At 57.6% G+C, this 224,000-nt stretch carries 223 protein-coding genes, 1 tRNA gene, 1 other RNA gene and 2 pseudogenes (2 of these 227 cut by a window edge); 71 read left to right on the forward strand and 156 right to left on the reverse strand.

Annotated elements, in window-relative coordinates:
• Window positions 1–945 carry the 3' end of a methyl-accepting chemotaxis protein gene (locus H1Y61_RS05020; protein ID WP_180573904.1) on the forward strand. Its footprint begins 990 nt before the window's first position, so the window shows 945 of its 1,935 coding nt (coding positions 991–1,935); its start codon lies beyond the left edge, outside the window; the stop codon is at window positions 943–945.
• 179 nt (window positions 946–1,124) lie between these two features.
• On the opposite strand, the gene H1Y61_RS05025 is transcribed toward H1Y61_RS05020, so the two are convergent.
• Both H1Y61_RS05025 and H1Y61_RS05030 read right to left on the reverse strand, forming a co-directional pair.
• Window positions 1,125–2,348 (reverse strand): SGNH/GDSL hydrolase family protein, encoded by a 1,224-nt coding sequence (locus H1Y61_RS05025; protein WP_180573905.1) that lies wholly within the window; start codon window positions 2,346–2,348, stop codon window positions 1,125–1,127.
• A gap of 45 nt (window positions 2,349–2,393) precedes the next feature.
• Window positions 2,394–3,611 carry a lytic murein transglycosylase gene (locus H1Y61_RS05030; protein WP_174111675.1) on the reverse strand — a complete coding sequence of 406 codons (1,218 nt, stop codon included), beginning with the start codon at window positions 3,609–3,611 and terminating at the stop codon, window positions 2,394–2,396.
• Window positions 3,612–3,868: 257 nt separating this feature from the next.
• On the opposite strand from H1Y61_RS05030, the gene galU reads away from it, so the two are divergent.
• A complete protein-coding gene (gene galU, locus H1Y61_RS05035) occupies window positions 3,869–4,756 on the forward strand; it encodes a UTP--glucose-1-phosphate uridylyltransferase GalU (RefSeq protein ID WP_015917091.1) in 888 nt (295 codons plus the stop codon).
• Between the two features lie 62 nt (window positions 4,757–4,818).
• Here the strand turns inward: galU and H1Y61_RS05040 are convergent, their stop codons facing one another.
• On the reverse strand, window positions 4,819–6,330 hold the full coding sequence (locus H1Y61_RS05040) for an outer membrane beta-barrel protein (protein ID WP_180573906.1): 1,512 nt from the start codon (window positions 6,328–6,330) through the stop codon (window positions 4,819–4,821).
• Between the two features lie 207 nt (window positions 6,331–6,537).
• On the opposite strand from H1Y61_RS05040, the gene H1Y61_RS05045 reads away from it, so the two are divergent.
• Window positions 6,538–7,533 (forward strand): KpsF/GutQ family sugar-phosphate isomerase, encoded by a 996-nt coding sequence (locus H1Y61_RS05045; protein ID WP_174111673.1) that lies wholly within the window; start codon window positions 6,538–6,540, stop codon window positions 7,531–7,533.
• Window positions 7,534–7,683: 150 nt separating this feature from the next.
• On the opposite strand, the gene H1Y61_RS05050 is transcribed toward H1Y61_RS05045, so the two are convergent.
• Both H1Y61_RS05050 and H1Y61_RS05055 read right to left on the reverse strand, forming a co-directional pair.
• The gene (locus H1Y61_RS05050; protein WP_180573907.1) at window positions 7,684–8,142 is read right to left on the reverse strand and encodes an NfeD family protein; all 459 of its coding nucleotides are present in this window, start codon (window positions 8,140–8,142) and stop codon (window positions 7,684–7,686) included.
• 5 nt (window positions 8,143–8,147) lie between these two features.
• Window positions 8,148–9,182, reverse strand: a complete 1,035-nt coding sequence (locus H1Y61_RS05055; RefSeq protein WP_180573908.1) for an SPFH domain-containing protein — start codon at window positions 9,180–9,182, stop codon at window positions 8,148–8,150.
• A gap of 197 nt (window positions 9,183–9,379) precedes the next feature.
• On the opposite strand from H1Y61_RS05055, the gene queC reads away from it, so the two are divergent.
• Genes queC through queE form a run of 3 tightly spaced genes read left to right on the forward strand, consistent with a single transcriptional unit; the run spans window position 9,380 to window position 11,194 of the window.
• Window positions 9,380–10,087, forward strand: coding sequence for a 7-cyano-7-deazaguanine synthase QueC (gene queC / locus H1Y61_RS05060; protein WP_180573909.1), 708 nt, complete (start codon window positions 9,380–9,382; stop codon window positions 10,085–10,087).
• Between the two features lie 4 nt (window positions 10,088–10,091).
• On the forward strand, window positions 10,092–10,448 hold the full coding sequence (queD, locus tag H1Y61_RS05065) for a 6-carboxytetrahydropterin synthase QueD (RefSeq protein WP_180573910.1): 357 nt from the start codon (window positions 10,092–10,094) through the stop codon (window positions 10,446–10,448).
• Window positions 10,427–11,194 carry a 7-carboxy-7-deazaguanine synthase QueE gene (queE, locus tag H1Y61_RS05070; protein WP_180574412.1) on the forward strand — a complete coding sequence of 256 codons (768 nt, stop codon included), beginning with the start codon at window positions 10,427–10,429 and terminating at the stop codon, window positions 11,192–11,194. Before queD ends, queE begins: the two co-directional genes overlap by 22 nt.
• 77 nt (window positions 11,195–11,271) lie before the next feature.
• Here queE and H1Y61_RS05075 read toward each other — a convergent pair whose 3' ends face one another.
• Window positions 11,272–13,299: a methyl-accepting chemotaxis protein gene (locus H1Y61_RS05075; protein ID WP_180573911.1), complete on the reverse strand. Its 2,028-nt coding sequence runs from the start codon at window positions 13,297–13,299 to the stop codon at window positions 11,272–11,274.
• 339 nt (window positions 13,300–13,638) lie between these two features.
• Between H1Y61_RS05075 and H1Y61_RS05080 the strand changes: the two genes are divergently transcribed.
• Entirely contained in the window at window positions 13,639–14,730 is a 1,092-nt protein-coding gene (locus H1Y61_RS05080; protein ID WP_180573912.1) for an acyltransferase family protein, read from the forward strand.
• A 153-nt stretch (window positions 14,731–14,883) separates the two neighbouring features.
• Here the strand turns inward: H1Y61_RS05080 and hemH are convergent, their stop codons facing one another.
• The 8 genes from hemH to H1Y61_RS05120 form a co-directional block, all read right to left on the reverse strand.
• Window positions 14,884–15,918, reverse strand: coding sequence for a ferrochelatase (gene hemH, locus H1Y61_RS05085; protein WP_180573913.1), 1,035 nt, complete (start codon window positions 15,916–15,918; stop codon window positions 14,884–14,886).
• Window positions 15,919–16,066: 148 nt separating this feature from the next.
• Window positions 16,067–17,998: a 5'-nucleotidase C-terminal domain-containing protein gene (locus tag H1Y61_RS05090; protein WP_180573914.1), complete on the reverse strand. Its 1,932-nt coding sequence runs from the start codon at window positions 17,996–17,998 to the stop codon at window positions 16,067–16,069.
• 183 nt (window positions 17,999–18,181) lie between these two features.
• Window positions 18,182–18,550 carry an outer membrane lipoprotein Omp10 gene (gene omp10, locus H1Y61_RS05095; protein ID WP_041697066.1) on the reverse strand — a complete coding sequence of 123 codons (369 nt, stop codon included), beginning with the start codon at window positions 18,548–18,550 and terminating at the stop codon, window positions 18,182–18,184.
• A 361-nt stretch (window positions 18,551–18,911) separates the two neighbouring features.
• Window positions 18,912–20,354, reverse strand: coding sequence for a homospermidine synthase (locus H1Y61_RS05100; protein WP_156533789.1), 1,443 nt, complete (start codon window positions 20,352–20,354; stop codon window positions 18,912–18,914).
• A gap of 165 nt (window positions 20,355–20,519) precedes the next feature.
• Window positions 20,520–21,596: a hypothetical protein gene (locus H1Y61_RS05105; RefSeq protein WP_180573915.1), complete on the reverse strand. Its 1,077-nt coding sequence runs from the start codon at window positions 21,594–21,596 to the stop codon at window positions 20,520–20,522.
• 392 nt (window positions 21,597–21,988) lie between these two features.
• A complete protein-coding gene (locus tag H1Y61_RS05110) occupies window positions 21,989–22,633 on the reverse strand; it encodes an aminotransferase class IV family protein (RefSeq protein ID WP_174111654.1) in 645 nt (214 codons plus the stop codon).
• A complete protein-coding gene (locus tag H1Y61_RS05115; RefSeq protein WP_180573916.1) occupies window positions 22,618–23,853 on the reverse strand; it encodes an aminodeoxychorismate synthase component I in 1,236 nt (411 codons plus the stop codon). Before H1Y61_RS05115 ends, H1Y61_RS05110 begins: the two co-directional genes overlap by 16 nt.
• A 19-nt stretch (window positions 23,854–23,872) precedes the next feature.
• A complete protein-coding gene (locus H1Y61_RS05120; protein WP_180573917.1) occupies window positions 23,873–25,732 on the reverse strand; it encodes a M3 family oligoendopeptidase in 1,860 nt (619 codons plus the stop codon).
• Between the two features lie 575 nt (window positions 25,733–26,307).
• Here H1Y61_RS05120 and H1Y61_RS05125 point away from each other — a divergent pair.
• Together H1Y61_RS05125 and H1Y61_RS05130 are read left to right on the forward strand one after the other, a co-directional pair.
• Window positions 26,308–27,855, forward strand: a complete 1,548-nt coding sequence (locus H1Y61_RS05125; protein WP_180573918.1) for a sigma-54-dependent transcriptional regulator — start codon at window positions 26,308–26,310, stop codon at window positions 27,853–27,855.
• A 400-nt stretch (window positions 27,856–28,255) separates the two neighbouring features.
• Window positions 28,256–30,190: a DUF882 domain-containing protein gene (locus H1Y61_RS05130; protein WP_180573919.1), complete on the forward strand. Its 1,935-nt coding sequence runs from the start codon at window positions 28,256–28,258 to the stop codon at window positions 30,188–30,190.
• Between the two features lie 198 nt (window positions 30,191–30,388).
• Here H1Y61_RS05130 and H1Y61_RS05135 read toward each other — a convergent pair whose 3' ends face one another.
• On the reverse strand, window positions 30,389–31,342 hold the full coding sequence (locus H1Y61_RS05135) for an AEC family transporter (RefSeq protein ID WP_180573920.1): 954 nt from the start codon (window positions 31,340–31,342) through the stop codon (window positions 30,389–30,391).
• A gap of 207 nt (window positions 31,343–31,549) precedes the next feature.
• On the opposite strand from H1Y61_RS05135, the gene H1Y61_RS05140 reads away from it, so the two are divergent.
• The gene (locus tag H1Y61_RS05140) at window positions 31,550–32,512 is read left to right on the forward strand and encodes a LysR substrate-binding domain-containing protein (protein WP_180573921.1); all 963 of its coding nucleotides are present in this window, start codon (window positions 31,550–31,552) and stop codon (window positions 32,510–32,512) included.
• Between the two features lie 106 nt (window positions 32,513–32,618).
• Here the strand turns inward: H1Y61_RS05140 and H1Y61_RS05145 are convergent, their stop codons facing one another.
• The 3 genes from H1Y61_RS05145 to H1Y61_RS05155 form a co-directional block, all read right to left on the reverse strand.
• Window positions 32,619–32,882: a DUF2312 domain-containing protein gene (locus H1Y61_RS05145; RefSeq protein WP_015917069.1), complete on the reverse strand. Its 264-nt coding sequence runs from the start codon at window positions 32,880–32,882 to the stop codon at window positions 32,619–32,621.
• A 228-nt stretch (window positions 32,883–33,110) separates the two neighbouring features.
• The gene (locus tag H1Y61_RS05150; RefSeq protein ID WP_180573922.1) at window positions 33,111–33,422 is read right to left on the reverse strand and encodes a DUF1244 domain-containing protein; all 312 of its coding nucleotides are present in this window, start codon (window positions 33,420–33,422) and stop codon (window positions 33,111–33,113) included.
• Window positions 33,419–34,237: an N-formylglutamate amidohydrolase gene (locus tag H1Y61_RS05155; RefSeq protein ID WP_180573923.1), complete on the reverse strand. Its 819-nt coding sequence runs from the start codon at window positions 34,235–34,237 to the stop codon at window positions 33,419–33,421. The genes H1Y61_RS05150 and H1Y61_RS05155 overlap by 4 nt, the downstream gene beginning before the upstream one ends.
• A gap of 491 nt (window positions 34,238–34,728) precedes the next feature.
• Between H1Y61_RS05155 and H1Y61_RS05160 the strand changes: the two genes are divergently transcribed.
• Window positions 34,729–35,208: a DUF1036 domain-containing protein gene (locus H1Y61_RS05160; protein WP_041697052.1), complete on the forward strand. Its 480-nt coding sequence runs from the start codon at window positions 34,729–34,731 to the stop codon at window positions 35,206–35,208.
• Window positions 35,205–36,644 carry a pyruvate kinase gene (pyk, locus tag H1Y61_RS05165; protein WP_015917065.1) on the forward strand — a complete coding sequence of 480 codons (1,440 nt, stop codon included), beginning with the start codon at window positions 35,205–35,207 and terminating at the stop codon, window positions 36,642–36,644. The genes H1Y61_RS05160 and pyk overlap by 4 nt, the downstream gene beginning before the upstream one ends.
• Window positions 36,645–37,286: 642 nt before the next feature.
• On the opposite strand, the gene H1Y61_RS05170 is transcribed toward pyk, so the two are convergent.
• The 6 genes from H1Y61_RS05170 to H1Y61_RS05195 all read right to left on the reverse strand — a co-directional run bounded on the left by H1Y61_RS05170 (window position 37,287) and on the right by H1Y61_RS05195 (window position 41,561).
• Complete coding sequence (locus H1Y61_RS05170) at window positions 37,287–38,294, reverse strand: alpha/beta fold hydrolase (protein ID WP_180573924.1); 1,008 nt, start codon at window positions 38,292–38,294, stop codon at window positions 37,287–37,289.
• Between the two features lie 263 nt (window positions 38,295–38,557).
• A complete protein-coding gene (locus H1Y61_RS05175) occupies window positions 38,558–39,361 on the reverse strand; it encodes a tetratricopeptide repeat protein (protein ID WP_235680834.1) in 804 nt (267 codons plus the stop codon).
• A 108-nt stretch (window positions 39,362–39,469) separates the two neighbouring features.
• Window positions 39,470–39,595, reverse strand: a complete 126-nt coding sequence (gene ykgO / locus H1Y61_RS05180) for a type B 50S ribosomal protein L36 (protein WP_003497670.1) — start codon at window positions 39,593–39,595, stop codon at window positions 39,470–39,472.
• Window positions 39,596–39,757: 162 nt separating this feature from the next.
• Window positions 39,758–40,771: a 5-(carboxyamino)imidazole ribonucleotide synthase gene (locus H1Y61_RS05185; protein WP_235680877.1), complete on the reverse strand. Its 1,014-nt coding sequence runs from the start codon at window positions 40,769–40,771 to the stop codon at window positions 39,758–39,760.
• Window positions 40,772–40,840: 69 nt separating this feature from the next.
• The gene (gene purE / locus H1Y61_RS05190; RefSeq protein WP_180573926.1) at window positions 40,841–41,341 is read right to left on the reverse strand and encodes a 5-(carboxyamino)imidazole ribonucleotide mutase; all 501 of its coding nucleotides are present in this window, start codon (window positions 41,339–41,341) and stop codon (window positions 40,841–40,843) included.
• A 16-nt stretch (window positions 41,342–41,357) separates the two neighbouring features.
• On the reverse strand, window positions 41,358–41,561 hold the full coding sequence (locus H1Y61_RS05195; protein WP_041697050.1) for a YdcH family protein: 204 nt from the start codon (window positions 41,559–41,561) through the stop codon (window positions 41,358–41,360).
• A gap of 340 nt (window positions 41,562–41,901) precedes the next feature.
• Here H1Y61_RS05195 and H1Y61_RS05200 point away from each other — a divergent pair, with 340 nt between their 5' ends.
• A complete protein-coding gene (locus H1Y61_RS05200) occupies window positions 41,902–42,075 on the forward strand; it encodes a YdcH family protein (RefSeq protein WP_015917059.1) in 174 nt (57 codons plus the stop codon).
• Window positions 42,076–42,414: 339 nt separating this feature from the next.
• Here H1Y61_RS05200 and H1Y61_RS05205 read toward each other — a convergent pair whose 3' ends face one another.
• Window positions 42,415–42,675: an ArsR/SmtB family transcription factor gene (locus H1Y61_RS05205; protein WP_060718245.1), complete on the reverse strand. Its 261-nt coding sequence runs from the start codon at window positions 42,673–42,675 to the stop codon at window positions 42,415–42,417.
• A 122-nt stretch (window positions 42,676–42,797) separates the two neighbouring features.
• A complete protein-coding gene (locus tag H1Y61_RS05210) occupies window positions 42,798–43,565 on the reverse strand; it encodes a sulfite exporter TauE/SafE family protein (RefSeq protein WP_180573927.1) in 768 nt (255 codons plus the stop codon).
• A gap of 351 nt (window positions 43,566–43,916) precedes the next feature.
• Between H1Y61_RS05210 and H1Y61_RS05215 the strand changes: the two genes are divergently transcribed.
• The 6 genes and pseudogenes from H1Y61_RS05215 (at window position 43,917) to H1Y61_RS05240 (ending at window position 51,376) form a co-directional block, all read left to right on the forward strand.
• Window positions 43,917–44,579 carry a thiamine phosphate synthase gene (locus H1Y61_RS05215; protein ID WP_180573928.1) on the forward strand — a complete coding sequence of 221 codons (663 nt, stop codon included), beginning with the start codon at window positions 43,917–43,919 and terminating at the stop codon, window positions 44,577–44,579.
• A gap of 299 nt (window positions 44,580–44,878) precedes the next feature.
• Window positions 44,879–45,928 (forward strand): annotated as a pseudogene (locus H1Y61_RS05220) (tetratricopeptide repeat protein); the annotation flags it as partial.
• A 413-nt stretch (window positions 45,929–46,341) separates the two neighbouring features.
• Window positions 46,342–47,142, forward strand: coding sequence for an inositol monophosphatase family protein (locus tag H1Y61_RS05225; RefSeq protein ID WP_015917054.1), 801 nt, complete (start codon window positions 46,342–46,344; stop codon window positions 47,140–47,142).
• A 184-nt stretch (window positions 47,143–47,326) separates the two neighbouring features.
• The gene (locus H1Y61_RS05230) at window positions 47,327–48,340 is read left to right on the forward strand and encodes a flagellar motor protein MotA (RefSeq protein WP_174111635.1); all 1,014 of its coding nucleotides are present in this window, start codon (window positions 47,327–47,329) and stop codon (window positions 48,338–48,340) included.
• A 3-nt stretch (window positions 48,341–48,343) separates the two neighbouring features.
• Window positions 48,344–49,375 carry a peptidoglycan -binding protein gene (locus H1Y61_RS05235; protein WP_015917052.1) on the forward strand — a complete coding sequence of 344 codons (1,032 nt, stop codon included), beginning with the start codon at window positions 48,344–48,346 and terminating at the stop codon, window positions 49,373–49,375.
• 342 nt (window positions 49,376–49,717) lie between these two features.
• The gene (locus H1Y61_RS05240) at window positions 49,718–51,376 is read left to right on the forward strand and encodes an FAD-binding dehydrogenase (protein WP_180573929.1); all 1,659 of its coding nucleotides are present in this window, start codon (window positions 49,718–49,720) and stop codon (window positions 51,374–51,376) included.
• Window positions 51,377–51,380: 4 nt separating this feature from the next.
• On the opposite strand, the gene H1Y61_RS05245 is transcribed toward H1Y61_RS05240, so the two are convergent.
• Window positions 51,381–53,207, reverse strand: a complete 1,827-nt coding sequence (locus H1Y61_RS05245; protein WP_180573930.1) for an ABC transporter transmembrane domain-containing protein — start codon at window positions 53,205–53,207, stop codon at window positions 51,381–51,383.
• Window positions 53,208–53,372: 165 nt separating this feature from the next.
• Between H1Y61_RS05245 and rpmE the strand changes: the two genes are divergently transcribed.
• The 6 genes from rpmE to H1Y61_RS05275 all read left to right on the forward strand — a co-directional run bounded on the left by rpmE (window position 53,373) and on the right by H1Y61_RS05275 (window position 56,799).
• Window positions 53,373–53,594, forward strand: coding sequence for a 50S ribosomal protein L31 (gene rpmE, locus H1Y61_RS05250; protein WP_015917049.1), 222 nt, complete (start codon window positions 53,373–53,375; stop codon window positions 53,592–53,594).
• A 114-nt stretch (window positions 53,595–53,708) separates the two neighbouring features.
• A complete protein-coding gene (locus H1Y61_RS05255; RefSeq protein WP_409363957.1) occupies window positions 53,709–54,305 on the forward strand; it encodes a YceI family protein in 597 nt (198 codons plus the stop codon).
• A gap of 127 nt (window positions 54,306–54,432) precedes the next feature.
• The gene (locus tag H1Y61_RS05260; protein ID WP_180573932.1) at window positions 54,433–54,825 is read left to right on the forward strand and encodes a COG4315 family predicted lipoprotein; all 393 of its coding nucleotides are present in this window, start codon (window positions 54,433–54,435) and stop codon (window positions 54,823–54,825) included.
• A 5-nt stretch (window positions 54,826–54,830) separates the two neighbouring features.
• Window positions 54,831–55,337, forward strand: coding sequence for a sigma-70 family RNA polymerase sigma factor (locus H1Y61_RS05265; RefSeq protein ID WP_180573933.1), 507 nt, complete (start codon window positions 54,831–54,833; stop codon window positions 55,335–55,337).
• Between the two features lie 17 nt (window positions 55,338–55,354).
• The gene (locus H1Y61_RS05270; protein ID WP_235680835.1) at window positions 55,355–56,185 is read left to right on the forward strand and encodes an anti-sigma factor family protein; all 831 of its coding nucleotides are present in this window, start codon (window positions 55,355–55,357) and stop codon (window positions 56,183–56,185) included.
• Window positions 56,186–56,187: 2 nt separating this feature from the next.
• Window positions 56,188–56,799 (forward strand): cytochrome b, encoded by a 612-nt coding sequence (locus tag H1Y61_RS05275; RefSeq protein ID WP_180573935.1) that lies wholly within the window; start codon window positions 56,188–56,190, stop codon window positions 56,797–56,799.
• Window positions 56,800–56,939: 140 nt separating this feature from the next.
• On the opposite strand, the gene rcdA is transcribed toward H1Y61_RS05275, so the two are convergent.
• The 3 genes from rcdA to H1Y61_RS05290 form a co-directional block, all read right to left on the reverse strand.
• Window positions 56,940–57,455 carry a protease adaptor protein RcdA gene (gene rcdA / locus H1Y61_RS05280; protein ID WP_015917048.1) on the reverse strand — a complete coding sequence of 172 codons (516 nt, stop codon included), beginning with the start codon at window positions 57,453–57,455 and terminating at the stop codon, window positions 56,940–56,942.
• A 408-nt stretch (window positions 57,456–57,863) separates the two neighbouring features.
• Entirely contained in the window at window positions 57,864–58,058 is a 195-nt protein-coding gene (locus tag H1Y61_RS05285) for a DUF1192 domain-containing protein (RefSeq protein WP_174111631.1), read from the reverse strand.
• A gap of 3 nt (window positions 58,059–58,061) precedes the next feature.
• Window positions 58,062–59,345 carry an MFS transporter gene (locus H1Y61_RS05290; RefSeq protein ID WP_174111630.1) on the reverse strand — a complete coding sequence of 428 codons (1,284 nt, stop codon included), beginning with the start codon at window positions 59,343–59,345 and terminating at the stop codon, window positions 58,062–58,064.
• Between the two features lie 287 nt (window positions 59,346–59,632).
• Here H1Y61_RS05290 and H1Y61_RS05295 point away from each other — a divergent pair, with 287 nt between their 5' ends.
• The gene (locus H1Y61_RS05295; protein ID WP_015917045.1) at window positions 59,633–59,788 is read left to right on the forward strand and encodes a hypothetical protein; all 156 of its coding nucleotides are present in this window, start codon (window positions 59,633–59,635) and stop codon (window positions 59,786–59,788) included.
• Between the two features lie 165 nt (window positions 59,789–59,953).
• On the opposite strand, the gene H1Y61_RS05300 is transcribed toward H1Y61_RS05295, so the two are convergent.
• From H1Y61_RS05300 to H1Y61_RS05325, 6 genes are all read right to left on the reverse strand, one after another.
• Entirely contained in the window at window positions 59,954–61,111 is a 1,158-nt protein-coding gene (locus tag H1Y61_RS05300; protein ID WP_174111889.1) for an HPP family protein, read from the reverse strand.
• A 42-nt stretch (window positions 61,112–61,153) separates the two neighbouring features.
• Window positions 61,154–62,071 (reverse strand): PhzF family phenazine biosynthesis protein, encoded by a 918-nt coding sequence (locus H1Y61_RS05305; RefSeq protein ID WP_174111629.1) that lies wholly within the window; start codon window positions 62,069–62,071, stop codon window positions 61,154–61,156.
• A 160-nt stretch (window positions 62,072–62,231) separates the two neighbouring features.
• Window positions 62,232–63,257: a class I fructose-bisphosphate aldolase gene (locus H1Y61_RS05310; protein ID WP_180573936.1), complete on the reverse strand. Its 1,026-nt coding sequence runs from the start codon at window positions 63,255–63,257 to the stop codon at window positions 62,232–62,234.
• 185 nt (window positions 63,258–63,442) lie between these two features.
• The gene (locus H1Y61_RS05315) at window positions 63,443–64,645 is read right to left on the reverse strand and encodes a phosphoglycerate kinase (RefSeq protein WP_180573937.1); all 1,203 of its coding nucleotides are present in this window, start codon (window positions 64,643–64,645) and stop codon (window positions 63,443–63,445) included.
• Window positions 64,646–64,764: 119 nt separating this feature from the next.
• The gene (locus H1Y61_RS05320; protein WP_015917040.1) at window positions 64,765–65,589 is read right to left on the reverse strand and encodes a TIGR00282 family metallophosphoesterase; all 825 of its coding nucleotides are present in this window, start codon (window positions 65,587–65,589) and stop codon (window positions 64,765–64,767) included.
• Window positions 65,590–65,602: 13 nt separating this feature from the next.
• Window positions 65,603–66,181 (reverse strand): 5-formyltetrahydrofolate cyclo-ligase, encoded by a 579-nt coding sequence (locus H1Y61_RS05325; RefSeq protein WP_180573938.1) that lies wholly within the window; start codon window positions 66,179–66,181, stop codon window positions 65,603–65,605.
• A gap of 311 nt (window positions 66,182–66,492) precedes the next feature.
• Here H1Y61_RS05325 and H1Y61_RS05330 point away from each other — a divergent pair, with 311 nt between their 5' ends.
• On the forward strand, window positions 66,493–68,535 hold the full coding sequence (locus H1Y61_RS05330; RefSeq protein WP_180573939.1) for a methyl-accepting chemotaxis protein: 2,043 nt from the start codon (window positions 66,493–66,495) through the stop codon (window positions 68,533–68,535).
• Between the two features lie 148 nt (window positions 68,536–68,683).
• Here H1Y61_RS05330 and H1Y61_RS05335 read toward each other — a convergent pair whose 3' ends face one another.
• The 4 genes from H1Y61_RS05335 to H1Y61_RS05350 form a co-directional block, all read right to left on the reverse strand.
• Window positions 68,684–69,322, reverse strand: coding sequence for an FMN-binding negative transcriptional regulator (locus H1Y61_RS05335; RefSeq protein WP_174111624.1), 639 nt, complete (start codon window positions 69,320–69,322; stop codon window positions 68,684–68,686).
• A 123-nt stretch (window positions 69,323–69,445) separates the two neighbouring features.
• Window positions 69,446–69,603, reverse strand: a non-coding RNA gene (ssrS, locus tag H1Y61_RS05340) — 6S RNA.
• Window positions 69,604–69,667: 64 nt separating this feature from the next.
• Window positions 69,668–70,033: a cell division protein ZapA gene (locus H1Y61_RS05345; RefSeq protein ID WP_087729100.1), complete on the reverse strand. Its 366-nt coding sequence runs from the start codon at window positions 70,031–70,033 to the stop codon at window positions 69,668–69,670.
• A 36-nt stretch (window positions 70,034–70,069) separates the two neighbouring features.
• Window positions 70,070–70,339, reverse strand: a complete 270-nt coding sequence (locus tag H1Y61_RS05350; protein WP_015917035.1) for a DUF4164 domain-containing protein — start codon at window positions 70,337–70,339, stop codon at window positions 70,070–70,072.
• 451 nt (window positions 70,340–70,790) lie between these two features.
• On the opposite strand from H1Y61_RS05350, the gene tkt reads away from it, so the two are divergent.
• From tkt to H1Y61_RS05365, 3 genes are all read left to right on the forward strand, one after another.
• Window positions 70,791–72,767, forward strand: coding sequence for a transketolase (gene tkt, locus H1Y61_RS05355; protein WP_180573940.1), 1,977 nt, complete (start codon window positions 70,791–70,793; stop codon window positions 72,765–72,767).
• A gap of 198 nt (window positions 72,768–72,965) precedes the next feature.
• Window positions 72,966–73,973: a type I glyceraldehyde-3-phosphate dehydrogenase gene (gene gap, locus H1Y61_RS05360; RefSeq protein ID WP_156637381.1), complete on the forward strand. Its 1,008-nt coding sequence runs from the start codon at window positions 72,966–72,968 to the stop codon at window positions 73,971–73,973.
• Between the two features lie 745 nt (window positions 73,974–74,718).
• Window positions 74,719–75,150: a protein kinase gene (locus H1Y61_RS05365; protein WP_180573941.1), complete on the forward strand. Its 432-nt coding sequence runs from the start codon at window positions 74,719–74,721 to the stop codon at window positions 75,148–75,150.
• A 468-nt stretch (window positions 75,151–75,618) separates the two neighbouring features.
• On the opposite strand, the gene H1Y61_RS05370 is transcribed toward H1Y61_RS05365, so the two are convergent.
• A complete protein-coding gene (locus H1Y61_RS05370) occupies window positions 75,619–76,407 on the reverse strand; it encodes an HIRAN domain-containing protein (RefSeq protein WP_180573942.1) in 789 nt (262 codons plus the stop codon).
• Complete coding sequence (locus tag H1Y61_RS05375; protein WP_180573943.1) at window positions 76,407–77,279, reverse strand: HipA domain-containing protein; 873 nt, start codon at window positions 77,277–77,279, stop codon at window positions 76,407–76,409. Before H1Y61_RS05375 ends, H1Y61_RS05370 begins: the two co-directional genes overlap by 1 nt.
• A gap of 907 nt (window positions 77,280–78,186) precedes the next feature.
• Here H1Y61_RS05375 and H1Y61_RS05380 point away from each other — a divergent pair.
• Together H1Y61_RS05380 and H1Y61_RS05385 are read left to right on the forward strand one after the other, a co-directional pair.
• Window positions 78,187–79,998, forward strand: coding sequence for a potassium/proton antiporter (locus tag H1Y61_RS05380; RefSeq protein ID WP_180574415.1), 1,812 nt, complete (start codon window positions 78,187–78,189; stop codon window positions 79,996–79,998).
• Between the two features lie 105 nt (window positions 79,999–80,103).
• Window positions 80,104–80,976 carry an MBL fold metallo-hydrolase gene (locus H1Y61_RS05385; protein ID WP_180573944.1) on the forward strand — a complete coding sequence of 291 codons (873 nt, stop codon included), beginning with the start codon at window positions 80,104–80,106 and terminating at the stop codon, window positions 80,974–80,976.
• Window positions 80,977–80,993: 17 nt separating this feature from the next.
• Here the strand turns inward: H1Y61_RS05385 and H1Y61_RS05390 are convergent, their stop codons facing one another.
• The gene (locus H1Y61_RS05390; RefSeq protein WP_071204979.1) at window positions 80,994–81,497 is read right to left on the reverse strand and encodes a pyridoxamine 5'-phosphate oxidase family protein; all 504 of its coding nucleotides are present in this window, start codon (window positions 81,495–81,497) and stop codon (window positions 80,994–80,996) included.
• A gap of 264 nt (window positions 81,498–81,761) precedes the next feature.
• Between H1Y61_RS05390 and H1Y61_RS05395 the strand changes: the two genes are divergently transcribed.
• Window positions 81,762–82,508 (forward strand): YebC/PmpR family DNA-binding transcriptional regulator, encoded by a 747-nt coding sequence (locus H1Y61_RS05395; RefSeq protein WP_180573945.1) that lies wholly within the window; start codon window positions 81,762–81,764, stop codon window positions 82,506–82,508.
• Window positions 82,509–82,607: 99 nt separating this feature from the next.
• Here the strand turns inward: H1Y61_RS05395 and glmM are convergent, their stop codons facing one another.
• From glmM to ruvC, 19 genes are all read right to left on the reverse strand, one after another.
• Window positions 82,608–83,960, reverse strand: coding sequence for a phosphoglucosamine mutase (glmM, locus tag H1Y61_RS05400; RefSeq protein ID WP_180573946.1), 1,353 nt, complete (start codon window positions 83,958–83,960; stop codon window positions 82,608–82,610).
• Window positions 83,961–84,229: 269 nt separating this feature from the next.
• On the reverse strand, window positions 84,230–86,158 hold the full coding sequence (gene ftsH, locus H1Y61_RS05405; RefSeq protein ID WP_041698195.1) for an ATP-dependent zinc metalloprotease FtsH: 1,929 nt from the start codon (window positions 86,156–86,158) through the stop codon (window positions 84,230–84,232).
• 123 nt (window positions 86,159–86,281) lie between these two features.
• Window positions 86,282–87,586, reverse strand: a complete 1,305-nt coding sequence (tilS, locus tag H1Y61_RS05410; protein ID WP_180573947.1) for a tRNA lysidine(34) synthetase TilS — start codon at window positions 87,584–87,586, stop codon at window positions 86,282–86,284.
• 59 nt (window positions 87,587–87,645) lie between these two features.
• Window positions 87,646–88,647, reverse strand: coding sequence for a tol-pal system protein YbgF (gene ybgF / locus H1Y61_RS05415; RefSeq protein WP_180573948.1), 1,002 nt, complete (start codon window positions 88,645–88,647; stop codon window positions 87,646–87,648).
• A 216-nt stretch (window positions 88,648–88,863) separates the two neighbouring features.
• Entirely contained in the window at window positions 88,864–89,397 is a 534-nt protein-coding gene (gene pal / locus H1Y61_RS05420) for a peptidoglycan-associated lipoprotein Pal (protein ID WP_060718216.1), read from the reverse strand.
• A gap of 230 nt (window positions 89,398–89,627) precedes the next feature.
• Complete coding sequence (gene tolB / locus H1Y61_RS05425) at window positions 89,628–90,935, reverse strand: Tol-Pal system beta propeller repeat protein TolB (protein WP_015917021.1); 1,308 nt, start codon at window positions 90,933–90,935, stop codon at window positions 89,628–89,630.
• Window positions 90,936–90,987: 52 nt separating this feature from the next.
• Window positions 90,988–92,157: a hypothetical protein gene (locus H1Y61_RS05430; protein WP_174111611.1), complete on the reverse strand. Its 1,170-nt coding sequence runs from the start codon at window positions 92,155–92,157 to the stop codon at window positions 90,988–90,990.
• Window positions 92,158–92,166: 9 nt separating this feature from the next.
• Window positions 92,167–92,625 carry a protein TolR gene (tolR, locus tag H1Y61_RS05435; RefSeq protein ID WP_015917019.1) on the reverse strand — a complete coding sequence of 153 codons (459 nt, stop codon included), beginning with the start codon at window positions 92,623–92,625 and terminating at the stop codon, window positions 92,167–92,169.
• 49 nt (window positions 92,626–92,674) lie between these two features.
• Entirely contained in the window at window positions 92,675–93,394 is a 720-nt protein-coding gene (tolQ, locus tag H1Y61_RS05440; protein WP_015917018.1) for a protein TolQ, read from the reverse strand.
• A 451-nt stretch (window positions 93,395–93,845) separates the two neighbouring features.
• Entirely contained in the window at window positions 93,846–94,295 is a 450-nt protein-coding gene (gene ybgC, locus H1Y61_RS05445; RefSeq protein ID WP_180573949.1) for a tol-pal system-associated acyl-CoA thioesterase, read from the reverse strand.
• An 11-nt stretch (window positions 94,296–94,306) separates the two neighbouring features.
• Window positions 94,307–94,867 carry a DinB family protein gene (locus H1Y61_RS05450; protein ID WP_409363958.1) on the reverse strand — a complete coding sequence of 187 codons (561 nt, stop codon included), beginning with the start codon at window positions 94,865–94,867 and terminating at the stop codon, window positions 94,307–94,309.
• Entirely contained in the window at window positions 94,864–95,373 is a 510-nt protein-coding gene (locus tag H1Y61_RS05455) for an NUDIX hydrolase (RefSeq protein WP_180573950.1), read from the reverse strand. The genes H1Y61_RS05450 and H1Y61_RS05455 overlap by 4 nt, the downstream gene beginning before the upstream one ends.
• Window positions 95,370–95,828, reverse strand: a complete 459-nt coding sequence (locus H1Y61_RS05460; RefSeq protein ID WP_235680878.1) for an NUDIX hydrolase — start codon at window positions 95,826–95,828, stop codon at window positions 95,370–95,372. The genes H1Y61_RS05455 and H1Y61_RS05460 overlap by 4 nt, the downstream gene beginning before the upstream one ends.
• 61 nt (window positions 95,829–95,889) lie before the next feature.
• Complete coding sequence (locus tag H1Y61_RS05465) at window positions 95,890–96,780, reverse strand: metallophosphoesterase (protein WP_180573952.1); 891 nt, start codon at window positions 96,778–96,780, stop codon at window positions 95,890–95,892.
• Window positions 96,777–97,820 (reverse strand): Holliday junction branch migration DNA helicase RuvB, encoded by a 1,044-nt coding sequence (ruvB, locus tag H1Y61_RS05470; protein WP_015917012.1) that lies wholly within the window; start codon window positions 97,818–97,820, stop codon window positions 96,777–96,779. The genes H1Y61_RS05465 and ruvB overlap by 4 nt, the downstream gene beginning before the upstream one ends.
• A complete protein-coding gene (locus H1Y61_RS05475; RefSeq protein ID WP_070166690.1) occupies window positions 97,817–98,215 on the reverse strand; it encodes a PIN domain-containing protein in 399 nt (132 codons plus the stop codon). The genes ruvB and H1Y61_RS05475 overlap by 4 nt, the downstream gene beginning before the upstream one ends.
• Window positions 98,212–98,472 carry an AbrB/MazE/SpoVT family DNA-binding domain-containing protein gene (locus tag H1Y61_RS05480; RefSeq protein ID WP_180573953.1) on the reverse strand — a complete coding sequence of 87 codons (261 nt, stop codon included), beginning with the start codon at window positions 98,470–98,472 and terminating at the stop codon, window positions 98,212–98,214. The genes H1Y61_RS05475 and H1Y61_RS05480 overlap by 4 nt, the downstream gene beginning before the upstream one ends.
• A gap of 78 nt (window positions 98,473–98,550) precedes the next feature.
• Window positions 98,551–99,168, reverse strand: a complete 618-nt coding sequence (ruvA, locus tag H1Y61_RS05485; protein ID WP_180573954.1) for a Holliday junction branch migration protein RuvA — start codon at window positions 99,166–99,168, stop codon at window positions 98,551–98,553.
• Window positions 99,169–99,193: 25 nt separating this feature from the next.
• Entirely contained in the window at window positions 99,194–99,703 is a 510-nt protein-coding gene (gene ruvC, locus H1Y61_RS05490) for a crossover junction endodeoxyribonuclease RuvC (RefSeq protein WP_180573955.1), read from the reverse strand.
• A gap of 205 nt (window positions 99,704–99,908) precedes the next feature.
• Between ruvC and H1Y61_RS05495 the strand changes: the two genes are divergently transcribed.
• The 3 genes from H1Y61_RS05495 to H1Y61_RS05505 all read left to right on the forward strand — a co-directional run bounded on the left by H1Y61_RS05495 (window position 99,909) and on the right by H1Y61_RS05505 (window position 103,116).
• The gene (locus H1Y61_RS05495; protein WP_180573956.1) at window positions 99,909–100,925 is read left to right on the forward strand and encodes an LLM class flavin-dependent oxidoreductase; all 1,017 of its coding nucleotides are present in this window, start codon (window positions 99,909–99,911) and stop codon (window positions 100,923–100,925) included.
• Between the two features lie 138 nt (window positions 100,926–101,063).
• The gene (locus H1Y61_RS05500) at window positions 101,064–101,882 is read left to right on the forward strand and encodes an outer membrane protein (RefSeq protein WP_180573957.1); all 819 of its coding nucleotides are present in this window, start codon (window positions 101,064–101,066) and stop codon (window positions 101,880–101,882) included.
• A 247-nt stretch (window positions 101,883–102,129) separates the two neighbouring features.
• The gene (locus H1Y61_RS05505; RefSeq protein ID WP_174111602.1) at window positions 102,130–103,116 is read left to right on the forward strand and encodes an ornithine lipid hydroxylase OlsE; all 987 of its coding nucleotides are present in this window, start codon (window positions 102,130–102,132) and stop codon (window positions 103,114–103,116) included.
• On the opposite strand, the gene H1Y61_RS05510 is transcribed toward H1Y61_RS05505, so the two are convergent.
• The gene (locus tag H1Y61_RS05510) at window positions 103,053–103,643 is read right to left on the reverse strand and encodes a DoxX family protein (RefSeq protein ID WP_174111601.1); all 591 of its coding nucleotides are present in this window, start codon (window positions 103,641–103,643) and stop codon (window positions 103,053–103,055) included. The genes H1Y61_RS05505 and H1Y61_RS05510 overlap by 64 nt on opposite strands.
• 269 nt (window positions 103,644–103,912) lie before the next feature.
• Here H1Y61_RS05510 and H1Y61_RS05515 point away from each other — a divergent pair, with 269 nt between their 5' ends.
• On the forward strand, window positions 103,913–105,091 hold the full coding sequence (locus H1Y61_RS05515) for a phosphoserine transaminase (protein ID WP_180573958.1): 1,179 nt from the start codon (window positions 103,913–103,915) through the stop codon (window positions 105,089–105,091).
• An 83-nt stretch (window positions 105,092–105,174) separates the two neighbouring features.
• Window positions 105,175–106,770, forward strand: a complete 1,596-nt coding sequence (gene serA, locus H1Y61_RS05520; protein ID WP_071205096.1) for a phosphoglycerate dehydrogenase — start codon at window positions 105,175–105,177, stop codon at window positions 106,768–106,770.
• Between the two features lie 88 nt (window positions 106,771–106,858).
• Here serA and H1Y61_RS05525 read toward each other — a convergent pair whose 3' ends face one another.
• Entirely contained in the window at window positions 106,859–109,213 is a 2,355-nt protein-coding gene (locus H1Y61_RS05525; protein WP_235680879.1) for a methyl-accepting chemotaxis protein, read from the reverse strand.
• Window positions 109,214–109,557: 344 nt separating this feature from the next.
• Here H1Y61_RS05525 and H1Y61_RS05530 point away from each other — a divergent pair, with 344 nt between their 5' ends.
• The 4 genes from H1Y61_RS05530 (at window position 109,558) to H1Y61_RS05545 (ending at window position 113,212) form a co-directional block, all read left to right on the forward strand.
• Window positions 109,558–110,976 (forward strand): cytochrome ubiquinol oxidase subunit I, encoded by a 1,419-nt coding sequence (locus H1Y61_RS05530; protein ID WP_180573959.1) that lies wholly within the window; start codon window positions 109,558–109,560, stop codon window positions 110,974–110,976.
• Entirely contained in the window at window positions 110,966–111,970 is a 1,005-nt protein-coding gene (gene cydB, locus H1Y61_RS05535) for a cytochrome d ubiquinol oxidase subunit II (RefSeq protein ID WP_180573960.1), read from the forward strand. The genes H1Y61_RS05530 and cydB overlap by 11 nt, the downstream gene beginning before the upstream one ends.
• Complete coding sequence (locus H1Y61_RS05540; protein WP_180573961.1) at window positions 111,970–112,104, forward strand: DUF2474 domain-containing protein; 135 nt, start codon at window positions 111,970–111,972, stop codon at window positions 112,102–112,104. The genes cydB and H1Y61_RS05540 overlap by 1 nt, the downstream gene beginning before the upstream one ends.
• A 118-nt stretch (window positions 112,105–112,222) precedes the next feature.
• Window positions 112,223–113,212: a Tim44 domain-containing protein gene (locus H1Y61_RS05545; RefSeq protein WP_180573962.1), complete on the forward strand. Its 990-nt coding sequence runs from the start codon at window positions 112,223–112,225 to the stop codon at window positions 113,210–113,212.
• Between the two features lie 532 nt (window positions 113,213–113,744).
• On the opposite strand, the gene H1Y61_RS05550 is transcribed toward H1Y61_RS05545, so the two are convergent.
• On the reverse strand, window positions 113,745–114,320 hold the full coding sequence (locus H1Y61_RS05550) for a transglycosylase SLT domain-containing protein (RefSeq protein ID WP_041697036.1): 576 nt from the start codon (window positions 114,318–114,320) through the stop codon (window positions 113,745–113,747).
• Between the two features lie 312 nt (window positions 114,321–114,632).
• On the opposite strand from H1Y61_RS05550, the gene bcsN reads away from it, so the two are divergent.
• On the forward strand, window positions 114,633–115,358 hold the full coding sequence (gene bcsN, locus H1Y61_RS05555) for a cellulose biosynthesis protein BcsN (protein WP_174111595.1): 726 nt from the start codon (window positions 114,633–114,635) through the stop codon (window positions 115,356–115,358).
• A 107-nt stretch (window positions 115,359–115,465) separates the two neighbouring features.
• On the opposite strand, the gene H1Y61_RS05560 is transcribed toward bcsN, so the two are convergent.
• The 3 genes from H1Y61_RS05560 to H1Y61_RS05570 all read right to left on the reverse strand — a co-directional run bounded on the left by H1Y61_RS05560 (window position 115,466) and on the right by H1Y61_RS05570 (window position 119,338).
• Window positions 115,466–115,786, reverse strand: a complete 321-nt coding sequence (locus H1Y61_RS05560) for a hypothetical protein (RefSeq protein WP_174111594.1) — start codon at window positions 115,784–115,786, stop codon at window positions 115,466–115,468.
• A gap of 217 nt (window positions 115,787–116,003) precedes the next feature.
• Complete coding sequence (locus H1Y61_RS05565) at window positions 116,004–118,229, reverse strand: TonB-dependent siderophore receptor (protein ID WP_409363959.1); 2,226 nt, start codon at window positions 118,227–118,229, stop codon at window positions 116,004–116,006.
• 209 nt (window positions 118,230–118,438) lie between these two features.
• On the reverse strand, window positions 118,439–119,338 hold the full coding sequence (locus tag H1Y61_RS05570) for a helix-turn-helix transcriptional regulator (protein WP_174111593.1): 900 nt from the start codon (window positions 119,336–119,338) through the stop codon (window positions 118,439–118,441).
• 191 nt (window positions 119,339–119,529) lie between these two features.
• On the opposite strand from H1Y61_RS05570, the gene H1Y61_RS05575 reads away from it, so the two are divergent.
• The 4 genes from H1Y61_RS05575 (at window position 119,530) to H1Y61_RS05590 (ending at window position 123,664) form a co-directional block, all read left to right on the forward strand.
• Window positions 119,530–120,345, forward strand: coding sequence for an ATP-binding cassette domain-containing protein (locus tag H1Y61_RS05575; RefSeq protein WP_180573963.1), 816 nt, complete (start codon window positions 119,530–119,532; stop codon window positions 120,343–120,345).
• Entirely contained in the window at window positions 120,335–121,234 is a 900-nt protein-coding gene (locus tag H1Y61_RS05580) for an ABC transporter substrate-binding protein (RefSeq protein WP_235680836.1), read from the forward strand. Before H1Y61_RS05575 ends, H1Y61_RS05580 begins: the two co-directional genes overlap by 11 nt.
• Window positions 121,231–123,210 carry a Fe(3+)-hydroxamate ABC transporter permease FhuB gene (fhuB, locus tag H1Y61_RS05585; protein WP_180573964.1) on the forward strand — a complete coding sequence of 660 codons (1,980 nt, stop codon included), beginning with the start codon at window positions 121,231–121,233 and terminating at the stop codon, window positions 123,208–123,210. Before H1Y61_RS05580 ends, fhuB begins: the two co-directional genes overlap by 4 nt.
• A gap of 73 nt (window positions 123,211–123,283) precedes the next feature.
• Window positions 123,284–123,664: a GFA family protein gene (locus H1Y61_RS05590; RefSeq protein ID WP_180573965.1), complete on the forward strand. Its 381-nt coding sequence runs from the start codon at window positions 123,284–123,286 to the stop codon at window positions 123,662–123,664.
• 185 nt (window positions 123,665–123,849) lie between these two features.
• Here H1Y61_RS05590 and H1Y61_RS05595 read toward each other — a convergent pair whose 3' ends face one another.
• From H1Y61_RS05595 to H1Y61_RS05690, 21 genes are all read right to left on the reverse strand, one after another.
• Window positions 123,850–125,997 (reverse strand): TonB-dependent siderophore receptor, encoded by a 2,148-nt coding sequence (locus H1Y61_RS05595; protein ID WP_409363970.1) that lies wholly within the window; start codon window positions 125,995–125,997, stop codon window positions 123,850–123,852.
• 326 nt (window positions 125,998–126,323) lie between these two features.
• Window positions 126,324–126,887 carry a formyltransferase family protein gene (locus H1Y61_RS05600; RefSeq protein ID WP_180573967.1) on the reverse strand — a complete coding sequence of 188 codons (564 nt, stop codon included), beginning with the start codon at window positions 126,885–126,887 and terminating at the stop codon, window positions 126,324–126,326.
• Window positions 126,884–127,987 carry a GNAT family N-acetyltransferase gene (locus H1Y61_RS05605; RefSeq protein ID WP_180573968.1) on the reverse strand — a complete coding sequence of 368 codons (1,104 nt, stop codon included), beginning with the start codon at window positions 127,985–127,987 and terminating at the stop codon, window positions 126,884–126,886. Before H1Y61_RS05605 ends, H1Y61_RS05600 begins: the two co-directional genes overlap by 4 nt.
• Entirely contained in the window at window positions 127,984–128,160 is a 177-nt protein-coding gene (locus H1Y61_RS05610; protein WP_180573969.1) for a hypothetical protein, read from the reverse strand. The genes H1Y61_RS05605 and H1Y61_RS05610 overlap by 4 nt, the downstream gene beginning before the upstream one ends.
• Entirely contained in the window at window positions 128,150–128,329 is a 180-nt protein-coding gene (locus H1Y61_RS27070; protein ID WP_156634138.1) for a Com family DNA-binding transcriptional regulator, read from the reverse strand. The genes H1Y61_RS05610 and H1Y61_RS27070 overlap by 11 nt, the downstream gene beginning before the upstream one ends.
• 151 nt (window positions 128,330–128,480) lie before the next feature.
• Window positions 128,481–128,921: a hypothetical protein gene (locus H1Y61_RS05620; protein WP_180573970.1), complete on the reverse strand. Its 441-nt coding sequence runs from the start codon at window positions 128,919–128,921 to the stop codon at window positions 128,481–128,483.
• 13 nt (window positions 128,922–128,934) lie between these two features.
• On the reverse strand, window positions 128,935–129,678 hold the full coding sequence (locus H1Y61_RS05625; RefSeq protein WP_180573971.1) for a hypothetical protein: 744 nt from the start codon (window positions 129,676–129,678) through the stop codon (window positions 128,935–128,937).
• Window positions 129,679–129,696: 18 nt separating this feature from the next.
• Window positions 129,697–130,245, reverse strand: coding sequence for a phage tail-collar fiber domain-containing protein (locus tag H1Y61_RS05630; RefSeq protein WP_180573972.1), 549 nt, complete (start codon window positions 130,243–130,245; stop codon window positions 129,697–129,699).
• Window positions 130,242–130,985 carry a phage tail protein I gene (locus H1Y61_RS05635; RefSeq protein WP_180573973.1) on the reverse strand — a complete coding sequence of 248 codons (744 nt, stop codon included), beginning with the start codon at window positions 130,983–130,985 and terminating at the stop codon, window positions 130,242–130,244. The genes H1Y61_RS05630 and H1Y61_RS05635 overlap by 4 nt, the downstream gene beginning before the upstream one ends.
• Window positions 130,978–132,111, reverse strand: a complete 1,134-nt coding sequence (locus H1Y61_RS05640) for a baseplate J/gp47 family protein (protein WP_180573974.1) — start codon at window positions 132,109–132,111, stop codon at window positions 130,978–130,980. Before H1Y61_RS05640 ends, H1Y61_RS05635 begins: the two co-directional genes overlap by 8 nt.
• Window positions 132,104–132,508, reverse strand: a complete 405-nt coding sequence (locus tag H1Y61_RS05645) for a GPW/gp25 family protein (protein WP_180573975.1) — start codon at window positions 132,506–132,508, stop codon at window positions 132,104–132,106. Before H1Y61_RS05645 ends, H1Y61_RS05640 begins: the two co-directional genes overlap by 8 nt.
• Window positions 132,509–132,636: 128 nt before the next feature.
• The gene (locus tag H1Y61_RS05650) at window positions 132,637–133,278 is read right to left on the reverse strand and encodes a hypothetical protein (protein ID WP_180573976.1); all 642 of its coding nucleotides are present in this window, start codon (window positions 133,276–133,278) and stop codon (window positions 132,637–132,639) included.
• Between the two features lie 256 nt (window positions 133,279–133,534).
• Entirely contained in the window at window positions 133,535–134,053 is a 519-nt protein-coding gene (locus tag H1Y61_RS05655) for a phage baseplate assembly protein V (RefSeq protein ID WP_180573977.1), read from the reverse strand.
• Complete coding sequence (locus tag H1Y61_RS05660; protein WP_180573978.1) at window positions 134,040–135,038, reverse strand: phage late control D family protein; 999 nt, start codon at window positions 135,036–135,038, stop codon at window positions 134,040–134,042. The genes H1Y61_RS05655 and H1Y61_RS05660 overlap by 14 nt, the downstream gene beginning before the upstream one ends.
• A complete protein-coding gene (locus H1Y61_RS05665; RefSeq protein ID WP_070166637.1) occupies window positions 135,038–135,307 on the reverse strand; it encodes a tail protein X in 270 nt (89 codons plus the stop codon). Before H1Y61_RS05665 ends, H1Y61_RS05660 begins: the two co-directional genes overlap by 1 nt.
• Entirely contained in the window at window positions 135,304–135,780 is a 477-nt protein-coding gene (locus tag H1Y61_RS05670) for a phage tail protein (protein WP_180573979.1), read from the reverse strand. Before H1Y61_RS05670 ends, H1Y61_RS05665 begins: the two co-directional genes overlap by 4 nt.
• The gene (locus H1Y61_RS05675; RefSeq protein WP_180573980.1) at window positions 135,777–138,569 is read right to left on the reverse strand and encodes a tape measure protein; all 2,793 of its coding nucleotides are present in this window, start codon (window positions 138,567–138,569) and stop codon (window positions 135,777–135,779) included. The genes H1Y61_RS05670 and H1Y61_RS05675 overlap by 4 nt, the downstream gene beginning before the upstream one ends.
• A 74-nt stretch (window positions 138,570–138,643) precedes the next feature.
• Window positions 138,644–138,775 carry a hypothetical protein gene (locus H1Y61_RS26940; protein ID WP_268883983.1) on the reverse strand — a complete coding sequence of 44 codons (132 nt, stop codon included), beginning with the start codon at window positions 138,773–138,775 and terminating at the stop codon, window positions 138,644–138,646.
• Window positions 138,776–138,804: 29 nt separating this feature from the next.
• The gene (locus H1Y61_RS05680; RefSeq protein WP_156634165.1) at window positions 138,805–139,149 is read right to left on the reverse strand and encodes a hypothetical protein; all 345 of its coding nucleotides are present in this window, start codon (window positions 139,147–139,149) and stop codon (window positions 138,805–138,807) included.
• A 58-nt stretch (window positions 139,150–139,207) separates the two neighbouring features.
• The gene (locus H1Y61_RS05685) at window positions 139,208–139,720 is read right to left on the reverse strand and encodes a phage major tail tube protein (RefSeq protein ID WP_156537607.1); all 513 of its coding nucleotides are present in this window, start codon (window positions 139,718–139,720) and stop codon (window positions 139,208–139,210) included.
• Between the two features lie 14 nt (window positions 139,721–139,734).
• Complete coding sequence (locus H1Y61_RS05690; RefSeq protein ID WP_235680837.1) at window positions 139,735–140,652, reverse strand: phage tail sheath family protein; 918 nt, start codon at window positions 140,650–140,652, stop codon at window positions 139,735–139,737.
• A 36-nt stretch (window positions 140,653–140,688) separates the two neighbouring features.
• Between H1Y61_RS05690 and H1Y61_RS26660 the strand changes: the two genes are divergently transcribed.
• Entirely contained in the window at window positions 140,689–140,910 is a 222-nt protein-coding gene (locus H1Y61_RS26660; protein WP_235680838.1) for a hypothetical protein, read from the forward strand.
• A gap of 88 nt (window positions 140,911–140,998) precedes the next feature.
• Here the strand turns inward: H1Y61_RS26660 and H1Y61_RS05695 are convergent, their stop codons facing one another.
• From H1Y61_RS05695 to H1Y61_RS05845, 31 genes are all read right to left on the reverse strand, one after another.
• Window positions 140,999–141,223 (reverse strand): hypothetical protein, encoded by a 225-nt coding sequence (locus tag H1Y61_RS05695; protein WP_070166643.1) that lies wholly within the window; start codon window positions 141,221–141,223, stop codon window positions 140,999–141,001.
• A 14-nt stretch (window positions 141,224–141,237) separates the two neighbouring features.
• Window positions 141,238–141,729, reverse strand: a complete 492-nt coding sequence (locus H1Y61_RS05700) for a Gp37 family protein (protein ID WP_235680839.1) — start codon at window positions 141,727–141,729, stop codon at window positions 141,238–141,240.
• Entirely contained in the window at window positions 141,726–142,196 is a 471-nt protein-coding gene (locus H1Y61_RS05705; RefSeq protein WP_180573982.1) for a phage protein Gp36 family protein, read from the reverse strand. Before H1Y61_RS05705 ends, H1Y61_RS05700 begins: the two co-directional genes overlap by 4 nt.
• 93 nt (window positions 142,197–142,289) lie before the next feature.
• On the reverse strand, window positions 142,290–142,751 hold the full coding sequence (locus H1Y61_RS05710; protein ID WP_180573983.1) for a hypothetical protein: 462 nt from the start codon (window positions 142,749–142,751) through the stop codon (window positions 142,290–142,292).
• Window positions 142,748–143,701, reverse strand: a complete 954-nt coding sequence (locus tag H1Y61_RS05715; RefSeq protein WP_180573984.1) for a major capsid protein — start codon at window positions 143,699–143,701, stop codon at window positions 142,748–142,750. Before H1Y61_RS05715 ends, H1Y61_RS05710 begins: the two co-directional genes overlap by 4 nt.
• Before the next feature lie 12 nt (window positions 143,702–143,713).
• Window positions 143,714–144,052: a capsid cement protein gene (locus H1Y61_RS05720; protein ID WP_180573985.1), complete on the reverse strand. Its 339-nt coding sequence runs from the start codon at window positions 144,050–144,052 to the stop codon at window positions 143,714–143,716.
• 14 nt (window positions 144,053–144,066) lie between these two features.
• Window positions 144,067–145,218: a hypothetical protein gene (locus H1Y61_RS05725; RefSeq protein ID WP_235680840.1), complete on the reverse strand. Its 1,152-nt coding sequence runs from the start codon at window positions 145,216–145,218 to the stop codon at window positions 144,067–144,069.
• Between the two features lie 248 nt (window positions 145,219–145,466).
• A complete protein-coding gene (locus H1Y61_RS05730) occupies window positions 145,467–146,981 on the reverse strand; it encodes a coiled-coil domain-containing protein (protein WP_180573986.1) in 1,515 nt (504 codons plus the stop codon).
• A gap of 33 nt (window positions 146,982–147,014) precedes the next feature.
• Window positions 147,015–147,778 (reverse strand): IS5-like element IS869 family transposase gene (locus tag H1Y61_RS05735; protein ID WP_139192301.1). Its coding sequence is split into 2 segments (ribosomal slippage): window positions 147,015–147,463 and window positions 147,463–147,778, totalling 765 coding nucleotides; the frame shifts between segments, so codons are not numbered across the junction.
• Between the two features lie 36 nt (window positions 147,779–147,814).
• A complete protein-coding gene (locus H1Y61_RS05740; protein WP_180573987.1) occupies window positions 147,815–148,636 on the reverse strand; it encodes an AAA family ATPase in 822 nt (273 codons plus the stop codon).
• Complete coding sequence (locus H1Y61_RS05745; RefSeq protein ID WP_180573988.1) at window positions 148,633–148,818, reverse strand: hypothetical protein; 186 nt, start codon at window positions 148,816–148,818, stop codon at window positions 148,633–148,635. The genes H1Y61_RS05740 and H1Y61_RS05745 overlap by 4 nt, the downstream gene beginning before the upstream one ends.
• A 195-nt stretch (window positions 148,819–149,013) precedes the next feature.
• On the reverse strand, window positions 149,014–149,478 hold the full coding sequence (locus tag H1Y61_RS05750) for a phage virion morphogenesis protein (RefSeq protein ID WP_180573989.1): 465 nt from the start codon (window positions 149,476–149,478) through the stop codon (window positions 149,014–149,016).
• Window positions 149,479–149,582: 104 nt separating this feature from the next.
• Window positions 149,583–152,525, reverse strand: a complete 2,943-nt coding sequence (locus H1Y61_RS05755; protein ID WP_180573990.1) for a phage portal protein family protein — start codon at window positions 152,523–152,525, stop codon at window positions 149,583–149,585.
• A complete protein-coding gene (gene terL, locus H1Y61_RS05760) occupies window positions 152,522–154,177 on the reverse strand; it encodes a phage terminase large subunit (protein ID WP_180573991.1) in 1,656 nt (551 codons plus the stop codon). Before terL ends, H1Y61_RS05755 begins: the two co-directional genes overlap by 4 nt.
• Complete coding sequence (locus tag H1Y61_RS05765; RefSeq protein WP_070166658.1) at window positions 154,174–154,674, reverse strand: DUF1804 family protein; 501 nt, start codon at window positions 154,672–154,674, stop codon at window positions 154,174–154,176. The genes terL and H1Y61_RS05765 overlap by 4 nt, the downstream gene beginning before the upstream one ends.
• The gene (locus H1Y61_RS05770; RefSeq protein ID WP_070166659.1) at window positions 154,664–155,008 is read right to left on the reverse strand and encodes a hypothetical protein; all 345 of its coding nucleotides are present in this window, start codon (window positions 155,006–155,008) and stop codon (window positions 154,664–154,666) included. The genes H1Y61_RS05765 and H1Y61_RS05770 overlap by 11 nt, the downstream gene beginning before the upstream one ends.
• A 68-nt stretch (window positions 155,009–155,076) precedes the next feature.
• Window positions 155,077–155,592, reverse strand: coding sequence for a hypothetical protein (locus tag H1Y61_RS05775; protein WP_180573992.1), 516 nt, complete (start codon window positions 155,590–155,592; stop codon window positions 155,077–155,079).
• A gap of 48 nt (window positions 155,593–155,640) precedes the next feature.
• Complete coding sequence (locus tag H1Y61_RS05780; protein WP_180573993.1) at window positions 155,641–156,492, reverse strand: peptidoglycan-binding protein; 852 nt, start codon at window positions 156,490–156,492, stop codon at window positions 155,641–155,643.
• A 78-nt stretch (window positions 156,493–156,570) separates the two neighbouring features.
• Entirely contained in the window at window positions 156,571–156,954 is a 384-nt protein-coding gene (locus H1Y61_RS05785; protein WP_156543707.1) for a helix-turn-helix domain-containing protein, read from the reverse strand.
• The gene (locus H1Y61_RS05790) at window positions 156,951–157,382 is read right to left on the reverse strand and encodes a regulatory protein GemA (RefSeq protein WP_180573994.1); all 432 of its coding nucleotides are present in this window, start codon (window positions 157,380–157,382) and stop codon (window positions 156,951–156,953) included. The genes H1Y61_RS05785 and H1Y61_RS05790 overlap by 4 nt, the downstream gene beginning before the upstream one ends.
• On the reverse strand, window positions 157,379–157,597 hold the full coding sequence (locus tag H1Y61_RS05795; protein ID WP_180573995.1) for a hypothetical protein: 219 nt from the start codon (window positions 157,595–157,597) through the stop codon (window positions 157,379–157,381). The genes H1Y61_RS05790 and H1Y61_RS05795 overlap by 4 nt, the downstream gene beginning before the upstream one ends.
• Window positions 157,594–157,833: a hypothetical protein gene (locus tag H1Y61_RS05800; RefSeq protein ID WP_235680841.1), complete on the reverse strand. Its 240-nt coding sequence runs from the start codon at window positions 157,831–157,833 to the stop codon at window positions 157,594–157,596. Before H1Y61_RS05800 ends, H1Y61_RS05795 begins: the two co-directional genes overlap by 4 nt.
• 20 nt (window positions 157,834–157,853) lie before the next feature.
• The gene (locus tag H1Y61_RS05805) at window positions 157,854–158,384 is read right to left on the reverse strand and encodes a host-nuclease inhibitor Gam family protein (RefSeq protein WP_070166666.1); all 531 of its coding nucleotides are present in this window, start codon (window positions 158,382–158,384) and stop codon (window positions 157,854–157,856) included.
• A gap of 17 nt (window positions 158,385–158,401) precedes the next feature.
• Complete coding sequence (locus H1Y61_RS05810) at window positions 158,402–158,809, reverse strand: helix-turn-helix domain-containing protein (RefSeq protein WP_235678525.1); 408 nt, start codon at window positions 158,807–158,809, stop codon at window positions 158,402–158,404.
• The gene (locus tag H1Y61_RS05815; RefSeq protein WP_180573996.1) at window positions 158,797–159,393 is read right to left on the reverse strand and encodes a hypothetical protein; all 597 of its coding nucleotides are present in this window, start codon (window positions 159,391–159,393) and stop codon (window positions 158,797–158,799) included. The genes H1Y61_RS05810 and H1Y61_RS05815 overlap by 13 nt, the downstream gene beginning before the upstream one ends.
• On the reverse strand, window positions 159,393–160,160 hold the full coding sequence (locus tag H1Y61_RS05820) for an AAA family ATPase (RefSeq protein WP_180573997.1): 768 nt from the start codon (window positions 160,158–160,160) through the stop codon (window positions 159,393–159,395). Before H1Y61_RS05820 ends, H1Y61_RS05815 begins: the two co-directional genes overlap by 1 nt.
• Window positions 160,161–160,187: 27 nt before the next feature.
• The gene (locus H1Y61_RS05825) at window positions 160,188–160,604 is read right to left on the reverse strand and encodes a hypothetical protein (protein WP_180573998.1); all 417 of its coding nucleotides are present in this window, start codon (window positions 160,602–160,604) and stop codon (window positions 160,188–160,190) included.
• Window positions 160,552–162,069: a DNA-binding protein gene (locus H1Y61_RS05830; protein ID WP_180573999.1), complete on the reverse strand. Its 1,518-nt coding sequence runs from the start codon at window positions 162,067–162,069 to the stop codon at window positions 160,552–160,554. Before H1Y61_RS05830 ends, H1Y61_RS05825 begins: the two co-directional genes overlap by 53 nt.
• On the reverse strand, window positions 162,066–162,527 hold the full coding sequence (locus tag H1Y61_RS05835) for a hypothetical protein (RefSeq protein ID WP_180574000.1): 462 nt from the start codon (window positions 162,525–162,527) through the stop codon (window positions 162,066–162,068). The genes H1Y61_RS05830 and H1Y61_RS05835 overlap by 4 nt, the downstream gene beginning before the upstream one ends.
• Window positions 162,528–162,529: 2 nt before the next feature.
• Window positions 162,530–162,892, reverse strand: coding sequence for a hypothetical protein (locus H1Y61_RS05840; RefSeq protein ID WP_070166670.1), 363 nt, complete (start codon window positions 162,890–162,892; stop codon window positions 162,530–162,532).
• A complete protein-coding gene (locus H1Y61_RS05845) occupies window positions 162,889–163,185 on the reverse strand; it encodes a helix-turn-helix domain-containing protein (RefSeq protein ID WP_180574001.1) in 297 nt (98 codons plus the stop codon). The genes H1Y61_RS05840 and H1Y61_RS05845 overlap by 4 nt, the downstream gene beginning before the upstream one ends.
• A gap of 154 nt (window positions 163,186–163,339) precedes the next feature.
• Here H1Y61_RS05845 and H1Y61_RS05850 point away from each other — a divergent pair, with 154 nt between their 5' ends.
• A complete protein-coding gene (locus tag H1Y61_RS05850; RefSeq protein ID WP_070166672.1) occupies window positions 163,340–163,708 on the forward strand; it encodes a helix-turn-helix domain-containing protein in 369 nt (122 codons plus the stop codon).
• A gap of 560 nt (window positions 163,709–164,268) precedes the next feature.
• On the opposite strand, the gene H1Y61_RS05855 is transcribed toward H1Y61_RS05850, so the two are convergent.
• The 11 genes from H1Y61_RS05855 to H1Y61_RS05905 all read right to left on the reverse strand — a co-directional run bounded on the left by H1Y61_RS05855 (window position 164,269) and on the right by H1Y61_RS05905 (window position 176,234).
• A complete protein-coding gene (locus tag H1Y61_RS05855) occupies window positions 164,269–164,592 on the reverse strand; it encodes a helix-turn-helix transcriptional regulator (protein WP_180574002.1) in 324 nt (107 codons plus the stop codon).
• A gap of 617 nt (window positions 164,593–165,209) precedes the next feature.
• A tRNA-Met gene (locus H1Y61_RS05860) sits at window positions 165,210–165,286 on the reverse strand.
• A gap of 158 nt (window positions 165,287–165,444) precedes the next feature.
• On the reverse strand, window positions 165,445–166,641 hold the full coding sequence (gene mnmA, locus H1Y61_RS05865; RefSeq protein WP_174111885.1) for a tRNA 2-thiouridine(34) synthase MnmA: 1,197 nt from the start codon (window positions 166,639–166,641) through the stop codon (window positions 165,445–165,447).
• Between the two features lie 224 nt (window positions 166,642–166,865).
• Complete coding sequence (locus H1Y61_RS05870; RefSeq protein WP_180574003.1) at window positions 166,866–168,437, reverse strand: FGGY-family carbohydrate kinase; 1,572 nt, start codon at window positions 168,435–168,437, stop codon at window positions 166,866–166,868.
• A 223-nt stretch (window positions 168,438–168,660) separates the two neighbouring features.
• Window positions 168,661–169,335 carry an HAD family hydrolase gene (locus tag H1Y61_RS05875; RefSeq protein ID WP_174111884.1) on the reverse strand — a complete coding sequence of 225 codons (675 nt, stop codon included), beginning with the start codon at window positions 169,333–169,335 and terminating at the stop codon, window positions 168,661–168,663.
• 11 nt (window positions 169,336–169,346) lie between these two features.
• Window positions 169,347–170,834 (reverse strand): mannitol dehydrogenase family protein, encoded by a 1,488-nt coding sequence (locus H1Y61_RS05880; RefSeq protein WP_174111588.1) that lies wholly within the window; start codon window positions 170,832–170,834, stop codon window positions 169,347–169,349.
• Between the two features lie 308 nt (window positions 170,835–171,142).
• A complete protein-coding gene (locus H1Y61_RS05885; RefSeq protein ID WP_174111587.1) occupies window positions 171,143–171,919 on the reverse strand; it encodes an L-iditol 2-dehydrogenase in 777 nt (258 codons plus the stop codon).
• Window positions 171,916–172,914, reverse strand: a complete 999-nt coding sequence (locus H1Y61_RS05890) for an ABC transporter ATP-binding protein (RefSeq protein ID WP_156554543.1) — start codon at window positions 172,912–172,914, stop codon at window positions 171,916–171,918. The genes H1Y61_RS05885 and H1Y61_RS05890 overlap by 4 nt, the downstream gene beginning before the upstream one ends.
• A 12-nt stretch (window positions 172,915–172,926) precedes the next feature.
• Window positions 172,927–173,757, reverse strand: coding sequence for a carbohydrate ABC transporter permease (locus H1Y61_RS05895; protein WP_174111586.1), 831 nt, complete (start codon window positions 173,755–173,757; stop codon window positions 172,927–172,929).
• Window positions 173,758–173,760: 3 nt separating this feature from the next.
• Window positions 173,761–174,633, reverse strand: a complete 873-nt coding sequence (locus H1Y61_RS05900; RefSeq protein ID WP_174111585.1) for a carbohydrate ABC transporter permease — start codon at window positions 174,631–174,633, stop codon at window positions 173,761–173,763.
• A 281-nt stretch (window positions 174,634–174,914) separates the two neighbouring features.
• The gene (locus H1Y61_RS05905; RefSeq protein WP_174111584.1) at window positions 174,915–176,234 is read right to left on the reverse strand and encodes an ABC transporter substrate-binding protein; all 1,320 of its coding nucleotides are present in this window, start codon (window positions 176,232–176,234) and stop codon (window positions 174,915–174,917) included.
• Between the two features lie 714 nt (window positions 176,235–176,948).
• On the opposite strand from H1Y61_RS05905, the gene H1Y61_RS05910 reads away from it, so the two are divergent.
• The 3 genes from H1Y61_RS05910 to H1Y61_RS05920 all read left to right on the forward strand — a co-directional run bounded on the left by H1Y61_RS05910 (window position 176,949) and on the right by H1Y61_RS05920 (window position 182,206).
• Window positions 176,949–178,961: a DUF1800 domain-containing protein gene (locus H1Y61_RS05910; RefSeq protein WP_235680842.1), complete on the forward strand. Its 2,013-nt coding sequence runs from the start codon at window positions 176,949–176,951 to the stop codon at window positions 178,959–178,961.
• A 30-nt stretch (window positions 178,962–178,991) separates the two neighbouring features.
• Complete coding sequence (locus H1Y61_RS05915) at window positions 178,992–180,212, forward strand: DUF1501 domain-containing protein (RefSeq protein ID WP_180574004.1); 1,221 nt, start codon at window positions 178,992–178,994, stop codon at window positions 180,210–180,212.
• 68 nt (window positions 180,213–180,280) lie between these two features.
• Window positions 180,281–182,206 carry a glycosyltransferase family 2 protein gene (locus H1Y61_RS05920; RefSeq protein ID WP_180574005.1) on the forward strand — a complete coding sequence of 642 codons (1,926 nt, stop codon included), beginning with the start codon at window positions 180,281–180,283 and terminating at the stop codon, window positions 182,204–182,206.
• Here the strand turns inward: H1Y61_RS05920 and H1Y61_RS05925 are convergent.
• On the reverse strand, window positions 182,166–183,119 hold the full coding sequence (locus tag H1Y61_RS05925) for a sugar-binding transcriptional regulator (protein WP_087728968.1): 954 nt from the start codon (window positions 183,117–183,119) through the stop codon (window positions 182,166–182,168). The genes H1Y61_RS05920 and H1Y61_RS05925 overlap by 41 nt on opposite strands.
• A 145-nt stretch (window positions 183,120–183,264) precedes the next feature.
• Here H1Y61_RS05925 and H1Y61_RS05930 point away from each other — a divergent pair, with 145 nt between their 5' ends.
• The 8 genes from H1Y61_RS05930 (at window position 183,265) to H1Y61_RS05965 (ending at window position 189,300) form a co-directional block, all read left to right on the forward strand.
• Window positions 183,265–184,062 carry an HpcH/HpaI aldolase family protein gene (locus H1Y61_RS05930; RefSeq protein WP_180574006.1) on the forward strand — a complete coding sequence of 266 codons (798 nt, stop codon included), beginning with the start codon at window positions 183,265–183,267 and terminating at the stop codon, window positions 184,060–184,062.
• Window positions 184,063–184,087: 25 nt separating this feature from the next.
• A complete protein-coding gene (gene ung / locus H1Y61_RS05935) occupies window positions 184,088–184,789 on the forward strand; it encodes a uracil-DNA glycosylase (protein ID WP_180574007.1) in 702 nt (233 codons plus the stop codon).
• 67 nt (window positions 184,790–184,856) lie between these two features.
• A complete protein-coding gene (locus H1Y61_RS05940) occupies window positions 184,857–186,284 on the forward strand; it encodes an aldehyde dehydrogenase family protein (RefSeq protein WP_180574008.1) in 1,428 nt (475 codons plus the stop codon).
• On the forward strand, window positions 186,281–186,670 hold the full coding sequence (locus tag H1Y61_RS05945) for a RidA family protein (protein WP_174111578.1): 390 nt from the start codon (window positions 186,281–186,283) through the stop codon (window positions 186,668–186,670). Before H1Y61_RS05940 ends, H1Y61_RS05945 begins: the two co-directional genes overlap by 4 nt.
• A 249-nt stretch (window positions 186,671–186,919) precedes the next feature.
• Window positions 186,920–187,321, forward strand: a complete 402-nt coding sequence (locus H1Y61_RS05950) for a DUF1236 domain-containing protein (protein ID WP_174111577.1) — start codon at window positions 186,920–186,922, stop codon at window positions 187,319–187,321.
• Between the two features lie 348 nt (window positions 187,322–187,669).
• Entirely contained in the window at window positions 187,670–188,161 is a 492-nt protein-coding gene (locus H1Y61_RS05955) for a histidine kinase (RefSeq protein WP_180574009.1), read from the forward strand.
• Window positions 188,162–188,362: 201 nt separating this feature from the next.
• On the forward strand, window positions 188,363–188,665 hold the full coding sequence (locus H1Y61_RS05960) for a hypothetical protein (RefSeq protein ID WP_180574010.1): 303 nt from the start codon (window positions 188,363–188,365) through the stop codon (window positions 188,663–188,665).
• Window positions 188,662–189,300 carry a Shedu anti-phage system protein SduA domain-containing protein gene (locus H1Y61_RS05965; protein WP_180574011.1) on the forward strand — a complete coding sequence of 213 codons (639 nt, stop codon included), beginning with the start codon at window positions 188,662–188,664 and terminating at the stop codon, window positions 189,298–189,300. Before H1Y61_RS05960 ends, H1Y61_RS05965 begins: the two co-directional genes overlap by 4 nt.
• A gap of 2 nt (window positions 189,301–189,302) precedes the next feature.
• Here H1Y61_RS05965 and H1Y61_RS05970 read toward each other — a convergent pair whose 3' ends face one another.
• From H1Y61_RS05970 to H1Y61_RS05995, 6 genes are all read right to left on the reverse strand, one after another.
• On the reverse strand, window positions 189,303–189,884 hold the full coding sequence (locus H1Y61_RS05970) for an NAD(P)H-dependent oxidoreductase (RefSeq protein WP_174111575.1): 582 nt from the start codon (window positions 189,882–189,884) through the stop codon (window positions 189,303–189,305).
• Between the two features lie 224 nt (window positions 189,885–190,108).
• Window positions 190,109–191,515, reverse strand: coding sequence for an FAD-binding oxidoreductase (locus H1Y61_RS05975; protein WP_180574012.1), 1,407 nt, complete (start codon window positions 191,513–191,515; stop codon window positions 190,109–190,111).
• A 3-nt stretch (window positions 191,516–191,518) separates the two neighbouring features.
• A complete protein-coding gene (locus tag H1Y61_RS05980) occupies window positions 191,519–192,850 on the reverse strand; it encodes a cytosine deaminase (RefSeq protein ID WP_180574013.1) in 1,332 nt (443 codons plus the stop codon).
• Window positions 192,850–193,668 (reverse strand): ABC transporter permease, encoded by an 819-nt coding sequence (locus H1Y61_RS05985; protein WP_235680881.1) that lies wholly within the window; start codon window positions 193,666–193,668, stop codon window positions 192,850–192,852. Before H1Y61_RS05985 ends, H1Y61_RS05980 begins: the two co-directional genes overlap by 1 nt.
• A gap of 35 nt (window positions 193,669–193,703) precedes the next feature.
• Window positions 193,704–194,561 carry an ABC transporter ATP-binding protein gene (locus tag H1Y61_RS05990; RefSeq protein WP_180574015.1) on the reverse strand — a complete coding sequence of 286 codons (858 nt, stop codon included), beginning with the start codon at window positions 194,559–194,561 and terminating at the stop codon, window positions 193,704–193,706.
• A 333-nt stretch (window positions 194,562–194,894) separates the two neighbouring features.
• Window positions 194,895–195,914 (reverse strand): ABC transporter substrate-binding protein, encoded by a 1,020-nt coding sequence (locus tag H1Y61_RS05995; RefSeq protein ID WP_180574016.1) that lies wholly within the window; start codon window positions 195,912–195,914, stop codon window positions 194,895–194,897.
• A 239-nt stretch (window positions 195,915–196,153) separates the two neighbouring features.
• Between H1Y61_RS05995 and H1Y61_RS06000 the strand changes: the two genes are divergently transcribed.
• The gene (locus H1Y61_RS06000; protein ID WP_015916965.1) at window positions 196,154–197,110 is read left to right on the forward strand and encodes a LysR family transcriptional regulator; all 957 of its coding nucleotides are present in this window, start codon (window positions 196,154–196,156) and stop codon (window positions 197,108–197,110) included.
• Here the strand turns inward: H1Y61_RS06000 and H1Y61_RS06005 are convergent.
• Window positions 197,095–197,895 (reverse strand): creatininase family protein, encoded by an 801-nt coding sequence (locus H1Y61_RS06005; protein WP_180574017.1) that lies wholly within the window; start codon window positions 197,893–197,895, stop codon window positions 197,095–197,097. The genes H1Y61_RS06000 and H1Y61_RS06005 overlap by 16 nt on opposite strands.
• A 303-nt stretch (window positions 197,896–198,198) precedes the next feature.
• Here H1Y61_RS06005 and H1Y61_RS06010 point away from each other — a divergent pair, with 303 nt between their 5' ends.
• Window positions 198,199–198,978 carry a metallophosphoesterase family protein gene (locus tag H1Y61_RS06010; RefSeq protein ID WP_180574018.1) on the forward strand — a complete coding sequence of 260 codons (780 nt, stop codon included), beginning with the start codon at window positions 198,199–198,201 and terminating at the stop codon, window positions 198,976–198,978.
• 9 nt (window positions 198,979–198,987) lie between these two features.
• On the opposite strand, the gene H1Y61_RS06015 is transcribed toward H1Y61_RS06010, so the two are convergent.
• Window positions 198,988–199,881 carry a DMT family transporter gene (locus H1Y61_RS06015; protein ID WP_180574019.1) on the reverse strand — a complete coding sequence of 298 codons (894 nt, stop codon included), beginning with the start codon at window positions 199,879–199,881 and terminating at the stop codon, window positions 198,988–198,990.
• Between the two features lie 377 nt (window positions 199,882–200,258).
• Here H1Y61_RS06015 and H1Y61_RS06020 point away from each other — a divergent pair, with 377 nt between their 5' ends.
• Together H1Y61_RS06020 and H1Y61_RS06025 are read left to right on the forward strand one after the other, a co-directional pair.
• Window positions 200,259–201,557 (forward strand): adenylosuccinate synthase, encoded by a 1,299-nt coding sequence (locus H1Y61_RS06020; protein WP_156554528.1) that lies wholly within the window; start codon window positions 200,259–200,261, stop codon window positions 201,555–201,557.
• A 59-nt stretch (window positions 201,558–201,616) separates the two neighbouring features.
• Window positions 201,617–203,758 carry a hypothetical protein gene (locus H1Y61_RS06025; RefSeq protein WP_180574020.1) on the forward strand — a complete coding sequence of 714 codons (2,142 nt, stop codon included), beginning with the start codon at window positions 201,617–201,619 and terminating at the stop codon, window positions 203,756–203,758.
• A 139-nt stretch (window positions 203,759–203,897) separates the two neighbouring features.
• Here the strand turns inward: H1Y61_RS06025 and H1Y61_RS06030 are convergent, their stop codons facing one another.
• Window positions 203,898–205,151 (reverse strand): MFS transporter, encoded by a 1,254-nt coding sequence (locus tag H1Y61_RS06030; protein ID WP_235680843.1) that lies wholly within the window; start codon window positions 205,149–205,151, stop codon window positions 203,898–203,900.
• Between the two features lie 216 nt (window positions 205,152–205,367).
• Here H1Y61_RS06030 and H1Y61_RS06035 point away from each other — a divergent pair, with 216 nt between their 5' ends.
• Window positions 205,368–206,645 (forward strand): arsenic transporter, encoded by a 1,278-nt coding sequence (locus H1Y61_RS06035; RefSeq protein ID WP_180574021.1) that lies wholly within the window; start codon window positions 205,368–205,370, stop codon window positions 206,643–206,645.
• A gap of 3 nt (window positions 206,646–206,648) precedes the next feature.
• Here the strand turns inward: H1Y61_RS06035 and H1Y61_RS06040 are convergent, their stop codons facing one another.
• The 5 genes from H1Y61_RS06040 to H1Y61_RS06060 form a co-directional block, all read right to left on the reverse strand.
• Window positions 206,649–207,053, reverse strand: a complete 405-nt coding sequence (locus H1Y61_RS06040) for a nuclear transport factor 2 family protein (protein WP_235680844.1) — start codon at window positions 207,051–207,053, stop codon at window positions 206,649–206,651.
• An 84-nt stretch (window positions 207,054–207,137) separates the two neighbouring features.
• The gene (locus tag H1Y61_RS06045; protein ID WP_180574022.1) at window positions 207,138–207,719 is read right to left on the reverse strand and encodes an Imm42 family immunity protein; all 582 of its coding nucleotides are present in this window, start codon (window positions 207,717–207,719) and stop codon (window positions 207,138–207,140) included.
• A 258-nt stretch (window positions 207,720–207,977) separates the two neighbouring features.
• Window positions 207,978–208,880, reverse strand: coding sequence for an RNA polymerase sigma factor RpoH (rpoH, locus tag H1Y61_RS06050; RefSeq protein WP_174111562.1), 903 nt, complete (start codon window positions 208,878–208,880; stop codon window positions 207,978–207,980).
• A 142-nt stretch (window positions 208,881–209,022) separates the two neighbouring features.
• Entirely contained in the window at window positions 209,023–210,255 is a 1,233-nt protein-coding gene (locus H1Y61_RS06055) for an NAD(P)/FAD-dependent oxidoreductase (protein ID WP_180574023.1), read from the reverse strand.
• A 90-nt stretch (window positions 210,256–210,345) separates the two neighbouring features.
• On the reverse strand, window positions 210,346–211,374 hold the full coding sequence (locus H1Y61_RS06060) for an RluA family pseudouridine synthase (protein ID WP_180574024.1): 1,029 nt from the start codon (window positions 211,372–211,374) through the stop codon (window positions 210,346–210,348).
• A gap of 80 nt (window positions 211,375–211,454) precedes the next feature.
• Here H1Y61_RS06060 and H1Y61_RS06065 point away from each other — a divergent pair, with 80 nt between their 5' ends.
• Together H1Y61_RS06065 and H1Y61_RS06070 are read left to right on the forward strand one after the other, a co-directional pair.
• Complete coding sequence (locus tag H1Y61_RS06065; RefSeq protein WP_174111559.1) at window positions 211,455–211,835, forward strand: hypothetical protein; 381 nt, start codon at window positions 211,455–211,457, stop codon at window positions 211,833–211,835.
• A gap of 12 nt (window positions 211,836–211,847) precedes the next feature.
• Window positions 211,848–212,687: a TrmH family RNA methyltransferase gene (locus tag H1Y61_RS06070; protein ID WP_174111558.1), complete on the forward strand. Its 840-nt coding sequence runs from the start codon at window positions 211,848–211,850 to the stop codon at window positions 212,685–212,687.
• Window positions 212,688–212,744: 57 nt separating this feature from the next.
• On the opposite strand, the gene H1Y61_RS06075 is transcribed toward H1Y61_RS06070, so the two are convergent.
• From H1Y61_RS06075 to H1Y61_RS06085, 3 genes are all read right to left on the reverse strand, one after another.
• Complete coding sequence (locus tag H1Y61_RS06075) at window positions 212,745–213,053, reverse strand: hypothetical protein (protein ID WP_174111557.1); 309 nt, start codon at window positions 213,051–213,053, stop codon at window positions 212,745–212,747.
• The gene (locus H1Y61_RS06080; protein WP_180574025.1) at window positions 213,050–213,772 is read right to left on the reverse strand and encodes a hypothetical protein; all 723 of its coding nucleotides are present in this window, start codon (window positions 213,770–213,772) and stop codon (window positions 213,050–213,052) included. The genes H1Y61_RS06075 and H1Y61_RS06080 overlap by 4 nt, the downstream gene beginning before the upstream one ends.
• Window positions 213,773–213,935: 163 nt before the next feature.
• Window positions 213,936–214,523: a DUF1134 domain-containing protein gene (locus H1Y61_RS06085; protein WP_015916949.1), complete on the reverse strand. Its 588-nt coding sequence runs from the start codon at window positions 214,521–214,523 to the stop codon at window positions 213,936–213,938.
• Window positions 214,524–214,702: 179 nt separating this feature from the next.
• Here H1Y61_RS06085 and chpT point away from each other — a divergent pair, with 179 nt between their 5' ends.
• Both chpT and H1Y61_RS06095 read left to right on the forward strand, forming a co-directional pair.
• Window positions 214,703–215,353, forward strand: a complete 651-nt coding sequence (gene chpT, locus H1Y61_RS06090; RefSeq protein WP_015916948.1) for a histidine phosphotransferase ChpT — start codon at window positions 214,703–214,705, stop codon at window positions 215,351–215,353.
• A 286-nt stretch (window positions 215,354–215,639) separates the two neighbouring features.
• The gene (locus H1Y61_RS06095; protein ID WP_015916947.1) at window positions 215,640–215,999 is read left to right on the forward strand and encodes a response regulator; all 360 of its coding nucleotides are present in this window, start codon (window positions 215,640–215,642) and stop codon (window positions 215,997–215,999) included.
• Between the two features lie 244 nt (window positions 216,000–216,243).
• Here H1Y61_RS06095 and ctrA read toward each other — a convergent pair whose 3' ends face one another.
• Window positions 216,244–216,945, reverse strand: coding sequence for a response regulator transcription factor CtrA (gene ctrA, locus H1Y61_RS06100; protein ID WP_015916946.1), 702 nt, complete (start codon window positions 216,943–216,945; stop codon window positions 216,244–216,246).
• Window positions 216,946–217,390: 445 nt separating this feature from the next.
• Between ctrA and H1Y61_RS06105 the strand changes: the two genes are divergently transcribed.
• Entirely contained in the window at window positions 217,391–217,741 is a 351-nt protein-coding gene (locus tag H1Y61_RS06105; protein ID WP_180574026.1) for a flagellar export protein FliJ, read from the forward strand.
• Window positions 217,742–218,493: 752 nt separating this feature from the next.
• Here the strand turns inward: H1Y61_RS06105 and sciP are convergent.
• From sciP to H1Y61_RS06120, 3 genes are all read right to left on the reverse strand, one after another.
• The gene (sciP, locus tag H1Y61_RS06110) at window positions 218,494–218,769 is read right to left on the reverse strand and encodes a CtrA inhibitor SciP (RefSeq protein ID WP_015916944.1); all 276 of its coding nucleotides are present in this window, start codon (window positions 218,767–218,769) and stop codon (window positions 218,494–218,496) included.
• Window positions 218,770–219,320: 551 nt separating this feature from the next.
• Window positions 219,321–220,001, reverse strand: coding sequence for a sugar transferase (locus H1Y61_RS06115; RefSeq protein ID WP_235680845.1), 681 nt, complete (start codon window positions 219,999–220,001; stop codon window positions 219,321–219,323).
• 288 nt (window positions 220,002–220,289) lie between these two features.
• Complete coding sequence (locus H1Y61_RS06120; RefSeq protein ID WP_174111555.1) at window positions 220,290–221,327, reverse strand: DUF2793 domain-containing protein; 1,038 nt, start codon at window positions 221,325–221,327, stop codon at window positions 220,290–220,292.
• Window positions 221,328–221,361: 34 nt separating this feature from the next.
• On the opposite strand from H1Y61_RS06120, the gene H1Y61_RS06125 reads away from it, so the two are divergent.
• The gene (locus H1Y61_RS06125; protein WP_180574027.1) at window positions 221,362–221,550 is read left to right on the forward strand and encodes a hypothetical protein; all 189 of its coding nucleotides are present in this window, start codon (window positions 221,362–221,364) and stop codon (window positions 221,548–221,550) included.
• A 4-nt stretch (window positions 221,551–221,554) separates the two neighbouring features.
• Here H1Y61_RS06125 and cysQ read toward each other — a convergent pair whose 3' ends face one another.
• The 3 genes and pseudogenes from cysQ to H1Y61_RS06140 all read right to left on the reverse strand — a co-directional run.
• Window positions 221,555–222,337: a 3'(2'),5'-bisphosphate nucleotidase CysQ gene (gene cysQ / locus H1Y61_RS06130; RefSeq protein WP_180574028.1), complete on the reverse strand. Its 783-nt coding sequence runs from the start codon at window positions 222,335–222,337 to the stop codon at window positions 221,555–221,557.
• A gap of 73 nt (window positions 222,338–222,410) precedes the next feature.
• Window positions 222,411–222,998, reverse strand: a pseudogene (gene cysC / locus H1Y61_RS06135) (adenylyl-sulfate kinase); the annotation flags it as partial.
• A gap of 514 nt (window positions 222,999–223,512) precedes the next feature.
• Window positions 223,513–224,000, reverse strand: partial view of a multidrug effflux MFS transporter gene (locus tag H1Y61_RS06140; RefSeq protein WP_174111552.1) — the end only. It continues 718 nt past the right edge of the window; 488 of the gene's 1,206 nt are visible here — the last part of the coding sequence; the start codon falls outside the window, past its right edge; it ends in the stop codon at window positions 223,513–223,515.

The following is a 224,000-nucleotide window of genomic DNA, read 5'->3' on the forward strand; positions in this document are numbered from 1 at the left end:
TCGAATTTCAACAGCTCTGTCCAGAAGTTGCAGCAGGCGCTGGTGACCGTCAGGCAGAATGCGCGTGGCATCGATGCAGGCGCCAATGAAATCCGTTCTGCCGCCGACGATCTTTCGCATCGGACGGAACAGCAGGCGGCTTCCGTGGAAGAAACGGCAGCAGCGCTTGAGCAGATTACCACGACGGTCAAGGACTCGACCCGACGCGCCGAAGAAGCTGGCATTCTGGTCTCCAAAACACGCGATGGTGCGGAACGCTCCGGCGATGTTGTGCGCAAGGCGGTTGCCGCCATGCAGGAGATCGAAAGATCTTCTGGCGAAATCAGCAATATCATTGGTGTTATCGATGAGATCGCTTTTCAGACCAATCTTCTGGCGCTGAATGCCGGTGTCGAAGCCGCCCGCGCGGGGGAAGCCGGCAAGGGTTTTGCCGTGGTGGCGCAAGAGGTGCGCGAACTGGCGCAACGCTCCGCCAATGCGGCAAAGGACATCAAGGGCCTGATCGTCTCTTCAGGCCAGCAGGTGCAGGCCGGGGTACAGCTGGTGGCTGAAACCGGCTCTTCGCTCGAAACCATTGTCGGTGAGGTCCAGGAAATCAACCGGCATGTCACCGCGATTGTCGAGGCCGCACGCGAGCAATCGGTCGGACTTCAGGAGATCAATACGGCAGTCAATACCATGGACCAGGGTACGCAACAGAATGCTGCCATGGTGGAGCAGACAACGGCGGCAAGCCACAGCCTGGCCAAAGAGGCTGCAACGTTGAGCGATCTGCTATCGCGCTTCAAGCTGGAAGATCATGGCAAGGTAGTTGCGTTCGAGCAGACGAATGACGTTTCCGCGTCTCGTCCCGCACCGTCGCCTGCCCGGAAATTGACGGAAAAGCTCCGGGGCGCCTTTCATGGATCGGCTGCCGTAAAAGAGAAGGATTGGCAGGATTTTTGACGAGAACCTTTCCCGGAAGACGGACGTCCCTTCTTCCTGGAAAGAACCGCTGGGCGCGTGATCATATCTTTGATCGGCACTCTTCCTTATAGCCCTGTTAAAAACTGCTTCTGGTGGTCGGTGGGGCTAAAGTTTGCCTAGCGTTGTCAGATTCACTCTAAACTTGACAGACGCTCGCATTATTGTCTCGGCACGACCAAATTTATATTTGACGGAGACGCCAGCCGGTAATCGTCAACCCGACCTTTCGGCGCTTCCGGCATGATACCGGTCGAGACCAGCAGGTCGCGGGGCGAGGGGGGCGTTTGGGGCGCTGGCTTTTCAGCGCCGCCCAACAGGTGGTCTGCGCCATCCAGCGCCGGGTCGGAAATTTTCATCGGGGGAATACGGTCAGGACCGTCAAGCTGTTCTGGTCCGGTCAGGTCTGGCATGCTGGTCGAATCGAGCCGCACCAGGCCGGGGCTTGCCATATCACCAAGGAATTTGCGGGCCGATTTTTCCAGGTAGAAGGCCATCTTGCGCTTGCCGGCATCGGTCATGCTGATGCCGTCGGGGCCGCGCAACCGGGCCTGCTGGCCGTTGATGTCGGAGCCGGTCAGCACGAAGCCGCCATCCGCATCGACGAAGCCGTCCCAGATGTCGATGAATTCACCGCCTGCCGCTTCCGCCGCCTTGCGGTAGAGCGCGTTGAACTTGATCAGGTCTGCCGACATGCCTGGTGATTTAACCGGTGGCAGGCCGACCCAGATCAGCGGGATCTTCTTTGCTGTCACCAGCTTGGCAATGGCGTCGATCCGCTTTTGATATTCGGCAAACCAGGCCTCGGAAGGAAAGCGCTGATCGCCGCTACCCGGTGTCATCTGCTGGCGGTCATTGGCGCCAAGCTCAACAATCACCAAAGCCGGTTTCGTCTCCTCCAGCATTTTCGGCAATTGCCGCCGCCAGTCGAAATAATCGTCCCGCACCAGGCCGGAAGAGCCGTTGCTGCGGGTCTCGATGACAGTGCCGGGCGCATCGGCAAAGGCCTGCTGCAAGCCATCGCCGATGGCGCTGGCAAAGAAATCGCCGACAACAAGGATTTTCTGAGCATTGTTGATCTTGGCGGGAGCCGCCTCTTGTGGCGGGGCTGAAACTGGGACGGGACGTGGCCGTGCCGGTGTGGTGGGGGCGGTGGCGGCAGGTTTCTTGCGGCTGCGCGGCCCTGCCGGGCGCGGCGCGGCGGGATATTGCCGTTCATAGCGGTTGTCGTCCGAGCGGCTGCCGAACAGCATGTCGAGCAGCGTGCGGCGGCGGGGATAATCCTGTGCCAGGGCCGGGCCAACGACGCTTGTCGCAGCCACGACGATTGCAAGCGCAAAGGTCACATGCCGCCGCACGATCCGGTCTCTGTCTTTACCAGGCATAAGCAGTCATCCCGTCGCTGCCCGTCAATGGCCGATCGCTCCCTATCAATGCCGCCTGAGCATTTCCAGCAGCGGCTTTGAAGGTTCGCCATCGCCCTGCATGCCCAACCGTTGCTGGATGGCGGAAATCGCCGCTTTCGAACCAGAGCCGAAATTGCCGTCCACTTCGCCATTATAATAGCCAAGGGCCTTCATTCGGGTCTGCAACTCGAACTTTTCCTTGATGTCCAGCGTGCCGTCTGGACGTGGCCATTTCTGTTGCATTCCACCATAACCGGCGATTTCGTCGGCAAGAAGACCGACGGCCAGCGCATAGGTATCGGCGGCATTGTATTTCTTGATGGTGAAGAAGTTGGATGTCATCAGAAAGCCCGGACCATTGGCACCGGCCAGCAGCTTCAACTGCGCCCGTTCGCCCGGATTGCGGAACGCCTTGCCGCCTGGGCGGGTGAAGCCCAACTTCTGCCACTGGGCCAGCGTCAGCGTCTTGCCGGCATATTTACCAGCCCCTGCGGGCACGACGGCTTCATAGCCCCAGGTCCGTCCGCTGTCCCAGCCGTTCTTGGCCAGAAGATTGGCCGAGGTCGCCAGCGCATCGGGAATGGAATTCCAGATATCCTTATGGCCATTGCCATCCGCATCGACCGCATACAGCAGGTAGCTGGTCGGGATGAACTGGGTGTGGCCCATGGCGCCCGCCCAGGAACCGGTCATTTCCTTCGGGCTGACATCGCCGTTTTGCAGGATTTTCAAGGCGGCGATCAGCTGCTTGCGGGCAAAGCCGCCGCGCTTGGGATCGGCATAGCCAAGGGTGGCCAGTGCCTGCGGCACGTAATGTAGCCGGTCGTCCTTGGCGAGCACCGCACCGTAATTGCTTTCCATCGACCAGATCGCCAGCAGGATATGGCGATCGACACCGAAATATTTTTCCAGAGAGGCCAGCGTGCGACCATGCTTGGCCAGCATTTCCCGACCGATCTTTACGGTATAAGGATTGACGCGGCTATCGAGGTAATCCCAGATATCCGATTTGAATTCCGGCTGATAGGCCGCCTTGCGCAGCACATCGGCATCCGGGTCCTTGATACCGGCAAAGGCGCGGTTATAGGTTTGCGCACTGATGCCCGCGGCGGCAGCCGTGGGATAGAAATCCCGGATCCATTTCTGGAAGCCCGCATCGGCATGGGCATGAAGCGGCGCAAGGCTCGCCATGAGGGAAAAGGCAAGCGCGCGAAGATGGCGCGAGGCGCGTTCTCTGGTCATTGGCATTCTCGTCCGTTCAGCTGGCTGTTGTCTCATCTGTCTATGCTGGTTGACACCGCCTGGTTGTGGCGGTGGGGCAATGCCGGGCTGGAATTGCGTAGGCATGGCCAGTCTGGTTCAGTCTATGACCATAGTCTCAACAAATTCTTTACCAATTTACCAAAATCGCAAACGGATTTGCAATTCCGTTGCAATTCTTTAGTAATCGGCGTTTGTGCGATTGCGTGCATATGTGGAAAATCCTCTAGGAGGGATGTGTGGGACAACTGAAAAAAATTCGTAAAGCCGTGTTTCCGGTTGCCGGTCTTGGAACTCGTTTCCTGCCCGCCACCAAGGCCGTGCCGAAGGAAATGCTGACTGTTGTCGATAAGCCAGTCATCCAATATGTGGTGGATGAGGCCGTGGAAGCCGGGATTGAGCATTTCGTGTTCGTCACCGGGCGCGGCAAAGGGGTGATCGAAGATTATTTCGATATCCAGTATGAGCTTGAGCAGACGCTGAAATCGCGCAACAAAAATGCAGAATTGACGCTGCTGTCCGAAATCCTGCCCAAGGCAGGCGCCACCAGCTTCACCCGCCAGCAGGAGCCTCTGGGCCTTGGCCACGCGGTGTGGAGCGCCCGCGAAATCGTTGGCGACGAGCCGTTTGCGGTGCTTTTGCCCGATATGATCATGCGCGGCGAGACGGCCTGTATGAAGGGCATGGTCGATCTCTATAACAAGGCTGGCGGCAATATCCTCGCCGTTGAAGAATGTGCGCCCGATCAGGCGCATAAATACGGAATCGTCGGTGTCGGTGAAACGCTGGATGGCGGCTTCAAAATCACTGAAATGGTGGAAAAGCCAGCCAAGGGTACCGCGCCTTCGAACTTCTTCATCAATGGCCGCTACATCCTGCAACCGGAAATCTTCTCGATCCTGGAAACCCAGGAGCGCGGTGCCGGCAACGAGATCCAGTTGACCGATGGCATGTTGAAACTGGCCAAGATCCAGCAATTTGCCGGCTATCATTTTAAGGGCGAAACCTTCGATACGGGCGCCAAGGACGGGTTCATTCTCGCCAATGTCGCTTTCGCCTTGTCGCGTCCCGACCTTCGCGGTCTGGTGGAAGAGCCGATGAAGGCGCTGCTGGCTGCTTTGAAGTAAGCGATTTTTCAAGCGGACTGAAATTTAAAACGCCGTGCGTCCATCGCGCGGCGTTTTCTCGTTTACCGCCTCAGTTTCAAGCCGACGCCTGCCGTCAGGGTCTTGTCGTCGGAACTGCTGTCGCTGGTGGATTTTTCCCAGGTGAGATCGGCGGTGAGATCCAGCCAGCGGTTGACCTTGTAAACCAGCCCGCCGCCCGCCGTGTAATACATGCCCGTACTCTGGCTACCACCGCGATAATTGCGCCAGGTGGTGCCGCCCGAAAGCTTGGCGATCAGGTTGTCGCGCAATTCATGGGTGACGGCCGCCGTCAGTGCATAGGCGACATCGCCGCTGACGCCTGCGGTGGTTGACGGTTCGATGGAGGTGGCAAGACCCAAATCGACATTGGTGCCGCGCAACGGTGACCACGCGACATTGCCGTCAACAGTCATCGCACCCAGATCGTCCAGCCGCGCATCATCGAAACTGGCCTGCTTATAGCCAAGCGCGATTTCGCCGCGCAGCTTTTCGCCCATATCCGAGCTGATCCCGGCCTTGGCGCCGTAGATATTGCCGGAGCGACGATAGCCGGCGCTGTCCTCAGTCTGGTCATAGCGGGTCTTGCCAGCGGAGACTTCGACAAAAGGCGTCAGTGCCGGGGAGATTTCATAACCCAGCCGCGAAGACAGTGTGACAGCATTGCGGTTACGGTCGGAATTGGACAACATGCTACCATCGGAAAGCTTGGCATCGGTATAGGTCCAGCGTTCGAAATCCAACCCGAGAGAGCCTTTCAACGGACCAACCTGCCGTTCCAGCACAGCACCGGCGCTGAACTGGTTGACGCCGGATTGAACCGAGGCATTGCGCACAGCATTGGGGTCGGTGGTGCTTTCGCGGCTGAAGCCATAGCCTGCCGCCAGCCGGGCGGCCATGTCATCGGCAAAATCCAGCCGCAATGCGGCATCGACGCGCCCGGAAGGATCGCTGTCGCGGTCACCGGCAATGCGCTGACGCCATTGGCCGTCGCCGGTAATCACCAATTGATGGCGTGACCAGTCGGAGGTCAGCGTGCCTTTCAGTCCGTTGTCCCAATAGGTGGTGTTCTGCTTGTCGCTGCCGGTCGATTTGCGCTCGGTGCTGATACCCTGCGACAGTTCAGGACGCAGGATCATCGTACCGACATGAATGCCGGTGCCGTCATCCTCGGTCTTGCGTAGTTGACGCCGTTCATCGACCGGCGATTCTCTAAGGTTGATGCGGTTGGCGTCCAGCGCATCATTGGTGATCCGGCGGAAACTGTCGGTATCCAGCGTGTCCTCGTCGGTATCCGACTTGGCTTTGGTGGTGGCGGTTGACGTGGTAGCGCCTGTCGCTGTCGTATCGGTCGTTGCCTCATCGCTGCTTGTTGTGGAGCCACGCAGGGTGGCAAGGCCCGCGCTTTGCTCAGTCGAGTCCGACGTCAGCTGCTGGGAGAGGGCGGGACCCGCCCCAGCCGCCACCAGACATGCTGCCAGCAATCCAGCGGAAACCATCGGGTAAAAACCCGCGCTTTGCTGCCGATCAGTGGGATAGGTCTGGCTGTCCGTCATTGCGGCCTGTCGGGATCTGTCTTCTGGAATAAGTGTTGCGGCGATGCTGCCGTTACCGAAAGGTAAATTCTTACGGTTAATTATTCGTTGCGATTAACCATGAATGGGCGGCCCCAGCGTGCAAATAGCCCCGCCAGTCGTCATTTCTTACAGTCTGTAGGCAAGGGTGAATGGACAGTTAAGTTCATTAGCGCTATGGACATTGCCATGAACAAGCTGGCTGTAAAACTCGTGGAAGCAAGCGCCATCAAGGCTGCATTGCGTGTCGTCGCTACCGAACAAAGCGGGCTGGCGGCCCTGGAAGAGGCTTTGGCAGGATATCTTGCCGGGCCGTTTTGCAACGCAATCGACGTTATCGGCAAAAGCTCGGGACGGGTGATTGTCTCTGGCGTCGGCAAAAGCGGCCATATCGGCGGCAAGATCGCGGCAACGTTCGCCTCGACAGGCACACCGGCTTTCTTTATCCATCCAGCGGAAGCCAATCATGGCGACCTTGGCATGATTGCGCGTGACGACGTGGTCATCGCGCTGTCCTGGGGTGGTGAAAGCACCGAGTTGAACGGCATCCTGTCCTTCACCCGCCGGTTTTCCATTCCGCTGATCGCCATTACCGCCGGTGAGCAATCCACTTTGGCGCGTGAAGCCGATATCGTGCTTTTGATGCCCAAGGTGCAGGAAGCCTGCCCGCATGGCTTGGCGCCGACCACCTCCACCATGATGCAGATGGCGCTGGGCGATGCTCTGGCGCTGGCGCTGCTGGAGGCCCGTGGCTTCGGGCCGAACGATTTCAAGACCTTCCATCCGGGCGGCAAGCTGGGCGCGATGCTGACTCATGTCGGGGACATGATGCATATCGGCGAGGACGTGCCGCTGGTGCCGGAAGGCACATCGGTGCCGGAAGCGATTATCATGCTGTCGCAGAAGCGTTTTGGCTGTGTCGGTGTGACCGACAGCGCCAATCGCCTGGTCGGCATCATCACCGATGGCGATATTGCCCGTAACCTCAACCGCAATCTCGGTGAGCGGATGGTAGAAGAGGTGATGACCCGTCATCCAAAGACGGTTCACATCGAAACACTTGCGACCACCGCCATGGCGATCCTCAACCAGCACAATATTTCGGCGCTGTTTGTGACCGATGAAGGCGGTGTGCCCAATGGCATTATCCACTTCCACGATCTGCTACGGATTGGTGTGGCTTAAAGAGTGAGTGATAGCGTCGGAAGGTTCATATTGAACCTATGGGCGTAAGAGTTTGAGTATCTCGGCTGCGCCGCCCCCTCATCCGGCTGCCGCCACCTTCTCCCCGCTGGGGAGAAGAGGGATAGAGCCAACAGTGTCTTCACAATCCCTTCAAACCGCTTCCACTGTCAAATCGCGCCCATGGGCGGCGATGATCTTGACCTGGGTTCCAGTCTCAAGATCCGGCCCCGAAACCGTCCAGAACGTATCATCCAACCTGATCCGGCCACGGCCCTCGCGGATCGGTTCCTGGAGTGTGGCGGTTCGTCCGACAAGACTTGCGGTGCGCTGGTTGAGCAGCGGCTCATCGCTGCTTCTGGCGTCGGAGCGCAGATATTGACGTCCGATCAGAATGGCGGCAATCGAAAAAACGCAGAACACCAGCGCTTGAACCTGCCAAGGCCAAAAAGCATCGCCCCAGAAGGCCAATGAGAGCAGGCCGGTGGCAATGGCGCCCAGCCCGATCCAGATCATGAACATGCCGGGCATGACCAGTTCGACGGCCAGCAATGCCAGCCCCAGTACCAGCCAGCTCCACGGACCCCATTGATCGACCAGCGTGGCGAACATGGCGGCTATTCCTCCGACTTGGCGAAGGGATTGATCGCAGGCGTGGTGCTGACTGTGGTGGTTTTCGGAACGCTTCTGGCTGAGGTGCCTGAGGCACGAGCCGGGTTGGAACTCGCCTGTGGCGCATCGCCGCCGAACACTTCGCGGGCGATGGCGCCAATGCCGCTGAGTGAGCCGATCAGTGACGAAGCTTCCATCGGCATCAGCACGATTTTCGAGTTGGAGGCGGTGCCGATAGCGGTCATGGCCTCGGTATATTTCTGCGCGACGAAATAGTTGATGGCCTGGACGTCACCGGCGGCAATTGCTGCGGAGACCAGGGCCGTCGCCTTGGCTTCCGCTTCAGCCAGACGCTCACGGGCTTCGGCCTCGCGATAGGCGGCTTCGCGCTGGCCTTCGGCCTGGAGGATGGCGGATTGCTTGGCGCCTTCGGCCCGCAGAATCTGGGCATTGCGGAAGCCTTCAGCTTCCAGCACCAGGGCACGCTTTTCACGCTCGGCTTTCATCTGGCGGCCCATGGCATCAACCAGATCCTTGGGCGGCTGGATGTCCTTGATCTCGACTCGGGTGACCTTGATGCCCCAGGGGCGCACGGCTTCATCCACCACGCGCAGCAGCCGGTCGTTGATGACCTCGCGGTTGGAGAGCAGTTCGTCGAGATCCATCGAGCCCATGACCGAGCGGATATTGGTCATGGTCAGGTTGAGAATGGCGTTTTCCAGATTGGCAACCTGATAGGCGGCTTCGGCGGCGTTCAACACCTGATAAAAGGCCACGGCATCGGCGGAGACGCTGGCATTATCCTTGGTGATGACTTCCTGGGTCGGAACATCCAGCACCTGTTCCATCACGTTCATCCTGGCGCCGATGGTCTCAATAAAGGGTGTGATGATATTGAGCCCAGGCTCCAGCGTGCGGGTATAGCGCCCGAAGCGTTCCACCGTATAGCGAAATCCCTGTGGCACGGTCTTGATCCCGGCAATCAGCACCAGGATGACGAAGCCCACCAGGGCAATAACCAGAATATCGAAGCCGGACATGTCTTCTCCCCACCGCCGTTTTGTTGAGCCCTATGTAAGCTTGGCCCCACCCCGTTACCAGTGGCATGGAAAATCTAGGGTCGTTCTCGGGGCAATTACCCGTTCGGGCGGGTTTGCAAAACCTCACTTCTGCGCTATCAGGGCCACGGTTTTCACCACCGGTCGCAGCCTACCCGGAAAAAACAAGGACTAGAACCATGAAAATACTCGTCGTCTGCTCCGGCGGACTCGATTCCGTTTCGCTTGCCGATAAAATGGCGGCGGAGCACGAGCTGATCGGCCTGATCTCCTTCGATTACGGTCAGCGTCATAAAAAAGAACTGGATTTTGCAGCGCTTGCGGCCAAACGGCTGGGCGTGCCGCACCAGATCATCGACATGACCAATATTGGTGCCAGCCTGACCGGCTCGGCGCTGACCGACGATCTCGACGTTCCCGACGGCCATTATGCCGAGGAGACGATGAAGATCACTGTCGTGCCGAACCGCAATGCCATCATGCTGGCGATTGCCTTCGGAGTGGCTGCGGCCCGTAAGGCTGATGCTGTCGCCTTGGCTGTGCATGGCGGCGACCACTTCATCTACCCCGATTGCCGACCCGGATTCATCGACGCATTCCAGACCATGCAGGCCCATGCCCTGGAGGGCTATGCCAACGTCAAATTGCTGGCCCCGTTCGTGACGGTCTCCAAGGCCGATATCGTCACCGAGGGCACGAAATACGGTACGCCGTTTGAGCAGACATGGTCCTGCTACAAGGGCGGCGCGCGCCATTGTGGCCGGTGCGGCACCTGCGTAGAACGGCGCGAGGCTTTTCATCTGGCCGGTGTCACAGATCCCACCGACTACGAAGACCCGGATTTCTGGGTGAGCGCTACCTCCGGTTTCCAGGCCAGGGAGGTCTGATTCCATGTACCGGATTACCAAGGAATTTCATTTTTCCGCCTCGCACCAGCTGAAAGGCCTGCCCGCCGATCATCAATGCGCCCGGCTGCATGGGCATAATTACATTGTTGAGGTCGAGCTTTCGGGGGAGGACTTGAATGAACACGGCTTCCTGCGCGATTATCATGAGTTGAAAGTGCTGAAGACCTATATCGATGAGGCCTTCGACCATCGCCATCTCAACGATGTCCTGGGTCACGACAAGACCACGGCAGAATGCCTGGCCAAGCATTTCTATGACTGGTGCAAGCAGCATTTTGCCGAGACCTCGGCGGTTCGGGTCAGCGAAACCCAGAAAACCTGGGCGGAGTATCGTCCTTGACCGCGTCGGAAACCGTGATCCGGGTCAGCGAAATCTTCGGGCCGACCATTCAGGGCGAAGGCGTGCTGATTGGCCAACCAACCGTGTTCGTGCGCATGGGCGGTTGCGATTATCGCTGTTCCTGGTGCGATAGTCTGCATGCCGTCGAAAGCCGGTTTCGGGAGGAATGGTTGCCGATGAGCGTCCAGGCCATCTGGTCCGAGGTGGAAAGCCTGTCCGGGGGCGTGCCTTTGATGGTATCGCTGTCGGGCGGCAATCCGGCGATCCAGCCGCTGGGCGCGCTCATTGCTCATGGTCATGAGCGGGGCTACCGCTTCGCCCTGGAGACCCAGGGGTCGATTGCCCGCGACTGGTTTGCCGATCTGGATGTGCTGGTGGTGTCGCCCAAGCCTCCATCCAGCGGCATGGAAACGGATTGGGATGCGCTGTCGCTCTGTCTTGCGAAAGCCGCAGCGCGGGGTGAGCAGCAAAGCCCGCTCACCGTGCTGAAGTTCATCGTCTTCGATGAGGCCGACTATGCCTATGCCCGCGATGCCAGCGCCCGGCATCCGCATCTGCCGGTCTATCTCCAGCCCGGCAACCATACACCCCCGCCGCCGGAAGACGATGACGCGGTCATCGACATGGACGGGATTATGACCCGCATGCATTGGCTGGTGGACCGGGTGGTCGAAGACCGTTGGTTTGCCGCCCGCGTGCTGCCGCAATTGCATGTGCTGCTTTGGGGCAATAAGCGTGGGGTGTGATTTCAGCGGTCGTTGAATAATGACCGCTGAAATTGCTCGACCTGATAAGACACCCTCATCCGAGGAGGATTATTTTATCAAAATTCTTCCCACTGATCCCGGGATTGAGCGGCCGCTGCACCGCCGCCAAAGGCCTTGGCGACGGCCTTGACCCGTTCGCGGGCCGGAGACGGAGCTGGACTGCGGGCGGTTAGGTTTGCGGAGACCGGCTGCGGTGCGCTGCGTCGAGGCGCAACCTGGCCTTGCTGCCCGGAAATCTTGAAGTGGCTGAGCAGGCCGACCAGGCTCTGCGCCTCGTCGGAGAGCGAATGGGTGGAGGCCGAGGTTTCCTCGACCATGGCGGCATTCTGCTGGGTTACCTGATCCATCTGGTTGATGGCGGCGTTGATCTCATGCAGGCCGGTTGCCTGTTCCTTGGCCGCATTGGCGATGGAATGGATATGATCGTTGATGGTCAGCACGCGGCTTTCGATCTTTGCCAGCGCCTCGCCGGTTTTTTGCACCAGCTTGACCCCGCCTTCGACCTCCTGGCCGGATTTGGTGATTAGCGCCTTGATGTCCTTGGCGGCATTGGCGGAGCGTTGCGCCAGTTCGCGCACTTCCTGGGCAACCACGGCAAAACCCTTGCCGGCCTCACCCGCGCGGGCGGCTTCCACCCCGGCATTCAGGGCCAGAAGATTGGTCTGGAAGGAAATCTCGTCGATCACGTTGATGATGGTGGAAATTTCCTTGGAGGCATTTTCGATCCTGCCCATGGCGTCCACGGCTTCGCGCACCACGACGGCTGATTGCGCGGCATTTTCCGTGGCTTCCGTCACGATCCGGCTGGCTTCCTGGGCACGTTCCGAAGAGCCGCGCACCACGACTGTGATCTCGTCGAGCGCCGCCGAAGTTTCCTCCAGAGCGGCGGCCTGCTTTTCGGTGCGCATCGACAATTCGTTGGTGGCATTGCTCAATTGGCCAGTGCTGCCGCTGATGGCGTCCGTCTTGTGGCGGATGCTGGAAATCGTGTCGCGCAGGCGCTCAAAGGTAGTGTTGACATTGGCCTGCAATTCGCCGAACGCGCCTCTGAACTGGCCTTGCATTTCCTGGCTCAGATCGCCGCTTGCGAGATTGGCGATCACTCGTCGGGTTTCCGTCACTCCGCGCTCGACGCTTGCGATCAGCTCATTGATATTGTTAGCAAAACGATCAAGATTTGCATCGTCATAATGGGTGCCGATCCGCTTGCTGAAATCGCCATCGGCAGCGGCTGCGACGACAACGGACATGCTGGATTGCAGGTCATCGCTTTTTGCGCGCAGGGCCGCTTCCTGGGCATTCATGCGGGCGACGTCCTGGCCATTGCGCTTGAAGGTTTCCACCGCCAAGGCCATGTCGCCGATTTCATCCTTGCGGGTGGCGCCCGGCACGTCGGTTTCGAAATCGCCATTGGCGACACGCTTGATAGCCGCGGTGAGCTGAACGATCGGGCGGCTCAATTGTTTGACGCCGATATAGATACCGAGGCCGACGCCGATCAGGATCGAGATGACCGTCACCGAGACAATCAGGATCATCATGGCTGTCTGGAAGCTGGCGACCGATGCCGTGACCGCCTGGAGTTCTTTCTTGTCGGCGCTGACGACGGCATCCACCTCGGTCTGGAAGGCTTTGCGGTTGGCGCGGTTGGCGTCGTTATTGCCCTGCTCATTGGCGGCCTGCGGACCGACTTCGGTGCCCAAACGGACTGTTTCGGTGCGGAATATCCTGAATTCCCCTGCCTTGGCAACCATGGATTGGAAAGCTTGCACCTGGGTTTCCGGTATCATTTTCCGCCAGGTTTGAAGCGTGGCATCCATATCATCGAGGCTTTTTGTCAGCCCCTTGCCGAACTTGTCGGCATCTTCCTTCGATTTCGCCGCATAGATACCCCGTGATTCCATCACCACCGAAGTGATCAGGCGGTTGAGTCGCTCACCCTGAAAGGCGCGCTCGGATAGGTTGAGAACCTCTGCGGTCTTGTTGTCATATCGCAATGTCACGAAAATCCCGATCGCCCCGATCAGGGATGCGGCAAAGCCGAGAATGAAGACAAGTAGATATATTTTACCACTAATACGCATAGATTTCTCCTCCGCTGGGGCGCGGCAATCTCCCTCGATAGGTTCAATGTAGGATGGAACAATTAATTATTGCTTTGATTTGCAGCCGTGGGCTACACAATCCGCAGATTGTGGATGCTTGCTTTCACCATCAAGATCGGCGTGGATGAACAGTGTGCAAGCAAGGGCGGGGAAGTTTATTTCAATATGGACTCATTAAGAACGGCGTTTTAAACGCAATCTGTATATTTGAAGTATGCAAGAGAAAATTTTTAAGCGGGTCAGTATCCCACGTTTGGTAAAACCCAGGATGCTGAAGGGGGAATGGGAACTGGTTTTCCCGAAACATGTTGTGAGAATATGAAAAAGCAGCCGAGTGAAAGCCATAAGATAACGTCACTTGAAGGTCTGCGCGGTATCATGGCATGGTGGGTGGTGCTGGGACATGTTTCCTTGTCATTCGGCTGGCATCTGCCAATTGTTGACCGCAATGTCCTGGCGGTGGATGTGTTTATCATCCTGTCCGGTTTCGTGATCGCCTGTCTGATCGACCGCAAGGCTGAGCCGCTGGGACTTTATATTGCCCGCCGTGGCTTCCGGCTGTTTCCGTTATATCTCGTGGTGCTTGCGCTTTCCACAGTGCTGCTGCAGGTGCAGGTTTCCGCCTGGCAGGACATTCCCTTCGCGACCCCGACCAATGCCAACCGGCTTTATCTGGCTCAACAGGGCCTGGGATCGCTCAGTCATCAGCTTATCGTCCATGTTCCGTTGTTGCAGGGCCTGGTGCCGGATCAGGTGCTCGATAGCGCCCCCTATACGATCGTCGGCCAGGCCTGGAGCATTTCGATGGAGTGGCAGTTTTATCTACTGGCGCCGTTTTTCCTGTGGGTGTTGGCCAGAAAGCAGCGCTGGCTGCTGGGAGCTGCTGTCTTCCTTGCCTTGATCCTGATGACGGATCTGCTTCCCGGCGGGTTCATCGGCTATAAGGTTTCCCGCTTTGCCATCGGCATCTGCAGCTATATGGCCTTCGACCGCAGGCGGGAATGGCGGGGATGGCTGTTGGCAATTCTGGGCTTTGCCGGTATTGCGATTGCCCGCGAAGGGCTTTCACAATTGCTGCCGCTTTTGCTCTGGGCGGTCGTTCTGCTCTCGGCAGCGGCACCCGTCCATCACTTGATGCACCTGCCAGCGCGGCTTCTGGGGTCGGCACTGCCGGTCCATCTCGGGCAGATTTCCTACTCGGTCTATCTTGTCCACATGATCCCGCTTTACGTGTCGATCGCCGTTCTGACGGGACTGGGCGTTTCAAACTCGGTCCTGCAGGCCGGTGTTGTAACCTTCACGCTTGTCGCCACTTATTTTCTGTCCCTGGTCAGTTACCGCTTCATTGAAAAGCCGGGAATCGAGCTTGGCGCCCGATTGACCCGGCCAGCGGAACTGCAAACCGCGTGATTTTGGTTTAACGACTTATACGAAGATTCATTGAAAATGACTCTTCGTATTCCTTTTGAAAATATCTCAAGCCTCTGACGCATTTGAGATATTTTCAATGTCTTCAAGGCGAGGATGCGTGAGCATCTTCGAGGCTTGGTATTATCCGTCGTCTCAGACCCAGCCCTGCAATTCCCGGCGCACGACATTTTCCAGCACGCGCATGCCGTCCGGGCTGTCGTTCAGGCAGGGGATATGGCTGAATTTCTCACCGCCTGCGTGGTGGAAGATTTCGCCCGCTTCACCGGCAATTTCCTCCAGCGTTTCCAGACAATCGGAGACGAAGCCTGGATTGATCACGGCAATGCGCTTGACACCATCCTTGGCCAGTTTTTCCACGGTCTTGTCAGTATAGGGCTGTAGCCACTCCTCAGGCCCGAATCGCGACTGGAAGGTGACCATCAGCTTTTCCTTCGGCCAGCCCAACCGCTCACGCAGCAGGCGTCCGGTCTTGTAGCATTGGCAATGGTAGGGATCGCCCTTCATGAAATAGGACTTCGGAATGCCGTGGAACGAAGTCAGCACCAGTTCCGGCTCCCAGTCAAGGCTGGCGAGATGGGCTTCGATGGAATTGGCCAATGCATCGATATAGACAGGATCGTCGCTATATTGCGGCACGGTACGCAGGGCCGGTTGCCAGCGCATCTTGAGCAGTGCCTTGAAGGCTTCGTCATTGACCGTGGCCGTGGTGGCTGCGGCATATTGCGGATAGAGCGGAAACAACAGAATCTTTTCGCAGCCGGCCTTTTGCAGCGCGTCCATGCGCGACTTGATGGACGGCTGGCCGTAGCGCATCGCCCAATCCACCACGACATTTGGCATGTCGGCAAGTGATACGGCCATTTTCTCCGCTTGGTTGCGAGTATAGGTCCGCAAATAGCTTTCGTTCAGGTCGTTGTTCCAGATCTCGGCATAGGCCTTGCCGACCTTGCCGGGGCGGGTGTTGAGCACGATGCCATAGAGAATCGGATACCAGAACAGCCGTGACCATTCGATGACCCGCTTGTCGCTGAGGAATTCCTTCAGATATCGGCGCATCGAGGTGTAATCGGTGCCATCAGGTGTGCCGAGATTGACGAGCAGCACGCCGACCTTGCCGAAATTGACCTTTGGATGTTCGGACGGAAGATGGTTGACGATCGCGCTCATATTTGGACTACCCTGGTCAAGAATTCGATGCTGCTGTTACGCTTTTGGACTGAGAAGAGATCACTGTCCAGAATGAAAAACGGCCCGGATTGCTCCGGGCCGGACCTTTTGTCGCATGCGGGAGGTTTGAGCTTCCCGCAACTGAAAGTTACTTTGCCGGAACGGTCAGAACCTCACCGATCTCGATATGGTCGGGATGGCGCAGCTTGTTGGCACCGGCAATCTTCTTCCAGTCCTCGCCATCGCCATAGGTGGCCTCAGCGATCTTCCACAGGCTATCACCCTTGACCACGGTATATTGCGTCGGCTGAGCGGCGGCGGGTGGTGCGGAGACGGCTGGGGTTACGGGCGCCGGAGCAGTGGGGGCAGGACTTGCCGGAGCAGAAGCAGCAGGCGCTGTTGCGGCAGGAGCCGGTGCCGTGGCTTGGGCAGCAGTCGCCGTCTTCGGCTGGGCCGCTGGCGCGACATAGCCGGCTGGCGTGACTTCGCTGACGCGGCCATCGGTAAACGGCTTGTAGGGCGAATTCTTGGCCAGGAAGTCGGCTGTCACATCGGCGAGATCCGGACCGTAATCATAGGCGTTCTGCCCTGCTGTCGCGAAGATCTTGTAGCCATCGCCGCCGGAGCGCATGTAATTATTGGTGACGACACCGTAGAGCTTGCTGGTATCGAGCGGCACGAAGCCGTCGCCGTCCTTGACCTGCACGTCAACGATCCGGCTGCCGACAGGCTTGGAACGGTCGAAGCTGTATTTCAGACCGGCGACCTGTGCGAACCGGCCCGCGCCGTCATCCACCTGGCTCACGCCGTTTTCAAGCGCCGCAATCACGTCGGAGCCCTTGAGCTGGAAGGTGGCCAGCGTGTTCTGGAAGGGCAGGACGGTGATGACCGAGCCCATGGTGACCTTGCCACCGCCGATCGAGGCGCGCAAGCCGCCGCCATTCTGGATGGCAATGCTGATGCCCTGGCTGCGGGCATGATCCAGCATGGCCTCGGCCACCAGATTGCCCATGGGGCATTCCTTGACGCGGCAGGTGGTGGAGGCGCCGTCGATCGGGCCAGCACTTTCGCCGATTTCCTTCTGGCGCAATTCCTGGATAGGACCGGCCAGTTCCTTGACCTTGGCGGTCATGGCTTCATCAGGCTTGAATTTCGAATCGATCAGGATCGGATCGCCCTTGGCGCTTTTCACCACGCCGTTATCGTCGAAAACAACAGTCAGATCACCGAGATATTTGCTGTAGGAAGCAGCGGTGACGACAGGCACCTTGTAGCCGCCGGGATTGTCCACCAGCGTTGGGTAAGGGCCTTCGGCTTTCGGATCGGTGTTTGACAGCAATGTGTGGGAATGGCCGCCGACCACCACATCGACGTCAGGGATCTTGGCGATTTCCATGTCGCGGTGATAGCCGACATGGGTGAGGGCGATGATCTTGTTGACGCCTTCGGCCTTCAGTTTCTGCACTTCCGCAGTGATGGCAGCGACATCGTCAGTGAATTTCACATTCGGACCCGGCGAGGCGAGCTCTACTGTTTCCGGGGTAATGGCGCCGACGATGCCGATCTTCTGGCCGCCGATTTCCAGGATTGTGGAGGGCTTGAACTTGTCCTTCAGCTTCGATTCGGCATTGGCCTCCAGATTGGCGACGACGACCGGAAACTGCACCTTGTCGAGGAAGGGACCGATGGCTGTCTCACCATCGTCGAATTCGTGATTGCCAAGTGTCATGGCATCGAACTTCAGGATGTTCATCACATCCAGTTCAGCGGTGCCCTTGTATGTGGTGTAAAACAGCGAGCCCTGGAAATTGTCACCGGCATTCAGCGACAGGACATTCTTGCCAGCCAGTGCCGCTCGAGTCTGGTCGAATGCCGTCTTCAGGCGAGCGGCGCCGCCAAAGCACTGGTTCTTGCTTTCCTCATCTGCGGAGCACGTCGAATCATATTTGTTGATCGACTCGATCCGGGAGTGGAAATCGTTGATATGCAGGATGTTCAGTTCGAAATCGGCAAAGGCCGCACCCGACGACAGGATGAGCACCGAAGCGCTCAACAGGCCAAATTTAAATCTTTTTAACATCCGTAACTCCTGATTTCATGGAACACCCGCTTTGGTTACCCCTCTTTTATGACGTTCTTATCGGGCCTGTGCGGAAGGGTACATGTTTCCATCGCCCTTGGTTTATCGCAAGCGAAAATACGCCAGAACAGGAAAAAGCCGGCCCCATGGACCGGCTTTGCCAAGCGTGGATGAGTTGACGCGTCAGATCTTGCGGCGCAACGAGAAATTCGAGCCGGCATCCGTGGTGCAGTTCAACTGTTCTGGCGAAACCAGCGCGCAATTGACCCGCGACTGGGTCTTGCGCACCAGCGAGGTCATGTTGATCTCCACCAGCGTCGGTGAGGTATTGGTATAGGTGCCGGAGGCCAGAAGCGCATTCGTGTCGCTGGAGCGGGTGGCAAACGTGCCGCCCTGGAAGGTGGAAACGATGCCGTTCGGATCGACCCAGGCGCCATCGACCCCTTGTGGCTGCGGTGCATTATACGCGACCTGGCGCGGCGGCGGCGTGCCCACGCAGGATGACACGGCAAAGGCCGCGACGAGCAGAATTGCGATGCTTTTGACCTTCATGACAGTCTCCATCCGGCAGGACATTATGGCCGCCTATGTCTCTGGCCTCTGCCCGGTCGCCTCGGCCGGAGAGGTCTCTTGCTCTTCATATTCCCGGTTGGTGACAACCGATTTCCTGAAATACCGCGAGGGCCGATCAGGTTCCATGCTGGCGACCATGCCGCGAAGATCGGCTGAAAGCAAGGCTTCCAACCTCTTCCCGGCCACTTGAACACAATCACGGCAGTGTTGTTCCACAGGGACATGAAAAGCGTGCCATGTTGTTCTCAGCGCCGCGCTGCTTTTCGATGCGCGGCGCCGTTATTTCAGGCCATTGTTTCAGATCGGCAGACGGATATTGCCATCCGCCGTTCTGCAGCGTTTAGCGCACCAGGATATTCTTGAACTGCCAAGCGTCCTTGGTGTCGAGGTCTTCCGGGAACAGGCCGGGACGACCGTCGAGCGGGGTCCAGTCGGTGTAATGGCCTTCGACCGGGCCGAGATAGGGCGACTGCACTTCCAGGCAGCGCTTGTAATCGACCTCGTCGGCCTCGACGATCCCAGCCTTCGGGTTCTCGATGGCCCAGACCATGCCGGCCAGCACTGCGGACGTCACCTGGAGACCGGTGGCGTTCTGGTAGGGGGCGATGCGGCGGGTTTCTTCCAGCGACAGGCGCGAACCATACCAGTAGGCGTTCTTTTCGTGGCCGTAGAGCAGCACGCCCAACTCGTCGATGCCATCGACCAGCTCGTTTTCATCGAGAACATGCAGGACCGGCTGGGCGGTACCGCCATTGCCGAACATTTCATGCAGCGACAGAACCGCGTCATTGGCCGGATGATAGGCGTAATGGCAGGTTGGGCGATAGGCGACCTCGCCATCCTTCTCGACCGTGAAATAATCGGCAATCGAGATCGACTCGTTGTGGGTGACGAGGAAGCCGTATTGCGGGCCAGGTGTCGGGCACCAGGTGCGCACCCGGGTATTGGCACCCGGCTGCTCCAGATAGATCGCTGCCTTGCAGCCCTTCTTGTGCTTCTTGGCATTCTTCGGCATCCAGTTTTCGTGGGTACCCCAGCCGAGTTCGGCTGGCTGCAAGCCTTCCGAAATAAAGCCTTCGACCGACCAGGTGTTCCAGAACACGTTGAGCGGCTTCGGTGTCTTGGCGAGCTGTGTGTCGCGCTCGGCAATGTGAATGCCCTTGACGCCGACCTTCTTCATCAGCTTGGCCCAGCCTTCACGGTCACCGACCGAGGGCTCTTCGAATTTCAGGCCGATTTCATTGGCGATATTCACCAGCGCCTGCTTAACGAACCAGGAGACCATGCCCGGATTGGCGCCACAGGTGGAAACGGCGGTGGTGCCGCCGGGGTTCTTGTTCTTTTCCTGGCGAACGGTTTCGCGCAGTGCATAATTGGTGCGCTCAGAGTTCTTCATATTCTTGTCGAAATAGAAGCCCAGCCAAGGCTCAACCACGGTATCGATGTAAAGCACGTCCAGCTTGCGGCACAGCTTCATCAGGTCGAGCGAGCCGGTATCGACCGACAGGTTGACGCAGAAGCCCTGGCCTTCGCCTTCTGTCAGCAGCGGCTTCAGCAGGTCCTTGTAGTTTTCTTTGGTGACATGCGCCTGGATGTGCTTGATGCCATGCTTGGCCATCAATTCGGCCTCGTCATTGCGCGGGTCGATGACCACCATCCGGCTCTTGTCGAACTTGAAATGGCGTTCGATCAGCGGCAGGGTGCCCCGGCCGATCGAACCGAAGCCGATCATCACGATCGGACCGGTGATCTCGCCGTAAACCGGATAGGTCTGGGTGGTCATTCATTTTCTCCTTGGAAGGCCGTTTGCCATAGGCGCATGATTTGCGAACACGGCTTTGCTATGACCGGGTTCCTTCTCTTCCCTAGAGCATAATTCAACGACAGAATAAAGACGGCGTTTCAAGAGATTGCCTCCGGGCAATGGGACTTGCCCGAAGCTATTCGATCAGATGGCTGACGCCGCGCGCTTGCGTTCTCGCCGGCCCAGCACGACGGCGAAGATAAAGGTGAGGGTGAGGATGAGTGCCGCTGCCAGCCAGAGGAGCAGCAAGCTTGCCAGATCGTAATCACTGTAAAGGCCTCGCGTGGTGCCATCGCCATAGGCGAAATTCCAGCCGCCGATATAAGCGATGCCGGTGGCGAACAGCGCGGCGATATAGATGAGAGGCAGAAGCAATGCTCGTTTCAGGGCAGGTTTATGGTTGAGATTGACCACGGCGCCGACCTGGCCATTGCCTTTCCAGATGGTGATGGCCAGAACCGCGATGATTGGAAAATGTCCAACCAGATCCACCCGACCAAATTCCAGCACGGCAGAGCCAAAGATCATCAGCAGTGCAAAGGCCGATAGCCGGCTGGCAACGGGTCCCCCCAGCAACAGCATGGCGGCGGCGCCAAATTCAAACCAGCCGGAGAGGCTGAGAAAGACTTCTGGCGTCAGTCCCATCGTTAAATAGGGCCGCGCGCAGAGCAGCGTCAGCGACCAGTCTGCGAAAGCCCATTTTTCCATGGACGCCCACATCAGCGTCCAGGACATCGTTGCGCCGAGAAGGCCGATCCGGTGGGCGGTGACGCTGGCGAGAACCCGGACCCGGAGCCTGTCGAGGCTGATGGCGATCAGGCAGATGGCAAATCCCAGGAAGAGAGGGTAATCCAGCAGATGATAGGTTCCGTATTGGCGGGCCGCGCCGACCCATAAACCAATCAGGCCAAGTCCGGTCAGGCCGGCCCCCCGACGGGAGAGGCAAAGCGCGGCCAATCCGAGTTGCACCCACTGAATGCTCGCATCCGGGGCTTTGAGTTCCGGTGTCAACCAGATCGGCTCCGGGAGCATCCAGAGCCAGGATAACCAAAATGCAATGGTGAGACGGACCAGGTCGTCGGCCTTGAAGCCAAAGGGTCGCCGCATCAAGGAAAGGACCCGGCCAAGCCGGGCATTTTTTCCTGCCGCGTCAATCGCTACACAGGCCCAGAGCGCAGGCAGGCTCAGGGCGAGGCCAAGCAACCAGGTTGGTGTCGCCATGAACTGACCCGGTAGTACAGGTTGCTCTTGGATATTAAAAGATTGAAACCACTTTATATGCGCAAACGAACTGGTCTCACTATTCCCAAAAATAAATATTGAAGCTAATATAGTAAATATTAATTTTCCTATTTTTCTGAAACAAATATTGTTTTCCATATTGATTTACCTATTTAAAATAATCAATACGCAATTTTATCTACCAATTCTCTTAATATGACAATTTGAGAATTTATATTCATGATATTTGCAATAAATAAAAATTTATTTTCAATGTAGAGTTTTCATTTTAATTTTATATTATAAAACTAAAATCGTAAAAACAATCAGGACCATCCGTTCGATCAAACGGTCGATCTTGTTGTTGCTATTGTTTTTTCAGTTTATGAAAATTAAGCGACAGCTCTGTGCTGTTCTTCCACCAGTTCGGCGCGGATCAGGCCGCGCAGGCTGTTTCCGACGAAGATCGCCCGCCCATTCAGGCTTTCCGGTTTCAGCAGATCGGCGCGGGCCTTGCGGTCCCGGATCAACTCGGCGCGCAGGATGCCAGGAATGAGACCGCTGGTCAGCGGCGGGGTGATCAACATGCCATCCAGTCCCTGCACGAAGACATTGGTGAATGTCCCCTCGCAGATTTCACCACGCTCGTTCAGTAGCAGGACTTCGTCGGCCTCATCAGAAGAGAATTCGGCGCGGGCGGCGTCATAGGGATCGCGCCGCGACGTCTTGTGGCGATAGAGCGTGTCCTCTGAATTCAGCCGGGTCTTTTGCGCGATGCGAAGACGCCAGATGGTGTTTTCGCCAACAGGATCGAAGGGAACTGCCGCAGCTTCCAGCTTGCCACGAAAATTCATGGCAAGGCGCACCCGAAGCGGGGTATCGCCATGCACCACTTCTTTTAATGCCGTTTCGGGCTTGATCGGCTGGCGAAAACCCAGCGCATCGGCGGAGCGCGACAGGCGCCGCAAATGCTGGTCGAGCCTGATGAAGCCCTGGCCTGGCTCCCAGCGGAGCGTTTCAATCAGCGTGAAATCCATTGATCACCTACCGCAAAGCGCGCCTTGAGCAGACATTCCTGATATTCCTGTTCGGGCTTCGAATCAAAAACAATCCCGCCACCGACATTGAAAACCGCCCGGCGGCTTTTGAAAAGCCCCTGTTGTTCAGGGAAATGGTCTGAAATGGCCGGTTCATCAAATAAAGTCAGGGTGCGGATGGCAACGGAGAACCGCATGGGGCCTGCTGGATCGCAAAAGCCGATGGCACCGCAATAGATATCGCGCGGCCCCGCCTCCAACCGGTGCAGGATCTGCATGGCGGCCAACTTCGGCGCGCCGGTAATCGAGCCACAGGGAAACAGCGCCTCGAGAATATCGCCAAGCCCAATTCCAGGCAAAAGCCTGCCGCGCACATGGCTGACCAACTGATGCAGGGTCGGATAGGTCTCGATGTCGAACAGTTTTGGCACGGTCAGGCTATCAGGTTCGATAATCCGGGAGATGTCGTTGCGCAAGAGATCAACGATCATCCGGTTTTCGGCCTGGGTTTTTTCGTCCGTCAGCATTGCCGCCTTGATCGCCTCGTCCTCGGCATCGTCAGAGCCGCGTGCCGCCGTGCCCTTCATCGGATGGGTCTCGATAAAGCCATCGCCATCCACCTTGAAGAACAGTTCCGGCGAGCGTGAGACGATGGCCGGACCGCCGAGCTCCACCAGCGCACCGTAGGAGACCGGCTGACGCGCGATCAGCGACCAGAAGACGTCGCGAGGGCTGCCCCGATAGGCCGCCTCGATGGGCATGGTCAGGTTGGCCTGGTAACAATCGCCCTGCCTGAGATGCCGATGCAGGGTGTCAAACTGCTGCCGATAGGTTTCGAAATCCCAGGCTGCAACCGGGTTTTCCAGCAGTTGGGTGTTGCTTTCGGGGTGAGGCGGGTGTCCCAATGGATGCGAGTGTCCCAGGGGATGAGCAGGGTCGGCTGGGGCGTTGAAAATGCCAAACTGGAGGAGCGGCATGTCCCGCCCATCAGGGATCAGCGGCCTCAGCTTGTCTTCAAACACGAAGCCCGCTTCATAAGCCAGTGCCCCCGCCAGCCAGTAGCCCTCCTGGCGGGCGCGTTCCAGCTGGGCAAGCGCCGGCAGCACGTCGCCGCCCCGCCGGGCGACGACGATGTCCACCGGATCGGTAAACACCAGCGTTTCACCGCTTTTGTCATTCCGAAACAGGATCGACGGTTGAAACGGTTCGGATTGCGCCATCGTGGCTCGATCTGCCCGTTCAGGCTTTGGCGTCAAGCGCTTCCAGCTCGTCGATCAACCCTTCGATCATCGACAGTCCCTTGGCCCAGAAGGATGGATCGGTGGCATCCAGACCGAATGGCGCGAGAAGCTCGGAATGGTGCTTGCTGCCGCCAGCCTTCAAGAGGTCGAAATATTTCTGCTGGAAGCCCTGTTCGGCATTCTGGTAGACGGCATAGAGCGAATTGACCAGGCAATCGCCGAACGCATAGGCATAGACATAGAAGGGCGAGTGGATGAAATGGGGGATATAGGCCCACCAGGTCTCATAGCCCTCGGACACTTTGATGGCCGGTCCAAGGCTCTCTTCCTGCACCGATAGCCACAGTTCGCCGATCTTTTCCGCCGTCAGCTCACCCTCCTTGCGGGCGGTGTGCAGCTTGCGCTCGAATTCGTAGAAGGCAATCTGGCGTACGACCGTGTTGATCATGTCCTCGACCTTCTGGGCCAGCATCGCCTTGCGCTCACGCGCATCCGTGGCCTTTTCCAGCAGCGCCCGGAAGGTCAGCATTTCGCCGAATACCGAGGCTGTTTCGGCCAGGGTCAGCGGCGTCTGGCACATCAGCGCGCCCTGTTCGCCTGCGAGAACCTGATGCACGCCATGGCCCAATTCGTGAGCGAGCGTCATCACGTCGCGCGGCTTGCCGAGGTAATTGACCAGAACATAGGGATGGGCAGACGGCACGGTCGGATGGGCAAAGGCACCGGGCGCCTTGCCGGGCCGGGCGGGGGCATCGATCCAGCCGCCATCAAAGAAGCGACCGGCAATCTCTGCCATATCGGGCGCAAAGCCGCCATAGGCCGACAGCACCGTCTGGCGTGCCTCATCCCAGGGAATGATCCGGTCGATGCTGTCGGGCAGAGGGGCGTTGCGGTCCCAGAAATTCATCTGCTCCATGCCCAGCCACTTGGCTTTCATCTTGTAATAGCGGTGCGACAGGCGCGGATAGGCATCGCGCACCGCAGCCGCCAGCGCATCGACCACCGGACGTTCGACCCGGTTGGACAGATGCCGGCTATCGGCAATATCGGCAAAGCCGCGCCAGCGATCGGAAATTTCCTTGTCCTTGGCCAAGGTATTGGTGACCAGCACGAAAATCCGGATATTGTCCTTGAAGGTCTTCGACAGCGCCATGGCTGCCTTTTCGCGCAAGGCCGGATCGGCCTCCTGCAACATGGTCAAGACCGGCTCCAGCGTCAGCTGCTCGCCGTCAATCTCAAAACGCAGGCTTGCCAGGGTCTCGTCGAACAACCGGTTAAAGGCCGCCGAACCGGTCTGGGATTTTTCCAGAAACAATTGTTCGAGCTTGTCATCCAGCTGGTAGGGCTTGTCTTGCCTGAGATCAATCAGCCAGGGCTTATAATGGGCGGTGGCCGGATCGCGGGCAATGGCAGCATCGATCACCGCATCGTCCAGCCGGTTCAGCTCCAGCGTGAAAAACAACAGATGGGCGGCAAGCTCCGTCAACCTGGCCTGCACATCGCCGAAGAATTTGCCGTTTTCCGGCTTGGTCATCTCACTATAATAGTAGAGACCGGCATAGGAGCCGATCTTGCCGAGCAGGTCTTCGAGTTCTTCGAATTCCTTCAGCGCGGCACCCAAGCCCTGATCCGCGTCCTTGGTGGCGGCATCTTCCAGCCGCCCCTTCCATTTGGTCTCGAAGGCCAGGCTCATCTCGCTGGCCTTGGCGAGGTCGGCCTTGAAGAGATCCGAGGAGGGGGCCGGATAAAGATCGGTGAGCTGCCATTCGGGCAGCGTGCCGAGGCCTTGGCCGTGCGCTGGTACGCTGCCGGATTCGGCTGCCGGAAGGCGGGTCTGGTTAACGGGGCTGAAAGGCATAATGGCACCCTTGAGGTCTTTCGGGCCGCACCGTCACCAAAATGGAACAGACGCCGGCCCGATGTGTTTGGCATGAGATATCCCCAGTCATAGCATGGCAAAGGCACCCGACAACAGCATATGGCAGATGTCTGTGCATTTCAGCGCTTGCCATTCTACCCGTCGATCTGGCATTTTAGGAAAAAGACGTCTGTGCCGATATTTGACAAAATCGTGGCACGGAGGAATTGGACTGTGTCGAAAGTCGGGATTCTCAGGCTTTTTGCAGTCTTTTTTTAAAGGCATTGTATCGAAGCGGACAGTTTGGCGGGCTATAGATAAAATCCTAGCAAATGTTGGAACCTGTTTTTCAAAACTCCATGGCATTTTGCGGGACAAGGACGACGGTTACGGCCTTTGCTTGCGGAGGGAACCTGGAATGCGCAGCATTTTCAGGGTTTGTGGCCGGGTTCGGAAAAGGCCGAGTTCGGAAAGGCCGAATTTGGAACAGGATCGCATTTTTGATCCTGCCGCTTACGGACATGGTCCAATGTTTCAACCGGCGCCAGACGCCATAAGGACTCGGGGAGCTAAAATTGACCGCTCATATTCTCGTTGTCGATGACGATCCGGTTCAACGCCGGTTGTTGAAGGCCGCTGTGGAAAGCCAGGGGCATGTTGCCCATCTGGCCGAGGACGGAGAGGCAGGCCTTGCCTATTTCCGTCAGCATAAGGCGGAGATTTCCGTCATCCTGCTCGATTTGATGATGCCGGGTGTTTCCGGCCTCGATTTCCTGGTCGCCATCGGCGGTCAGGAGGCGGAAGTGCCTGTCATCGTGCAGACCGGTCAGGGCGGCATCGATACCGTGGTGCAGGCCATGCGGGCTGGCGCCTTCGATTTTGTTGTCAAGCCGGTCTCGCCGGAGCGGATCGCATCGGCCATCGCCAATGCGCTGCGGGTCGAGCAGCGCGATGCCAAGGCGCGTCCAGCACGGCGGTCTCGCACCGGTGCTGTGCATTTTTCCGATATCATTTCGGCAAGCCCGGCCATGACCCGCGTCATCGACCTGTCGCGCCGCGCCGCCCAGTCGAATATCCCGGTCGTGCTGGAAGGCGAATCGGGCGTTGGCAAGGAAATGGTCGCCCGGGCTATCCAATCGGGCAGCGATCGTGCATCGCGGCCTTTTGTCACGGTCAATTGCGCTGCCATTCCCGCCAATATGGTGGAAAGCATTCTGTTCGGTCATGAAAAGGGATCTTTCCCCGGTGCCACGGAACGCCATATCGGCAAATTCGCCGAGGCTGACGGCGGCACGCTCTTCCTCGACGAGATCGGCGAATTGCCGCTCGATACCCAGGTGAAGCTGCTGAGGGCCGTGCAAGAAGGCGAAATCGAGGTTATCGGCGCCCGCCAAACCCAGAAGGTCAATGTGCGGCTGATCTCGGCGACCAACAAGGATCTGATCGAAGAGGTCAAGGCTGGCCGGTTCCGCGAGGACCTTTATTACCGCCTCAACGTCTTCCCCATCACCATTCCGGCTCTGCGCCGCCGCAAGGAGGACATTCCCTTCCTGGCGCGCGCCTTTACCGAACGGTTCTCGGCAGAGCAGCGTCTGACCCGGACCCTGTCTTTGGGAGCTGGCGCACTTGCATTGCTGACGGCCTTCGATTGGCCCGGCAATATTCGCCAGTTGGAAAATGCCATCTACCGGGCGGTGATTCTTGCCGAAGGTACGGATCTGACGGAAAGCGATTTCCCGCAAATCCTGGCACAGATCCCTGGTGGTCTGGCGCAGGACAAGTTCTGGTCGGGTCTGCCTGGCACGGCCGAAAGCCAGCCGGAACAGGTGGCGCCGCGCGGTGCAGACCGGCCGGAACTGGCTTTTATCGACCGGCTACCTGCCCCCCGCGCCGAGGACCCGCGTCCGGTGGCGTTGGATAATGTCATCGTCAGCATCGATGAGAGCGGCAATGTTCGGCAATTGGCTGAGATCGAGGAAGAATTGATTCGTTTCGCGCTGAAATTCTACCGAGGCCAGATGAGCCAGGTGGCACGCAAGCTGGGAATCGGTCGCTCAACACTCTATCGCAAACTGAAGGATTACGGGATCGACCCGGATAATCCGCAGAAGCACGCCGCCTGAAAAAGGTGATATCCGGGTTTTTTCAGCGCCCGGCTGAAGATTTGAACACGCCGCGCACCTGACAGGGTGGGCGGCGTTGTCATTTTGGGCTATAAGGGCGCCGGTTTTGCTTAAAGTCTGGCCGGCTGAGTATTTCAGCCGTTACGCACAAAAGCTACACGGATCGATAGTTGTTAACCCCCGGGTAAGGATGATTGATTACTGGTTGTCAATGGGTTGTTATGAATTGGTTCACCATATAAGAATCAATTTGAACGATGTGGCAAAATTGCCATGTGGATACCGTATTTCACAGTCATGTGATAAGCGAGCGATGTGACTTTTCTGACGGGGACGGATTTTGCGGATATCTGGTGCATTTGTATCGCCCTCAGGGCCAGGGCGGCTTGACCGCACGGCCATGATTTGGGCGAACATATCCAAGCTGGTTCTGACAGCTCTGGTCCTGATGACGATCGCCTTTTCCGCACTCTATGCCACGACCGGTTCGGCCGCCGCTGAAACGCGTTCACTGAAAATTCTCTTTGTACATACCGGCGAGAAGCAGGAAATCACCTTCAAGCGCAATGGCCGCTACGATCCCAAAGGCTTGCAGCAGCTCAACAATATTGTGCGCGACTGGCGTCGCAACGAAGCGACCAAAATGGACCCGCGCCTGTTTGACCTCGTCTGGTCGGTCTATCAAAAGGCGGGCGCCAGCGGTTATATCTATGTCGTTTCCGGTTATCGTTCGCCAGCCACCAATGCCATGCTGCGTTCGCGCTCTTCCGGCGTGGCCAAGGAAAGCCAGCATATGAATGGCACCGCCATGGATTTCTTCATCCCTGGCGTGCCGCTGAAAAACCTGCGCGATATCGGCATGAAATTCCAGGCGGGCGGTGTGGGCTATTATCCCAATTCCGGTTCGCCTTTCGTGCATATGGATGTGGCGGGCGTCCGTTCCTGGCCGCGCGTTCCGCGTAGCGAACTGGTGCGCATGTTCCCCGATGGCAAGACCCTGCATATTCCCGCCGACGGCAAGCCACTTCCAGGCTATCAGGTGGCGATGGAGGAATATAAGAAACGCTTGGGGTCTGAACAAATATTGATGGCGGATAATAAATCCTCGCCACGCGGCAGACCGCGAAACCTGATGGCCATGCTGTTTGGCAGCGGTGATGAGGACGAGGGCGACGAAGATGCAGCCCCAGCCGCACCGGTGCGGGCATCGGCTCCAGCCGCCACGCCAAGGCCTGCCGAGTTGACCAATCCAACGCCAACCAGTCCGATGCCTGTGGCCGTGGCCTCTGCGGCGCCTGATATCGCGGCTCCCGTTCCGCAATCGCGTCCTTCCCTGCGCCAGGGTGACGATAGTCTGGCTGTGGCGCTTTACTCTCCCGGCGGGCGCAATGCTGCCGAGGATGCCCTGCAAAAAGTTGCGGGCAATCCTGCCGGTGATGCTGGCGCGCCATCGAGCGGCTATGAAGATCTGGCCGCCTACAAGGTTCCCGTGCCAACCCTGCTTGGGCCACGTGGTATGAAGGGCGACGCCGAGCCTGTGATGACCGCGTCGCTTGGATCGGTTGATGATAGTAACCCTATTGCCCAGCATATTCCGGTGCCCGCTGGCCGTCCGGCGCTTGCCGATGCTATGGCGGCCACCCTGCCGCAACAGCGTCCACAGGTGAGCGACGAGCCGTCCACGGTCGAAGAAGCCATGCTGTCTCCGGCTGCCGCCGAGGCACTGCAACAGAGCCAGGATGGCGCGCCGTTGAAGACTGTGGTTATCCCGCGTGACCGGCCAGCGCCTTCCGTTACTCCAGCGGCTGCCGAAGTTCGGCCTGTGGCTCCCGCTGAAAGACCTCAGCCTGTAGCCGCCCCGGTGGTGCAGCCGAAAGCCGTCGCCGTTCTCACCCAGGGACCACTTCCGGCTCAGGGCGTGACCCAGCCGCCAGCTCAAGCTAAGGCACAGCAGCAACAGCTGGCTTCGCTTGCGCAGCCCTCTCGTACCAAGCCGAGTGCGGGCCAGTTTGGCGATGTTTTTGACCAGCCCAAATCGGCAAGCCGTTCGAGTGAAGCTTCTCTTCCCGTCAAGGGCGGACGCCCGGGACCCAGTGAAGCGGATGCTGCCAGCCGTGGCCTGACCGGCGGGACCGAGTTGACACGGACGATGATTTCGCAATGGGCGATGAACAAGAACCGGATCGAGCCTTCGGCAAATCCCGTTCCCAATAAAGCCGGTCGTGGTGGCCGTGTCGTAATCCAGGCCATCACCGCACCGGTTGAGGCATCGCAGACCGGCTTTACCCCCGGCGCCCAGGCCATCGATCCAGGCCGCTTTGGCGCGGTAAGGTAAATATATCGAGCCTTTCTCTTCAGACAGGCTACTTAAAAAACCCGCGTAACCGCGGGTTTTTTCGTATCTGTACGTAAAGGCTTTGCTGGTTTCCCGCATGTCCCGTCGCAGTTTTCCCAAGAGGAAGACGCTGTTCAGGCCCCCGTAGAGGGTAAAGAGGGGCTCTATACCATTGGACCTAAACGTGGGCATCGGTTTTTAGGCTGGCATGGATGTGACAAAGGTCTGCAAAACGAGCGTCAGGGTCAAGACCGTTATCAGCAGCGACACGATAATCGCCAGGGATGTTTCTTCACTGAAATAGCCGTATTTACTGCCAAAAACATAGGCTCCAGCGCCAATGGGCTGTGCTGCCATCACAACAGCCGTGGCATACCAGATATCGATATCCGCCTTGAAGGCAACAGCGATTATAAAGAGCGTGACCAGCGGCTGTATCAGGATCTTTATCAGGACGACCGGTGCAATCCAACCGGCCATGGCGGAGAGCCGTGCTGCTGAAAACGGAATTCGAGCAAGGCCGAGACCAAGGGCAAAAAGCGCTGTCGGTCCGGCCGCCGCTGCCAGAAACCCGGCGAAGGAGGTGAGGATGGCCGGCAACGGAATCCGCAGCAGGCAAAAAAACGCTCCGGCCAAAACCGCCATCGTCAGCGGATTTTTCAAGGTCGTCACCAAGGCGCGTCCCGCGCTTGCCAAGGGGCTGGACTGTTTTTGACCGGTGAGATCATGGGTGATGATCACGGTCATAATCGCTGGAATGTTATGCAATATTGTCGCAATGGCGGCAGGAACAGCAGCCTTGGGGCCGAAGGCGGCAATCAGGATGGGAATGCCCATATACCCCGTTGTCCCATAACATGTGGCCATGCCAACAATTGAGGATTGCGGGGCCGATGTCCCTTTCACTCTGGCGAGAAGCAGACCGGCAAGGTAGGCCGCAGCAATTCCAGCCAAAGTTGCTGCCATGAATGGCCACTGCGCGAGATCCGCCGGGTTGGCCCGCGCCACCGCCAGAAACAGCAAGGCCGGCAGGGCGATATACAGAACATATTCATTGATCAGCTTTTCGGCTTCGGCGGCAAACTGATGCTTCCGTCCAAAACCATAACCAACAAGAATGACAAGAAAAACGGGAACAACGACCTGTAACATGAAATTTGCTCGATCTGAAAAAGACAATGGGAAAACTAGAAGCGGGCATAGTTATCTGGCTATCTACCTGTTTTTCGCCTTTGACGTGAAGTCAGAATATTGTATTATTTCAAATTGTTAGATGAATTTTTTCCGCTCAGAATTTCTATTATTTGTTGCGGATAATTCAAAATGAATTATTCTGGTAGAAAATGCGTGCGAGGCATTATGAAGCAAAGTCTGCGGTTATTGACGCTTGATCAGATCAGGGCATTTGTCTCGGTTTGCGAGCACGGCAGTTTCACCAATGCGGCGAAAGACCAGTCACGGACGCAGACCGCCGTTACCCGTCAGATTCGCGCTGCGGAAGATATTCTGGGCGAAAAGCTGTTTCATCGATGCCGCGGGCATTTCGAAGGACCGACGGAAGCGGGCGAAAAGCTGCTGCCTTTTGCCATTAAAATTCTGGCAACGCTTGAGGATGCCTGGATGTGTCTGGAGCGTCCGGGTCTGAAAGGAACGATCAGAGTCGGTGTCATGGATGACATTGACATGAATTGGCTACTCGAATTGATTAGCCGCTTCAAGGCGCTGCATCCTGACTGCGACGTGACGGTGATTTCCGATTTTTCCACAAGGCTTGAGAAACGGCTCGAGCAACGCGAACTTGATGTTGCCATTGTCAAGACATTGATCAGGAGGCTGGGGCAGGCGGACGTGCACAACGCTCACAAGACGTTACGGTGCGAGCCGTTGCTGTGGGCGGCGGGAGCGGGCTTTCGCTTGCGCCCGCGTGAGCCCTTGCCTCTCGTACTGTTTCACGAGGGCTGCGTCTATCGTGACCACATCATTCAACGGCTGGAATCAGCAGGCGTCCCTTTCAGAATTGCCTATGAAGGGCAAAGCTACGGACATTTGCGGGCTGCCGTCGCTGCGGGTCTTGGCGTGACAGCCCTTGCTGAAAGCCAGGTAGCCATGGGGGGCCTGCAAAGTCTGATCGAGGTTGCTGGTACGCGTCTCGATCCGCTTTCTGATGTCGAAATTGCCATGAAGGCACTTCATACCCGCAAAAACCAGGCGCTATCGGGCTTCATGCGAGAAGTGATGCAATCAACCAAGCAGGATCGGCTGGCCTTTTGCACGTCCGACAATCGAGACATGATCAAATTACAAGAGTTGGAATTGGCTTAAGGGGATAGAGCATCGTGCGGAAAAGAGGAATCAGCACGATGCTATCAGTGTTTGTTTGCGGATCGGATTTATCCGAAAACCGCTTCTTAACGTTCGGTCCGATGCTTTAGCCTTCCGGCGGGTTTTCAATCATGCCCAGAGCATGAAGATAGGTATCGAGGATCAGGTCTTCCTCCATCCGTTCCTGCTCATCCTTCTTGCGCAGCGCGATGACCTTTTTCAGGATCTTGGTGTCGAAACCCATGCCTTTGGCTTCGCCATAGACGTCCTTGATATCGTCGGCGATGGTCTTCTTTTCTTCTTCCAGGCGTTCGATGCGCTCGACAAAGGCGCGAAGTTGGTCACGGGCGACGCCATGAGCATCAGACATGGGGATCTCCTTGCTGGGGATGGTCATTTGAGTGGGGGTGACGTGCCGTGAACTCTGCGCCACGTCAAGTTCTTTTGCACGACGCAAAGCCCAGGGCTTGGCAGGATGGGTCAGCGGGATATCGGGTAAGCTCTTGTCAGAAATGGATAATAGCTTGAAACCCGAAAGAGGCCCTGGGGTGGGATTAGGCAAAATTATCCATATCCGATGCCATGTCCATAGCCACGTTTAAGGCTCGTCCTGCGGGCGAGAGGCTTCGAAATCGGCCTTCTGGGCCTCGCTCGCCTGTTTTTGATGCCGCAATTTCCATTGCTCATAGGGCATTGCATAGACATGATGGCGCGCCTCGTCACGGGTCATCTCGACCCCCTTGGCGTCGGCGGCGTCCTGATACCAATTGGCCAGGCAATTGCGGCAGAACCCGGCCAGATTCATCAAGTCGATATTCTGTACATCGCTGCGATCCCGCAAATGCGCCAGAAGACGTCGAAAGGCCGCTGCTTCCAGTTCGGTTTGCTGTTCCTTGGTCAGTTCGCTCATCTTTTGTCCGATCCATTCTCCAAGGCGGGATAAGGTCCTGTGCGGGACGGAAATTGCTGCCATTGGTGCAGGGCAGGGTCGCTGTTCAATGCGGCAAAAATCGGTTCCAGCCGGTCTGCCCAGGCCGCGATGCCCGCTTCATCGCCGATCAGGTCCTGGCGCACTTCCAGCAGCGCATGAGGCATGCCCGAAACCATGCAATGACGGTAGAGTGTATCGCCCTTCAAGGCGCCGTCATAGGGCTCATTGTCGCCGACGAGAATGTCGCCCGGCAGGCTGAGGGCGTCGATCAGTGGCCGCACGGCGCGCTCATCGCTATCCCAGAGCACGGCGGCATGCCAGGGGCGGGGCGCGCCCTTCCAGGCGGGCGTATAGGAATGCAGCGACAGCACCAGCGGTGCCTGGCCGCTCGCCGAGGCAACATCGGCCAGCAACCGTTCAACAGCGCAGTGGTAAGGCCGGTGGAAATTTTCCACCCTATGCTGCCATTCTTCCACGCTGATCGGATGATTGCCGGGAATGATCGCCCCATCGGAAATTTTCATGACCAGCGTCGGGTCGTCCTCGCCCCGGTTCGGATCGATCAGCAGCCGGGAAAAACAGGACATGGCTGCTGGCACGCCGAGCCGCGCCGCCAATTGCCGGGTCAGGCCTTCCACGCCAATGTCATAGGCGATATGGCGCAGATAAGCGCTATCTGGCAGGCCAAGCGTGCCGTAGCCGTGAGGCAGCCGGTTCATGGCGTGATCGGCTAGCAGAACGAGGCCTTGGCTATTGTCGCCGGCTATCGTCTCATAGGGTTTGAAGTCATTCATGGCTGACACATTTATGTGATGGGATTGTCTATGATCGGGGATGTGTGTGAAGCATCCTTCACCGATTATTCTGAGGATTCTTTGGGTCGAATTTGGACCGGTTGCGACGCAGAAACAGGATTATCACCAGTTTTTCAAGGCTTGAGCCGTGTGAGCCGTGTCAAATGCACAAAAGAGGCCGTCGCACTTCAAATTTGCTGCATAATTCCTTAAATCGGTTTGGATTTAAGGAATTATGCAGCAGGCGGATTTAAAAGAATGCTTCGATGTCGCTTAACGCCTTATGATCATTCGTGTGATATCTGCTATTACGGTTCAAGCCTGTGAGGCAAGAAGGATCTGGTTCGCTTCAAGGCGCGCTAGCGTCACCATACAGTCAAACTCATCCCTCATCATTCGCGTGAGGATTACAATCGATTAGAGTTGCGTTGACTTTCTTGGTCCATAGTCGCAAGAAGGCAACACAGAAAAATGGAGTTCCGTCGGAAGCCGTGCCTCATTCCAACACACTCTCTTCCGTTACAGGTTCCGGGCGTCTTGCACGTCTCGGCCTGTTTTTGACCATTGTATTTTCACCGATTGCTTATGCCGCACCCGCGCAGGCGGATTTTCGCGTTTGCAATGGTTCGGCCAATCTCGTCGGCGTGGCCATTGGCTATCGGGCGGCGGAAGGCTGGATCAGCGAGGGTTGGTGGCAAGTCCCCGCTTCGACCTGCGCAACGCTGATCGAAGGCGAGCTGAAATCGCGCTACTATTATCTCTACGCAGAAGATGCCGCCCGCGGTGGCCGCTGGACTGGCAATGTCAACATGTGCGTGGCGGAAAACGAGTTCAAGATCGTTGGCGTCGGGGATTGTTTCAAGCGCGGTTACCAGCAAATGGGTTTCAAGGAATATGACACGGGCCGCCAGGGGAGCTGGATGGTTCAGTTGTCCGACACGCCCGGCACGCAGGAAGGCCAGAAGCAATGAAGCGTAACCGCAAAGTCAAAATTCTCGCAACGCTTGGACCGGCTTCGCAAGATGAAGCCATGATCCGCAAGCTGCATGAGGCTGGCGCCGATCTTTTCCGTATCAACATGAGCCATGCCAGCCACGATGTGATGCGCACGCTGATCCAGCGCATCCGCAATGTCGAAGCTGCTTGTGGGCGCCCAATCGGCATTCTGGCCGATTTGCAAGGCCCCAAGCTGCGGGTCGGCAAATTTGCCAATACCTCGGTGGAACTGAAGCCCGGCCAGACGTTCACCCTCGACAGCAACGAGGCCCCTGGCGATGAAACCCGGGTCTATCTGCCGCATCCTGAAATCCTGGAGGCCGTCAAGGTTGGCCATCGTCTGTTGATCGATGATGGCAAGCTGCATCTTCGTGCTGAAAAATGCGACGGCAAGACCATTGTCTGTAGCGTTGTGTCCGGTACCAAGATTTCCGACCGCAAGGGCGTCAGCCTGCCCGACACGATTCTCGCAACCGGCGTGCTGACCGACAAGGACCGCGCCGATCTGGATGCTGTTCTGGCCACCAATGACGTCGATTGGGTCGCGCTGTCCTTCATCCAGCGTCCCGAGGATCTGGCTGAGGTGCGCAAGATCGCCCGCGGACGGGTCGGGCTGATGTCGAAAATCGAAAAGCCGCAAGCGCTGGAACGGATCGACGAGATCATCGAACTGTCCGACGCCCTGATGGTGGCGCGTGGCGACCTTGGCGTGGAAATGCCGTTGGAGGCCGTTCCCGGCATCCAGAAGCAATTGATTCGCGCCTGCCGCCGTGAAGGTAAGCCGGTGGTCGTGGCCACCCAGATGCTGGAATCGATGATTTCAGCGCCGGTTCCAACGCGCGCCGAAGTCTCCGACGTGGCGACAGCCGTGTTCGAAGGCGCCGACGCCATCATGTTGTCGGCTGAATCCGCTTCCGGCCAGTATCCAGTCGAAGCAGTCTCGACCATGGCGTCGATTGCCCGCACCATCGAGCGCGAACCGCACTATCCCGGCATTATCTATGCCCAGCGCCCGCAGCCGGAAGCAACCGGCGCCGACGCGATTTCGCTGGCGGCCCGCCAGATTGCCGAGACCCTGAAGCTGACGGCGATCGTCTGTTACACCTCCTCCGGCAATACCGGGCTTCGTGCTTCACGCGAGCGCCCCGAAGTGCCGATCCTGGCGCTATCGCCGGTGGTGCAGACGGCCCGCCGCCTGTCGCTGGTCTGGGGCCTGCATTGCGTCGTTTCCGAAGAGCCGACCGATCTGGATGACATGGTCAACAGGGCCTGCCGCATTGTGGTTTCGGAAGAGTTTGGCAAGCCGGGCGACCGGGTGATCATTTCCGCTGGTGTGCCATTGGGCACGCCAGGCGCAACCAATATGCTGCGCATCGCCTATATCGGTCCGGATGGACTGTCCGGCGTCTGACATGGCTAAAGCCGTCCCGCAAGGCGAAGATGCTGATGCATCCTCGCCTTGAAGGGCCTATGCCGTAGAGGTATTTGAAAAGAGAAAGTGAAGGGCCACCTTCAGGGGCCTTTCTGACTGGTCATGTATCCGAAAAATTCTATCGCCGCTTGTCAGGGATGATGGGCGGCGTTGTTCGTGACAGGGCGCCTATAAGGTGGCTGATTCAGCGGTCGGCGATGGGGGAAGTGCTCTGGGTAAAATCTGATGTGAACAGAATCAGATGGCGCATTCTGCGGTTTTAAAATGCTGGATAGAGGCTGTCATTCTTTGATCCTGACGCACTATTTCCCTATGAAATCCTTTAGGATTTACGGAATTATCCTAATATTAGGAATTTATAAATTTCATCTTGCAGTATTTACATCACAAAATAATAAAGCCGCCTTGGGAGAGGCGACTTTATTACTTATAAATAATTTAATAACTCATGAATATAAATAGACTATAAATTCGTCTTTGATAATATTGTCGTTCTAAATTGGTTTGTTACTATGCCTATAGTTTTGCGCCATTTTGATTGTGATGTCAAGAACACAATCCTTTGGGTTGTAGATAGCCAATATCAGTGGTTATCGACGTCTTAAGTACCTCTCAATTTTATCAGTTTGTTGACATTTCAAGAGCTTCTCCACGTTTCCTGGCCAAAGATGGAAGATTGCGGTCCTGGCCAGCTATTTTTTCAATGGCGGCAACGGCCAGGTCTGTGGCGCAATAGTCCGGCTTGTGGCCTAGACGTCGTACCCAGACCAGTTCGGCGCCTGCAATGTCGCGGGCAAGCCCAATGGAGTGAATATCGGCAAGAACGATAGAATCGCAGTCACCGGTGATGATCACGGTTGGTGCCCGGATTTCCGGGTAACGAGGCGCCATGCGGGTGACATAGGTGTGCAAGCCGCACACGTCGATGGCATTGTGACGGAAGGTGCTGGGCCGCAGAACCAGGGTAGGGGCGGTTCGGGCGATATAATCATCCGGACGTGGGTTGGGAGCAAAGACTGCCCCGATGGCTCCATCCATCTTGGCAAGCCCTGCAAGAGGCGCAAGGGTGCGGGCAAAGAGCGGCCCGATGATTGGTGTTGCCGTCAGATGATAATGCCAATCGACACCGCCGGGCCAGGGATGGGTGGCAGGGGCCAGAAAAAGCAAACCCGCCGTCTTTTCTGGATGGAGAACGGCAAAACTGGCCGCAATGGCGCCGCCAAAGGAATGGCCGATAATAATGGCCCGCGCTAGGCCAAGGGCGTCCATGGCCTCGGCAATGGCGTTGGCTTGGCCATCGGGCGTGTCGTTTTCCGGTCCGCCACGCGGTGAATAGCCGTGGCCCGGTCGGTCCACGAAGATCAGATCCGCGCGCCCCTCAAGCGCCGGACGAAAGGCTTCGGCCTGATCGCGCAGATTGCCGCTGGCGCCATGAATGAACAGCAGCGGCGGCAGATCCGCGCTTTCAGACGCGGGAATATGCAGAAGATTGAGGTGTGTGTCTCTTATCGGGACGAGCGTGCCGATATTCGGATTGTCATCCGTGATCTGTCTTATTTTGACTGTGGAAAACACCCAGGCTACAATCAGAGGTGTAGTAATGATGGCAAGGATTAGAATTACAGGCATGGCTTACGGGTTCCTGCTGCGTCTTTCCGTCAAGCGGCTCAGCTATCAGAGAGAATGACGCAGAAAATTTAACAGCGACGGCCTCTTTCATCCGCATAACACAGTACGGAGCGCGTGGAGTGTGAAAGGCAATAACAGCCCTTCGGTTTTCTCCAAACCACCGTCTTTAGCGGCACAGCAGGGATTGTAGCGCCTTGCGTTTTATAAAACGCACAAAGGACGCTGTAACACTTTAAATCTAATGCATCCGCAATGGGTCATGATTACGTCCGGGCGCCTGCCAGTTTCTCCGAAAGCTCGGTCACGGTCTTCTGGGCGGCGCGGTCGGCGGGATAGATGGCGAGGTAGCGCTGCCAGGCTTCCAGCGCCTTTTGGTCGCTGCCGGTCTCGGCCAGAATATTGGCGAGCATTTCCAGCGCCCCGAAATGGCGCGGTTCGATGGCCAGGACGTGATTGAGATCGGAAATCGCCTTGCGGTAATTGCCCAGGCTATAATGCAGGCTGGCTCGGTGACCCCAGCCATTGGCATAATCGGGTTCCAGCACGATCGCCTGATCAAGGAAATCAAGCGCTGCGGCGTTCTTCTTGTCCTTGATCGCCTTGTCGGCCCATTGCATCAGCAGATTGACGGTTGGGCTACCGGAATTCGACCAATCCGCCATCACGGCAGCGGCAATCGCCTTGGCTGCCTCCGGCTGGCGTTCGCGTTTCAGTTGGGTCAGCAATTCGTCCGCCGGTTTGCCCGACAGCGCTGCTGTGTCGCTGCGGTCTTCCAGACGTTCAACCTCGCCTTGCTGCGGAGATTGGCCTTGATGTTGAGAGGATGGCGGCTGGCCATCCTTGTCCGCTCTTGGCTCACCCGTCTGAGGATGGTTCGGCTCAGGCTTTTGAGGGTCCGGCGTGAAGGGCAGGGTAGGCGGCATAGGCTGGCTGGGTGCAGCACCTGGCCGATCCTGAGCAAAAGTAATGTCCTGCGCATACGTCGTGGCAGCAGGCCCGGCGAGGGCGCTGGCAACCAGAATACAGGCTGTGAGAATCAGATGAATGAACAAACGAACAGAGCGCATGCAGGTAATCTACCGTGCATGCGCTCTGTTTCAAACCGAATTCTGCGATTGACCGAAGTCCACGCATCACAGCAAGGTGATGCTGCCCTCCCGCAGGAGAGGTTTCGATCAGCCCTGACGGGCCTTGAAACGCGGGTTCTGCTTGTTGATGATGTAAACGCGGCCCTTGCGGCGAACCAGACGGTTGTCGCGGTGACGTGCCTTAAGCGCTTTCAGCGAATTCTTGATCTTCATTTTTAGATCCGCATGGTTGCCAGGGAACCGTCTGGTTCCGCCGGGATGTATATCGACGAAAAACGCACCGCTGGGCGCGCTGTTTCAGGGTTGGTGGCACATACCCCGGCTTAACCCGGCATGTCAACCGGAAAACCAGGCATTTTGCCGGTTGATGGCAGGTTATTCCCGGTTCCTGACCTCGGTGACATGTCCCATTTTGCGGCCAGACCGTGCTTCAGCCTTGCCATAGAGATGGACGAGCGCACCGGGTTTCGCCAGCCAATCTGGAACAGCATCAATATCGTCGCCGATCAGGTTGGTCATGACGCAATCGCCGTGGCGGGCCGGATCGCCCAGCGGCAACCCGGTAACGGCGCGGATATGCTGTTCGAATTGCGAGATCACGCAAGCCGCTTCCGTCCAATGGCCGGAATTGTGGACGCGAGGCGCCATTTCATTGGCGATCAGGCTGCCATCGGCCATCAGGAACAGTTCGAGCCCGACCACGCCGACATAATCAAGGCCGCACAGCAGCTTTTCCGCAGCGCTTTTGGCCGCAGCGGCGGTTTGCGGTGAAATCGACGCAGGCACGGTGGAGGTGTGCAGGATGCCGTCGCGGTGAATATTTTCAGCCGGATCGTAGCAGGCGATTTCGCCTGATATCGAACGGGCGGCGATGATCGAGATTTCCCGCGCAAACGGCACGAAGCCTTCGAGAATCAGCGGCACGGCACCAAGCGCCTGATAGCCGCCGCTGGCATCGTCCCCCTTGCGATAGACGCGCTGGCCCTTGCCGTCATAGCCGAAGCGCCGGGTTTTCAGCACGCCTTCGCCACCGAATTCGGCCAATGCCTGCTCCAGGTCCGCCTGACTGTCAACGGTGCGAAACGGGGCGGTGGCAATGCCATTGTCGTTGAGGAAGCGCTTTTCGCTCACCCTGTCCTGGGACATGGCGAGTGCCTTGGCGGGGGGGTAGACCGGTACGCTGCGCGCCAGGGCTTCGGCGGCGGCGACCGGCACGTTTTCAAATTCGTAGGTGACCACGTCGCAACTGGCGGCCAGTTCGGCAAGGGCTGCCTCGTCAGCGTAATCGGCTGATATCTGCCGGTTGGCGACCTGGGCGGCCGGACAGTCGGCCTGCGGTTCCAGCACGATGGTCTTCAGCCCCAGCCTTGCTGCGGCCATAGCAAGCATGCGGCCAAGCTGGCCGCCGCCGATAATTCCAATGGTCTTCACGCGTGTGATCCGTACAGTTTATAAGCCTCAGGGAGCTTCGTCGGTGGGATAGTCGGCAACGGCGGCAGTCTGATTGTCTGTCCAGTCATCCAACCGGTCGGCGAGATCGGCATCCTGCAATGCCAGAACTCTTGCTGCGAGCAGGGCGGCATTAACGGCGCCAGCCCGACCGATGGCGAGCGTTCCGACCGGAATACCGGCTGGCATCTGCACGATGGAATAGAGACTGTCGAAGCCGGACATGGTTTTTGACTGGACCGGCACGCCGAAAACCGGAAGCGCTGTCATCGAGGCGACCATGCCGGGCAGGTGGGCGGCGCCGCCGGCTCCGGCGATGATCACCTGGAAGCCTTCGTCGCGCGCGCCCTTGGAAAAGGCGACCATGCGGTCGGGGGTCCGATGGGCGGAGACAATGCGTGCCTCGTAGCTGACGCCAAGTGCGTCCAGGGTGTCGGCAGCGTTCTTCATGGTTTCCCAGTCGGACTGGCTTCCCATGATGATGGCGACGGGCGGTCTTTCATCCTGCATCGGCGGCACCCTTTTCTCAGGCAATGATATCGGGAATGAGCTGGTCTTCCAGTTTGGTCAGCCTGTCCTTGATGGCAAGCTTTTTCTTCTTCATACGCTGGATGCGCAAGGCGTCGCAGCCGACCTGAACCATGGCGTTGATCGCAGCATCATAATCCTCGTGTTCCTGACGAAGGCGTGCGAGTTGAAGCCTTGTATCCGCGTGGTCCTGATCCGGCATCGTCTGTCCCCATCTTGTCGCTGTCTGCATCTATTTCTGATGCATGGTGGAATGGCGCAAGCTCCTATCACCAAACGTCGGTAACGGGAAGTTAGCCCTTTCGCATAATTTCATCGGCATTGGCCGCGTCTTTTAACCAATCAATTTCCCTTGCGTTTAGAAAGGCCTAACGCAAGGAGGCGACCCGATATGGGAAGTATCGCCTGTGCCAACATGAAATTGCCCTCATAAATTCAGGTTTTCGCCTTAGACATCGGCCAGCGATCGTGTCACACTGCTGTCGCAAACCAAGAAGCTCCAGCGATGGATGCTGGAGGTTGAAAAGGAAGGATAGAATCAAATGACCATTCAGGCTCATATTGAATCGCTTGCCAAGAAGCATGGAGTTTTGGAGGAGAAACTACATGCCGCCCTTTCCTCTCCCTCGACCGACGACAAGGAAATTCTGGAACTCAAGCGCCTCAAATTGCGCCTCAAGGATGAAATGGAGCGCCTGAAGTCGACACGACATTAAAGGCTGGATGATGCCTCCTTAAATCGGGCCCGATTTAAGGGTTTCATACAGCCAACAGGCCCTTCGGATCGCCAAGTGGCGGATTGATTGCTTGAACGTTTCCGCCGCTGTCTTGATACTCTTTCCATAATCCAGGAGCGCCAAACATTGCCGCTCTTGACCGAAACCAGGCTCCGAAGCGCCGATTGCCTTCGGGGCCTTTTTCGTGGGCTGTTTTAGCAAGTCGAATCATGCGGTGCTATAAACGATTGGGAACGCCAGAGGCGCTGTGGCGAACGAAATATTCGCGCCGGTCATGACGTATTGGCACGCCGGTCCCTATGCGAACCGATCCCACCGTCAGTTCCAGAACTGGTCCAGCCACAGGTTCAGCCGGTTGAAGCCGGAATTGTTGACCGAATAGATCCGCTTGGTGCCCTGGGTGGCCACTGTCACCAGATTGCAATCCAGCAGCGCCTTCAAATGTTGTGAGACGGCCGGCCGGCTGATCGGCAGGCCCTTGGCCAGATCGTTCACCGTGCGCGGTGCACGGCGTAACTCTTCCAGCAAATGGCGTCGGTTTGGATCGGCAATGGCCGAGAATGGATCGATTGTCGTCATATGCGCAAGCTATGATACATCCCGTTGTCCGGCAAGTGTAATTGTGCGATGCGAAAATACAATTTTTTCGGGATTTTGATTGTCGTCAATTTCCGGTGGACGGCGATGTCGTCATTGGTTTTTTAGAGAAAAAACAAACCGTCCCAAAACAGTTTCAGTCCGGCGATCAGCGTCATGGCATAGATCAGCGGATAGAAGGTCTGCGCTTTCATCCGACGCACCACCATGGCACCGGCCATGGTGGACAGCAGCGCCACCGGCAGCAGGCTAAGAGATAGGGTGAAATTGCTGAAATCCAGCTGACCGAGTGCGATATAGGGAATGATCTTGATGGCGTTGAGGCAGGCAAAAAACCGCACGCTGGTACCGGTATAGGTCTTTGGATCGAGCTTTAACGGCAGGGCATAGATTTCAAACGGCGGGCCGCCGGCATGCGCGACAAAGCTGCCATAACCGGCCAGCGTGCCCCAACCCGTTGCAGCCACCGCGCGCTGTGGTTTTGCAGGTCTTGCATCATGGCTTTCGCCGCGCAAGCGACGCAGGAAATAGCGCCCGGCAAACACCACCGTAATGGCACCGAGCACGAGCCGCATGGCATCCGCCGGGATCAGCGCCGATGTCGCCCAGCCAAAGGCGATCCCGGCGATGGCGCCGGGCAGAAGCAGGAAAAAAGTGCGCCAGTCGCCATGGTGGCGCCAGGCATGCAGCGCGACCAGATCCATGACCAGCAGGATCGGCAGGAAAATCGCCGCAGCCGTCATCGGCGGTACGACGAGCGCCAGGATCGGTACGCCGAGTAGACTGAAAGCGCCGCCCAGGCCGCCCTTGGACAGGCCGACCAGCACGACGGCGGGAATGGCGGCAAGCAGGAATGAGAGATCTGGCAGCATGGATGGTCGAATTTCCGCGATGGTGCATTGGGAGCGCTGGTGCCTGTCGGGACGAGGTGTCTTCCCAGAAGGCGGCGGCTGTCTCTGACAGTTGGTGTTGATCCTTTCGTCAGTCCGGTCTATCGACTTCCTGCAAACATGGCGAGATCCTTTCGCCGCAGAAAGAGTGCCAACACAAACGCGAGCAAAGAGGCTTCAGCATCATTCCTTAAATCACAATCGGTTTAAAGGAAAAATCAAGCCGTCGGCATGACGTGCTACAGCGCCTTATATGCCCTATATAAAGGGGAGAGGGCGCTTTGGCCCGGATGTGCCTCTCTTGCTCCCGCCCTGAAGAAGACGGAAATCACCATGTCCAAGTCGCCCAAGTCCCTAAGCCGCTGCCGGCTCGTTCTTATCACGCCGCAGATTGCCGATGTGCAGATCCTTGCCACGATCGTCGGCAATGCCTTGAAGGGTGGCGATGTCGCCTCGGTGATCATCCCGCAATATGATTTCGATGACGATACGTTCCAGGCCCAGGCCGAAGCGGTCGTGCCGCTGGTGCAGGCAGCGGGTGCGGCTGCCATCATCGCCGACAATAGCCGGGTTGCCGGTCGCGCCAAGGCCGATGGCCTGCATATCAGCGGCGATGTCGAGGCGCTGGCCGAGGCGGTGGAAAAATTCACCCCGAAGATGATTGTCGGCTCCGGTGCTGCCCGCGACCGGCACCATGCGCTGGAGGCTGGCGATGCCGACCCCGACTACATGTTTTTCGGCAAGCTGGATGGCGATATCAAGCCGGAAGCGCATTCGAAAAACCTGGCCTTGGGCGAATGGTGGTCGTCGATGGTGGAGATCCCCTGCATCGTCATGGGCGGCGCAGATCCGCAATCGGCCCTGGCTGTCGCTGAAACCGGCGCGGAATTTGCGGCCCTCTCCAGGGCGGTGTTTGACGATCCGGAGGCAGCCGCCACCGTGGTTGCTCAGGTAAATGCTTTGCTTGACGAAAAAGCGCCACGGTTTGAGGATTGAACGCCTCAATGACCATTGCCTTGCCCCGTCTTGCCCTAACCCGTTTGGCCAAATTCCGGTTGCTGTCTGGACGATCCGTCTGTGCAAGCCTGGTTTTGGCGCTGGCATGTCCGACGGTCATGGACATCGGTGCTTATGCGCAGGTTCCGCCTGCGGCATCCTCACATCCGGCGGCGAAGCCTGATGTGAAGGCGGGTGAGGGCAAATCAGGCGAGGCTGCCGATCAGGCCTCTCCTGAGACGCCATCGGAAAAGGCTGGGGAGCAAGGGCGAGGCCCAAAGCCGGGGAACGAAATCGAGGTGCCAGTCGCTCCTGACGATAAAACGGCTCCCAAAAACAACCCTGGCTCTGACCAGACAAACGGTTTTGTCAGACCGAGCGGGCTTTCCGGTCCGGTATCCGGTGAGGATGCTGGCAAGGTACAGCGGCCGGGCGTGAAGGATGCGGGACCGGCTGGCGGTATTACGCTGATGGAGCGCATGGGTATTCCGCTGCCGGATCTACCGCCGGAAAAGCCCTATACCGGCAAGGTTGATCTTGCCTATGGCGCGTTCCAGCGCGGACTGTTTGCCACCGCCTTCGATTACGCCCTGCCGCTCGCCGAGAAGGGCGATCCCGCCGCGCAGACATTGATTGCAGAGCTGATGACCCGTGGTCTGGCGGTCAAGCGCGACATGAAGGGAGCGGCCTTCTGGTATGCCAAGGCCGCTGCGGGTGGCGATCCGGCGGCAATGTTCAAATATGCTCTGATGTTGATCGAAGGGCGCTATGTCTCGCCGGATCGCAAGCTGGCCGATGACTATATGCGCCGGGCAGCGGAAGCGGGCAATGCGTCGGCCCAGTTCAATTGGGCGCAATTGCAGGTCTCGGAAAATCCCGGCAAGAAGGGATTGCTGTTGGCGCTGCCTTTCTACGAGCGATCGGCGGAACAAGGCATCGCCGATGCGCAATATGCCGTCGCCCAGATCTATCGCAACCTGCCGGAAGTGCCGGCGGAAAAGCGCCAGCTGGCGCGCGAATGGCTGGTGCGGGCGGCGCGTGCCGGTTTTGATACCGCCGAGCTTGATATTGGCATCTGGTTGATCAACGGTATTGCCGGGCCGCAGGATCTGGAACAGGGTTTCAAATGGTTGCGGATTGCCGCCAATCGCGGCAATGTCGCTGCCCAGAACCGGCTGGCACATGTGTATGTGGCGGCGCTCGGCACCCGGCCTGATCCGGTCGAGGCGGCGAAATGGTATGTGCTGTCGCGTCGGGCGGGCCTTGCCGATCCGGCCCTTGAGGATTTCTATCTCGGCCTGCCGGACAGCCAGCAGAAACAGGCAATCGAAGCGGCCAACAAATACCGGACCGGCCAGCACAGACTGGGTCGCCCGGTATCGAAGGCCCAAGGCTCACCGACGGGCAAAAATGGGGCGAGGGACGAGGTTAGCGACATCATCAGCAAGGCGGTAAAGCCGGTGACGCCACCGCCCATGGACCCGACCGGGCTTCCGGGCGTCTCCCTGCCTCCTGTCGGGGGGAAGCCGCAAAATGCCGTTCCCCAAAATGATGCAGACAAGGATGAAAATCCCGACGATGGCACCGATGTGCCGGATCAGCCGCCTGCCACCCCCTGAATCGCGCAGGGACTTGAATTGCGCCAGATTTTGTGGTCTTGAACCGCTCAATCTTTGCACGCCGCTAAAAGGGCCGCGCCCGACCTCCATCCTGTTGATGGCGGATGACGGCCTGCTGCATCATTCAGTCTAAGGAAACCGCTATGGCTCGCTCAGCCCTTCTCAATGTCATGGTCCAGGCCGCCGTCAAGGCCGGGAAATCCCTGTCGCGCGATTTTGGCGAAGTGCAGAACTTGCAGGTTTCGGTCAAAGGCCCGGGGGATTTCGTTTCCCAGGCCGATATGAAGGCTGAAAAACTGGTGCGCGAGGACCTGCTGAAGGCCAGACCCACCTATGGCTTCCTCGGGGAAGAGGGTGAAGAGATCAAGGGGACCGATGGCGCCCATCGCTGGATCGTCGATCCGCTGGATGGCACCACCAACTTCCTGCACGGCATTCCGCAATTTGCCGTCTCCATTGCCCTGGAGCGCAATGGCGAAATCGTTGCCGGTGTGATTTTCAACCCTGCTACCGACGAGCTTTACACGACCGAAAAGGGTGGTGGTGCCTTCCTTAACGATCGTCGCATTCGCGTTGGCGCCCGCAAGGCACTGTCGGATTGCGTGATCGGTTGCGGCATGCCGCATCTGGGCCGGGGCAATCACGGCAAGGCGCTGCTGGAACTGCGCCATGTGATGGGCGAAGTGGCTGGCGTCCGCCGCATGGGGGCAGCGGCCCTGGACCTCGCCTATGTCGCCTGCGGCCGGTTCGACGGTTTCTGGGAAACCGGCTTGCATGCCTGGGATATCGCCGCTGGCCTGTTGCTGATCCGCGAAGCAGGCGGCTTCGTCAGCGATATGTCGGGAGGAACCGATAGTCTTGAGCGTGGTGACATTGTCGCGGGCAATGAATATATCCAGAAGGCGCTGTTGGAAGTGGTCAAGCGGCCCTTGCCGAAGGCTTGATCGGCTCAAGCGCCAGCATGGCTTTTTCGGCGCTTTCGCAAAAGCGCCGGTTTTCGCTTCAATTCGACATGAATTTGAACTAGCCTCCGTCCACTTCATGCTGCCTAGGCCGAGCCTTTCAGAGGCTTGACCCGTGGTTTGCAAAAGGGATCGACCGCTTGCCTGTAATGGAGACGTGCTGCCAATGACGGATGTGGATGTGGACGCCCCGGACGCTGAACCGGCCCGTTACGGCTCGAAACTGTCAAGCCCGGCACCCATTATTCTGACGATGCTGATCTTTCTGATCCTCATCGGTTTCATCGCGGCCATCCTGTTTCGGCAGGCCGAACAGGCGTTTTACACCAATCCGGGGCTGAATGGTCTCATTCTCGGGGTGTTGGCCGTCGGCATCATCCTGATTTTCGCCCATGTGGTCGGGCTGATTTCGGAAGTGCGCTGGTTCAATCATTTTCAGCGGTCCGGTACTGCCGATAAGTCCGGACGCGAGCCAAAATTGCTGGCGCCGATGCGCTCCCTGCTTGGCAATCGCCGCTCAACCGGCCTGTCAACGACGCTGCTGCGTTCCATCCTTGATTCCATCGCCACCCGGCTGGACGAAGCACGCGATACCTCGCGCTATCTGATCGGCCTTCTGGTGTTTCTCGGCCTGCTCGGCACATTCTGGGGCCTGATCGGCACGATCAGCTCGATCAGCAATGTCATCCAGACATTGGATGCAGGCTCCGGTGGGCAGGGCAGCGATGTGCTGCAAACCCTGAAAAACGGGCTTTCCGCGCCGCTTGCCGGCATGGGGACGGCGTTTTCCTCGTCACTGCTGGGCCTGTCCGGCTCGCTGATCCTCGGTTTTCTCGACTTGCAGGCTGGCCGCGCCCAGAACCGGTTCTATACGGAGCTGGAAAACTGGCTGTCTTCCGTCACCGATACCGGCTCCGATCAACCGCTTCCATCGGGTGTTTCTGGCCAGGATATGGAGCGTTTGCTGGAGCAGATGAAAAAGATCGCCCAGCAGCCTGCCTCCGGCTCCGACCGGTCGGCAGCCGCGCTGAGCGGCTTGTCGGACGGTATTCAGGGGTTGGTGAAGAACATGCGCAATGAGCAACAAATGCTGCGTGACTGGATCGAAGCCCAGCAAGAAGACACCCGTGCCATGCGCAAGGCGCTGGACCGGTTGAACGACAAGCTCGGGAGCAAGTAGACCATGGCCCTGGGGCGCAACCGCAAGCGGGATCGCGGCGCCGACTATTGGCCGGGCTTTGTCGATGCCTTGTCGACGCTGCTGATCGCCATCATGTTCCTGCTCACCGTTTTCGTGGTGGCGCAATTCGTGCTCAGCCGGGAAATTTCCGGCAAGGACGAGGTGTTGAACCGGCTGAACAACCAGATTGCCGAGTTGACGCAAATGCTGGCGCTGGAAAAAGGCGGCAAGCAGGATCTGGAAGACGCGCTGGCCAACCTGCAATCCTCGCTGGATACGTCTGAGAAGGAACGCAGCCGTTTGCAATCCCTGCTCGATACCGGGGCGGGCAATTCGGCCCAGGCCCAGGTGAAGATCGGCGAACTCAGTGGCAAGCTCGATGAGCAGCAGCAGGTCAGCGCTCGCGCCATGAGCCAGATCGACCTGTTGAACCAGCAGATCGCCGCACTTCGCGCCCAGATTGCCGCTGTCGAACAGGCCTTGCAGGCCTCTGAGGCCAAGGACCAGAATTCACAGGCGAAAATCGCCGATCTCGGACGGCGGCTGAATGTGGCGCTGGCCCAGAAGGTCCAGGAACTCAACCGCTATCGCTCCGACTTTTTCGGACGCCTGCGGGAAATTCTGTCCGATCGGCAGAATATCCGCATCGTCGGCGACCGTTTCGTGTTCCAGTCAGAAGTGCTGTTTCCCTCCGGCGGGGCAGATATGAACCCGCAAGGCCAGGAGGAAATGGTCAAGCTCGCCAATGCCCTGATCGATCTTGCCAAGGAAATTCCCCCCGATATCAATTGGGTGTTGCGCGTCGATGGCCATACGGACAATGTCCAGCTGTCAGGCAATGGCCGCTATCCGGACAATTGGGCGCTCTCGGCGGCCCGCGCTGTCTCGGTGGTCAAGTTCCTGATTTCCAAGGGCGTCCCCGCCGACCGTCTGGCTGCTGCCGGTTTCGGTGAGTTCCAGCCGATTGCGCCCGGCGATACACCTGAAGCCCGCGCCCAAAACCGGCGGATCGAGCTAAAGCTGACGGAGCGGTGAGACGGGCAGCTGAATGGGTGTGGCTCTTATAGGACGCAAGGGCTTTTATATGCCGCTTAACCCCCCTCTGCCTTGCTAGGCATCTCCCCCTCATTGGGGGAGATCGGCAGGAAGCACTGGCCGGACATCTTTTTAGCGACTGAATATGCTGGGAATAAAACGGTTTCTGTAGGGTAAGTGGTTTCCACATATCGATCTCCCCCCTTGAGGTGGGGTGAGACGGGAAAATTGTACGAAGAGTACAGCCTGCCTTACGCTTGCTCTATTTTGACGTTCGCGTAAAAGTAAGTAAATTTTTCTGCCGAGGAGAGAATGGCAGCGGAATGTGCTTGGGAGGGCGTGATGAACGAGTTCGATGTGATCGTGGTCGGCGCAGGGCTGGCGGGGCTGGTTGCAGCAATTGAGGCGGCGGGGCGGGGCTTGTCGGTCTGTGTCGTTGATCAGGAGGGGGAGCAGAACCTGGGCGGGCAGGCTTTCTGGTCGCTGGGCGGCTTGTTTTTCATCGACAGTCCTGAGCAACGGCTGATGCGGGTGCGTGACAGCTTGGCCTTGGCCGAGCAAGACTGGTTCGGCTCGGCGGGTTTCGACCGGCCGGAGGATCATTGGCCTCGGCGTTGGGCGCAGGCCTATCTGCACTTTGCTGCGGGCGAGAAGCGGGCATGGCTGCATCAACTTGGCATGCGCTGGTTTCCGGTGGTCGGCTGGGCAGAGCGCGGCGGGCAGCTTGCCGATGGCCATGGAAATTCGGTGCCGCGCTTTCATGTCACCTGGGGGACAGGGCCGGGCGTGCTGGAACCGTTTCTCAAATTGGCAAAGGCGCTGACCGAGGCCGGGCGCATCACGTTCCTGTTTCGCCATCAGGTCGATGCGCTGGAGCGCCAGGATGGGCGGGTGACGGGCGTGTCAGGCACAGTGCTGGCCAATGATGTCGTTTTGCGGGGCGAAAAGAGCAACCGTGAGCCGCTTGGCGATTTCACCTATTGCGCCCAGGCCGTGATCGTCGCGTCCGGTGGCATTGGCGGCAACCATCAACTGGTGCGGCAGAACTGGCCGGTGGACCGGCTTGGTCAGCCGCCGGCCACCATGGTTTGTGGCGTACCTGCCCATGTCGATGGACGGATGATCGCCATTACCGAACAGGCGGGCGGCAGTGTCATCAACCGCGACCGCATGTGGCATTATACCGAGGGTGTGAAGAATCACGACCCGATCTGGCCGGATCATGGCATTCGTATCCTGCCCGGTCCATCCTCCTTCTGGTGCGATGCCGATGGCCATCGGCTGCCATCGCCCGCCATGCCGGGGTTCGATACGCTTGGCACGCTGAAAATCCTGCGCGAGCGCGGCAGCGATTACAGCTGGTTCATCCTGACCGAGGCGATCATCAAGAAGGAATTCGCGCTGTCTGGTTCGGAGCAAAACCCGGATCTGACCGGTCGCAATATCCGCCTTCTGCTGAAACGGCTTGGCAAACGCCCGACCGGTTCGGTCCTGGCCTTCATGGAACGGGGTGAGGATTTTGCCGTTAGCACCGATCTGGAGGAACTGGTGGCCAAGATGAATGCGATCAGTGGTGAGAGCCGGTTGGACCCTGCCCATCTCCGCCGCCAGATTGAGGCGCGGGACCGGGAGATCAGCAACACTTTCAGCAAGGATGCGCAAATCACCGCTATCCGAGGCGCCCGGCACTATCTCGGTGATAAATTGATGCGGACTGCCGCACCGCACCGGTTGCTCGATCCGGCCAAGGGGCCTTTGATCGCCGTGCGCCTGCATATCCTGACCCGCAAGACACTGGGTGGCTTGCAAACCGACCTTGAGGGCCGGGTGCTGGAAATGTCCGGCGAGCCGGTGCCGGGCCTTTATGCGGCAGGCGAGGTCTCAGGCTTCGGCGGTGGTGGCATGCATGGCTATAATGCGCTGGAAGGCACATTTCTCGGCGGCTGCCTATTTTCCGGCCGGGTGGCGGGCCGCAATGTTCTCGCGGCCAGCTCGTCCTGATGGGTTACTTCGCGTCCGCCAGGAAATCCTGCGCTCCGCTCTGGAATTGCAGCCGGGCCAGCCGGGCATAGATGCCGCCCTGCTGGATCAGGCTTTGGTGGGTGCCCTGTTCCACCACCTTGCCATCGTCGATGACAAGAATCCGGTCCGCCTTCAGCACGGTAGCCAGCCGATGGGCGATGACGATGGTGGTGCGCGATTTCATCAGCTCGTCCAGGGCTTTCTGCACCAGGGTCTCGCTTTCCGCATCCAGCGCCGAGGTCGCCTCATCCAGCAGCAGGACCGGCGCATCCTTCAGGATAGCGCGGGCAATGGCGATGCGTTGACGCTGGCCGCCTGAAAGCGTGATACCGCGTTCACCAACCTGTGTGTCAAAGCCCTGGTCCAGCCGGTCGATGAACTCGGTGGCCTGGGCGGCGCGGGCAGCAACGATCACCGCCTCGCGGCTGGCATCGGGGCAGCTGAAGGCAATATTATCGTGGATCGTGCCAGAAAAGATCGTCACGTCCTGGGGGACGATGGCAATGCTGCCGCGCAGTGCCTCCGTTGACACGTCGCGCAGATCACTGCCATCAAGACAGATGCGCCCGCTTGTCGGATCGTAGAAGCGCAGGATCAGCGAGAAGATCGTGCTTTTGCCTGCGCCGGATGGTCCGACGATCGCCACGGTTTCTCCGGCATCGACGGCAAAGCTCAGGCCTTTGACGGCAGAGCGTCCCGGGCGGCTGGGATAGGAAAACTCGACATTCTCAAACCACACTTCGCCACGCGCGGGGGTGGGCAAGGGCTTTGGATGATCAGGCGATTGCACGGCAGAGACCTCGGCCAGCAATTCCGTCAGCCGTTCGGCGGCCCCGCCCGCCTGCATCAATTCACCCCAGACCTCAGACAATTGGCCAAGCGATGAGGCGGCGATGACGGAATAGAGCAGGAACTGGCCCAGGGTTCCCGCTGACAGCGTTCCGGCCAGCACGCTTTGGGCGCCATACCAGAGCACCCCGACAATGCTGCCGAATACCAGCGTGATGGCAACACCGGTCAGGATGGCGCGCGAGCGGGTGGCGATACGGGCGGCCTGGAAAGCCTGTTCGACGGCTGCGCCGTAGCGGGCGCTGGCGGCGGCTTCGCCATTAAAGGCCTGGACGGTACGGGCAGCCCCAATACTCTCGCCTGCAAAGGCTGCGGCCTCCGCTAGCCTGTCCTGGGCAAGGCGGGAGCGGCGCCGCACGGAGCGGCCAAAGGCAATCAGCGGAAAGACGATAACGGGAATGGCAGCCAGCACCATGACCGACAGTTTCGGGCTGGTATAGATCATCATGCCCATGGCGCCAAAACACATGATGATGTTGCGCAATGCCACAGAAGCGCTGGCGCCAACGGCGGATTTGATCTGGGTGGCATCGGCTGTCAGCCGCGAGACAATTTCGCCGGATTGGTTGACGTCGAAAAACGCAGGCGACAGGCGGCTGACATGATCGAACACTTCGCGGCGGATATCCGAGACGATCCGCTCGCCAATGGTGATGACATAATAATAGCGCAGCGCGCTGGATGCGGCCATGATCAGCGCCAGAACGATCAGCATGGCAAAATACTTGTTGATGAAGCCGGCATCGGCAGAGGCCATGCCGTGGTCGATCATCCGGCGCACGGCCAGCGGTAGCGCCAGCGTGGTCACGGCAGCCAGAGCCAGAAACACCAAGGCGGCCAATGCCATGCCGCGATACCGCATCAGGTAAGGGTTAAGCCTGGCGAGAGGCTTCAGACTACGGCTCGATTTTGCCTGGCGTTCTTGGTTTTCTGACACTGATCCGTACTCCGCCCCTGCCATCCCAGCTTATGCGCTGGGGGCCTTGTTATCCCTGCGACCTTCATGTATAGGCAGCCCATCAAATTGGGAAGCCCGCGACATTACCAGTCTCCGGCTTCATGTATTGAATTGGGTCGGCTGACGCAATTGCGGCAAATAGACCCCCGGCACATCAGGAAGACCGTCATGAAGGCTAACATTCATCCCGAATACCACAAGATCAAGGTCGTCATGACCGATGGCACCGAGTACGAAACATTTTCGACCTGGGGCACTGAAGGTCAGGTCATGAACCTCGACATCGACTCCAAGTCGCACCCGGCCTGGACCGGCGGCAACCAGCAGCTCATGGACCGCGGTGGCCGTCTCTCCAAGTTCAACAAGCGTTTCGGCGGCCTCGGCCTCTAATCCACCGCTTGCATGTCTTTCCAAAAAAGCCCGGTCCTGTGATCGGGCTTTTTTGTTGGCCGCTCATCCCGGATGGGATTAAACCCGGCGCTACGGTGTTCTTCTTTCAGGACCATGCTTTCCCCAACCAGAGGAATACCTGTCTTGAAATATAGTTTTTCGCTTGGCTGTCTCATCGTCGCCTTGGCCACGGCGCCCGCATCCGCCGAATCGCTTTCATCCGCTGCCGGGCGTTACCGGATCGATTCGGCATCCCGAATAGGTTTTTCGATTGCGCAGGTTGCCGGTCCAGGGATCAACGGTACATTTCCCGGCATATCCGGTCGCTTCGACATCGATGCGGATCATCCGGCGCAATCCTTCGTCGAAATTACCGTGACCCCTGTCAGCGTGAAGACGGGGCAGGAGCGGGTTGACAATTTCCTGCGCTCCAGCGCCGTCTTCAATGCCGCCGATTATCCGCAAATTACCTTCCGCTCGAACCGGGTCGTCCAGGACGGGCCACGCAGTGCACTTGTCGAGGGGATATTGACGGCGCGAGGCATTTCCAGGCCTGAGACATTTCACGCCACGTTTCTGGAGCAAAAGCAGGGCTCGGTTGCCTTTCACGTCACCGGCAATGTTTTCCGTGTGCCTTACGGCATGGGGATCGGTGTCCCGCTTTATTCCAATACCGTTGTATTCGACATGGATTTGAAGGGCATCAGATAGGGACGGACCATCGGCAAGCGCTCTTGGTGAAAATATTTGAGCGGAGAGGGATTAAGTCCCTCGGCCAAGTGTTCTCTCAGTATCGGACAGGATGTCCGATCTGTCATCTCTCTGAAAGGACGATATCATGCGTTCATATCCTTTGCTTCTGGCCGGTTTTGTCACGTTCGTTTCGGCAGGGGCAGCCCTGGCTGGCCCCTATGCCGGTGGCGCCGTCATCGAAACAAAAACCGCTCAGGGCACGATCCTGACCGATGCCAAGGGCATGACCCTCTATACATTCGATAATGACACCAAGGGTCAATCAACCTGCTACGATGGCTGCGCGAAGAAATGGCCGCCCCTTGCTGCCACAAAGACTGACAAAGCCGATGGTGCGTATCAGCCGATCGCCCGCAAGGATGGCACAATGCAGTGGTCGCATGATGGAAAGCCGCTCTATCGCTGGCAGATGGACAAAAAGCCTGGGGATACCACCGGCGACGGTGTCGGCAATGTATGGCACACCGCCAAGGAATAGGCCCTATGCCGGACTTTCTGGACGAAATCGCAAGCTGTGTTCCGGGGCTCCGGCGCTACGCCCATGCCCTGACGCATGACCGCGACGTCGCCGATGATCTCGTTCAGGACTGTCTGGAGCGGGCCATTGTCAAGAAGGGGCTGTGGCGCGGGCCAGGCCCGGTACGGCCCTGGCTCACCCGTGTCCTTCTGAATATTTATCGCAACAATCTGCGTGATCGCCGGCGCCGGCCTGTTGCGGTGCCGATCGAGGATGTCGCGGGCGAATTGTCGGTACCCGCCGCGCAGGGAGGCCGTATCGCTCTTGCCGAAATGGCAAGGGCGATCGACCAATTGTCTAGCGAACAGCGGGAGGCGCTGCTTCTCGTCGTCGTCGAAGGCATGAGCTATTCGGAAGCGGCCGACGTGTTGGAGATCCCGATTGGCACATTGATGTCGCGCCTGGGCCGGGCGCGGGCGGCATTGACCCGCCTGACCCAGGACGATCCACCGAAGTTAAGGGTGATCAAATGAGGAGTGGTGCGCCACAGATGACAGAGAGTGACCTGATCGCTTTTGCCGACGGACGGCTTGGCGAGCGCGAGCGTGAAGCCGTCGCCCGTTATCTTGCTGACCATCCCGAAGAGGCGCAAAAAGTCGAAACATGGCGCCAGCAAAATGCGGCGTTGCAGGCGCTATACGGGTCTGTTTCGGCTGAGCCGGTGCCTGCACGGCTCGATGTGCATAGCATCGACAACCGGTTGCGCTCTGCACGCTTATCGGGGAAAAGCGCTGCATGGTTTGCAAGAAAAGACCAAATTCATCCAATAGATCCTCACCGTACCGACTGGCGAAAATTCGCTGCCGCTGCCGTTGTTATCCTGGCAGTTGGGCTGACTGGCGGCTGGTTCGGGCGGGGCCTGTTGATCTCCAGTGCGAGACCATCTGATCCGTTGGTCGCTGAGGCGACGCAGGCGCATATGCTTTACGCGAGCGAAGTCATTCACCCCGTCGAAGTTCGGGCTGAAGACGCGCCGCAGTTGAAAACCTGGCTGTCGAAGCGCCTGGATCGTCCCTTGGCGATCCCGGACCTGAAGGCCTATGGTTTTATGCTGGTGGGAGGCAGGTTGCTGCCCAGCGCCGACGGTGCTGCGGCACAATTAATGTATGAGGATGAGACCGGCCAGCGCGTCACGCTCTATATCGTTCCGTCGCGCAATGAGCCGGAAACCGCAATTCGCCGGACGAGCAGCCGCACCGGGGCGGATGGCCTTCAGGCCCTGTTCTGGAACGACGAAACCATCCGCTGCGCCTTGATCGGCGATCTTCCACAGGATCGTATGCAGGTGCTTGCCGATGAAACCTACAAGCAATTGAGTTGAGTATGGATGTCCCCTTAAAACTATCCGCGAAGCAATCATCAGCCAAGCGTGGTGCGTCGCAGTCCTATGGCTGGCTTTCCATCGCTTTTCACTGGACCATTGCCCTGCTGTTTCTAGGGCAGATCATTCTCGGATATCTGATGACTGGTGCTGATATCGATCCGGCTTTGCAATTCACTCTTTTCCAGTGGCACAAGTCTTTCGGCTTCCTGGTGCTGATGCTTGCAATTCCCCGTGTTGTCCTGTCGCTGGTCAGTGTCAAACCCAAGTCGCTTGACGTCAGTGGGCGCGTGGAAGTCTTTGCCGCCCGCAGTGCGCATTTTGCCTTGCTGATGCTGACCGTGGCGGTGCCGATGGCGGGGTGGGCCGTTGCCTCTACTTCGCCACTTCAGATTCCGAGCTTTGTGTTCGATTTGATTGTGGTGCCGGGCCTGCCAATGGCGATATCCGATCAAGCCGAGGCATTCTGGACGAGCGTGCATGCGACGCTGGCCTATGCGGCGGCGGGTCTTGTCCTGTTGCATGCCCTGGCCGCATTTTGGCATCATGGGGTGCGAAAGGATGCAACGCTGCGCCGGATGCTGCCGATCTTTAAGGAAAGAGACGATTGCTAGAGCATCGGACCGAAAAGTGGGAACCGGTTTTCTGCACCATGCTGTGATTGCAGACGGAATGGCTGCACAGACCTATGAGGCAATAGAAAAAGGCGGGTTCATCCCCGCCCTTTCCTGCATTTCAATTCTGTCCGTACCGATCAGTTAGCGTTAAACGCCGTGCGCAGCAGATTCAGTTGAGCTTGGACGCTGTTCTCATTGTCCGGCACGATGGATGTGTCATTCGGACGATAGATTTCGCGGTCCAGCAGGGCAATCCGATTCTGAAGGCGCAGGGAGCGTTCGATCAGGTCGCGGAAGGATTCCGGCAGATCGTTCCAGCCTGGCGCATTGCGGTCGACGTTGAAGCCGTCCAGACGGACCTTGCTCTTCTCAGAAATCACCTGGTCGCGCGACATTTCGCCATTATTGACGGCGCGCTGCAAAAGAAGCCAGGAGGCCATCTGCATCAGGCGTGTGGTCAGGCGCATGGATTCAGCTGCATAGAGCACGGAGGCCATGCGGGGCAGAACCTTTGCAGCCGAACGGCCGGGGCCGTCGAGATATGCGGCGGTTTCTTCGACCAGCCCCATGCCTTCTGCATAGGTCGCCTTGAACTGCGACGACGAAGCAGCGCGCCCGGCAAAGCTGACCGTATTCAATCCAAGTTCCGACATCGACATTTTCCCTGTCTTACGCATCACTTATTGACGTAGCGCGGCGGTTAACGAAGTCCAGCGCCAATTCCATGGGTGAACGATGCTACCAATACCCCAAATGCGCAAGTCGTTTCTTAAGAAAGGGTTAATTCCCACAGTTTTAGGTAAAGTCGAAAGGCATAAAAAAAGAGCCGCAAAAGCGGCTCTCAAGGTAAAACAGGGAGAAAAATCAGACCAAATCGCCATTTGGTGAAACTGTCTGAATCCAGAAGAACCGGACAGGTTATACATTCTCATAAAATGCTTAATATTAGGTTAATACTGCATCGCGATAGATCAAAACGGCGATGCTTGCCGCCGCATGCGAGGGTTCCCGGCCCGATCTTTACCATTCTGCGCAGCTGTAATATTTTGAACCATAGCCTGCTACTTTAAAGGGCGAAACAGCGATTCAGCTGCCGCTTTTCCCGCCATCTTGCTGGATTTTTCCGTTTCGAGACGGGTGATTTCCTGTTTTAGCAAAGTGATTCGCGCCTCCAGTTCGCTTGCCGACAGGAGAGAAAGGTCGCAGCCGATCTCGTGTTCCGGTGGTTTGCGCGGCCGGTCCGGGTCTTCCATCATCGCTTATGCCTCCTTGTTTGCTGGCTCTTCACCACTGATGTCCATGCGTTCAGCTCTTGGGTCAAGTGTTGCCGATTGCGGGGTGGCCATCATGGTCGAGACCGGGCCATGCCCGGTTGAAAAATTCTCTTTTTCCTCGGAGGTGAGGGTCGGGCGTAACCGGCTGCGGAAAATCGCATAGGCAACCAGCAAAGCATGGGCGGTGGCGGTGACCGCAAACAATGCATAGGGACCGAACCATGTCATGACAGGCCCGCCGATGGTCGGGCCGATAATGGTCCCGATACCAAACAGCAGCAACAACCCGCCGGACACTTTGACGAAATCGCCACTATCGGCAAAGTCATTGGCGTGGGCGACCGCGATCGGATAGAGCGAATTGGCTGCGGCCCCATAAAGCGCCACAAGCGGGATCAGGAAAACGGCGGTCTGCGGCCGTACCATCAAAATCAGCAGGGCTGCCAAAAGGGCGACCGAGCCAATACCGGCCAGAACATAGCGCCGGTCCGTATGGTCGGACAGGCGGCCAGCCGGAAACTGGGCGGCAGCACCGGCAAAGATCGTGATACTCAACATGCTGGCAATCATTACATCCGGCAGGCCGACGCGGGCCCCGAACACCGCCACCAAGGTTCCATAGGCACCATTGGCGATGCCGATCAGCAGAATACCAACAAAGGACACCGGCGAATTTCGATAGAGTTTTGGCAGGTCCAGCTTGACGGATTTCAACGGTTGAGGTGAGGCGGCGTTGGACATGGTGGTGGGTAGCATGGCCAGGCAATAGAGAATGCCGCAGATCATGAACAGCGTTGGCGTGTGGATATTGCCAAAGGCCACCATCATCTGGCCGCCGACCACCCCGAACAGGGTGACGGAAATGTAGAAGGAAAAGATCGAGCCACGGCTCTCATTACTGGCCCTCTCATTCAGCCAGCTTTCGATGATCATTGAGGTGCCGGCGGTGCAAAAACCGGTCAGCGTTCGCAGGGCGACCCACGAATATTGTTCGACGACCAAGCCGGTAATCAGCGAAATGATGGCGATGATGGCGATGAAGCAGGAAAAGGCGCGCACATGACCGACCCGCATCACCAGCTTGGGTGCAATGAAACAACCAAGCACAAAGCCCGCCGCCCAGGACGTACCGAGCAGGCCAAGCACTTCATTGGAATAGCCTTCAAACGAGCCGCGCACCGGCAGAAGCAGCCCGTGCAGACCATTGCCGAGGAACAGGAACAGCGTGCCAAGCAGGAGGGAGAGGACGGGAAACAGATTTCGGGTCATGCAAATCACTTCGGAACGGGTCGAGGCGAAGGCCAGGCGTGGCAGGGCGCGGAATGCGTGGGGCCATTATTCCCCGGAATGGGGTCGATTTATGAAATATGTCAAACTGTTGTTACTGCGACGTTACAGCAGGTGATTTTCCAGCTATTTATGGGGTATGGCGCAAACCGCCAGATGATGGCCAAGCAAAGCCTGCTTCCCTTTGCCCGGTGATATCAGTATGACCGGGGACAAGCGCTTCATTCCTGCTAAAATGCGTTGGCTTCGTAGAGGTAGCGACCAAAGACATGAACAAGGCAATATCGGCCTTTCTGATCCTGGCCATGGCCGTGCAACTGATCCGGCCACTCGGCTTGCCATTCCTTCGAAAGCGCAGCGACTTCTGGAAGCTTGCCGTGCTGGCCTTTATCATCTGGACCGTCACGCTGCTAGTGCGGCCTTAAGATGTGGCGCGAGCTTTAGGATTGCTTTTCATGCTTGAGGTCTGTGGTTTATCGTAAAACCGCTGCAAATTTGTACGCTGCCGACAGCGCCGTTTACCATATATGGCGCACGGCGCTGTAATGTGCTGCTGGCTCGATATGAAAGGTCATTTTCAATGATTTTTCCTATTTGGCTTTCTGGTTTGAGGCCTGCACCATGGCCATCAATACATCCGTTTGAGCGATCATGCCGATCAGCTTTGCCTGGGCGTTGATCACAGGCAAATGATGCAGGGCCGCTTCGGCAAAGGTGACGATGGCTTCGGACAGCGGTGCATCTGGCGTGACGGTGCGCACAGGTGTGGTCATGATGTCCTTGACCGTGCCGTTTGGCGCAGAGGCGCCTTGCAAGGCCAGCGCCAGCCGTCGGCCAAGACCGATCATCGGCCTGCCCCGTGACCAGCTTGCCTTGTCCATCAGGTCAGTCTGGGTGACGATGCCGAGAATGGTGGCGTCTTCGGCGGTCACCGGCAACGCCTTGACGCGGCTTTGGCGCAGGCGGTGCAGCGCCTCGCTCAGCGTCGTATCCGGGGAGAGGGCGGCAATGCCCGCAATCATCACCGCGCCGCAGGTCGTATGGCTGCTGCGACGGCGATAGGCACGCAACTCGGTGCGGCGCAGGATATCCTCCAGATCGTCGCGGTCGATGTCGAGAAAGGCATCGTAATCCTTCAGGACGTCATCGAGATCGCGACGCTGGAAGCCTGCGGTATCAGCAATGCCGGGCGTTTGCGGCAAAGCAGGCTTGGCGCGATGCGGATAACGGCGGCCCGCAAGCCGGTTATAGAGCAGCGCGCTGGCCAGAAGCAGCAGGGAGTTGCCAGCCACCGGCCAGAGCACGAAGCCATAGCCGAGCGCATGAATGCCCGGACCGCCGAGCACGGCAGTCAGCGCGATGGCGCCGCTTGGCGGATGCAGGCAGCGCAGCGCAATCATCGCGGCAATCGCACCGCCGATGGCCAGCGCGCTGGCAAGCAGCAGATCCGGCACCCATTGCGCCACGGTTACACCAATCAGTGCGGCGCAAAGATTGCCGCCCAGGATTGACCAGGGTTGGGCAAGCGGACTGGTGGGGACAGCAAACAGCAGCACGGCGGAGGCTCCCATCGGCGCGATCAGCACCGGCAGGCTTGCAGCTTGCTCCGGCAAAAAATATCCCAGCAAAAAGGCACTGATGACGCCAGTCACCAGAATGCCCAGCGTTGCGCCGAGGGCGGAGCGGGCCTGTTCTGAAGAACTGATCGGCGTCACGTCCGGGATCAGGTACTTCCATGCGTCCCGCAGACCTGATTGCATTACTGGCTTTCCGTTTCTTTATGGCGTGGATCAACTGTCGATGCTGAGCGTGCCTTGCATGACGGTGACAGCGTGTCCTGAAATCTCGGTTCGGATGATGTTGCCGCCCGCTTTCTGGACGGTGACTGTTATCAGGCTGCGGCGGCCCATTTCAACACCCTGTTCGATGACCAGCGTCTGGTCAAGATCCGCTTCCGGTGCCTGCTGCGCCAGATAGGCGGCAAGTGCCGCTGAGGCGCTGCCGGTCGCCGGATCTTCCGCAACATTGTCGAAAGGCGAAAACATCCGGGCGCGGATATGGTTTTCCGACATTCGGCAATAGAGGAAGGTTGCGCCATCCGTTTCCTGGTCGGCATGGATTTCGACCAAACGGGCGAGAGCGGCAAGATCAGGCTTGCTGCGGCCAAGGGCGGCGAGATCGGTCAACTCCGCTGCGATGAATGTCAATCCGACGGAAATAAAGGCCGGAGCATGGTTTGCGGTTTGAATGTCACTCTCAGCCAAGCACATGGCGGCGGCCAGATTGGCTGTTGCCACTGGGCCGCTGACGAAAAGAGGCTGGGGCGCACGGATGCAGGCCTTCACCACACCATTGTCATCGCGGCTCAGTTGAACGGTGACGAGACCAGCTTTTTCTTCAAAGCGCAGATCATCGCCAAGGGATTGGCCGAACAAGGTTGATTGTCCGGCAAGGGCGATGGCTGTGCCAACATTAGGATGACCGGCAAAGGGTATTTCCATGACAGGCGTGAAGATCCGCACCTGCGCGGTATTGGCCGCGTCTGTCGGAGGCAGGACGAAGGTGGTTTCAGAATAACCGAATTCGGCGGCAATGGCCTGCATCGTCGTATCCGACAGCCCGCGCCCATCGAGAATGACTGCCAGAGGATTGCCGCGAAACCGCTCAACGGTAAAGACGTCGAGAGTGATGAAAGGCACGGAGATCATGGCTGGCCTTCTTGCAAGTGATACGTAATGAACAACCGTGATCTCGATAGCAGCGGCGTCGCCGAAATGAAGATGAAATCCTGTCAGGGTGACAAGAAAAAGCCCCGCCGGGTGCAGCGGGGCTTCAAGATGCCGGATCAAATGCGTTCGATGCTTGCCCTCAAGCGGCCTTTTCCAGGTCCTGTTTCCAGGTGCCAGTCGCGGCCAGGCTGTTCATGCGGGCGCGGTGGGTGAAGGCACGCTGACCGGCGGCGACGTTTTCGCTGCGGCCGCCCCAGGTTTTAATGGCGCTATCCTGAAGGGCGCGACCATAGGAATAGGTCAGGGTCCAGGGCAGGTCGTAACCGGCATTCATCGCTGAGAGATGGGCGGTTGCTTCCTCTGTGCTCTGGCCGCCGGACAGGAAGGCGATGCCGGGAACGGAGGAAGGAACCGTCGCCTTCAGCACCTTGACGGTTGCTGCTGCGACTTCCTCGACGGAGGCCTTACGGGCATTCTTGCCGTCGATGATCATGTTGGGCTTCAGGATCATGCCTTCGAGATTGACACGGGCATCATACAGATCCTGGAAGACGGTGCGCAGCACCCATTCCGTCACTTCTGCGCATTTGGCAATGTCGTGGGTGCCCGGAGCGCCATCCATCAGCACTTCTGGCTCAACGATTGGCACGATGCCTGCTTCCTGGCACAGGGCGGCGTAATAGGCGAGCGCCTGGCTATTGGCCTTGATCGAGCCCCAGGTCGGCAGGCTATCGGCAATGGCGATAACGCCGCGCCATTTGGCAAAGCGGGCGCCGGCCTTGTAGTAATTGGCGAGACGCTCACGCAGCCCGTCCAGGCCTTCCGTCAAGGTTTCGCCCGGGAAACCGGCCATTGGCTTGGCGCCGGTATCGACCTTGATGCCGGGGATGGAGCCGGCGGCCTTGATGATATCAACGAAAGGCGTGCCGTCGGCTGCTTTCTGATACAGGGTCTCTTCATAGAGAATGACGCCAGAAATGTATTTTTTCATCGCCTCGTCGGAGCGAAACAGCATTTCGCGGTAGTCGCGGCGGCTGGTTTCGGTCGATTCGAGGCCAATCGTGTCGAAACGCTTCTTGATGGTGGACGTGGACTCGTCCGCTGCCAGAAGGCCCTTGCCATCAGCCATCATCTTGACGGCGATGTCTTCAAGTCTCTCACTCATGTCCTATGCTCCCAAAAACGTTACCACTAGATATCGCGTAACAGATGTTGTTCAGGAGGAAAATGGGGCGTTAAGTCATTGAAACGATTGAAATCACTTCAATCGTTTTAAAATTCAATCTTTTTTAAAAGAAATTCAGGTGCGGCATTTGTTCCATGCCGCACCTCAAATTTTTTGTCGGTTGGTTAAGCTGGATGGGTCAATACGGCGACACCGGGCAGTTCCTTGCCTTCCATCCATTCCAGGAAAGCGCCGCCTGCGGTCGAGACATAGGAAAAGTCATCGACAACGCCAGCATGATTGAGCGCCGAGACCGTGTCGCCGCCGCCAGCCACCGACACCAGTTTGCCAGCCTTGCTGCGCTCTGCGGCATGTTTTGCGGCAGAGACGGTGGCGGTATCGAAGGGAGGAATCTCAAAAGCGCCGAGCGGGCCGTTCCAGACCAGCGTTGCCGCTTTGGTGATCCAGTCATTGACGACCGCCACCGATTTCGGACCGACATCCAGCATCATTGCGTCGGCTGGAATGGCCGAGACGCTGACGGTCTCATTGGCGGCATTGGCCTTGAACTCGCGAGCGACGACGCCGTCCACCGGCAGCACGATGGTGCAGCCAGCCGTTTCCGCTTCGATCATGATCTGCTTGGCGGTGGCGGCCAGATCGTGTTCGCACAGCGACTTTCCGACATCGATCCCCTGGGCGGCGATGAATGTATTGGCCATGCCACCGCCGATGACAAGCGCATCGACCTTTTTGACCAGGTTCATCAGCAGGTCGATCTTGGAGGAAACCTTGGCACCGCCGACAATGGCGACCACCGGATGGGTCGGCTTGCCGAGGCCCTTTTCCAGCGCTTCCAACTCGGCCTGCATGGTACGCCCTGCATAGGCAGGCAGAATATGGGCGAGCCCTTCCGTGGAGGCGTGGGCGCGGTGCGCAGCGGAAAAGGCGTCATTGACATAGATGTCGCCGTTCTTGGCGAGTTCTGCGGTAAAGTCGGCGTCGTTCTTTTCCTCGCCCTTGTGGAAGCGGGTATTTTCCAGAAGCAGGATATCGCCATTATTCAGGGCGGCAACGGCCCTTTCGGCCGGCTCTCCAACGCAGTCTTCGCCGAACGCGACCGCCTGGTCCAGCACTTCCTCGACGGCGGAAATGATCTGTGACAGCGACATATCGGCAACCGGCTCGCCCTTGGGACGACCGAAATGGGCCAGCAGGATAACCTTGGCGCCCTTGGCCGACAGTTCCTTGATGGTCGGGGCGACGCGCTCGATGCGGGTTGCATCCGTCACCTTGCCGCCGGAGACGGGCACGTTCAGGTCAACGCGCAACAGTACGCGCTTGCTGGCGATATCGGTGAGATCGTCAAGTGTCTTGAAAGCAGGCATGGTGAGTTTCCCGTGTTGACTGTCGTTACGGTGTTGCGCGGGACCTTACACCGGTCTCGGCAAGAGGCAAGATTGATCGGGCTGTTGCCCGGCGCAATCAGGATATGAAGCCGAAGGCTTCAAGCCCAGAAAGCGGGTATGGTCTCCGTGAGGCGCGGGCCGATGCGCAAAGGGGCGATTTTCTCAGCCAGTCCAGTGCTGTCGGAAATCTCGACGCCGACCCCGCAGATTGTCGCCGGGCCGTGGGCGGCTTCGAATCGGCCCTTGGGCATTTTCGAAATGAAACGGTTGAGCGGCTCTTCCTTTTCCATGCCGAGCGACGAATCATAGTCGCCGCACATGCCCGCATCCGACATATAGGCGGTGCCGCCATTGAGAATCTGGTGATCGGCGGTTGGGACATGGGTGTGGGTGCCGACCACGAAACTGGCGCGGCCATCGACGAAATGGCCGAAACACTGTTTTTCGCTGGTGGCCTCGGCATGGAAGTCGAAGATGATGGCGTCGGCCTGTTCCTTCAGGGGGCAGGCGGCCAGAATGGTTTCCGCCGATTTGAACGGATCGTCCAGTTCTGGATGCATGAAGACCCGGCCCATGATATTGGCGACCAGCACACGTGCACCGTTGCGGGCATAATAGAGACCGGACCCTTTGCCGGGTGTCCCCGCCGGATAATTGGCCGGGCGCAGGAACTGGTCGTGACGACCTGAAAAGGTGATCGCTTCCTTCTGGTCCCAGACGTGGTTGCCCGTGGTGACGACATCGGCGCCGGCATTGATGGTTTCGAGGAAAATATCCTCGGTAATCCCGAAGCCGCCAGCGGCATTTTCGCCATTGACGATGACGAAATCCAGTTTCAGGTCGGAGACCAGGCCGGGCAGCTTTTCCCAAACCGCCGTGCGGCCTGTCTTGCCAACCATGTCGCCTAGAAAAAGCAGCCGCATTCCTTAAATCCAGTCAGGTCTTGAAGTTCTTATATCCACTTTCCGTCAAAATGGCATGCAAAGCGACGTCATGGGGTTCGAAAGGCACATCTGCCACTTCCTGACAGTCAAATGCAATGCCGATCAGAAGCGGATCAAGGCCTTTCTGATGCAAACGGGCAATCGCCCGGTCGTAATGGCCTGCTCCATAGCCGATCCGGTTGCCATGCCGGTCGAAGGCGGCCAGCGGAATCAGCAGGACCTGTGGATCGACCACCGGTGCATCGGGGCCGGGACCGCGTGTGCCAAAACCGGTATCGATCAGCGATTCCTGGCTGTGCCATTGCCGGAAGCAGATGGTCTGGCGATCAAGAACCACGGGCAGGCAGAGATCGGCACCGCGCTGGCGCAACATCTCCATTAAGGGTTGCGTGTCTACTTCGGAGCGGATCGGCAGGAAGCCGGAAATCATGGTGTCTTGGGCAATCTCGATGGCGCTGGCGCCGTGATGGGCAATTGCGGCTGAATGATCAGCGCGAATATGCGCAGGAATAGCGTCCCGACGGGCAAGGCTTTGTTGGCGCAAATGGTTTTTTGTACTGTCCAAGGGCATGTGTTCTCTCTTTGTTAGCAGTTGTTTAACCATAATCTCTCTTTGTTTTGCAAGAGCAGGTCACGATGGAACAATTTGTATTTTAGTTATAAATAATTTAGTATTGCGTTTATGTTGTTGTATAATCAAATAATTGCACTTTTCTGCCGATAGATGCGCGCTGCAAGCGTCCCGCATTGGTGCTATTTCCCTTGGAATGGGACGTAAAGGCCTTGGCGGTGAAGGGCTGGAGAAAGGTTTGTGACAATCTTGCCTTAACACTCGTCAAATATTTTAGGCTCAAGGGACCATAAATATTTGAGGGTTTGGCAATGAAATTTCTATCCCGTTTCGGGCTGGTCGGGACGATCACCGTTGTGACCACCCTGATATTGGTTGTATCTCTGGGCGCTGTTGCCTGGACGATTTCGCGGCAGGTTCATGAGCGTGTGACGCAGCAGGCCATCGACAGCCAGAACAGCAGCCTGCGGGTCGCGGCCACGTTGCTGGAGCGCGATGTGCCTGGCGTCAAGGTCAGTTGGGGCAGGGATGGCAATGTTGAACGCATTTCGGCGCAGACGCTGCCGGCGCAATTTGCCAATCATGACACGATCGATTCCATTGGCCGGATGACGGGCCAGACGGCGACGCTGTTTACGCTTGACGAAGCGACCAAGGGTTACATTCGCCGCACGACCAATATCATCAAGCCGGATGGCCAGCGCGCTGTCGGCACGCCGCTCGATCCAACGGGTGCCGTCTATTCGGCCCTCGTCAAGGGTGAGACGTATCGTGGTCAGGCCGCCATTCTCGGCACGGATTACTATACGATCTACAAGCCCATCATCAGTTCCTCCGGTTCTGTCATCGGCATTCTCTACGCCGGTGTGCGTGTTGCCGAAATTGCCGGTATCAGCGATCAGATGGCGCAAGCCGTGGCGATTACGGCGGGTATCGCCTTGCTGGTCTCTCTGCTGCTGATAGTGTTCATCACCCGCAAAACCATGCGCCCGATTCCGGAACTGACAGCGGCGGCCTCCAGTCTTGCCGATGGCCGGACCGATGTCGAAGTGCCGCATCAGGGTTTGCGCAACGAGATTGGCGCGCTTGCGCGGGCACTGGAAGTTTTCCGCCAGGACGCGCTCAAAAAGCTGCAACTGGAACAGGACGCCAACGAAACGCGGGCACGCAACGAGCGGGAACGGGCCGAGCGTGAGGCTGAGAAGGATGCGGATGCCGCCAATATCCGAAACTGTGCCGATATGCTGGCAGTTGCCATGAACCGCCTGAGCAGTGGCGACCTGACGACGCGGATCGACCAGTCGTTTATCCCTGAACTTGAACCGCTCCGGGTCGATTTCAACAATTCGGTCAACAATCTCAGCCTGGCCTTCGCCCGTTTGCGCAACGAGGCGATGTCGGTTGAGGCCAGCGGCAATGAAATGCGCAGCGCCGCAGGCGCGCTGGCCAGCCGCACCGAGCAGCAGGCAGCCTCGCTGGAAGAGACCTCGGCAGCGCTGGAACAGGTCACCGGCACGGTGCGCAGCGCCGCCGACCGTGCTCAACAGGCCGCGGCTCTCGCCTCCGATGCCCAGGTCAGCACAGAAGGCTCGTCCAAGGTGGTGGCGGATGCGGTGTCGGCCATGGGCCGGATCGAACAGGCCTCCAGCGAGATTTCCAAGATCATCAATGTCATCGATGAAATCGCTTTCCAGACCAATCTTCTCGCGCTCAATGCCGGTGTCGAAGCAGCACGGGCCGGAGAGGCGGGCAAGGGCTTTGCCGTGGTTGCTCAGGAAGTGCGCGAACTGGCGCAGCGCTCCGCCAATGCTGCCAAGGATATCAAGGCGTTGATCAGCAAGTCGGGGACGGAAGTGGCTGGCGGTGTCAGGCTGGTGCGCGAAACCGGCGATGCGCTTGGAGCGATTTCCCAACAGGTATCGATGATCAATGGCCTGATTGCCGAGATTGCCACGTCCTCGCGCGAACAGAGCACCGGCTTGCAGGAGATCAACACCTCCGTCAACCATATGGATCAGTTCACCCAGAAAAACGCCGCCATGGTGGAAGAAACCACTGCCGTGACCCACAAGCTCGCCGAAAGCGCCACCACATTGGTCAGCCTGATTGCCGAGTTCAAGGTGCCGGGTGAGGCCGCATCCTGGGCGCCAAACCATCAGCCAGCCCCTGCGTCACGGGCACCTGCCGCCAAGCCTTTGGCCGCATCGCGCATCAAACCTGCCCAGCCCAGCTCCCGCCCTGTCGGTTCTCCGGCGCGCTCGATGATGGGCAAGCTGGCCAGCGCCTTCACTGGTGGCTCATCTGCCGCTGCGGCCTCCAATGCCTCAAGCGGCAACAATTGGGAAGAGTTCTAAGCGGATAAGGCCAAGCCAGCGTCAGCCTCAATCTTTCGACCGGACGAAGGCTGACGCGATATTTCTTTTGCTTGGAGACATGGAGTTGTCAGGTTCAACTTGAACCAAATGACTTTAGCTTCTCAAACGAAGTTGCTAATTTTGAAGCTCAGCTCTTGGCACGTCGCATCAGCGCGGCCATGGCGTTGGCCTGGGGTGTTTCTTGCCCGCCAAGTCCATCCAGCACGCCTTGCCGGTCGATGTCGGTCCGGTTCTGGCTGGCCTTCAGCTTGCCCTCGAGATGAGAAATCTGCACTTCGACCCCAACGATGCCGCGCATCTGGGCTGCGACGAAATTGTCAGGTGCATCATCGACGGCCCAGGGACGAGGACCGGAGGCTTCCATCTGATCGGTCAGCAGGCGGACCTGCGCCAGCAGCCAGGCTGGGTCCTGATGCGCTTTTGCCATGCCTCTGACCTGCACGGTCTGGTAATTCCAGGTTGGCACGACTTTGCCGGTTTCCTGCTTGCTGGGATACCAATTGGGTGAGATGTAATGATCAGAGCCCATGAAGGCGACGAGAACCTCGTCTCCCGCATCGATGGCCTGCCATTGCGGATTGGCCCGCGCCATATGGGCCAGCAGCCGGTCCGGCTGCATGTCGTTACCGCGCAACAGGAAGAAGGGCAGGGGATTGGCGATCAATCCGCCGCTTCCAGAGGTGATCAGCAGGCCAAACGGCTGTGCAACGATGAACTGGCAAAGCGCTTCGTGGTCGGTCTGGCGAAAATGCGGTGGTTGGTACATGGCTGTTTCCGGGAATTATGCAGCATTACCGTGCATTGTGCCGCGCCCGCCGCTTTGAAAGCAAGCCGTTTTGAACGAAGCGATAGCTGCGCCAAAACCGTCTGAAACTGATGGAAAGGAAAAGTGCGGTCCACGCAACCGATGGATTTTTGCGATCCTGGGAGCCTACAAAGTAGGTGGGCGCCGTGTGTCCGAACCCACGGGTCCGAACAGGGACAGCTCCCTCAAGATCGGGTATGGCCCCAGGGATTGTGTGTTCCTGTCGAGAGGCGCAGACCGCATGACAGATATAGGCGCTTTCCGGCCCTTGCGCCAGTGGTGCTGACAGTTGCAGCCATGTTTATTTCAGTGGTGCTGGTTTTCCGTTGGGCTGGCCGCAGCCTGCGGCTTTTCGGTCAGTTTGCGGGTCAGGCCGTTCAGGCGCTCGGTCAATTCCGTGATGGCGGCGAGGATGTCGTCTTCACGGCCGATGGCCCCGGCGGAAGTGGCTTCGGCGGCCGCGATCCGGCGTTTCAACTCGGACAATTCGTCCATCACCATGATGCCCGCCATCACGGTAACGCGCAGGTCGCCGATTTCACCGAACTGGCTTTTGAGGTGGCTGACATAACGGTCGAACTGGCTGGCCAGATCGGTCAGGTGGTTTTCCTGCCCTTCCTCGCAGGCCATGCGATAGGCTTTTCCATCGATGGTGACCGTGACTTGTGCCATGTCTGTCGAATGATCCCTGAGTGAGGCGAAGCTGGCCTAACGGTCCAGTACGGCCCTGATGGTTTCCATTGCGGTGACCAGGCGGCGCGAGACTTCGCGATTGACCTCTTCCAGCCTATTGGCGCGAAATTGCGATTGGTCAAGTTCCTGGGCAAGGCGGGCGCGGTCGATATGGACGCGCTTCACCTCCTGCTCCACCTCGCCATTGGCGCGTTGCAGTTCCAGTCGCATGTCTATGGCATTTTCCAGGCCGGAAATGGCCTGTTTCAATGCGCCGAGCGCGGCTTCCGCTTTATCCGTCGCCATCTCTACTCTGTCCCGGCTGATGAAGTTTTCAGGCTCTGTTCGAACCGGAAAGCCTCCAGATGTTCTTGGTCGTCCCAGATATTCTTGCTCGTCTTTGTCGTTTCGGAAAACCGGCCTCATTTTTCCCTGACAAACTCCAAAAGGCAAGCCGAATCGACCCCTTGGCCCCTATAGTTCTCATGCGACATTAGTCATTGCCTGTAGCTGGCGTCAATAAACCCCAGCTTTTCGGTGTGTCATGCTTGTGGACGAGTAGACCCGCCGTCGTCCATGGCGCGCATCAATACGAGACAATGATCAATATTAAGGCAAAAACCGAAAATATGCCTTCCACGCAATCACCCGGCCTCAATTTATTGACTTGCCCGTCCTAGATGTTAAGGATCACCCACTTTCTGACGTTCGCCCGAACGGCGTTCGTCCATCGAGACCCGGAACAGGCGGAACAGTCATGATTTCTCCCGAAAAGCACAACCGGATGGCCAATGCGATCCGATTTTTGTCCATGGATGCGGTCGAAAAGGCCAATTCCGGCCATCCCGGCATGCCAATGGGCATGGCCGATGTCGCGACGGTGCTGTTTACCCGCTTTTTGAATTTCGATCCCAAGGCACCGAAATGGGCCAATCGCGACCGTTTTGTGCTGTCGGCGGGCCATGGCTCTATGCTGCTCTATTCGGTCCTCTACCTGACCGGCTACGAAGACATTTCCATCGATGACATCAGGAATTTCCGCCAGCTCGGCTCGAAAACCGCAGGCCATCCGGAATATGGCCATCTCTCGGGCATCGAGACGACAACCGGCCCGCTCGGCCAGGGCATTGCCAATGCCGTCGGCATGGCGATTGCTGAAAAGAAGCTGGCGTCCGAATTCGGCAGCGAGCTGATGCACCACCACACCTATGCCATCGTCGGCGATGGCTGCCTGATGGAAGGCATCAGCCAGGAAGCGATTTCGCTGGCCGGCCATCTGAAGCTCAACAAGCTGATCGTGCTCTGGGACGATAACGGCATTTCCATCGATGGCGCGATTTCGCTGGCCGACAGCACCGACCAGCATGGCCGGTTCCGCGCTTCGGGCTGGAACACCATGGCTGTTGACGGTCACGATCCGGAAGCGATTTCGGCTGCACTTTCCGCCGCCCAGCTGTCCGAAAAGCCGACGATGATCGCTTGTAAGACGGTGATCGGCTTTGGGTCTCCCAACAAGGCCGGCACCCATAAGGTGCATGGCTCACCGCTCGGTGCCGACGAAATTGCCGCTACCCGCAAGGCGCTGGGCTGGGCCGACGAGGCTTTCCACGTGCCCGCCGATGTGCTGGACGCTTGGCGCGAAGCCGGTGCGCGTGGTGCCGCGACACGTGCCGAATGGGAAAAGGGTCTGGGAGGCTCCGATCACAAGGCCGAGATTACCCGCCGCTTCGCTGGCAAGCTGCCGGAAGGTTTCGATGCTGCCATCGACTCCTATAAGAAGAAGCTGGCCGAGACCAAGCCAACCCTTGCCACCCGCAAATCCTCCGAGGATGCGCTGGAAGTGATCAATGGCGTGGTGATCGAGACGCTTGGTGGTTCCGCCGACCTCACCGGCTCCAACAATACCAAGACCAGCCAGACCGCGTCGATCACGCCGACCGATTTCTCGGGCCGTTACGTGCATTGGGGCATTCGTGAGCATGGCATGGCGGCGGCGATGAACGGCATCGCCCTGCATGGCGGTCTCATTCCGTATTCCGGTGGCTTCCTGATTTTCTCGGATTATTGCCGTCCGTCGATCCGTCTGGCCTCCTTGATGGGCATTCGCGTCATTCACGTCCTGACCCATGATTCCATCGGTCTTGGCGAAGATGGCCCGACCCATCAGCCGGTCGAGCAAATGGCAGCCCTGCGCGCCATCCCCAACCTGATGATGTTCCGCCCGGCTGATGCCACGGAAGTGGCGGAATGCTGGCAGATCGCCTTGACCCATACGGATCGTCCGTCCGGCATTGCGCTGACCCGTCAGAACCTGATCGCGGCCCGTACCGAATATTCGGCAGAAAACCTGTCGGCCAAGGGCGGTTATGAGCTGCTGGGTGCTGACGATGCCAAGGTGTCGATCTTTGCCACCGGTTCGGAAGTCGAACTGGCGATCCAGGCGCGTGAAGCACTGGCCGCCAAGGGCATTGCCGCCCGCGTCGTCTCCGTGCCGTGCTTCGAACTGTTCTTTGAGCAGCCAGAGGAATACCGCAACGCGGTGATCGGCACGGCTCCGGTCAAGATCGGCGTTGAAGCGGCAATCCGTCAGGGCTGGGATGAGATCATCGGCTCGCACGGCACCTTTATCGGCATGAAGTCCTTCGGTGCTTCCGGCCCCTACAAGGAATTGTACAAGCATTTCGGCATCACCGTTGAAGCGATTGTCGAAGCGGCTGAAGCCAAGCTTTCCTGAAGAGGGTTCAAGAGCGGGTCTGGCGGGCCCGCTTCTCTTCGGGCTTGACTGAACGCCTTTACCACATAAGTGCCTTTACCCAATGCCTGGGGCTGCCCAAGGCGAGAACCGCTTGGCCATCGTCGCGCCGTTCCAGATCATCACCGCTCCGGGGGCCACCCAGCAGCCCGGAGCCATCCGAGAAGCGGGAGTTATGCAATGACTGTGAAAGTTGCCATTAACGGCTTTGGCCGTATCGGCCGCAATGTGCTGCGCGGTATCATCGAATCCGGTCGGACCGACATTGAGGTCGTGGCCATCAACGATCTTGGCCCGGTCGAAACCAATGCGCATCTGCTGCGCTATGATAGCGTCCATGGCCGTTTCCCCTCGACCGTCAAGGTTGAAGGCGACAGCATCATCATCGATGGTCGCGCGCCGATCAAGGTGACCGCGGTTCGCGATCCCAAGGACCTGCCCTGGAGCAATGTCGATATCGCGCTGGAATGCACCGGCATTTTCACCGCCAAGGAAAAGGCATCGCTGCACCTGGCCAATGGCTCGAAGCGCGTGCTGGTCTCGGCGCCTGCTGATGGTGCCGACAAGACCATCGTTTTCGGCGTCAACCACAACACGCTGACCAAGGACGACTTGGTCGTTTCCAACGCCTCCTGCACCACCAATTGCCTGGCACCGGTTGCCTACGTGCTGCAAAAGCTCGTCGGTATCGAAAGCGGCTACATGACCACCATCCATTCCTACACCGGCGACCAGCCGACGCTGGATACGATGCACAAGGACCTGCACCGCGCCCGCGCTGCTGCGCTGTCGATGATCCCGACCTCGACCGGTGCCGCCAAGGCCGTCGGCCTGGTTCTGCCGGAACTGAAGGGCAAGCTGGACGGTTCGGCCATCCGCGTTCCGACCCCGAACGTCTCGGTTGTTGACCTGAAGTTCATCCCCGGTCGCACGGTCACCAAGGAAGAAATCAACGCTGCCATCAAGGCTGCGGCGGAAGGCGAGTTGAAGGGCATTCTCGGCTATACCGAAGAGCCCTTGGTTTCCATCGACTTCAACCACGACAGCCATTCCTCGACCTTCTCCGGCGACCAGACCAAGGTTATGGACGGCGGCAAGCTGGTGCGCATCCTGTCCTGGTACGACAACGAATGGGGCTTCTCCAACCGCATGGCCGACACCGCCGTCGCCATGGGCAAGCTGATCTAAGCAGCTTCGCTGCCTGGATGATATGATAGAAGCGGATCGGGAAACTGGTCCGCTTTTTTGTTCGTTTGGGCTAAAATGGGGCGGCCAGCATCGGCAGACTCTAAACGCCTTGGTTATAGAGCCCGTGCGGTTGATTCCGACGAGAACGCGGGTTTCGGCTCCGCCGCCCCCTCATCCGCCTGCCGGCACCTTCTCCCCCCACTTTACATAGGTAATGGGGGAGAAGAGGGAAAGAGCCGCAGCGTGGGCTTCTCTCCTCGCCCCAGCGGGGGTCCGAAGGACGGGCAGAGACCCGTGGCTCTGCCCCGGTCAGTCCGCCGAGCGTAGCGGAGGCGGGGTGAGGGGGAGCCAAGCACGCAGAGCTAAAATGGTTTTGACTGTGACTCGGTTTGGACCTGAAATACGAGCCCAAAAAATCCGCTTTCCCTCTCCACTCGTTATACGCTAAACCAGTTGCGGGACCAGTTGTAACGCGCTGGTCCTGGAGTGTCGAAACTCCTCCAACAACGGCCCGTGTCGGTCGTTAAATGACACCCCTCAGCCATAGGTTTGTGGCTGAGGCGGTGGACTATGTCTATACGGTCCACTCTCCATCCTTCTATGGTCGGGGAGGTCTTGGTGCATGTCCAGAGCTTCGGCTTAAAGACCAAGGCAGTCGTTTGTTGGCGGCTTTCGAACTCCCCGATCGCCAGAGGGCAAAATCCTCCGGTGATCGCTTGTCTCACAAGTGCGGGAGGAATGGACGATGGCCGATTATAATGTCTGGGCCGATGCTTTCGATACATGGCAATCCATGGCCGATTGGGTGAAGGCGATAGCCATCATCATGCCACCGGTTTTCGCAATGGGCGTGCTGGCCCTACTGCTACGCTACCGACTGGCGCTGCGGCGAGACCTGCCACGAACGGTGGCCTTCGATCTGCTGGAACCGCAGCCGGATGACCCGCCCGCCAGCATCGACAACACCATCCTCGAAGCCACCACCGACCTTCAACACCGCCTGGAAGAAGCCCGCCGCAGACTGATGCCCCCGGACGAACCGGCGCGCAGCAGCCAGGAAACCCGCCAAAAAATCGAGCAAATCATCCTGGAAGAATACCACCGCAAATCCGACCCGGCTGATGCGCTGGCTCGGGTGCGGCAGTTTTTGAGGGAGGAGGGGGGTGGGCAGCGGTAGGTGGTGGATCGAGGTTATCGAGGTGGGTCTACAGCATTGTTCATTTTACCAAACGCTGTTGTACGATGCAAAGGTTTTCGACGTCACCGTCCTCATCCCGCTTCGCCGCCGACGGGAAGACGAGTAAATATCGGTTGTTTCCGAACTTGGGAAGCAAATATTCCACCAGTGGCGACTTTGGGGCCGTGTCCCGACTGTCCGCTATTGGGCAGGATCTAGACAACTGCGAACATACCGCTTCTGGAATATAAGCTCGAACGTGGCCCACTACAGGCCTCGGGTGCCATAGGGATACTGCCTCATCTTCGACAATCCGAGCGATGATTGATCCCTATCATCGGCGGTCCTCCGCACGCTATGAGCGGCGGATAAAGAAGGAGCGCGGGCAAACCTTCTTGTGGGGCCCGAGCGAGGCAAATCCAACCTGTGTGCCCCTGTTTTGAGTAGCCGCAGTACTAGGCCCGCTCGTTAGCTTACTGCTCGTTGAAATGGCTTTGTAGTACTCACAGTCTTCAGCGCATCTTCAACCGAAAGATTGCTGATAAGCTGATGCTCGTCGGTACTGCAGGGTACAAAGTGCTCAGGCCAAGTCGACACCGCTTCGCACAGAAGCTTGAACTGAGAGGGCGCATCCTGGTTCACCTGAACTACCTTTAGGCGCGTAGCCGTCTCGGCACTTTCGCAGAGATATCGGACGTCTGGAGCAACAAATCGAGGGCAATAGCCAATGATGACAACAGGATCTCGCGTTCTGAGACAGACAGCATCGCCATCGTACGGATTTTGAATGTCCATCATCGGAAACACGACTTCGCCAGGTTCTAGCGCTGCTACGCGATCCGCAGCGTCCGGCGTTAGATGACTAATTCCATGAACAAAAAAAACGGATCTATATCGACCGTCACGACTTTTCTCAGGAACCGGCGACACCTGCAGTGCATCAGTCGCACGCACGCCGCCAATTCGCGCCATCAACCCCAATGGGTCGCTTTCCCTGTCTAGGCCAGACCAACGCGCGTACCTCGCGTATTCTGGCCTTTTTTCGTTCATGACCCGGTTGGCAAAGATAGGGAACAGTTCGTCAGAGATGTACAACGACGAGAGATCGTTCATCCTGCCGAACGGAAGAAAGTTCTTTGAAACTTGAGCGCCGCGCGTGTAGCCAAAAACAAAGTATCCGCTCTGGTTAACCAGCCTTGCAACAGGGAGCCATCTTCGGGTGTCCGGATCTTGCCAATTCAGGAAGAATGATCTCATTATGATTTCCCCAAGAGCTTTTGCTTGTTGATTTCGAGCATATTCAAGGCGAAAGACGCTGCCTCTGTGCTAATGAGTTCTGCCGGTATCCGATCAAAAATATTAGATAGGTCACTCGGATCCACTTTCGAGAGGCGCGACAACCAGAACTGCTCGTGCCTTTTCCCTGCTGAATCCGCAAGACGGAAAGCATCAATGGTTGACAATGGTCGTTTATCCGTCTGGTCGATGTAGAGCCCCGACCGTGTTTTTTCGGCGTATGCGCGCACATCGAAGCGCTTGTCTTTCGTAACCATACGCTCTGCTCTCACTGCGTCACTCAGTTCCCTACCCAAGCTCGATGCGTGATCGAAAGTTGGTGCCAATGTGATAGTGCGCTTCTGCGGATCGAGCACAAGCCCCCAGTTTTCGTTGTGCCTATCTCCGTTACCGATCCATGCATCGAGCATGAGATATCCCACAAAACATCGCAGTGCCTCGTCCGGATCATCGGTAAACTTCTGTAAAACAGCTGTCACCCGCCTAACGGTGTGACCCCGGTACTTGTAGAAGCTAGTCCCATCAAGTGTTTTCTCGACGGAATCGATCAGTTCGTTTCCCAGGATCAGGCGGCTACCATCAGGGTTCATTTTAGGTGACAGAACGCCCAATTTGCCCTGATATGTTGCGAACTCGTAATGAGCGTGAGGCAGGCCCAAAAGGGCACAGATCTCACAGGCAACCTTTTCAGCCCAATTCTCACCGGTCCCTTCACGACCAAATTTCAGAAGGTGGAGCCTGCCGTCGAAATTCAGCCAGAACTTCTCTTTGGTGCCGAGGTATTCAATGATATCGATTTCATTTTGCACGTCAAATACTGGAAACAGAGTCATTCGCAGTCCTACCGCTCCGTACAAGCATTCCGACAGGTCTCATACCTCAAATCGTTGAATTTGACATCGAAAAGAATTTAACTCTTAACTTGAAGCGCATGATTGATAGTGACCTTCGACCCAGCGAGAGTTGTGCGTTCGCAAGCGGCGGCTCTGGTCAGCACTCTCACTTCCAGGGGCACGACAACTGTCCATGACAAGTGTTCACTGCCCGTGGGCCTCTAACGACTAGGAAGGGCTGAATTTCGGTCCTAGAACTGACCAAAGCAGAAGGGCTGCTGTCGGTATTCGCCAACTCGGCGCGAACGTCCGAAATGAAGGCGCAAAGCGGCCACTCCGCAGTGCCATCCCACCTGCACAATACAAACCGCAAAGATTTTTATGCGTGGCATACCCCCCTCTGCCTTGCCAGGCATCTCCCCCTCAAGGAGGGAGATCGGCAAGGGGGTTGGCTTGTCACGTCACATTTACGCTTCGAAGGTATCGGAAATCGCAACTTATCCGTTGAAGCGAGCGGTTACGTCTGTCCGATCTCCCTCCTTGAAGGGGAGATGTCCGGCCTTGAAGGGGAGATGTCCGGCCTTGAAGGGGAGATGTCCGGCAGGACAGAGGGGGATATGCGGCACACGAAAACGCTTATGTCCTGTACCACCACCCCGCCCGCCATTTTCCCCGGTATCGCCATAATTCGTTTTGTAATTTCGCCCCAGTCTGATCAATAGTATTACCGAGGAAATTCAAGGCGATTCTGCCGCCATTGCCTCCCGCTCCGTCTGTCTCGACCGTCTGGCCTTTGGCATCAGAGGTCTGTGGTTCGGTGCCATGGTGCGCAGGCCGTTGCCGGTGGAGCGATGTCTTGGGGCGGGGTATCGTGCCAGACGGGGCGAAGGCCAGAAAGGGCGAAAGGTTGGAACATTTCTACATCGTCACGCTGGTTCTGACGGCGCTGATCCTGTTTGCGGCTTTTTCCAGCCTGATCGCCTTTCGCTTTGGCGCGCCGCTGCTGCTGTTGTTTCTGGTAATCGGGTTGATGGCCGGGGTCGATGGTCTCGGCATTCATTTCGACAATCATTCCGTTGCCTATACCATCGGCTCGCTGGCGCTGGCCGTTATCCTGTTTGATTCCGGCTATACGACCTCGTTGCAATCCTTCAAACAGGCGGCAGCGCCGTCGATCATGCTGGCGACGGTCGGGGTTTTGTTGACGGCTGGCCTGTTCGGTCTGCTCGCCGCCTGGATGTTAAAACTGTCGCTGCTGGAAGGCATGCTGCTTGGCTCCATCGTCGCCTCCACCGATGCGGCGGCGGTGTTTTTCCTGCTGCGCATTGGCGGCATCAATATTCGCGACAAGGTGCGCTCCTCGCTGGAAGTGGAATCCGGCACCAATGATCCGATGGCGATCTTTCTCACCCTGGCGCTGGTGCAGATGGTGTCCACCGGCAAGGATCATACCGGCCTCGACTGGAGCCTGCTGCGGATGTTCGTTGAGCAGATGGGCATGGGTCTGGCGCTCGGCCTGATCGGCGGGGCGATGATGACGATGATCGTCAAGAAAATCCCGATTGATCGCGGCCTGTTGCCGATCATCGTGCTGGCCATGTCGATGGTGATCTTTTCCTATACCGGCGCCATCGGCGGCAGCGGCTTTCTGGCCGTTTATGTCGCGGGCATCTATGCCGGAAACCGCAAGATCCCCGGCAGCGCTTCCATTGCCCGCTTCCAGGAGGGCATGACCTGGCTGGCGCAGATCATCATGTTTCTGGTGTTGGGTCTTCTGGCCACGCCGTCGCATTTCATCAAGATCCTGTTTCCAGCCGTGGTTCTGGGCCTGTTTCTGGTGTTCATCGCCCGGCCCGCAGCGGTCTGGCTGTGTCTCATTCCCTTCGATTATACCCATCAGGAAAAGCGGTTCATCTCCTGGGTCGGCTTGCGCGGCGCGGTGTCCATCCTGCTCGGCATTCTGCCGATCCTCGGTGATCTCAAGGGTGGGGAAGTCTATTTCAACACCGCCTTCATCGTGGTGATGATTTCGTTGCTGCTTCAGGGCTGGACCATCAAGCCGATGGCCAAACGGCTCGGCCTGATCATTCCGCCGCGCATCGGCGCCATCGACAAGGTGGAGCTGGATCTGCCGGGTGCCGCCCATCACGAACTGCTGTCCTACCGCGTCGTGGCGGGCAGTCCAGTGCTCAGCGGCGCGCGCATTCCGCGCTGGGCCATGCCATCGCTGGTGATCCGCGATGGCAAATCCATGCGGTTTCAATATGCAGGCCGCCTCAGGGAAAACGACCAGGTTTATCTGTTTATCGCGCCGGGTTACTCGCGGCTGCTCGACCGGTTGTTTGCCAGCAAGGCGCCTGTCGATGAGGACGATAGCGAGTTTTTCGGCACCTTCACCATTTCACCGTCGCGTCCCGCCGCCGAACTGGATGCCGCCTACGGGCCGGGTCTGCTGAATGAAGCGGATCGGCAAAAAACCGTGGGCGAACTGATGGAAGCGCGCCTCGGCGGCAAGGCCGAATATGCCGACCGGGTCCGCCTTGGCCACCTGATTTTGATCGTCCGCGATCTCGGCGAGACCGGCCATATTTCCTCCGTCGGCGTCTCCATGGAAGCGGTCGCGCCAACCGATAACGCGCCCGCCTTCCTTAGCCTGACCGGCATGGCCCATTGGCTGGCGGGTCTGCGCCACAAGGTGCGCGCGTCCGTGGTGAAATGACGGCCTCGTAAATCTTCTCGGAAATGCCATCCAGTGCTTTGATGCGGCGCATTCTTCGGTTACCTTTGCAGGCATGATGCAACGCTGGCAGGAGCTGAGGCGGGCATGATGACGCGAATGCTGGTGATTTTCGGTATTCTCAGCCTTCTTCCGGGCTTTGCCCTGGCGCAGGACAAAAGCTCTGCCGCCCGGCCTCCCGTCAGCCGTCCTCCTGTGAGCCAATGCCAATTGGTGGCCAACCAACTTCCTGGGGCTCGGTTTTCTCCCGTTGAATATGCTAGCGCTCGTCCAGACAAGGGGCCTCTTCGCCTTGCGGCCCTGGCGGAAAACGTCACCATCACTTTTCTCGGCCATTCCACCTTCGAAATCGAAACGCCGCAGGGACTGACGATCGATACGGACTATAGCGGATACCTGCGCTCGGCGCGGACACCGGACGTGGTGACGATGAACAAGGCCCATTCCAGCCATTATACGCTGTCGCCCGACCCCGGTATCGCCCATGTCCTGCAAGGCTGGAACGATGCGCAGCCGGGGGAGCCGGTTCACCACAATCTTGTGGTGGGCGATGCCTATATCCGCAACGTTCCCACCGATATCCGCAATTGGGGCGGTGATTTCGAGCCGAATGGCAATTCGATCTTCATTTTCGAGATCGCCGGGCTGTGCATTGGCCATCTCGGCCATCTGCATCATGAATTGACGGACAAGCAATTTGCCGCCATTGGCCGGCTGGATGTGGTGATGGTGCCTGTCGATGGGGGTTTGACGCTCGGCAGCGACAGTATGAGCCGAATGGTAAAACGGCTGCGCTCGGCGCTGATCCTGCCCATGCATCGGCGCGGGCCTGTCGTCAATGATTTTGTTGGGCTATTCGGTCCAGGTTTTGATGTCAGGATTGTGGAAACCAATGCCGTGACAGTGTCCATGCGCAGCCTGCCAAAAAAGCCGCTGATCCTGGTGCTCAGCGGCTTCTAAACGGCACATAAAATCCGTTAGGCAAACGTCAGATGGTGGTGCTGCCCCACATCCGGTAGTTTTTCGCCGTCAATATTGGCCTTGGCGATTTCCCAGCCGAATTTGAGCGGATTGCCGGTAGAGGCCCAGACTTCGGCATCGTCGATATGCAGGGCGAGCATGGTGAGGTCGGGGTCTTTCTTGCCATTGTGATACCAGGCCTCGACCACCGAGCTCCAATATTCATCGATCTTGCTCGGATCGCGGCGCACATCGATAACGCCGGACAGGCTGGCGTGGTAATCGTGGTTTTTGCCGACCACGCAGAAATGCGCCCGGCTACCGGGGCGGATATTCTGGACAAAATCTGAATCGGTCCGGGTGAAAAACCAGACCGTATTGGTTTTCGGATCTCCGTAAGGCGCCATCGGCTGCATATGCATGGTGGAGCCTTCCAGGCCGAGCATGCCGGCGTGAATGGCTTCGATTTCCTCCCAAAGCTGGCGGGCGGGCTCTTCGCGGGCTTCCGTGAGATTGACCATTGGCTTTCCTCTCTTCTTGCTGGTGTTCTTCAGCAGGGCAACGGAAGGAAAGCCTTATTGTTCCAGGGCAGAAGGGCTCTTCGCACCTTCGCCCCCCTTGAATGGCAAGCCACAGGGCCTTATAAGGGCGCCAATTCGCGGCTGCATGAGCAAGCGAGCTCAATCTGGTTCGAAATCATGCAGCAAAGAGAGAGCGTTAAAGCGCGCCTGACGGATCACGACCGATGCCGCAGGATGCCACAAATCAGATGTCGCAGGGGTGCCATGGCCGGCCATTCACAGTTTAAAAACATCATGCATCGCAAGGGCAAGCAGGATTCCGTGCGATCGAAAATGTTCTCCAAGCTCGCCCGGGAAATTACGGTGGCGGCCAAGGCCGGCTTGCCTGATCCGACCATGAATGCCCGCCTGCGTCTGGCCATCCAGAATGCCAAGGCGCAATCGATGCCGAAAGACAATATCGAGCGCGCCGTCAAAAAGGCATCGGGTGTTGATGGTGAAAACTATGAGGAAGTGCGCTACGAGGGCTACGGTCCCGGCGGCGTTGCCGTTATCGTCGAAGCCCTGACCGACAACCGCAACCGCACAGCCTCCAATGTCCGCTCGACCTTTTCCAAGGCCGGCGGGGCACTGGGCGAAACCGGATCAGTTTCCTTCTCCTTCGATAAGGTTGGCGAAATCACCTACAAGGCCAGCGTTGGCGATGCCGATGCAGTGATGGAAGCTGCCATCGAAGCTGGTGCGGAAGACGTGACCAGCGATGAAGATGGCCACACGATCATCTGCGGTTTTGAAGACATGAACGACGTCTCCAAGGCGTTGGAAGCGACGCTTGGCGAAGCCGAATCCGTCAAGGCCATCTGGAAGCCGCAAAACACCGTGCCTGTTGATGAGGACAAGGCACAGTCGCTGATGAAGCTGATCGAGACGCTGGATGACGATGATGACGTGCAGAACGTCTATTCGAATTTCGAGGTCTCGGAAGAGGTGATGGCAAGGCTTTCCGCTTGATGCGATCCATACCTTGCTGCTGAAAGCGTAGCAAAGAACGCAATGCAAAAAGCCCGGCTATGGATTTAGCCGGGCTTTTTCAGGTGTAAAGATGAGATTTTACGCCGCTTCGCGGCTGTTGGCGATCACGCCGATCAGGTCGTTGACGATGCGCTCGATCTGGTTGCGGTCATCGCCTTCGGCCATAACGCGGATCAGCGGTTCGGTGCCGGACGGGCGGATCACCAGACGGCCATTGCGGGCCAATTCGCTTTCGGCATCGGCAATGGCCTGACGCACGAAACTGTCTTCCAGCGGCTTGCCGCCGGAAATGCGGACATTGCGCAGCAATTGCGGCACGGGATCGAAGCGGTGGCAGATCTGGCTGACCGTTTTGCCGGTGCGCTTCACCGCCGCCAGGATTTGCAGGGCGGCAACCAGACCGTCGCCGGTCGTGCCGAAATCCGACAACACGATATGGCCCGACTGCTCGCCACCAATATTGTAATGGTTTTGGCGCATATGCTCGACGACATGACGGTCGCCAACCTTGGTGCGGGCCAGTGTCAGGCCCTTGCCGCCCAGAAAGCGCTCCAGACCGAGATTGGACATCACGGTGGCGACAATACCGCCGCCTTTCAGGGTCTGGTCATTGGCCCAGCTTTCGGCAATCACCGCCATCAACTGGTCGCCATCGACAATCGCCCCGGTCTCATCGACGATGATCACCCGGTCCGCGTCGCCGTCAAGCGCGATGCCGATATCGGCGCGCACCTCGTGGACTTTCTTTTGCAAGGCGGCGGGATGGGTGGAGCCGCATTCGAGATTGATATTGAGACCATTCGGCTCGTTGCCGATGGTCACCACTTCGGCGCCTAATTCCCAAAGTGCCAGAGGCGCAACCTTGTAGGCGGCGCCATTGGCGCAATCGATGGCGATTCGAAGCCCGCTCAGCGTGACATCGCGCGGCAGAGTGCGTTTGACGAATTCGATATAGCGGTAGATATCACCATCAACGCGCTTGGCCCGACCGATATCCTCGGCTCTGGCCAAGGGGAGGGGTGCTTCCTGGTTCAGCAATGCTTCGATTTCAGCTTCTAGTTCATCTGATAGTTTGTACCCATCAGGGCCGAACAGCTTTATGCCATTATCGGCAAAAGGATTATGCGAGGCCGAGACCATGACGCCGATATCGGCGCGCAGCGAACGGGTCAGCATGGCCACAGCCGGTGTCGGGATCGGGCCGAGCAGAAACACATCCAGACCCGCGGCGGTAAAACCGGCCACCAGCGCCGTTTCCAGCATATAGCCGGAGAGGCGGGTATCCTTGCCGATCACCACACGGTGACGATGATGGCCACGGCGAAGGATGGTGCCGACGGCAATGCCAACTTTCATGGCGAGATCCGGCGTCATGGGAAAGACATTCGACTGTCCGCGAATACCATCGGTTCCGAAATAACGTCGTGTCATGATGTCTCCTGAGGTCCAAAGCTTTTTCGCCGTCTTTAGCGCGCGAAATGCTCTTTTCTTTGTTTTTACGCATCGCATTTACCGGCAATGCCTATGGGCGCAGGCCGTCCGCCGTTTATTCATCGCTCATCGCATGTTTTAACGGCGCATTCACTTAAATTACCGTCAACATTGATTATAACCCGTTACCACATAAAAAAACCGCCCGTTTAAAGGGCGGCTTTTCGTTCTGTGACCAATATCAAGGTCTTTTTACGGGACTTGGTGGATCAATGCGCCTGGGGTTCCAGTCCGGCTTCCGGTTCGCCGCCCTTAGGCGCGTCCTTCTTACCGGTGGAGGGAACCGCAGAGCTGCGGGTTGGGCCATCTTCGCCGCTGTCGCGGGTTGGCTTTTCGCCACGGATCAGCGCCTTGATTTCCTCACCCGAGAGGGTTTCGTATTCCAGCAGGCCTTCGGCCAGAATAACGAAGGCATCGTGTTTCTCGGTGATGATACGACGGGCCTCGGTATAGGCTTCGTCAATCAGTCGGCGCACTTCGGTGTCGATCTTCTGCGCGGTTGATTCGGAGACATTCTTGCTCTGCGAGACAGAATGGCCAAGGAACACTTCCTGCTGGTTTTCACCATAGGCAACCTGACCGAGGATATCGGAAAAGCCCCATTGGGTCACCATGGCGCGGGCAAGCTTGGTGGCCTGCTCGATGTCAGAAGACGCGCCGGAGGTGATGTTTTCCTTGCCGAAGGTGATTTCTTCGGCAACACGGCCACCCATCATGATCACCAGACGCGACACCATCCACTTGTAGCTCATGGAGTAGCGGTCGCCTTCCGGCAATTGCATGACCATGCCAAGGGCGCGGCCACGCGGGATGATGGTCGCCTTATGCAGCGGGTCGGCGACCGGCACGTTCAGAGCGGTGATCGCATGACCAGCCTCGTGATAGGCGGTCAGCTTCTTTTCGGCTTCGGTCATGGCGGAGGAACGGCGTTCCGCACCCATCATGATCTTGTCCTTGGCGTCTTCGAATTCGGCCATGGTGACGACGCGCTTGTTGCGGCGTGCAGCCATCAGGGCGGCTTCGTTGACAAGGTTCATCAGGTCAGCACCGGAAAAACCGGGCGTGCCACGGGCGAGAACCTTGAGATCGACATTGGGAGCCAGCGGCACGTTGCGGGCATGCACCTTCAGAATGCGCTCGCGGCCAATGATGTCGGGGTTTGGCACCACGACTTGACGGTCGAAACGGCCTGGACGCAACAGGGCAGGATCGAGAACGTCGGGACGGTTGGTGGCGGCAATCAGGATGATCCCCTCATTGGCCTCGAAGCCGTCCATTTCGACCAGAAGCTGGTTCAGCGTCTGTTCGCGCTCGTCATTACCGCCGCCGAGACCAGCACCACGATGGCGACCGACGGCGTCGATTTCGTCGATGAAGATAATGCAGGGTGCATTCTTCTTGGCCTGTTCAAACATGTCACGCACGCGGCTTGCGCCAACGCCGACGAACATTTCAACGAAATCAGAACCTGAAATCGTGAAGAACGGCACATTGGCCTCGCCTGCGACCGACCGGGCCAGCAGGGTTTTACCGGTGCCGGGAGGGCCGACCAGCAGCACGCCGCGCGGAATTTTGCCGCCGAGACGCTGGAATTTCTGCGGATCGCGCAGGAATTCAACGATTTCCTCAAGATCCTGCTTGGCTTCGTCGACGCCAGCCACGTCTTCAAAGGTGACGCGGCCATGCGCTTCGGTCAAAAGCTTGGCCTTGGACTTGCCAAAGCCCATCGCGCCGCGCGAACCGCCCTGCATCTGACGCATGAAAAACAGCCAGACGCCGAGAATGAGCAGCATGGGCAACAGAGTGCCGAGATAGCTGAGGAAGCCGGAAGACCCGTCGGACTCGGGACGAGCAACGATCATCACATTCTTGGTTTGCAGTTTTTCAAGCAGATTGTCATCCACGACCGGGGCATAGGTCTGGAAGGCGGCGCCGTTTTCGCCATAGCTGCCGATGATTCGGTTACCGGTGACGGTAACGTCGCGAACGCGGCCCGAATCAACTTCACGCAAGAATTGCGAATAGGGAATCTCGCGGGAACTTGTTTGCGACGGAGACGTCTGGAACATGCTGAACAGCGCGACCAATAGCAAAGCTATGATCGCCCACAGCGCGAGATTTCTAAAATTTGGGTTCATCGAACTCCCCAGAAAAAATGTTCGGCGCATGAAAACGCCGTATCGTCGGACAGTAACATAGGTTTCCTGAAGCGCCTTGCCAAGGCAAAGCGCGGCCCCGACTTCGTTTTCCGTCAATAAGATTTAAAAACAGGGTGATAAAAAGCCTGGTGCGTCGAAAAGACCCGCCAAAGCCACGGCGAGCGGCCAGTCGAACCCCGGGAGAAACCCCTGGTAGGGGGCAATCACAGGCGTGGCGTGCAGGTTTGGACCGATCCCGGGGAGAGATTGGCGTGCCAGCGCTGCCAGTGAAACGGGCAAGGGCGAGGCGGGGAGGGACGAGGTCGGCAGGGTGGGGGACGTCTGATCTGTTTCGGTTCCACCCGGCTGCACCGGGCTTTCCGCCCGGCCGATATTGCTGATGTGCCAGCGGCCGTCCCACAGCACGGTCTCACCTGGTTTCACACGACCATGCGGCAGATTGCGCCCTTCACGTACCAGATAGATGCCGTGGCGATGACGATGTGCAAGGCAGCGGCCCAGTGTCAGTCTGGCACCAGGCGGCTGTTCGCAAAGGGCGATGAGGCGCACAAGCGCATCCTGCCCAGGCCCATGCGGCTGGCCTCCCACAGTTGCAATCAGTGCCTGCAAGGCATGGCTAAGGATCGCACGGGGTGCCTCGAACAGGGCATTATCGAGATCGACAAGTCCTGGCAGAGGCATGGTGGCATGGGTGGAGACTAAAGCGGCGGCTCGTTGCGACAGAGACAGGCGCTCATTCTGCGGCAGGCCGGGCTGCTGGTCCGTTGAGAGGTTGGCTCGGATACGGGCGCGCTCATAGGCGGGATTGTCATTGCTGGGATCATCGACCCAGCCATGCCCACGGTCCTGCAAGAATGCGCGGATGGCTTGGCGACGCGAGCGCAGAAGCGGTCGGGTGATCCAGATGGAATTTTCAAACAGGACGGATTCTGCCATACCCGCAAGGCCGGTCGCCCTAGGGTTTCGACTGCGTTTCTCGCGCATGGCGATGGTCTCGATCTGATCGTCGGCGGTATGGCCGGTCAGGATGGCAGCAGCGCCGATCTCTTTGGCGATCCCGGCCAGCAGCCGGTAGCGGGCGGCCCGGGCGGCGGCGGAAATTCCGGTTTTCGGCTTGTCGCCTGTCCAGCGGCGAATCACATGGGGAATGCCGAGCGTTGCGCAGAGCGCCGCGACAGTTTCGGCTTCTGCGGCGGAGCCATCGCGAAGACCGTGATCGATGGTGGCGGCGTGAAGGGTGACGGGTTTTGCTAGCATGGCGTGCAGTTGTTCATGCAGCGCAAGCAGCAGGCCGGTCGAATCGCTGCCGCCGGAAATCGCCACCAGAAGGCGCAGCGGATCATTTATTCTGTCGAGGAAAGCGGCAATGGCGGCTTCAGGAGAGATGGCGGATAGAGTGTCCGTCATCAATTCGCCCAGACGATCGTGGCCCGGAAGCTGTGGTTCCAAACCGCTGTCGGGCAGCATCAGCAAGCCAGACGCTTCTGCTCGCTGGCGGCCTTGTTCTGGACGGCCTTGGAGGCGTCGGGATAGCGCTTGTTCACCTCGCGCAAGGTGGCGCAGGCGGTGTCCTTGTTGTCGAGGGCCGCAAGCGACATGCCGAGTTTCAGCAGCATTTCCGGTGCCTTGGGGGTCTTCCCATAGCTCTGGTAGGCCTTGAGGAAGGTCTCAGCCGAATCCTTGTAGCGAGCCTGCGAATATTGCGCTTCGCCCAGCCAGAAATTGGCATCCGCGGCCTTGCCGCTTTTCGGATAGCGGCTGATGAAATCGCGGAATTCGCCTTCCGCTGCCTTGTAGTCGCCCGATAGCACATGGCTATAGGCGATCTGATAGAGATCCTGCTCGCCGCCGAGCGACGCGGTTTTGGTTCCGCTCTGACCGACAGGTGCCGTACCCGGCAGAGCGCTGGCGTTGGAACCTGCCGCACCATTGACGCTGGCACCGACCGGATTGCCGCTGTTGTCCATTTCGATTGAGCCCAGCGTCATTTCACCGGGGGCTGCGGAGCGTCCGCCGCCAGCCGGGCTTGTTGCCTGGCTGCCAGCGGTTTCTCCGATGATCTGGCCAACACCGTCACTGCCACCAGCCGGCTGGCGCGCCGCTACCGACGGGCTGGCCTGGCCGGGGGAGCCTGCGTCACTTCTTTTTTTTTCCAGCTCCTGGAATCGGAATTCGTTATCTTCCTGCGCCTTGCGGATGGTTTCCTGCATTTGCAGCAGCTGGTAGCTCATGTCCTCGATCCGGCCGTTCAACTGGCGGATCTGGTCCTGCAATTGCTGGACTTGGACGATGTCACTGCCCTGCTGCTGGACCTGCTGCACTGGCATGTCGCTGACTGGCGCTGGCGGCGTGTGCTGGCGTTCGAAAAGCGAAAAGGCCAAGGCACTGCTGCCCGCTTGGACTCCGAGGATTGGGGGGGCGAGAATTGCAGTCATTCCCACCATCCCGGCCACGACAAGTCTCTTCATCGATGTGGTTCCTGTTTTCCGTGTTATCGCTCGATTGATGTGCGCCCGTCAGGCTTTGCCGTCGAATATCGACCGTCAAGCCTGCGATGTCTGCCAATAAAGCTTTTCTCTGTTCTTTGCAAAAAGCAACCGAGTTCGGCCAAAGTGTGAAGAAAACAAAAGGGCGGCCCGAAGACCGCCCTGTTTCTGTCATGAATGCAGGCACGATTTCGTGAATTACATTCCAGCGCCGCCGAGAACCGTTACGGCGCGGCGGTTCTGCGACCAGCAGGAAATATCGTCGCAGGTGGCGACCGGACGTTCCTTGCCGTAGGAAATCGTCTTGATGCGGTTGGCAGGAATGCCGCGCGACACGAGATAGGCCTTGGTGGATGCGGCACGGCGGGCGCCGAGCGCCAGGTTGTATTCGCGGGTGCCGCGTTCGTCGGCATGGCCTTCGACGGTGATCGGATACTGCGAATAACGCTGCAACCACTGAGCCTGGCGGTCCAGCGTCTGCTGGGCGTCGGCGCGGATCGAGGTTGAGTCGGTGTCGAAGAAGATCCGGTCGCCGACATTGACGGTGAAGTCCTGGGTCGAGCCGGGTGTTGCAGCACCTGCGCCGCCAAGGCCAAGCTCGGATGCGCTATTGGGCATGTTCTTCTTGGATGCGCAGCCAGCCAGCGCCAGCGTCATGGCGAGAGCGAGAATGGCGGGGTTGCTGGCAAGCTTTTGCATGCGGCTCATTACCGGGGTTACAGTGCGGCTCATGGCCGATCTCCTTGCAAGTAGTGTGGGGCAGTCTTGTGCAGTGATGGTGGGCAGCCGGTTGGGCGGTCCGTGTGAGCAGTGCCGATTGACACTGGTGTCAATCGTGGTTGCCGAACTCTAATCAATCCTGGTTAACCAGAAGCAAACGGTCATGGTTAATCTTTACTTAATTCACGACCGGTCATCAAATGCAATCGCCTTCCGGCAGGAGCCGGAAGGCGATGACCATGCTATTCGAGAAGCGGCGACCAGGCTGGGTCGGACGCAAAGCTCGGAGTTTTGACCAATTGCTCGTTATAGCCGGTCAAGTCGATGGAATAGAGCTGCGGTCCGCCGGAGCCCGCGGCCTGGCGGAAGAACATCAGCACGCGGCCGTTCGGTGCCCAGGTCGGGCCTTCATTATGGAAGCCGGTGGTCAGAAGCCGTTCGCCTGAACCGTCCGGCTTCATCACGCCGATCGAGAATTTTCCGCCCGATTGCTTGGTAAAGGCGATCAAGTCTCCGCGGGGCGACCAGACCGGAGTGGAGTAGGAGCCTTCGCCAAAGGAAATGCGGGTCTGGCCGGAGCCGTCGGAATTCATCACGTAAAGCTGCTGGCGTCCGCCACGGTCGCTCTCAAACACGATCCGGCGTCCATCCGGCGCATAGGACGGGGAGGTATCGATGGCCGCCGTGCTGGTCAACCGGGTGGTGGTGCGCGAGCGCAGGTCCATCGTGTAGATGTTACTGTTGGCGTCCTGTTGCAGGCTCATGATCACCCGCTGACCATCCGGCGAGAAGCGCGGCGAGAAGGTCATGCCGGGAAAATTGCCGACCACTTCGCGCTGTCCGGTTTCCAGTTGCAGCAGGTAGACGCGCGGCTGGTTGCCCTCGAAGGACATATAGGTCACTTCCTGGCGGTTCGGCGAAAAGCGCGGCGTCAGCACCAGATTGGCGGTGTTGGTCAACATGCGGACGTTTTCGCCGTCCTGGTCCATGATGGCCAACTGGCGCTTGCGGTCGGTCTTGGTTCCGCTTTCGGCCACGAAGACGATGCGGGTATCGAAATAGCCTTTTTCACCGGTGATGCGCTCATAGATCGCGTCGGCGATGATATGGGCGACGCGACGCCAGTTTTCAGGCTGGGTATAGAATTGCTGGCCGCTCATCTGCTGGCCCGCATAGGTGTCCCACAGGCGGAATTCGGCGCGCAAGCGGCCATCGCCTTCCTGGGTAATGCGACCAACCACCAGGGCCTGGGCGTTCAGCACCGTCCAGTTCTGCATGTTCGGAGCCTGATCGGGATTGATCTGCTTGTCGATGAAGGCACCGTGATTGACCGGGGCGAACAGACCGGAGCGTTTGAGATCGGCCTCGACCACCGCCGAAATCTTCGCGCCGATGCCATTGGCCGACAGGAAATCGGGAATGGCGATCGGCATCGGCTCGACATTGCCCTTATTGATGTTGATCTCGACCAGCGCCATGGCCGGCGTGGCAAAGGCGCCCGCCATGCCGACGAGGACGATCAGGATACGCAGGAGTGAGAATGTCTTCATAAGGGCAAGCCTTTCAGCTTCTACATGAATTCGTGTGGGCATGAATTCGCTTTTACATGAATTCGCTTGGATCGAAGTTGACGACAACCTCGGACCAGGCATCGTATTTTTCAACGGGCAGGTTCTTGAACGGCACGGATTTCAGAATGGCGCGGCGCGCGCTTGAGATCATCACCTGCTGGGCGCTGGGCGATCCGCCAGTGGCCGTCACTTCCGGCTCGCCGATCAGATTGCCGCTCTCGTCCAGCTTGAAATGAGCGCGGATCACCATGCCCTGGGCATCGCCCATGCCTGACAGCACCGACCAGTTGTTCTGGATCGCGCCGCGCAGGGCGTCCATTTCACTCTGGCTGAGTGTCGAGCCGCCGGTGGTCTTCTTGCCGCCCAGCGCCGCCTGTTCGGTGGAGCGCTTGGCACCGCCACCGGCAGCATCGGTCTTGTTCAGCAGGGCTGCAATCTCATCGGCGTTGAAGTCGCTTTCCTTTGAGGATTTCGCCTTGGCCGCCTGTTGGTTTTTGTCAGCCTTCTTGACATCAGGTGCCTTGGCGGCCTCGGTCTTCGGCTTGGCCTCCGTTGGCTTTGGCTCAGGCGTCTTGGTCTCCGCAGGCTTTGGCGGCTCCGGCTTCGGCTTGGACGCAGGCAGGGGAACGCTGGTCGGCAGCGGAATGTCTTCGGCCTTGGCGACTTCCTGGGGCTTTGCTTCCGGCTTCGGCTCGGGTTTGGCCTCCGGCTTTGGCGGTTCTGGCTTCGGTGGTTCCGGCTTTGGCTCTGGCGTCGGGGTTGGCACGTCCTTCGGAACAGGCACGGCATCCTTGGAAGGGGCTACCGCCGTCTCTTCCTTGGCAATTTCCTTGACGTCATTGGTATCGTTGTCCTGCGTTGGCAGGACCTTGTCCACCTTCTCAGGGGCAGCCGCCGTTTCCTGCTGTGTCGGCTTTTTCGACGGCGTCGGCGGGGTCTTCATATCGACTTCGTTGTCGCCCATGTTTTCCGCGTTCTGAACGGTGCTCGGCTTCTTGGTCGGGGTGGGTGCCGATTTTTCGCGCTTCGGCGCTTTTTTATCACCCTGCTGGATCTGGGTCAGTTCCGAGATCGGCACGATATCGACGGGCAATGCCTCGACATCGGCGACTTGCATGGGCGCAGGCGCGCTAATCGTCACCAGCGCCATGGCCAGCAGCGTTGCGTGCAAAATCGCAGATGTGACGAGACTGCCTTTCATTTCGAAAGATCACTTGTCCTGTTCTTGCAGGGTCACAAGGCCGATATTCTTGTAGCCAGCCGAAGAAATGCGCGCCATGACCTTCATGACCGTGCCATAGGCAGCAGCCGTGTCGCCGCGCACATAAATACGTTCATTGTAACCCGTGGTGGCGATAGCCTGGAGCTTGGGAACGATTTCCTCAAGCGGGATCGGGCTTTCCTGCAAATAGATTTCGCCAGCCGGATTGACCGAAATGGTGATCGGCTGCGTATCGGAATTCATGGCGCTGGCCTGGGTTTCCGGCAGGTCGATCGGCACGCCGACCGTCATCATCGGAGCTGCCACCATGAAGATGATCAACAACACCAGCATCACGTCAACCAGCGGGGTGACGTTGATTTCGCTGACCGGACCGCGCTTGCCGCCCCGGCGCCTGCTGCCGCGGCGGCCACCGCCGCCTCCGTTTGCTCCTACCGACATGCCCATCTGATCAATTCCTTTCGCCGACCTTGCCCAGTCGTTCTAGACTGGAGCCTTATTCCGCCGCCTGGCGAGGCTGGAGCTTCTCATCGATCTGTCGCGACAGTATGGCGGAAAACTCGTCGGCAAAGCCTTCCATGCGCGAGGACAGTTTGCCCGCTTCGCCGGAAAATTTATTATAGGCGATAACAGCCGGAATAGCGGCGACCAGACCGATGGCCGTTGCCAGCAGCGCCTCGGCGATACCGGGGGCAACGACCGCCAGATTGGTGGATTTCGAACCGGCAATCGCCTGGAACGAGGTCATGATACCGATAACCGTGCCGAACAGGCCGATGAAGGGACCAGCCGAACCGATGGTGGCCAGCGAGCCAAGACGGGCTTCGAAATGTTCGGCCTCGCGCGCCATGGTGACATCCATCGAACGGTCGATACGCATCTGCAAGCCAATGGGCGAACGTGCGCCGCGCTCAAAGCTCTTCTTCCACTCCCGCATGGCGGAGACGAATATGGCCGCAAGCCCGGTATTGTTGCGCTCTGCCAGCGTGCGATACAATTCTTCCAGCGACTGGCCGGACCAGAACACCTGTTCGAACTGGTCGAACTGGCGGCGCGCCTTGGCGAAGCTGACATATTTGTCGATGACGATGGCCCAGGTCCAGACGGAGGCGCCCAGAAGCCCGATCATCACGATTTTCACGACCCAGCCTGCCTGCATGAACAGGGCCCAAAGGCTGACGTCGTGGCTTGCGGCTGCCAATCCTACTTGTTCCATCGCTACCGTTCCTAAAATCCAGACGCCCGGGCGTAAAGAGACCGGGCGGATTTACAGCTTTATTTGCGCATCACGCGGGCTTGCGCAAACAACGCTGTAACAAATTCGTTTTTCTATGCAATCATCTCTGCACCATCAGGCAGTGTGATCGATCATGCACTTATAGGAAGGCTCATTGAAGATGACCCTTCGTATTCCCCTTGAAAATATCTCAAGCTTTTGGTGCATTTGAGATATTTTCAATTCTTCAAGTCGAGGATGCGTCAGCATTTTCGAGACTTGGTATTATATACTGATGTGCCGATAGGCGCGGTGGCGTTTCATCAACGCGATCCGCCATCCCCAAAGCACCCAGCTTGCCTTTTTGCCGCTAAATTTGGTCAAAGGAAGGCGTGCGGCGCACAAAGCACCGCAGGGTTAGTAAGACATCATTATTGTTAACGATAGGTTATCAGCCGGGCCTGAAGCCAAGGAACTTCTCGGCAATCGTTTCCGGCAGGCGGCGCGGACGCCCAAATTTGTTAACGACGGCAATCACAACTTTTGCGTCGATCAACCGGCGGTCACCGCTATTAATGGTTTGCCGCAGCACCATCTTGGCACCCCCGGCTTTTTCGGTGATTGTCTCGATGGTCATGATGTCATCCATCCGCGCCGGGCTTTTGAAATCCAGCTCCATGCGGTGTACGACGAAAACCAGCCCTTCCTCATCGGCATGGATCAGCTCGCTCTGTTCGCAGCCGAGACAGCGCAGATAATCAGTGCGCCCGCGCTCAAGGAAATGCAGATAACGGGCGTGATAGACCAGCCCGGAAAAATCCGTGTCCTCATAATAGACCCTTTGGATGAGACGATGGCCACCTTCGATCAGCTGGCCGGAAATGGAAAATTCATGCGTCATAGTTTACCTATTCAATGACCGAGATCGGCTTCTGTCCAGCCCAGTCGCTGCATGTCATCGGCCCGGTCGCGGAAATCCGTCGCTGTTATGAACTCATCGAGCTGCGGCGGCTTGACGCTGGTGCCAGTCAGCATCGCATGGACCTGGCCGCGATGGTGGGTTTGGTGGTGGAACAGGTGGAAGAGAAGATCGTCACACCGTTCAATTTGCAGCCTCGTTCCACGATGCACTGTGACGTCTTTGGCAAGCGCATCGGCGGTGAGGGCATCGCACAGGGTTAGAAGACGCTGATCCACAGCGGATTGGGCCTTGTGCAGGGCGTCAATCGTTTCAAAAGGTTCTTCATTGTCAAAGGCCACTGGGCCAAGGGTGCCGCCTTCCAAGGCATCAACATAGAACCAATCGACGGTCAGAATATGGTTGAGCGTTGCCTTGATCGACGGGAAGAAACTTGTGCGCGGCGCCTCGAATTCACCCGGTTTGAGACCGCCACAGGCGGTAAGCAGCCGTGCATTGGCCAGGGTATTGTTGCGGGCCATCTTGCGAAAGATACGGCAGGGATCAGTTGTCATGATCGAGGCACTCCTTCATCAACAATCAGATGTTCGACACGCTTTGGCAGTTGACCCATATAATTGCCCAGAAAGGCTGGCCGGATATCAAAAGCATCAAAGGCTGCTGCGGTTGCTGGTACCCAGCGAAACAGCACATCGGTGGGGCCATCCACCACGCGATGAACAATATCATCAGTGTGGAAGGGCAGGGGCGCATCCATGTTCAGGAGATAGTAAAATCCCAGCTCATGGGCGCGGTAATCATCAAAAGAAAAGAAAAGTTCAGTCGTGAACAGCAGGCGCTCGATGTTAACGGTGCGGTCGATTTCCTCCTGCATTTCGCGGATAATCGTCTGCTCGCTGCTTTCGCCAATTTCGGCCCGGCCACCGGGCAAGGCCCAGTAGGCTTCATTGACGCTTCTTTGCACCAGCAGATGGTCGTTTTGCAGGATCACGCCCGCCACCCGGAAAGTAAACAATTGCGGCTTTTTATCCAGCCGGATCATGTGGCGCTCAACGGTCATTTATCGTCCATATTTCCATCATTCCACACCAGATGGCGGGCGGTTTGGGGAAGCGTTTCAATCTCGTCCGCGATGAAATAAGGCGGGATATCCAGTGCGGTCAACGCCTGTTTGGTGGCTTTTGCCCATTTGAATTCCAGCGCGTTCTTTCCATCCTGGATGCGGTGAATGATGTCCTTCTCGTGGAAGGGCAGGGTGTCTGGCAGGTGCATCAGGTAATAATAGCCCAGTTCGTGCCAATCCCGGCCCTCGTAGTGGAAGAAGTTTTCGACGCTCCACAAAAGCCGGTCGATCCTGGCCTCGACACCGAGTTCCTCGGCCATTTCCCGCCTCAAGGTTTCCTGCGAGGTCTCGCCCATTTCGGCGCGGCCACCGGGAAAGGTCCAGAATTTTTCATGCACGGCGCGGTGCACCAGCACATGACCGTTGCGAAAAGCCAAGCCCGCAATACGCATCTGGAAGATACGGTTCTGCTGCTTGATCCGGATGCGATTGTCCTTGGCCACGTGCTCGTCCTTAAACCAGATCGATGACTAGTATTTCTGGCGGTGAGCCGAACCGGATCGGTGCGACGGAACAGCCAAGCCCACCCGAGACGATGATATTGCGACCACCTTCCTCGCGATGGCCATAGACATAGCGTGAGCCGAACCGCGATGGCACGACCGGTGTCCAGCCGAACAGATTGACCTGTCCGCCATGGGTATGGCCCGAAAGCGTCAGCGAGACCCGATCCGGCACGGTTGGAAAAATATCCGGTTCATGGGCCAGCAGGATGACCGGGGCATTGTCCGTCACTTTGGCCAGCGTGCCGGGTAGGTCGTCTAATCCCCGCATCCGGTGATTGCCGGTCAGATAGGCCCACTGGTCTTCCAGCCCAGCCACCCAGAAGGGGTGATCGTCTGACCCCAGCCGCACCGCGCTGTTCGACATGGCATTGATGCCGACGCTGCGCAGTGCCCGATGGGCCATGGTCTCCGGCAGGCGTTGCAGCTGCGCCTCGGTATCCTGCCACCAGTCGTGATTGCCGCAGACTGCATGGACGCCATAGGGTGCTTTCAGCACAGACAGGGCTTTGGACCATTGCTCTGGTGGCACCACGCCGGTTACCAGTTTCATGCCGGACATATAATCGCCAAGCAGCAGGATGACATCGCCCCCCAGCGTGTTGGCGTGTTCGCAAATCCGGGCGATCCGCTCGGCCGGCATCCAGGGCTCGCAGGCATGGAAATCGGCAAGCGCGACAATCCGCAGGCCTTGGCCCTTCGGCCAGCCGGGTGGGGAGAGTTTATAGCGGGTGGTTTCCAGCCGCAGCAGCGGCTCGACCGCCCCGGCATAGCCACCAAGCGATAGAATACCGGCGGCGCTGCCTGCCAGTAGCTTGAAAAACGTTCGTCTGGTTATCAATCGTCATCCTCAAGGGTCAGGCGAAACTGCGCAGCCTCCATGTCTTTTGGCGGCATCAGGCCCAGATGTTTCCAGGCAATCGCGGTCAACACGCGGCCACGCGGCGTGCGCTGGATAAAACCCTGCTGGATCATATAGGGCTCGATAATATCCTCAATGGCGTCGCGTGGTTCGGACAGGCCCGCGGCAATGGTTTCGATGCCGACTGGACCCCCGCCAAAATTGACGGCAATCATGGTCAAATAACGGGTGTCGAGTTGATCGAGGCCCATATTGTCCACTAACAACCGCGTGAGCGCCTCATCGGCGATCTCGCGGGTGACGGCAGGGGCGCGGGCGACCTCGGCAAAGTCGCGCACCCGGCGCAGCAGCCGTCCGGCGATGCGTGGCGTGCCACGGGCGCGCCTGGCAATTTCGCGCGCACCGTCATCGGTCATGCCAAGCCCCATCAGGCGCGCGCCGCGCCGCACGATCAGCTCCAGCTCCTCGACCGTATAGAAGGACAGCCGTACCGGAATGCCGAACCGATCGCGCAAGGGCGTGGTCAACAGGCCAAGCCGGGTGGTGGCGGCGACCAGGGTGAATTTGGAAAGGTCGATCTTCACCGAGCGCGCCGCCGGGCCTTCGCCGATGATCAGGTCAAGCTGGAAATCCTCCATGGCCGGATAGAGAATTTCCTCTACCGCCGGGCTCAAGCGATGGATTTCATCGATAAACAACACGTCACGCTCTTCCAGATTGGTGAGGAGTGCGGCGAGATCCCCCGCCTTGGCGATGACAGGACCGGAGGTCGAGCGGAAATTGACCCCCAACTCCTTGGCCATGATCTGCGCCAGCGTCGTCTTGCCGAGGCCCGGTGGGCCGACGAACAGCACATGGTCCAGCGCCTCGCCTCGGTTCTTGGCGGCTTCGATGAAGATCTTCAGATTGGCGCGCGCCTCTGCCTGGCCGGTAAAGTCGTCTAGCGTCTGGGGCCTCAGCGCCGAATCGACGTCTTCGCCGCGCTTTTCCGGGGTGAGGACAGGGTTTTGAGCGCTCATGCGAGGAGTTCCATATGGGGGACGGTTCGTGCGGCTTTCCGGTCGAATGTCATGGTTGTCCGACATCCCAGCTCCCTGTTCTTGAGAGCAATGAAAATATCGGCGAATTCCTCGCTGCTGCGATCCATTTCATCCAATGTCAGTTCTATGACATTTTCGTCTTCAAGCACGAGATTTTCAGAATCGAGAAATCCGGACAGGATGATCTTCAATTCTTCTTTTGACATTTTGACCTGTCGGCGCGCTGTCCAGATGAATTCCAGCAAAACCGCGCTATTGACGAAGCCAGGCTGGTCCTGGGTCAGGCTGTCGGCCAGTGCAAGCGCCTGTTTGGTTTGAATGTCATCGTCCTGCATGGTGAGACGCAGCAGAATATTGGTGTCGATGCCGATCATTCTCGGCCCATCACGTGATCTACGATGGCGTCGCCGATCACCTCATCCATCTCTTCGATCGTCAGCGTGGGCATGCCGGGACGATGCAGAATACCGGCCAGATCGATCAACCGTTTGTTCTTGGCTTTCAGCGTGACTTCGCCGTTTTTCACCACGTAGCGAATCCGGTCACCGGGCTTCAGCTTCAACAGCTCCCTGATTTCTGCTGGAACCGTGGTTTGACCTTTGGAGGTCAACGTTGCGTAGAAGACGTTCATGCGGACCCTCCCGGTCTGACCGGTCAAAAATTCCTTACTTTTTCACAATAGTAAGGAATTCCGCCAAAGGCAAGGAAATCACCGTGATAGCTCCTTCAAGCCCAGCCGGATTAGTTTGGCGCTGTCTGCGCCTTCACCACCGTTTTTCAACGCGGCGGCGATGGCGTTGGCGGCCTGGTCGCGGGAATAGCCGAGATTGGTCAAGGCTGACACCGCATCGGAAACCGGGGCGGAGGCAACCCCTTCGCCAAGCTCCTGCTTGAGACCGATGGCGCTTCCGGCCTCCCCAGTGAAGGCCGGAGCCTTGTTCTTCAATTCGGTGACAAGACGCAGCGCCACTTTCGGTCCGACGCCCGGCGCTCTGGCAATGGCGGGTTTGTCCTGGAGGGCGATGGCATTGGCGAGTTCCGAGGGGGTGAGGGTGGCCAAAATCGCCAGCGCCACCTTGGCGCCAACGCCCTGCACGCTTTGCAGCAGATTAAACCATTCCCGCTCCAGCGCGCTCATGAAGCCGAACAATTTCAGCTGGTCCTCGCGCACATAGGTCTCGATGAACAGCACGATGGCCTCGCCGGGTGATCCCAGCCGTGCCAGGGTGCGGGACGAACAATGAGCGACGTAACAGACGCCGTGCACATCGACCAGCACATGGTCGTCGCCGATCTCGTCAATGGTGCCTTTGAGCTTGCCAATCATATGCCATATCCAATGAAAAGAGTGATTATCCCGCCAGCGCCCGGCGCATCCGCTCACCGCCGCGATTATGGGCGTGGCAGATGGCGATGGCCAAGGCATCGGCTGCATCATTGCCTTTGAATTCGGCCTTCGGCATCAGGATCTTCAGCATCATATGGATCTGTTGCTTATCGCCATGGCCAACGCCGATCACCGATTTCTTCACCGCATTCGGGGCATATTCCGCCACCGGCAAACCGGCACGGGCTGGCACCAGCATGGCGATGCCACGGGCCTGGCCAAGCTTCAGTGTCGCAACCGCGTCCTTGTTGACGAAGGTCTGTTCCACCGCTGCTTCATTGGGCTGGTGGAGATGCACCACATCGGCCAGCCCGTCATGCAACTGGCACAGTCTGGACGCCAGATCCATGTCTCCATCGGACATGACTGTACCCGATGCGACAAAGCGCAACGAATTGCCCAATGTCTCGATAACGCCCCAGCCGGTGCGGCGCAGGCCAGGATCGATACCGATAATGCGAATCGCGCTTGTCATGGAAAAATCCTAATCCTTTTCAAGCGAGATGTGCCAGCAAAAAGTGAACAAAACAAAAACATTCGCTGTGGATTGGGCGTCGATTTGCTCACCTTCTCAAAACCTGTCCCGCAAAGATGTGATCGGGTCTTTCCTCTCACCGCCTCTGGTATTGACATCAGGAGTACATAGATAAAGTCATATCCTCTCATCTGGAGCGCGCTTTATGACATCTGGAAAAACCGTGCCGATTTCCATTCTGGACCTTTCGCCTATTGCAGAAGGGCAGAGCGTGTCGGATGCGCTTTCGGCCTCGCGGCGCATGGCCGTTGCGGCTGAAGAGCACGGTTACACGCGGTTCTGGCTGGCTGAGCATCACGGCATGCCGGGCATTGCCAGCGCGGCGACCTCAATTGTCATTGCCCATGTCGGGGCGGCGACCAAGCGGATTCGCATCGGCTCCGGCGGCATCATGCTGCCCAATCATGCGCCGATGGTGATTGCTGAGCAATTCGGCACGCTCGCGGCGCTGTTTCCGGGCCGGGTCGATCTGGGTCTCGGACGGGCGCCCGGTACCGATATGCGCACGGCCCGCGCCTTGCGCCGCAATATGGAGGCGGGCGTGGATAACTTCCCCCAGGATATTCAGGAGCTGCAATTGCTGTTGGGGCCACCGGTTGGCGATGGCAGCCTGATGGCGGTTCCAGGTGTGAATAGCGATGTGGCGGTGTGGCTGCTGGGTTCCAGCCTTTATAGTGCCCATCTGGCGGCGGCGCTGGGTCTTCCCTATGCCTTTGCGTCGCATTTCGCCCCGGATCAATTGTTTGAGGCGATCTCGATCTACCGTGATCGCTTCCAGCCATCCGAGGCCCTCGATAAGCCCTATATGATTGTCGGTGTGATGGGCGCTATCGCCGAAACGGATCAGGAGGCGCGGCGTCTGTTTACCTCCGCCCAGCAGCAATTCATCAACTTGCGGCGCAATGTGCGCAGCCAGTTTCCTTGTCCGGTCGAGACCATGGAGGGCTTGTGGAGCGAAATGGAGCGCTTCGGTGTTGAGCATACGCTGCAACATGCTGTGGTCGGCGGCCCGGCGACAGCGGCTGAAAAGCTATCTCGCTTCCTGAAAAATACCGGCGCTGATGAAGTGATCGTCTCCATGCCGATCCACGATATCGAGGCACGGTTGACATCGGTTCGGCTGTTTGCCGATCTGCAGCGTCAGGCATGCGAAGCGGCGTGACGGCGTGGTAGAGGCCTAAATGCGATCGCGGCATGGTTAAGCAACAGGCTTAATGAGGTCTTAACCTTTGCCCTTCATTATCCACGGTTGAAACGTGGGGGCATGGCCCCGTCATCCTTTGATTTTGGGGCCTTTCTCATGAAAAGACATCTATTGGCACTGTTTGCCGCCGGCATTCTGGCCGGTCCGGTAAGCGCCGCCGACGTCTATCAGCCAGAACCGCCGCCGCAGGACGCTCCCGAAGTGCGGGTTGCCGATACGTCCGGCTGGTATCTGCGTGGCGATATCGGCTATTCCTTCAACAAGTTGCGCGGAGCGAAGTTCTACCAGGGCTCCAACGCCAATCAGGCTAGTTTCGACCGGCATGATCTGGATAACAGCTACACGCTGGGAGGCGGTGTCGGATACCAGATCAACAGTCATCTGCGCACCGATGTAACCTTCGACTATCTCGGCAAGTCGGATTTCACCGGCTCGACCCATGGGTCCTGCGGCGTATCCAGCGCCTGTACCTCGCGTGACCTGTCCTCCTTGCAGGCCTATACGCTGATGGCCAATGCCTATGTGGATCTCGGCACCTACGCCTCGTTCACGCCCTATGTTGGCGCAGGTATCGGCGGGTCCTATGTCAAATGGGACAAGCTGAAAAACACCTCCTGCGCCGATGACGGCAGTGGTTGTGATGGCAGCGAAGAGCATGGGGGCCGGGGTAGCTGGCGCTTTGCCTATCAGCTGATGGTTGGCACCTCCATCGATCTCACCTGCGACTGGAAAGCCGATATCGGTTACCGCTTCCGCCAGACGACGGGTGGTAGCATGTTCGGCTACAAGGCCAATGGCGGTCCCGGCAGTGACAAGGGCTTTTACAGCCACGACCTGCATGTCGGAGCCCGCTACCAGTTCGGTGGCTGCCCGACGCCGGTCGGCTATGAGCCGCCACCTCTTGTCTATAAGTGATCGGGCTTACCGCCTGCGAATGCCTGCTGGTCTGGAGAGGACCGGCTCGATTTTGAAAAAGCGCCGTGGGTTCGAAAGGACGCACGGCATTTTGTTGTTTTTCATAACTGTCTGCCCCCTTGCATTTCCAGCACTGTCCCATAAAGCTAACCACACAGGAACGGCTGCTTGGCGAAGGATCTCGTCCGTCAATGGGCTTTTCTGCCCGGATTTACATAACCACTGTCAATCTTTTTGAACGGTCAAAATGAAAATACTCGCTTCCTTCCTGGTGTGGCCGGGCGTGTTCGTGTTCGGCCTGACAGGCTCCTATTTCGCTTTTTCCAGTTCTCATCCACTGCTTGGCTTCGTTGCCGTCTATCTCTGTGCTTTCGGTCTTCTGGCGCTCAGCGAGCGGCTCCTGCCTTATGAGCCGACCTGGCTAGAGGGCGATGGCGAGACCGTCAACGATGTCGCCCATACGCTGTTGACCAAGGGACTGGTCGAGTTTCTATCGGGTCTGACGGTGATTTTCCCGATGGCCGCCGCCCGGGTGTTGCAACCGCTGACGGCGCTGGAATTTCACCTTTGGCCAACCGGCCTGCCCATGGCCTTGCAGGTCGTTCTAGGGCTGGTTGTTGCTGAATTCGGTTTGTATTGGGCGCACAGGATTGCCCATGAACGGCTGTTCTTCTGGCGGTTCCATGCGCTGCACCACAGCGTTGCCAGGCTCTGGGTGGTCAATACCGGGCGTTTCCATGTGATGGATTCACTGTTCAAGGTGGCACTTAGCCAGCTGCCGCTCTATCTGCTGGGCGCGCCCGTTGCCGTCTTTCTCTGGGTCGGTGCGGCCACCGCCTTCATCGGCATCCTCACTCATTGCAATGTCGCAGTGCGCACTGGCATTCTTGACTTCGTGTTCAGCACACCGCGCCTGCATCGCTGGCACCATTCGAAGATTTTGCGTGAAGGCAATACCAATTACGGCGAGAACCTGGTGCTTTTCGATCAGATATTCGGGACCTATTACAATCCCGAACACGGACCCAGCACCAATATCGGCATCAGCGGCACGGTGGCCAAGGGGTTCGTCGCTCAATTGGTCCAGCCCTTCACGGTGAAGGGCCAGAGGCAAATTCTCGGGGCTCGGCCGGTCGAGGAGGGGACGCTTGCGCCCCCCGATGTCGTTGCTCAGAATTCGCGCTTGACCAGCACCCTGTCCACCGACAGCGCTCCGCCACCGAAGGCCGCGTAAAACAGCGCTCCGCCGGTCCAGAACAGCGAAGCAAGTTCGGCCTTGGTCTGCACCTGTTCCAGGAAGGTGGTGCCGCCATCGGCAAGCCGCTTGACGGCTTCTGGGGTGAACAACGTGGCGCCGCTTTTAAGGGCGTCAATGCCTTCTTGCGTTAGGAATGCATGCCCGTAGGGGAACTTGACGTGAAACCAAAGGGTGATGGCCAGCATGATGCCATTGGCGAGCGCGACTGGCCGCGTAAAAAGTCCGATTACAATCAGGAAACCGCCGAAAAACTGCATGGCGGCCAGCATGGGCGACCAGAGCCAGCCCGGGTAGAAGCCAAGATTCTCTACAAAGCCGATCTGGGCCATGGGCGCCATGATTTTTGGATAGCCCTCGATGACAAGCATGGCGCCGATGGCCACCCGAAAAGCGGTGAAGGCCAGGGGCTCGGCAAATCCCTGATAGAATTTTTCCATGATCGGAAGGAACAGCCGGGTTTTAGGCGACTTGCTGGGTGCGGAATACAGTGTTTCCATTGTCATAGCCAACCTCAATAGGGTTTGTTTTGCGTGTAGGCTGATGTTGCATGGGTCTGGCTGGCGGCTATTGATCTCGGTCAATAAAGTTGCGGAGACGCAACTTGGCGCACGTTTTTCGCGTAGATGTCCCGCTTTGTGGAGGATTTGGCGGCGGCGGATTGTCGCTGTCGGGCCGATAAAAGTCGCTTGACGAAAATCGTGAACTCGATTAGCAACGACGGCGGGACACCTCTCCCCAACGAGAGGCCATATACCTGGAAGGGTAGTTTGCTATGGTTGATATTACTGCACCCGCCGTACGTACGGAAAATGCTAATTTTTCGTCTGGCCCTTGCTCGAAGCGCCCCGGTTGGGCACTCGACGCTCTCAGCGATGCCCCGCTCGGTCGTTCGCACCGCGCCAAGGTCGGCAAAGACAAGCTGAAGCTGGCCATTGACCTCACTCGTGAAATTCTGAACGTTCCTGCCGATTACCGTATTGGTATCGTTCCGGCGTCTGACACCGGTGCTGTTGAAATGGCGCTCTGGTCCTTGCTGGGTGAACGCGGCGTGGACATGCTGTCCTGGGAAAGCTTTGGCGCTGGCTGGGTGACCGATGTGGTCAAGCAGCTCAAGCTTGCCGATGTTCGCAAGTTCAATGCAGATTACGGCCTGCTGCCAAACCTTGCCGAGGTTGATTTCGACCGCGACGTGGTCTTCACATGGAACGGCACGACTTCGGGTGTTCGCGTTCCCAATGCTGATTTCATCCCCGCTGACCGCAAGGGTCTGACCATTTGCGACGCCACCTCTGCCGCATTTGCGCAGGATTTGGATTTCGCGAAGCTCGACGTTGTCACCTTCTCGTGGCAGAAGGTTCTGGGCGGCGAGGGCGGTCACGGCATGTTGATCCTCAGCCCCCGCGCTGTTGAGCGTCTTCAGACCTACGCACCGGCTTGGCCGCTGCCGAAGATTTTCCGTCTGACCTCTGGCGGCAAGCTGATTGAAGGCATCTTCAAGGGTGAAACCATCAACACGCCTTCGATGCTCTGCGTTGAAGATTATCTGGATGCGCTGAACTGGGCGAAGTCCATCGGTGGTCTGGACGCGCTGATTGCCCGTGCTGACGCCAATGCCAAGGTGATCTTCGATTTCGTCGCTGCCAATGACTGGATTGCCAACCTTGCACAGGTTGACGAGACCCGTTCCAACACGTCTGTGTGCCTGACCATTGCCGATCCAGAGGTTCTGGCTCTGCCCGCTGAAGAGCAGGCCGCTTTTGCCAAGGGTATTGCAACGCTTCTGGAAAAGCAGGGCGTTGCCTATGACATCGGTGCTTACCGCGACGCGCCTGCTGGTCTTCGCATCTGGGCTGGTGCCACCATTGAGACCGCTGATATGCAGGCTCTGATGCCGTGGCTGACCTGGGCTTATCAGACCCAGAAGGCAACGCTTGCCAAGGCTGCTGCTTAAAGCTCTATCTGGCCTCGCAATGATGCGAGGCCTACTTCCCCATTCATGCTTGTTATAAACGAACTCTTTTAGGAGGCCTCGTCATGGCACCTCGCGTTCTCGTCTCTGATGAATTGTCAGAAACCGCCGTCCAGATCTTCCGCGATCGCGGCGTTGAAGTGGATTTCCAGCCGCAGCTCGGCAAGGATAAGGACAAACTGGCTGAAATCATCGGTAATTACGATGGTCTGGCCATCCGTTCGGCCACCAAGGCCACGGAAAAGCTGATTGCTGCCGCCACCAATCTGAAAGTGATTGGCCGCGCTGGTATCGGCGTCGATAACGTTGATATTCCGGCTGCCTCGCGCCGTGGTATCATTGTGATGAACACGCCGTTCGGCAACTCCATCACCACCGCTGAACACGCCATTGCGCTGATGTTTGCCGTTGCCCGCCAGCTTCCCGCAGCTGACGCCTCCACACAGGCTGGCAAGTGGGAAAAGTCGAAGTTCATGGGTGTTGAAATCACCGGCAAGGTGCTGGGTGTGATCGGCGCTGGCAACATCGGCGGTATCGTCTGCAAGAAGGCCATCGGTCTGGGCATGCATGTCATCGCTTACGACCCCTTCCTGTCGGCGGAACGGGCGCAGGAAATGGGCGTGAAGAAGGTTGAGCTGGACGAGCTGCTGGCCCAGGCCGATTTCATCACCCTGCACGTGCCGATGACCGATAAGACCCGGGGCATTCTCGGCAAGGAAAATCTTGCCAAGACCAAGCCCGGCGTTCGCATCATCAACTGCGCCCGTGGTGGTCTGGTGGATGAGGCCGCTTTGGCCGAAGCCATCAAGTCCGGTCATGTTGCCGGTGCTGGTTTCGACGTGTTCGAAGTTGAGCCTGCCAAGGAAAGCCCGCTGTTTGGCCTGCCAAACGTGGTTTGCACCCCGCATCTGGGCGCATCCACCACCGAAGCACAGGAAAATGTTGCTCTTCAGGTGGCCGAGCAGATGTCGGATTACCTCGTCAACGGCGCGGTTTCCAACGCCATCAACATGCCATCGATCACTGCGGAAGAAGCACCGCTTTTGAAGCCGTTCATTCGGTTGGCTGATGTTCTCGGCGCTTTTGTCGGTCAGGTCACCGATGGTGCGATCAAGGAAATCGAAATCCTCTATGATGGCCAGACGGCCACCATGAACACCAAGGCGCTGACGTCTGCCCTACTGGCAGGCTTGATCCGGGCGCAGGTTTCGGATGTCAACATGGTGTCGGCGCCGATCATGATCAAGGAAAAGGGCATCGTGCTGTCTGAAGTCAAGCGTGACAAGACCGGCGTTTACGACGGTTACATCAAGCTGACCGTGACCACCGAAAAGCAGACTCGCTCGATTGCTGGCACCGTGTTCTCGGATGGCAAGCCACGCTTCATCCAGATCAAGGGCATCAATCTCGACGCCGATGTCGGTCCGCACATGATCTACATCTCCAACACCGACGTTCCCGGCATGATCGGCTTCATGGGCACCACGCTCGGCAATGCTGGCGTCAACATCGCCAACTTCCAGCTGGGCCGCGAAAAGGAATCCGGCGACGCGATTGCGCTGCTCTATGTCGATGGCCCGGTCGAACAGGCTGTTCTCGATCAGCTGACCGCCAATGCGGCGATCAAGCAGGCTCGGCTTCTGACGTTTGCGGTCGAATAAGCCACTTGTCTCTATAAGGCCGTGCACCATATGTGTGCATGGCCTTATATAAATCGGTTATGATTTGAAGCGTAGTCGTCGTCAGCATTCAACCCGCTGCACGGTATGCAGTGTGTTCTGATAACGCGCGTTGAACTGGTTTGTTTGCAGCCGCGCTACCCGGCTCTCTGATGGCCTTGCGGCGGTTTAGCTTGAAACCTTGCACAAGGTGAGCCAGGTTCTGGGCTTCATCTGCAAGCGAGTTGCTCAGGGCCGAAGCCTCTTCTGCCATGGTGGCGTTTTGCTGTGTCATCTGATCGATATTATCAACTGCGATGGTCACTTGTTTGAGGCCAATGGCTTGCTCACTGGCACCCTTCGCGATCGCATCGACATTGACATCGATCTCAGTGACATATTGCTCGATCTGGGTCAGGGATGAGCCGGTTTCCGCAACCAGCTTGACACCCTCGTTGACCTCCTCAGCAGACTTGTTGATCAGCGTTTTGATCTCCTTGGCCGCCTTCGCCGACCTTTGTGCCAGTTCGCGGACTTCAGAAGCGACAACGGCAAATCCGCGTCCGGCCTCTCCGGCGCGCGCGGCTTCAACCCCGGCATTCAAAGCAAGCAGATTGGTCTGGAAAGCGATTTCGTCGATGACGCCGATGATTTGCCCAATCTCGTTCGAAGCGTTTTCGATGCGCTGCATTGCACAAATCGCCTTGCCGACAACGGCGGTGGATGTTGTCGTACATTTGCGGGCATCGCCAACCAACGAACGTGTATCCTGCGCATTTTCTGCTGCCGCCAGAATGGTTGCACTGATCTGCGCCAGGGTTGCCGATGTTTCTTCAAGCGCTGCGGATTGCTGTTCGGTGCGCTTGGACATGCTCGACGCTGCGGACTGCATTTCGCCGCTGCTGGTTTGTATCGTCACAGTACAGCTTAGGACATTTTCAAGAACGCTTTGGAACGATGCCAGAGAGCTGTTGAAATCGGTTCTGATTGTTTCAAAAGTGTCGATGAAAGGCTCGTCAATCGTCATGCGGATGTTGCAATCCGCCAGCCGGTTCAGGCCAGCTCCCAGTTTTTCCACCACGACCATGAGTTCCGCCGTGCGCTGCTCGTCCTGACGTTTTCTCTCGCGTTGTTCGGCGAGATCCTTGTCTGCCTTTGCTTGCCTTTCGATTTCTGCCGTGCGCAACAAAATCGCGTTCTTTCTAAAGCCAGCAACAGCAGTGGCAATGCGGCCCAGAGTGTCCTTTCGATCAACGAACGGCACATCTGCCTGCAGATTGCCGTCGGCGACCTCCATGATGGCTGCGGTCAATTCATGGGCAGGGATAACGAAGCGCCTTGAGGCAAACACACTGGCTGCAATGGCAGCGAGTGTGAGCAATGCCACAAAACCGAGAGCCAAATTCTGCTGTGAAGATACCGCAGAAATTTCCGCATGGTTCAACAGTTTATCGTTGGAGACACCCCGCCATAGATACCATGCACCTTGCGGGTCAGGAAATGTCAGCTGTAGAACTTCAGAATAGGTCAATGTTGGATCAGGCTTACCCTGGGCGACCGATGTCCTGGACAATTCCGCTTGCCCGGGTTTTGAAGCATTCACAAAAGAGCCGTAAGCGATGTTGACCAGCGAGGCGTCGCTGCTTGGTAGATATTTTTCGAGAACCCGCAGACGAACAATGGCTGACACCACACCCTTAAACGCTCCGGATTGGTCGAAATAGGGAACGGAGAACACCATGCCCTGCCGATCATATTCAACGAGTGTACGGTTAAAATCCGTATTGTCACAAGTCTTGACAATCGGTCCGGCGATAATCGGCACTTCAAGGTCTTTGAACGTGTCTACGGTTGGGTACCGTTGACGAAAAAAGGCAATTTGTTTGGTGAGCAACGCATATTCTTCATCTTCGATTTCGGGTTGTTCGTTTGTTGCTTTGCTTGAACTCTCGTCCTTGGCAGCGTCCTCTGCATTCCCCGTTATCATCTCGTCAAACATCAGGGCGGGGGCTTCCTGCTCTTTGGTGACCGGGTCCAGCTTCTCAGGATTAAAGCTTTCTGGGGTGAAATAAATTTCCGAGACCGCAACATTGCTCCAGAGATTGTTGTAGATTTGCTGGATCGTTGCTTTCGCGGATGGTCCCAAATTGGTTGCGTGACGATCCATGCTTTTCACGTCGGGCAGAAACGAGAGCGTTCTGATGTTCTGGTAAATCTGGGCGAGAGCGTTGTCCAAATCCTTTTTGTAGATCAGGGTTTGCTCTTGCTCATCGCGACGCACGTCTTCTAATGCCCTGTTATATTCCTCTCGGGTGAAGTGAACGATTCCTGCACCCGCAAGGATCGCTATGGCAATGATGACGCAAACGGATCGCAACAGGAAATTGGTAGGCCTTTTTATTGACAGTTGTTTTTCCGTTGCATCGCGGTTTTTTGCCGAAGTCATGTGTGTCACGGTGATCGCTCCCGAACAGGGCTATTTTGGCTAACAATACAAATACATAAATTAAGCACGTGTTAAATTAGATGATAATTTTGGAGTAAAGCATAAGAGGATCAATGGTTTAATTTCAAAAAGGCAGTCACATAGTTTTCTTTGGTAAAATTGCTTTATTTTTATATTCTATCATGGGTTGTGTTGATGGGTTTTGATTGGATTTGATAACCGTCAATGTGTCGCATGGCGGCTTGTCGCATTGATCTCATGTGCATCTGTTCTATTTTGAATTGAGGTCGTTTCCGTCATGCCTGTTGCTGCCGGGTCCGGTTCCATTGAAGAGGTGCGCTGCCATGTTCGATCAATTCGATGCCGTTCTTCTCGCGCGGATACAGTTTGCCTTCACGGTTTCCTTCCACATTATCTTTCCAGCCTTCTCCATCGGGCTGGCCAGCTATCTGGCCGTCCTGAACGGCTTGTACCTCTGGACCAAAAAACAGGTCTATTTCGAGCTGTTCAATTTCTGGAAGACGATCTTTGCCGTCGCCTTCGGCATGGGCGTGGTATCAGGCATCGTGATGTCCTATCAGTTCGGCACCAATTGGTCGGTGTTTTCGGACAAGGCCGGGCCGGTGATCGGTCCGCTGATGGGCTATGAGGTGTTGACGGCATTCTTTCTGGAAGCGGGCTTCCTTGGCGTCATGCTGTTCGGTCTGCAACGGGTCGGGCCAAAGCTGCATTTCTTCGCCACCTGCATGGTGGCTTTCGGCACGCTGATTTCGGCTACCTGGATTCTCGCTGTGAATTCCTGGATGCAAACGCCTGCCGGGTTCGGCATGAACGATAAAGGTCAGTTCATTCCGCTCGACTGGTGGGCGGTGATCTTCAACCCATCCTTCCCCTATCGCCTCGTGCATATGGTGCTGGCCGCCTATCTCACCACGGCGCTGGTGGTGGGTGCGGTGGGTGCCTGGCATTTACTGCGCAAGACCGCGCCGCGCCGGGCTGGCAAGATGTTTTCGATGGCAATGGGCATGGTCGCCGTGGTTGCGCCAATCCAGATCCTCGCCGGTGATGCCCACGGGCTGAATACGCTGGAACACCAGCCGGTGAAGATCATGGCCATGGAAGGTCATTATGACAGCCATCCCGATGGCGCGCCGCTCATCCTGTTCGGCATTCCCAATCCCGCCGAAAAACGGGTGGATTATGCCGTCGAGATTCCAAAACTCTCCAGCCTGATCCTCAAGCACGACCTCAATGCGCCAATGGCCGGGCTGGATACGGTGCCGGATGAGTTGGAGCCGCCGGTCGCGGTGATTTTCTGGTCGTTCCGCGTCATGGTTGGCCTAGGCTTTGCCATGCTGGGGCTGGGTCTGTGGAGCCTGTGGGCGCGCTATCGCCGCACACTCTATAGCAGTGACTGGCTGCATCGCGCTGCTTTTGCCATGGGACCCGCGGGCTTCATCGCGGTTTTGAGCGGCTGGATCACCACCGAGGTGGGGCGTCAGCCCTATACGATCTATGGTCATTTGCTGACGGCGCAGTCCCATTCGCCAATTGCCGCGCCTGCGGTGGCGACATCGCTGATCGCCTTCATCGTCGTCTATTTCTTCGTGTTCGGGGCAGGGACCTTCTACATTCTTCGGTTGATGGCGCGGCTGCCACGCGATCCGACGCCGGAAATCGGCGATGCACCGCTGCGCAGCGCCGGGATCACGCCGGGTCCTGCTCACCACACCCAAGGCAAAGGAGGCTCTCATGCCCTTTGATTATGCGTTCCTCTGGGCCGCGATCATCGCCTTTGCGGTGCTGGCCTATGTCATCCTCGACGGTTTCGATCTGGGCGTCGGCCTGTTGTTTCCGTTCTTCAAGAGTGAGCATGACCGTGACCAGATGATGAACTCGGTGGCGCCCGTCTGGGATGGCAACGAGACCTGGCTGGTACTGGGCGGCGGTGGTTTGATGGCGGTGTTCCCGCTGGCCTATGCCACCATCCTGCCAGCGCTTTACATGCCGATCATTCTGATGCTGCTTGGCCTGATCTTTCGCGGCGTGGCCTTCGAATACCGCTGGCGCACGCGGCGCTGGAAGGGCGTTTGGGATGTTGGCTTTACTGGCGGTTCGCTGGTGGCTGGCTTTTCGCAAGGCGTGGCGCTGGGCGCTTTGGTACAGGGCATTCCGGTCGTTGACCGCGCCTATGCCGGTGGCTGGTGGGACTGGCTGACACCGTTTTCGATTGCGACAGGCGTTGCCCTGGTGTTCGGCTACACGCTACTGGGCGCCACCTGGCTGGTGTTCAAGACGGTCGGGCCGCTGCGCGCCCAGGCACAACGCTACGCACTTGCCGCCGCCGTGCTGACGGTTGGGGCGATGGGCGTGTTCAGCCTGTGGACGCCGTGGTTGAAGCCGCATTATCTCGACCGCTGGTTCACCTTTCCGACGGCGGTGTTTTCCGTCATCGTGCCGGTGCTGGTGCTTGGCTGCCTCTATTTGGTGTTCAAGGGCCTGCGCGACGGTAACGACTGGCTGCCCTTCGTCGCGTCGCTTGCACTGTTCGTGCTTGGCTATGTCGGTATCGGCATCAGTTTCTATCCCTATATCGTGCCCACCTCGGTGACGATCTGGGAAGCGGCGGCGCCCGACACCAGCCTGAAATTCCTATTGGTCGGGGCGGCTATCCTTGTGCCGATCATTCTGATCTATACGACCTATGCCTACTGGGTTTTCAGAGGCAAGATCGATCCGGAAGAAGGGTATCATTGATGGCGCAAGACATTGGGACAGAACCGAAATCCTTGAAACAGAAGATCCTGTGGTTTGCGATTTTCTGGATTGTCGGTGTGGCAGTGGTTGGCGCAATCGCGGCTTCCATCCGGCTGGTGCTGATGCAGGCATAAGGGTGGGCCGTTTTTTGCGGTCCGGCCCTTAACATCGGACAAGTCCATCGCCATATGGGCAAGGAAGGCTCATTTGGGCAGGACAGCCCGAAAGGGCGAAGGTTGGAGAGAGGACGTCATGGGAAGAGCATGCAGGATCATCGGCATCGTGGCAATCGGAGTGGCAGTAACCCTGTCAGCGGTCGATTTCGCGGAGGCCCGCCGGGCCGGAAGCTCCAGCAGCTTTGGTAGCCGTGGTGAGCGCACCTTTAGCGCCCCGCCTGCCACCAGCACGGCCCCAACGACCGCAGCGCCCATTCAGCGCAGCATGACACCGAATAACGGTGCGACAACGCCTGGCATGCAGCAGCCCGCTTCGCGCGGCCTGTTTGGCGGCATGGCCGGTGGTTTGATGGGCGGCCTTTTGATGGGTGGTCTGTTCGGAATGTTGCTCGGCGGCGGCTTCGGCGGTGCGGCTGGCATGTTCGGCATGTTGTTCCAGCTCTTGCTGATTGGCGGCTTGATCATGCTGGCCATGCGGTTCTTCAACCGTAATCGCACGGCCTCGTCCTATGCCGGTCCGGCCGCGCGCAATGACATGTCGCAGCCGGGGAATGCTTCCCAAGGTTCGTCTGGCGGTTTCGGTGGCTTCTCCATCCCCAAAATGGGATCTGGCGCGGCACTCGGTGCCACTCGCCCGGCCGTTTCCAAGGCTGGTAGCGATGATGTGGGCATCGGCCCGAAGGATCTGGAGATTTTCGAGAGCCTGCTGAAAGACATGCAGAAGGCCTATGCGGAAGAAGATTATTCGGCGCTGCGCCGGATCACAACGCCGGAAGCCATGTCCTACCTCGCCGAAGAGCTTGGTGAACACGCGACCAAGGGCGTCAAGAACGAGGTTCGTGATGTCCATCTTCTGCAGGGTGACCTAGCCGAAGCCTGGCGCGAAGGCACTGTTGATTATGCCACGGTCGCCATGCGCTATGAAGCTATCGATGTGATGCGTGACCGTGCCACCGGCGCTGTGGTGGATGGTGATCCCGATCATCCGCAGCAGTCGGTGGAAGTCTGGACCTTCGTGCGCCGCCCCGGTTCGGGCTGGAGCATCTCGGCAATCCAGTCGGCTTGATACGACCGGACCAACAGCAAAATCCAAGAGTCATGAGAGCCTCCGATCGCAAGATCGGGGGTTTTTTCATGAGCCGTATTTGTGCGTCCGGCTCTCCATTCATACCAAGGCTATGACATGCTGACACATCTTCGAGACTTGGTATTAAAGGATCGTGGCGGTTCCGATTGACAGTACACGACGCTCTCGTTTTTACCCGTGGCTTACCTCTCTGGCTTGCTAGCGTTCGTCATGTAAAACGATTCACTGGATCGTTTCATCGGCTTTGCTAACCACCCCTTACCCCCTCATGGGGGAGATCGGTAAAAAGCACATACGGCATATCTTTTTAGCGACTGAATATGCTGGAAATAACAAGGTTTCTGTAGGGTAAGTGGTTTCCACATATCGATCTCCCCCCTGAGGGAGAGATGCCCGGCAGGGTAGAGGGGGTAAGCGGCATATAAAAACGTTTGTGTCGTGTTACTATTTCACCCGCATTGCGGCCCCGAACGTATTTTCTTCAGAACACTTGCGGATGTAACACCAAGCCTCACGGGCAGCGGCGCAGCTGCTGCTCGTAAACGGCGGTGATGGCGGCAAAGCGCTTGGCACCGGCCAAGGCCTCAGGGCGGGCGCGGTAAGCGCCTCGGCGATAGCCGTCCTGGCCGGAATGGTAGGCCAGATAGATGTTGTAGGGGCTGCTGAAGGGGATGCCGTTGCGCAGGTGGCTCTGGTAGTGATACCAGCCGATGAAGCGCACGGCGTCGCCGAAATTGGTGCGCCGGGCAAGGTAACGACCGGTTTCACGCTGATAGCGGTCCCAGGTACCATCAAGAGCCTGCGAATAGCCATAGGCCGTCGAGACGCGCTTCCATGGAATGAAGCCGAGAATGTAGCGTCTGGGTGGCCGGGCGCGGGCGCGGAAGCTGGATTCGGTATAGATGGTCGCCAACAGGATCGGCACCGGAACACCGTATTCGCGCTCCACCGAACGGGCAGCGCGCTTCCAGTTTTCAAAGGCACCATCCTTTTGCTCGAAGATCGCGCAGGCGTTGCGGATCTGGCTGGGCGGCCGGGCGCAGCTTGCCAAAGCCAGCAAGAGGGCGATGATGAGGATTCTACGCATTACAATCATACCTCTTCTATCACCCCTCATTGTATTCGCTAAAATTTAACGAAAAGTTTTCATTTTATTTACCGGTGATAGCCATGGGTTTTGGCCTGCAACCATTGCTGTTGCAGCATGAGACCGTCGGTCTCTTCTCTTTAATATTTCGTTAACACTTCGATCACTAAAGCTTGCGGCAACAACCACGCTGCCCGTCTTGCAGACGGTGCAAGGACGCTGCACAAAACGACCGGGCCGGATTATTTCGCCTTAAATCAATCCTGATTTAAGAAATGATGCGGTAGGATGGGTTTGACGAGGTAAACGGCTATGAAAACCACAGATGACCAATGTCCCGGCAAGGGTAGTGTCCGTGCCGCAAACCGAAGCTTGCGACGGATCGGAACGCTCCTGTCGATGCTTGGCGTCGCCTTGGCGGCGTCTTCCTGCGTGGCTGGTATCGATCCCAACTCAACAGGATCGATTTCCAAGAAGAAGCCGCTGGCGGCAAACACACAGGCTGTGGAAAAGGGGGCGCCCGAAGTGGCGATGCTAAAGCTTTCCGGCCTTTCGGTGCCGGTTACCGGCAATCGTCATCGCATCGAGTCGACCTCGGCTTTCCAGACCCTGCTTTACCCGACGACCGGCACGCTTGGTGAAAACAGCCTGGCAATCGAGATCGGGCTTGCCGACAGCGACCGTTTTCGCCAGATGGCGATGACCAATGAAGCGCCAGCGTCGATCAAGAAACTGTTTCCCGGAGTCAAAATGGTGCCCGACACCGCCATTCATCAGAACGGCTATGGGCAATTCGGGGTTGCCACTGGCACGCTCGGCAAGAGCGGCGGCGCATGCGTCTATGCCTGGCAGGCGGTGAAGGACCCGCGCGCCTTCAAGACCGCGGTCAGCCTGTCCGATAAATCCGAACTGGAATTGCCGGTGCGGGTCACGCTTCGCTATTGCGACGCCAAGGCGAGGCCGGAACAGTTGGCCGATCTGATGCGGACGCTGTCGATCCGCTCGGTTACCAGCCGTAACCTCGATCTTTTGAGATAAGAGGGTCGGCTATGTTTACCCATTGCCGACTCCCCAGCACAAATCTGAATTAAGTGTTTCGAAATTGCCGCAAGACGCAATGCCGTCTTGCGGCAACCTGATCTTGATCAGTGCAGGTTCTCGGCTTCTTCTGGAGTGTCGGCGCCTTCCACGGCCAGCGGCTGCTGAGGTCCGGGCAGCTTGTGGGCTACGCCGTCCACACGCACCTCGTTATTCTCGACAGTCACCGTGCTGTCTTTCCAGACCAGATAAGAGCCTTTTCGTCCGTTGGACTCGATGAATAGGACGAAGCCTCGGTCATCCGAACGTCCCCAGCTATCTTTCCCGCGCGGGGCGATGTCATAAGAGCTTGTCGATCCCCCTGTACCCCAATGATTGATCGATGCCTTGATATTGAAATTGGAGGAGTTGAATACGGTAATAGCCATTGATAGCTCCTTGAAAAACAACGATTTTTGTTGCGAGAGCAGTGATAATCCAAATTGCGATTCACAATCAATGAGAGAAATCAATTGACCCAAATTTCGCCGATAAGGCGAGTTTTGTTTGCCTCTAGACGAGATAGATATCCTCGCTAAGACCCTCCCATTACCCTCTTATGCCAGTACGCTCGGCAGACTGAACGTACTGGCATGATGTCTGACCTTACCAGCTCTTCGAAATCTTCAACGTTAAGGTCCGGCCTTCGCCGTAGCCGCAGGTCAGCGTACCCTGGCAACCGGAGACATATTGCTTGTCGAACAGGTTGGTGACGGTCAGTGCCGCGCCCCAGTCGTCTTTCTTGTAGCGAATGGCGGCATCGAACAGCACGGCATCAGGCACTTTTTTGGTATTGGCGTAATCGGCCCAGCTTTCGCCCTGATAGCGAATGCCGCCGCCCAGGCTGAAGCCTTCGAGTTTTCCGGCCAGAACCGTGGTTGGGATCGCGTAATCCAGCCAGGCGGATGCCAGCATTTTGGGCACGAGATAGGGTGAATTGCCGATCAACGAGCTATCGGCGTGTTCGAGAATCTCCAGATCCTGATAGGTGAAGGAGGCCAGCGCCTTCCAATCGGCATTCAGCTCCACCTTGCCTTCCAGTTCGAAGCCGCGCGAGCGCACCTCGCCGATCTGGGTGGAGAGAAAGGTGAGCGGATCGGTCACGGTCCAGTTCTTCTTGTCAATCTGGAAGACCGAGGCGGTGATCATGCCCGGAAAGAAGCTTGGCTCATATTTGATACCGGCTTCATACTGCTCGCCTTTTTCCGCCTTCAGTGGATCGCCCTGGGTCACGCCGATCTGCGGATTGAAGAAGCTGGCGACACTGACATAGGGCGTCAAGCCATTGTCGAATTGATAGGCGAGACCCGCCCGGCCGCTGGCCGCACTTTCATTGCTGTCATAGTCGGCATTGCTGGCGGTACGGTCGTTGGACGTGGTGTAGACATAGTCGTAACGGCCATTCAGCGTGGCGATAAAGCCGCCGCCGAAATGGATCTGGTCCTGCACATAGCCGCCGATCTGGTTCTGGCGCAGGATCTGGTTGAGATAGACCGAATTGGCGGGCTGGGTCGTGCCGTAGACCGGATCGGTGGCACTGATCGGCGTGTCGGTGGTGCTGGCCTGCACCTGATCGAGCTGGTAGAATTTGTAATCGACGCCCAGCGTTACGTCATGCTTCAGCGCGCCAGTCTCGACCTCGCCGTTCAGATGGTTGTCGATGGCGAAGGAATTGACTTCGGTATGGTGGTTGAAGCCAAGCCGTGTCAGGTAGGCATCGCTGCTTGTCGGTTCAGAAAGATAATTGCTGCCGGTGGCCGGGTCGTAATACCCATAGGTATAGGGCGTGTTCTCGGCCTTGTTGAGGTAGGAATAGCGGGCGGTTTGCGAAAACGTCCAGCCGTTTTCAAGCTCGTGGCTGAAATCCGTACCCACCATGGTCTGGCGTGAATAGCTGTAGTCGCTGCCCGGCTCACCATAATAGGCATCCCGGTCGATCCGCCCGAAGGAGGCTTTTTCCACGGTGCCGACATAAGGGAAGAAGCCATTGGTGCCGGAGGTCTGGTCGAGATAGGAATAATAGGCATAGACATTCAGCTTGGTGCCATCATCCGGAGCCCAAGTGATTTGCGGCATGATCACGCCACGGAAATCATGGGCGTAATCGGCAGCCTTGTCGCCACCGGCGATCTTGCCGGTCACTCGGTAGCTGACATCGCTGTCCTTGATCGTATCGCCGGTATCGAAGGTCAGGAAGGCATTGCCATAATTGTTGATGCCGATTTCGGTGGTGAGAAATTTTTCGCCCGTCGGACGCTTACCGACCATATTGATGAGCCCGCCCGGATTGGAGCCGCCATAGAGAACCGAGGCCGGGCCTTTCAGCACTTCCACCCGCTCTAGCACGACAGGGTCCACCAGAAACCCACCGAAGCCATAGCTCCACAGGTTCAACCCGTCGAGGAAGCTGCCGGTCTGGGTGGCCTCGAAGCCACGTATATACATCCAGTTGGTGTCGCCATCGGCCCCGAACGGTTGGGTGTAGACGCCGGACGTATAGCGCAGCGCCTCATCAACCTTGTTGGTGACGCCGCGATCCGCCATTTCGGCGGTGCCGATCACCGAGACCGATTGCGGCACTTGCGTGATCGGCGTATCGGATTTGGAGCCTGTCGAGGTACGCTTGGCCACATAGCCATCAACCGGGCCGGTCGCGGTTTCGCTTTTGCCTTCGACGGTGATGGTTGACAATTGCGTGGTGGCGTCCTGCGCATGGACGAGGCCCGGCAGGCATAGCGCTTGCAGGGCAATCCCGGCCATCAGGGCGGCGCGATGCCGGTTTGAGCGATCCTGCCCTTTTGTTTTCCGTGCCTGAACCAATGCCGTCCCCATATCATCACCTTATTGCCGATGCCCCAGCCGGGCATGAATTTCAAATGATGACTAATTAATTCATGTATTTTTGTCGTGCTTGTCGCAAGCATGGACGGCTTGAACGGATTTGGGCAAACCGTGTCCCGCCGCACAGAATTTTAAGGGGTATTGCACCGCGATTGCGGAACCGGGCAGGGCGACTTTCCCAGCCACCTCACCCATCCACCTCAATTGAGCCGGACTCGCCGCCATTCGGACGGGGACAGGCCGACGGCGCGGCGAAAGCTGCGGGCAAAATGGGCGGCATCGGCAAAGCCGGTTTCCGCCGCGATCACCGTCAGCGGCACGGCGGGGTCGCGCAGCCGTTGCTTGACCGTTTCAATCCGCGCCTTCATTTGCCATTGATGCGGTGACAGGCCGGTTGATGCCTTGAAGGCGTGGCTGAAATAGGTGGGTGACAGGCCCGCCAGCCCGGCCAGCTCCTCCAGCCGGATGGTGCGCAGGCAATGGGCCTCGATGAAATCGCAAACCCGGCGGAGCTGCCAGGCGGCCAGCTTGCTGCGTTTGCGGTGGGGCAGTTGGCGCGCAGGTGTGGGGCGAATGTTCAGCACGTCGATCAGCAGCGCGCTGACCAGGCCATCGCCATAGAGATCGTGCAGGGGATGCGGATTGGCGACATCGGCGGCGATCAGTTCGGCGAGCGCCAGCAACCGTGGATCATCAAGCAAGTAGCGCGGCTGGTGCAAAGCTGCCAGCCCGGCATCCTCGCCTAACCGGTGCCGCAAGATATCAGCATCGAAATGCAGATCCAGATGCCGCAGGCTTTTGACGCCGGTGATCGCAGTCGATAGTTCCAACCCGGCGGGAATGAAATGGGCTGCCCTGGCCATCGCGCCTGAAATCCGCTTGCCACCGCCTTCAGCCATGCTGAGGTCGGCCCCATCCTCGCCTGCGGCGTCCAAAAGAATGAACAAGCGCGGATCGCTGCTGACATAATGCCCACCCGCGTCTCTTTGGCAATCCACCGACCAGAGATCGGCGACCATGCCGTTCCAATAGCGCCGGTGCAGGCCGGAGGCGACGGACAGTCCGTCGATCTTGCTGGTCATGCGGGGCAGGTAGGACATGGGCCAATCCGGGACAAGTGACGTGCGGGCGCTGGCAGCGCGCCGCGCAAGGTGATGGACAAAACAGAGTTGAAAACACCCTTGCGAAGCGGCAAGACTGTGTATAGTTGATTTTTATTATCATGTTTTATCCGCCCAGTTCAAGCTTGGTGGGGTCAAGCTGAGTGGCACTGTGTATTAGAGGATCTTTGATGGCGAGCGAACATCGCAAAATCTTGGCCGCAGGCGAGCCGGAGATGATTTTCGAAACGCAGGCGCTTGGTTTCACCGTCGATGGCCGGGCGTTGTTGCGGGACGTGTCGATCGGTTTCCGTAAGGGTGAGATTTCCGGTCTTGTCGGCCATAACGGTTCGGGTAAATCCACATTGCTGAAGCTTCTCGCCCGCCAGCAAAGCCTGACATCCGGGACGATCCAGTTTGCCGGGGCGGATGCCGGCGCGCTTGGCGCGCGCGATTTTGCCCGCAAGGTTGCCTATCTTCCACAGGACGTCACGGCGGCGCATGGCATGACGGTATGCGAACTGGTCGCCTGCGGGCGCTATCCCTGGCATGGCGCGCTTGGCCGGTTTACCGAGGCGGACAAGGCCAAGGTGGAGGAGGCGCTGGATCTCACCCATATCCTGCCGATGGCGGACCGCATGGTGGATACGCTGTCGGGCGGCGAGCGCCAGCGGGCCTGGATCGCCATGCTGGTGGCGCAAGACAGCGAATGCCTGCTGCTGGATGAGCCGACCTCGGCGCTGGACATCGCCCATCAGATGGACGTGCTGGCGCTGGTGCGCCGCCTGTCGCAGGAAAAGGGCTTGAGCGTCATCATCGTCCTGCATGACATCAACATGGCCAGCCGTTTCTGCGACCGGCTTTATGCGCTGAAGGCCGGGCAGTTGATTGCCGAAGGCTCCCCCACGGCTTTGATGACCCGTGAGACGCTGAACGCCATCTACGGCGTCGATATGGACGTCACCCGCCATCCAGGTTTGGAGATCCCGCTCGCCTATGTCTGCTGATCCTTTCCTACCGCTCAGCCGCCGCCATCTTTTGGCCGGGGGTGTGAGCCTGTTCATGGCGTCTGCTGCTCGGGCCGAGAGTGGTCCACCTTCCCGTGTTGTCTGCCTGGATTACGGCCTTGCCTCGACCCTGCTGGCCTTTGGGGTCACGCCGCTGGCAGTGGCGTCGCTGGCCGATTGGGACAAATGGGTGGAAGAGCCACGCATGCCTGACGGCGTGATCGATCTCGGCTCGTCCTGGGAGGTCAATTTCGAATTGCTGATCGCCCTGAAGCCCGACCTGATCCTGTCTACCGCCTTTAACGACCCGCTGAAGCCGCGGCTGGAGGCCTTGGCACCGCTGTTTCGCGCCAGCGTCTATGCGCCTGACACCACCGATATCCTGGCCGCCTCTTACAGTGCGACGCGGGATCTCGGCAAGGTGATGCGACTGGAGGCAAGGGCCGAGGCTTTTCTGGCCGAAGCCGATGCGTTTTTTGATGCCTGCCGCGCTCGCCTTGCCCGGCTGAATGCGCCGCCGGTGGCGCTGGTCAATTTCATGGATGCCCGCCATGTGCGGGTCTATACGGCGCCCGGCCTTTATCACGATGTCCTCCAGCGGCTGGGCCTCACCAATGCCTGGCAAAAGCCCGGCAATTACTGGGGCTTTGAGCTGATCGGCATCGAGACCCTGGCGACGATCACCGATCCGCGCGCCCGGCTGATCGCTTTCGAGCCTGTTCCCGCCGATGTCATGCCGGTGCTGGCAAAAAGCCCGCTCTGGCAGGCCTTGCCGATGGCAAAGCCGGAGCGCTTCGCCGTCCTGCCCTCAACCCTGATGTTCGGGATGGTGGTGGAAGCCATGCGCTTCGCGCGCCTGCTGACTGATGACCTGGACAGTCAAGCATGAATATTCCGTTCTCTTCCAGACCATCCTATCGAGGTCCGCTCCTCGTCACCCTGCTGCTTGCCGGTCTTGGGGGCCTGATGGCATGGCATGGCATCGCACCGGTGCTGGCGCGGCCTGAAAGTGCCGGTTATGACATTGATTATGCCGTGCTTTACAATGCCACCCTGCCGCGTTTGGCGATGGCGTTCATCTGCGGGGGCGCGCTGTCCTTGTCGGGCGCGCTGTTCCAGCAGGTGCTGCGCAATCCGCTGGCCTCGCCGACCACGCTTGGGGTTTCTGCCGGAGCTAATCTCGCCATCGTCCTGGCGCTGCTGCTGTCGCCCGGCCTGCTGGGTTTTGGCCGCGATATGGTGGCACTGGCCGGCAGTGCCATTGCGGCGGGCCTGGTGCTGCTGATGGGTTTGCGGCGTGGCTTTTCACCGTTTTCGCTGGTTATGGCCGGGTTGGTGGTCAGCCTGTGGTGCGGGGCGCTGTCGAGCGTGCTGGTGCTGCTCAATGAGCGCTATCTGGTCAGCCTGTTCATCTGGGGGGCCGGGTCGCTCGCCCAGCAAAGCTGGGTTCCGGCGCTCACCCTTCTGCCCAAGGTCGGGCTGGTGGCCGTCGCCGCTGCCCTGTTGCTGCGGCCGCTTACTCTCGTCGAACTGGGGGAGGCGGGGGCCTCGGCGCTTGGCGTCAAGACCGGCCATCTGAGGGCGGCGGCTATTGCGCTTGCGGTGCTGCTGGCGGCTTTCGTCACCAGCGCGGTCGGGGTTATCGGCTTTATCGGGCTTGTGGCACCAACGCTTGCCCGGCTGACCGGCGCGCGGCGCTCCGGCGCACTTTTGGTGTGGTCCACACTGATCGGCGCGGCCTTGCTATTCTTTGCCGATAGCGCATTGCTGCTGCTTGCCGACCAATTCAGCGACATGTTGCCGACCGGAGCTGTCACTGCGTTGTTCGGTTCGCCGCTGCTGCTGGTGCTGCTGCCGCTGTTGAAAACCCGGCATCGGATCATGGTCGAGCGGGTGCCGAAGCCTCGGCACCTTGCCTCGACCCGGACGGTGTTGATCGTGGGGCTGATCGGTGGCGTGATGCTGATCGCCATGGCGCTGCTGTTCGGGCGCAGTACCGTCGGCGATTGGGCTTTTCTGTCCCCCTCGCTTTACAGCGAAATTCTGCTTGTGCGCTTTCCCCGCGTGTTGGCCGCATTTGCTTCTGGCGCCATGCTGGCGGTGGCCGGGTTGATCCTGCAACGGCTGACCGGCAATGAAATGGCCAGCCCAGAAGTGCTGGGCATCAGCGCCGGAGCAACCTTCGGGGTCACGGTAGCGGTATTCTTTCTGGCGGCGCCAAGTCTTGGCACCCAGCTCGGTTTTGCCGCAGTGGGCTCGCTGACCGTGCTGGCAGTGATTTTCCTGTTTGCCGCCCGGACCGGTTTTGCGCCGGAGCGGGTGCTGCTGGCGGGCATTGCGCTGAGCGCCATGGTCGATGCCGTTGTCGGTGTGCTGGCGGCCAGCGGCGATCCCCGCGCCACCTTCCTGATGCGCTGGATGAGCGGCTCGACCTATAATGTCACGATGACGAGTGCCATCACGGTGACGGTCATCGCCGTGGCTCTGGTGGTGATTGTCGCTTTGTTGCGCCGCTGGCTGGATCTGTTGCCGCTGGGTCCCTCTGCTGCGGGCGCACTCGGCGTGCCGCTCGCAATGGCTCGGCTTTTGCTGCTGCTGTTGGCAGGCGCGCTCAGCGGCGCGGCTACCCTGACGGTCGGCCCCTTGAGCTTCGTCGGCCTGATGGCCCCGCATCTGGCCCGCGAGGCGGGATTGCTGCGTGCCGGGCCGCAACTGACCGGTGCGGTGCTGATCGGCGGCGTGCTGATGATGATGGCCGATTGGCTTGGCCGGACCCTGGTCCACCCTTACGAAATCGCCGCAGGCCTGGTCTCCGCGCTGATCGGCGCGCCGGTGCTGATCCTGCTGATGCGCCGGAGGGCGTGAAGGGCTTTGCCTGTCCTCCCGTTTCCAGGCATGATTTGCGCGTTGCGATGATGACGGGGAACGGAGAAAGCCCATGCATAAGGGATCATGTCTTTGCGGCGCTGTTCGCTTTCAAGTGAACGGTGATTTACCGCCACCGGATGCTTGCCATTGTTCTAAATGCCGCAAGCATTCTGGCCATTATTTTGCTTCGACCGATGTGCCAAAAGACAAAATAGAGATCGATGGCAGCGAGACTATCAGCTGGTATCAGTCCTCGGAAAAAGTCAGGCGCGGCTTTTGCTCAGTCTGCGGAACGTCGCTGTTCTTCGATCCGCCAGCAAGAGACTGGATCGCCGTTGCCATGGGCGCTTTCGATGGTCCCACCCAGACGCGGCTCAAAATGCATATCTTCGTTGCCGACAAGGGTGACTATTACGATATCGCTGACGGTTTGCCGCAGAACGAGCAATAGAGTATCGAGGTGAAAATCCGCATCGTTAAATTCAATTTATCATATTGTTTTAATTATATTTATTTTCAAATCAAATCTTGATTTTCGGTCCAATGGCTAACCAGCCTTGCGGCAGGTGCAAAAACCGGCGACTTCTTTCGAAGCCGCCGGTCCAGTTGATTTGCGTTCTGATGACTGCGTACCCGTTACCAGGTATATTTCAGCGTCCCCAGCACCGTGCGGCGGTCGCCGTAGTAGGAGCTGCCGTAATAGGTGGTGGTGACGTATTTCTTGTCGAACAGGTTCTTGGCATTGATCGCGAAGGTGACGTTTTCGGTCACCTTGTAGCTCGCCATGGCATCGACCACGGTATAGGCATCGACCTTCACGGTATTGGCCGAATCGCCGTAGCTGGAGCCGACATAACGGACACCGCCGCCCAGCGTCAGGTCGCCGCGCCAGCCATTGCCGGGAATGGTATAATCGACCCAGGCCGAGGCGGTATTTCTCGGAACGCGCTCGGGGCGGTTGCCGGCATCGCCGCCGGTACCGTCTTCCTTGATCTCTGCATCCCAATAGGAATAGGCAAGCGTCATGCTCCAGCGGTCGTTGAGCGCCACCTTGCCCTCCACTTCCACGCCGCGCACCCCGACCTTGCCGATCTGGCGCTGTAGTATGGGGGTGACGTTGGAGGGAACATTGGTTTGGGTTATGTCGAACAGGGCGACTGTGAACATGGCGTCGAAACTGTCGGGCTTGTATTTCAAGCCGATTTCATACTGTTCGCCTTCCTGCGGCTTCAAGGAGCCTTCAACGGAATAGCCATTGGCGGTCGGGGTCACCAGCGGCTGGAAGGACGTGGAATAATTGGCATAGGCAGCAAGTTCCGGTGTGATCTTGTAGCTCAAGCCGATCCGCTTGGTGAAGGCTTCCGACGTGTTATTGTCGCTCGTGCCGGTATAGAGATAGTCGGCTTCGGTATTGACGTAATCATAGCGCCCGCCCAGCGTCAGAATCCAGCGGTCATCCAGCGTCAGCTGTTCCTGGGCGTAGACGCCGAGTGCCTTCTGCTTGACCTTCCAATCGAGATAGGGATCGAGAGACACGCAGGAGCGACCGCAATACACCGGATTGTTGATGTCGATGCCCGGGGCCGAGCCATAGCCAATAACTTCATGGGTGCTGTCATAGGCATAGTCAACACCCAGCAAAGTCTTGCTGTCGAGGCGAGCCGTGCTGGTGTCATATTCCAGTTGATTGTCGATGGCGAAGCGATCCGCCACGCCGTCCACGGCATAGGCTTCCCGATTGACGCTCGAATCTGTGCTGGCGCCATAGACTGTCTCATAATCCAGGTCCACATGCGAGTAGCGGGCATTCTGCCGGAAGGTCAGACCCTCGGTGATCTCGTGGCGGAACTCGTAGCCGACATCCTTCTGGATCGTGTCGAACTTGTTGAAGTCCGGCTCGCCGTAGAACCGGGTTGTATCGACGTCGAGACCGGCTGGGAAGCCCAGGGCCGGCGTGGTGTCGCGCTTGTTGTAGTCGGTCAGGAAGGTCAGCGAGGTGCTCTCGTCCGGGCTGATGGTCAGGGCCGGAGCGATGTAGATCCGGTCGTCGTTGGAATAATCCGAGCCCAGGTCGGCGTTCTGCCATTTGGCGGTAATCCGGTAGGTGAAGACCCCGTCCTTGTCGATCGGGCCGCCGAAATCCGTGCCGGTTTCGATATGGTTGTCGCCGAAGGTGGTATAGACCTCGGCATGGAACGTGTCGGTCGGATGCTTGGTGACGGCATTGATCATCCCGCCCGGACCGTTGAGGCCGAACAAGGTGGAGGTCGAGCCTTTCAGCACTTCCACGCGTTCCAGGCCGTAGGGTTCGGTGCGGGCTGCGGTAAACCAGGCGGGAATGCGCGCACTCAGGCCATCGCGATAGATGCCGAGCGTCGTCGTGTCGAAGCCGCGAATACGGTAATAGTCGTAGCGATCGTCGGAGCCGAATTCATCGACGACCACACCGGACGTATAGGCGACGGCAGCCTGCATGTCGCTGACGCCGCGCGTTTCCATTTCCTTCAGGGTGACAACGGAGACGGCCTGGGGAATGTCGATGATCGGTGTATCGGTCTTGCTGCCGACAGTCGTCTCCTTGGCGACGATATTGGCATCCGGGCCGGTGGCCGAGGATTTGCCCTGAACGGTAATGGTCGAGAGTTCCGTTTCCTTCTCTTGCGACCAGGCTTGCGAGGCGGCGGCAATCAGCGCCAGGCCGGCAATACTGCCCAGCAGCAATTGTCCATGTCTGGACATCATCCGGTCCGCAGGCTGCGCGCGTCCACCGGCCCCCTTCGTCATTTTCGTCATACTCCGCCTTCCTTCATGCTGTCGGCGTGAGGAGATATCCCGTCTCCGTCACAGGCGGACAATATGAACTATACAAATGGAGTCAACTTTAAAATTGACAAATCCACGAAGGTTTTATTTGTTTAAAAATACCTTTAAAAGATATGGCTTTTAGAGGGTTTCAGGGAAAACCTAGAGTCTGTCTGGCTCAATCTGAACCTGACAGACTCTCAGCGAAGGAGATGCTGGGATGGAAAAAGGTCGGTGTGGCGCGGCGCGACCTTTCGGACAAATCGGTAGCAGCTTCTGGACGCGAAAACTTAAATTTGTCAGTGCGGTTATGCCACCCCTAGGCTAATCTCCTCCTGATCTTCAGCCGGAACGAACCCATAGACCGATAGATGGTCGGCAGCCCTCACCAGCATCTCGACACCCATGGGTGCAAGCGCCCTGCGCCAGAGGCTGATTGCCGTCTCGCCTTCATGAATGAAGCACCAGTTTTGGAAAGCCAAAGGCCCGGCGTCCATGGCGTCAGTGAGGTGATAGACAGTGCCGCCCGTAATGCGGTCTCCGGCATTTATGGCGTCCTCAATTGAATGACGCCCTTTGTGTAGAGGCAGCAGCGACGGATGATAGCCGATGGCGTGGGAGGCTATAGCTCTGACTCCCGCTGGAATGAAGACGAACGCGTGGGCGCAAATCAGCAGATCAACAGGGTGGCGGAGAAGCGGCTGCAAGCCTTCCGCCTTATAGCAGATAATCGGAATGCCCGCCTCTATGGCTGTCGTGTGTAATCGGTCTGTTTCGTTCGGGACCGCCACAAAACCGATCTCATACGATTGCCGGAGCTGGTCAAAGACCTGATGCGCCAACCACTTTTGGCCAATGATACCAATCTTCATGCGCGGATCTCCGTCCCGTCAATGTAGCGAAAGCCTTGGACAGCCCGGAAGTGGCCTCCGTAGCCTGTTTTCATGTTGCTGCCCTCGGCGCTTTGCCGTTTGCTCGCGCCATAAAGAACACTGGAAACTTGCGTCCATTTAGAGTCGCGGCGCAGTGCTGCCGCGAGACCGGGATGCGATGTGTGGAACAGTGTCGGCATCGGTAGCCCGAAGCGGTTTTGGCCCCGCCGCCATGCGGCGCAAACGGCATTTAGAAACCGCATGCCGACGCCCGCACCTTGCCATTCCGGCATGACGACCAGACGGCACGCACGCGCCTCGACCATGCCGGGCCGAGTGGAAAAGGCCACATGCGCAACAGGCTCACCATCGACAAAGGCGACGTAGCAAGTTGCTGCGATCATATGCGGCAGCTTCAGATAATGATGCGGCTCAAAATAGCGCCACCATTGCCAATTGGTCTGGCGGATTTCCACGGTGATCTTGGGCCGTTGCCGATGACACCTCCCGGTGAACTCACCTGTCGCTGTGTCATAGACCCAATCGGGGTCGAGCCAATCGATAATATCATAATGACAAGACAGCAGAACGGCCCGCCCTTTGGTGCGCCGCCACGCCTTGCCAAAGGCTAACGCCCCGACTTTGGCAATCTGCCGGTCAACGACACTGGTAAACTCATCAATGACAATCTCTTTGGGCTGATCACAGACGATCCGGGCAAGGTCTGCCCGGAACTTTTCGCCGTTAGAAAGCACGGCATAAGGCCGCAGCCAGCTTGGCACAGAGCCAAGCCCGACCGAGGCAAGTGCCGCCGTGGCGTCGTTGAAATCACCGTCGCGGGCAATCACATCAATGATCGGCTGATCGTTCGGCCACTCCAGTTTGGCAATGCGGTCCCCATCAAACATGTGTTTGCCGAGCGAAGTTTTGCCCGAACCGGAAGGGCCGACAATCAGGCCAAGGCTCCAGTCCATGTCTTCAATTGGCAGATCAGCCGTTAGATCAAAGCTGCTGCCATCCTCGACATTAAACAGGGATTTGACCCTTGCCGCGCGGTAGCTGTCGAAATCCGGGCAGGAATTGGTAATGGTCAGCTTCATGTCACCACCACCTTGATCTTGCAGGTGCGGATCGCGGTGAGTGCATCATAGAGCAACTCTTGGGCTTTCTCGTCTTCACAAATCAGAATGACGCCCTGCTGGTGGCGATGACGGTGGCGGTTTCTGCCCGGTGCTTTGGTAGGCAATGGCGGCAGGTCAGTTTCAGTTGGCATTATAAGCCGGTTCTCCGTTTGGCCGCTCCTGGCGATCTGGTACGGGCTCGGCTGGCCTCAAGTGATTGATGGTGCCGCAGCGGCGGCACTTTATTTCGATGTCCCCGGCGAATGCCCGCCCCGCCTTGAACAAAAGGGCGGTGCATGTGCCGCAACGGATATTTTTCATTTTCTAACGCTCAAGATTCCGATTATGACCGCGCTCTGCCTTCGGGCAGAACGGGTGGACAGTTGAGCGTGACTTTCTGTCGGACGGGGTTGGTCGCCAAACTAGACCCGTCTTCCGGGGCTTTGCCCCGGCACCCGGTAGCTATGCGAATTCAGAACTGCGCATAGAGATCGATCACGGCCTGTGGGCATTCCGGCCAGCTCGCGTCAGCCAGATAGTTCGCTTCCATATCTTCGGCCAACTCCGCGAACCGACCGCGCATGGCCGTCACCCATTCGATGGACTGGCTGGCGGCGGCAACGATGGCCTTTTCTTCTGCGGTTCGATTGGCTTCCGTTTTGGCGCTGATAGCGGCGGTCATCGACGTGACGTTCATTTGAGCCTCGGACGAGCCAACCGCATAGATGCGGCGGCGGCATTCGGCTTTGACTGCTTCCCGGTGCGAGAGTGCTTTGGCCTGCTTGATTACGGTATCGGGAACGCCAGCATCGGCCAGAGCCGACGAAGTGAAATCAACATACTGCTGGCCATTATGCTCAAGGCTGATCAAAGTTTCGGATGGGGTAGCAATTACGGATGTTTCTACGGTCATGGGGGCGAGCCTCTTAGAGAGCGGTGGCGTTGGAGCGATAGTTCACGACGGAGTTCGGATTGCCTCCTGATGCTACCCCTCCAAGAATATGGCCTTTGGCGCTGGCATCTATCTGAGCGTTTGAGAACCACAGTTCTACTGGTGAGACCCACCATGTGCCGAGTAGAACAGCGGCGGTCGCTGCGGCGTCAGCCGACAAGACGCCAGCCTGCATCGTAAACGTCACGCCGAAGTAGATGCTGAAGATATTTTTTCCGGTGGTGGTCGAAGGGACGTCAGGAATAGCGATCGATATGCCGTCTGCCCGCAAGGCGAGACGAGCATTAAACTCAATCCCCGCTGGATAAGTATCCCCGTATATGTTGGGCGAATTGTTTGCCAAAGGCGCGAAACTGATCTTTCGAATGGGGCGATTGCGTTCGCTCACCCCGTCCATTCCGCGAATTGTAAGCGCGACGGAATTCGTCCAAACCCTTTTGCGGAGCGTGACGTCCCCCAGAAGACTGATCGTCACGCACGGAACCTGTGCCGTCGCCTCGATAGCCCGGTCGAGTGTTAGAAATGCAGTCGTTGCGGTCAAGCCGGTGTTCGCGTCGTTTCCTTTTGTAGGGTCCACCCAAACCTCACGAGAAAGGGTTCCTGCCCCGTTAATCGCGGCTTGCACGGCGGCATTGATTGCCGCCTCCTTTGCTTCAAACGTGTTCAGCAATGCATTCGTGCGGGCAACCAATTGCGCAATGTCTTCAGTCAGGCTCATGTCGTGTCCTCTTAGGTGTTAGCGCATACGGGCGTTGATGGAGGCGATTTGCCGCCGCAGCTCGGCAAGCTCTGCCGCCTGCGTCATATGCCGGTTGAAATTGTCGGTGATGGCCGTGGCCATCCGGGCGAATTCGACGCCAAAAAACAGCGACAGGTCCACGCTCCCGGCCTGCACAGTGACGGCACCTTTAGGCAGAGCCTCCAGGGTCAGATCGAAAGCGGTGACGATGGGTACGCCGTCCGTCTTGTAGGCCAGTGGCGTGGCCGGATCGGACCAGACGGCGAGAAATGTGCCGTCGGACAGGATCATGCCGCATTCTTTAATCCAGAAGCTCGGCCCGGCATCGAGCAGGCCGGTCATGTGGACGGTGAAGTCACCGACCCAGCTACCGCCTGCAATCGGGATGCGAACCTTTTCGGATTTAAGCGCAGTTTCATCACCGGTTGGCGAATAGGCGCTATCGCCAAAGGCGAGATGCGAGACCTTGGCCGACAGGCCGTCGCGGCTGGCGTTAAAGACGGCCCGCATACCGGCGCGGGTCAGAACTGGGACAAGAGCTTTCATGTCCGCGCCTCCATTGTGGCGGTGATAAATTGAACGCTGGAACAGCCGACGAAAGCGGCAAGCGCAGCAAGCGGGTGTTGCGAGGTCGCGTTGGCTGAAGGGCGCAACACATGGGCGGCGGCTGCGGTGCTTACCGCGCCGATCCGCGCCTCAGGCATGGCCGTGACCGCCTGAGCGGAAGGTTTGAGAATTGTGGCGGTCTGTACCGCACCAGCCAGCCCGACCGACGACGAAAAGCCGACGCCAAGCTTGAAGTCGATCTCCTGCGACCAGCGCTGCACGGCGCGGATCACCCTCAGAACCGCATATTGCGTCTCTGATGTCAGCAATGCCTCCTGGCCTTCCAGCAGGTGGTTGTTGATGTAAGCGACGACCTCATGGGTGTCGTGGTGGCCGGGTGGCTGTTTTTGCCACCATTGCACCCAATCCACTGTCACGCCCAAGGCCCCAAGCGCCCGGCGAACACCGGCCACCGTGCCGGTCATGGCGTGAATATCTGGCGCACGAGCCAGCAATTGCCGGACATGGGTTTCTAAAAGCCCCGCCGTCATGAAATCGCTCATGCCAAGTTCGATGGTCATGATCGGTAGCAGTTTTGCGTCAACCGTCAGCGGGTCTTGAATGAGCAATGAGGAGGTTTGGAACTCGCCAAGGATAGACGAAAGCGTGGCAGCGAAGGCGCGGGAACGCTCGTCATTAACGCCGGGTGTCACCAGATCGGCGGGGATGAGATCAGACATCGGTCTTCACCACCATATTGAATGTCAGCGAGGCCAGTCTTGCAAACTGGTGCGCGGCCAAATCGGTGAAAGCAAAGCTAGTCAGGACCACGTCAGTCACGCCGGAAACCGCTGTGACCGCAGCGATAATCGCTGATGGAGCGACCTGTGAACCAAGGCTTTGAGTATAGGGTGTGAAGGCGGCAATCGCGGCGGCATGGCAGGAAGCCTCAAGGCCAGGAATTGCCGAAGTGCTCCGTATTGTCAGCCTCAGATTAAAATCCACCGGTTCCGGCGACAGAACCGTCACATCGTCGCCCATGGGCCGCAATGTTTCTGGGTCCAGATAGGCCAGCACCGCCGCCTTCAGCTCGGCACTCGGCAGGCCAGCGCGCATCAGCGGATAGATGTTGATTTTACCCGGCTCCGGGCGCACCACAGCCACATCGATAATATCGGGATCAACAGCCAGGGCATGTTCGCGGTAGCCGTTTTTCGGTCCGGTCTTGGCGATAGTGAAAAGAGCATTGACCACTCGCAGCCGGAACCGCTCGGCGTCCTCGATGTCGGAGCCGCCAGAAACCACCGTGATATTGGCGGCACTGGTGACATAGGCCACAGGATCAAGAATGTCTTTGACCGTGCCGACAGCCAGACCGTTCCAGACCGCGCCGCTCGTTTCAGCCGTCGCACTCACATCGCCGGTCAAAGCTCCAGCTGGAATGATCAGATCGGCGTCTGTGGCAAAGGTCACGGCATTGCCGGAGGCGACCCGCGTACCTTTCGCAATAGTGGTTTCGGCGTCCCGGACCGCCGAAAGTGTAAAGCGCAATGTGGTGCTGGCAGGCTGCGCCAGAAGCCGGAAGGTAGAGACGTCCGCGCCGCGATTTTCCAGATGCACACCCTCGGCAAAGACGGCGGTATTTTGCAGCGTGGCGGTCTGGGCGGCCTCGGCCAGCAGCGAATGGGCATAGGCCAGCACCTCAATGAGGTACATTTCCGTTTGCGCCGGGTAGAGCGTGCGACCGGTGATTTCCTCGAACTTGGCCTTGTAAGTCGCCTTCAGCACGGACGGATCGCGCTCAAAAAAGGAGGGCGCACCATTGGCGCGGAGATCCTCAATCGTGCGCTTGACGGGATCAGCCATAGGTGACCTCCGTCATCAGCAACTCGTCCATCACGCTTTCAATCGGACGCCAGGAGACCTGTGTCTTGAAATGCGAATAGGCCGTCATCGTTACCGTGACCTTCTGAACCACAATACGCGGCTCCCAAATGGTCAGCGCATCGGTGATTTCCCGCGTCAGGATCGGGACGCCCACGTCAGGGTGCTTGTCGATGGCGGAAAGCACATCGCAGCCCTTTTCCGGCTCAGTCGGGGCCGACCCCTTGGGGGTCATGATGATATTGGCAATCGACTGATGCAGGTCGTCCAGCGCCAGGACGACCGAGCCGAAAACATCGGCGCTCACGCCCGTTTCCGGGTTCAAGCGTGCCACTTTCAGGGACCAATGACGGTGGGTGATGGTGTCCTTGTCGATCATGCCGACAAGGTAGTGGTGGATAAAAACGAAAATGACCGGACTTGAGGTCCGGTCAGAATGGAGTGTGGTTAATATGACGGGATCACGTTAAGGAACAGCGAGTGCTATATTTTAAATTCCGAAATTACTCACTTTGACTTGGAATCTTCTCCACTGTCTCCCTGAAATTTAAACAGAGACTTATCCTTTAGGTCCAGTTTGAAGTCCTTGATGTCGCCTCTTAGAGCACAAGCACCTGTTAACTCACAAAGGGTTGCGATATTTATAATCACTTTTTCAGGACGATTTGACGGCTTCTCGGGATTGTCACTGGTGCGTTTAGTTTCAGTTTTTTCCTTGGGTGTGGTATTGCTCTTGCCGCTCGATTTTGCCGCTAAAACACTATATATGCCCTTTGACATATCTGCGGTCGTGATATTTTTGAATTTTACAACTATTTGATTGCCGGTGCTGCCTTCGGTGATATTCTGTGAACCAAGTGTTCCACCTATAATGCCTTCAGCAAGTCGAACATCAGATATTTTTAGTTCAGCATTATTGGTTGTTTTGGAAGACGCGGCAATATTGAATGTCACTGTGGCCTCGTCAGCCATCAAACCAGTTTTTTTATCAGGTGGAGAAATATCCTTAACATCTCGCAGCGTAGTAGCTACATCAAATATAGCTGCACGAAGTGTAATATTTGACGGATCTGCAATCTGTTTTGGCGTTGACGTTCCACAACTAGACAAAAAAACAGAATACAGAAGAATTACTGTTATTTTTTTCATTTGCACCCCCTTCTTTATATAATATAACATTTACATATTTTTTATTATTGTCGAGTCTTTTTTAAAGACATTTGGGGGAAATTAATAATTATGCGGGTGCGGATGGTTTGTGTGACGCATCAATTTGATACGAGATTATGTACTTATACTGAAATTGTCAGTAACAAGATGGCGCCAAAATAATGTCAAGGATGACTGAGTATGCTGTAATTATTGGCGAAAATGTCTAAGGATAAAAAGCTCTTCCCGTAAGTTCTTAAACTGGCCCAGTCGACACCCCACCCCCCGGAATAACCCCAGAATGCACATGATCATGCCCCACATTCTTACCATTGTGGGTCAAGCTCACGCTCTCCAGCACAATATTCGCGGCTTTAATCGTCACATCGCCCGCCGCCTCGACCGTCACTGAACCGGATGACTTGACGGCCATGTTTCCGCTGGCCGTGTCAATCACGATGGAGCCGCCCGGAAAGGTAATGGCCGTCACGTCATTGCTGTTTGCGGGTGGCGCATCCTTGGAATTGTAACGGGAGCCGATCAGGCAGCCAGCCTCACCCTTGGCATCCATCGCGCACCAAGCCTCGTCACCCTGGCCGGGCATTTGGAAGGCGGAAACGCCGGTGGCGGATTTGGCCACCACGTCGATCCATTGCGTAACCACCGCGTCTTCATCCTGAAACTGGACCTTCACCCGCATGGTCTTCGGGTCGCGGTCCACGACAACGCCGCGCCGCACGGTCGGGTTTTGCCGGTATTCGTCACTTGCGCGCATCGACCAACTCCGCATCTGTCGTGTAGCCGCTGCGCGACATGCTGTGGGTAGATCGGTCGATCAGGTAGCGGCCCGAATATTTCCCGAAGTCGGCCATATCCACCACCACACCGGCCAAAGCCCGCACATCGCCCACCAACGAGATCGAGCCGGAGCGGCGTTTGCGGTTTTTGAAATGCATTCGACTGCGGGCCATGGCTTTGGCGTGGGTCGGGCTTTCAACCCGCTCCCCGGTAATATTGAGCGTGTCGCCGGTCTTGACGTTGCTGTCTTCCTCTTCCTCGTCGATCAGCTCCTTGTCCCGGTCATGCATGTGCTTCACCTTAGCCTTGGAATAGGTCTCGGCGGTTTGCTCCTTCAGCCGGTAGCGCGTCAGGGTCGTGCCGATCTGCGTGAGGCTGATCGTCAGCGCTGCCGCACGGCCATCCACGGATTTGATGGAGGTGAAGATCGCCCGCTTTCCCCGTACGGTGAAATAATGACCGGTGTCTTCCGCCAACCGCGTTAGAAACTCCAGGTCTCGTTCGCGGCGTTGTGTGACCCGCTCAAAATTCATGCTTTCGATTTCGCCTTCCAAGGTCAGGCCATTTTCTTGAGCAACTTTGGAAACGATGGCGCGCAAGGTCTGCTTTTCAAAGGCGCGGGTTTTGGCGGTGCGCAATGGCTTGGAGATCGGCGCGGCCAGCCCGCGAATGGTCATCTTGTCACCGCCACGGTCGCCTTCTGCCTCCGGCTCGTCCATCTCGAAATCACCGCAGGGTAACATGCCGCCCAGGCCGTCAAAGATGGTCAAGGTCATCTTGTCGCCGGGCTCCGGCTTCCATGATCCTTTCCAGCGTCCATCCTTGTCTTGGACGGCCACGTCGATTTCGTCCACCTTGCCGTGGTGATTGTCGGTATAGGTGATGGACGTGGTTTCCGGGTCCAGTTCGGAAGATATGTCCACGCCCTGATAGATCAGTGAGAAGTATGGCCGCGACACCATCAGCTTGCTCCATAGGTTGGGTTAGCCGTTTTCCACGGTGGCAGCACATCGGCATTGGTCGCGGTCTCGGCGATGACCGGGATCTTCAGCTTCACGCCTTGGGGCAGGATCGCGGGCGGCACGGTGAGCGTGTCGAGATAAAGGTGGCGATTGGCTTCGATCAGCACGGTTTGCTTATACTGGTCGCCATAATAGCTATAGGCCAGCATATCCCACCGGTCGCCCGCGACGGTGGTGTATTCGAAATAATCGCCGGTCAGCTCGGTCATTTCTTCACCTCAGGGTTTGAGGAAGCCGACCCGGAAAGGGCTGGCGCACGAGACTTGGCGATAGACGTAATCAGGCTGAACAGGCCGCCCGCAATCGAGTCTTCCAAAAGGCCAATCGTTGCCTCGATCCGCACGGGCGAGCCGCTGCGATTGGTCTTGATGATCCGGCCAGAAAGGCTTTCAACGAGCCAGCGCTTCCCGTCAAATGACCCATTGCCCAGCACAAGCGGCATCGGGGTTTTTAACGCGAAGGCTGCTTCAAGCTTCGCCAGTTCGTCGGCTGGCTCGCAGAACTCCTCCGAGAAAAAGAAGGAAAAGTTGCGCGTGTCCAGTTCCTCGCCGATTTCCTGAAGCACCGGCTTGCCCCGTGTCGGGGCATGTTGCGCAAAGGTGTTGGCAAAGGAAAATTCTTGAGCAAGCGGAGCCGTGACGGGATCGATACCGAGCGGGATGGAGCCGAGAAGATAGATCATACATTCCTCCGGGCGCGACGGCGCTGTTCTTCGTCCAGCAGGTCGGCGAGCTGGCGGGCGCTGTCGCGCATCATCTTGTCAAACTCGGCTTTCATGTCGGTGCCCTGGCCAGCCTGCGCGGGTATGGTCAGCGTTGGGCTGAATTGCAGGGTGACAGGTGCAGCGGCACTGGCTGACTGTGGTGCGGCTTGCACCGACATGCGGGCAATCTGCGACCGCGCCACCTCGCTCTGGCTTTGGCTGGATACCGGGCTGGCGGCACTGGCCGGGGCGACCGTCGCGGGCGTGACATTGGGCGCTGCCACGGCAGGCGCGGTTATCGCCGCCGCTCCCATTGTGGCCAACGCCGCCGTCCGCATAGCCTTCACCATCGGCTCGGCGCGGATAGAACCGGCAATGGTCTCGCCAAACTTCAACCGGTGGATATCGGACAGCGGGCCGATCTTGGCGGGGGAAGATGGCAGATGATCGCGCATCGTTTGCGCCACCTTGGCAATCTCAGCCACGGCGACGGCAGATCGGGCGCGAATGCCTGCGGCCATCGTGTCCATCAGGGATGCGCCCTGGTTGTAGAATGAGACGCCAGACAGGAAAGCTTCCGCCTGTCGGATAGCGGCGGTGACGGCGGGCAGGATGGCCTTTGCTGAGGCGTCAACAGCCTGGAGCTTTTCCATGGCGGCGCTGGTGTCGATAGCGGCGACGGCCTGCATATCGGTTTTCAAGGTAGCGGTCGCCGCTGCCGTGGCCTTGATGGTGGCCGGATCGGTGACGGCGACCTTGGCTTCCTGATCGCCAAAAGAGAAGGCAGACTTGACCTTGCTCCACGCGCCGCCAAGGCGCGACGAAACCGCCTCTATTGCCACCATGGCCTTATCGCCAAAGGCTCCGATCCATCCCGCAACATCTGGCAGCGACGGCAGTTCTAACATGGGAATGTCAGGCCAGTTGAAGCTTGGCAAATCCGGCCACTTGAACGTGGGTAGGTAACGGGTCCAGTCGAGGCCGACGATGTACTGGCCCCAATCAAGCGCACCGGAAATGATGCCAGCCCAGGAGAAACCGGGGATGAAGTCCAGCCAGCGCAGCGGGAAAATCCAACTCACCCAATCGAGCGCGGCGATAACCTCGTCCCAGGTCAGGTGCGGCAGTGCATCCCATGCGTTCGAAACCACCGAAGCGACAGACGACCAGGCCGAAGACAAAGCCGCGACAGGATCAAAGCCAAGCCACGCCTTGATCGCGGTCCAAGCGGCGCTGGCACCTGCTGAAATCGAAGACCAGAGATCCACGAAAAACGCCTTGATCGGCTCCCAATAAACGTAGATTGCCACGGCGGCGGCCACGATGGCGGCAACAATCAAGACGATGGGATTGGACATCAGCGCTATGCCCATAGCCTTAAGCGCGATAGCGAGTTTCGACACGCCTGCGGCAATCCCGAGCAATGTCCCGGTGATGCTCATCCCCGCTAACGCGCTCATTAGCATCGACAGACCGATGGCGATTTGAACAAGGCCAGCAGCAGTCGAGATCAAGGCCGGGGCAAAGACCAATGCACCGAGAATGGCGGCAAGGTTTTCCCAACCTCCCACATAGTCGGAAGCGGCGGTGAGATGGCCACGCAACTTCTCGAACACCTCATAGGCCCGGTTGGCAAAGGCCCATGCGGTTTCAAGAACCGATACGATATTTTCGGAGATCCTCTTTGCCCAAGCATCAAAGGAGCCGTCTGCCTTCATCTGGTTGACCGTGTCGAGGAGAAACTTCAGCTTGCCTTTCATCCAGTCGAACAGTCCGGCATTCATGATGGCCAGTTGAAACTGGCTCCACAGATCGGCCAGATTGGACACCATCCCGGACCATGTGCCGGAAAGCTTTTCCATTGCGCCGCCGAATTTCTCAGCCCAGATTTGCATGAGCTTGGCTTGAATGGCGAGGCGGTCAGACGCCTTAACGGATGCCTTAACTGTCTTTCCGGCAGCGTTGGTGTATTCGTATGTGATCTTGTTACCGGTCTTGGAGGCGACGATACCGAATTCCTTCAGGCGTTCGTTTTCGCCCGTGACCGCATCGGCCACCGCCTCCACCGCTTGTTTGAGCGGCGTTCCCATGGCAGCGGATGTATCGCCCAGGGTTTTCAACAGACCCTTCGTCGGGTCAAGGCCACGGGTGCGCAGTTGCACAAAGGCCTCGTTGACCTCAGACAGTTCGTAAGGCGTCTTTGCCGCGAATTCCGCCACCCAAGCCATCGCGGTTTTTGCTTTGGCGCTGGAGCCTTCCGTGGTCTCCAAGATGGTCTGAAACTTCTCGAACTGAGCGGCGACATCGACCATGGATGTGGCGGCGACTGTCGCAACACCGAAAGACGTAACAGCAGCAGCCGCACCAATACTGCCAGCGAGAGCGATACCCCGGAATGCTTTTTGCCCACCAGATGCAAGTTGGCTGAAGCCGCCTTTTGCTAGCTGGATCGTTTGGCGATGGAGCGCCTGGACGGCACGGCTCGCAGCCTTTGCCCCATTCGATACCGCGCCGAAAGCCGACTGCGCTCCCGACCTGACAGCGGAAAATGCACCCCGTGCCGTATTCCCCATAGTGCGAAATGCTGACGAGGTCTCGCTAGCAGCCGCCGCCTGCTTTTCTGTTGCTTTGGTGGCCGATTCGGCAGCAGTCGCGGATTTCTTGGAGTTGGAGACGCTGGCGGCAGCGGTTGCCTTTTCCGCCGCCATGATCTTTGCCATGACCTTGGTGGCGCGGTCCACGCCCTCGAAAATCATGGCAAAGCGCATAAAAAAACCTCCGGTCAGTTGCCTGCCAGAGGTCGCATTTTCTTCGGGATAAATTGACCGGACATATGGTCCGGTCAGCTTTTAGAGGCATCACGAATGGCGCCTGCCTTGGCCTCTTCCAGCTTGATGGCCTCGTCATACCACCAGCCGAATTCTGATTCCGTCATGCCATTCAGATCGTCATGCGTCCAGCCCTTTTCAATCATGAAGAGGTGCTGGACGGGCAACGACAGTGTCAGGCCGCTTTCTCCTTTCCCTCATCTTCATCCTCGCCGAAGACTTCATTAATCAACGCCAGCGTGTCACCGGCTGGAACCAGTTCGGCGAGATCCGTGACGGTGAGCTTCTCGCCGTCAAACAGCACCGCCTCACAGATGAAAGCCGCTTGCGCTTTCGAGGTGTCGCCCTTGGCAATCCGCTGTGCCCGCATCCACAGGCCGTGATTGATGAAATTCGGGACGCTTGCGGTCACGCCGCATTCCTTCAAGGGGAAATCGTAAGAGCCGGATTTCGCGGCTTTGTTGGCCAAAAGCTTGGCGCGGACGCCCTTGAACTCGGTGGCGGTGTCTTTGTCGGTCATGGGATTATTCCTCGGTGTGCGTTAGAAATTTGAGGCTGAAGGTGGAAAAGGCTGGCCGCTACTTGGGCCAGACATCCTCGCCGTTGACGCGGTAGATGTTGTTCCAGGCGTCGAATTCGATGATTGGCGTTTCGCCGCCATAGACCGACTGCTTGAAACTGGTGATGGAAATGTCATGCTCCTGGGCAAGGTTTTCGCCCAGCTTGGCGGTGCGCCCACCGGTCTTCATCATCTGAAACCCGATATGGGTGATCAGCGTGTGAGACTGATCGGAGTTGAGGCCATCCGCGTCGAAAATATCGACATAGGAATGGATTTGTATCTTGTGCGTCTTGGTCGGGTTCATGATCGACCTCGACACTTCCTCGTCCAACCATTCGAAGCTGATCTTGCCTTCAATGGCCTCCACCGGGCGGCCCGGCAGTTTGAGGACGCCGATCTGCCCCAGCGTTTTGTGTTCGATCTCGGTATGGGCGATCTCGCCCATGTCCAGTTCGGCGACTCGACCGCAAACATCGACCTCGTTGATGTAGCAGTCGGCCTGGGTAATTTGTCCGGTTTTACGCGCCATGGTGTTTGTCCCTCTTATGCGGCCAGCGACAGGGCATCGGCGATGAACTTTGTATCGACGTAACTATCGACGGTGATCCGCTCCATCACGGCAATCGGGTGGCACTCGAATTTGTAGAAGAACCGCCCATCGGCAATCTGGGCCGCCGTGTTCTTCGCGGTATCGAAGCGGAAGCTTGCCCCGTAGAAAACGCCATCGGCGATCTTGGAGCGCAGATAGGAGTTCACCCCTTCCTCGACCGATTCGATGTTGGCGCGGGTGCCGATCTTGTCCACGTAGTTCATGAGGTAGAAGATGACGGACTCATGGGTCATGTCCAGGATGCGGCGCGCATGGATGAAGTTCTCGGCATGCGACGAGGAGGGATAAGCCGCCGAACGGTTGCCAAACGTTCGGAACCCGGTCGCAAACGAGCGCATGGCGGTGACGATACCCACTTCGTTGAGGAAATTGGTGTCGTTCTGGTAGTCGGACGGATAGAAATTGATCGCCGTTTCCAGATCGACCACGCCCTTGATCTCCCGGTTCGATGGGCTGTGGTGCCAGCCTTCGTCGAGATCCGTGGCGATGATAACGCCCGCCAGCCGCGACGACAGCGGGTCCAGTCGGGTTTCCGCCGCCCCGGTCGTGTCTTCAATGACGACATGCGGATAGGTCAGGATCACGCGGGGGCTGGACGTATTCGCCATGCCATTGGTCCCGCGTGTTTCCGCCGCCTGTTGCTTGGTCAGGCCAAGCGGCAGGTCGGCGATTGCCATCGCGTTGAGGCGAGAGGCCACCACATCCATTTCGGCGCGCACCACGGCGGAGGGCGAATAACCAGGCGCAATAATGATTTTCGGGAAATAGCCGAGGGTGTTGTAGCATTCGTATGCGCCGGAAAAGCCCCTGGCGACACCAGCAGCAGAAATGCCGCCATTGATCTCCTGCACCGTAACCGCCGCAGGATCGGGCGTCGTGCCTGATTTGTGCGTGTCTGGATCGAAGACATTGTTGACGATGATCGTGCCGCCGTCGCCCTGGTCGAAGATGGCGTCCAGGGCTGCGGGAATGGTGTAGCCCGCGACATGTTCGCCGAAGGCCGCAGCGCTTCTGTGCGGGTGCGGATGACAACCCGCTTGTTGATGTATTCGGCACGCTTTGCCGCCGTGTCATGGATGAGGTGGATTGGGGCCGTACCGTTGACATAGGTGACGGCGGACTTGACGTCGCGGACGACAGATACGCCGTCCTTATGTTCTACGACCTCCGGGCCGTGGTGAAACGTTGCGGCCATGATCAGGCTCCTTCCGAACCGGCATCGGCAACGGCAGGCGCGGCTTCGGCCTTAACGGTCTCGGCCACCAGTAGCTTTCGCTCGATGAGATTGGTGACGATGGGGTGATCCTCCGGCAGGTCGCGGTAGGACGTGCCAGGAAACAGCATCCGGCTCTCGCCCTCGATGTCGAGCGGCGTGACCGGGCCGGAGTAGAGATAGGACTGTCTTGCGGGTGTCTTTGCCATATCCTCGGCTTTCTTCAGGGGGTGGAAATGCCCGGACGCATGAACGGCGCGGGGGTCTGGTAGTTTCGGGCAACGGCGGGGATCGGCAGGGACACGCGGATTTCCCATCGCCAGACGCCGTCTTTTTCTTCGACCAATTGGTCGCGGATGATCATGGCAGGTCCGGCCCCGGCAAAGGCCCGGCCTTGGATGGCAAGGCGAATATCTTCGAGGTGGGCATAAGCGCCGCCTTCGCCGTGCAAAGATCGGACCAACAGAACCAATGAGAATTCCATGGCGCGGGCTTGGGTCGTGCTGACCGGCCCTTTGGCAGCGGTGAACCGTGACCCGGCATAATGCACGAGCAAGGCAGCGGGCAGCCCACTGAAATCATAGAGCGCCGGATCGTTCGGGAATGCCTCGACCTTGCATTGGCCGGAAACGCTGACCTTCAGCTCGGCAAGCAGTGCATCCTCTACCTGCTCAATGACGGTCGCTGGACGGGCCGTAATCAGCGCATCTGTCATGGCCGCCACCCGTAAAGCATCGAGCGAACCGGCGACGGCGGCACAATGGCCTGCGAACTGACGGACCCGGCCTCGCCATTGGTGGGCAGGCCCGCAATCGGCAATTCGAATTTGCCGGTCGCCACGGCCTTGATATTGGCCATGGCGGCGTCGTGCCGCTCTCTAACGGTGTCCGCGACTTGGCCTTGGCCGCCCGATTTATCCCGCAGGCGGTAGCGCGCCACATCGGCAATTAGGCCCTTGATGACGGGGGCCGTTACCTCTGGCGTCAGCGTCTCGATAACGGGATAGCGGGCGCGGGCATAACCGACAAAAATATCCTCGGCCCAGATGATGGCCGCCTCAATCTTGGTTACGTCCAGGCTGCGGCCAGCTGGGTCGTTAAGGTTGCCGATGCCCGCGATCTGCGAGACTTCGGCAAGCCCGAAGGCGGCGGTAAAGTCATCAACCGTTAGAAATCGCGTCATGGTGAGTGAGATCCAGTTTCGAAAGAAGAGCGGGGCGGCTGGGGCCACCCGCCCCGCTCAAAAGGTCCGGCTTGGAAGTTTTAAGGACGGACCTTATTTCGTGGCCTTGGCGGGCTTGGCGGCGGGCTTGTTCTCCGCGCCTTCGGTGGCGGGCGAAGCCTGCGCAGGAGCAAGCAGCTTTTCCAGTTCGGCCACACGGGCGTCTGCCTTGCCCAAACGGACAATCGCATCCGCCAGATCGGCGGTGAGGTCCTCGGTTTCCTGATCCAATTCGTCAATCCGACGTTGGGCGGTGGCAAGCTCTTCCGCCGTTTTGATTTCAAGCGTGGTGATCCGCTCTGCCACGGCAGCATCCACTGCCGCCTGGAAATCCGATGCAAGCGGTGTGTCCTGCATCGCCTCGGCCAGCGATTGCGCTACTTCGGGATTGATGACACCGGATGCAGCAAGCTGAAGGGCAAGCGTTGTGCTGACGGCGATGGTGGCCCCGGCAAGCTTGCGTTGTCCGCCGATTTTGGCGGGGCCGGTCAAGGTTACTGTAATGAGGTCGCTCATTTCGACCCCGCATTCTGGAAGAGAAATCCACCTTCAGCACCGGTCAGAATAGGACGGCGCTCAACCGTGGTCGGATAGACCCACGACTTGATAGGCCGCTCATAATAGGGCTGTTCGACCTGCGGATAGCCGGTCAGCTCATACGTATAGGCAAAGGACGGCACCTGAAAATTGTCGCCAGCTTCTGGGACATAGGCGAGGATCGCATCATCGCCCCAGACGTCATTGGCGAGAGCCGCATCGTCGGCGGTCTCCGGCAGATAAACCGCAGCGCCGATCACCACTTTCTTGACGTCGAAATAGGCAGCCAGCATGTCGGTGGAAATGCTGGCTTTCGAGGTATACTTAAACTGCTCCTTAATCTTGGGATGGCCCTTGAGGGCATTGCCAGCATTGGGACCAAGCGTAAGCGTGTTGGGATAGCGACCAATCGAGCGGCGGATCATCTCCTTGGCCTCGTCCAGGTCTGCCTTCGGATCGCTGTCCGGATCGGTCCAGCGATCCGCGCCGGTCAGCACCATCTTGTGGTTGGCGTCATAGTTGGCTGGGTCGCGGGCAATCCGTCCGCTATCGATCTCAAGATTGAGGTCGAGAACGTCAAGCACCATATTGACCGCACCCGCGCCGAGATCGATGCCCGGCACTGTCTCGGCTTCCTGTTGGTGTTCGGTCGGCACGATGCCTTCAAGTGAGTCCTGCACCAGCGAGACCGGGTCCGCCGCATAGCCATATTGCACCCGCTTGGTAGCGGAGCCAGGCGCACGGCGGGTATTGAGTTTGCGAAACGCCTCCTTGCCAAACTTGATAACCAGCATGGAACGGTTGGGGATCGAAACACGCGGAAACAGCGCGCTGGCGATGAAGGTGGAGTTGCGGTAGCCACGGGCATGAGTGGACAGGATCGGATTGACGACGGCAGCCGTCCGCTGGTTGAGAGCGCGAGTGGTCATGTGCGGTGGTCCTTAACGGATGAGGATGGTGACGAATTCGCCATCGGCTGCGGCGGTTAGCGCCACGGCAAACGGATTGGCGGCATTGGCGGGCGCGGCTTTGACACCACCGGCAGCGGCAGAGATCAGCTTTGCCCCTTTGGTGATGACGCCACGAGCGCGGACCCGGCCCGTGCCGATCATCATGACGGCGACATCGAGGCCGATCTCGGTGGCCGGATGATGGGCCATGCCCTTGACCGGAGCGTCGTCGCTCGTCACCTTGCCGTCATCGAAACCGATCAGGTCGTAAGCGTCGAAAAGTGTGGTGGCGGTTACTGTGTCCGAAAGGACCGGCTGAAAAAACTGCATAGCCTCGCCCTCCCTCAACCAACCGCCCGCACGGCGTCCATGTAGGACGTGCCGGGGTGCTGACGCTGATAGGCCACCGCCTTGTTGTGCCGCTCAAGACCGGCCTGATCGACCGGCTTGCCATCAGCCGCAAATGAGGCGGCGCTCTCGTCAACGCCCGTTTCCGGCATATCCATCGCCCCGAAAGACACGATCTTTGGCTGTGCGGCCAAAAGATCGCGCAGCGCCTGGGCGACTGGCACGGCGGCTTCATCAGCCGCAAATGACACGGTCGTTTCACCGGGAAAGGCATTCAAGACAGCGACGAGCTTGTCTTTCGAGGCAGGCAACAGCTTGCCATCACTAACGAGACCTTCCGCAAATGACACATTTGCAGCATGGGCGATTTTGGCCTCGCTGTCTTTGAGCCGCGCCTCACGGGCAGCAAAATCGGCTTCGCGGGCGGCGAAGTCGGCATTGGTCTGGACCACAACAGGCTCCTTTTTCTCTGGTGGTTGGGATGCAGGCGGCGCGGCAAAGGCCGGGCGGCTGGCGGGGGACTGGATTTCGGTTTCCGAAAGCCAATCGATCTGGAAACCGGGCAGAGCCTTGTCGGCGTCTTCCATGCCGAATTTGTCGATCAGGAATTCACGGATGCTGCGAAACAGGCTTGCGGCCTCTTCAAAGCCGCGCTCGCCAAAATCGGCGCTGACGGTAACGCTGCTTTCCGGGGCGGAAAACTGGACGTTCTTCAGGCCAGAGACCGCCGGGGCCGCGCCGCCGAGAAAACCGATATGGCGCGGATACCATGTGCCGGGAACGGGATTGGCCGAGGCTTCAGGCCGGAAGAATGACAGGCTGACTTTCTTATAGCGCCCGGCCTTTACGGCATCCGAGAACGCCGGATCGATCTCACCCACCGTCGCATAAAGCCGTTGGCTGCTTGCGTCATAGTCGAAACTCTGCGCCCAGCCATAGGCCGGGGCGTCCGTGGCCGGATGACCGACGACAACAGGAACAGGCGCGGTAAGAGGATCGTAAGCATCAGCCGCCGCCTTCAGGTCAGCGGCGCTATAGGTAATCGACGTGCCTTCCATCGGCGTGAACGTGCCGGGGCGGAAAACTTCGATGCGGGCGGTGGTGCTGGTCAGGGTGGTCTTGGTGGGTGTGGCAGAAGCGGTAGTCATCTCGGCTCCAGAAATCATCTGAAGCCACCATGCCGCCTTGCCCAAAACAAAAAGACCGGACATCAGGTCCGGTCAGTTCAATGCGTCTCGCAAGGCCAACATGCGACAATGAGTGGGGAGTTTCAAGCCCGCATGCAACTGTGGTGCAAGGATGCGCGCTGGATGGTGCCGTAGCCCGTTTCTAACGGGGGTCTAACGCGGGTCTATACACTTTTCTATAGAACGCTTAATCAAGTCGTTCGGCAACCTCAGCTGGGCTTCTTTAATGGATGAAGCCTACGTGTATCCCCACCGTTATTCCAATAGCTGCCGGTTTTGTCTCTGCTTGGCCAACCATACTCATTGCAAACTAATGCCCCGGCCAACGTTTCCACTAAACGAGCAAACTTGAGGCCATCGTTAGGATATAGCTCGAAGGCTAGATTGTTAAAATGTGCACCCATAACATTGCGCGTTTGAGCAATTTCCTTAACGCCGTCCAAAATAGGTTTTATTTCAATTTCGCTTACAATCGACCCGCCCACTGTTGAATTGTCAATAACTTGTACTCGTAAAGAGGTAAGCAGTTTACCGTTAATCGCCGGAAGCAATTCCCCCAAAGTGTATTTGTCTGCAACCCGACGCGGTACAGCGCATCCATATGTCAAAGTTAGAAAATCTAGCAATGCCTCAAGGACCACTCCGGCCTTACCACAAACGGCTTGAATATCCGGATTTGGATCAGCCAGCATCACTCTAAGTTTCTCAACCTCGGGAAGAGAGTTTATGAGTGAAATCCCGTCATTCAATGTCCATTGCTTTAATTCCACAAACTGGCATGGTTGACTAGGCTTCAGTACCCCCCAGCGAAACTTCTCCCGCCATGGGCGATAGTGGGTGGTAACAATCGTATGAAAGAATTTTTGAGACATTTCATATATTGTTCCAATGACGCGTTCCACGTGAGGTTCATCAACACTACCGAGGACGTCGTCTAAAATTAATATTGTTTTATCTGGCTGGCCTCGCATTGCAAGCGCGAGAAAGACACATAAGCCTAGAGTATCCAGATGTGACTGACTAAAATAAGCTTGTGGGGGAACACCCTTTCCTGAAAATTGCGCTCCAAGCTCAATAGATGCTCTCTTCTTCGGGTCTAAAGCGAAGGAAATTTTCGCAAGTCCTTCGCCTGGGTGAATAGTCTCGTACAAATTACCCACTTCTTGGGCGATATCACCTATCACCTTTTCAGTGAACTTCTGTCTTTCTTGAATGCAAATTTCCAGTGCTTTTTCAACTCTAGGGATTATTTCATCTAAAGCCATTCTTTGGCGAAGATTCTTATCATATCTATCTGAGGCGGCTCTTAACGCAGCAAGAAATTTACTTTGGTCTATCCAAGACGCTTCCAGTTTTGCCCATTCATTACTCAAGTGCTCGTTTTCAGCTATCCATAATCCTATCAACAAGTAATCTTGCGGAGGGAGTTTTCCCGGTAGGTTTAACTTGTCTTTCCAAGCTTCATTGGAAATTGCTGTTTCGAAAATCTCCACAGCATTCTTATATTCCTCTTTGAGTTGAGTGATGGCCTTTTCAGCATTTGAGAGATTGTCAACGGACTGCTTGTGCTCATCGCTTGCTTTACGGAACCCTTCAAGTTTTCTCAGCCGATTAGCAATATCTTCCCCCATAACATCAATACGATCTTGGCTTCGGCAAAGGGGGCACTCATCTGTATCAGGATGACTATTTAGATAGTTTTGACCAGCCTGTAGGACAGCCAATATATTTGAGGCATCCTGCGCTAGGCCGTAGACTCATAACGATCTGATCCAAATTCTTGCTGCTGCCAATTTGACAGCGGCGAGAAAGTTCAATGGGTCTTTGTCGTAACGGGTTGCGATGCCTCTGAACTGTTTGAGTTTGCTGAAGAAACGCTCAACGAGATTGCGCTGTCGGTAAACCCATTGGCTGAAAGGGAAGCTTCCCTTCCGATTGCTCTTGGCAGGAATATTGGCCCATGCCTGCCTTTGCTTTGCAAATGCTCTGATCGCGTTGGTATCGTAGGCCTTGTCCGCCAGCAGGATCGCACCCTTGGAGATTGTCTGTAACAATGGTTCTGCCATGCGACCATCATGGGCTTGACCGGCTGTGAGTGCGAGACGGATCGGTCGGCCATCGGCATCGACAACGGCGTGGATTTTGGTGGTCAAGCCGCCACGGGAACGTCCCATGCAGCCATCGTGTTGATCCCCCTTTTTCCCGTGGCCGCATGTTGATGAACACGGACACAGGAGCTGTCGATCATAACGATATCGCCGTCGAAAGCCTTGGAAATCTCGCCCAGAACATGATCCCAGACACCCGCCTTTCGCCATCGCACGAACCGGTTGTAGCAGGTTGTATATGGGCCATATCGATCAGGAACGTCTGCCCAGGGTGAACCTGTCCGAAACCGCCACAAGATGCCGTTGATCACCCGCCGGTCGTCAACCCGTGGCACCCCACGCGGCTTGTTGGGTAACAAGGGCTGGATGACAGTCCATTCGAAATCGGTGAGATCAAACCGGCGACGGGTCATGAGAGGCCTCCAAATCAAGCCCTCAGTGAATCAAAATCAGGCCGATTTGCAAACCCGGTTTATGAGTGTGCGGCCTAGTTCGGTTGCCTCGCTTTCCAGTTTATCCCGAGCAGCAGCTAAATTTGACTGTGCTAGCTCTAACGAATGAAGGCGCGCTTTCTGGATATCGACATTTTTCTTTAATTCATTAAATGCGTCCCGAAGCTTCGCAAGCTCGCCAATATTTGAATCGAGACCATCATTAGCTTCAGAAATATTCTTTTTCGCCCATGATATCGGCGTTAAATTTTCTGGCGATCCAGCGGCTTGAAAGAAACCGTGAAGCTCTTCGAGACTTTGCTTTTCTGCTTGTTTTGAATTCTCTTTCCGCTCTGAGATCAATTTTATTTGTTTACGTAAATTATCTTCAGATACCTCGAAACCCGATATGTCCACAAATCTCTTGATTTCATTATATCTTTCCGCAGGTTTTGCCTCAATGAGGCGCAGCATTTGCTGCCGCCGAAGCAACTCAATTTTTGGACTCTTCCCTGCAGGAGTTACTTCAACCGATTTGCCGTTTAATTTTCCACGAAATGTTTCTGCGCTTGTCTCTAATTCAACAAGTAAATCTGCCGGCTTTCTCTTCGCTGAATGCCAAAACTTTTCAAGAGCGTTCCCCAACCCATAATTTGATATCGATGAGACGCGTTCGTTAGCGAGAAACTCGAAAGCATCACATATGGTCGTTTTACCAGTGCCATTTTCACCATAAAGGAGTGTCATTTTCTTACCCTTCTCAAAGGGTAGAGTGAATGTCGAAGACGAACCCCGGAATGCTGTGATGGTAAGGGACTTTAATGAGGCTGGAGGGGTCACTTGTTACTTTCCCCTTTGCTTGATTGCTCGACCTCAATCTCCCAATCGTTTCCCGTCATTTGTCCGGAAGAGATTTTTTTCGCTAAATTTTTGCGGCTCTCTGACCGAATTAGGCCAGATTCAATCAGAAGGTCGACAACGTCATTAGATAGCTCTTCTGACGGAAGCAGGGGAACAGTCATTTTTGCTCCTGGATTTTTGCGTGAAGCGTTAGAAAAATCTATCTATGATTGTTTTTTGATTCGCGCAAATGCAAGGCACTCAGCAGAACAGGACTTTTTTAGGGCTTATATTTGGGTCAGTAATGTAATTAAATGGAGCGAGCACGTTCGAATTAGTAACAACAATCCTAACGGCAATTGATTGATTGATTGTCATTATTCTGCCGCCAGCCACTCTTCAGCAATAGTCACCACCTCTTGCTCGTCAGCCGTTGTAAGCCCAAGATAAGGCCGCGCCGGGATGGTGACTTTCTTGCCCCGACCAGCATCACCACCAAACTGATGAATGGCAGCGTAAATTAGGCTGGAGCCGATACGAACGTCTGTGTCACTGGCTTGCATATTTATGGAATTCATCAGATCGCCGGAAGCCCGCAAAATGGAGTTAGGCGAGTGGCCATATTTTTTCTCGCGCTGGTCACGGGTTGTTTGCGACAAGACTTTCCAGCGGGAGCCGTCCGGAGCGCGCTCATTTTCAAAGTTGTCCTTGACTGAGTTGAGCAGGTGCTCACCGACGTTTTTGTAAAAGCCTGCCGGGCGTTGCATCTTGCCGATCAGTTCGGCCAGCTTTGCCCGCATGTCCCGGTCGTCAATGATCGCCTTGTAGCTGATACCGGTCATCTCGACTTTTGCTCCTGGTTGGCTTATATTTGTCGTGTCAGCGGACGAGACCGGCGATGGTCACGCCAGTTTGTTGATGCAAAGGCCGGATCGCTCCCGGCCTTTTACTTTTCCGGGCGGCTGTAGATCAGCTTGCCGACACGCCGTTTCTCAAGGGCGGAAAAGTCCGGCTCTCCTTTTTTATCCGTAAAATCGAAACTGGTGACGGCCTCCCATCCCCGCTCACCAATCTCGAATACGATCTGAATGGCGGTTTTCGGATCGACACGGATGTAACGGCGATCCACCACAAGATCGCCGCTCTCGACTTTACGCGCCACACCCATCCATATCTCGTCAGGGTCAATCAACGCTTCGGCCATCATCGACATAACGCGGTGGCGATTGCGTTTCAGCGCCTTGAACGCGCCTTCGCGGTTTCGAAACAGCAGATCGGAAACAGGGATACGATTGCCCGCTGCGTCTTCGAACAGCACGGCTTTGCCAATGTCCGCGCCGAACGGTTCAAGGAACGCTCGCACATAAACTTCCGGCTCAAGCCCATCTTCGAGTGCCTTGGCCTTGAATGGCTTTGCCGCCTTCAGCAGCTCGTCCAGCGGTTCGGGGGCGTCGATCTCCACCGCCATGCGCGGATTGTCCAGGACTTCGCGGCCTTGCTCCATCAGATTCGACGGCGTGAGGCCGCGTTCCCAGAGATCGCCGGGCTGATAATCCCAACCGTAGCCGATGCCTTGAGGCTGCTCTATCAGCTGGCCGGTCAGTGGGTCCTTCATCGGTTCCGTTAGAATTTTGGGAGATGGATCGGGGCCGTCTTTGCCCATACGCTTCAGGTCTCGCAGGGAGCGGGAACGCACACCGCAGGAACAATGCCAGTCGTTCGGCGGGAAATGGGTCTGCCAGAACGGATCATCATGCGGGTAGCATTTGCCGTGCCACGCCAGATGTTGGGTGCGCGGAATTTTCGGCTTGCGGGTTTCACCGTGGCGATATTCCCAATAGGGGCGCAGCTTCAGCACATCCGGGTCGCGCATCTGCTTAAGCCGCCCCGCCATGTGGCTGGTGCGCAGGTTGGTCTCAAAAATTACCCGGCTGCGCCAGCCACGTTCACCCTTATAGGCCCAGCCGTATTTGGCAACGATCCGGTCAAAGTCCTTCTGGAAATCGGCAAAGGTGGTTCCGTTTTGCATGGCGCTGGCAATGGCTGTCTGAAAATCCGACAGCATGGCGAGATCGGTGGCGCCTGCAATAACAAAGGCGCGGTCATGGGTGCCGCGCAGCGCATCAGTCCATACCTTGGTCGGCTTGCCCCGTTTTTGGGTAAAGAATTCGATCTGTTCCTTGAACGGCTGGTTGAATACGTCAGCGTCGGCAAAGCGGGCGTCATCGTCCTCGCCATCAGTAAACGCGGCCTCGCGTCCATGAAGGGCCGCCAGCTCCAAGCCATCGCCTAACAGTTTGCCAAGTGCATCAGGGGTCCACTTTGCACCAATGGTGAGAATAGCGCGGGCGGCGTCTGGATAATCGGGCGCGGCCTCAATGGCGCTGCGGATGGTGTTGAGGCGGCGGGTGGAAAGACTGGCGGCTAAATCTTCGAGCTGATCCGTCAGATCACTGACAGGATCGACGTCATCGGCAAAGCTTGCCGTCAGCTGCCGTTTTTTTTTTGAGCCAAGCGGCCCGAACAGGCTGGAGAATGCAGGAGCGTTATCGGGCATTTGCTGTTTTGGCCGCTTGCCTTCCATGAAGGCAAACCGTGCTTCCACCAGCCGATCAATCGTCTGATCCGAGAGACTATGGGTTAGGTCGAACGAGGTAATTAACTCGCGGGCGGTGTCGTCGTCATCAATATTGGCGGCGGTGGCGATGATCTCAACCAGGGCGGCATGTTCGGAGCTTGCTGCCTCAGCCCTGGCCTTGCGCGTTTCAGCCTTGGCCTTTTCATTAGATGGGCGCACCCGCCAGACACGCGGGACGGCAGCGCCGGGGAAGTTGTACTCGACCAGCCAGCGGATAAGCTGTTCGTTCAACGTGTCCGACAGGTGATCAGCGTCACTGTCCACCAGCAGATCCAGCATCCCGGCATGGGTCTCAGCGGCGGCACGAGAACCGCTAGAACCGATGTCGGTGGTCAGCGTTTCGCCGAGTATGCAGATGGATATCTGCTTGTCCCAATATTCGAGCCATTCCTGATAGCTAACGGAGCCGGATCGCGCGGCTTCAAGAAACTTTACGTCCGTCCCGACCGGCACCGTGACGGCAGAGCTGGTGCGGATATTGGCAAGATTGCTTAGAAGCTTTTGCTGCTCGTCGCTCAACATGCCGTAGGGAGTTTGGGCGACAACGGTCGGCCCCGCGAACTTGTCGAGAAAATGCAACCAGAAGGCTACGCCTTCGCGTTTGAACAGCACAGCCCAAAACAACTGATAGCCGAGGCCGAGACCGTACGGATTATTGCCGACAACGCCGTGGCGATGGACAATGAATTTTCGCTCCGGCAGTTCGATGCCGTCATGCATGTTCGTCCAGGTGCGCAGCCGTGGCCGACCGTCCTGGCCGAACGCAAAACGGCGCTGGTCATGGCTGACGATGCGCTGCGGCTTGATCCGGTTGCCGTCTCTCGCCCAAATGCTCTCCGAAACCGCAAATCCCTTCAGGATCGCGCCGCCAGACAAATCTTCGCAGATCCCATCAAAGGGCATGTCCTTCAGGGTGGCACGCACGAAATCCGCCGCCGCGACATCAAGCGGCTTGTCAGATGCCTGGACCACCTCCCATTCGCGGGCCACCAGATGCTTGTTGCGCTTGGCAAGGCAGGCCGAGGCGTGGGTGTCGCGCTTAATCTCGTCATAGATTTTGAGACCCTTGCCGCCGCCGCGCTGGAGGAGCGTGTCGTCGGCGTGTTGCAGCGCGCCGGTATAAAACGGGATTGTAATGTCGTTCTTGACATCGGCAATCAGCGTCCCGGCCTCGCTTGGCAGGTTTTTCCGGGTCTCTGCGGTCGCGGTGTCGGCAAAGCTGGCGCGGGTTTTGCGGTTCTTGCGGCTCACAGGCGGTAATCTCCATAATTGTCAGAGCCAGCAGCGGCAGCAGTCATCACGCCAGCGCTGGCACCACCGGCCTGCTGGCCACCGGCATAAAGCAGCGTGTTTTGCCAAAGCATGTCGAGCGCATCCGGCCCGTCATCGTGGTCGGCGTTGGGCCATTGTTGCAGCTGGTCAATCAGCGTCTGTTGGGTCTGGTTGAGGCGGATCAGACCCGCAGCAATCGGCGGCTGGAGCCGCTCGATGCGGAGATCCTTGTCGGCATGTGGCGTGATCGGCACGGCAGAAATCCCGACACCCTGCTTTGCTGCCTCAACCATCAACGTCGTGCGCAAGAATTCTTGAAACTGTACCGCCTCGACAAACCACAACAGGCAACGATACTCGCGCTGGAGGGCGATAATGTCGGCAATGATCACATCTGGCAGGCGGCGACGAATGGAGGCTTCCACCACGTCCATTCTACCGGTCAGGCGATCAAAGCCGCCGATCAGGATAGCGGACGGATCGCGGCCATGGCCCTTTTTGCCGAGCGACGGGTCAAGCGCACCGAAAAAGACAAGGGCATTCCGCTTCAGCGCCCAGAAGGTCAGATCCTTGAACGGGCTGCCTTCGCTGATCGGCTTATTCTGATATTCCGTCTGGAAACTGTCGTGATCGCTAGCCCGCTCCAACATCAGCCAAACAAGCGGCTGCATCGACGGCCAGTTGACCACGGCCCCGGCGTCCATATCCGCCTTGTTGGCATCGTAGAATGCGCGGGCCGCATCCTCGCCCTCATTATGATAAAGCTCCTCAAACCAGTCCCACAGGTCCATGCGGTCAGGAAAGCGGATAATCGCCTGAAACTCGGCCACCCGCCAAACTGGCGACTTCGCCGCCCGCACCAGCACGGCGTCATAATGCAAGACGGTGCCAACCCAGACCACATCCATCGAGCCGTCAGGTGGGCCGACCTTCAGGGCGGCGCGTTTGATCCATGTTTCCAGCTTCTTGCGCTGTTCTGGCGAGCGCACCGCCTCGTCGTTCTCAAGGTCATCGAAAAACATCAGGTCGGGCCGATAAGGACCATGGCGACGGCCACGCAGCTTTTGTAGCGCGCCAAGCCCCTCAACCCGGATATTATTGGCGGTGACGATCTCACCCTCGCGCCAGACGCGGCCCTGGCCGGTTGCCTCTGGAAAGTCATGGGCGAGACGCGGATTGGTGGTCAGCTCGGCCTTGATGGCTTCGATCAGCAAAGCGGCCTGCGCATAAACATCGCAGACTTCGAGAATATAACGCTTATATCCCAGACACAGGCAATAGAGCGCAAAACCAAGCGACATATGGGTGGATTTGGATGAGCCACGCGGGGCAATGAACAGGTCTCTAACGCCTTTGCTTGACGTTAGAATTTGCGGCACACGCGCAAAAATCTCTTCATGAAACCGGCTGTGATCACCCTTCACATAATGTGGCAGATAGGTTTCTAGAAAGAAGCGAAAGCCGGTTTCCGGGTGCTTTGCCTTTGCCAGCCGTGCCGCCTTGGCCTTGGGATCGGCGGCAAAGGCGGTAACGGACAAGTCCACCCAGCGGGCCAGTTCATCGGCCATCCGGGCAAGGTTTTCCCGAAAGTCTTTCGGGCTGACGGTCGGGCTGAGTTTTGGGCGCTTCATGGAGCAAAGGCCGTGGCAATCCGGTCGCCGAATGGAATGAGGATTTCCTGCACGACGGAGATATGTTGCGGAAACTGTTCCTGCACAAAGGCAATCAGATGCTGGACCACGTCTTGCGCAACGCCAAGCTGTGAGATTTTAGGAGCCAGCTTGCCAGCCGAGGCTGTCACCTTGACCATGGCATCGCCCAGCGCGACCATGTGCTTGATCTTCTGATCAAGGGTCAATTGTTCGGTCTTGACCTCTTCCAGCAAGGCTTGCGCCATCAGCACGAAATCCTCGACCACGGATGAAACGACCGTGTCGATACCTTCGCCCGCAATCACCGACGCGGAGCGAGCCATGTCCCAATCATCACCGGCTTCTTTGGCGGCTTTCTTCCAACGGCCAAAGGTGGCGGCGCTGATATTGAGCGTCATAGAAATGGTGGCCGCCGACATACGCCGGTAGACATAATCGGCGCGGGCCTTGCGGCGGGTGTCCTGGTCATTGGCCATTTTTGCCACCACCCTTTCCAAGACCGAGCAAGTCTTTGATCAATTGCGGTGGATTGCTGGACGCCTGCTTGAGCCACAGGATCAGATTGCGCCCGGTAATGCCGTAGGCGGCAGCGACCGCAAAGCCCCATGAGCCGGGATTGTCCGCCACACCGGCCAGATCAAGCGTCAGCTCGGTGGCGATGGTGGCAACAAACACGCCCGCAATAATCGAGCCGATGGCCGTAAACAGGTCATGGGAGCGCCAGTCCAGCGCAACGGACAGCACAGCCGCCACGCCCGACGAGGCAAGCGTGGCGACCTTGAGGCCAAAAATGGTTTCGGGGCCGGTCATGGGTTTCCTTGTTGTTGGATGTTACCGCCGTGCAAATCAGCGCGGCGGGCCGGTCTGGGCGGGGCTGATCAGGTTTTGGAGATGGATGACCAATGCGCAGCAATCGGTAGGGCGAGGCTGGCAGTGGGCCATTTAGACAGGATGATGTCCTCAAGCGCCTTGTCGTTAACGCCAAGCTTTTCCAGCGTTTGCGGGTTTTTCTCACGCACATAAAACATGGCGTCGGCCACGACAGCCGCCGCCGGACCTGCAACGGCAGGCAGACCCGCCTTGGTCAGAGCAAATCGCAAGCCGTTCTCGGCGGCGAAATGTAGGCCGTCCCGCAGCTTGGCTTCGACTTCCAAGCGCTTCGCCGAGTCGGAAATGCCAATCAGCCGCACAAGCCGGGTGATCAACCATGTGCCGGCCACGCCTAGCACGGTCGCGACAAGCTCAAGAACAGACGGCGTGAGCGCAGACATAAAGCCGGATGCTAACGACGGGGCGTCGTCGGCAGCGAAAGCCGCGATGGCGAGGCAGAACAGGAAGGCGGCGGCGGTCATCAAGAGATTGAAGACACGCTGATAGGGCGGACGAAGGATCATGATCGGCTCCATGTTTGGACTGAAGGGAAGGAGGTATGAGCGGCGCGATCAGGCCGCGTCTGAGACGGATTGCGGCCAGAACGGCCCCAGCGCCGACACGGTTTTCTTCCCGGCAAGGCCGTCCGCAGTTAAGCCGGTTGCCTTCTGGAAAGCCCGAAGTGCGCCCTCGGTGCCAGGACCGAAATCGCCATCAATGGTCAGATGGTAATGACCGGCTTGCGCCAAGGCCCGCTGCAACTGTTCGACGGCTTCGCCAGTCATGCCTCGGCGCAGCACGGCAAAGACTTGATTGCCGGACAGCCGGTCGGCAGTAAGAGCCGCCAGCGCCGTCTTGGCCTTGGCAAGATAAGCGGCACGGTCGGCAAGGCCGTTCCGACCGCCGTTGACGATCTTGGTAACTTTAACCAGGTCATCCATATCGGCGGCGCGGGTGTTGATGTTGTTGCGCGACCAGAAGAATGCCGCAGCCCAACCGGCCCATGGCCATGTCGCCACCAGTTCCGGCTTGGCTTCGAAATCGGGGCATGTGGGGTCAGTCTTACGCATCCATATCGTAAAGGCGCGGTAATTGGCGCGGCCCGTGAGCTGGATCGGTCCACGGCCTTTGTAGCGGACACCGTCGCCTGAACGGACATTGCCCAGATCAGCACGGCCCTCATAGGCAGCCCCGGAAGCATATTCTTCCAGCGTGCAAAAGCCGTCGCTCTCGTGGGCGACCTGCGCCAAAAAATGCGCAATGCGTAGAGGCGTGGTGCATTCAATCAGTGTGAGCAATTCCGGCAGCATTTCGCTGAATGCGGCGATAATCGCCCGCTGCGCAGCCGCCTTTTTCGAAGGGGGCGTTGGTGCGATAGCTTTCAGGATGGACGCATCAATGCGGGAAACAAGTGTGGGGGACATTCGGCCTCGCGGTGCAATTTGCAGATGCGAGGACTTTGCCGCGATTGAGCGTCAGATATGACCGGACGTCAGGTCCGGTCAGGCAAACAGGTCAAACTGATCGGGATTGCCGGGTCTGTTCGCCATCCGGCGAACATGGCGCTGACTGACGCCAAGAATGCGGGCAATTTCGCCACGCTCTTTGCCGCTCTTCTCAAGCGCGAGAACATCAAGACGGATTGACCGCCGTGAGCGAGTATGAGGAACATAAATCATTCCACCACTCATGAATTCACATAGCGCATAACCTGCGTCTTTGCCAAGCGCCGCGATAACCGGATGACCGTCGTGCGGGCGCTTTGGAAATTTGATCTCTTGCCCGCCGAAGCTGCCGATCAATTTGAGAGCCACGTCAAGACCCAGAGTTTCCGCGACATCACGTAGCGAGTGCGGCAGATCACTAACGCTTATAGATAAGGTCATGACGCAGCCTTTTCTTTGCCGCGCTCTTCCATCGCCTTCAAGGCATCAATGATCTTGCTGGCTTTTTCGTAGTCCAGCGTATCGGGATCGACGGCCACCTTGTCATTGCCGGGATAAAGGATACCCCGGCAAAATTCACGAAGCGCCGCACGGGAGCCGTTAGAAACCACGCCCAGGCGATGGCAAGAGTTCCAGAGCGCATGGATAAGCCGGATATAGCGTTTGTCGGAAACCGGCAGCTTTTGTCGGGCCGATGGCGTGACTTTAAAGCCCTTCCTCTTCAACTCATCCACTACAGCCAACTTCTGGCGGTCGGTCATTTCCCGCAATGATTCGGTGCCTGTCACCCTTACAAGCAAAGCACGGTAAGTCACATCGTCGAGGCCGAGTTGCGTTTTGGCGATGTTGATGATGGCGTTGGTGTTCATGCCGCACCCGTCAGCATGTCGGCCACATCATAATCCAATTCATTTGGGTGGCAGTTCGAAACGTGCCGATCACCCTCAAACTGGACCTGGACATAATGCAGGTTACTTCCACCTTCGGGCCTGACAACTCCAAACCGCCCGGTCACGGTGTGCTGAACATATTGGCCGATTGGCACATCAATACCGTAGTAGTTGCGGATGTAATCGTAGGTCATGCTGCATCTGCCTTCTCTTCAGAGGGGATGGTGATGAAGAATTTCGGGGTGAAAATATGGGCGTACACGAATTGCACGGTCATGCCGTCTGCCTGCGCCGCCCGCCAAAATGCATCGCGGTTGTCAGGGTTCTGGAACACCGAGGCGATGGCTTCCGCCTCGGTTGCCCGGTAACTGTGACCGAGCAAGACGCCACCCGCCGTGCAAAGCGCGTAGCCTTGGCTGTAGGAGGACATGACGCGCTCATACATCCGGCTCACCCCTTCGACGCCGAGGTTTCAAGCTCAAGGGGTTCAATTAGGAAGTCTTCGCCATCGGAGGAAATCGTTACCCCGGAAATTACCCGTGCCTTGTCAGGATCGGCCAACATGGCGTCCTTGTTCAGCTCTTCCTTGGTGCGGATGAAGATGCTGAAGCCGAGCTTTTTGCAGGCCTCAATAACGGCATCGACGCCGCGGACGGAAACCTTGGGTGGGCGGGCACGCCAATTGATCCGGCCTGTACCGAAATCATGATATTTGACCTTACCGTCATTGGTGAGGGTCAGGCGATTGGCTTCGCACCATGTCTGCACGCCCTTTTCGTGTTCAATCAGTTCCGCCGACAGATCAGCGGTATCGCGCTCGAATTTCTCGCCAGCGCGGCGGATGACTTCATCAGAAAGGGCTTTCTGAGCGGCAATTTCCCGGCGCAATGAACCGATGCGACCAACGGCCCATACAGCATCTTCCCGAGACTGTGGAACACGAAGAATGGCTTTGGCTTTGCTTTTCGTGGTGGATTTCATGAGCATTTCCTTTCCTGTCAGATGTTGGAAACTTGGAGGGATGGCGATGCGGGTGAAGCTGCACTGCTGTTCTCGGGGTTCTGTTTGCAGTTGCGGCAAGCAGCCCAATGCTTGAGTTTGCCGGGATCACTGGTGGACATGGGGGCTGCGCAAAATTCGCCGCAGGCCTCTGGCGTGATTGCTTTGCGCAAATGGGGGCACCAGACACGACGGGCATAAAGCGCCATGACGGGACCGGCGATCTTGGCTTGCACCTTGTCGGTTCGGGCGCTGTATTTGCCAGCACATAGCAGCGAGATCGCGGTGCGTGACACGCCAAGTTCTCTGGCAATGTCGGCCTTGGTGCGGTCCGGTTTCGCGGCCTCAGTCCGCAACACCTCCATCCATGCAGGATCGGCCAATCCCATCAGCTTCATTTGCTGCATGGCACGTCCTCACGAAGATTGTAGTCGTGGAGCATTTTGGTTTTCGGGCGGTACACAGGCGCTTTTGCCCCGGTATCCTTCACAAGCCGAAATCGCTTATGGCCGCTGGACGTTAGCTTGGTGCCGCGCTGGCGAATGGGTAATTCGACCACGTAACCGGCACTTTTCAGGCGGCGCACATACCACCGGGCATTGTTGTCTGCGTCTTTGTCTTCTGCCGTGGCCGCAACCATCACAATGTCACCGATTGTGAAGTTGCCACCCATGCGCATGGCGGTCCAAACCCGTTGGCGGAATGTGTCGAATACGGGTTTACGAACACTCGCCGTGTCAGGACGGATCGGGCCACCTTTCAGGATCTCGCCACGGGCGGCAGCATCCACTCCCGCAGGCGTCAATTGATAGCAGCCCTTTTCGATCCGCTCGACATAGCCGCGCATGATGAGCCTGAAAGCTCCGTCCGAAATCTGCCCTCGGTCCAGCGACAGAGTGGCGTCCAGTTCGTCAATGGTTTTGCATGAACCGTCAGCAAGGCAATGCAGGAGGGTTGTCGGCAATGTGCCGTTTTCAAGCCGCACAGTCATCACAGCACCTCAGGCACCATGATGGACTGGCCGTTGTGGCGGTCCTTTATGATCGCCATGCCCGCCATGTCGGCCATGCTAACGCCCTGATCGCCGGGCTCCATGCGCAAGCCGAACCGTTCGATATTAGCAATGGCTTCCAGCACTTCCCGGTTATAGCCTTGGGAGACCTTGAACACGAAACCGGCCAGATCGTCGGCAACCTTGACCTCACAACGCTGGTCGATCAGCGTTTTAACATCGGAAAGGTTTGCCTTTTCGAACCGGACTTTCTGGCTGACACGCGAGGACACCTGCGGAAAGCGGGTCAGGTGATCGTTGACCTTGCCCATGCCGACAAGAATGATCGGCAGCTCGATAATGTCGGAAATGTCGCGGACTGTTTCGAGGATGGTTTCCTTCTTGCTGATATGGTCGGCCTCGTCGATGACGAGCGCAAAGTTGCGTCGGGCCATGGCAGCGGCATTGTTGCGCATTGCCAGCTCTTCAATGACCTTCTGGAACTTCTTCTGGAATGAGTGCGGTGGATTGGCGCGAAGCTCTTCGAGCAATTCGTTCATGAACCATGATGCGGTCCACTCTTTCTTGGCCCGCAGATAAATCGCGCCATTGTGCGCGACCCAATGCTTGAGCGTGGTGGTTTTGCCCAAGCCGGGCAGGCCATCGACAACAGCAAGGCAGGCCTCCTGCGCACCGCGCTGCTCAAGCGCGGCAAGGGCAGATTGAAACCGTTTCACGTTGCTGGTCTCGACAAAAACATTCTTCATGCGTATTTTCCTTGGTGTTGACGACTGTCAGGCAGCGGCGCGGATGAGGTTTCGAAGCGCGTCCAGGTCGATGCCTGACAGTCGGAGAAGTTCAATTGAGCCGGGGCGTTGAAGCGCCGATCTCAAGACGCGAACGTGGGTACTGGTGACTTGGTCGGGATGTTCGAGCGCCCATGCGGCAAGCTCTTCATCCGTTGCAAAGCCCCGCTTGCGAGGTTGCTCACTCGCTACCGGCGGGATTTGAGAGATTTCCTGTCCATCACTGACAACCAACGTCGGGCCAGTGGCTACAGGCTCCGGTGTCACGTCGATTGTCTTCAAGGGGACTTGAGCCGTGGCTTCCAGATAGCGGGCTGGTGACAACTCCGCTTCGACTTCAGCCAGATGGTCGTTAAGGCGGCGGGCGCGAGACGCTGCCCGCTTCTCGAAGGTCGTTCTTTTCATGCTCTAGAACCGGCACGATCTCGAAGCCCGTGGAGACATGATATTCCCACATCTGGTTCGGGGACATCTTGCCCGGCAATGACGAATGCGGCTTGGCATTGTAGGAAGCCACGGCATTGACGCAGGCCGTTAGGAAATCCTGCCAAGTGGGCAAGCGGCTGGATGCGCCGAATTGCTTGATGTCTTTACGGGTGGTTTTGAAAGTCTTTTGCCGGGCCTGCCTGTCCATATCCGCGCCGATATAGGTCTCGAATTCCTTCGATAGCGGGTTCCAGACCGAACCATTGAAGCGTTCGATAATGCCTCTGGCTTGCGAGTTTTGTGGCAGCGAGTGAAGCTTGGTGATGCCCAAACGTTCGGTGACACCCGTTAGCTCGTTGTCGAGAACGTCATTTTTAAAGCCCGGTCCACGATCCACGTAAAAGATCGCCGGAATGCCGTTCTGTTCGCAGGCATAGCGGAGCGCATCGACGACGCCGATGGTGTTTTCCGCAAGACCAAAGGAGAACCCAACACATTTCCGGGTCGCAACGTCCACGATGCTGGTGATTTCTGGACGGAATGGCTGACCGTGGATCGGATGGGCAATCTCGGCGTCAAATGTCTTGCCGTCAGCTGTGTAAACGCAACCGGGCAACAGATCAGCGGTGGAGCGCATCGTGAAAGCCATTCGGCTCTTCAGCGTCAAAGATCCCTCGCGGCCACGATGCTTTTCGACATTGCCAAGCCGCGCCATCAACCGGCGAACCTGATCGTAGTTCGGTGGCATGATATGCGATGGCAGCGCCTTGCAATAATTTTCTAACGCATCGGTTAGGCAGGGCTTGGTCGGCTGGGCATAAAACCGCAGGAACTGCCAGAACCATGACGGCACTTCCTGCTTTTCCTTAGTGGGCAAAGGGGCAAGAGAACCAAGGCCGACCGTATCGCGCAGCTTGAACCACTCGTACAAGGTGGCACGGCTGACCACCGCCTTTCCCGATGTCCGATCATTGGCGGTAATCAGAATGGTTTCCGAAACATCAAGCGCGGCTGGATCGGCGAGAAAAGAATAAATGGCTTGGCGTAGGGACAGACCGGAAATGATCTGATGCATTTCGATTGCCGACAAAATCGCCGAACGGGCATTCATAACATCGCGCTGACGGGCCGATAGGGTGGCTGTGGAGAGTTTTTCTCTGGCGGTCACCTCTTTGGACTTCGTTGCCTGTTGGCTAGCTGTCACCAGTTCACGGACGCGTTCGCCGTGCAAAGCAGCCTGTAATGCTTCGGGTAGAAGCGAGATATGAAATTCAAATCCACCGCCGCCTTCGCGGCCTGCACGCTTGCGGCAAAGATCGTCTGAGAGGCTTTTCCAATCATGACGATCAATATGGTCCTGCACGCCCCGCTTTGTATGCGGAAGCGCCCGAAGCTTTAGGCGTACACCAGCGTCGGCTATTTCTTTAGCTGTTAGGAAGGTCATTTGAGCAACCCTCCTACGCGGCCCCGCAGCGCGGCGCGTTGCCGTTCCAGCTCGGCAAGGCGCTCCTCTGTCTGCCAAAGGCGGATTACCTCCGCATACCTCGAGGGTACCGCAACGAAACCGGCGAAATCGGAGACAAAATTGAGCAACTCATGACAGCCGGTCACGTCGACAAGAGCTATGAAGCGCTCAAGAGTGATCTTTTGATCGCGGCGCGCTGGCGAAGCGTAGCAATCGAGCATGTTTTCGGTCACTTTTTGAGAGAGATAGTCAGACATCTCCGCCGCGATCTCAGCGCGGGTTTTTCCGCTGAGAGTCATGGCCTCAGACAGGACGCGAGAAATCTTCACGTCAAGCGTACCGCCTTTGGACACATCAGGAGCAAAGACTGGCGCGACTTCCGGTGGCGTGTAATCGCGAAAAAGGTCCAGCGTGTGCGGATCGCTGCGCTTCGTCATGATCAAATGCAGCCCTGACGTCGAGAAGCGCGGGCATAAATGGCTTTGTGCGCCAGCAGCGCAAACTTGGTATGCCGGTTTAGATGGCTCTTTCGATCATCGACGATTTGCTCGTTGATCGGACTGACCGATTCCTGTCTGGAAATCGCGAATGCCAGGGCGGCGGCCCAATCTGCGTCGAGGCTTCGGGCTAGATTGGCAGGAATGTCAATTTCAGAAAGGCACAGGAGGGAGACCGAAGGAATGCTGGAAGCCTCCGGAGCGTTTGCTGCCGTCGCCCACGCTGACGCGGGAGCTGTGGCTATATCGGTTGGACTGGATATTTCTCCAGCCGCATTCTTCATTGCTGACACGCAGGCCGTCATGCCGCCACCCGCTTGTCAACAGCAGCATTAGATTTCTGACTTTCTAACGGCCCATGTTTCTTGCTATCGTACACACGAGTTTTGGTTTTGGGATATCGGTTCGGCCAAAGGGTTTCGACCTTCTGCCCAATGAAGTCAGCGACGATCTGTTCGTTGATGGCGTTGGGACGCTTCCAGATGTGACGGAAGCTGGCGGGGTTGCGACCGTTGCGGAGTGCGAATTGTTCGAGCGTCATGCCACGCTCTTGGATCTCGCAAAGTATCCGCTTCGGGGTCCAATTGATGGCACCCATAGCTATTACTCCTAGCAAGAGCGGACGCAGCAACGTCCGCTTTTTGTTGGTAGTTTGGTAACATTCGCGGCCTGCCGAAGCGGGCTGCTAAAACTATGGATAGACCACAATTGCGTAATCATCAATACGCAATTGTGGTTCTAGGTGTGGATATTTGGCGAAAAGCGAGAGCGAGCCGAAAACGGATCTTGGCGCTAGGATTCGGGATGTTCGAAGGAAATTGGGAGACCCTGATCGGTCGGAGTTTGCTGATAGCCTTGGCATCAGCAAGAACACGCTTGCCTATTACGAGCGCGGCGAAAGAACACCTGACGCTTCTACGCTCGCCGTCTACCACGAAAGATTCGGGGTAAATCTCAATTGGCTTACGACAGGCAAGGGCGAGACGTTTACGTTATCGAGCGAAGACTTGAGCGAAAACGACGCTCAACTCTTACGCGACTTCCGCCAGCTGCCTGAAAATCGGCAGCTGGACATAATGGAAATCACACAAATGCATCTCAAGCGGATACAGCGTGGATAAGGAGCGGCATTCTGCGGCTCTCGTTTTCAAAGACATCTATCTGGATGTTTGGGCCGTAAATCTGCTTGACCGATGCCTCTAACTCATCGAGCGCTTTGGACATCCTAGATCGTACTTTAACATCCACTGATCCAACAGCCAAAAGCCCTAAAAATTCACGTCTGTTCATTGCTTGCCCCACACTAAACGCCCATAGAATACAACCACATGCGCTTGTGCAGGCCTATAAATCGCCTTCGGCCTTTGAAGTCAAAAGCTTTTATTTTTCAAACTGATATGCGTATATTCGAACTTAAAATTAGGACGGAAAATTACCCCCGAATACCGATGGTAAATGGTTGATTTTCACCTACCAAACTTTAAGTTTTTGAGCAGAAAAAAATTACCACCATTACATTAGCTTAATATAAATTACCCCTTGGATTTGCGGGGTAAAAATGGTCAAGCGCAAGCAGCTCTCATCACTGATATCATCGCTCAGTAATGACGAGCTGCAAATCGCCGATCTTATGGTTGGCTGTTATAAGTGTAAGCTGTTTGGCGTCTGCGAGACGCCGTCTTCATTCTTTGCAGCGCCAGATATAATGGCCGGATATCTCGCCCCCCGCCGCCATCTGGGCAATCGCGCTTAAAATCCGCCCTGTCGTCGCCAAAGCCTCGATCTCGTCCGGGGACATAAGCATGGTTGGCGGATCGCTTCGCAAGGCTTCCGGCGTAACGTCGAACACCCGAGCCACGGCATCAAGTGTTGACTGACGGGTAGGCCGTCCGCGCTCCAAGGCTGATATTGTCTGTACGGTTTTCCCGGTCGCCAACGCGAGATCGGCTTGCGTCATCTCAGCCGCCTTACGCCAAGCCCGCACTTTATATCTAAGAATGCCCATTCCGCCGCCCGTCGCGCTACCCGTACAGGGATAAGCTATGTGTCGGTACGGCGGCTGAAACCACTGCCGTAGGGTTGCTGTGGTAACCGTTAGACAATCCTCAGGTGGTCAATTTCGTGTTTTTGGCGCTTCCCACCTTTCCTGCTGCATGGGCACGGCGTCCACCCGAAAATTCTCATGATTTTCAAAGGGGTGGCTAAGGTGAGAAGTTTAGAGCCGAGGTAGGAAGAGATTTCCCACCTTGGAAATCTTCATCGCGCCGGGGCATCACCAAAAGGCGGATCCTAAACGCTCCATTTTACGAGATCAGGCCATACGCAATCGCGATTTTCCTTTTATCTTCAAAATGTTGTTCTCGTCAGCATGATTGACAGAACAATGCGTGAAAAATGCGCAAATCTGTCCAGAAGATTGCGCGATAATTTGACCTTTAAGCCTGTCCATGTGCATTTCACCGCCCGGACCGTTGGGGCATGCAGCATAAGTTTATCGTTATTTTACGGTAGGTTGGACGGGAGCGCGTTTGGCTGGTTCATGTCCAGAAGGTAATACCCCCCTACAGTCGGCAAAATAAAACCAGCCATGACTGATATTTAAAGGTCTGGTTTTTTGAAGAATGGTAGCGGGAGGCGGACTTGAACCGCCGACCTTGGGGTTATGAATCCCACGCTCTAACCACCTGAGCTATCCCGCCGCACCTCAAGGACTTTTGCTTGTCGAGAAAGCTGTCCGAAGCGATGGGCGGCTTATAAGGCGAGCGTCGTTGCAAAGTCAAGCAGGCAAAATGCAAAAAAGGACCGCTGGTCGCGGTCCTCTTGCAACAGGCGGATTTTACCTTGGGACAACAAGCGGTTAGGCGGCTTGTGCGCCCGCCAGAAGCGCCTTCAGGAAGGTCTCGGCTTCGGCCTGGCGTTCCGAGCGTTCGATAAAGCCGCCGCCATAGACGCGGGCGTCGGCGCCTTCGCCCGAATAGAGCACGCAGGCCTGGCCCGGCGCAACGCCAGCTTCCCCCATATCGAGGTCAACATAGATGCCGGTTTCATCGGCATGCAGATGGGCCGGAGCAGGGGGGCGGGTGGAGCGCACCTTGGCAAAACAGGCAAAACCGCCGCTTGCCTCATCCTCGATGGCGCGGTCGCCCAGCCAGTTGATGTCGCGCAGATAGACGCGGCGAGTTTCCAGCGCTTCACGCGGCCCGACGATCACCCGGCGCGAGCGGGCGTCCAGATAAACGACGTAAAGCGGCTCGCCGGTGGCAACGCCGAGGCCTTTGCGCTGGCCGATCGTATAGTGCAGGATGCCTTCATGCTGGCCCAGAACCCGGCCATCGAGATGGACGATATCGCCGCTCAATGCCGCGTTCGGCTTCAGCTTGTTGATGATATCGGCATATTTGCCTTGCGGCACGAAACAGATGTCCTGGCTGTCGGCTTTTTGAGCGACGACGAGGCCCATGTCCTCGGCCAGTTTGCGGGTCTCGGCCTTGGACAGGCCGCCCAGCGGAAAGCGCAGATAGTCGATCTGTTCCTGGGTGGTAGCAAACAGGAAATAGCTCTGATCGCGCTCGCTGTCGATGGGACGAAACAGGGCGCGATGGCCCGGATCGTTCGGCAGGGGCGTGGCGCGTGAACGGATATAATGGCCGGTCGCCAGCGCGTCGGCCCCAAGCTCGCGGGCGGTGGCCAGAAGATCGGCGAATTTGACCGTCTGGTTGCAGGCCACGCAGGGGATCGGCGTTTCACCGGCGATATAGCTGTCCATGAACGGATTGATCACGGTGTCGCGGAAACGCTGTTCGTAATCCAACACATAATGGGGAATGCCCAGCGTCTCACAGACCCGGCGCGCATCGTCGATATCCTGACCGGCGCAACAGGACCCCGCCCGATGCACGGCGGCACCATGATCGTAAAGCTGGAGGGTGATGCCCAGCACGTCATAGCCTTCGCGTTTCAACACTCCGGCCACGACAGAACTATCGACGCCGCCTGACATGGCGACGACAACGCGGGTATCTTCCGGTCTCTTGTCAAAATCCAGCGTATTCACGGGGCGCGTCATTTCTCAAATGTCTGCGAGAAGACCGTTCTCGGCTGCTGCGGGCGGGCCTTGAGCAACGCCATGGGCAGGAAGAAGCGGGTCATTCACAATGCAGCTTGCACGATGCAGCTTGGCTTATCATTCTATCAGCCAATTCCCGCCCGATATAGAAACAATTGGCCGCGCAATCAAGACCGGTGTTTCCGTGTCCGTTATGGTGGTGCTTTTGCCGCTCAGATAGCATCCAGCTCGGCCCGGTGCCGCTGCATGGCGAGAAAACGCGCGTAGTCGCGGTCGTAAATACCTTTCATATCCCGGTTCGGCACAACGAGCCGCCCTGGTTCAGCCATGGCTGCGCCTGCCTCAGCAAGGCCGGGATAAAGTCCGGCGGCGCTGGCAGCATTGATGGCGGTGCCAATCAACACGGCATCGGTGCCGTCGGCCACCACCAGTTCGCAGCCGGTTGCTTCGGCGTAAAGCTCGACCAGAAGCGGATTTTTGACATGGCCGCCGGTGAGATGCAGGCGCAGCGGGCCTATCCCGTCCTTGCCGAGTGTCTCGACGATCTGGCGCAGGCCAAGCACGATGCCGACGCAGGCGCGCCAATAGAGACGGCAGAGCCCGTCAAACGAGGCATCCAGCGTCAGGCCGGAGATTGTTCCCGTCAGATTCGGGTCGGCAAAGGGCGAACGGTTGCCGTGAAAATCCGGCAGGACGTTGATTTTCTCTGCGAAAGATGGGCCTTCCTCGGCGCGCAATGCAGCGATCCGGGCTATGACGCGGCGATGATTGTCGATGCTTGGCTCGCCGCCTTCCGCATGGCTGCGGACAAGATGATTGAGCAACGCGCCGGTTGCCGATTGTCCGGCCTCCACCAGCCAGAGATCGGGGAAAATTGCCCCGAAATAAGGCCCCCAGAGGCTGAAACCGTAAAGAGGCTGGGGCCGGAGTGCAATCAGGCAGCTGGAGGTGCCGCCGATCATCGCCACGTGGTTAAGCTCAGGGTCTGAGAGATCCGTCGATCCCAGCACGCCGAGTGCGCCTGCATAGGCGTCAACCATGCCTGCGGCAACGGGAATGCCAGCCATAAGCCCCAGCGCGTCTGCGGCCTCGGTGCTGAGTGTGCCGACGCTTTTGCCGACCGCGACCGCCTCTTGCGGTAAGCCTGCGCGGGCCACCAGGTCATCCAGCCCGACGCGGTCCAGAAAACCCTGCTGCCAGCCGGGCTTGCTATGGCCGAAAAACGTCCATTTCGATGTCAGAGTGCAGAGCGACCGCGCCGGGCTGCCCGTCGCCTTCCAGGTCAGGAAATCGGCGAGGTCGAAGGCTAAACCCAGTCTTTGCCAGAGATCCGGGCGATGACGTTTCAGCCACATCAGCTTGGGGATTTCGGCTTCCGGGGAGATGACCCGGCCATTGTGGTGCAGCACCGGATGATCAATGCGCCCGCATTCCTCTGCTTCAGCCGTGGCGCGGTGATCCAGCCAGGAAATGATGTCGAAACCGTCTTCTCCATTCAGGCAGAGCGGCTGGCCGCTGCTGTCAAGCAGCACCAGTGAGCAGGTCGCGTCGAAGCCGATACCGGCAATGGCTGTGGGACCGATGCCAGCTTCGGCAAGCGCTGCCTTGACCGCGATGCAGCAGGCCTCCCAGATATCCTGGGAATTGTGTTCGCCGCGCTCATCGCTTGGGCGTGAAAGCAGGATCGGGTGTTCGCGTCTGGCCAGCAGGCGACCGGTGCGCGTCACGACACCGGCACGCGCGCTGCCGGTGCCGACATCCACCGCAATCAGATGATCTCGCATATGAATTTGTTTCCGCCCTAATCCTTTCAGTCCGTCCCAAAATGGCGGCTGACGGGCTGCAAAAGGCAATTTCTGCGCTGAGCTTGATGCATTCGCATTTCCGGACGAAAAATTGCTTCGTACTTTTTCTGGAAATGCTTGTGCTCACGTCCTTGAGTACGCTCCGCGCCGGTTCTCGAAATTACCATTTTCGCCACGCCATCAGCAATTTTTGAACAAACCGTCATAAAACAAACTGAACCAGATTGGCCATGGCGTCAAATTTGGCGTCCGGCTTCAGGGCGTCAATGCTGCCGTGGTAGATTTCGCCCGTCGCATGGCCGCCGCCAGTAAAGGCTAAGGCGCGCATGCCAGCGGCGCGGGCGGCGGTGAGGCCTGCGGGGCTATCTTCCACCACCACACATTGGTGTGGTTGTGTTGCCATTTTCTCGGCGGCGTAGAGAAACAGGTCCGGTGCGGGTTTGCCGTTTTTGACCATGGTGGCGCTGAAAATATGCGGCTGAAAACGCTCGATCAGCCCGGTGACACTGAGCGATAGCGCGATGCGATCTGGCTGGCTGGAGGAGGCTACGCACCAGCCAATGCCCGCTTTTTGTAAGTCATCCAGTGCGGTGTGTAGGCCGTAAATGGGCTTTAAATCCTGCCGGAAGCGCTCATAGAGGTGAGTGCGCAGGCTGGCCAGAAAGCTGTCACCGATGGCAAACGAAAACTCCTCGCGGGCCGTCTCCACCACCGTTGCCATGCTGCGGCCGAGGAAGTTGCGATAGACATAATCGGCATCAATCGCCACACCTGCCTTTTCAAACTCGGTCACCATGACCTCGACCGAAATCGGCTCGCTATCGACAAGCACGCCGTCGCAATCGAAAATCACCAGCTTGGTGGCCGGGTCGTGCATCATATCAATCCTTATGCGGCGGCAAGGCCACCATCGATGTAGCTTTGCAGGGTCTGTGCTGTGCCATGGGTGCGAAGGCTTGAGAGTGCTTTTGCAAAGCGCGTCTTGAACAGCTCATTTTGTCCCACGGTGCCGAAAATATCGTCCAGCGCTAGGAATAGCAGCGGATCTTGTCGTGAGGCAATGGCGGTTTTTTGCAGACGATCGGCACTGGCATCGTTGAACACTATTGGCTTGCCGCTATCGGATGTGCCTTCAAAATAATGGCACCACAGGGCAGACACCAAGGCAAGTCCGGTGACATCCAGCCCCTTGGCGAGACGATCTGCCGTTGAGGGCAGAATGAATTTCGGCTGGCGGTTGGAGCCATCCTGTGCCAAGCGCGGAATGGTGTCGCCGATCTTGGGGTTGGAGAAGCGGCTCTCGATCAGCGTGGCATAGTCCTGCAAGCTGGTGTTAGGCACGGGTGGCACCACCGGGATGATTTCATCATGGGTCAGCTTGGCAAGAAAAGCCCGGATCAGCGGGTTTTCCATGGCTTCGTGCACGAAGTGAATGTCCATCAGTGCTGCGGGATAGGCAATGGCCGCATGGCCGCCGTTGAGAATGCGCAGCTTCATCAATTCATAGGGGGCAACATCCTCCACAAAGGTGACGCCAACCTCTTCAAAGGCAGGGCGACCAAGCGGGAATTTATCTTCCAGCACCCATTGCTTGAACTCCTCGCAAAACACCGGCCATGCATCATCAATGCCATAGGTGTCGCGGGTGATGTCGATTTCGCGCGGGCCGGTGGCAGGGGTGATGCGGTCCACCATGGAATTGGGGAAGGCGACGTGGTGGTGAATCCAATCGGCAAAATCGGGATCGGAAAGCTTGGCAAGGCCGATGATTGTGGCTTCCGTCACCTCGCCATTGCCGGGGATATTGTCGCAGCACATCACGGTGAAGGGTGGGATATTGGCGGCGCGGCGCGCCTTGAGGCCTGCGATGATCAGGCCGAAGACGGTTTTCGGCTGGGCGGGGTTTTGGGCGTCAGTCACGATGGCCGGGTGTTTTGGGTCAAAATGGCCGGTGGCGGGATCGATGAAATAACCGCCTTCGGTGATGGTCATTGAGACGATGCGAATGGCAGGATCAGCCAGCTTTTCAATCATGCCGTCAAAATCCGGTGCCGCGATCATATCCACCATCGGACCGGTGACGGTGGCAGCGCTTTTCGCCACATCCTGTTCCACCACGGTGGTCAGGTAATCCTGGCCTGCCAGCTTGTCTTTCATCGTGGCATCGGAGGGAAGCACGCCCGCGCCGACAATGGCGAAATCGAGGTCTTTGCCGAGGTTGAACAGCTCGTGCAGGTAAACCGCTTGATGGGCGCGGTGGAAATTGCCAACGCCGAAATGGAGGATGCCGGGGGTGAGGGCCTCGCGGGCATATGTCGGGATGGCGGCCTTTGTGGAGGCGTCGGGCAGGGTGGAAAGGGAGAGTTTTATGGTCATTGGGTTAGGTCCTGAATGAATTTTGGGAAATGGGTGAGGCGGTGCAATGTCGGAGATGGAGCGTGTGGCTTGGTGGCTTCGCCCCCCTCATCCGGCTGCCGCCACCTTCTCCCCGCTGGGGAGAAGAGGCAGGTTGTACGGTCCCATGCTTTATTTTGCCGATGTTTGCTGGATGCGGTTTGAAGCAGTTGCTTTTTGAGTTCCGCCATATCCACAAAGTCTCTTCTCCCCAGCGGGGAGAAGTCCCCGGCAGGGGGATGAGGGGGTGCGAAGCCCATTGCACAAAACGCCTCAGCAAACAGACCATCTCAACTCATCCAATTGCCGCCATCAACATTATACGTCTGGGCCACCACATAATCTGCGTCACTTGAGGCCAGAAAAATCGCCATGCCGGTGAGATCCTGCGCCGTCCCCATGCGGCCAAACGGAACAGCCTCACCCACCAGCTTTTTCTTCTCGCCGGGGGCGCGGTTCTCGTGGCGGGCAAACAGCGCATCCACACCATCCCAATGCTCGCCATCAACCACGCCTGGGGCGATGGCGTTGACATTGATGCCATGCTTGATCAGGTCCAGCCCTGCCGATTGGGTGATTGAGATAATCGCCGCCTTGGTGGCGCAATAGACCGCCACCAGCGCTTCACCGCGCCGCCCGGCCTGGCTGGCCATATTGATAATCTTGCCGCCCTTGCCACGGGCAATCATCGATTTCGCCGCCGCTTGCAGCATGAAGAGTGAGCCAGCAACATTGATGGAAAACAGCCGATCATAGCTCTCGCGGGTAATGTCCACGATGGGCGCAAGATCAAACAGGGCAGCGTTGTTGATGAGGATGTCGAGGCCGCCAGTTTTCTCTTCCACCGCCTTGATGGCAGCGTCGATAGAGGCCTGATTGGTCACATCCAGATGCACGGCATAGGCTTTTTCACCAATGGCTTTGGCTGTCTCCAAAGCCCGTTCCATATTAATGTCGGCAATGGCAACCGTCGCACCTTCCCGCACATAGCTTTCCGCAAAAGCGCGGCCAATGCCACGGGCCGATCCGGTAATCAGGGCGGATTTTCCGTCTAACCTGCCAGTCATGCTGCTAATCCCTGTTCATTAAAACGATGAATGCGGCTGTCATCCGGGGTGATGAACACCGTGTCGCCGTGACGGGCGGTGAAATCGCCATCCGCACGAGCGGTGAGATGGCCGAGGCCTTCAACATCAACATGCAAATGGGTGTCGGAGCCGAGATGTTCGGCAATCGTTACCTTGCCTTTCCACGCGCCATCGGTGGTGGAGAGCGTCACATGTTCCGGACGCACGCCGATGGTGGTCGCTCCATATTTCGCAGCTGTCTCCCCAGAAATCAGGTTCATTTTCGGTGAGCCGATAAAGCCTGCGACAAACAGATTGGCGGGCTTGTGATAGAGCTCCATTGGCGAGCCAACCTGCTCAATCCGGCCCTTGTTCAGCACCACAATCTTGTCGGCCATAGTCATGGCTTCGACCTGATCGTGGGTGACGTAGATGGATGTCGCGCCCAGCTTCTGGTGCAGCTCGGTGATTTCCAGCCGCATGTTGACGCGCAGCGCGGCATCCAGATTGGAGAGCGGCTCATCAAACAAAAAGCACGAGGGTGAGCGTACAATCGCCCGGCCAATCGCCACACGCTGGCGCTGACCGCCAGAAAGCTGGCGCGGTTTGCGGTCGAGATAATCCGTGAGGTTAAGAATGCGGGCGGCGTCCGTGACCTTCTTGTCAATCTCGCCCTTGTCCATGCCCGCCATTTTCAGCGGAAAGCCAATATTGGAGCGCACGCTCATATGCGGATAAAGCGCATAGGATTGAAACACCATGGCAAGGCCGCGCTCGGACGGTTTGCGGTCTGTGGCGTCGGTGCCGTCAATGAAAATCTTGCCGCCCGATGTGTCCTCCAGCCCGGCAATCAGCCGCAGCAGGGTGGATTTGCCGCAGCCGGAGGGACCAACAAACACAACGAATTCGCCATTGTTGATCTCCAGATCAATGCCGGGAATAACCTTGTGTTCGGCAAAGGCTTTCGAGACGTTTTTAAGCTGAATACTGCCCATGATATGTGATCCTTATTTAACCGCGCCGAAGGTGAGCCCGCGCACCAGCTGTTTCTGGCTGAACCATCCGAGCACAACGATTGGAGCAATCGCCATGGTGGAGGCAGCCGAGAGCTTGGCGTAAAACAGGCCTTCGGGGCTGGAATAGGAGGCGATGAAGGTGGTGAGCGGTGCCGCCACTGACGTGGTGAGGTTGAGGGTCCAAAACGCCTCGTTCCACGACAGAATGATGTTCAAAAGCATGGTCGAGGCAATGCCCGGCACGGCCATCGGCGTCAGCACATAGATGATTTCTTTGATCAAGGATGCGCCATCCATGCGGGCGGCTTCCAGAATTTCGCCCGGAATTTCCTTGAAGTAGGTGTAGAGCATCCAGATAATGATCGGCAGGTTGATCATGGTCAGCACGCCGACCAGACCGATGCGGCTATCGAGCAATCCACCATCGCGAAACAGCAGATAGATCGGAATCAGCGCGCCCACGGGCGGCATCATCTTGGTGGAAAGCATCCACATCAGCACATCCTTGGTGCGCTTGGTGGGCGAAAATGCCATGGCCCAAGCGGACGGAATGGCAATGACTAGCCCCAGAAGCGTGGAGCCAAAGGAGATGATCACCGAGTTCATGAAGTGGGCAAAATAGTCTGAGCGGCCTTGCACCTCGACATAGTTTTCCGTGGTCCAGTGGAAGAACAGGAACACCGGAGGCGAGGCGATGGCATCGCCCTCGCTTTTGAAGCTGGTGAGGAAGGTCCACAGGATCGGGAAGAACATCAGCAAGCCAATGGCCCAGGCAATCAGGGTAAAGGTCAGCTTACGTTTGTTGGATATTGCGCGTGCCATTGATCAGCTCTCCAGGTTCTTGCCGATGAGGCGGATCAGGAAGAAGGCAACGATATTGGCCAGCACCACAGCCACAATGCCGCCTGCGGATGCGCCGCCGATATCGAATTGCAGCAGGGCCTGATTGTAGATCAGATAGGTCAGGTTGGTGCTATCTGTGCCGGGGCCGCCATTGGTGGTGACCAGGATTTCGGCAAAGACCGAGAGCAGGAAGATGGTCTCAATCAGCACCACCACGGTGATGGCGCGGGCCATATGGGGCAGGGTGATGTAGATGAATTTCGAGATCGGCCCCGCGCCATCCATCTCAGCCGCTTCCTTCTGTTCCTCGTCCAGCGATTGCAGGGCGGTGAGCAGGATCAGCGTTGCAAACGGCAGCCATTGCCATGCGACAATGATGATGATGGAGAGCAGCGGAATGGTGGAGAGCCAATCCAGCGGCTCCAGCCCAACGGCGCGGAAAGCGAAGGCAAAGAGGCCGTTCACCGGGTTCATCAGCATGTTTTTCCACACCAAGGCGGCCACGGTTGGCATGATGAAAAACGGCGATATCACCAGAATGCGGACAATGCCTTGCCCAAACATCGGCTGATCCAGCAGCAGCGCCAGTGCAATGCCGCCAATGATGGAAATGGCCAGCACGCCGCCCACCAATATCAACGTGTTGGTGAGGGCAGCGAAAAAGGCCGGATCGGTGAGGAAATATTCGTAATTCAGCAGGCCGACGAAGTCATGCACGCCGGGCATCAGCAGATTGTAGTTCAGCGTTGAGAAATAGATGGTCATGACCAGCGGCACAATCATCCATGCAAACAGCAGGATAACCGAAGGGGCCATCATCAGTCTCGCCGAGGAATGGGTATGGGTCGTCGCCATGGTGGCCGCGCCTTTTGGGTGTGTTGGGGTTTTAGTTTTATGGTTTGGCAGGGGCTTGCTGTCCTGCTCACACATTGTAGGGCAGTGCCAGCCGCCCCCTCATCCGGCTGCCGCCACCTTCTCCCCGCTGGGGAGAAGAGGGAAAGAGCCGCAGCATCGGCTTCTCTCCTCGCCCCAGCGGGGAGAGGTCCGCCGAGCGTAGCGGAGGCGGGGTGAGGGGGCCGCTTGCACTGTCATACATTGTGGGCGAGATGGCGGGGGTAAACCCCGCACTCACCCCGTTACTTCTTCGGATAACCCGCCTTCTTCATCTCACGCTCGGTCAAGGTCTGGGCCGTCTTCAGCGCCTGATCCACCGTGGTCTGACCGGCAAGTGCTGCCGAGAATTGCTGACCAACGGCGGTGCCGATGCCCTGAAACTCCGGGATAGCCACATATTGCACGCCCTCGTAAGGCACGGGCTTGACGGTGGGGTGCTTGGGGTCTGCCGAGTTGATGCTATCAAGCGTCATTTTGGCAAAAGGTGCTGCCTTCTGGTAATCAGCATTGGCATAAAGCGAAGTGCGCGTACCCGGAGGAACGTTAGCCCATCCATCCTTTTCAGCGACCAGCTTCAGATAGTCCTTGCTGGTTGCCCAGGCGATGAACTTTTCAGCGGCTTCGACCTTCTTGGAGCCAGCCGGAATGGCAAGGTTCCAAGACCACAGCCAGTTGCCGCGCTTGCCAAGACCATTATCAGGAGCCAAAGCAAAGCCGACCTGATCAGCAACCTTGGATTCCTTCGGGTTGGTCACGAAGGATGCTGCCACGGTGGCATCAATCCACATGCCGCATTTGCCGGTCTGGAACAGGGCGAGGTTTTCATTAAAGCCGTTGGAGGAGGCACCGGGAGGGCCGTCCTTCTTCATCAGGTCCACATAGAACTGAAGAGTCTTTTTCCATTCCGGCTGATCAAACTGTGGCTTCCACTCTTCATCAAACCAGCGCGCACCAAAGGAGTTCGACATGGCGGAGAGGAAGGCAATGTTTTCTCCCCAGCCAGCCTTGCCACGCAGGCAGATGCCGTAGACTTCCTTGGATTTGTCAGTGATCTTGTCGGCGGCTTCTTTGATAAAGTCCCATGTTGGGGCTTCCGGCATTTTCAGGCCTGCTTTTTCAAACAGATCTTTGCGATACATCACCATCGAGCTTTCGGCATAAAACGGTGCGGCATAAAGCTTGCCATCGACGGTCAGGCCAGAGTGCACCGGCGGCAGAAGGTCGGCTGCGTCGTAATCCTTGTCGGCACTCAGCTTGTCCAGCGGTGCCAGCCAGCCCTGCTTGCCCCAGATCGGCGCTTCGTAAATGCCGATAGTCATCACGTCATACTGGCCACCCTTGGTGGCCACATCGGTTGTCACTTTCTGGCGCAGCACGTTTTCTTCCAGCGTCACCCACTTCACATCAATGCCGGGATTTTTCTTGGTAAAATCATCCGTCAGCTTTTGCATACGGATCATGTCGCCGTTGTTGACGGTAGCAATCGTCAGCGTTTCGGCAGATGCCACGCCAGCCATGGCGAAGATTGAGCAGGCGCCCAGCAATAGTGTTTTCAATGTCATTTCTTCCTCCCAGAAGACCAGGTGGAACCCGGAGGCCCCTTGAGGGTCTGCCGACGGGCCACTGGTAAATCAACCGATAGACCTTGATCTCACTCGCGATCTAATGAGCATTCGCTTTACTCATGGGCAAATACTCGCATTCTGCCACAAAATGTCAATCGCAATTCGTTGCTGCACTGCCGAAGTAAGCTGCGAAGCCACCCGTCGTAACAGGGTCTAGGGCGGTGGCGGATTTGAAATTAAAGGTATTTTGAATATGCAAAATTTATCAGCCGCTTGAGATCGACTTGTGTCATTTGGCGAGCGGTATCGGTAACGGCCGGTTGATAAACAGTCATGATCAAGAAGCCTGGGCCTGGGATTGATACCAAGGCATCGAAGATGCCGACGCATCCTCGCTTAGAAGACATTGTGAATATCTCAAATGCAGCAAAGGCTTGAGATATTTGCAAAAGGAATACGAAGAGTCATCTTCAATGACTCTTCGTATGGCGCAGCCGTAACATTTCAAATTTTATCAAATTAAATAAATTTGTATTAACTTATTTAGAATAACATTTTTATATTATATATTAATAAATATTTTTTATAAATATTCAAAATTCGATAATATAATATATGCAATCGATTGTTATTATTATTTTTCGATAAATAATTTGACTCTTGATAATATTATATTACCCTTTCGAGTTGTGTTGTTTTCGCTGGGGGGCGATGAGCATGATTTTCGTGGGGTATTTCTTCAATCGGCTTGTTTTGCCGATGTTTTTTCTTGTCTTCTTGTCCGTGTCGTCGCAGGCCATGGATGTTGGTGAGGCGCGTCATCTTTTGCAGCGTCTTATCTTTGGTGCCAGTCCTGCTGAAGTTGACGCTTTGGTGGAGCTGACGCGCGAAGAGGCTGTCGATCGTTTTCTTGACAGTCTCGATCATCCGGAGTTTCCGGAACCGCCGCCGTTTGTTTCCCGCCCAAGGCCGGATTACTGGGCGAGTGGCTGGGAAAACCGCGACATGATTTTGCAGCATGTGGCGGAACGCGATCAGATGCAGGCGGTGTGGATCAGTCATATGATCACCACCCCTACGCCTTTTGCTGAAAGACTGGCGTTGTTCTGGCATGGTCACTTTGTGTCGCGCTTCGATCCTGGCCGGGTCAGTGCGCCGCTCTTCGATCAGATCGCGCTGTTTCGTCGGGAAGGCGGCGGAAATTTTCGGGTCTTGCTGCGGGATGTCCTGCGCGATCCAATGATGCTGACCAGCCTGGACAATGTCTGGAACACCAGCAGCCGTCCCAATGAAAACCTGGCGCGTGAACTGATGGAATTGTTCACGCTTGGCATTGGACACTATGACCAGCGCGATGTGCGTGAAGTGTCGCGGGTCCTGGCTGGGCATGGCGTGGATTTCGAAGGTGGCTGGCGCTATCGCTTCGCTGTCGATCAGGCGGATACCGGGGAAAAGATCGTTCTGGGCCAGAGTATTGCGGCGGGCGGTCAGGATCAGATTGATCGCCTGACCGATATTCTCCTGGCGCAACCGCAAACAGCCGAGTTTATTGCCGGTAAATTCTATGCAGCCTTCGTTTCCATACGCCCGAACCCTGAGGCCACCAACCGGCTGGCGGGGGTCTTGCGCGATCATGATTATGAGCTGCGGCCCTTCTTGCGCGCCTTGTTGCTCAGCCCGGAGTTCTGGAGCCCGGCCAACAGAGGGGATCTGGTCAAATCTCCGATTGATCTCGTTGTCGGGTTCTGCCGCAGCTTCGGTCTGACCCCGCCGGACGCGATGATTTTGGTGACCTATCTCGACAAGCTTGGGCAGACACCGTTCATGGCACCGTCCGTTGCCGGTTGGCGCGAGGGGACGTCCTGGCTGAACATGAAGACCCTGATGCTTCGGCGGCTTGTGGTCTCCAGGCTTTGGGATGCGCTGCGGGTTGCTGATCGCAACCCCAAACCAGGCGATCTCGCCATCCGTTTCAGCTCGGAATTTATCATGGTGCCGACCGTGTTTACCGTGCGGGTCAATGGGGCTGAGGTTGCCACCGTCAGGCAAACCATTGGACTGGATCTGCAAAAGCAGCGGACCCAGGGCGATAATGGCGGTTTGAAACCGATGTGGGAAACCGCAATCATCCCGGCGGAAAACCTGCCCGCGGATATCGGCAGTGTGGAGATAACCCATGTTTCCAACGATCCTGACAGCCGCCTGTTCGTCAATTGGGTTGAGGTTGCGGGACGCCGCTATCCGCCGCAGCTTAGCCGCTGGAGCCCGTCGGATGCGCCCTGTGCGGGCGCGCCGCGCGGCATGTTCTACTGCAATGTCGGTCTGGTGTTCGATATAGCGCCTTTCGATACGCAGCAGGCGACGATAGATGATCTGCGGGCCGACCATAACAGTCACATTGAATACACGACGGCGCGTCTGCAATCAAAAGATGTATTCGATGCCCGGGCGCCTCTCGAACAGGCATTCGAGGTGATGATGGCGCGTGTGGGTGAGGGTTCCCTCAGCCGTGAGAACCTTGCTGGGCAATGGCTTCTGGGGCGGCCTGTCTTGTCTGCCCGGGTGGAAAAGCCAGCACTCATTCCGTCCGTTGCCCAGCCTGTCGCTCAACCGATCGCCATGATGATGCAGCCTGCGGGTAAGACCGGCGATGCTGAACGAAGTTCGGCACTGATCGATCTTCTCCGGTCGATGACAACAGATCCGCAATACAACCTTAAGTAATTTCTTCACCATTATATTTCGGGGGAATGAATGGCTATGTTTAACAGGCATGGGTTATCGCGCCGTGAATTTGCAACATGGATGGGTCGGTGTCTTGCGGTAGGCTCTATGCCGCTGTGGGCAAGGCAGGCTTTGGCGGCTGCCGGAGCGGGCGCTGCCGGTTCTGCCCGCCGGTTGATTTTACTCGAACTTTTCGGTGGCAATGATGCTCTGAATACACTTGTGCCTTTCAAAGATCCGGTCTACCGGCATTTGCGCCCAACCATCGGCCTGAAAGGCGATGAGATTCTGCCACTCAACTCAGAGTTGGGATTTAATGCTGCTTGGCGGCAGATGGCGGATCTTTATCACAATGGCGAAATCGCCATCATCCAGGATGTCGGCTATCCCGATAACAATCTCTCGCATTTTCAATCGGCGGAAATTTGGGCGGGCGGGTCCAGGAAAGGCATTTCCAGTGGCGGTTGGGTCAGCCAGGTCTTGCAGGCGAACCGGAAGGATGCAGGACCCTTCGATGCGGATGGTGTGGTGTTTTCAGGCAATCAGGACCTGCTTGAGGGCGAGGGCATGCGCGTCTTGACAGTCGATAACAAGGATGCTTTGCGCAGCGGAGCGCTCAATGTGATGGCTGACGCCGACAAGACGGACGATCACGCTGCGCTCGCCTATCTGACCCGCCTTATGGCCGATCAGCAGGAGGTTATCGGCCGGGTTGCCGCCAGATTGAAGGGCGATAACCGGTTCGAGGCGTGGTTTACCCGGGACTATTACATGGACCCGATTGATGCTCAGACGGCTCTTTTGCTCTGGATGGTTGAACAGGATGTGAAATCGCCGCTGTTCAAGATCAGCATCGGCGGTTTCGATCAGCATTCCAATCTTCGGGGTGAACACGAGCGCCTGCTAACGAAGGTTCAGAACACACTGATGGGCCTGCGTCGCGGGCTGAAGGAGATTGGCGTCTGGAACGATACGCTTGTTATCGCCCATTCGGAATTTGGCCGCCGACCGGCTGAAAATGCCTCTGGCGGGACCGACCATGGCTCTTGCAGCCCTGTTATCATGATGGGAGGCGGGATCAAGCCTGGGCTTTATGGCACTCGCAGCGATCTGGAAAAGCTCGACGCGGAAGGCAATCCGGTTTTCACCACCGATTTCCGCAGTGTCTACGCTTCGGTGATCGGCAATTTCTGGCAGTTTCCAACCAATCCGATTGCCGCACAGGGCTTTGCGCCCTTGGCGTTGTTCTAGAGCCTGTCAGGCCCAGAATGAAACTGACCGCCTGCAAACACTGACCCGAATAATTTAAGGATATTGCAGTGACATTGTTCTCTCCAGTTGCACGTGACAGTGCAGCCGGACAGGCTGCCGCTTTGCGCGCGCCTGTCTCGTTGCAGGATGACACTCTCAAAATTTTGGGGTTTGATGACCAATCCGTCGGTCAGCCCTTGTCCGGGGGCACGGATATTCTCGTCTGCCTGACACTCTTCAACGAGCCTGCCGAGGCGGTGGCGGGGACATTGGCCTGTCTTGCCGCCAATCAGGACATGCTGGTCAGCCGAAACGGCCTTATACAACGGTTGGAAGTGGCCATCGTGCTGGATGGCCGCGACCGCGTTCACCCAGAGACCGAGGCACTGTTCAACCGGCTTGGCTTCGATCTCGATTGGAGCTTTGATCCTGAGGCAGTGGGCACCGGCCAGCATGGGGCGGATGAGGCGCAAGTTCGCGTTCAGACCCGCCTTATTCCGGTGGATCTGCTGACCGGGGTCAGCGGCAATCCTCTTCGCGTGCATCTGGCGGTGAAGGACCGCAACAGGGGTAAGCTGGATAGCCATGCCTTCTTCTTTCGAAGCCTTGCCGAACGCCTGCGGCCAGATTTTGTCTTGCAGATCGATGCCGGGTCGAGACCTGCTGCCGATTGCCTACCGGCATTGCTGGCGCTGATGGAACGCGAGCCTGACTGTGCAGCCCTTGCCACCAATATCGTCATGGAAGACGCCGCCTTGACCGATTGGCTGCAAAGCTGGCAACAGGCGGATTTTCTCTGGCAGAAATTATCCGATTGGCCGATTGGCAACGGTTTGGGCTATCTTGAAGTTGTGCCGGGGCAGGCCAGCCTGTTCAGAATGTCGGCTTTGAGACGCGGGGCAAACGGCGATCCTCTGGCCGCCTATCTTCGCGGGCTTTCCAGGACGAAGAGCCTGATGGAGGCCAATCTGTTTCTCGCCGAGGATCGAATCATCGGCGCGGAAATCGTCAAAAGCAATCCGGCCTGCACTATCCGCTATCATCACGATGCTAATCTTGTCACCGATGGCTGCGCGACGGTTGGCGAATTGCTGCGCCAGCGCCGCCGTTGGACAAACAGTACGCTTGTGGCGCGCCTGACGGCCATCGGCAGCCTTGCCGATCTGCTATGGCACGGTCGCCTGACGCCTGTCCGCTGGTGCTCGATGGCACTGGCGCTGGCCTGGACCCTGCTGCAACTGCTGGAAGAATGGTTCATCCCGGCGTCACTGGCCCTGCTTGTCTCCCTGACGTCAGGGTTTTGGCAAGACGAGGCCGGAAATGGTGTTGCGGGCCAAGGTTTGGCATGGGGAATGGCGACGGGTGTGTTGCTGTTCTGGCTTTATTGTCTGGCCAGCATGAAGGGGAGGGAGGGGGGGCGGTCTCTGAGCCGTAGGCTGCATGGCGGCGTGCATGGCCTTGGCCTGGGCATCCTGCTGGCCTGCACGGTCCTGGGGTTTGCGATTTGCCTTGTTGAGGTTGGCCCTGTCATTCAGGGGGCGATCCTGATGGTTGCCCTTATCCTCGGCATGGCGGTCTTGTGCCATTCGTCCCGCGGGATGTCCGATCTGCTGCGATTATTCGTACTCTATATCCCGTCCGCGCCCGTCGCCAGCTTCTATCTGTTAAGCTATGCGCTTGCCAATTTCCACGATGTCAGTTGGGGCACCAAGGGATTGGTCGGGGATATCAAGGCCGTCATCCCGGCTGGCTGGCGTCGGATGCGATTACAGCTTTTGATCCTTTGGGTCGTCAGCAACACGGCATTGGTCTGGCTGGTGATGGGTGGCGTGCCGGGCGGCGCAATCAGCGTCCTGCACTATGCCTGCCTGCCGGTCGTCGGGCAGATCGCCATCGCGTCCTTACTGCTGTTATCGGCAAGCTGCCGTAAGCCCGTTTCACCGTCTCCAGAGGTCAGAGACCGAGCAGGTAGCGTGCCGCATCTTCATCGATGATCAGCGCGTTGACATGGCCACCCCTGGCAGCGGCGCGGATGGCGGCATGCTTGCGTTTGCCGCGCGCCATGCCGATCACGACAGAGGTTTGGCGCGACGGGATCGCCATACTGGCGACGCGGCTGTTGACCGGGTCGTCCAGCAGCTTACCCTTGGCGTCGAAGATCCAGCCGCAGATTTCACCGGTGGCACCGATGGCGAGAAGATTGCGCATTTCGGCTTCCTTCAGGAACCCGTCCTGAAGCAAGGGCGCGTTGAGGGTCATCTCACCGATACCGACGAATGTTACATCGGATTGGCTGCCAAGCGCGATGGTGGGAGCAACCAGCGGCTGGCGGTGCAACAGGTCGCGCTCCTCTGCGCTGGAAACGATGACTGGTAGCGGCATTGGAAAATGCCGGGCCTTCACCGCGTCTGCCATCGAAAAGATCACGTTGAAATAGGCCGCCGATCCATCCGGGCTGATATTGCCGGTCAGGGAGACGATCTTGTGCTGCGGACAGTCCATCTGCGGCAATTGGTCGATCATGGCGCGCAGTGTGCGGCCCGTGCCCATGGCGATGGTGAGCGGGTCCGGTCGTTTCAGCCAGCGCTCCAGTTCGGCGGCACCCGCCTCGGCAATGCCGGTCGCGGTGGCGTCCGAGCCGGGATCGGTTGGCACGACCTCAACCTGCTTCAGGCCATAGGCCTGTTTTACCGCATCAGCCAGTTCGAGACAGACGGCAATCGGGTGATCGAGGCGGACCTTGACCAGCTTTTCGGCAACCGCCAGCGACACCAGCCGCTGGGCGCTCTGGCGGGAAATATTCATCGCCGCGGCGATCTCGTCCTGCGTGCGGCCAGCCACATAATAGAGCCAGCCGGCGCGGGCGGCGTCGTCCAGCCTGGCGTTGGAACCTGCTTTGCGTGCCATTAAAAACCTCTTCCCTTGGTGGATGAGGTAGAGGCAAAGGGGAGGAGCTGTCAATTGTTTCAGTCCGATACCGGCAGGATCGGCCTTGAACCGCATCTGCAATGAGGGCTATGAAAGTCAGACGACAGCGAATGGAGATTGGCCGATGCCCGCACCCGTCAATGGTTTCAAACAAGCCCTGCGGCAGGACGCTGTTCTTTATGGCCTGTGGGTGGCGCTGGCCTCTGCGCATGGAGCCGAGCTTTGCGCCGGTGCTGGCTTTGACTGGGTGCTGATCGATGGCGAGCATGGGCCAAATGACATTCCGCTGCTGGCAGCGCAGCTTGCCGCTTCCGCCCGTCAATCCGCCCATCAGGTGGTGCGTCTGCCGGTGGGCGAAGCCTGGCTGATCAAGCAGGCGCTGGATATCGGCGCGCAGACGCTGCTGATCCCGATGGTCGATACGCCGGAGCAGGCCTTGGCTGCTGCAAAAGCCTGCCGCTACCCACCTTTTGGCATTCGTGGCATGGGGGCCGGGCTTGGCCGGGCCTCCGATTTTGGCCGGATCGGCGATTATGTGGCAAGTGCCAATGACCAGATCTGCCTGATCGTGCAGATCGAAAGCCGGTTGGCGATGGCCAATCTGGAGGCGATCCTTGCCACCGATGGCGTCGATGCTGTGCTGATCGGGCCTGCGGATCTTGCGGCAGATCTCGGCTTTCCGGGCCGGGCTGACGCGCCGGAGGTTTACGCGGCAGTGGAGGATATCTTGCGTCGGGCCAAGGCGCTGGGCAAGCCCGCCGGGATCATGTCAACCGATCCTGTGATGATCGATCTTGCCCGCCGGTCAGGGGCGCGCTTCATCGCCACGCAAAGCGATGTCGGCCTGCTGGTTGCCGCTGCCGCCAACCATTTGCGCAGCGTCAAAGGCGAGGCAGGACCAGAAGCGACCGGCGGTTATTGACACCCCTGACAGTGAGGAGAGACTGATGGCGCAATCAACGCTTCGTCTGGAAGACAGCTGGAAAGCTGTGGTCGGAGAGGAATTCGAGCAGCCCTATATGCAGACCCTCAAGCAGTTTCTGGTCGAGGAAAAACAGCAGGGCAAGCCGATTTTTCCCAGAGGGCCGGAATATTTTCGGGCGCTGGACCTGACCCCCATCGATCAGGTGCGGGTGGTGATCCTGGGGCAGGACCCTTATCACGGTGCAGGGCAGGCGCATGGCCTGTGCTTTTCTGTCCAGCCCGGCGTGCGCATTCCGCCGTCGCTGGTCAATATCTACAAGGAATTGCAGGCCGATCTCGGTATTGCCCCGGTGCGCCACGGCTTTCTGGAACATTGGGCGCGCCAAGGCGTACTGTTGCTCAACAGCGTGTTGACGGTGGAAGAGGGCAGGGCCGGATCGCATCAGGGCAAGGGTTGGGAAAAGTTCACCGACCGGGTCATCCATGCCGTGGCCGAACGCCGCGAGCATGTGGTTTTCATTCTCTGGGGTGCCTATGCGCAGAAAAAGGCGGCTTTCGTCGATCCGGCTCGGCATCTGGTGCTGAAATCCGTGCATCCATCGCCGCTGTCTGCCCATAACGGCTTTTTCGGCTCAAAACCGTTTTCAAAGGCCAATGCCTATCTGGAGGCGCATGGAGAGGTCCCCATCGACTGGCAGCTTCCAGCCGATCCAGGACAGGGATAGGCGTAAATCGGCTTGCAGCTCTGCTGTCTTTGCCGATAGTCTTGCCCAAACACACACCGGAGGCACTATGAGCAATCATCTGAAATTCTTCATCGATGGCGAATGGGTTGATCCGGTTCACCCCGCAACGCTTGAAGTGATCGATCCATCAACGGAAGAGGCCTATACGTCGATTTCGGTTGGCTCAAAGGCCGATGTCGATAAGGCGGTGGCGGCTGCCAAGCGGGCTTTCATCCGTTTTTCGCTGTGGTCGGTGGAAGAGCGGCTGGCGCTGCTGAAGCGGATGCTTGCCGAATACAACAACCGTTTTGAGGATATTGCCAAGGCCGTCAGCCAGGAAATGGGCGCGCCGCTTAGCTTTGCCCTGGAAAGCCAGGCCTGGGCCGGACGCGCCCATATGGAAGCGACAATTGCCGGGCTGGAGACGTTCAAGTTTTCCGAACAGCGCGGCGGCACCATGGTGGTCAAGGAGCCGATTGGCGTCTGCGCGCTGATCACGCCCTGGAACTGGCCACTGAACCAGATCGTCTGCAAGGTCGCGCCCGCCATCGCCGCTGGTTGCACGGTGGTGCTGAAGCCGTCGGAGATCGCCCCGATCAGCGGCATTATTTTCTCCGAAGTGATGGAAGCCGCCGGAACGCCGAAGGGCGTCTACAATATGGTCAGCGGCAATGGCCCGGATGTCGGCCAGGTAATGGCCGGTCATCCCGATGTTGACATGGTGTCCTTCACTGGCTCGACCCGGGCCGGGATTATTGTTGCGAAGACTGCGGCGGAAACGGTGAAGCGCGTCGCCCAGGAACTCGGCGGCAAATCCGCCAATATCATCCTGCCGGATGCCGATTTCGAAACGGCGGTGCGCAAGGGCGTGCAGGGTTGTTTCGGCAATTCCGGCCAGTCCTGCGATGCGCCGACCAGAATGCTGGTACCCGCCGACCGTCATGACGAGGCGCTGACCTATGCGAAGTCCGAGGCGGAAACTTTTGTAACCGGTGATCCGCGCAATGAAGACACCAAGCTTGGCCCTGTTGTCAGCCAGATCCAATATGACAAGATCCAGCGGCTGATCGAAGCGGGCATCAAGGACGGTGCGACGCTGGTGACAGGTGGGCCGGGACGCCCGGAAGGGCTGAACCGCGGCTATTACATTCGCCCGACCATCTTCGGCAATGTCTCCAATGACATGACCATCGCCCGCGAGGAAATCTTCGGTCCGGTGCTGTCGATTCTGCCTTACAAAGACGAAGCAGAGGCGGTCGAGATCGCCAATGACACGGTCTATGGGCTGGCGGCCTATGTGCAATCGACCGATATTGAACACGCCCGCGAAGTGGCGAAGAAGATGCGGGCCGGGTCGGTCTATCTCAACTATCCGGATTGGGACACGTTCGCGCCATTCGGCGGCTACAAACAATCCGGCAATGGCCGCGAATATGCCGATTGGGCCATCCACGATTTTCTCGAGATCAAAGGCATCGTTGGCTGGGACGCATGAAGAAGACCTTCAATCCGCCCTCAGTGCGCAGACCCTTCGGCAATTACAGCCACGGCCTGCTGGTGCCTCCGGGCGCCAGCCTGCTGGTCACCTCCGGCCAAGTCGGGATCGGTGTCGATGACAGCATTCCCAATGATCTCGAAGGCCAGGCGGTTCTGTGCTTCGAGGCCATTGGCACCATCCTGGCCGAAGCGGGCATGAGTTATGCGGATGTCATCCGCATCGCCGGTTTTGTAACGCGCCGAGAGGATTTTGCACCCTATATGGCGGTGCGTGATCGTTATACGTTGGAACCAAAACCGGTTTCAACACTTCTTATCGTCACCGGATTTACCCGTCCGGAATTTCTGGTCGAAGTAGAAGTGACGGCGGCCAAATTATTTTGAAGATTTTTCCATTTTTATTTTATAAAAAATGAATATATTCGTGTTTGCAGAGCGAAGATAAAGCATCTGTACATTTCTTTACATTCTGAAAAAATAGACATTTCTGTTTTTTCACTGCATCTTGTGGTGGTTATTCATTATGAATGACAGATGAACAGCGCGTTCATTTATTTCTATTTAAAATATTTGGAACAAATTGTTTCCTTCGCCGTTATCCACCCAGACAATTAGGAAAGAAGGAATATCCAAATGAAAACCAAGATTGCTCTTATTGTCGCTGCGGCCCTTGCTGGTTCGCTTGCAACCTCGGCCATGGCCCAGGATTCAACTGTTACCGGTGCAGCAGGCGGTGCGGTGACCGGCGCTGTTGTGGGTGGTCCAGTCGGCGCAGCCGTTGGCGGTGTTGTCGGCGCAGTTGCCGGAACGGCCATTGATCCGCCGCCGCCGCGCGTGGTTACTTATGTTCGCCAGCAGCCAATGCCAGCTCAACCCTATGTGACCGACCAGCAAATCGTCGTCGGTCAGCATTTACCGCGCCAGATTGTGATCACCCCGATCCCGGAAGATCCGACCTACGCGTATGCAATTGTCAATAATGAGCGTGTTATCGTTGATCCGCAGTCCTATACGGTCATTGATATCATTCAGTAACGTTTTTTGACTCTCCAGTCATCTTGCCCCACCAGCCTCGTGCTCGTGGGGCTTTTTTTTTGACCGGAATAGGGTGCTCTCGCTCTTTGCCTTCACGTATTTCCGAACCTAAAACCGGTTTCCACTTTTCCTGGAAATGCTCTGTCGTTTAAATTACGCAGCAGGCCGCTATAGTGTAAAACATACCCTGAAATAGTAGAGATCAGTTTAGCAATTCCCAGCGACAGATGGATGGAAATCTCTATTTTCGGCAATCAACATCCGTGCACTCTTTTTTTGTTTATGCATCGATTTTTCCAAAACTCGGCTGACGCCTCCGTTTTGATCGATGCACTAGGGGGACCATCCGTGAAAAGAATAATCGCCGTTGCCGTGCTGACCTTCCTTCTGCCAAACCTGTCTTTTGCCGATACGCTGCTGTTTCCAAGCGATAACCCGGTCGCGCGCATCACCATTCCCGCCGATTGGGAGCCGAAGGAAACCGAAAGCGGCATTGATGCGACCTCCGAGGACGGCGCTATCTATATTGCCATCGACGTCGCCAACGCCAAGACCACGGATAAGGTGATCGATGACGCCATCGCTTTCCTTCAGGACAACGGCGTCAAGATCGACGGCTCGACCCAGAAGCAGTCGGATGAAGTCATCAATGGCATGGACATGACCAATTTCGACTGGACCGGTGTCGATGAAGACGGCGCCGTTAATGTCGGCCTGTCGCTGCTTTCACCGCGTCCTGGCAAATTGCTGGTCATTACTTATTGGGGAACGAAGGGCAAACAGGAAAAGCACGGTGCCGAATTGCAGGAGATCATCTCTTCGCTGAAGGCAGCAAAGTAAGGCTCGAGGTTTTGTTTTGCGCATTTCCGATTGCCAAGACCGCTTCACAGTTTTTCTGGAAATGCCTCAAAGCCGATCCATCTCGCCCCGTACCTTGGTGATGAACGGGGCGCAAGAAACGCGACGCAGGACATTGTCGTCTCTCGCTTCGAATGTTATTTATGGAGCAGTTACGAACCGCGTTAAACACGGGTGTTGAATATGAAGCTTGAATGGACGTTTACAGCAGAGTCCTTCCTCGATCAGCTCTCTCCTGCTGATAAATCGAAAGTCATTCATGCTGTGAATCGATTGCAATCGGAGAGTGCTCCAGTTTCGGCAGGAAAAAATGTCCGGAAGCTTGATGGCGAACGCTATCTTTATTCCCTTAAAGTGGGATCCGATTTTCAAATAATCTTTAGCTTAAATAAAGATGTTATTTCGATTATTGATGTTGTTCGAAAAGGGCAAGTCGATGGCATTCGCAGGCGGATTGAGATGGTTCGGCAGGCTGCTTCTGGATGAAAAAATTCAAACAATTAGCAATTGATATATCAATTTTAGACGATGATTTGCATGCCTTTGAAATGCTACTGAATGCAGAAAGCCATTTAAAAGAACGAGATCAAATCATCCCTTTTTTTAAACAGAGACCTCATCTATGCGCTGCACTGGGTTTTCTTCACGGCAATATTGAGCTGCCAAACTTATGGTCCAATGAACTCCATTTGTTTGGAGACTTCGTGTGTGATGCGGCTTCGGGCGATAGCGAGGCAAATGCCTTTACCCTTATCGAATTTGAGGATGCAAAAGAGCATAGCATTTTTTTAAAACTAGCGGACGCTAAGAGTATGAAACATTGGTCGCCAAGATTTGAGCACGGATTTTCCCAGATCGCTGATTGGGCGTGGCGGCTTTCAACTGAGGGCGGCGGTAGCTCCGCCTTTCGAAGAATTTTTGGTGATAATGATCCCGTTATTCACTTCGTTCTTATTGTTGGGCGCGATGCTGATTTGACGGATGACGATAAAGCGCGCCTCAGATGGCGGGCAAATAATGTTTCTTTCGGACAATATCGAATGTCCTGTTTTACGTTCGATGCGGTTCTTGGATCGCTCAGACGTCGTTTGTCATTGGCACGTCAAGCCAACACGCTTTAGCCTCAAAACCGCTCCATCTCGCGCCGAACCTTTTCCAGAAAGGCAGCGCGGCTTTGCTGGGTGCAATTGTTCATGTCGTAATGGGCCATGAATTTCACCGGTGCGCCCAGCTTGATCTGGGCGCGGATCACACGGGTGACGGATTTCTTTGGCGGGTTGCCGGCAAGAAATGCTCGTAACGGGGTTGCGCCATAGGTCATCACCGCCGCCAGTTTGCGGATATGGCGCAGCGTCGGCGTCAGTTTTCCATCGACCAGTTCGAAGGTGACGCCCGGTAGCCAGACACGGTCAAAATAGCCGCTCAACATGGCGGGAAAACCGAAATTCCACACTGGCGTGACGATAACCAGCGCTTCGGCCGCCTTAAGCCGCTCGACATAGGATTTCACCGGTTCGATATTGTCAGGATAATCATGATAGATCCGCCGCTCTTCAGCCGAAAGAACCGGGTCGAAACCCTCGTCATACAAATTGCAGCCATCGACCTCATGGCCGGCTTTCTCCAGGCTTTGGCAGGTCTGATTGTACAGTGCCCGGTTGAAGCTTTCAGCCATGGGATGGGAATGAAGAACGAGCACGCGCATGCAAAAGTCCCTGGTTTACGCCCACCGGTGCCCCGGAGGGTTCTGTCAAAAACATCCGCGCCGTTTGTCCCGATACCTTCTTCCGCCAATTGGCGGGATGAAAGGTCATGTTCATTGCATGATCAGGGACAAGCCCCGCCAGGAGTACCTTCGGACTGTGAAGACGGCCTCATGCCGTCATGCCGTTGCGTTCTAAATCATCTCCGGTTGAAAGCGCAAGGATTTCAATCGTCTTCCATCGATTGCAATCCCGGAAACAAATAGTTTCGCCCGGCGGAAAAATCGAAATCGGGATTTTCCCAGGCAATCATCTTGCCGGGATTGAGCAGGCCCTTGGGGTCGGTTTCCTGTTTGAAGGCCAATTGCACCGTATCGGTCTGCTTCATGCCGCCTTCTTCCAGCGTGTAGCGATGCGGGTTGAAGATCGGGCAGCCATTGTCCTTGTGGATGCGGATGATTTCCTCCAGCCGCTCCTTGGTGGTATAGCGCACCAACGGCAGGCCGGAACACTGGATGGCACCGTCGAAGCGCATGAATTCCAGGTGGCCGATCACCTCATCCCCGAAGATTTCGGTCATCTTGGCAACCTTTTCGACGTGATCCGGCCCTGGATACTGCACCTGCAAATAGGTGATGTCAGGATCAACCTTTAGCGCCCTGAGCGTCGTGTGGTTCCAGGCCAGTTCATAGGCATGGGGAATACCCTTCATGCTCTCGACAGTGTCGGAACGGAAGCGCAGATCGGCCTTCATTTTCTCGGCATAAGCAATAAACGGCCCCATGGAATGCGGCGCGACCATCAGCACCACGACCGACTGGCCGTCCTTCAGCCAGGGTTTGTGACGGGAGAAATAGGCATAGGGAACAGGGGCCGCGATGGGTGCCACTTCCTTCAACAGAATACCGTTGCGGTGACTGAGCGCATCGGCAAAGCGCACGGCGTCCATGTAGTCGTCATAACCGACGATGACGTCCACCCAGTCATAGGCAGGGGCCAGCGGCATTTCCACTTCAGTGATGATGCCATTGGTGCCATAGGCGTGGCTGACCTTTTGCAGATCCCAGGCGGACAATTCCAGCACCCGGGGTTCCGCCTCCATGGTGACGACCCGCAGTTTCAGGATGTTGCCGAGATCGCGAAGCCCACCCCAGGTGATCGATCCGACTCCGCCCGAGCCGCCAGCGACAAAGCCGCCGATCGACGCTGTCTGGGCGGTGGAGGGGTGGAAGCGCAGTTCCTGACCGGAATGGGCGCGTGTCTGGCGATCCAGTTCGGCGATAACGATGCCCGGCTCGCAAATAACCCGGCCTGGGTGAATCTCTTTCACCTTGTTCATGTTGATCAGGTTCAGCACGATGCCGCCGGAAAGCGGCATGGCCTGACCATAATTGCCGGTGCCAGCACCGCGCGGTGTCACCGGCACGCCATGGGCATAGGCAACTTTCAGCGTGTGGATCACCTCTTCTTCGCTGACCGGAGAAACCACGAGGTCAGCCGTGACATGGTCTAGCTCGGCCTTCAGGATTGGCGAGTACCAGTAGAAATCCCGGGACTTCTGCTTGACCAGCGCCGGATTGTCCTCGACGGCGATCCCGGCAAGTTCAGCTTTGATTTTTGCGTAATCGGGCATGGTTCAATCTTCCATCATATGGTCAAGGTCGCGGTAGTCAGGCAGTTGGGTGTTGATAGCCTGGCCCGCGCGCAGCACGATGCGGTCAGCCTGCGGGCGCGACAAAAGCTCGCTCCAGGTTCTCGCCGAAAACAGCACCAGATCCGCCTTGGCCCCGACCTTGATACGGCCATGGTCGGGACGTCCGAGAATATCGGCGGGGCTGCGGGTGACAATCCGGGCGGTGCTGTCCAGCGGGTGATCGAGATGGACGATCCGCACCGCTTCGCGCAGCACTTCCACGCAGTCGAGATCGCCATAGGCATAAAAGGGATCGCGGGTATTGTCTGACGCAACCGCCGTCTGAACACCTGCTGCCGCCAGTTCATGAAACAGGGTGACGCCGCGCTGGCGCGGGCTGCGGCCCGGATGGCGATCTTGCAAATACATGTTGCACATCGGCAGCGACACGACGGCAAGCCCGGCTTCCGCCACCGTGTCGATGGTCGCCTTGGCGATATCGTCGCTCTGCTGGGTCAGCGAGCAGCAATGGCCGACCACGACCGAGCCTTGAAATCCATTGCGCAGCTTGGCTTCGGCAATGGATTTCAAGGTCAGCACGGAAGCGTCCTGGGTCTCATCGACATGCAGGTCGATGTCGAGCCCGTGGTCGCTTGCGGCGCGAAACAACAGGTCCAATCGCTGGTCTAGATCCGGCGAGACCTGGGTGACGCCGCCGAGAATGCCCTTATGCGCAACAAGCACTTCCAGCAAATCTCTAAAAAACGCCTGATCGGTGATGTCGTCAAAGGGGAAAAGGGCGACCGCCTGAAGATCAATCCGGCCCGCCCACTCCTTGCGTATCTGCGAAAACACCTCAAAGGAAATCCGGTGCTGGGGCGCGCTGCTGTCGAGATGAGTGCGGATCAGGCTGGTGCCGTGGGCATAGGCGCAGCGCAGCGAGAATTCCATCCGCGCTCGCACATCGTCCGCCGACCATCTGGCTTCGCGGTCCTGCTTTACGGCATCGAGCGCGCCGATGAAATCACCTGTTGGATTGGGTTTTCGCGGCCAGATATGGCCCTTGTCGAGATGGGTATGCATGTCGGTAAAGGTCGGCCAGACCATGGCGTCGCGCAGATCGGTGATCGGCAGATCCGCTCCGGTCTTGTACTGAGATGCGGTGCCGACCTCAACGATGGCTTCGACCTTGCCGTCGTTGATAATCAGATCGGCGCTGACCAGCCCCTCGCGGATCGGACCAGCGGGAACATCATCAACCGCTTCGACGGGTAAGGTGGCGCGCGTCAGGGCAAACCGCCCGGTTTGCGGAATGTCGGCAAACAATCTGGTCATCAGTTTTCTCGCTTGATGCTGCTTTCATGCCAGCGATGCAGCGCCAGCCATGAGATGAAGGAGGTGATCGCGAAGATCACCACGCCGAGACAGGACAACAGGAACAGGGCGGCAAACAGCCGGGGAATGTTCAGCCGGAATTGCGATTCCAGCAGGCGGAAGGCCAGGCCCGAACCCGCTCCTGCCGAGCCTGCGGCAAATTCGGCCACAACGGCGGCAATCAGCGCCAGTCCACCACCGATCTTCAGACCGGTCATGAAATAGGGCAGCGATGCCGGCAGTTTCAGATAGAGCAGCGTTTGCAGCCGTGAGGCGCCGTAAAGGTCGAACAGGTTGAGCAGATTATGATCGACGCTTTTCAACCCCTGCACCATGTTGGACAGGATTGGGAAGAAAGCGACCAGAAAGGCGCAGATCAGCAGGGCCACCTGGGTTGACGGTGCATAGATCAGTATCAGCGGCGAAATGGCGACGACAGGTGTGACCTGAAGGATGACCGCAATCGGATAAAAGGCCGTTTCGATCCATTTCGACTGGACGAGAAACACCGCAATGCCGACACCGCCGATCAGCGCCAGAGCCAGCGACATCAAAGTGATTTTCGTCGTCACCCAAAGCGCCGGTCCCAGAATGCCCCAATCGGTATAAAGTGCCTTTGCCACGGCCAGCGGACCGGGCAGGATATATTGCGGCACTTCGGAGACGGTGACGCCGATGTGCCAGACCAGTACCAGCGCCGCGACCACCGCAAACGGGATCACCACCCGCAGCACGGTTTCTCCGTGGTGGGCAAATAGGCCTTGTTTTGGCATGGCCATGCTTTCAGCGTCGGATGATGTTTCATGATGTGGGGTCATCCATGATGCTCCAATCCGGCTAGGGAAGACCCGTCCTCAAGGGGAAAGCCGATGGCTTCCAGCAGGACGTTCGAAGCCTTTTCGCAGACCTGCCGGTATTCTTCCGAGGTTCGGTAATGGGCGTCGCGTTCCAGGCTGGTGGCAATGGTGAAATCCGCATGCACCCGGCCAGGCCTTGCCTTCATCACCACGATGCGATTGGAGAGATAAGCGGCCTCGAACACCGAATGCGTCACGAAGATCACGGTAATGCCGGTCTCGCGCCAAAGCCGCAGCACGTCGTCGTTCAGCTTTTGCCGGGTGATTTCATCAAGGGCTGCAAACGGCTCGTCCATCAGCAGCAATTTCGGCTTGGTCACCAGGGCGCGGGCAATCGACACCCGCATTTTCATGCCGCCGGAAAGCTGGCGCGGATAGGCCTGCGCGAAATCCTTCAGTCCTACCGTGTCAAGAGTTTCGAGAACAGTCGAGGTGGCGGCTGCCTTGGAGATCCCTTGCAGACGCAATGGCAGATAGACATTGCCGAACACCGTCTGCCAGGGCAGCAGGGTTGGCTCCTGAAAGACGAAGCTGATATCGCCTTCCGGCAGACCCTTGGCATTGATCCGCGAACTCGGCCAATCGACCGTGCCGCTGGAGATGCCGCCGAGACCGGCAATGATCCTGAGCGCCGTCGATTTGCCGCAGCCGGAAGGGCCGAGCAGGCTGACGAATTCCCCGGCCTCGACGGTGAGTGACATGTTGGACAGTGCCACCGTGCCGCTGGAAAACACTTTGGACACGCCTGTTAGCATGACGAGGGCGCGCTGGCGGTTTTCAGTGCGAGGCTTTTGCAGTGGTTCAGTCGGGGTCATTCCGGGGCCTGTTGTTGAAGGGCCTAGAGTTTGTCTTAGGGAAAACCGGTTTCCACTTTTCCCCAAGACAAACGCAAACAAGAAAATAGGATGAGGAGGAAGGAGCATCCTCATCATCCCGCTACTGCTGGCTCTCGCCTGAACTTGTGCGCTCAAGTTTGTGAACAAGCAGAGCGAACGTTGGCAGAGCGCAAGTGGGCAGAGCGCAGGTCGGCAAAGCCCATACAGGCAAGCACATAGTGGTAAGCACTGGTGAGGTGAGGGGTTACACGCCTCATCCGGATGTTGTGGCGGCGCTTATCCGGTGCGCCGCCCTGTCTTTCTTCTTTAGCTTCACTTCTTCAGGTTAAGGCCGACGCCCTTGCAGACGAACTTGGTCGTGTAGGCCTTGTGGTAATCCAGCTTGGCATCAACGACGCCGATCTGGACCAGGGTATCGAAGAAGGCCTTATAGCGTTCGTCAGTCATGCAGCCGATGCCCTTGTCCAGGGTCGGGCCGGATTCGACGATGCCGTATTCCTTCATCTTGTCGATGGAGAAGGCGATCTGGGTGTCGGTGATTTCCGGATTGTCTTTTTTGATCAGCGCATTGGCGGCCTTGTTGTCGCCGTAGAGGTACTTGTACCAGCCCTCGATCGAGGCATCGACGAAGCGCTGCACCACATCCGGCTTCTTGTCGACCATGGACTGGGTGGTGGTGATCATCGTCGCATAGGAGCTGTAGCCATTGTCGGCCAGCAGGAAAAGTTTCGGCTTGAAGCCGCCCTGCTGTTCGATCTCATAAGGCTCGGAGGTGATATAACCCTGCTGGGCAGATTTCTTGTTGGCGAGGAATGGCGCCGGGTTGAAGGTGTACGGCTTATACTGCTCGTCCTTGAAGCCCTTGAAATTCTTTTTCATCCACTCGAAGTAGGTGGCATAGCCATCCTTACCCATGAAGATCGTGTCGAGCTTGGCAAGATCATCGAATTTCTCGATGCCCTGATCGGGATGGGCGATCAGCACCTGCGGGTCCTTCTGGAACATGGCGGCGACATCGATCAGCGGAATGCCCTGCTTGACGGCGTCCATTTCCTGAAGCGGGAAGCCCATGTAGAAATCGACCTTGCCGGCGATCAACAGCGCCTGGTTGGCCGCGTTCGGGCCACCTTGGACGATCTTCACCTTTAACCCGTATTTTTCATAGGTGCCGTCGGCCACGGCCTGGTAAAAGCCGCCATGCTCGGCCTGGGCCAGCCAGTTGGTGCCGTAGCTGACCTCGTCCAGCGCCATGGCGGGGCTGCCGAGGCCAAGGGCCAGGGCGGTTGCAGCTAACGTGCTGACAATTGTCTTGTGCAGTATGGTTTTCGTCATGTGTGTTTTCCCCTGATCCCTCGGATCGCGTGCTGCCGCCCATTGTCGTATGCCGCTGAAATGGCCCCGCTCAAAATGGCTCCACTGAAATGGACCGCCGCGTTTTATGCATTTGAGCGGTTGCTTTGCGGCTTGAAAAGCATCAAATTTCGTCCGCTTCGATGCCTTAATGGCATCGCTTGCTCGCTCTGTATGTGAATCGTTCAATCTGCCTAAAAAATGGACTGGTGTGTTACGCCATGCTTCACTCCCGTAAGCTGCTTTATATCGACGAGATTGCCCGTTGCGGTTCAATTCGTAAAGCCGCCGCTAGACTTAACGTTGCATCTTCCGCTGTCAACCGGCAGATTCTGGCACTGGAAGACGAGCTTGGCGTTCCGCTCTTTGAGCGTCTGCCGCGTGGGCTTCGGCTGACGGCGGCGGGGGAGCTGTGCGTCGAGCATATCCGCGACGTTCTGAAGGGCTATGAACGTCTTGAAACGCGGATCCGCAGCCTGAAAATGCCACAGGTGGGCAAGGTGTCGCTGGTCGCCACGGTGGGGCTGGCCGCCGGTCCCCTGCCGGAAATCATTGCCCGGTTTCTGGACGCGCATCCGCGCATCAAGGTGCATCTGCGCAATGACAGCGGCTCCACCACCCTCAATCCGGTGCTGACAGGCGAAGTGGATATCGGGCTGGGCTTCAACATCCCGGCAACACCAGGTATTCGGACCATCGCCAATTTCGATATCCCTGTCGGCGCGGTTTTACCGCCCGGTCATCGGCTGGCGCGTGAAAAAGGTCCGATCGATCTGGTCGATGTGGTGCAGGAAAAACTGGTGCTGGCTGAGCCTGGCACCAGCCTGCGCAATGTCATCAATCTGGCGCTTGCCAATCTGCCGCTGCCGGTCGAGCCCCTGCTGGAAACCAACGCCTCCGAATTGTTGAAGCAATTGGTTAAATGCGGCACGGCGCTGACGCTGCTCAACCCGCTGGATGTCATTGTCGAATGCCGCAAGGGCGAACTGGTGTTTCGCCCGCTGGCCGAACCGCATTGCCGCCACCAGCCGATGAAACTGTTTGCCCGGGCGCGGGCGCCGCTCGATGCGGCGACCAGCCTGTTCGTTGAATATCTGGTTCAGGAAATCCAGGCCCTGGTGGTGGAATTGCAGGGCAGGGGATATCTTGCCGCGGACCGTTCTTATTCCGGGGAGTAAAGCGCCGACAGCGGATAGTCCCTGACGTCACGCAAGAGCTGGATGAAGCCGGACACCTGATGACGGCAGATCGCTTCACCCTTTTCCGCGGTGCCTTTCGAGGCATCGCCGACAACACCGGCTGGGTTGAGGTCATGGGCGATCCAGGCCAGCGAATGGGGCGGCAAGGGCTGGAGAAAGTCCGAGCGTTCCTTCATCCATTCCGCCTTGGAGACGAAGTTTTCGGCCTTGTCCATCCGCACCAGTTCGGGGCGAAAATGCAGCATCAGCGAGGTTTCCACTTCGCCGCCATGAATGCCATAGCGGTTTTCATGGTCGGAAATCATGCCCTCGGGATTTCCGAACCGGCTCCATTGGGTGGACATCACCGCCATCTTGTGGCGGACGCGCAATTCGCGCCCGACAATGCTCATGATATCGACATTGCCACCATGGGAATTGACGATGACCAGCTTGCGCAGGCCCGCTTCCGCCACCTTGGCACCGATGGCGGTCCAGGCCGCAATCAGCAGATCCGCGCTGAGTGAGAGCGTGCCGGGGCCATAAACATGTTCATTGGCCTTGCCGATTTCCTGGGTGGGGAGAACCAGGAAGTCCAGGTCATCCGGGCGCTGGCGCTTCAGCTCTGCCAGCATGCCATTGGCAATCGCCACATCGGTTGCAATTGGCAGATGTGGCCCATGTTGCTCGGTAGAGGCAATCGGCAAAACGGCGATGGTGCTGTCAGGTGACAGGCTGGCGAAATCATAGGTGTTCAACTCATTCCAGTAAAAGGGCTTGGTCATGATGCTTCCCCATTGATTGGCTAAAATCGATCAAAGTTGATATGGGATCAGTTGGAACTTTCGATCTTTTTGTAATCGTTTGTCTTTTTACGAAAGCCGCGATCCATTTTTCTCTCATAGTTCTAGGGATAAGCTCTGTTCATGTCGCGGAAAAGCATCGATTTGCGTGCGCCGCGATGCCGAAAAGCGCGCGATTCGAAACGCTGTTAACCTTAATGGTTGGTAATTATCACGATTGGCCCTGCGCGTGGTTGAGAAGCGCTTGCGACAGGCGTAAAACGGTTGCGGGAAGCTGGAACCATTATGATAAAGTTGTTGCGTAAATTTCTCGACGTCGGATCGGAAACCGGTGTGGCTGGCATGCGTAGTCGTGTGGATATCGATCCCAAGGCGTTTTCCGCGATTTATGCGGTGGGAGATGTGCATGGTTGTTATGCTGAGTTGCTGGAAGCGGAATGCCGTATCTTGCACGATGCCGGCAGTATCGATGGTCCCAAGCTGATTGTCATGCTGGGCGATTATGTCGATCGCGGGCCGTCCTCGCGCCGGGTGATCGATCATCTGATGGCGCCGCTGGCGCCCGGTTTCGAGCGGGTGTCGCTGTGCGGCAATCACGACGATGTGTTCTGCCATTTTCTCGACGATCCTTCAGCGGGACGGCGCTGGCTGGATTTTGGCGCGGCGGCCACGCTTTATTCCTATGGCATCGATATCGATCACGCTTTGCACCAGGCCGGCAGTTTCAAGGGGCTCTCCTCTGAACTGGCACGGGCCATTCCTGAAAGCCATTATACCTGGCTGAAATCCCTACCGGTCATGCTCAAGGCGGGGCAATTTCTGTTCGTGCACGCAGGCCTGAAGCCGGGCGTCGCGCTGGAAGCCCAGGCCGACGAAGATCTGATGTGGATTCGCGAACCCTTTCTCGGTCGTGGTCCGGAGCTGCCCTATACGGTTGTGCATGGACATACCCCGACCGATGCGGTCACCTTCGGCAAGAACCGGATCGGCATCGATACCGGTGCCTATGCCTCAGGACGCCTCGCCGTTTTGCGGATTGCCGATGGACATACGAGCCTGATCTAGAGTTTGCCCTTAGCGGGCAGTGGTTTGCGGTTTGCCCCATTCGGCCAGCGCAATGCCGCCGATCACCAGGCTGAGCGCCAGCATGTGAAAACCTTCCAGCTTTTCACCGACCACGGCGACCGACAGGATGGTGCCGAACACCGGCACAAGGTTGATGAACAGGCCGGCCCGGTTGGCGCCGATCATGTTGACCCCTGATATATAGAGTGTTTGCGACACCAGGGATGGCAGGAGCCCGCAAAACAGGATCAGCGCCCAGCCGGTGGTGTCGGGTGTGATCAGGCTGCCATTACTGGCTTCCCAGGCGACCAGCGGCAGGGAGGCCAGCGCTGCCCCGAAGGCCAGGGCTGCCATCAGCGTCTTCCAGTGCAGTTCCGGCTTCCAGCGCAGCGCCACGGTAAAGATCGCATAGCAGAGCACGGCCAGCAGCATCAGTGTATCGCCGAAATTCAGCCGCAGCGACAAAAGCGCCATCAGATCGCCATGGCCTGCCGTCAGCGCCACGCCAATGAAGCTGATCAGGAAGCCGGCAATCTGGATGGCGGAGGCGGCAATCCGAAACAGCAGGAAATTCAACAGGAAGATCAGCACGGGAATGCCGCCCTGCTCAATAGCGCCATTCACGGCGGAGGTGTATTTCAGTGCCGAATAGAGAAAGCCATTAAAACCGGTATAGCCGATAGCGCCGAGCGCCAGCAGCAGGGGAATATGACGGCGGATCACGGGCCAGTCCGCTTTGATCTGGCGGGAGGACACGGCCAGCAGCAGCGTCAAGGCCAGCGACCAGCGGCCAAGATTCAGCATCATCGGGCTGATATGGCCAACGGCCAGCTTGCCCGCCACGGCATTGCCGCCCCAAAACAAGGTTGTCAGCACCAGATAGGCATAGGCTCTGATTTGCATCTGATCGTTCAACCTCTGCGCGTCGCCAATTTCGATGCAGTGTGACTACTGCATAATTCCTGAAACCGGAATCGATTTCAGGAATTATGCAATCGTAAAATTGTGTTGCACCGTCATATGTCTCTGCCATGCAAAAAGCCGGATTAACGCGCATAAACGTGTCGCTTTCCGCAAAACAACACAGTATAGATGCGCGGGTTTGGGGACGCGCAGGCGCGAAAACGCGCTGCCTTGACTGGAAACCTGTTCAGAACGATCTGCTTCAGGGAGAATGGCGGCGCGCAGCAGACAGAACGTGTGACGGCTTACGGCTTTATCAACCGCCAGCGCTGTCGCGAGGCGAGGTTACGCTTGAGGCGTAAAGACAGGATTTTGAAATGACGAATGTCGTGGTGGTTGGCTCCCAATGGGGTGACGAAGGCAAAGGCAAGATCGTGGACTGGCTGTCGGAGCGCGCTGACGTGGTCGTGCGCTTCCAGGGTGGCCATAATGCCGGTCATACCCTGGTCATCGACGGCATTTCCTATAAATTGTCGCTGCTGCCCTCAGGCGTTGTGCGCCCCGGCAAGATGGCGGTGATCGGCAATGGTGTCGTGGTCGATCCGCATGCGCTGCTTGCCGAAATCGCCAAGCTGGCCGCCCAGGGCGTCACTGTCACGCCTGACAATCTGCGCATCGCCGACAACGCGACGCTGATCCTGTCGCTGCACCGCGAACTGGATGGCATGCGCGAAGACGCCGCCACCAATAGCGGCACCAAGATTGGCACCACGCGGCGCGGCATCGGCCCGGCTTACGAAGACAAGGTTGGTCGCCGTGCCATCCGGGTGATGGATCTGGCCGATCCGGAAGGTCTGGCCGAGAAAGTTGCCCGTATCCTGCCGCACCACAACGCGCTTCGCCGTGGTTTTGGCGCGCCTGAGGTTGAACATTCGACGATCATGGAAGAGTTGCTGTCGGTGGCCGACAAGGTTCTGCCTTTCCGCGAAACCGTCTGGCTGATGCTGGACAAGGAGCGCCGTCGTGGCGCCCGTATCCTGTTTGAAGGCGCGCAAGGTTCGCTGCTCGATATCGACCACGGCACCTATCCCTTCGTCACCTCGTCCAACACGGTCGCCGGTCAGGCTGCGGCAGGTTCCGGCATGGGGCCAGGCTCGCTTGGCTATATCCTTGGCATTACCAAGGCCTATACGACCCGCGTTGGCGAAGGCCCGTTCCCGACCGAACTGACCGACGAGATCGGCCAGTTTCTTGGGGAAAAAGGTCATGAATTTGGCACGGTCACCGGTCGTAAACGCCGTTGTGGCTGGTTCGATGCGGCGCTGGTGCGCCAGTCGGTGGCCACCAATGGCATTACCGGCATCGCCCTGACCAAGCTCGATGTTCTCGATGGACTGGACGAGCTGAAGATCTGCGTCGGCTACAAGCTGGACGGTGTGGAAATCGACCATTTGCCGGCTGCCCAGGCAGCCCAGGCACGGGTCGAGCCGATTTACGTGACGCTGGAAGGCTGGAAGGAATCCACCGTCGGCGCGCGTAAATGGGCCGATCTTCCGGCCCAGGCGATCAAATATGTCCGCCAGGTGGAAGAGCTGATCGGTGCGCCGGTTGCCCTTCTGTCCACCAGCCCGGAACGCGACGACACCATACTTGTGACCGATCCATTTGAGGATTAAGGTTAGAGTTGAATTAATTTGTCTTGTCGGCCTGGGCCGGTGATCACGAGAAAGTACGGATGGCAGATTTCGTAGCAGTTATTCGGCGCGCCGTTGATGGCCTGTCGAACAATACCCCGGAAATGCGCGTAAAGGTGTATGAGAAGGCTCGTGGCGCAGTGATGCGGCAGCTGGACAATATGACACCCAAGCCGTCGGAAGACATGCTGCGCCGCCAGCTGGACAAGCTCGACGCCGCGATTGCCGAGGTCGAGGCAGATTATGCAGAGGCTCTTCCTGCGGTGGAAGAGGATGCCTATGAGCCGGAGCCGGTTTATGAACCAGCACCGGCTTATGAACCTGAGCCGGAACCAGAACCCGTTCACCATGAACCGGAGCCTGTTGAGGAACCGGCGCATGAGCCCGAATACGTGCATCAGGCCGAACCTGCTCATGAGCCGGAGCCGGCTTATGTTCCTGCCCCAGCACCTGTCTATGTGCCTGAACCAGATCCTGAGCCGGTTTATGAACCGGAGCCTGAACCTTATAAGCCAGAACCAGCGCGCATTCCGCCTGCTATTTGGGAGAATGAAGAGCCTGTTCTTCCAGCCGTGTCTTCTGCGCCCGCGGCCCCAGCGCCAGCCGTAAAGCCTTCGGCGCCCCAGAAACATTCGATGGACGAATGGCTGGAAAGCCATTTGGAGCCGACCCCAGCTCCGCTTGCACCTGTCCATTCCTTTGAAGCACAGCCGCAGTCGCGCCAGGAAGAGGCAGAAAAGCCCGCAGTCTACCCCGCCATTCCACCGGCACGCCAGCCGGTGTTCGATGAAGCCGAGGCGCTGGGCGCTTTCGACGCTTTCGTGCGCGACAACAAGCAGCCTGCGGCGCAGGGTGGCTCCTTCTCGCAAACTGCTCATGAAGATCCGAAGCATCTTCTGGACTGGAGCGACAAGCATCAGAACGCCAGCTTTGGCACGCCTGCCGGTCAGGAGTCCGGAAACGATGAAAAGGCCGTTCGCAACGGAGCTTCCGCCAGCAAGGCAGGCGAAGATCCTGCCTGGTTCGATGATTTCGTCGCTGCACAGCCTGTGCCACCGGCGGCAGCTAAAAAGCAACAGCGCGCCGCCGCGCCGGACCGAAGCAATTCTTCGGAAGACATGGCAGCCGTGCTGGCAAAGGCCAACAGGAAGGCCGGGCTGCGCACTAAGAAATCCCGTCGGACCGCGCCTTACATCATCACTGGTGTGCTGATCCTGTTGATCGGCGGCGGTGGCTACTACGCCTATGCTCATCGTGACAATCTGCCGGGTGCCATCGCCGGGTTGAAGCAAACAGTGACAGGATTGTTTGCCTCGAAGGACTCTACACCAGCATCCGCACCGTCCTCGCAGACGGGCAGCGCGGATGCCGGAAAGCCGGCCACCGTTCCGGCGTCAACCGGCGATGCCGGGGCTGCGGGGCAGAAATTCACCCAGAAGCTGATGCCTGATGGTACGGAAGTGGATGAGGGGGCCTCAAACGCTGCCGCCAATAGCGGTGAGGGCCGTTCGGTGGCCCAGCAGAATGGCGGGGCCAATCCGGCAGCGCCAGTGTCCGGCGGTGCGGCCAGTGCGCCAGCCACCACCACGCCTGTGCAGGGTGCGCCCTTTACCGTGCCGGAAAATGGCCAGAAGGCCTATCTCTATGAAGAGCGTCTCGGCCAGACGACGCCGACCACCGTGCAGGGCTATATTGTCTGGGAAGCCCGACATGAGACCGGCGACAGCGGCAAGCCGGAACCGGAAATCCAGGGCAAGCTGACGATCCCTGAGCGGGGGCTGACAGCGCTGATTACCTTCAAGCGCAATACCGACAGCTCGCTTCCCGCTAGCCACCTGATGGAAATCGTCTTCTCGGTGCCGCAGAATTTTGAGGGTGGCGGCATAGACAGCGTCCAGCGCGTTGCGATGAAGGCAAGCGAGCAGGATCGCGGCGATCCGATCGTGGCGGTGCCTGCCAAGATCACCGACGACACGTTCATGATTGCCTTCAACGATTTTGCCGAAGTGGTGGCCCGCAATGTCGATCTGTTGCGCAGCCGTGACTGGATCGACATTCCCGTCACCTATCGCAACGGTCGCCGTGCGCTGATTACCCTCGACAAGGGCGCCGCTGGCAAGCCGATCTTCGACAGCGTCATCAAGGAATGGGCGGCGCTCGGCAACAATCGCAGCGGTGGGTGATCACTGTCGCAGACTAGTAAACTCGGCCTTGCGCCGAGCAGCGTCTGATCTGAGATGTCACAAGGGCCTATCCGTGTTTCTTGTAAACACGGATAGGCCCTGTCTATTTCTATTGATGAATTTTAAGCGATTCCAACACCTACCGCCTATGTTCCGGCAGTTCCGGTGCGACCTGCTTATGATTGAAGACGAACAGCAGCAGTGCCAGGGCAGCGATACCACCATGAACGAAATAGGCGAGCGAATAGCCGCCTTCCTGGGTGAGCCAGCCGGCGACGACATTGCTGGAGGAGGCACCGATGCCCTGGACGGTCATGACGGCCCCTAGGCCAACGTTGAAACGACCGGAGCCGGACAGAATACGTTCGGCGGCAATCGGCGTGGCGATGCCGATCAAGCCAGCGCCGATGCCATCCAGGATCTGCACCGGATAAATGGCGGCGAAGCTGGAAAAGCTACCAGCAATCATGCCCCGGATAGGCAGAGCCATCAAAGCGATAAAAAACACCGACCGCAGTCCAAACCGGGCAATCATCCAAGGGGCGGCGCAGGCGACGACGATCATCGCCAGTTGCGAGACGCCTGTCGTGATGGCGGTGGTCTTGAAGGGACTGTCGAGCTGGATGGAGAAATTCTGGGCGATCAATCGGCTGATCGGCGCATTGCCGAAATGGAAGATCATCAGGATGAGGGCGAGTACGATCAGCCCGCGACTATGCACCAGCATGGAATAGCCCGAAGGCTGGGCTACGGTGTGGTCCTCATCCTCAGCCGATCTGTCCTTATGACTCAGCCCGCGGGCAACGTCCTGGTCGATTTCCTGGGGCCGGATTGCCAGGACCGCCGCGATGGTGGCAAGCGCCGAGGCGATCATCAGCCAGACAACGCCGTTCTGGCCGAAATAGCTGGTGAGGACGAAAATGCAGACCAGTGAAAACACATTGCCGGTATGGTTCCAGACTTCATTGCGGGAGACCTGGTCGGAAAAAGCTCTTTCCCCGACCAGTCCTAGTGTCATCCCCATCAGGGCTGGGCCGATCACCGCGCCCACCAGGGCCGTTGCCGATTGTCCGCCGAACACTGCCAGATTGTCGGGGCTCGCCAGCGTCCACAGTGCGGCGGCTGTGACGAGTGTGACCGGCAGGATGATCAGGCTCCGTTTATAGGGGCTTGCATCGACAACCGCGCCAAACAGGGGCGTGACCACCATGCCGAGCACGCCACCCATCGTGGCGATGATGCCCAGCGTCATCGGCGACCATCCATGGGTTGCCAGGAAGCCATCGAGGAAGGGGCCCAGCCCGTCACGGGCATCGGCGAGGAAAAAGTTGAGGAAGGCAAGGGCAATAAGCGAGCGGCGGCTCGCGGAGACAATCTTGGACTGTGCGATCACGGGCGCGCTTTCGGAAAGGTTGAAAAATCAGCAGTTTAGCATGAATAGGCAGGAGCAGGCGCCTCGTTAATTTGCCAAATGCAAAATTGTTCCATGCCGCTTGCTCTTTGCGTATCCTGGACTAAATGGGAGATCTGATCCGCCGCCGGTTCTCGGCGTCTGCCTGCCTGTCCTTTCCTTGGCCTTCGTTCCGGCCGCGTCTTTTTCGGATGTTTCATGACCGCGACTTACCTGACCTGGGCTGTTTCCGCCCTCTCCGTTCTGGGCGTTATCAGCCGGCCCTTTGGCTGGCCGGAGGCGATCTGGGCTGTGCTTGGCGCCATCGTGCTCCTGGGCCTGGGTGCGATCGGCTTCGGCGCGATCGGCATCAACGATGCCTGGGCAGGCGTTGCCAAGGGTTATGATGTCTATCTGTTCCTGATCGGCATGATGCTTTTGTCGGAACTGGCCCGGCGCGAAGGCCTGTTCGACTGGCTGGCGGCGCTGGCGACGCAAAGGGCAAAGGGGTCGCCGCTCAGGCTGTTCGTGCTGCTCTATGGTGTCGGCGTTCTCGTCACTGCCTTTCTCTCCAACGACGCGACGGCTGTGGTGCTGACCCCTGCGGTCTACGCGGCAACCAAGGCGGCCAGGCTCAAGAACCCGATGCCCTATCTGCTGATTTGCGCCTTCATCGCCAATGCGGCGAGTTTTGTGCTGCCGATTTCCAATCCGGCCAATCTGGTGATTTTCGGCGGTGGGGAAATGCCGCCGCTCTCCACCTGGCTTGCCACATTTGCGCTGCCCTCGCTGGTGGCCATCGTCGTCACCTTCGCCATGCTCTATTGGAGCCAGAGACGCGCCATCCACGCCGAGGTGATGGATCGGCAGGTTGAGACGCCGCATCTCTCCCACAGCGCCAAGCTGGCCGGCTGGGGGCTGATCCTGACGGCTGTCGTGCTGATGGCGGCGTCGGCGCTGGGGTTGGACCTTGGACTGCCGATCTTCATTGCCGGTGTACTCACCACTGTGCTGGTCCTGGCCCTGAGCGGGCAGGGACCGGCTGAGACGCTGAAGGGCATGTCCTGGAGCGTGCTGCCGCTGGTGGCGGGCCTGTTCGTGCTGGTCGAGGCGCTGGACAAGACCGGGCTGACGGTGCTGCTTGCCCGTTATTTGTCCGAGGCTGCCGCAGCCGATGCCAAGGCAGCGGCCATGGGGGCAGGCCTGCTGGTCGGCTTCCTCTCCAACCTCGTCAACAATCTTCCAGCCGGTCTGGTGGCCGGTGCAACGGTGCAAGGCGCTCATGTCGGCAGCACTGTTTCCGGTGCTATGCTGATCGGGGTCGATCTTGGCCCCAATCTGTCGGTGACCGGTTCGCTTGCCACCATTCTCTGGCTATCGGCGCTCAGGCGCGAAGGCCTGCATATGGGCGCGCTGGAATTTTTGAAAATCGGCGCTGTCGTGATGATCCCGGCGCTGGTTCTCTCGCTGCTGGCGCTGGTGGCGGTGGCAGGGTAGCTTTCAGCCGAAAAGCCGCTTCTCGCCCATTTTGAACCAGGCCCTGGCGATCTTTCCGTGCTCAATCTCGTAAAGGCAGAGAACGTCGATCTCGCCCTTGCCCTCCGGGAAGTTGCGGGTGACGCATTCAATATCAGTGACCATATTGCCAGTGATGTGGCGGGCAATCAGCTCGCCATGCAGGTCCGGCTCACGGAAGCGCTCAATGTGGCGGCTGCGGATCTCTGCGATGCCGTCCGCCAACAAAGTATCGGGAAAGGCATAGATCCGGCAGTCCGGTGCCCAATGCTGCATGAAACCGTCGATATCCTTGGCGTTATAGGCATCGAGTTGCCTTGCGACCGGTTCGATGATGTCCTGCCCGGCGCTGCTGTCAGTTTCACTGTCAAAAGACGGAATGGCCGTCACGATTGGCTCCTTTCGCGCCAACACCACCTTCAAAAAGCAGCGTTGAAACAAGGTTTTGTTAATTTGGGGGCCTCTGGGGCAGCTTCATGGCCGCGACCGGCTTTTAGCTTTCCGCCGTGCTGATCGGTCCGCTGTGAATAGTGTTTTCCAACCAGAAACAATGGCGTAGAAAAGATCGGCATCCATCCATTCTTCTCTGACCGTGTCGGATAAGTCGTCAGGCGATTCTGCATTCGAGAAGGCAATGATGCGCACATGGCTTCCCACGTCGAACTGTAAGATATGGCTTCCGTCATCAAATGCCTCATCTCCATCGGGAGCCCATATTGAGCCACTCGAGTGTAAGGTATTGACGAACTGGTGCTGCGAAAGCCCGAAGTAATTCGTTCGCGGACGATCTCGATAAAGAGCATCAAGGTAAGCGACAGCCACGTCGGCGGCCTTAACATCGGCTAGCCTATCAAACACATGCGTTCCGCGCCGCTGCAACCTATGTTCTACCTGGTTGAAAGAGCATCCAAGCAAGGATGCGTCAGGCTGCCTCACTCCGAATATTCGTCCGCCAACGTGAATGACAAAGAAACCCAACGCCAATTGGGAAGGGCTTTCCACTGCATCGGTGATGTCGCTTTCGATCGCAAAAACGCGGCAATCACCTACAATCATCCATTAACCTCGTTGTCTTGGCCTCATCACGAACCGAACAAACCTGCGCAGCGCGACTTTGACAACCGTGCCTAACAGTCCGTCCAAGAATCGCCGCTGGCCGTCTGCAAATGGCAATTTCTGCGCTTCCGGTACTCACGTACGTTAAGTACGCTCCGTTCCGGTTCTCAAAATCACCATTTTCGCCAGACCAGCAGCAATTCTTGAACAGACTGTAAGGGCAGGCCATAAGGCTTTTTGTTTTAATTGGCGCTGGCGTCAGGACTCGACGACGCGCAACGCCTTGGCCTGTTCCAGTGCGTCCTTCTGGACAGCATCCTGGACTTTTTCAAAAGCGCGCACTTCGATCTGGCGCACCCGTTCGCGGCTGATGTCGAATTCCGATGACAGTTCTTCCAGCGTCACCGGCTCCTCGGCCAGGCGGCGGGCGGCGAAAATGCGGCGTTCGCGGTCGTTCAGCACGCCCATGGCGCGTGACAGCATGTTGCGCCGGGTTTCCAGCTCATCCTGCTCAATCAGCGTGTCTTCCTGGCTGTCATGATCGTCCACCAGCCAATCCTGCCACTGGCCGGATTCACCTTCGCTGGCGCGGATCGGCGCGTTCAGCGAGGCATCGCCCGACAGCCGGCGGTTCATGGAAATCACTTCTTCCTCGCTGACCTTCAGCTTGGTGGCGATCTCCGTGACCTGGTCCGGTTTCAGGTCGCCTTCTTCGATGGCCTGGATCTTACCCTTCAGGCGGCGCAGGTTGAAGAACAACCGCTTCTGGTTGGCGGTCGTCCCCATCTTCACCAGCGACCAGGAGCGCAGGATATATTCCTGAATCGAGGCCTTGATCCACCACATCGCATAGGTGGCAAGCCGGAAGCCGCGTTCGGGATCGAATTTCTTGACAGCCTGCATCAGGCCGACATTGCCCTCAGAGACGACTTCGCCAATCGGCAGGCCATAGCCGCGATAGCCCATGGCAATCTTCGCCACGAGGCGCAAATGGCTGGTGACAAGCCGGTGCGCTGCATCGCGGTCGCCATGCTCTGCATAGCGCTTGGCCAGCATGTATTCTTCCTGGGGTTCCAGCATCGGAAACTTGCGGATCTCATCCAGGTATCGGTTCAGTCCGCCTTCACCGGCGGTAATCGAAGGCAAGCTATTGCGGGCCATAAAGCACCCCCTTTATCCATGAGCTTCCCAATGCCAAACGGGCAAGCTCTATCATGCGGATTTCCTCATCCCGCACGAAATCCTATGTCACATAAGTGTGGCATAGCCGGGATTCAAGCGCACCACGCCGGTCACGATTGATTTACGAGCGGAATCGGAACAAATCCTCATCGGCATCCTTGCAACCGGCAATCCGGGCCGAGACAATGTCCGACGCGATGGTCGAAAACGTGATGCCATTGCCGCCAAATCCCATCACAACATGCACATGGCTGGTGCCGGGGACGCGGTCGATGATCGGCAGCCCATCCCGCGTCGTGCCGAACGGCGCCGACCAGCCATAGGCGATGCTGTCCATCTCGATACCGGCGAGATCCTTCAGTTTTTGCCGGATCGTTTCGAATTTACGCAGTGCCTTGGCCGGGTTCTGGTGGGCGAGCGGATCGTCCTCATCTTCGCCACCAGCAATGATCCGGCCATCTGGGGTGGAGCGGAAATAGAGATAGGGCTCGGACGCTTCCCAAACGAGATGGTCGTCCAGCCAGTCCGGCCTTTGGGCGTTCGGTTCGGAGGCGATGGCCCAGGTGGAAATCACCTGATGCAGGGGACTTTCCATCATTTTTAGATATTCATAGCCCGTACAGGCGATAAGGTCTGCGGCACAGAGCAATGTACCGTCCGCTGTTGCCACTATAACCCCATCGCGGGTTTCCCGGATGGCGGTAATCGCCAGCGGTGAGACGACTTCCACGCCGCCTTGCTGGGCAGCCTTCAGCAGGCCAGCCGTCATCTGGGCCGGATTGGCGCTGGCCGAGCAGGGGGAGAGGATCGCGCCCGTCCGATCGATGCCGAACCGCTCCTTCACCTGCGCACCGCTCAGATACTCGGCGTCCAATTGCGCTTCACGGCGCAGTTCCGCTTCAGCGGCAAGCGCGCGGTGGCCCATCTCATCGCCCGCCAGGAAAAGGCTGCTGCGCTGTTGGAACTGACAGGTAATGCCAAGCTTGTCGACGCGCTCCCTCAGGCTATTAACGGAGGCTGCCGAGCGCCTCCAGGCGCGCATCGCCTTCTTGGCCCCGATCGCTTTGGACAATTGCGATAGCGGAATATCGATTTCGTGCTGGATCATCGCGGTGCTGGCCAGCGTGCTGCCCCGGACGGGTTCACGCCGGTCCACCACCAGAATATGGCGGCCATCCGCCGCCAGCGTCTGTGCCATCAGGGCGCCGCTGATCCCGGCGCCGATAATGATCACATCGTAATCGGTGCGCGCCGGGGTATCGCGGCTCTCAACCACAATATTCGGTGTCGCAGCCCAGAAAGATTTGCCATCGTGCAGATCGCGCGATTTTCCGACTGCTTGTTTGGTATCCATATTCGCCCCTTGCCCGGTTGACGCCTGCCCAGTTCAGAACTGCTGTGCAGCCATGTCGGACACGCGCTAACGTTTAACGGGGCAAAGGGTTCACGCGATACCGCGCAGCGCCTCGATAATTGTTTCCATGTCGTCAGGGATGGGCGCTTCGAAGTGCATGACGTCGCCGGTGGTCGGGTGTTCGAAGGCCAAGAGATAGGCATGCAGCGCCTGGCGATTGAAATTATTGACGATGGCTTTTGCAGCGTCCGGCAGCAGGTTGGCCTTGGTCTTGAAGGCCGCGCCATATTCGGGATCACCGATCAGCGGATGGCCGATATGGGCCATATGCACCCGGATCTGGTGGGTGCGTCCGGTTTCCAGCCGGCATTCCACCAGCGAGGCGAGGCAGGTGGCATCCGGCTTTTCACCATAACGCTCCATCACCTGATAATGGGTGATGGCTTCGCGCGCGTCATCGGTATCCTCGCGCTTCACGGTGCGCTTGGTGCGGTCACCAGCCCGGCCAAGGGCGGCGTCAATGGTGCCGCGCAGCCCACGCGGACGGCCCCAGACGAGAGCCTGATAGGCCCGTTCCAGCGGGCCGCTGCGGCCATGGTCGGCAAATTGGTCGGCCAGATGCCGGTGGGCGATGTCATTCTTGGCGACAACCATGACGCCAGAGGTTTCCTTATCCAGCCGGTGGACGATGCCGGGACGCTTCACCCCGCCAATGCCGGAGAGACTGTCGCCGCAATGGTGGATCAGCGCATTGACCAGCGTGCCGGTCCAGTTGCCAGCACCCGGATGCACCACCAAACCGGCGGGCTTTGACAGCACGATCAGGTCCTTGTCCTCGTAGAGCACGGTGAGCGGAATATCCTCGCCCTTGGGTTCGGGATCTTCGGGCTCCGGCATGGCGATCACCAGCTGGTCGCCGGGCTTGATCTTGCGCTTCGGCTCGGTAACGGCTGTGCCATTGACGAAGACCGCGCCTTGCTCGATCAGGGCCTTTACCCGGTTGCGCGACAGGTCACCGCCAAGGCTTGCCGCCAGCCAGGCATCCAGACGGCCTTCGGCGTCCTCACCGGCAATCAGCTCTTTCCTTGGCTCGCCTGCTTGTTTAAAGGGGTCTGTCATAGCGCATCCTGTCTTTCGGCCCTTGTGGCCGAGGCCCAATGGGCGGCAGAGCAGCTCCATCAGGGAAAGGTTTAAGTTTCATGAGCCAAGTCGAGACCGACGAACAGAAAGACAAGCCGCTCGATCCGGTGCTCGAAAAAGTTCGCCGCAAGATGGTGCGTTTGCAACTCGTCTCGGCGGCCATCATGTTTGTCAGCCTTATGGCGGTGTTGGCCGCCGTTGTCTACAAGGTCAAACACGCACCAGCGCCGGAAAAGACGCAGGCGGGTGGCCTAACCATCCCCTCCGACCAGCCGCTGTCGCTGGCTGCGCGTCTGCCTGCTGGTTTCAAAGTGACGTCCACGGCGCTGTCAGGCACGCAGATCCTGTTTTACGGCACCACAGCCGAAGGCCAGTCCAAGGCCTACGTGTTTGATCTGTCAGTGGGCCGGATGATCGCGGACGTCGCGATTACGCAATAGGCCTTCAAACGCATGGTCCAATTCGTCACCATCACCGATCCGCAGGACCCACGCATCGCTGCCTTTAGCAATATCCGCGAGCGCGACCTGACGGGGCGTGAGGGCCGGTTCATTGCAGAAGGCACGGTGGTGCTGCGCATGTTGCTGGCGGCGCATTTGGCCGGGCGTGGCATTCGCGCTGAAGCGCTGCTGCTGTTGGAAAACCGGGTGGCGGGTCTCCAGCCGCTTCTTGACCAATGGCCGGACGATCTGCCGGTCTACGTGGCAAGCGCTGCCGTGCTGGATGCAATCGCTGGCTTTCACCTGCATCGTGGCGTGCTGGCGCTGGGCAGCCGGCTCACCGCGCCCGATGCCACGCAGCTGATTGCCAGCTTGCCGCAACGCGCCCTGGTTCTGGTCGGCTGCGGCATTTCCAATCATGACAATGTCGGCGCGATGTTTCGCAATGCCACCGGCTTCTGTGCCGATGCGGTGCTGCTGGATGAGACCAGTTGCGACCCGCTGTATCGTAAGGCGCTGCGGGTTTCGGTCGGCTCGGTGCTGACCATGCCCTATGCGCGCGAACACAGCGCCCTTGCGCTGTTGTCGGCACTGGATGCGGCTGGCTTTCTGGTGGCGGCGCTGACGCCGTCAGGCACAACGGAGATCGGCGATATTGCCACCGGGCTTGGTAACCAGCAAAGGCTGGCGCTCGTGGTCGGCACAGAAGGCGAGGGCCTGCCCGCTGACGTGCTTGCCCGGTTCATGACCGTGCGGATCGCCCAGTCACCGCAACTCGACAGCCTCAACCTCGGCACCGCCAGCGGCATCGCGCTGCACAGTGCGGCGCGGGCGCTGGCAAAATTGGGGTAGGGGCGTGGCGGTGGCCCCTCATCTGGCTGCCCCATCCTGTTCTGCGAGGCGATAGGCTCAATCGTTCAGAAGATCCGGTGCTACCGCCCTGATCCGGTCCAGCAGTGGTTGCGGCGCATCGGCGCTGGGGACAGGGTGTGCCAGCAGGGCCGGGATCGGCGATGGTTCGCCTTCCTTGCGGGCGGTGAACACGATCATCCCGGCGGCGATTTCGGCGATTTGCGCGCGCAGGGCCGAGTCTTCCTCGACACCATCGCCAGCAAGCAGCCGGGAATTGAGCGCTTCGCTGCGCTGGCGCAAGTCGTCGGCAAGCGTTTCGAGTGCTTCGGGCGTGGGGTGCTGCATGTTCAGCGGGCTTTCGCTCATTTGGCGACCTGTTGCACAGGGGTTTCAGTCTTTTGCAGGCGTTCAAGCCGCTCCTCCAGCCTCAGCACCTTGTCTTCCTCCTGGAGAAGCCCTTGCTCTGCCTTCTGGGCGCGGCTGGCGGCGGCCTTGGCCTCGTCGCGCAATGTCTCGCGTTCGGTGCGCAAATCCTGGATGCGCAATTGCAGGTCTTCTGTCTGGTGCTTGTGGCTGGCGGTTTCCCGATTGCGGGCAGCCAGGTCCGCCTCCAGGCGGGTCAGCTTGACGGTTAGCGCCTCGATGTCGAGATCGCGGCTGGCGACCATCGCTTCGTGGCGCTGTAGCGTGGCTTTCAGCTGTTCCATCTGAGCCTGGTTCTGGCGAAGTTCGACGCGCAATGCTCCTGCCTCATTGCTCATGGCGTGGATCTGCTCCTTCAGGGCATCTTCGGCTCCAAGCGCGCGGATCGCTTCCGCCTGGGCCTGATCGGCGGCGGCCTTGACGGAGACGAAATACTCCCGCTCGCGGCGAAGGTCATAGGACAGTTTCGCATTTTCGGCGGCATAAACGGCGCGGACCATGTCCTTCTGGGCACGGACTTCTTCCGGGCCGAGAGGGGCGGTGGCCCGCAGACGCCGTTCGGTATAGGCAACGATGCGGCCATGGATGGCAGGGCTGATCAACGCCGCCAGAAGCGCTGCGGCGGCAAATCCCAATGCAAAGAGCAGGGCGTATTCGATCACGGCGGTGCCATATCCGTTAGAGCGGTTCCCAAAGTGTCAGATGACGGTCCAGATGCGCATTCTGTAAACCAAAACCCTATGCCATTCCATCTTAGCCTGTTCATGTTCGACAACAGCAGTTGCGGGCGATGGACCGACTTGACATCAACCAAGCCGGTGGAGGTCAGAAGGGGTTCCAGGTGGAGGATTGAGTCAGCTTCAGATAGCCGACATTGACGCCAAGCCTTGCGCCGACGCCGGTGCGGATCGGGACCAGAACCATATTGTTGTTCTTCAGCGCCGTCATGCCGACGCCGGCCACCACATAGGCCGAGCCGCTGACACCGCCAAACCGGCTGTAGAGGCTGCCGACGGCGGGCAGGTTATAGACCAGCATCATCGTGCGGCTGCCATTGCCACCGTAATCGATGCCGAGCGACGGCCCCTGCCAGAAGACGGGGTGCTGACCGGCATTCTTGGTATAGAGCGTGCCTTCGCCATAGGTGAGGCCAGCAATAAACGCGCCGGAGCCTTCCTGGCCAAGAATGTAGCCATTGGGTAGGCCATATTGCCCGAACGCCTTCTCGATCACCTTGGCCAGCGCGCCGCTGGTCGAGCCGAAGAAGGAGTGGCCAGCATCGACCACTTCCTGCATGGTATATTGATCGCCCTGCGCCATTGCAGTCGCGGGCTGCGAAACAACACTTGCCGCAACCACGCCAGCCGTTACAATCCAGGTCCTGAACAGGTCCCGAATGATGGAAAAGCGCATCGCTTCCTCCTCGGATATGAATAGAATCGGCTCTGATGAGACCGGACTTCCATCTTGATGACTTCGTATTAACAATGGGTTTACCAAATATGGTGTCATTATGGCGTCGACATCATGCGGCTTGATGGGGCAGCTATGCCTCTCAGCCGATAACAGACTTTGCCGTCGAGGAGAATTCGATGCTCAAGAACGTGAACCTAACGCTGGCCGGACCCGATCTGGCAGCCCTGCTGTGCAGCCGCGTCTGCCATGATGTCATTTCGCCGGTTGGCGCCATCAATAACGGGCTGGAACTGCTGGATGAAGGCGGGGCGGATGCCGATGCCATGGACCTCATTCGCACCAGCGCGCTGAATGCTTCGGTTCGGTTGAAATTTGCCCGACTGGCATTTGGGGCCTCGGGCTCGGTCGGTGCGTCGATCGATACCGGCGAGGCCGAGAAAGCCGTCAAGGATTTCGCTGCCGCCGAAAAGAAAACCGAAATTACCTGGAACGGCCCGCGCGCCATTATCGCCAAGAACCGGGTCAAACTGCTGATGAACCTGATGCTGGTGGCCTACGGCGCCATTCCGCGCGGCGGCTCGCTGGATGTGACGCTGGAAAATCCGGAATATGACGCGAAATTTACCATCGTCGCCAAGGGCCGCATGCTGCGTGTGCCGCCGAAATTCGCCGAAATCTGCAATGGCCAGATGGAAGAAGCTGTCGATGCCCACTCTATCCAGCCCTATTACACCGTGTTGCTGGCCGACGAATCATCGATGGAGCTGAAATACAGCATCGGCGAAGGCGAAATTACCTTCACCGCCGAATCAGTTGCGGCCGGCTGATCACGCATAAAGATGCTCGACGGCGCCCGGTGTCTCATGCTTCGGGCACCGCTTTCCGTTCCCACCAGAGACGGGTAATGTTTCCTTAGTATTCTGGATTTACCATAAAGATAGCGCAGATATCTCAAATCCATTGAGGGTTTGAAATATGGGCAGAGTCAGACCGCGGGCTGCGGCGACAATGGGTAAAGACGCGGTGCACGGGGCGCGCCGCTTGCTCTTTTGGAAAATTGCTTAATCTTTTTGATGTTTAAGCAAGGTCCATGGGCATCGAAAGGGGATCGGCATGAAGAACCTGATCATTGCTGACTCGTCAGATATCGTTCGTAAGGTTGGCCGTAAAATTCTGTCCGAACTGGGTTTTGGAGTGACGGAAGCATCCACGGCGCGCGAGGCGATGCTGGCTTGTGAAGCACAATTACCGCATGTGATCATCGTTGATTCGGGTCTGGAAGGCGCGCTTGGACTGATCACCAATATCCGGGCCATGCCGGAGGGCAAAACGGTGCGGATCTTCTATTGCGTCATCGAAGCCGACCTGAAACACATGATGCAAGGCAAACGGGCCGGAGCCAGCGACTTCCTGCTGAAGCCCTTCGACCGGAAAACACTGACCGAAGTGTTCAGTGACCGCGAAGCCGCCTGATCCCGAATCATTCCAGACAGGGCGGATTTATCCGAAAATCGGTTGTTAACGTTCGGTCCGATTCTCTCAATGCATGGTCTGTCCCCGTTGTCGCGGGTCACAGCAATCCATTTTCTTCAACGCAAAAAAGTCCCGGCAATGCAGGGACTTTTTTGAGATCATACGATCTCGCGCGGGAGTGGCACTGGTGGGGATTTACGGCGAGGCGTTACGAATAACGCCCCGTTGTAACGACAAACCGGTGTCAGGCCGTTTCCATATATTCGGCACTGTCGGGTTCGCGCAGCACATAGCCACGGCCCCAGACGGTTTCGATATAGTTTGCACCACCGGCGGCATTGGCCAGCTTCTTGCGAAGCTTGCAGATGAACACGTCGATGATTTTCAGTTCCGGCTCGTCCATGCCACCGTAGAGATGGTTAAGGAACATTTCCTTGGTCAGCGTGGTACCCTTGCGGAGCGAAAGCAGCTCCAGCATCTGGTATTCCTTGCCGGTCAGGTGAACGCGCTGGCCACCAACTTCGACGGTTTTGGCGTCGAGATTGACGATCAGTTCGCCGGTGATGATGATCGACTGGGCATGGCCCTTGGAACGACGAACGATCGCATGGATGCGGGCAACAAGCTCGTCCTTGTGGAACGGCTTTGTCATGTAATCGTCAGCGCCGAAGCCGAGACCGCGAACCTTGTCCTCGATGCCGGCCATGCCGGACAGGATGAGGATAGGTGTCTTGACCTTGGACAGGCGAAGCGTTCTCAAAACCTCGTAACCCGACATGTCGGGAAGATTGAGGTCCAGCAGGATGATGTCGTAGTCGTATAGTTTCCCGAGGTCGACGCCTTCCTCACCGAGATCGGTGGTGTAGACGTTAAAACTTTCGGACTTGAGCATCAGTTCGATGCTCTGCGCTGTGGCGCTGTCGTCTTCGATGAGTAGAACCCGCATAATTATCCCCTTTACCGCCGCCGAAAGGTCTGAATGGCCCACTACGCGATACGGATCCAGTCGTTGCCTGATTTGAAGGCTGCCACCAAATGGTTAACAAATTCTGATTCACTCTGGCAAGGTGTAACGAATTTATTAAGCATAATGCCTAGCCTCCTGATTCATATGTCATTTTCTCATCGCCACAGATGAATCGAAAAGGGAAGAAAACCCCTTAAGCGATTCAATTGACTCATCATTGTCATTGTCCTGCATTTTGGACCCGGGCATTTACCGACCTTTAAAAGATCTCCCTTATCATTAACGATGCCCGTAAACGAAAGGTTACCAAAGGTAGTTTTTTGTTAACGCCGTGAGATTTTTTCGCGGTGATTCGTTTAAATGTCAGCGGGCGATGTCAAAACAGAGTGACGGCGGGATGTCTCGCATCACGGGAGTATTGCGTATGAAGTCGCGTGACAGCCTAGTTCGCCTGAAGGCATTTCAGGTTGCCGAGAAGCGTCGGCAGCTGCAACAATTGCAGTTAATGATGTCTGAATTTGAACGTATGGCCAAGGAACTGGAGAATCAGATTTCTCTGGAAGAAAAAAAGGCGGGCATCACGGATGCTTCGCATTTCGCCTATCCGACTTTTGCAAAGGCCGCCCGCCAGCGTGCCGATAACCTGCAGGATTCGATTCGCGAGCTGAAGGTTCAGCAAGATGCCGCGGAACTGTCACTGGAACTGGCCGAGGCTGAACATGCCAAGGCAGCTGCGTTGGAAGAGCGCGACAGCCAGCAGCGGGCTCGCGCTTAACGGCGAAGATCCTGATCGTAGATGACAAAGGCAGGCAGGGAATGGGACCTGCTCGATGATGGTTTCATTGCCTGGCCGTTCACATGGAATGGAACGGCCTTTTCATCCGCGACCATATGATATTTATTTTTTCAGCTATTTGCCCGATTAAGGATGCCCACGGCGGCATCATGTAAAAAAACCTTCGCTCGCCCGCTGCGATAATCAGCGTTTTGCATCGGAGTTCCCCCACACGGTCCACGGTTCGGTCCAATATCCGGACCGATCCCCTATGAAGCCGACATCTGTGATAGGTGAGGGGAAAGCAGCTTCCCTTGGAAACCATTCACATCCCAACGTCCTGTGGTGACTGGGAAGGCGTCTGGGTTAACTGAAGGCTGAAAAAAGCTTAAGGGATTTGCCTGGGGCACATTCGGCGGAGTGGAAATCGAAAAATCAAATCTCTCACGATAATCGGCCGGCCGTAATGCCGGTCGGTTGCCTGGTGTTGTCACGGAGGCGTAACACGTCCGGTCGCAGAGGCACTTTGCCAGGATATACGCTGTAGCCCCGCTGGCGCATTACTCAAATCGATCTTGAAAATGGCTGATCGTAGGGCTTTGCAAATATCTCAAATACCCTGAGGCATCTGAGATATTTGCAATTCCTTCAAGGCAGGATCTGGCAAGGCGGCATCTGGCGAGGCGAGGTGTGGTCGACCTCTTCGAGCCTTCGTCTTCAGGCCCGGCCCCAATCCCAGTCCCCGTCTGGTTTTAATGACGGTATTGCTGGATACGGGTCGTTCTGAGGCCCTGCAAGCCATGGTCGTTGATGGAGGCCTGCCATGACAGGAATTCCTCCACGGTCAGCGTATAGCGCTCACACGCTTCTTCAAGGCTCAACAGGCCGCCGCGCACGGCAGCCACAACCTCTGCCTTGCGGCGGATGACCCAGCGACGGGTATTTGCTGGCGGCAGGTCGGCAATTGTCAACGGACTGCCGTCAGGGCCGATAACATATTTAACTCGCGGGCGTATCGTTTCGGTCATTGGACTCTCTAATACAAACTCAAGACCACAGACCTGAAATCTAACGCCGCACCTTTAAAAATTACCTAAGCATCGGGTAACAATTTGATAAGAATTTTAGGGACTTGGCCAAGGCTGCTGATGTCACGTAGAAACGGCGTTTTCGGATGAAGACGACCCTTTGACAAGCCGCGTGCAAGTGTGAAGGCATCAATTCTATGTATATATGGGGATTGCCGCAAAATTTATTGCCGTTAAACTGTCAGTCGATATCTCTTTTTACTCAAGAAAATTTGTGTAAATTTTGATTTCGATGAAATTCTTCGGTTTGGATTTAATGATTCGTGATCATTCATTCGTTCGGACTTGACGGGGTTTGGATTTCAGTTGGTCATCGTACGAATCAGTGGCATCAAGAGAGCGCTTGGACGGACTAAAGTGCTGGGTAGGACGCCGTGACCTTGCGTTTTTTCGAGACAAATTTGTCGAATGTGGAAAGAATTTGCAGTTCCTCTCACCGCAGGCAGTGATTTTGCCGGATCATTTTGGCCAGATCAGGTGAGATCCTTCTCTTAAAAGCCTTTGCCGCAAGTCAGTTCGGAATGGATGGTGCCGAGAATGATCTTGATATCGAGCCAGAACGAAAAATTATCCACATAATACAGATCGGCGGCGATCCGGGCGCGGGCTTTGGCGGCGGAACCGGTTGGTCCACGCAGGCCACGCATCTGGGCAAGGCCGGTCAGACCCGGCTTGACCTGATGACGGTGATGATAGTCGGTAACCAGATCCTCGTAGGGCATGCCGGCGGCCAACATGCCGATCGCGTGGCAGCGTGGCCCGACCAGCGACATGTCGCCCTTCAACACATTCAGTAATTGTGGAAGTTCGTCGATATTGGTGCGTCGCAGGACCGCACCGACGACAGTGATACGGGGGTCGTTTTCGGTGGTTTGCCGCACGCCGCTATCGTCACATTCCGCGGCATACATGGTGCGGAATTTGTAGATGCGGATTTTTTGCTGGTTGCGGCCCCAACGGATCTGCCGAAACAGGACCGGGCCGGGGGAGGTGAGCTTGATCAGCGCGGCGACCGACAGCAGAAACGGCAGCAAGACCGTCAATGCGCTAATCGAGATCAGGATATCGAGGCTTCGTTTTGCAATCAGATGAATCCGATGTCTTGAAATACGTGTCCGTCGTCGGTTAATGCGACGTGCCTGAAGGCCTTGCTGTGCATGCGGTACACCCATTCCAGCCTCGTCCCTCCTGGAGCAGCCGAGCCGATTATACCGGTGTTAGCTACTCCAGATTCTTGGTTGCGTGCAGATGCGAGCCGAGTGTATTTCCTCTGCTTCCGCACCGCCATTTGTTCCCGACTAAAGTTCTTGTGGCTTATGTAGTCCCAAATAGGGCGCTCGTCATGAACAAACTTAATGAATGGTTAACCTTCTGAAGAAAATGTTTCTTCTTGGGTCTATTTTCTCAAATCGGAACATTGTTGCCATTTTGCTACGCCGTCTTGACGACGATAGTGTGCATTATATTAGAAATATCGAAAATTTTACACCCGCACCGGTGGTGGCAAATGTGGCCGTGCCATTATGCAACAGGCTAATTTCCGCTCCGGCCTCCAGCGTGATCAGGGCTGTCGCATGCGTTTCTGTAGTGGCGGCGGTGGTGCCAACGGTCATCTTTGCAAGGCTCGTCTGGGCGCTATCCACTACGGTAGCCGTATAGGTGTTGGTGGCTGTGGTGGAGAGGGTGAGAGTGATCACGTACAGCCCTGCGACTGGCACTTTCAGGCTTTGGCCATTGCCGCTTGCCGTGGCGGTGGCAAGCAGCACGTTGCCCTGGCTGATGGCCAGCCCGTTAAAGCCGGTGACCATGCCGCTGGTAACCGCAAGGGACGGGCTGGTCAGTTCGGCCCTGGCGGCGGGTCTTGCGGGCTGGGTGACCGTGCCGTCGCCGCTAATCAGCAGGGCGGTGGTCCAACTGCCACTGTCATTGCAGACTTTGATGCTGAACTGGTCCGAGCCGGCCAGCCCCATTTCGGCGCGGCCTTGCCAGTTGGACTGATAAAGAAGCGTTGCCGTATTGCTCTCGCCCGCCTTGTTGAGTTTGAACCTGTTGTCACCACCGGCATGATTGAAAAGTACGGCATCGCTCGACACGGCCAGCCGGTTGGTATCGTCAGCCGTGGCATTGATACCAAGCCGGGAAAAGGTGGCCGTGTCGGGCAGGGCGAGATCCTGCCAGGCCGTGCCATCATAGGTCTGCAATCGGCCCGTTGCGCGGACATAAGCGCGCCAGCCGGCGGCGGGTGCCAGGAAAGCCCAGCTGTCATCCTGCCAGGCGGCGATATGCGCTTCCTTGCCAGCCCAGGCATCCGTCGCGGTAGCGGCAACCCAGTAACAGGTGCCAGCGGCAGGAGAGGTGGGTGGCGTGGTAAGTGTGCCTTCAATTACCAACTGCGTCACCGCATCCAGAACCAGCAGTGCTTCGTTATGGGTGACATGTTTCTGGGCCTGGGAGGGCAGGATATAAGGCAAATCGAGGCGTGGACTATTGTCTGCCATGGTGTCGTCTCCATCAATGTGGAGCGATATCCGGTTGGCAAGCAAGACCGGGCCGGAGATCGCATCCTGTCAAAATCCGGAGCTGGCCAAGCCGATGGGATCAGCAAGCCAGCTCCAGCGCTCGCGCCATTATCGGCGCGACCGTTTGACGGTGGATAAGACCGGCAGGAGAGATATGATTTTTCAGGTAATTCCCGGTTTCGCGTTCACCGGGGAAGGCTGAAGGCTCAGGCCTGTTTGCCGCCCCAGGCGATGAAGGAGGGATTGGCGAAGTCGCTGTCATCGATCTGATCGCGTTTGCCGTAGAGCAGCGGCGCACCGTCTGGTCCGACTGTCATGCCACCCGCGGCCCGCAGCACGGCGTCGCCTGCGGCTGTATCCCATTCCATTGTTCGACCGAACCGTGGATAGACATCTGCCGCTCCTTCCGCCACCAGGCAGAATTTCAGCGATGAGCCGACGGAACGGGTATCTGTTATGGCGTGATTTACCAGGAATTCTTCGGTTTCCGGGCCGCTATGGGCGCGGCTGGCGACTGCAATCAACGTGCGCGAGGGGGTGCGGACCGTGATGGACTGTCGCGAAACCGATTGGAAATTGGCATCGATTTCGATCTTGAGAGCGCCACTACGGTCGCCAATATAGGCTTGGCCGCGCGCCGGAGCATAGACGATACCCATGACCGGAACACCGGCCTCGATCAGCGCGATATTGACCGTGAAATCGGAGCTTTTACGAATGAATTCCTTGGTGCCATCAAGGGGATCGACCAGAATAAAGGGCTGGTCCCTGGTCTGGGGAATGTTGCCGGCGGCAACGGCTTCCTCTGCCACAACGGGAATGGCGGGAAACTGCGCAGCCAGGGCGGCAAGAATGATCGCTTCCGCCCGCTCATCAGCCTCGGTCACTGGTGAGGCATCGCTTTTGGTGCGCACCGTTGGGCCATTGTGGAACACGTCCATAATATCGCGCCCAGCGGCTATTGCCGCCTTTTCAAACAAATCAATCACGTCATGTTCCTCAAAATACGCAGGCTACACGATACGTGTTCAATTTTTCCACTCTATTTGTCCATGTCTTCTGTCAGGCAGGTGCGGTTTCGGTGAGATAACCAATCACCTGGTTGGCCATTTCCGTTGGAGTGGCCTGCGCGGTCTTCAAATGAATATCCGGATTTTGCGGCGCCTCGTAACTGGAACTGACCCCGGTAAACTGCTTGATCTCTCCCATCAGCGCCCGGCGATAAAGGCCCTTCGGATCGCGCCGCATGCATTCCTGCAAGGGCGTATCGATAAAAACTTCGATGAATTCACCGTCTGCCATCAAGGCGCGGGCCATGTCGCGGTCGGCCTGAAAGGGGGAGATGAAAGAGACGATCACGATCAGGCCTGCATCCGCCATCAGCTTGGCGACTTCTGCCACCCGCCGGATATTTTCCACCCTGTCGGCATCGGAAAAGCCCAGATCGCGGTTCAATCCGTGGCGGACATTGTCGCCGTCCAGAATATAGGTGTGGTATCCTTGGCCGTGCAGTTGGCTTTCCAGGGCGTTGGCGACAGTGGATTTTCCCGAACCCGAAAGCCCCGTCAGCCAGATCACCCGGGGATGCTGGCGTTTGATGATAGCGCGCGCCTCCCGGCGAACTTGTAATTGCTGGACGACGATGTTTTGCTGTGACGTTATGATCGTCCTCGTGTCATGTGCCCTTGTGTCATGCGCTGCTATCATCTTTCGGCGTTTCCCCTCGAAACGATGGCCATCACGTTTCTGCCGTCTGCGTGCAGATGGTTGTTTTATAACGATTGAATCGACGAATGAAAATGCCTGTTTATTGCCATTTTATATGAAGGCATCAAGGAGAGGACCGCATCCCCAGCTTTGACGAATGTCAAGTATCTCAAATTGATCAAAATCTTGAGGCACTTGAAAAGGAAATACCCAGCGTCATTTTCAATGGACGCCTCGTATTTCTTTCCACAGAACCGTGTGATCGACACCGCAAAGGGGGGTAGCATTTTAGTTTGTGATAGGATTGAACAAAGCAGAGCCGTCAAGGGCAAGCGGCAATGCTTGCCCTGTCGCTTTACTGCATAATTCCTTAAAGCGGAATTCATTTAAATCGAGAATTATGCAGCAGATGTAAGGGGTTACCGCGCCACCACTCGGGCAAAAATCCCGATCCTCGTCAGGCTTTTTCGGGAACTGTTGTCTCTTGCCGGTCCTCGAAAAATACCTGGGTGACAAGGACGGCCAGGATACCGCAACCGGCCATGACGCAGACCAGAGGCAGGGCGGTGCCGTTTTCCACCAACCCGAGGACAAAACTGGACAGGGCGCCTGCGCCAAAGGAAAGGCCTCCCGCCAGGGCGGCGGCGGTCCCGGCAATGGAGCCATGGGCTTCCATTGCCAGCACGTTGCAACCCGGCATGATGCCGCCGATGGACATGACGAGAATAAACATCAGGATGCAGGTGACCGTCAGGCTATCGGTGCCGGTCAGCTGGGTGGCGACCAGTATCAGGGCGATAACCGTATAGAGCAGCACGGAGCCGCGTACCGCAGCCTTGACACCGAACCGTGTGGCAAACCGGTTGCAGATCTGCGTGCCGATGCCAAGGCCGATTGCGTTGGTGCTGAAGATAATCGAGTAACTGATGGCCGAAAGCCCGTAGA

This window comes from Agrobacterium vitis, from assembly GCF_013426735.1.
Lineage (GTDB): Bacteria > Pseudomonadota > Alphaproteobacteria > Rhizobiales > Rhizobiaceae > Allorhizobium > Allorhizobium vitis_D.

Excerpts from the sequence above, each read along its gene's own strand:
- H1Y61_RS05970 (WP_174111575.1), bottom strand. The coding sequence starts at position 189,884 with ATGCGCGTGCTCGTTCTTCATTCCCATCCCATGGCTGAAAGCTTCAAC.
- tkt (WP_180573940.1), top strand. The coding sequence starts at position 70,791 with ATGATTTCTCCCGAAAAGCACAACCGGATGGCCAATGCGATCCGATTT.
- H1Y61_RS05620 (WP_180573970.1), bottom strand. The coding sequence starts at position 128,921 with ATGACCGTAGAAACATCCGTAATTGCTACCCCATCCGAAACTTTGATC.
- H1Y61_RS05210 (WP_180573927.1), bottom strand. The coding sequence starts at position 43,565 with ATGCTGCCAGATCTCTCATTCCTGCTTGCCGCCATTCCCGCCGTCGTG.
- H1Y61_RS05875 (WP_174111884.1), bottom strand. The coding sequence starts at position 169,335 with ATGCACGACCCGGCCACCAAGCTGGTGATTTTCGATTGCGACGGCGTG.
- H1Y61_RS05680 (WP_156634165.1), bottom strand. The coding sequence starts at position 139,149 with ATGACCGACAAAGACACCGCCACCGAGTTCAAGGGCGTCCGCGCCAAG.
- H1Y61_RS05150 (WP_180573922.1), bottom strand. The coding sequence starts at position 33,422 with ATGAGCGAACTGACCAAGGAACAGCAAACCGAACTGGAAGCAGCGGCC.
- H1Y61_RS06070 (WP_174111558.1), top strand. The coding sequence starts at position 211,848 with ATGGTCCAATTCGTCACCATCACCGATCCGCAGGACCCACGCATCGCT.
- tolB (WP_015917021.1), bottom strand. The coding sequence starts at position 90,935 with ATGAAGACATTCTCACTCCTGCGTATCCTGATCGTCCTCGTCGGCATG.
- H1Y61_RS05945 (WP_174111578.1), top strand. The coding sequence starts at position 186,281 with ATGAAGAAGACCTTCAATCCGCCCTCAGTGCGCAGACCCTTCGGCAAT.
- H1Y61_RS05705 (WP_180573982.1), bottom strand. The coding sequence starts at position 142,196 with ATGACGCGATTTCTAACGGTTGATGACTTTACCGCCGCCTTCGGGCTT.
- H1Y61_RS05990 (WP_180574015.1), bottom strand. The coding sequence starts at position 194,561 with ATGACCCCGACTGAACCACTGCAAAAGCCTCGCACTGAAAACCGCCAG.
- H1Y61_RS05515 (WP_180573958.1), top strand. The coding sequence starts at position 103,913 with ATGGTTGATATTACTGCACCCGCCGTACGTACGGAAAATGCTAATTTT.
- H1Y61_RS06060 (WP_180574024.1), bottom strand. The coding sequence starts at position 211,374 with ATGACAGACCCCTTTAAACAAGCAGGCGAGCCAAGGAAAGAGCTGATT.
- ruvA (WP_180573954.1), bottom strand. The coding sequence starts at position 99,168 with ATGATTGGCAAGCTCAAAGGCACCATTGACGAGATCGGCGACGACCAT.
- H1Y61_RS05650 (WP_180573976.1), bottom strand. The coding sequence starts at position 133,278 with ATGAAAAAAATAACAGTAATTCTTCTGTATTCTGTTTTTTTGTCTAGT.
- H1Y61_RS05710 (WP_180573983.1), bottom strand. The coding sequence starts at position 142,751 with ATGAGCGACCTCATTACAGTAACCTTGACCGGCCCCGCCAAAATCGGC.
- pal (WP_060718216.1), bottom strand. The coding sequence starts at position 89,397 with ATGAGCCGCACTGTAACCCCGGTAATGAGCCGCATGCAAAAGCTTGCC.
- H1Y61_RS05325 (WP_180573938.1), bottom strand. The coding sequence starts at position 66,181 with ATGCCCTTGGACAGTACAAAAAACCATTTGCGCCAACAAAGCCTTGCC.
- H1Y61_RS05665 (WP_070166637.1), bottom strand. The coding sequence starts at position 135,307 with ATGACCGAGCTGACCGGCGATTATTTCGAATACACCACCGTCGCGGGC.
- cydB (WP_180573960.1), top strand. The coding sequence starts at position 110,966 with ATGCCCTTTGATTATGCGTTCCTCTGGGCCGCGATCATCGCCTTTGCG.
- terL (WP_180573991.1), bottom strand. The coding sequence starts at position 154,177 with ATGAAGCGCCCAAAACTCAGCCCGACCGTCAGCCCGAAAGACTTTCGG.
- H1Y61_RS05315 (WP_180573937.1), bottom strand. The coding sequence starts at position 64,645 with ATGCCTGCTTTCAAGACACTTGACGATCTCACCGATATCGCCAGCAAG.
- H1Y61_RS05545 (WP_180573962.1), top strand. The coding sequence starts at position 112,223 with ATGGGAAGAGCATGCAGGATCATCGGCATCGTGGCAATCGGAGTGGCA.
- serA (WP_071205096.1), top strand. The coding sequence starts at position 105,175 with ATGGCACCTCGCGTTCTCGTCTCTGATGAATTGTCAGAAACCGCCGTC.
- H1Y61_RS05825 (WP_180573998.1), bottom strand. The coding sequence starts at position 160,604 with ATGAAAAGAACGACCTTCGAGAAGCGGGCAGCGTCTCGCGCCCGCCGC.
- H1Y61_RS05645 (WP_180573975.1), bottom strand. The coding sequence starts at position 132,508 with ATGATCGACAAGGACACCATCACCCACCGTCATTGGTCCCTGAAAGTG.
- H1Y61_RS05795 (WP_180573995.1), bottom strand. The coding sequence starts at position 157,597 with ATGACCTACGATTACATCCGCAACTACTACGGTATTGATGTGCCAATC.
- H1Y61_RS05140 (WP_180573921.1), top strand. The coding sequence starts at position 31,550 with ATGAAGCAAAGTCTGCGGTTATTGACGCTTGATCAGATCAGGGCATTT.
- ung (WP_180574007.1), top strand. The coding sequence starts at position 184,088 with ATGGCGCAATCAACGCTTCGTCTGGAAGACAGCTGGAAAGCTGTGGTC.
- H1Y61_RS05230 (WP_174111635.1), top strand. The coding sequence starts at position 47,327 with ATGACGGATGTGGATGTGGACGCCCCGGACGCTGAACCGGCCCGTTAC.
- H1Y61_RS05350 (WP_015917035.1), bottom strand. The coding sequence starts at position 70,339 with ATGGCGACGGATAAAGCGGAAGCCGCGCTCGGCGCATTGAAACAGGCC.
- H1Y61_RS05265 (WP_180573933.1), top strand. The coding sequence starts at position 54,831 with ATGCCGGACTTTCTGGACGAAATCGCAAGCTGTGTTCCGGGGCTCCGG.
- H1Y61_RS05960 (WP_180574010.1), top strand. The coding sequence starts at position 188,363 with ATGAAGCTTGAATGGACGTTTACAGCAGAGTCCTTCCTCGATCAGCTC.
- H1Y61_RS05120 (WP_180573917.1), bottom strand. The coding sequence starts at position 25,732 with ATGCCTTTCAGCCCCGTTAACCAGACCCGCCTTCCGGCAGCCGAATCC.
- H1Y61_RS05110 (WP_174111654.1), bottom strand. The coding sequence starts at position 22,633 with ATGGATTTCACGCTGATTGAAACGCTCCGCTGGGAGCCAGGCCAGGGC.
- H1Y61_RS05685 (WP_156537607.1), bottom strand. The coding sequence starts at position 139,720 with ATGGCGCGTAAAACCGGACAAATTACCCAGGCCGACTGCTACATCAAC.
- ruvB (WP_015917012.1), bottom strand. The coding sequence starts at position 97,820 with ATGAGCGCTCAAAACCCTGTCCTCACCCCGGAAAAGCGCGGCGAAGAC.
- H1Y61_RS06025 (WP_180574020.1), top strand. The coding sequence starts at position 201,617 with ATGGCAGATTTCGTAGCAGTTATTCGGCGCGCCGTTGATGGCCTGTCG.
- H1Y61_RS05845 (WP_180574001.1), bottom strand. The coding sequence starts at position 163,185 with ATGGGTGCCATCAATTGGACCCCGAAGCGGATACTTTGCGAGATCCAA.
- H1Y61_RS05025 (WP_180573905.1), bottom strand. The coding sequence starts at position 2,348 with ATGCCTGGTAAAGACAGAGACCGGATCGTGCGGCGGCATGTGACCTTT.
- H1Y61_RS05965 (WP_180574011.1), top strand. The coding sequence starts at position 188,662 with ATGAAAAAATTCAAACAATTAGCAATTGATATATCAATTTTAGACGAT.
- H1Y61_RS05090 (WP_180573914.1), bottom strand. The coding sequence starts at position 17,998 with ATGTTAAAAAGATTTAAATTTGGCCTGTTGAGCGCTTCGGTGCTCATC.
- H1Y61_RS05275 (WP_180573935.1), top strand. The coding sequence starts at position 56,188 with ATGGATGTCCCCTTAAAACTATCCGCGAAGCAATCATCAGCCAAGCGT.
- H1Y61_RS06045 (WP_180574022.1), bottom strand. The coding sequence starts at position 207,719 with ATGATTGTAGGTGATTGCCGCGTTTTTGCGATCGAAAGCGACATCACC.
- H1Y61_RS05530 (WP_180573959.1), top strand. The coding sequence starts at position 109,558 with ATGTTCGATCAATTCGATGCCGTTCTTCTCGCGCGGATACAGTTTGCC.
- H1Y61_RS05245 (WP_180573930.1), bottom strand. The coding sequence starts at position 53,207 with ATGGCAGGGGCGGAGTACGGATCAGTGTCAGAAAACCAAGAACGCCAG.
- H1Y61_RS05950 (WP_174111577.1), top strand. The coding sequence starts at position 186,920 with ATGAAAACCAAGATTGCTCTTATTGTCGCTGCGGCCCTTGCTGGTTCG.
- H1Y61_RS05725 (WP_235680840.1), bottom strand. The coding sequence starts at position 145,218 with ATGACTACCGCTTCTGCCACACCCACCAAGACCACCCTGACCAGCACC.
- H1Y61_RS05335 (WP_174111624.1), bottom strand. The coding sequence starts at position 69,322 with ATGTACCAACCACCGCATTTTCGCCAGACCGACCACGAAGCGCTTTGC.
- ybgC (WP_180573949.1), bottom strand. The coding sequence starts at position 94,295 with ATGACGCATGAATTTTCCATTTCCGGCCAGCTGATCGAAGGTGGCCAT.
- H1Y61_RS05930 (WP_180574006.1), top strand. The coding sequence starts at position 183,265 with ATGCCCGCACCCGTCAATGGTTTCAAACAAGCCCTGCGGCAGGACGCT.
- H1Y61_RS05815 (WP_180573996.1), bottom strand. The coding sequence starts at position 159,393 with ATGACTGTGCGGCTTGAAAACGGCACATTGCCGACAACCCTCCTGCAT.
- H1Y61_RS05055 (WP_180573908.1), bottom strand. The coding sequence starts at position 9,182 with ATGTCCGGCTTCGATATTCTGGTTATTGCCCTGGTGGGCTTCGTCATC.
- H1Y61_RS05030 (WP_174111675.1), bottom strand. The coding sequence starts at position 3,611 with ATGACCAGAGAACGCGCCTCGCGCCATCTTCGCGCGCTTGCCTTTTCC.
- bcsN (WP_174111595.1), top strand. The coding sequence starts at position 114,633 with ATGAAAACCACAGATGACCAATGTCCCGGCAAGGGTAGTGTCCGTGCC.
- H1Y61_RS05450 (WP_409363958.1), bottom strand. The coding sequence starts at position 94,867 with ATGACAACTGATCCCTGCCGTATCTTTCGCAAGATGGCCCGCAACAAT.
- rpmE (WP_015917049.1), top strand. The coding sequence starts at position 53,373 with ATGAAGGCTAACATTCATCCCGAATACCACAAGATCAAGGTCGTCATG.
- H1Y61_RS05975 (WP_180574012.1), bottom strand. The coding sequence starts at position 191,515 with ATGCCCGATTACGCAAAAATCAAAGCTGAACTTGCCGGGATCGCCGTC.
- H1Y61_RS05835 (WP_180574000.1), bottom strand. The coding sequence starts at position 162,527 with ATGACGAAGCGCAGCGATCCGCACACGCTGGACCTTTTTCGCGATTAC.
- H1Y61_RS05600 (WP_180573967.1), bottom strand. The coding sequence starts at position 126,887 with ATGAAGATTGGTATCATTGGCCAAAAGTGGTTGGCGCATCAGGTCTTT.
- H1Y61_RS05200 (WP_015917059.1), top strand. The coding sequence starts at position 41,902 with ATGACCATTCAGGCTCATATTGAATCGCTTGCCAAGAAGCATGGAGTT.
- H1Y61_RS05205 (WP_060718245.1), bottom strand. The coding sequence starts at position 42,675 with ATGACGACAATCGATCCATTCTCGGCCATTGCCGATCCAAACCGACGC.
- H1Y61_RS06035 (WP_180574021.1), top strand. The coding sequence starts at position 205,368 with ATGACCGCGACTTACCTGACCTGGGCTGTTTCCGCCCTCTCCGTTCTG.
- H1Y61_RS05675 (WP_180573980.1), bottom strand. The coding sequence starts at position 138,569 with ATGCGCTTTGCCATGATTTTCGAGGGCGTGGACCGCGCCACCAAGGTC.
- H1Y61_RS05635 (WP_180573973.1), bottom strand. The coding sequence starts at position 130,985 with ATGTCTGATCTCATCCCCGCCGATCTGGTGACACCCGGCGTTAATGAC.
- H1Y61_RS05785 (WP_156543707.1), bottom strand. The coding sequence starts at position 156,954 with ATGACCTTATCTATAAGCGTTAGTGATCTGCCGCACTCGCTACGTGAT.
- H1Y61_RS05115 (WP_180573916.1), bottom strand. The coding sequence starts at position 23,853 with ATGGCGCAATCCGAACCGTTTCAACCGTCGATCCTGTTTCGGAATGAC.
- H1Y61_RS05895 (WP_174111586.1), bottom strand. The coding sequence starts at position 173,757 with ATGGCACGCGCAATATCCAACAAACGTAAGCTGACCTTTACCCTGATT.
- H1Y61_RS05155 (WP_180573923.1), bottom strand. The coding sequence starts at position 34,237 with ATGAATGACTTCAAACCCTATGAGACGATAGCCGGCGACAATAGCCAA.
- H1Y61_RS05395 (WP_180573945.1), top strand. The coding sequence starts at position 81,762 with ATGGCCGGCCATTCACAGTTTAAAAACATCATGCATCGCAAGGGCAAG.
- H1Y61_RS05870 (WP_180574003.1), bottom strand. The coding sequence starts at position 168,437 with ATGCGAGATCATCTGATTGCGGTGGATGTCGGCACCGGCAGCGCGCGT.
- H1Y61_RS05880 (WP_174111588.1), bottom strand. The coding sequence starts at position 170,834 with ATGACCATAAAACTCTCCCTTTCCACCCTGCCCGACGCCTCCACAAAG.
- H1Y61_RS05655 (WP_180573977.1), bottom strand. The coding sequence starts at position 134,053 with ATGCGCGCAAGTGACGAATACCGGCAAAACCCGACCGTGCGGCGCGGC.
- H1Y61_RS05805 (WP_070166666.1), bottom strand. The coding sequence starts at position 158,384 with ATGAAATCCACCACGAAAAGCAAAGCCAAAGCCATTCTTCGTGTTCCA.
- ftsH (WP_041698195.1), bottom strand. The coding sequence starts at position 86,158 with ATGAACCCAAATTTTAGAAATCTCGCGCTGTGGGCGATCATAGCTTTG.
- H1Y61_RS05905 (WP_174111584.1), bottom strand. The coding sequence starts at position 176,234 with ATGACATTGAAAACACTATTGCTGGGCGCCTGCTCAATCTTCGCCATG.
- queC (WP_180573909.1), top strand. The coding sequence starts at position 9,380 with ATGAAAATACTCGTCGTCTGCTCCGGCGGACTCGATTCCGTTTCGCTT.
- H1Y61_RS05720 (WP_180573985.1), bottom strand. The coding sequence starts at position 144,052 with ATGCAGTTTTTTCAGCCGGTCCTTTCGGACACAGTAACCGCCACCACA.
- tolQ (WP_015917018.1), bottom strand. The coding sequence starts at position 93,394 with ATGGAACAAGTAGGATTGGCAGCCGCAAGCCACGACGTCAGCCTTTGG.
- H1Y61_RS05745 (WP_180573988.1), bottom strand. The coding sequence starts at position 148,818 with ATGACTGTTCCCCTGCTTCCGTCAGAAGAGCTATCTAATGACGTTGTC.
- ctrA (WP_015916946.1), bottom strand. The coding sequence starts at position 216,945 with ATGCGGGTTCTACTCATCGAAGACGACAGCGCCACAGCGCAGAGCATC.
- H1Y61_RS06000 (WP_015916965.1), top strand. The coding sequence starts at position 196,154 with ATGCTTCACTCCCGTAAGCTGCTTTATATCGACGAGATTGCCCGTTGC.
- H1Y61_RS05915 (WP_180574004.1), top strand. The coding sequence starts at position 178,992 with ATGGCTATGTTTAACAGGCATGGGTTATCGCGCCGTGAATTTGCAACA.
- H1Y61_RS05715 (WP_180573984.1), bottom strand. The coding sequence starts at position 143,701 with ATGACCACTCGCGCTCTCAACCAGCGGACGGCTGCCGTCGTCAATCCG.
- H1Y61_RS05630 (WP_180573972.1), bottom strand. The coding sequence starts at position 130,245 with ATGAAAGCTCTTGTCCCAGTTCTGACCCGCGCCGGTATGCGGGCCGTC.
- H1Y61_RS05505 (WP_174111602.1), top strand. The coding sequence starts at position 102,130 with ATGAAAATACTCGCTTCCTTCCTGGTGTGGCCGGGCGTGTTCGTGTTC.
- H1Y61_RS05100 (WP_156533789.1), bottom strand. The coding sequence starts at position 20,354 with ATGACCACCCAGACCTATCCGGTTTACGGCGAGATCACCGGTCCGATC.
- H1Y61_RS05525 (WP_235680879.1), bottom strand. The coding sequence starts at position 109,213 with ATGACTTCGGCAAAAAACCGCGATGCAACGGAAAAACAACTGTCAATA.
- H1Y61_RS05830 (WP_180573999.1), bottom strand. The coding sequence starts at position 162,069 with ATGACCTTCCTAACAGCTAAAGAAATAGCCGACGCTGGTGTACGCCTA.
- H1Y61_RS05225 (WP_015917054.1), top strand. The coding sequence starts at position 46,342 with ATGGCTCGCTCAGCCCTTCTCAATGTCATGGTCCAGGCCGCCGTCAAG.
- H1Y61_RS05175 (WP_235680834.1), bottom strand. The coding sequence starts at position 39,361 with ATGCGCTCTGTTCGTTTGTTCATTCATCTGATTCTCACAGCCTGTATT.
- H1Y61_RS05285 (WP_174111631.1), bottom strand. The coding sequence starts at position 58,058 with ATGATGGAAGACCCGGACCGGCCGCGCAAACCACCGGAACACGAGATC.
- H1Y61_RS05310 (WP_180573936.1), bottom strand. The coding sequence starts at position 63,257 with ATGAGTGAGAGACTTGAAGACATCGCCGTCAAGATGATGGCTGATGGC.
- H1Y61_RS06095 (WP_015916947.1), top strand. The coding sequence starts at position 215,640 with ATGAAGAACCTGATCATTGCTGACTCGTCAGATATCGTTCGTAAGGTT.
- H1Y61_RS05565 (WP_409363959.1), bottom strand. The coding sequence starts at position 118,229 with ATGGGGACGGCATTGGTTCAGGCACGGAAAACAAAAGGGCAGGATCGC.
- omp10 (WP_041697066.1), bottom strand. The coding sequence starts at position 18,550 with ATGAAGGTCAAAAGCATCGCAATTCTGCTCGTCGCGGCCTTTGCCGTG.
- H1Y61_RS05590 (WP_180573965.1), top strand. The coding sequence starts at position 123,284 with ATGCATAAGGGATCATGTCTTTGCGGCGCTGTTCGCTTTCAAGTGAAC.
- H1Y61_RS05260 (WP_180573932.1), top strand. The coding sequence starts at position 54,433 with ATGCGTTCATATCCTTTGCTTCTGGCCGGTTTTGTCACGTTCGTTTCG.
- H1Y61_RS05575 (WP_180573963.1), top strand. The coding sequence starts at position 119,530 with ATGGCGAGCGAACATCGCAAAATCTTGGCCGCAGGCGAGCCGGAGATG.
- H1Y61_RS05910 (WP_235680842.1), top strand. The coding sequence starts at position 176,949 with ATGAGCATGATTTTCGTGGGGTATTTCTTCAATCGGCTTGTTTTGCCG.
- H1Y61_RS05775 (WP_180573992.1), bottom strand. The coding sequence starts at position 155,592 with ATGATCCTTCGTCCGCCCTATCAGCGTGTCTTCAATCTCTTGATGACC.
- H1Y61_RS05840 (WP_070166670.1), bottom strand. The coding sequence starts at position 162,892 with ATGACGGCCTGCGTGTCAGCAATGAAGAATGCGGCTGGAGAAATATCC.
- H1Y61_RS05595 (WP_409363970.1), bottom strand. The coding sequence starts at position 125,997 with ATGACGAAGGGGGCCGGTGGACGCGCGCAGCCTGCGGACCGGATGATG.
- H1Y61_RS05195 (WP_041697050.1), bottom strand. The coding sequence starts at position 41,561 with ATGCCGGATCAGGACCACGCGGATACAAGGCTTCAACTCGCACGCCTT.
- H1Y61_RS05580 (WP_235680836.1), top strand. The coding sequence starts at position 120,335 with ATGTCTGCTGATCCTTTCCTACCGCTCAGCCGCCGCCATCTTTTGGCC.
- H1Y61_RS05800 (WP_235680841.1), bottom strand. The coding sequence starts at position 157,833 with ATGTCCTCCTACAGCCAAGGCTACGCGCTTTGCACGGCGGGTGGCGTC.
- H1Y61_RS05570 (WP_174111593.1), bottom strand. The coding sequence starts at position 119,338 with ATGTCCTACCTGCCCCGCATGACCAGCAAGATCGACGGACTGTCCGTC.
- ykgO (WP_003497670.1), bottom strand. The coding sequence starts at position 39,595 with ATGAAGATCAAGAATTCGCTGAAAGCGCTTAAGGCACGTCACCGCGAC.
- H1Y61_RS05130 (WP_180573919.1), top strand. The coding sequence starts at position 28,256 with ATGATTTGGGCGAACATATCCAAGCTGGTTCTGACAGCTCTGGTCCTG.
- H1Y61_RS05430 (WP_174111611.1), bottom strand. The coding sequence starts at position 92,157 with ATGAAAGGCAGTCTCGTCACATCTGCGATTTTGCACGCAACGCTGCTG.
- H1Y61_RS05170 (WP_180573924.1), bottom strand. The coding sequence starts at position 38,294 with ATGCCTGTAATTCTAATCCTTGCCATCATTACTACACCTCTGATTGTA.
- H1Y61_RS06120 (WP_174111555.1), bottom strand. The coding sequence starts at position 221,327 with ATGGCAGACAATAGTCCACGCCTCGATTTGCCTTATATCCTGCCCTCC.
- tilS (WP_180573947.1), bottom strand. The coding sequence starts at position 87,586 with ATGACGGACACTCTATCCGCCATCTCTCCTGAAGCCGCCATTGCCGCT.
- H1Y61_RS05925 (WP_087728968.1), bottom strand. The coding sequence starts at position 183,119 with ATGGCACGCAAAGCAGGTTCCAACGCCAGGCTGGACGACGCCGCCCGC.
- H1Y61_RS05475 (WP_070166690.1), bottom strand. The coding sequence starts at position 98,215 with ATGATCGGCATCGACACCAATATTCTGCTGCGTCTCACCATGCAGGAC.
- H1Y61_RS05040 (WP_180573906.1), bottom strand. The coding sequence starts at position 6,330 with ATGACGGACAGCCAGACCTATCCCACTGATCGGCAGCAAAGCGCGGGT.
- H1Y61_RS05605 (WP_180573968.1), bottom strand. The coding sequence starts at position 127,987 with ATGAAGCTGACCATTACCAATTCCTGCCCGGATTTCGACAGCTACCGC.
- H1Y61_RS06115 (WP_235680845.1), bottom strand. The coding sequence starts at position 220,001 with ATGGGTGTACCGCATGCACAGCAAGGCCTTCAGGCACGTCGCATTAAC.
- hemH (WP_180573913.1), bottom strand. The coding sequence starts at position 15,918 with ATGAGCGCGATCGTCAACCATCTTCCGTCCGAACATCCAAAGGTCAAT.
- H1Y61_RS05185 (WP_235680877.1), bottom strand. The coding sequence starts at position 40,771 with ATGCTTGCTATGGCCGCAGCAAGGCTGGGGCTGAAGACCATCGTGCTG.
- H1Y61_RS05330 (WP_180573939.1), top strand. The coding sequence starts at position 66,493 with ATGAAATTTCTATCCCGTTTCGGGCTGGTCGGGACGATCACCGTTGTG.
- H1Y61_RS26940 (WP_268883983.1), bottom strand. The coding sequence starts at position 138,775 with ATGATTGAAAAGGGCTGGACGCATGACGATCTGAATGGCATGACGGAA.
- H1Y61_RS05820 (WP_180573997.1), bottom strand. The coding sequence starts at position 160,160 with ATGAAGAATGTTTTTGTCGAGACCAGCAACGTGAAACGGTTTCAATCT.
- H1Y61_RS05640 (WP_180573974.1), bottom strand. The coding sequence starts at position 132,111 with ATGGCTGATCCCGTCAAGCGCACGATTGAGGATCTCCGCGCCAATGGT.
- ybgF (WP_180573948.1), bottom strand. The coding sequence starts at position 88,647 with ATGAAGAGACTTGTCGTGGCCGGGATGGTGGGAATGACTGCAATTCTC.
- H1Y61_RS05105 (WP_180573915.1), bottom strand. The coding sequence starts at position 21,596 with ATGGCGACACCAACCTGGTTGCTTGGCCTCGCCCTGAGCCTGCCTGCG.
- ruvC (WP_180573955.1), bottom strand. The coding sequence starts at position 99,703 with ATGACAAGCGCGATTCGCATTATCGGTATCGATCCTGGCCTGCGCCGC.
- H1Y61_RS05765 (WP_070166658.1), bottom strand. The coding sequence starts at position 154,674 with ATGGCCAATGACCAGGACACCCGCCGCAAGGCCCGCGCCGATTATGTC.
- H1Y61_RS05345 (WP_087729100.1), bottom strand. The coding sequence starts at position 70,033 with ATGGCACAAGTCACGGTCACCATCGATGGAAAAGCCTATCGCATGGCC.
- chpT (WP_015916948.1), top strand. The coding sequence starts at position 214,703 with ATGCTCAAGAACGTGAACCTAACGCTGGCCGGACCCGATCTGGCAGCC.
- H1Y61_RS05995 (WP_180574016.1), bottom strand. The coding sequence starts at position 195,914 with ATGACGAAAACCATACTGCACAAGACAATTGTCAGCACGTTAGCTGCA.
- rpoH (WP_174111562.1), bottom strand. The coding sequence starts at position 208,880 with ATGGCCCGCAATAGCTTGCCTTCGATTACCGCCGGTGAAGGCGGACTG.
- H1Y61_RS05295 (WP_015917045.1), top strand. The coding sequence starts at position 59,633 with ATGAACAAGGCAATATCGGCCTTTCTGATCCTGGCCATGGCCGTGCAA.
- H1Y61_RS06085 (WP_015916949.1), bottom strand. The coding sequence starts at position 214,523 with ATGCGCTTTTCCATCATTCGGGACCTGTTCAGGACCTGGATTGTAACG.
- rcdA (WP_015917048.1), bottom strand. The coding sequence starts at position 57,455 with ATGTCGGAACTTGGATTGAATACGGTCAGCTTTGCCGGGCGCGCTGCT.
- glmM (WP_180573946.1), bottom strand. The coding sequence starts at position 83,960 with ATGACACGACGTTATTTCGGAACCGATGGTATTCGCGGACAGTCGAAT.
- H1Y61_RS05390 (WP_071204979.1), bottom strand. The coding sequence starts at position 81,497 with ATGGTCAATCTCACGGAAGCCCGCGAAGAGCCCGCCCGCCAGCTTTGG.
- H1Y61_RS05550 (WP_041697036.1), bottom strand. The coding sequence starts at position 114,320 with ATGCGTAGAATCCTCATCATCGCCCTCTTGCTGGCTTTGGCAAGCTGC.
- H1Y61_RS05560 (WP_174111594.1), bottom strand. The coding sequence starts at position 115,786 with ATGGCTATTACCGTATTCAACTCCTCCAATTTCAATATCAAGGCATCG.
- H1Y61_RS05810 (WP_235678525.1), bottom strand. The coding sequence starts at position 158,809 with ATGCAGCAAATGAAGCTGATGGGATTGGCCGATCCTGCATGGATGGAG.
- H1Y61_RS05900 (WP_174111585.1), bottom strand. The coding sequence starts at position 174,633 with ATGGCGACGACCCATACCCATTCCTCGGCGAGACTGATGATGGCCCCT.
- H1Y61_RS05495 (WP_180573956.1), top strand. The coding sequence starts at position 99,909 with ATGACATCTGGAAAAACCGTGCCGATTTCCATTCTGGACCTTTCGCCT.
- H1Y61_RS05370 (WP_180573942.1), bottom strand. The coding sequence starts at position 76,407 with ATGAGATCATTCTTCCTGAATTGGCAAGATCCGGACACCCGAAGATGG.
- H1Y61_RS05500 (WP_180573957.1), top strand. The coding sequence starts at position 101,064 with ATGAAAAGACATCTATTGGCACTGTTTGCCGCCGGCATTCTGGCCGGT.
- H1Y61_RS05660 (WP_180573978.1), bottom strand. The coding sequence starts at position 135,038 with ATGGTGTCGCGGCCATACTTCTCACTGATCTATCAGGGCGTGGACATA.
- H1Y61_RS05670 (WP_180573979.1), bottom strand. The coding sequence starts at position 135,780 with ATGATCTATCTTCTCGGCTCCATCCCGCTCGGTATCGATCCCGTCACG.
- H1Y61_RS05215 (WP_180573928.1), top strand. The coding sequence starts at position 43,917 with ATGTCCAAGTCGCCCAAGTCCCTAAGCCGCTGCCGGCTCGTTCTTATC.
- H1Y61_RS05625 (WP_180573971.1), bottom strand. The coding sequence starts at position 129,678 with ATGAGCCTGACTGAAGACATTGCGCAATTGGTTGCCCGCACGAATGCA.
- H1Y61_RS06005 (WP_180574017.1), bottom strand. The coding sequence starts at position 197,895 with ATGACCAAGCCCTTTTACTGGAATGAGTTGAACACCTATGATTTCGCC.
- H1Y61_RS05540 (WP_180573961.1), top strand. The coding sequence starts at position 111,970 with ATGGCGCAAGACATTGGGACAGAACCGAAATCCTTGAAACAGAAGATC.
- H1Y61_RS27070 (WP_156634138.1), bottom strand. The coding sequence starts at position 128,329 with ATGAAAAATATCCGTTGCGGCACATGCACCGCCCTTTTGTTCAAGGCG.
- H1Y61_RS06105 (WP_180574026.1), top strand. The coding sequence starts at position 217,391 with ATGAAGTCGCGTGACAGCCTAGTTCGCCTGAAGGCATTTCAGGTTGCC.
- H1Y61_RS05885 (WP_174111587.1), bottom strand. The coding sequence starts at position 171,919 with ATGACTGGCAGGTTAGACGGAAAATCCGCCCTGATTACCGGATCGGCC.
- gap (WP_156637381.1), top strand. The coding sequence starts at position 72,966 with ATGACTGTGAAAGTTGCCATTAACGGCTTTGGCCGTATCGGCCGCAAT.
- H1Y61_RS05455 (WP_180573950.1), bottom strand. The coding sequence starts at position 95,373 with ATGACCGTTGAGCGCCACATGATCCGGCTGGATAAAAAGCCGCAATTG.
- H1Y61_RS05240 (WP_180573929.1), top strand. The coding sequence starts at position 49,718 with ATGAACGAGTTCGATGTGATCGTGGTCGGCGCAGGGCTGGCGGGGCTG.
- H1Y61_RS05235 (WP_015917052.1), top strand. The coding sequence starts at position 48,344 with ATGGCCCTGGGGCGCAACCGCAAGCGGGATCGCGGCGCCGACTATTGG.
- fhuB (WP_180573964.1), top strand. The coding sequence starts at position 121,231 with ATGAATATTCCGTTCTCTTCCAGACCATCCTATCGAGGTCCGCTCCTC.
- H1Y61_RS06015 (WP_180574019.1), bottom strand. The coding sequence starts at position 199,881 with ATGCAAATCAGAGCCTATGCCTATCTGGTGCTGACAACCTTGTTTTGG.
- H1Y61_RS05890 (WP_156554543.1), bottom strand. The coding sequence starts at position 172,914 with ATGGGCAGTATTCAGCTTAAAAACGTCTCGAAAGCCTTTGCCGAACAC.
- H1Y61_RS05270 (WP_235680835.1), top strand. The coding sequence starts at position 55,355 with ATGACAGAGAGTGACCTGATCGCTTTTGCCGACGGACGGCTTGGCGAG.
- H1Y61_RS05290 (WP_174111630.1), bottom strand. The coding sequence starts at position 59,345 with ATGACCCGAAATCTGTTTCCCGTCCTCTCCCTCCTGCTTGGCACGCTG.
- H1Y61_RS06020 (WP_156554528.1), top strand. The coding sequence starts at position 200,259 with ATGACGAATGTCGTGGTGGTTGGCTCCCAATGGGGTGACGAAGGCAAA.
- H1Y61_RS05375 (WP_180573943.1), bottom strand. The coding sequence starts at position 77,279 with ATGACTCTGTTTCCAGTATTTGACGTGCAAAATGAAATCGATATCATT.
- H1Y61_RS06075 (WP_174111557.1), bottom strand. The coding sequence starts at position 213,053 with ATGAGCGAAAGCCCGCTGAACATGCAGCACCCCACGCCCGAAGCACTC.
- H1Y61_RS05365 (WP_180573941.1), top strand. The coding sequence starts at position 74,719 with ATGGCCGATTATAATGTCTGGGCCGATGCTTTCGATACATGGCAATCC.
- H1Y61_RS05135 (WP_180573920.1), bottom strand. The coding sequence starts at position 31,342 with ATGTTACAGGTCGTTGTTCCCGTTTTTCTTGTCATTCTTGTTGGTTAT.
- H1Y61_RS05780 (WP_180573993.1), bottom strand. The coding sequence starts at position 156,492 with ATGTCCCCCACACTTGTTTCCCGCATTGATGCGTCCATCCTGAAAGCT.
- H1Y61_RS06010 (WP_180574018.1), top strand. The coding sequence starts at position 198,199 with ATGATAAAGTTGTTGCGTAAATTTCTCGACGTCGGATCGGAAACCGGT.
- H1Y61_RS05480 (WP_180573953.1), bottom strand. The coding sequence starts at position 98,472 with ATGAACGTCTTCTACGCAACGTTGACCTCCAAAGGTCAAACCACGGTT.
- H1Y61_RS05940 (WP_180574008.1), top strand. The coding sequence starts at position 184,857 with ATGAGCAATCATCTGAAATTCTTCATCGATGGCGAATGGGTTGATCCG.
- H1Y61_RS05075 (WP_180573911.1), bottom strand. The coding sequence starts at position 13,299 with ATGCGTATTAGTGGTAAAATATATCTACTTGTCTTCATTCTCGGCTTT.
- H1Y61_RS05305 (WP_174111629.1), bottom strand. The coding sequence starts at position 62,071 with ATGATCTCCGTGCCTTTCATCACTCTCGACGTCTTTACCGTTGAGCGG.
- H1Y61_RS05460 (WP_235680878.1), bottom strand. The coding sequence starts at position 95,828 with ATGCGTATTGCGGGCTTGGCTTTTCGCAACGGTCATGTGCTGGTGCAC.
- H1Y61_RS05790 (WP_180573994.1), bottom strand. The coding sequence starts at position 157,382 with ATGAACACCAACGCCATCATCAACATCGCCAAAACGCAACTCGGCCTC.
- H1Y61_RS05510 (WP_174111601.1), bottom strand. The coding sequence starts at position 103,643 with ATGACAATGGAAACACTGTATTCCGCACCCAGCAAGTCGCCTAAAACC.
- tolR (WP_015917019.1), bottom strand. The coding sequence starts at position 92,625 with ATGGGCATGTCGGTAGGAGCAAACGGAGGCGGCGGTGGCCGCCGCGGC.
- H1Y61_RS05700 (WP_235680839.1), bottom strand. The coding sequence starts at position 141,729 with ATGACAGATGCGCTGATTACGGCCCGTCCAGCGACCGTCATTGAGCAG.
- H1Y61_RS05980 (WP_180574013.1), bottom strand. The coding sequence starts at position 192,850 with ATGACCAGATTGTTTGCCGACATTCCGCAAACCGGGCGGTTTGCCCTG.
- purE (WP_180573926.1), bottom strand. The coding sequence starts at position 41,341 with ATGCAGGATGAAAGACCGCCCGTCGCCATCATCATGGGAAGCCAGTCC.
- queD (WP_180573910.1), top strand. The coding sequence starts at position 10,092 with ATGTACCGGATTACCAAGGAATTTCATTTTTCCGCCTCGCACCAGCTG.
- H1Y61_RS05695 (WP_070166643.1), bottom strand. The coding sequence starts at position 141,223 with ATGGCAAAGACACCCGCAAGACAGTCCTATCTCTACTCCGGCCCGGTC.
- H1Y61_RS05985 (WP_235680881.1), bottom strand. The coding sequence starts at position 193,668 with ATGGCCATGCCAAAACAAGGCCTATTTGCCCACCACGGAGAAACCGTG.
- H1Y61_RS06065 (WP_174111559.1), top strand. The coding sequence starts at position 211,455 with ATGAGCCAAGTCGAGACCGACGAACAGAAAGACAAGCCGCTCGATCCG.
- H1Y61_RS05610 (WP_180573969.1), bottom strand. The coding sequence starts at position 128,160 with ATGCCAACTGAAACTGACCTGCCGCCATTGCCTACCAAAGCACCGGGC.
- H1Y61_RS05050 (WP_180573907.1), bottom strand. The coding sequence starts at position 8,142 with ATGTTCGCCACGCTGGTCGATCAATGGGGTCCGTGGAGCTGGCTGGTA.
- H1Y61_RS05750 (WP_180573989.1), bottom strand. The coding sequence starts at position 149,478 with ATGACCGGTATCAGCTACAAGGCGATCATTGACGACCGGGACATGCGG.
- H1Y61_RS05080 (WP_180573912.1), top strand. The coding sequence starts at position 13,639 with ATGAAAAAGCAGCCGAGTGAAAGCCATAAGATAACGTCACTTGAAGGT.
- H1Y61_RS05320 (WP_015917040.1), bottom strand. The coding sequence starts at position 65,589 with ATGCGGCTGCTTTTTCTAGGCGACATGGTTGGCAAGACAGGCCGCACG.
- H1Y61_RS05385 (WP_180573944.1), top strand. The coding sequence starts at position 80,104 with ATGATGACGCGAATGCTGGTGATTTTCGGTATTCTCAGCCTTCTTCCG.
- H1Y61_RS05145 (WP_015917069.1), bottom strand. The coding sequence starts at position 32,882 with ATGTCTGATGCTCATGGCGTCGCCCGTGACCAACTTCGCGCCTTTGTC.
- H1Y61_RS06055 (WP_180574023.1), bottom strand. The coding sequence starts at position 210,255 with ATGGATACCAAACAAGCAGTCGGAAAATCGCGCGATCTGCACGATGGC.
- H1Y61_RS05045 (WP_174111673.1), top strand. The coding sequence starts at position 6,538 with ATGAACAAGCTGGCTGTAAAACTCGTGGAAGCAAGCGCCATCAAGGCT.
- pyk (WP_015917065.1), top strand. The coding sequence starts at position 35,205 with ATGAAGCGTAACCGCAAAGTCAAAATTCTCGCAACGCTTGGACCGGCT.
- H1Y61_RS05770 (WP_070166659.1), bottom strand. The coding sequence starts at position 155,008 with ATGACCGGCCCCGAAACCATTTTTGGCCTCAAGGTCGCCACGCTTGCC.
- H1Y61_RS05855 (WP_180574002.1), bottom strand. The coding sequence starts at position 164,592 with ATGGGCATTCTTAGATATAAAGTGCGGGCTTGGCGTAAGGCGGCTGAG.
- sciP (WP_015916944.1), bottom strand. The coding sequence starts at position 218,769 with ATGACCGAAACGATACGCCCGCGAGTTAAATATGTTATCGGCCCTGAC.
- H1Y61_RS05255 (WP_409363957.1), top strand. The coding sequence starts at position 53,709 with ATGCTTTCCCCAACCAGAGGAATACCTGTCTTGAAATATAGTTTTTCG.